We start from the raw sequence: 230,686 nt of genomic DNA, 5'->3' as shown, positions 1-230,686 counted from the left end.
GATCACGAGATCGTGGAGTCGATGCGCACGATCCTGGAGAACCGAGGCTATCGGATCCTCGTCGCCCGCGACGGCAATTCCGGCCTGATGGTGGCCGAGCGCGAGAACCCCGACCTGCTGATCCTCGACATGATGATGCCCAAGAAGAGCGGCTTCCTCGTGCTCGAGAAGCTCCGCAGCCGCCCCGGCGGCCTCATCCCCACGATCATGATCACGGGCAACGAGGGCAGCCGGCACCGCGCCTACGCCGAGATGCTGGGCGTCCGCGACTACATCCGCAAGCCGTTCGCGATGGAGAAGCTCGTGCGCTCCATCGACCGGGTCCTGGGCGTCGGCCCGCGTGCTGGCGGGTTCGACGACGAGCCCTGAGCCGCCGTCGTCGGCCGGATCAAGGGGTCTGGAACCCCAGCTCCGCCAGGATTCGCGTCAGGGCCAGCAGCGGCAGGCCCGTGATCGCCGTGTGGTCCTCCGACGCGATCCGCTCGAACAGGGCCACCCCCCCCTGCTCCAGCTTGTAGCTCCCCGCGCAGTCGAGGGGCCGGTCGCGCTCGACGTAGCGTTCGATCGCCCGGCGGTCGAGACGCCGCATCGTCAGGCGGGTCACGTCGGTGTGCGCGACGACCCGGCCCGAGGCGAACACCGCCATCGCCGTGATCAGCTCGTGGGTTTTTCCCGACATCGCTTCGAGCTGGTCCCGGGCCGTCGCCGCGTCGCCCGGCTTGCCGAAGACCCGGCCTTCGAACGAGACGAGCTGGTCGCAGCCGATCACGACGGCCGCGGGCTCGCGATCCCGAACGGTCTCGGCCTTGCGCAGGGCGAGCGTCTCGGCCAGCTCGCGCGGGCCGAGCCCCTCGCGAGGCAGGCTCGCCTCGTCGAACGGCGGCGCGACGCAGCGGAAAGGGAGGCCCAGCCGCTCCAGCAAAACGCGGCGATAGGGCGACGTGCTGGCCAGGACCAGCTCGGCCGGCCGACTTGCGTTCATCTCGGCCCCCTTCGCTACGGCCGGCTCGGCGTCAGATCTTGAGCACCTCGACCAGCTCGGCGGGCGGCACGATGTAGCCGAAGTAGAAGTCGCCGAACAGGGCGTACTTCGCGGAACTCTCGTCGAACCGCATCGTGTAGACGATGTCCTTGAGGAAGAGCGGGTTCCGCGCCCAGAGCGTGACGCCCCACTCCCAATCGTCGAGGCCGGTCGACGCCGTGATGACCTGGCTGACCTTGCCGGCGTACGCCATCCCGGATCGGCCGTGCTGGGCCATCAGCTCGGAGCGCTCGGCGAACGGCAGCAAGTACCAGTTCTGGCCCGCCTGGCGCATCTTGCTCATGGGATAGAAGCAGAAGCAGGGCCAGTCGGGGAACTCGGGGTAGAGCCGGTGCTGGTTCATGGGCCCGAGCCGCTCGGCGTAGGAGGCGACCTTCGCCTTGAACATGCTGGACTCGGGGTCGAGCTTCTCGCGGTCGCGGAGGATCGCCGCGTACTGCTCTGCGTCGGGGACGTACTCCGAGACCTCGGTGATCGAATAGAACGAGTAGGAGGGCGTCAGCGCCGCGCCCAGCGTCGAGGCGGCGATCGCGTTCTGGACGCCGTGGATCGCCTTGAGGTCGGGCCCCGCGAGCATCACCCCGAAGTCGGCCTTGTGGCCCGGGACCGCGAAGCACTGGAACTGCTCGACGCCCTCGGGCTTGGTCCCGAGGATCGCGACGAGGGCGTCTCGCCCTTCGCTCAGCTCCTCAGGTTCCAGGTCCAGGAGGGCGTCGCGGTCCACGGTGTAGAAGAGGTGGAGGAAGTGCCAGCCGCTCGCGGGGACGAGCGAAGCGGGGACCTGATCGGCCGACGGCCGCCGCGCGGGCCTTCCCGCGGGCTTCGCCTCGGGAGGCTCGGATGGGTTGGTCGCAGTCGTCTCCAGAGTCATCGCCGGTCCCCTGCGGTACGCGTCCTGTCGGAGTCTGCTTCGAGACGCCGATTGTAGGCCGCGAACCCGGTGGCGGGCAAGTCGGCGACCCGGCCGGGCGGGTTCAGTCGGTCGGCTCGGCGGCGGCCGGCGTCTTCGCGGCCTTCTGGCAGAACTTGCAGAGTTTGTAGCCCTGCGCCTTGGCGTTTTCCTCGTTCTTCAGGTCGTCGACCCGGTTTTCCGCCGACATTTGCGTCACGGCGGTGCAATTCGTGGTGTGGTACCAGTGACTATCCTTGTTGCCGACGATCTTGATCTTGCTCGCGCCGGTCGACCGACGGTGCGCCTTGGCCTTCGCCACGGGCGTCGACGCGTCCGCGGATTTGATCTTGGCCGGAGCCGCGACCGGAGTCGCGTCCGTTTCGTCGGCCGGGGACTTCGGCGCCACGGCTTCCGAGGCGGGCCTCGGCTCCGGCGAGGCCTGGTCCGGCTTCGCCGGGGGCGCGTCGGCCGTCGGGCCGTGGAGGGCCAGCGGATTCGCGGCGGCCCGGGGCCGGAACACGTCGAGGTGCGTCGCGGCGAGGTAGCTCGCGAAGAGGCCCAGGCTCAGCAACCCGGCCCAGGCGACGCGGGCCAGGGTCGCCGTCTTGCGGGCCGGCGGCTCGAGGGCGGCGGCCGCCACGCTGGGCCGATCCTGAGTCTGTCCCTGGCTCTTCAACCAGGCGTCGAGGTCGTCGGCGAGGGCCCGGGCGTTGGGGTAGCGGTCTTCGGGCCTCTCGGCGGCGGCCCGCTCGCAGATGCGGACCAGGCCGGCCGGGACCGAAGGCGCGATCTGGGACAGGTTCTCGATAGCCCGGGAGGTGAGGGCGGCGGGATTGCCGTCGGCCGGGCTGCGGACGGTGGAGGCGAAGTCGGGGCGTCGGCCCGCCATGGTCTCGTACAGGACCACGCCCAGGCTGAACACGTCGCTCCGCTCGTCCACCTGGCGGCTGAGGCCCTGGGCCTGTTCCGGGCTCATGTAGGCGGGCGTGCCGACCACGGCCCCGTCGTGGGTCAGCGTCGAGTCGTAGTCGAAGCGGCGGGCCAGGCCGAAGTCGATCAGCCGGGGCCGCCCGAACTCGTCGATCAGGATGTTGGCCGGCTTGATGTCGCGGTGGACGACGCCGAGCTTGTGGGCGTATTGGACGGCGTCGGCCAGGTCGCGGAAGATCCGGGCGGCGGTCACCGCGTCGATCGGCTGATGGTCGAAGTGCCACCAGAGCGGCCGGCCGATCACGCGCTGATAGGCCACCCAGCAGCGGCCGCCGTCGAAGCCGGAGTCGTACACGGCCACGATGTTGGGATGGTCGAGACGGGCCGCGGCGCGGGCCTCGCGGAAGAACCGTTCCATCACCCTGTCGCTGGGGTTAGCCTGGCGCAGGACCTTGATCGCCACGTCGCGGTCGAGGCGGGGGTCGTAGGCCAGGTAGACCTCGCCGAATCCGCCGTCGCCGAGGCGGTCCCGCAACTGGAACCGGCCCAGGACGCCGAGCGAGCCCCGGCTCCAGGTGGCGACCCATTCCGACGTCACGCCACGGCCGGCCCGGGGGGCCTCGTCCGACGAGGCCGGATCCTCGTGGCGATTGGTCGGCGCGCTCATGCCCTGCCGACTGTCGAGGGCCTGGCCGCAGAAGGGGCAGGTGGCGAGAGGCGGCGCCAGTTCTTCGGTCTCCACCTCGACGCTCCGCAAGCATCCCCGGCAGACGATTCGGACCGGAGGTTTCATTGTCCCGAACTCCTTGGCTCCCGGCTGAGGAGCACCCGCCGCGTGCGGAATCGTCCCACCCTTCAACTGACTGTGCGGCGGGCTCGGCCGCCACTCGTCCGGAATAGAACCTAGGCGATCCGTCCTCGCGGGCCAACTGTCGGAACGATTACGGTGAGCTTGGTAAGTCCTCACGATGTCGCTCCTCTATTCGAAGGTGTGGGTCCAAGTCGGCACGTCGATGCAGCGGCCGCGGATGCGGTGGTCCCGTGCCCGGCGTTGGGAAAGATCGACCTTCCTGGGCTCCCGTCGTGGAACCGCGACCTCTTCGTCGCACTCGATCCACACGCTCTAGATTCGTTGCACCCAGGCATCGTGTGACGCCGGGGATCCAAAAAAGGCGACTCGACGGTTCACTCGGGCAACAAAAAGAGCCGACGTCCCACGCTTTACGCTCGGGACGCCGGCTCGAAGCTCGGGAATCGGTCGCGATCAGGTCGGCCGTCGGCTCAGTTCGGGCTCATCGAGGCGCCGGTCGACGGGTTGACCGGAAGCACGGCGGGCGGGGCGTCGATGGCCGGCGGGCCCGCACAGCGACGGAGGTGGTCCTTGTCAATGTAGACGACCTCGACCTTGTGATCCACGTGGTTGAACGGGATCGGGTAGTCGGCCCAGTACAGCTCGTCGTAGTACACCGTGCACTTGTAGTGGCAGTGGACGAGCTGGCAGGGCCCGGCCAGCGGGTAGACGCGGCAGGGGTCGACCTTCTCGCCGATCTTCTCGATCAGGAAGCGGACGTTGTTCCGCTGGGTCTCGTAGAAGACGGGCGAGCCGTTCTTGAACTTCGGCACCTTGTTCCAGACCTCGTCCTCGCTGGGCGGGTCGAGGCAGGCGGCGGGGGCGAAGTCGCCCGGGATCGGGTCGAGGATCGGGACGCGGCCGTCGACCTCCTCGCGCTCCATGTCCGCTTCGAGGCGTTGCGACTGCGACGCGAAGATCGGCCAGGCGAACGACCAGCCGGTCGGGTGCAGCGGCGAGATGTTGCGGAAGACGTACGACAGGCCGCAGCCGACGTGCGTGGTGCAGAGTGCGGCCGTAAGGGCACCCATGGCAAGGCCGCGAACCCAGCGCGGGGTCTTATGGCTCAGGTGCCGCGCGGATTGGAACATGGTCTTATCCCCTCCTTGGGAACGTGCGCGAACACGCCGGCGGGCGTTCCAGCCGCACCGACCTACTGGCGCCGGGATCGCTATCCTGTTCGAGCGGAGCCGACCGATCGTCCGGCGACTTCCTCATCGCGACCGGTCCATGTGGACTAGTTATCGTTCGAGGCCCGCATGGTCTGTGAGGAATTTCCGGATTCGCCCGAAATTCCCTTGACGCCCCACCAGCCCCGTTCGATCGCCCGTCTCACACCTTTCTACCGACATCATCGGCCGAATCGGCCTTCGAACTTGGAGCCATCCCGCGCCGGAGCGCCGCGAGGATCGCGTCGACGTCGTAGACGCAGCCGCCCCAGACCCCGCCCGAGACCTCCTGGAGGGCCGCCCAGAGCCGTGCGTCGTCGGGAAGGTCGGGATCCGGCGAGAGCAACGGGTGCGTCGATCGCCCGGCGAGGATCCGCCCCCCCTCCCCCGCCCCGACGTCCACCCCTTCGTCCCCGACCATGTCGACGGTCCCTTCGAGCTTGACCCGATCGACGACGATCCGGATCAGGTCGCCGTCGCGGACCTTGCCCAGCGGCCCGCCGGCGAGCGCCTCGGGGCTGACGTGGCCGATGCAGGCCCCGGTCGAGACCCCCGAGAACCGGGCGTCGGTCAGGACGGCGACCTCCTTGCCGAACGGCAGGTGCTTCAGCGCCGACGTCACCTGGTAGATTTCCTCCATCCCCGCCCCCAGGGGGCCGCGGCCGATGAGGACGACGACGTCCCCCGCGCGGATCGGGACCTCGGCCTGCCCCTTGATCGCCGCGACCGCGTCGTGCTCTCGCGTGAACACCCGCGTGGGCCCGAGCTTGCGGTAGACGCCGTCGGCGTCGACCACGCCCGGGTCGATGGCCGTGCTCTTGATGATCGACCCGTGCGGCGCGAGGTTGCCGCGAGGGAAGGTCACGGTGCTCGTGAGGCCGCGCTCCAGCGCCCGCGCGGGGCTCATGACGACGTCGTCCGGGTCGACCCCGTCCTCCTGATACAGCCGATCCCGCGAACGCTTGCGCCGCTCGCTCGCCCGCCACCAGTCCAGAAGCCGTCCCAGGGTCGTCCCCGAGGCGGTGAGGACCGTCTCGTCGAGCAGCCCGAGCCCGCGCAGGTGCAGCATGACCTCGGGGACGCCCCCCGCCAGGAAGACGCGGACGGTCGGGTGGTGGATCGGCCCGTTGGGCAGGACGCTGACCAGCCGGGGGACGCGGGTGTTGATCTCGTGCCAGTCGCCGACGTCCGGCCGGCGGAGGCCCGCGGCGTGGGCGATCGCCGGGATGTGCAGCAGCAGGTTCGTCGAGCCTCCGAACGCCGCGTGCACGATCATGGCGTTGCGGACGGCCGCGTCGGTCACGACGTGCCGCGACGTCAGGCCGTGGCGGGCGAGCCCGACGAGCGCGCGAGCCGACCGCCGCGCCATGTCGAGCCAGACGGGCTGGCCCGAGGGGGCGAGCGCCGAGTGCGGCAGCGACATCCCGAGCGCCTCGCCGACGACCTGGGCCGTCGCGGCGGTCCCCAAAAACTGGCAGCCGCCGCCGGGGCTGGCGCAGGCGCGACAGCCGGCGTCGGCGGCGGCCTGCAGGTCGATCTCGCCGTGGGCGTAGCGCGCGCCGATGGTCTGGATCTTGCCCGCGTCCTCGCCGACCCGGGGCGGCAGCGTGACGCCGCCCGGGACCAGCACCGAAGGCAGCCGAGGCATCCCCGCGAGCGCCAGCATCATGGCCGGCAGCCCCTTGTCGCAGGTCGCGACCCCCAGGACGCCCTTCCGCAGCGGCAGCGAACGGATCAGGCGGCGGAAGACGATCGCCGCGTCGTTGCGGAACGGTAGGCTGTCCATCATCCCCGTCGTCCCCTGCGAGCGGCCGTCGCAGGGGTCGGAGACCATGGCCGCGAAGGGGACCGTCCCGAGGCGCTTCAGCTCCTCCGCGGCCTCCTTCACCAGCAGGCCGATCTCCCAGTGGCCCGTGTGATAGCCTAGCGCGATCGGCGAGCCGTCGGCGGCGCGGAGGCCTCCCTGGGTGCTCAGAATCAGATAGGGGTCGCGGGCCGTTTCCGACGGCGTCCAGCCCATGCCGGCGTTCTGCGAGAGCCCGAAGAGGTCGCCGGACGGCCAGAGCCGGAGCATCTCGTCGGTCAGCGGCAGGGCGCCCGACGGCCCTTCGGCGTTGGTGGCGACGGCGTTCCAATCGACTTCGGGCGAGTCGACGAGGCTGCGCCATTCCGGGATTTCCGACGCGTCATCGATCGGCATGAGCCGTCCTCTCGCGGTGGGATCGGGCCGCTCGCGGCCTCCATGGCCTCATCATGGCTTCTCGGCGATCGCCCCACAACCCCGCCGAATCGGTCGCTTTGGCGCTGGTTTTGCCTGGCTCCTCCGATCGGGGCGTCCACCTTGCTCGCCCCTGTCCTTGCGTTCGAGATCCCTGCACGACAACGAGGAGGACGGATCATGGTACGTCGCGAGCTTCTGACCGTGATGGGCGCCGGGGCGGCCGGCCTGATGATGACCGGGTCGGCGAGGGCCGACGATCAGGACGAGAAGAAGAAGGAGCACCACGCCCACATGAAGACCATGGGCGAGTGCGCCATGATCTGCGACATGACTTCCGCCCACTGCCTGATGGAGCTGGGGAAGGACGCCACCGAGAATCGCGACCTGCACGCCAAGGTGGCCGCGATCACCAACGACTGCCAGACATTCTGCGTCCAGGCCGTCACGCTGATGGCGCGTCACAGCCTCCTGGCGATGCACGCCCACAAGGCCTGCGCCGACGCCTGTCGCGACTGCGCCGCGGCCTGCGACAAGGGCCAGGGCGAGATGATGAAGAAGTGCGCCGAGATCTGCCGCGAGTGCGAGCGGGCCTGCCGCGCCTGCTGCTCCGCGACGGCCTGACCTCCTCGAACCCTCCGCCGCCCCGGTTCAGAGCAATTCCCGGGGCGGCGTCGCGCCCTCGACGAGCCGGATCGGCCGGCCGTCGGGGGCCTCGTACTTGTGCTCGGGGTCGATCCCGAGCTTGGTATAGAGCACGCTCGCCAGGTCGGCCGGCGTGACGGGGCGTTCGGTCGGCGAGTCGCCGTTCGCGTCGGTCTTGCCGAGGACGAGCCCCGCGGGAATGCCCGCCCCGGCCAGCAGCACGCTGTTGGCGCGGCCGTGATGGTCGCGGCCGGCGTTGGCGTTGATCTTGGGCGTGCGGCCGAACTCGCCCATCATCACGACGAGCGTGTCGTCGAGCAGGCCGCGTTCCCCGAGATCGGCGATCAGGGCGGCGAGGCCCTGGTCGAGCGCCGGGGCCAGCGTGTCCTTGATCATCGGGAAGTTCTGCGCGTGGGTGTCCCAGCCCAGCGGGCCGGGGCCGCGATCGTTGACCGTGACGAACGAGACGCCGGCCTCGACGAGCCGTCGGGCCAGCAGGCACGACTGGCCGAACGTGTTGCGGCCGTAGCGGGTGCGAACGTCGGCCGACTCGTCCCCCAGCCGGAACGCCGCCTGGGCCGCGCTCGACGTCATCAGGCTGTAGGCCTGGTCGGCGAACTGGTCGCGGCTGCGCGTCAGCGGGGTGGGCGGGACGTCGCGCGCGAAGTCGTCGAGGCTCTTGACCATCGCCCGGCGTCGCAGCAGGCGTTCGAGCGTCAGCTTGTCGGGCGGAGAAAGGTTGCTGACGCGGAAGTTCTCCTGGTTCGGGTCGCCCGAGACCGCGAACGGGTCGTACGCCGGCGTCAGGTACCCGCTCATCGACGACGAAGGCGGATCGGGGACGGCGACGTACGGCGGCAAGAGGCCCCGGCTCGCCTCGCGCCACTTGGAGACGACGCTGCCGTAGCTGGGGTAGACCTGGGCCGGCGAGGGCCGATAGCCCGTCAGCAGGTGGTGCGAGGCCCGGTCGTGGTCGGACTCGGGCGAGGTCATGCTGCGGATCAGCGTGACCCGGTCGAGGATCCTGGCCAGGTTCGGCAGCACCTCGCTGACCTGCACGCCGGCGACCGACGTGGCGATCGGCTTGAAGTCGCCGCGGACGTCGGCGGGCGCGTCGGGCTTGGGGTCGAACGTATCGATGTGCGACGCGCCCCCCGCGAGCCAGATCAGGATGCAGTTGCGCGCGGCGGCCGGTTTGGTCGACGGCCCTTCGCCGAGCGCCCGCAGGCGGAACGCCTCGTCGAGACCCAGGCCCAGGAATCCGAGCGCGCCGGCCTTCAGGATCGCGCGCCGCGAGGGGCCCGAGCAGGCGATGATTCGCGATTTCGACGGCATGGCGAGTCTCCGACCGGGGACGACCGAAGGATCAATGATTGAACGCGAATTCCCGCGAGTTGAGGAGCGCCCAGAAGAGGTCCTGGGCCGCCTCGTTGATCGAGGAGGCCTGCTTCAGCTCGGCCGTCCACCGCGACGACTCCTCCGAGGTGGGCGGCCGGCAGAGCGTGCGGAAGTAGAGGTTCTCCACCAGCTCCTCGGGCTCCAGCTCCAGCTTGAGCGCCGCCGCCAGGTAGCCGTTGAGGCTCCCCACCTTGCTCTCGATGACGTCGCCGCCGATCAACAGCAGCGATTGCTTGAGGCTCAGCGGCGCGGTCTGCACCGAGGCGCAGGCGGTCGTCCGCGGACAGCGGCCGAACGTGTCCAGGATCGGGCTCGCGACGCCGGGGTCGGTCACGCGGATCGCCCGCCGGGTCGCCGATGCGCCCGGGAAGCGATTGGGGACGTCCGTCGCCTGCGCCAGGGCGTCGGCCATCTGGTGGGCCGAGAGCGGCCGGGGCGTGTGGTGCGAGAACCACCGCGCGTCCTTCTCGTTGCCGGCCACGGTGGCCGACGAGAGGCCGTACGCCTGCGAGGTCGCGACCGTCCGGATCAGGTCGCGGAGGTCGTACTTCCGTTCGACGAACCGCGCGGCCAGGGCGTCGAGCAGCTCGGGGTGGACCGGCGGGTTCGCCCGGCTCAGGTCGTCGGCGGGGTCGACGATCCCCTTGCCGAAGAATTGCGACCAGACCCAGTTGACCGTCGCGCGGGCGAAATAGGGGTTGTCCTTCGAGGTGATCCAGTCCGCCAGCGCGACCCGAGGATCGCCGCCCTCGGCGATCGTCGCCGGCTTGCCGTCGAGCAGCCGCGGCGCGACGGGCCTGCCTGTTCGGAGGTGATTTACGAACCCGGCCGGATTGACGCTGATCCCCGTCCGGCTCGCCATCATCATCCCGCCCATCCCCTGCCCCGTCCGCTGGACGCGGGCGAAGAAGGCGGCGAGGCCGTAGTAATCATCCTGCGTCCAGACGTCGAAGGGATGGTCGTGACACTGGGCGCAGCGCATCCGGAGTCCCAGGAAGCGCTGGGCTGTCTGCTCGGCGGCGATCGTCGGCTCGAGGGCGTCGACCGCGTAGTTGACCGGCCCCCCCGACTCCTGGTCGTTCGGGTCGCCGAGGGCGGTCAACAGTTTTCGGACGACCAAGTCCCAGGGGGTGTGGTCGATCAGCCGGGCGTCGAGCCATTCCTGATAGCGGTAAGCCCCGTTCCCTTGGCGTGCCGCGCTGATCTGCAACAGGTCGCCGAACTTGATCCGCCAGAACTGGACGAACTCCGGGCGCTTCAGCAGACTGTCGACGAGCTTCGACCGCTTCTCGGGGTCGGCGTCGGCCAGGAAGCGGCGCACCTCCTCGGGCGATGGCGTGCTCCCCGTCAAATCCAGCGAGACGCGTCGCAAGAAGGCCGCGTCGGTCGCCGGCGGGCTAGGCGGGACCTTCAGGGCCTGCAACCGCTTGAACAGTTGCTCGTCGATCAGGTTCGTCCGCGGGAGCTTCGCGAAATCGAACGTCAGGTCGGGATTGACCGGGGCGGAGAGCCGGAACGTCTCCACCAGCGGGCCGAGCCGGACGACCAGGTCGGCCTCGCCGCGGTGGAGCAGTTCGGCCCGGCCCTGGGCGTCGACCACGGCGGTGGAGTCGTCGAGGGTCTTGTAGATCGCCTGTCGCGTCACGTCGCGACGCCCGCCGTCGGCGTGCTCGGCGATCACCCGCAACTGCCGGCGCCCGGGCTCGGACATCATGGCGGACGAGGGTTCGATCACCAGCCTGGCGACCGCCGCCCGGGGCGGCCCGAGGGTTCGCGGCGCGCCGGCGCGGATCCACTCGACGAGCGTCTGATACTCCGACGACCCGACCGCCAGCCGTCGGCCGCCGCCGTGGGGGGCCTCGCCGATCGCCTTCAAGACGACCAGGCTGCGCTCGGGGTCGAAGGGAGAGACGCGCCGCTGGCCGGCGTCGCGCGCCAGTGCGACCTGGTCGCCGTCGGGGTCGTAGCCGAAGAGGGACAGGTGGAAGCCGTTCTGGCCGTCGGCCTTGCCGTGGCAACCGCCGGTGTTGCAACCGGCCTTCGTCAGGATCGGCTCGACGTCCTGCGCGAAGTCCCAGGAACGAGCCGTTCGGGGCTCGACGACGACCCGGGCGCGGGCCTCGACGCCGTCGGAAGCGGCCACGACCTCGACCGCGCCGGGGGCGAGGGGACGGACGTAGCCGTTCGCGTCGACCGCCGCGATTCCCGCCGGCTCGACGCGCCAGGAAAGGCCGGTGGAGAGATCGTGTTTCGCGCCTTCGGCCGTCTTCTCGATCGCGAGGAGTTGCAGGCCCGGGGCCTCGGCCGCTATCGTAAAGAGCGTCGGGTCGATCGCGATCGTCCTCGGCGGAGGGACGACGACCGGCCTGGCCGCGACGGCCCCCGACGGCGAGGCGACTTTCGGCGAGGCGACCGTCACGCCGGCCGGCGGCGTGGATCGCCCGCAACCGACGTGGGCGGCCAGGACGCAGGTCGCTATCATGGGACCGACCCGGCGGCGGGGCATGGGACCAGCTCCTTTCCCGTCGCGAACCACTCGACGTCGTAACGACAAACGTCGGATGGATTGTATCGTACCAACGCACGACCGCAAACGAAAATCGAAGAGGCTCGTCCGAGCCGTCGCCCGCGAGGGCCGGCGGCGGGACGCCGGGGGAACGACGATCATGGGCAAGGGCGACAGGCGGAGCAGGCGCGGCAAGGTTTCCCGGGGCACGTACGGCAAGAAGCGGCCCAAGCCGGAGACGCTGAAGAAGACCAAGGCGGCGACCGCCGCCGCGGCCGCGGCGGCCCCGGCGCAGGCCTGAGGCCCGCCCCGCGGACGCATGATCCGGCGGGCGGGGCCGTTCCGGCGACCCCCGCCCACCGTAGGCCCGGCCCCTCGCGGGTTCGGGTTGCAGACGGCCTACGATTGTGTTGGAGTCGAAGGAGACAGGGACGGCCGCCAGCCAGGACCGATCGAGGATCAACCGTCATGGCCAAGTTGCGCTTGCTCAAGACCGGACACGGCGACCTCATGCTCGCCGAGTGGGACAAGCAGCGGCCCGAGACCGTCGAGGCCGCCGCCGCGCAGTTCGCCGAGCACGTCACCCCCGGCCGCATGGCCTTCCGGCTCGACGGCCCGGGACAGACCCGCCTGATCAAGCAGTTCGACGCCACGGCCCCCGAGATCCTCATCGTCCCCGCCGTCCAGGGCGGCTGAGGGCGGGGCCCACTCGGCCGGGCGCGGGACGTCTTCCCCACAGACGCCCGCGCGGAGCGGCCCCCGCCGGTCGAGGAACCGTCGCGATGATCCGGACCGGATACCTGCGCTGGGAGATCGACGTCGTCGACGAGCGCTGCGCCCAGGACCCCTACGCCCGCGAGGTCGTCTTCCTCGCCCGGCCCACGCACCGCGTCGTCCGCGTCCGGACCACGAATCACGCCGACGCGGCCGCGCGGTTCGTCCGCGGCGAGGCCGCCTACGACAGCGTCCTCAAGACGTTCGACAACCGCCGGGGCGAGGTCGACCTGACCATCCCCGACGTCGGCCCGCGGCGGTATCGCTACTCCGAATCCGACCGGATGAAGATGCTCCGGTACTGGATGGAGAAGCTCCAGCGCGAGGCCGCCGCGTTCGCCAACGAGGTCGTCGCCGCGGCTTCCTCGTTCACTCAGCTGGTGATCGCCAGCCAGGCCCTCCGGTCGGGCTACGCCAAGCTCGTCGAGAACGAGATCTTCCGGGTCATCGAGGGCAAGAGCCAGCCCCAGGCGACCTCCGAGGAGCCGATCCGCATCGACGCCGCCGACTACCAGCAAGGCGTCCCCGAGCTGGTCGCCGCCGAGCTGGTCCGCGACGTCGTCGAGCCGGACGAGTTCCACGAGTTCTGCCAGTTCGACTGCCTCACCGTCCGCAACGGCGACAAGTATTACCGCATCCCGCGCCGGCCGCACGGCCTGATCGAGGTCTGGGACGTCGAGACCAAGCGGGCGATCTGCCGCCTGTGCGTCGTCTTCCAGGATCCGGGCATGCCCCCGTCGGACGAGGTGGTGATGAAGTACCTCCTCGCCAAGCACCAGCCCGACATGCTCTGGCAGACCGGCGTCCGCTTCGCCCCGCCCAAGGGGCGATTCGAGGTCACGCCCCCTCGGCGCTGGTCGGTGGACTGAGCGTCCCCCGCTCCGCCCCGGCCTTTCAGGGCTTCTGCAGCTGGTACTCGGCCAGGAACAGGCGAGACCCCGTCGTGGTCTTGAATTCGGTCGGACGGCCCTTGGCGCCGAGTTCGTAGCAGATCCGCAGGGTGTCGCCGTCGCGTTCGTAGATGGCCAGGATCGTCTTGCCCTTGTTGGGGCCGTCGACGCCGGTGATGTCCACCGCCTTGGGCTTCGCGGCCGGGTCCAGCTTGCAGGTCCCCTTGTCCGTCTGCGGGCCGAGGGTCACCGTGTAATTCTCGCCCTTCACGTCCAGCTTGATGGCCTTCAAGAATTCTTCGGGCAACGCCGTCCCGCCGAGTTCGGCCTTCGACGCCAGCCAGGTGCCCTCGAGAGTATCTTTCTTGTCCTCGTCGCTCCACGCGGCCGACGAGCATGAGGCGATCATCGCGATTGCGGCGAGAAGTCTGAGCGTCATCCCCAACCTCCTGGAAATGGTTCGCACCGAACCACGGGCCTCACAACGGCCTCGTGGCGAGCCGTCAGGGATTTCCCACGTTTCGAGTCGGATGTCGAGAGGATTTTGGGGCTGTGCATCCCGCTGGCCGTTTCGAAACGCAGAAACGCGCGGGGGAGGAGGCCTCCCCCGCGCGTTTTGTTGGATCCGACTCAGTTTCCAGCCTGGATCAGCGGACGGTCTTCTTGGCGTCGCGCGAGGCCTGCGGCGAGGCGGCCGGGGCCGCGGCGGGGGCCGGGGCGGGCGCGGGGACGGTCACCGGGACGAGCACCTGACGCGAGACCGGCACCTGGCGGGCGACCTGCGTCTGCTGGGTCTGGTAGGTCGTGACGGGCACCGTGTACGGCACCTGGACGGCGTACTGCTGCGTCGTGTTCTCGACGACCTGCTTCGACTGCTGCTGGTAGGTCGTGACGGGCACCGTGTACGGCACCTGCACGGCGTACTGCTGCGTCGTGTTCTCGGTCACCTGGCGCGACTGCTGCTGGTACGATGTGACGGGCACCGTGTAGGGGACCTGGACGGCATACTGCTGCGTCGTGTTCTCGACGACCTGCTTCGACTGCTGCTGGTAGGTCGTGACGGGCACCGTGTACGGCACCTGCACGGCGTACTGCTGCGTCGTGTTCTCGGTCACCTGCTTGGCCTGCTGCTGGTAGGTCGTGACGGGCACCGTGTACGGCACCTGCACAGCGACCTGCTGCGTGACGTTCTCGGTCACCTGCTTGTACTGCGTGGTGGGCACGGTCTGGGTGCGCTGCTCGGCGACGTAGACGGTCGTCGTGACGGGGACCGTCTCGCTGACCTGCGAAGCCTGCATCGTGGTGACCGGGACGCTGATGGTCCGGACTTCCTGGGTCGGGACGTTCTCGGTGACGCTCACCGGGACCATCTCGGTCGTCGTCGTGGGGACCTGGATGACGCTCTGGACGGGGACCGACTGGGTCCGGGTCTGGGGGACGTAGGTCGTCTCGGGGATGAGACGGACCACGGGGCGGGAGACGTAGACCTGCTCGGTGGTGTAGGAGACGTTGCAGCCGCCGGCCGTCGCGACCGGGGCGGCGCCGCCGCCGAGGACGCCGCCGAAGAGGCCCGCGCTGCCGTGGCCGCCGCAGTGGCCGCAGCCCCTGCCGAGGCTCAGCTTATGGCCGCACTTGTGGCCGCAGCCGCCGGCCCCGCCGCCGATGGCGGCCCCGACCGGGTTGCCGCAGGCGTCGACGGCCGGGGCGGCCGCGGTGTAGACCGGGACGGTGCGGGTCTGGTAGCCGCCCGTCTCCTCGACGACCTGGCGATTGGTCGTGACCGGGACGTTCTCGGTGTAGGTCTGGTTGACGTAGCTGGTCTGGACCTGCGAGGTCATGACCGTCTTCGTCTGGGGCTGGAGCACCGTCTTGACGACCGGCTTGAGGACGGTCACGTACTGCTGCTGCTGCTGGGTCGTCGTCACCGGGTTGTAGACGGTCTTGGTCACGGTCTGGTTGACGGTCTGCTGCTTGGGGACGTTGACCGTGTAGACCTGCTGGACGTTGACGACCTCGGCGACGGTCCGGGTGACCGGCACGGTCTGGCTGCGCAGCTCGGTCTTGTACTGGGTCTGATTGACGGTGACCGGGACGTTCTCGACCACGGTCCGCGTGACGGGCACGGTCTGGGTCCGCATCTCGGTCTTGTACTGGGTCTGATTGACGGTGACCGGGACGTTCTCGACGACCGTCCGCGTGACCGGGACGGTCTGGGTGCGGTACTCGGTCTTGTACTGGGTCTGGTTGACGGTGACCGGGACGTTCTCGACGACCGTCCGCGTGACCGGGACGGTCTGGGTGCGGTACTCGGTCTTGTACTGGGTCTGGTTGACGGTGACCGGGACGTTCTCGACGACCGTCCGCGTGACCGGCACGGTCTGGGTGCGGTATTCGGTCTTGTACTGGGTCGAGTTGACCGTCACCGGGACGTTCTCGACGACCGTCCGCGTGACCGGGACGGTCTGGGTGCGGTACTCGGTCTTGTACTGGGTCTGGTTGACCGTCACCGGGACCTGGACGCTCTGGACGTCATACACGGTCTCGTAGGTCACCTGGGTCTGCGGCACCAGGACCGTCGTGGTCGCGGCGGCCGCGGCGGCCTGACCAGTCGCGACGGGCGCCTGGGCCGACGCCGTCGGCTCCTCGGTCGCGCTCACCGCGCGAGCCATGCTCAGACCCAAGACCAGTCCCGCCAGCGAAAGGCGGCGGAACACTGCCCGATCGACTCTCATTCTGAACGTCTCCCTGTGCCAAGTTAGAGAGGTTTTTCAAATCCCTTTTTCAGGTGTCATGAGCGAGAAATCCTCCTTGTTTTCCCGGCCGCCATCAAGGTCCCCGTTCATCCAAAGTCTTCAGTCGACCTAGAATTCCCAGGCGTAATCAATCTACGCTTTGCAACCTGCCTTTTCCACAGCCTAGGTCGCAAACCCCGAAGATTCTTCGCGACCCATCTTTTCCTCCAGGAACCTCGGCGATCGAGAGGCCTCACGCTGATGCGTGCAAAAAACACGTTGATGTTTGATCTGGCTTCATGCCCGAGGAACTCCAGCTACCGCAGACCTCCGCGTCCTCCGTTCAAGGGGACGCAGCTGGGGATTGATCGCCGTCGCGGTGGGATTCATATCGTTTTGATTTCCTATGTTCGCGCTATCACGCAAGAATCGCAAAGCGACGCCGCGGGGCCCGTCCCGGCCGCTCGATTCCGCGTCGTCGGGTTGAGGCCGGGCCGGGATTGCCGTAACATGCGCCGGTCTAGGCGGGACGGACGATTCTCGGGCGGCCGGTGGGCCGGGGGGTCGCGGAGGGCCCGCCGGTTCCGATCCCCTACGTCGCAGGTCGCGAGCGTCGCCATCCATGTCAAAATCCGAACACGAGAGAGAACGCAGCCTGGCCGTCTTCATCGACCTGGAGAACCTGGCGATGGGTTTCCAGAGCCAGCGCAAGGTCAAGTTCGACGTCCAGAAGGTGCTCGAGCGGCTGGTCGAAAAGGGAAAGCTGATCGTCAAGAAGTCGTACGCCGACTGGAGCCGATACCCCAACTACACGGCCCCCTTCCACGAGTCGGCGATCGAGCTGATCGAGATCCCCAAGCGCTCGCAGACGGGCAAGAACTCGGCCGACATCCGCCTGGTCGTCGACGCGATGGACCTGGCCTGGAGCAAGCCCCACGTCGACACCTTCGTGATCGTCTCGGGCGACTCCGACTTCTCCCCGCTGGTCTCCAAGCTCAAGGAGAACGGCAAGCACGTCATCGGCCTGGGGATGAAGGGCTCGACCTCGGAGCTGCTCCGCGACAACTGCGACGAGTTCATCTATTACGAGGACCTGGAGCGGCAGGAGCAGAACGAGCAGCAGCTCGCCATCGACCTGAACGCCTACCTGCCGGCCAACCTGACCGAGAAGCAACGCGAGGTCTTCAGCCTGCTCATGGAGTCGTGCGCGGCGCTCCGTCGCGAGAACCACGAGGTCCTCTACGCGTCGATGATCAAGGACACGATGAAGCGGAAGATGCCCTCGTTCGACGAGAGCTATTTCGGCTACCGCAGCTTCACCCACATGCTCGAAGACGCCGACAACCTGGAGCTGGTCGACATCGAGCGCAACCCCAAGAGCGGGACCTACATGGTCACCCGGGTCAGCGGCGAGCGCTCGGGCGACGGCGGCCGGCCGCCGGCGGGCCCCGAGAAGCTGCCGACGCCCCATTCCGGGCCTCGCGGCCGAGGCCGCCACGGCCCGCATCGCTGAGCCGACCCGCGCGATCCGGAAAATCCTCGACCTTTCGCGACCCCGACTGGAAATCGGGGCGCGATGGACGTCATCCTCATCGGAGCCGCGGAGTGCGCCCGCCGATGATCGCCGCGTGACGCCCGCCGCGCCCGTTTTTCGATCGACAGGTGCGGGTCGCGAACAGGTTTCGATGCGAGGATGAGAACGATGAGGATCGTTTCAGGAGGGGTCGCCGCCTTCGCGGCGATCGCGCTCGGCGTGATGGGAGGGGCCATGGCCGCCGCGGAGCCGCCGCCGCCCGCCGCCGACCCGCAGGTCGTCGCCGGGGTCTCTCAGTTCACCGTCGATCTGTACAACGCGCTCGCCGGGGGCTCCGGGAACGTCTTCTGTTCGCCGCTGAACGTGGCCACCGCGATCGAAATGACGGCGGCCGGGGCGAAGGGGCGGACCGCCGAGCAGATCGCCCGGACGCTCCACCTCGACCGCCTGGGCGACGCGGCCCACGACGGCCTAGGCGACCTGGTCGCGGCCGTGCGCGGGGCGCTCAAGCCCGTGGCCGGCGGCGAGGGCGAGGCCGAGTCCTCGGGCCTCTGGGCGGCCAACGCCGGCTGGTTCGACGAGCGCGAGAAGATCCTCCCCGACTACGTCGCCCGGCTCGAACGCTCGTATCACGCCCGGCCCCAGCTCGTCGATTTCGGGGGCTCGCCCGACGCGGCCCGCGAGACGATCAACCGCTGGGTCGCCGACCAGACCCGCGACAAGATCCAGGACCTCCTCAAGCCCGACCACATCCGACCCGGCACGAGCTTCGTGCTGACGAGCGCCATCTACTTCAAGGGCGTCTGGACCTTCCCGTTCGACGCCAGGGCGACGACCGACGACACGTTCAAGACCGCCGACGGCCCCGTGCCCGTGCGGATGATGAACCAGGCGGTGAGCCGGCTGCCGTACTTCGAGGATGAGAACGTCCAGGCCGTGGCCCTGCCCTACAAGGACGGCTCGTTGAGCATGTTGGTCGTGCTCCCCAGGCGGGCTGACGGGCTGACGGCGGTGGAACGTTCCCTGGACGCCGAGGCGGTCCAGGCCTGGGCGACGGGGATGCGGCCCTCGCGGGTGCGGTTGAGCCTTCCTCGCTTCCGATCGACGGCCGAGTTCGACCTCAAAGAAGTCCTCTCCCGGCTCGGCATGCCCGACGCGTTCGACGCGGCTCGGGCCGACTTCTCGGGCATCACGGGGAGCCGCGACGTTTTCATCTCGGCCGTCGTCCACAAGGCGTTCGTCGAGGTCGAGGAGAAGGGGACCGAGGCCGCCGCGGCGACCGCCGTGGTCGGGGTCCGAAGCTCGGCGATGGCACCCCCGAAAGAGGTCGTCTTCCGGGCCGATCGGCCGTTCCTCTACCTGATCCGCGACATGAAGTCGGGTGCGATCCTGTTCATCGGCCGCCTCAGCCGGCCGTGAGGCCGGGCGACCGGCCGGCGCTCAGGCCGGCGGCGATCCGGACCGTCTCGGCCTGGATCGCGACCGTGTCGTTTACGTCGCGGGCGTAGCCGCCGGCCATGGCCGTCGCGACCGGCAGGCCGGCCTCGCGGCAGGCCTCGAAGACCATGCGGTCGCGGGCGGCGAGGCCCTCGCGGCTGAGCTTCATGCGGCCCAGGCGGTCGCCGGCGAACGGGTCCGAGCCGGCCAGGTAGATCGCCAGCTCGGCCTCGGACTCCTCGATCGCCGTGCCGAGCGCGGGCTCGAGCGCGGCGAGATAGGCTTCGTCGCCCGTGCCGTCGTCGAGCCCGACGTCGAGCCGGCTGCGCTGCTTGCGCAGGGGGTAGTTGCGGGCGCCGTGGATCGAGAACGTGTAGACGTCGGGGTCGTCGGCGAAGATCGCGGCGGTGCCGTCCCCCTGGTGGACGTCGCAGTCGATGACGACGATCTTGCGGCAGCGGCCCTCGGCCTGCATCGCCCGAGCGGCCACGGCCGCGTCGTTGAAGACGCAGTAGCCCGCGCCGTGGTCGCGAAAGGCGTGATGCGTGCCCCCCGCCAGGTTCATGGCGACGCAAAGGCCGTCGGGCCGGGCGTCGCACCGCGAGACCTCCGCGAGCACCGAGCGGGCCGCGGCGACCGTCGCGCCGCAGGATCGGAGCGAGCGCTCGACCAGCTCCGGCGACCACGGCAGGCCCAGCTCGCGGACCTCGCGCTCGCTCAGCCGGCCCTCGACGACGCGCGCGAGGTACGCGGGGTCGTGCACGCGGACGATCTCCTCGGGCGTCGCCCGATCGGGGACGCGCAGCCACTCGGGCGGGATGATCCCGTCGTCGATGAGCCGGCGGCGGAGGAGCGCGTATTTGGCCGCCGGGAACGAGTGGGTCGCCGGCAGCGGGAGCACGAACTGGTCCGTGTAGAAGACGTCCATCCGCGCCCCCGCCGATGCGATTCGATCAGCGGCCGTGCCGGGCGACCTGTTCCTTGGCGGCCTCGTAGACGCGGTCGACGGTGAAGCCGAACTGCGTGAGGAGGTCCTTGAGCGGCGCCGAGGCCCCGAACGACTTCATGCCGATCGTCGCCCCCTTGCGGCCGACGAACTTGGCCCAGCCGAAGGTCGACGCCTGCTCGACCGAGACGCGGCCGTCGACGTCGGGCGGCAGGACCTCGTCCTGATACGCCTGGTCCTGCTGGTCGAACAGCTCCCAGCTCGGCATGCTGACGACCCGGGCCCGCACGCCCTCGGCCGTGAGCTTCTCGTAGGCCCCCACGCAGAGCGAGACCTCGCTGCCGGTGCCGATCAGGATCACGTCGGGCTTGCCGTCGGCCGCGTCGGCCAGGATGTAGGCCCCCTTCGACACGCCCGAGGCCGACGCGTACTTCGTGCGGTCGAGCGTCGGCAGGGCCTGGCGCGACATGATGAGCGCGACGGGCTTGTGGCGGAACGGGATGATCGTCCGCCAGGCCTCGGCCACCTCGTTGGCGTCGCAGGGCCGGACCACGACCAGGCCGGGGATGGCCCGCAGCGACGGGAGCTGCTCGACCGGCTGGTGGGTCGGGCCGTCCTCGCCGACGCCGATCGAGTCGTGCGTGAAGACGTAGATGACCGGCAGTTCCATGAGCGCGGCGAGGCGGATGGGCGCGCGGCCGTAGTCGCTGAAGATCAGGAACCCGGCCCCGTAGGGGCGGACCTTCACGGTCGCCATGCCGTTGAGGATGGCCCCCATGGCGTGCTCGCGGATGCCGAAATGGAAGTTCCGGCCGCTGTAGCTCTCGGGCTCGAAGGACTCGGCGTCCTTGATCAGGGTCTTGGTCGACGGCGCCAGGTCGGCCGCCCCGCCGATGAGCCAGGGGAGGTTCTTGGCGACGGCGTTGAGCACCTTGCCCGACGACTCGCGAGAGGCGATCCCCTTGGCGTCGGCGGGGAAGGTGGGGATGTCCTCGTCCCAGCCCTCGGGGAGCTGCCGCTGCTGGATGCGGACCAGCTCGTCGGCCAGCTCGGGGTGCTGGGCCTTGTAGGCGTCGAGTTCGGCGTACCAGGCCTCGCGCAGCTCCTTGCCGCGGGCGCCGACGCCCTTGCGGAAGTGCTCGTAGACGCCGTCGGGGACGAGGAACTTGGCGTCCTCGGGCCAGCCGTAGAACTTCTTGGTGAGGCGGATCTCGTCCTCGCCCAGGGGCTCGCCGTGGGCCCCGCTGGTGTCCTGCTTGTTGGGCGATCCCCAGGCGATGTGGCTGTCGACGATGATGAGCGTCGGCCGGTCGTCGCAGTGGAGGAACGCCTGATAGGCCCGTTCGAGCAGCTCCAGGTCGTTGGCGTCGCCGACCCGGGTCACGTTCCAGCCGTAGCCCATGAACCGCTCGGCGACGTCGTCGCCGTAGGTCAGCTCGGTGCTCCCCTCGATCGTGATCCGATTGTCGTCGTAGACCCAGCAGAGGTTCGACAGCTTCAGGTGGCCGGCGATCGAGGCGGCCTCGTGCGAGATCCCTTCCATCATGTCGCCGTCGGAGCAGAAGGCGTACACGTTGAAGTCGATCAGCTTCTCGAAACCGGGTTTGTTGTACCGCGAGGCCAGCCAGCGCTCGGCGATGGCCATGCCGACGCTGTTGCCGACCCCCTGCCCCAGCGGGCCGGTGGTCGTCTCCACGCCCGACGTCAGGCGGTACTCGGGGTGCCCGGGGGTGTGGCTGTCGAACTGCCGGAAGTTCTTGATGTCGTCGAGCGACACGGAGGGCTTGCCGAGCGTCTCGTACTTCTCGTCGACCGCCTGGACTTCCGTCAGGTGCAGCAGCGAATAGAGCAGCATCGACGCGTGGCCGCACGAGAGGACGAAGCGGTCGCGGTTCGGCCAGACCGGGGCGGTCGGGTCGAAGCGGAGGTGCTTCTGCCAGAGGGTGTACGCTACGGGCGCGAGCGCCATGGGGGTCCCGGGATGGCCCGAGTTGGCCTTCTGCACCGCGTCCATCGCCAGCGTCCGCATGGTGTCGATGCACGTCTTGTCCATCGGATCGTCCACGGAGCTGACGTTCTGCTTCAGATTGACGGGGGAAGCCATACCTCGGGAGACTCCATCTAGGCCTTGCGATCGACGCGCAGAGACGGCACGCGACGGTTCGATTCTCAGGGGCCTCCCTAGACTAAGTTCCGAGAGCGGGCCGCACAATGCACCTTCGAGCGGGGGGCGCCTCGGCTTCCGATCGATCGGCCCCCCCGACCCCTCGAATCCGGGCGGATTATTCTTCCGGGATCACGTCCTCGGCTATGCCGACCGGCCAGCCCTCGGCGGGGCGGAGTAGATATTTCACCTTCTGCCCCGGCCTCAGGTCGTCGAACCCGGCCCGCCCGCCCGGGACCGAGACCGATGGGAAGATCACGGGCTCGCCGCCGTCGTCCGGCTGGATCGAGCCGATCCCCAGCGGACGGTTGATTCGACCGATCCTGCCGTGTTTGTAGACGCCGTTGGCCATATAGCACTCCCTTTCTGTTCGAGAAGTCGTGGTCTCCGCGGCCCCCCGTTCGCCGCCGGACGGGAATCAATCCTGGACTCGGGCCAGCCACCAGCTCGCGGCGAACTGGGCTCCCGGGAGGAGCGTCTCCTGGGTGGAGAATTCCACGGACCGCCCGTCGTCTCCCTTCGATTCCGACGCCTTCTGGCCCAGTCCCAGGGCCGAGGTCGCGACCAGGTAGTCCAGCTTGCGATTGACGGTGATCCGGCAGGTCGAGCCATTGGTGATCCATCGGTGGACGAAGCGGAAGTGCGCGAGCACGTCGGGGACGATGGACTGATATTTCAACTCGTACACCACTTCCTCGCCGGCCCGATTCGCGAGGTCGGCGGGAACGAGGAACCTTCGCCGCATCCACTCGTAGGGAGCCACGTGGGCCCGCTCGACGGCGTCCTCGACGAGAGGCCGCCCGTCGACCTTGACCTCACAGACGGGGAGGAGCGCTTTCCAGGCGGAATCCGCGCCTCGGCTCATCACCGATTTCAGGCCGAGCCGCAGCTGCTCCCGAACGTCCGTCGGCACGAGGCCCAGCGACAGGGCGTGCACCACCTCCGGTTCGGGGTCGCACTTCCAGACATGCTCCCCGCCGAGCCCGAACGCGATGCCCACCGTGACGGGTCCCGGCCGCAGGATCGCCGAGAATTTGCAGTGGGTTATGCATGGCGTGAAGCCTGAGTCGACGAGGACCGGGTCGACCGGCCGGGCGTCATCTCCGTCGGCATGGATCGAGGTGAGATACTCGAGGCGTTTCACCAGACGCTTGCGTCGCTCCTCCCAGACGCGCTGGCTGAGAGTCCAGACATCCTGCTGGATCGAGGGGCCCTTGGAATCCCGGCAGGCCTCGAGGAATCGTCTTGCAGCCAGGTAGCGGTCGTCGGTTCGAGTGGCGGGCTTGCAGACGTCGACGTGGTTGTAGTCGAGCGTAAGCCAGTCGATCGCACCGTAGGCCCCCTTGGCGGACGACTCGGAGACGACGCCGTCCCGCTCCGCGCTGACGACGCGCACGGGGAGCCACATGCGGCCCAGGCCGGCCGCCGGGTCTCCGCCGTTGAGGACGCGTGCGGCCCAGTCGGTCTGAAGCCGCCCCAGGAAGGCGCTCGCGGTCTCGAGGTCGTTGAGCTGCTTCTGGCTCCCCAGCCACCATCGCGAGACCCATCGCACGACCGAGAACCTGATCGCGACGACGTCGAGGACCCACTTCGCCACGGTGACGAGCCCTGTGCCGGTCGTGGGGGTCGCGTAGAGCATCAATCCGACGACCGGCGGGATCTGGTTCGCGATGAGGTTGTTGAGGATGTACCTCATGCAGATCAGGCCGCCCAGGCTGTGGGCGACGAGGACCGCCTCGTACCTCCCCCCGTCGCGTCTCGACGCCTGCAGCTCGTTGATCGCCTGCCCCAGCCGCTGGGCGAGGCCGTCGACGTCGTTCCCTCGATACAGCTTGGAGGCGAACTTGAATTTGAAAACGTCGTAATCCGCCAGATCCTCGTCGTCGAACAGGAGCGAATCGAACTGGACGTGCTCCGCCACGTTCGTCCAGGTCGTGTCCTGATCACCGGTGAACCCGTGGACGAAGACGACGGCGCGACGATTATTGCGATCGACGTGGCGTCGCGCCTTGAGCATGCCGTCGACGACGACCTGCTCGCCGCCGATCGGCTTCGCCGGACCGGCCGAGGACGTCTCATGCGTGGCCTTGAACGCCATGGTTCGCACTCCCGGATGTCGAGGCGCGCGAATATCTCGGTTGCAATCCGAACACGAGCGGCGATACTCGCACGGACATGATCGCCGGCGGCCCGAGTCGCGCCAAGTCCGCAGGCGATTCAATACTGGCGTCGCTCCGACGAACCCTCCCGTGATCGCCTCGACGCCTTTCGTCGGGCGGGATTCAACCCATTTTACGGATCTCCCATCTCCCATGACCTCGGCGATAGCGATACGAGGGGCCGCCAAGCGGTTCGGCGACGTCCAGGCGGTCCACCGCCTCGACCTGACCGTGCCGCGGGGCTCGCTCTACGGGTTCATCGGCCCCAACGGTTCGGGGAAGACGACGACCCTGCGGATGATCATGCGGATCCTCCTGCCCGACGAGGGCGAGGTCGAGGTCCTGGGCGACCGCGACACTCGCGCGGCGCACGACCGGGTCAGCTACCTCCCCGAGGAGCGCGGGCTCTACAAGCGGATGACCGTCCGTCGCCTGCTCCGCTATTTCGGCTCGCTCAAGGGGGCCCGCCAGCCCGACCTCGACCAGCAGATCGTCCGCTGGATGGAGGCGATGCGGATCCCCGAGTGGATCGACAAGCGGGTCGACGCCCTGTCGAAGGGCATGGCCCAGAAGGTCCAGTTCGTCTCGGCGGTGCTGAACCGCCCCGAGCTGCTGATCCTCGACGAGCCCTTCTCGGGCCTCGACCCGGTGAACGCCGAGGTGCTGAACGAGGCGGTGCTCGACCTCCGCAGGGCCGGCACGACGGTCGTCTTCTCGACCCACGACATGTCCGTCGCCGAGCGGCTCTGCGACCGGATCTTCATGATCTACAAGGGCCGCAAGGTGCTCGACGGCACGCTCGACCAGATCCAGGCCGAGTACGGCTTCGACACGATCCGCGTCGCGTCGGACGCCGGCCTCGACGCCTTCGACGGCCTGCTGGGCGTGCGGGACCTGCACGACCGGGGGAACTTCCAGGAGCTACGCTTCCAGGGCGACCCCCAGGAATTGCTGCGGACCCTGATCGACCGCACGCGGCTCACCCGGTTCGAGGTCGCGCGGCCTTCGCTGCACGACATCTTCGTCCGCATCGCGGCCCCGGAAGAGGCCCTCATCGAGGAGTCGCCCGCCCATGTCGCTTGACCTCCGCAAGATCCGGATCGTCGCGGCGACGGAGTTCTCGTCGTCGGTCCGGACCAAGTCCTTCATCATCAGCCTGCTGGCGCTGCCGCTCATCATGGGCGGGTCGATCCTGCTCCAGGTCTTCGTGGGCAAGCAGGTGGACGTGAAGCCCCGCCGCTTCGTCCTCGTCGACCCGTCCGGCGCGTTCGCCCCGACGATCACGAAGGCCGTGGAGGCCTACAACGCGCACATCGAAGCCTCCGGCGGCAAGATCGCGATGCCGCGCTTCGTGATGGAGCCGACGCCCCCCGCCCCGGCCTCGGGCGGCGAGGCCGCGCGGTCGCTCGAACTCTCGGATCGGGTCCGACGCGGCGAGCTGGACGCCTACATCGAGATCGCCCCGGGCGGGGCCGGCCCGGATGCTTCGCCGACGATCCAGTACCATTCCAACAACCCCAACGACGACATCCTCCGCGGCTGGGTGTCCCAGACGGTCGACGCCGAGGTCCGCGCGCGTCGCTTCCGCACGGCCGGCATCGACCAGGCGCTCGCCGAACGCCTGGGACGCCCGGTGCAGACCGAGAACCTCCAGCTCGCCGAGGCGAACGACGCGGGCGGGGCGCGCAAGGTCGACCCGATCCGCAGCATGGTGGTCCCCGCCGTGCTGCTCTTCCTCGTCTTCATGATCGTGATGACCAGCGGGCCGCAGCTCCTCAACAGCGTCATCGAGGAGAAGATGAGCCGGATCAGCGAGGTGCTGCTGGGCTCGGTCTCGCCCTTCGACCTGATGCTGGGCAAGCTGATCGGCAACGTCGGCGTGGCCATGCTGCTGGCGAGCCTGTACCTGGGCGCGGGCTACGGCGTGGCGGCCTACCACGGCTACGGCGACGTCATCTCGCCCGCCCTGCTGGGGGCGCTCGTGCTGTTCCTCTTCCTGGCGGTCCTGCTCTTCGGGTCGCTCTACATGGCCGTGGGCGCGGCGTGCAACGACCTCAAGGACGCGCAGTCGCTGATGTGGCCCGTGATGATCCTGTCGATGCTGCCGGTCTTCGTCTGGACGTCCGTCCTGAAGAACCCGGCCAGCACCCTGTCGGTGGGGATGTCGCTCTTCCCGCCGGCGACGCCGTTCCTGATGCTGATGCGGATGGCGATGCAGCCCTCCCCCCCGGTCTGGCAGGTCGTCCTCTCCGTCGCGCTCACGACCGCCACGGCCGTCGCCTGCGTCTGGGCGGGCGCCCGGATCTTCCGGACGGGCCTCTTGATGCAAGGCAAGACGCCCAGCCTCGCCGAGATGGCGAAGTGGGCGATGAAGGGGTGAGAGGCCGTTTTCAAGGTCGAAAGGCGGGCTCAGGCAAGGCCTCCCCCCCTCGCGGGGGAAGGCAGACCCTGCAGGGTCGGATGAGGGGGAGGCCCCGTCGGGTCCGCCGTCAGGCCGGATGTTGAAGCGGCGGCTTCCGTGCTCGTCTCCCCCTCATCCGGCCCTTCGGGCCACCTTCCCCCGCGAGGGGGGAAGGCCGTCGTGGTCCGGGTCGTCCTCAGTAGTTCTGCGAGGCCTCCAGCAGGCGGGCGAGCTTCTGGAAGTCGGAGCCCTGGTTTATGAAGCGGACGACCGTGACGAGGGTCTCGGGGTCGATCAGGGTCTCGAACGGGACGAAGTGCAGGTCGAGCTGGCCGGCCGTCGAGATCATGACGCCGTCGAACTGCTTCTCGACCAGCGCGCGGACGGCGCCGACGCCGAGCTGGCTGCCGAGCATGACGTCGAAGGCGTGCGGCAGGGCGCAGCGGGACTCGTAGCCGAGCTGGACCGGCGTGATCCGCCGCTTCTTGCCGGTCTTCTTCTCGTAAGCCTTCTCGACCAGCTTGTTGACGAGGCGGGCCATGTTGGTGCCGCCCAGCGACAAGTGGCCGTGCTCGTCGAACTTGGCGTCTTCGAGGTAGGCGCTGGGGAGGAACGAGGCCAGGCCCTCGGCGATGACCACGACGCCGTGCTCCTTGCCCACCCGCTCGCGGGCGACCATCAGCTCGACGATGCGGTCGACGAACGCGTCGATGTGCATGATCTTGCGCTTGGTCGCGACGCCCGACTTCGGGTCGGTGACGGTCTCCTCGGTCGTGAGGTCGTCGGTCATGTCCTCGACGCTCAGGACGAGGCTGGCCTCGCTGGCGATGGCGGCGCCGTAGGCCAGCCAGCCGGCGGAGCGGCCCATGCACTCGGCGATGAAGTAGCCGCGGGTGGCCTCGCCGTCGGCGAGCAGGTTGCGGATCTCCTCGGCGAGCGTCTCGACGGCGGTGAAGTAGCCGAAGGTGAAGTCGATTCCGCGGTAGTCGTTGTCGATCGTCTTGGGGACGTGGACGATCGAGATCCGCTTGGAGCCGGCCGGCAGCGAGTCCTGGAAGAGCTTGAACTTGTTGGCGGTCTTGAGCGTGTCGTCGCCGCCGATGGAGACCAGGGCGTCGACGCCCAGCGAGGTCAGGGCCTCGTGCACGGTCCGCAAGAGGGCCGTCCGGCCGGCGTCCTTCAGGTGGGCGGGGCTGGTGACGTCCTTGCCCGGGTTGGTGCGGGCGGTGCCGATCATGATGCCGCGGGTGTTCCGCGTCCGGCGGAGCTTCTTGGCGGTCAGCAGGACGTAGTCGCGGCCTTCCTGCATCGGGTGGTCGGGGGCGAATTCGACGAGGTGGGAGTAGCCGTTCATGACGCCCACGACCTCGACGCCGTGGTTGAGGAACGAGGCGGCGCAGGTGGAGATCACCGCGTTGGCGGCCGGGGCGGGGCCGCCGGCGAAGAGGATCGCCACGCGCTTGATCGTGCGTCCCGTCGGCTTGGGGGTGACGAGCGGGGCGGGACTCGGGGAGGCGGACATAAAGACTCCGTCCAGGTTCTCTGGATCTTCAAGGGAGCATTCGGATCAAGGGCTCGGGCGGGGCCGGGCGTATTCCCGCCGCGGCGAGCCGAGGCGATCGCCGATCGGCCCCGGCGGGCCGGGCGGCGGCGGTCGTCCTGGTGCGTTCACCAGGGGTACGGGAGAGGTCTTCGCCCTCCACGTTAACTCCGGGGGCCGGCCTCGACAATATCGTGCCCCGCCGCCGGGGCCGCCCGCGCGCCGACGCGCGTCAGCGAGAACCGCGACTCGGACGCCGGCTCCAGGGCGCCCAGCCAGTCGGACGCCATTTTCGAGAGGCGGTCGACCGTGTCGGCCCCCGCCCCCCGCGCGACGGCCGCGACCCGGCCGTGGGGGTCGACCAGGAAATGCCAGGGGGCCCCCGCCGGCTCGATCCCGAACGATCGCGGCGCGTCACGCCCGGCCAGGTAGAGGGGGATCTTCCCCTTGTAGGTCTCCAGGGCGGCCCGCGCCCGGTCGGGTCCGGCCTCGTCGACCGCCGCCACGGCCATCCCGAAGCGGCGGTCGGGGCGTAGTCGCTTCCAGGCGGCCTCCAGTTCCGGCAGGACGGCCTTCGCCTCGGTCGAGTCGGCCGCCAGGAAGACCAGCCAGAGGACCTCGCCCTGCACCCCCAGCAGCAGCCGAGAGCCGGGGTCGTGGAGCGCGGCGAGCCGGGTCGGCGGCATCGGCTCGCCGACCTGGACCGGCTTCGGGAACAGCCCGGGGCCGAACCGAAGCCAGGCGGCCGCCGCCACCAGCGCGACGGTCAGGGCCGCCAGCACGAGGCTGACGCGGTCGGGCCGCGCGGTCTCGAACTCGGTCGCGCCCCCGGCCTCGTCGTCGTCCGCCCATTCGGGATCGCTGGCCATGGTCGGACTCCTGGGGCCGGGGGCCGCCCCGACGTCAGCGCTGGTCGGGCATGGGGGCCGTGACCGAGAGGATCGTGTCGTACGGGGCGCGGGCGTCCGCGGGGATCGTCAGCTTTACGCCGCCCTCGGCGGCCGTCGTCTTCAGGGGCGTCGACTTCCCCAGCGGGAAGGCGACGGACGTCGCCAGGACCTCGGGGAGCGTCACCTCGTTCACGTCGGGCTTGAGGATGTGCAGGAAGACCTCCGGCGCCTCGCCCCCCAGGGCGCCCCGGACCGTGCTCACGCCCCAGGGCTTCGGGGGGATGGGCCCCCTGCGGGAGCCGTAGATCGTCTTGCCGCTGCCTTCGAGCCAGCGGCCCACGGTCAGCAGCCGTTCGGCGAATTCCGGGCCGATCGCGCCGTCGGGCCGCGGCCCCACGTTGAGCAGCAGGTTCGCCCCCCGCCCCGCCGCGCCGACGAGGGCGTGGACGACCTGCTCGGGCGACTTGAAGTGGTCGTCCTTGGAATTGTACCCCCAGGAGTCGTTCATCGTCAGGCAGGTTTCCAGCGGCAGGGCCGCGGCCGCGTCGGCCTTGTTGAACCCGGCCGAGTTCTCGCCGGGGAGGTCCTGCTCGAACATCTGGAAGTCCTCGCCCGGGAAGGGCGCCACGTGGTGGTTGTTGCCCACCAGCGCCCCGGGCTGCAGCTCGTGGATGATCCGGTACGTCCCCTCCAGATCCCAGGCGGCCTTGGGGAGGTCCCACCAGCCGTCGAACCAGACGCCGCCGATCTCGCCGTAATTGGTGCACAACTCGCGCACCTGGCCCTGGTAGTAGGCGACGTACTTCGCCCAGTCGCCCTTCTTCTCGCGGCCCGTGTCGTGCCCGGTCATCCCCCAGGGGTAGTAGTCCGGGTGGTGCCAGTCGAGCAGCGAGTAGTAGAAGAACAGCTTGATGCGATGCTTCCGGCAGGCCGCGGCCAGGGCCTTGATCGGGTCCTTGCCGTAGGGCGTGGCGTCGACGACGTCGTAGTCGGTCAGCTTGCTGTCGTACATGCAGAAGCCGTCGTGGTGCTTCGTGGTGACGGTGATGTAGCGCATGCCGGCCGACTTGGCGAGCTTCACCCACTCGTCGGCGTCGAACTTGACCGGGTTGAACTGGGGCGGCAGCTTGCGGTACTCGGCGATCGGGATCTTATCGTTGTTCATGACCCACTCGCCCTTGCCCAGCAGCGAGTAGACGCCCCAGTGGACGAACAGCCCGAACTTCGCGTCCTCGAACCACCTCCTGGCGAGGGCGTTGGGCGAGTCCTCCGGCTTCGCGGCGGCCGCCTGGCCCCGAACCTGGGGCGCGAGGGCCGCGAGCGCCGCCCCGAAGGCGAGCGTCGCCGCGACGCCGACGCCGATCCCGGATCGATTCTTCATGGCTCTTCCTCCCGGCGTGCGGGCCCGGTCCGCGCGGAAACGGCGGACGGGGAAGGGCCCGCGCCCGGCCCATGATAACCGTCGCCCCGGGCCGAGTCTCGCGGTCGCCGCCGCCCACAAGCGTCGCGAGGTCGATCCGCACGCAACGAGTCGCGGGAGGTCGCCCGCGCGCACGGCGCTCGTTCATGAAGAGTGACTGCGGCTGATCGGCGATCAGGAATTCGACGGCCGGGGTCGCTTTTTCGCCGCCGACGCTTGTCGGTCCCGGCTGGCGGCCGGCCCGTCCCGTGGGTGAAAATTGGTTCGAAATCTTCTGCGCGTTTCGAAGCCGATTCCGCATCGGGTGGGACGAACCACCCGCAGGAGCGTTCCCGTGAACGAGCTCGACCTCTTCGCCGAGGCCCTGAATCGCAGCGATCCGGCCGAACGGACCGCGTTCCTCGATCAGGCATGCGCCGGGAACCCAGAGCTCCGCCGTCGCCTCGAGTAGCTGCTGGCCGGCTACGCCCGGAGCCGCGGCCCGCTCGGTCGGACGCCACGCGCGCCCGAGGATTCCTCGGAGACCGACGACCCCTCGACGTCGCTCGCGACCGGCGTGCACCGTCCCGACGAGGGGACGGAGACTCTAGCTCATGTCGATCCCGACGCCGCCACGGACTTGGAATCGGGGACCCCCACGGCCCCGACCGATGCGACCGGGGAGTTCCGGGTCGACCGGACGGCGGCGACGATCGACCACGCCGATTCCGATGCCACCGCGGCGGCCTCGAAGGCTCCCACGCCCCGCTCGGCCCGGGTCGGGGCGAGCGAAGGGCTCGGCACGGTCATCGCCGGACGGTACACGCTCGTCGAGGTGATCGGCGAGGGCGGTATGGGCTCGGTGTACCTGGCCGGCCAGACCGAGCCGGTGAAGCGTCGGGTGGCGCTCAAGTTGATCAAGACGGGGATGGATTCGCGGGGCGTGCTGGCGCGGTTCGACGCGGAGCGGCAGGCCCTGGCGATGATGGATCACCCGAACATCGCCCGCATCTACGACGGCGGCGTGACCCCCGCCGGTCAGCCGTTCTTCGTCATGGAGCTGGTCCAGGGCGTGCCGCTCACCGACTACTGCGACGCGAAACGACTCCCCGTGCAAGCCCGGCTGGAGTTGTTCGTCGCGGTCTGTCTGGCCGTTCAGCACGCCCACCGGAAGGGGATCATCCACCGCGACCTGAAGCCGGGCAACGTCCTGGTCACGGAGGTCGACGGCCGCGCGACGCCCAAGGTCATCGACTTCGGCGTGGCCAAGGCGACCGAGCAGAAGCTGACCGACATGAGCTTCGCGGACACCGGCGCGATCGTGGGCACGCCGACGTACATGTCTCCCGAACAGGCCGACCCCTCGTCGATGGACATCGACACGCGCACCGACGTCTACGCCCTCGGGGTGATGCTCTACGAGCTGCCGACCGGGTCGCCGCCGCTCGACGCCAGGCAGTTCAAACGCGGGGCTCTCCTGGAAATGCTGAGGATGGTGCGCGAGGTCGATCCGCCGCGACCGAGCACGAAGCTGAGCACGGCCGAAGCGTTGCCGAACATCGCCGCCAATCGGAGCATCGACCCGGCCCGATTGTCGAAGCTGTTGCAAGGGGAGCTGGACTGGGTCGTGATGAAGGCCCTGGAGAAGGACCGCACCCGGCGGTACGACACGGCCAACGGATTCGCCCGCGACATCCAGCGGTACCTCGCCGACGAGGTCGTCGAGGCCCGCCCGCCAAGTGCTCGGTACAGGCTGAAGAAGTTCGTCCGCCGCCACAGGGTATCGGTGATCGCGGCCAGTGCGGTTGCCGCTTCTCTGCTGATCGGAGAGGTCGCTTTCGCCTGGCAGGCCAAGCTGGCACGCGACCAGCGTGACCTGGCGGTCAAGGCAGAGAAAGCCGAGGCCGAGCAGCGAGGAATCGCTGAGACTGCACGCAAGGAGACCGAGCTGGCCCTCACCGAGTCGCGAGGGAAGACAGCCCGGATGACGTACGAACGCGCCCAGGCACTCTGCGAGGGTGGCCAGGCCGACGTGGGCCTCCTCTGGATGGCCCGTAGCCTCGAGTTGACGCCGCCGGGGGCCGAGGACCTCGACTACGCCATCCGCGCCAGCATCAATCTGTGGGGGCGACAACTGAACACCGTGGGGCGACAGTGGGTCACTGCTGGGACGATTTCCAGCCTCGACTGGCCGGGCTTGAGGTGGGGCCCACAGGTGAGCGACGTCGCCCTGAGTCCGGATGGCCTGAGCGTGCTTCTCGTCGGCAGCGACGGCATCGCACGAATCTTCGAGCAGGCCACCCCCACGCTCCGGTTCGTCCTGGCGCTGGAGGCCGACGCTCCCGCGGGCGGGACTTTCCGCGACGGGGCCCGATACAGCCCCGATGGTCGTTTCGTTGCGCTCGCATCCTCGGACGGGCGAGCCCGGATCTGGAGCGCCGCGACCGGGCAACTCGTCGGGAAACCGCTGGTCCACGAGGAACCCCCGACGGGCGTCGGCTTCGATCCGACGGGCAAGCTCCTGGTGACGACCGCCGGGACGAAGATCCACGTCTGGAATGTCGAGACGGGCGACGAGGACGGGCAACCGGTCGACTCGGGGCAGCCGATCGATGGGGTGGAGGTCGGTGCCGACGGGCGCCACCTGAACACCCGGACCCGATCGCCGGGAGGGGTGACCGTCTGGGACTTCACGACCCGCGGACGCCTGCACCCACTCCAGGAGGTCGATTTCGACGTCGAAACGCCCGTTTCAGCCCGGATGGCCGTTGGGTATTGGCCGGCTGTCACTCGCGGAATAGGGCCCAGTTCTGGGAGACGGCGACGGGCCGTCCCATCGGCACCAGGATGAGCTGGATTTCCAACATGAGCAAGGGTGGGTCGTTCGAGCGGCCCTGCTTCCGGCCGGACGGACGGTTGATCGTCACCGGCGGTTGCCCGATCCGGATCTGGCAAGTCCCCTCCGGCAAGCCCCTGGGAGCCGTGGCGCCCATGACGGGGGGTGAGAGGCCGATGTTCCTGCCGGACGGCAAGGTCCTGATCGAGTATTGTAATATCATCGCTTCCGTGAACAAGCAACTCATCGATGTGGCGCCGGGCCTGGAGCCCGTCGCACTTGGTGCCGGATTCGGGGATGAATACTATCGCTTGGCCTTCGCCCCCGATGGGCGGACGATGGTCCGGACGTACTTGCGCCCGGAGCAACGTCGGGAATTCTGCCGCCTGTACGACCTGTCCGACGGCAAGGCCATCGGTGAGTCCCGCGAGACCGAGGGATACGAGCAAGGCTACGAGCGGGCGCCGGAGCCGTCCTTCAGCGCGGACGGACGGCGCGTGGCCACGGTGGTGGGGTCGAATGACTGCCAGATCCTGGACACGACGACAGGACGCGAGCAGGTCCCGCGGATGGCGATGGATCGCCGCATCAGGGCCCTCGCATTCTCGCCCGACGGTCACCTGCTGGCCACCGGCGACGATCAGGGCGCGGTCCGCCTCTGGAACGCGGCCACCGGGCAAGCCGTCGGCCCGTTGATGACCCAGCCCCCCGTGGTCGAGCAGCGCAACGCCGGCCCGAGCCTCCGCGCGCAACCGATCGAGCGAATCCGCTTCAGTCCCGACGGTCGGACGTTGCTGATCGCGGGAGGTGGCCTCGGAGGCGTCTACGGGTTCGCCCGTCTCTGGGATACGGCCACCGGGCAACCGCTCGGGCCGGAATCGGAGGTCTCCGGCGTGGTCCGGGCCGCCCGCTTCAGCCCGGACGGCAAGTCCTTCGCGACGGGTGCGTTTCAATTGACCCTCTGGGACGCCACGACGAGCCGAAAGATCTGGACGGCACCGTCGACCTCGAGCATTCGACAACTGGCCTTCACGGCCGACGGGCGAAAGGTGCTCGCCAGTCACGACGAAGAGAACGCCGCGAGGCTCTACGACGCCCGCACGGGAGAACCGGTCACTCCGCTCCTGCGTCATCATGACGTCGTCGTTTCTTCGGCCCTCAGCCCCGACGGGCGTCTCGTGGTCACGAGTTCGATGGACCACACGGTGCGGCTCTGGGACGCATCCCTCGGCCTGCCGGTGGGCCCGGCCTGGCCGACATCCTCCGGGGGCAGTGTCTCGTTCACCCCCGACGGCCGGGGCGTCCTGATGATCGGCGACGCGAACGGCCTGGTCCGTTGGGAGATCCCCCCGCCCGTCGAAGGCACCCCCGAGCGGATTCGCCTGACCATCGAGGCGGCCACGAGGGCATCCCTGGACCCATTCGGGGCCACGGTACCGTTGTATCCTTTGCTCCAACTCGATCCCGCGACGAAGCGGGCCGTGCTGAGTTCGGACCCTTTCGAGCCCGTCGGGAAGCGGCTCCAGGAACTCGGCGGCCCGACGGGCGCATTCCGACGCTGAGCGGATCGCCATGCGGGCGGGAGGTGCGGCTCGCAACACGCTCGCCCGCCACCCGTCGGGGGACGCTCATCTCTGGATCATTCGTCGCATCCGCCCCGCGAGGCCGGGATTCTCGCGACCGCGGGCCTTTTCAGCTTGACCTGTTCAAACGTGCAAACTATGGTTTTGTCCATGGGTATGGACGGACGTGCGACGGCGGTGGGGCATCTCGACGCGGACTGTTTCTACGTGTCGGCGGAGCGGGTGCGGGACGCGTTCCTGGTGGACAAGCCGGTGGGCGTGCTGGGGAACCAGGGGGCGTGCGTCATCGCCAAGAGCTACGAGATGAAGGCGGCGGGCGTCAAGACGGGCGAGCCGATCTGGGAGGCCCTGGTGAAATGCCCGTCGGGGATCTACATCAAGCGCGACTTCCGCTGGTACGAGGTGCTGAGCCGGCTGATGCTGGGCCTGATGCAGGACGCCTCGCGGCGGGTCGAGTACTACTCGATCGACGAGTTCTTCTTCCGGGCCGAGCCGGGCCGGGGCGAGACGTTCGAGGGCCTGGCGAAGGCGCTCCGGGACCGCATCGAGGAGTGCGTCGGCGTGCCGGTGACGGTGGGGATCGCCCGGACGCGGACGCTGGCCAAGCTGATCTCGGACACGGCCAAGCCCGCCGGGGCCCGCGCGGTGCTGGACCCGGCCGCCGAGGAGGAGCTGCTGGCCGGCCTCCCCGTGACCGAGATCACCGGGATCGCCGGCCGGCGGGCGGAGCGGCTGTCGGCCTGGGGGATCACCACGTGCCTGCACCTGGCCCGCGCCGACCGGGCGCTGGTGCGGCGGCTGCTGACGGCCTCGGGCGAGGCCCTCTGGTGGGAGATCAACGGCGACCCGGTCCAGGCGATCCAATGCCGGCGGCCGGCCCACAAGACGCTCTCGCGGGGCGGCAGCCTGGGCGAGGCGACCTCCGAGCCGGTGCTCCTCTACGCCTGGCTGGTGCGGAACGTCGAGCGCCTGATCGAGGAGCTGCGGTACCACGAGGTCGCCGCCGGCCGGATCAAGGTCTTCCTCATGTACAAGACCGGCCACACGGGGTTCGGCCAGAGGACGCTGGCGGTCCCCAGCGACCGGTTCGACGTCCTGCTGGAGGCCGCCCGCCCCTGCCTCCGCCAGGCCTGGGCGCGGGGGGCGACGGCCACGCACATGCACCTGATCGCCGAGGACCTCGCCCCCCGCGGCCAGAGCGCCCTCTCCTTCTTCGACCCGCCGGCGCGCCGGCTCCGCGCCGAGGCCGTGGCCCGGGTCAAGGCCGAGATCAACGACCGGATCGGCCGGTTCGCCCTCCGCAGCGCCGCCACGCTCTACCTGCCGGCGATCTACGCCGACGGGGCCAACGCCTACGACATCTGCGACGTCCGCGACAAGATGTGCTTCTAATCCAGCCTTGAAACTCCCCCTATCCATCGGTCGCGTCGTATCCACCGTGTGCGTCGGAATCTCCCTGGCATGGAGCGAGCTGCCCACGGAACTGATCGGGCGCCACGGCCTCGACCGCCGCCGCCACGAGCGGGGGGGCGAGGGCGAGGTCCGCTTCCTGTACCGCGACCGCCGCCCCCGGCTGCCGGTTTTGCGCGACGGCCGGCTCCAGGTCGTGCGCTGGGGCAACGGCCGCGGCCAGAGCCGGTTCCTGCCCCCCACCGGCTGGACCTGGAAGGCGACCGTCGACCAGGGCTACTGGCGTCAAGTCGGCGCGGTCCGGGTCGACATCCCCGCCACCCTGGGCTGCGACCGCGGCGTCTGGTTCCGCATCCGCCAGGGGATCCGGGGGATCCTCGTCCCCGACGAGCGGGGGATCGCCGTCGCCTACATGATCTGCGTGCCGTCGACCCACTACTACCAGGTCATGACGCGGTCCTCGCGCATGCCCCTCCTGATCGACGAGCACATCTGACGCGCCGGGCGTATCGCGCCCGGCGCCCGCCGGGTATGATGACGACGCACCGGGCTTGAGGGTCGGGGCCGGGCGGGTTCAAGCGGGGGCCGGACATGGCGAAATCGGCGGATCAGGGCGGCGGAGGGGCTCAGGAGGGCGCGTCGCGGAACGTCCCGGTGGGCGTGTCGGTCGCGACGACGCCCGGGCCGGGGGGCCAGGTCACGGCCCGCAAGGCCGGCGAGCTGCGCGACATGGGGCTCGACGTCGACCCCCGCAAGGTGGGCGTCCCGGCGGCGCTCCAGCACCTGGCCAAGGCGGTGAACATCGCCTTCCAGACCGACTACGGCGAGAACTACCTGGAGTCGGTCTACCAGGCCGCCATCGTCCGCCGCGGCGAGGTCCACATCATCCACCGCGACTACTTCGGGTTCGGCGACTCGTGGTTCGGCCAGTTCGGACGCCTGCTCCGCTCGATGGGCCTGACGCTCGAAGGCCCCGACCCCGCCTCGCCCGAGGGACGGGAATGGATCCGCGACAAGGGCCCGTCGTCGATCCGCGGCCTCTTCAGCCTCATCGGCCGCAAGCTCGACCTCACGACCGAGTACGAGGACCGCGTCCCCGCCTACGTCGAGCAGATGTTCGACCGCCTCGAAGGCTCGGGCATCGTCGTCGGCTGGAGCCGCGACGACTGGGAGATCTGGACCACCCGCATCGGCCTCGACATCCGCATCGCCCCCAAGGCCGCCGAGGCCCCCTGACGCGGCGAACACGGTCGCCGCCGCCGAGTGTCCTTCTCCCCTCGGGAGAAGGTGCCGCGCAGCGGCGGATGAGGGTCGACGGAGTTCGGAGGGCGTACCGGGCCGCGAAGACGTTCGCGAAGCGCCATAACCCTCATCCGGCCCTCCGGACCACCTTCTCCCGGCGGGAGAAGGCGTGAGCGGACGACGGGCTCGTCCGCTCACGCGGCGTCATTCGCGACTCATTCCTCTTCGATGCCCGCCCGGCTCTTCTGGTAGCGGTCGACGATCTGCTGCTGGACGTTGGGGGGGACCGGCTCGTAGCCGCGCATCTCCATGGTGAACGCGCCCTGGCCCGACGTCATGCTCTTGAGGGTCGAGGCGTACGAGAGCATTTCGGCGAGCGGCACGACGGCCTGGATCGTCTGCTGGCCGCCGGGCTGGGCGTCCATGCCGGAGATGTGGCCGCGGCGGGTCGACATGTCGGCCGAGAGGTCGCCGAAGAACGACGAGGGGGCGGTGACCTCGACCGAGACGATCGGCTCCAGCAGGACCGGGTAGGCCTTCTCGAACGCTTTGCGGAAGGCGTTGGCGGCGGCCGTCTTGAACGCGTGCTCCGAGCTGTCGACCGGGTGGTCCTTGCCGAAGTAGACTTCCACCTCGACGTCGACCACCTGATTTCCCGAGATCACGCCCTTGTCGAGCCGCTCGCGCACGCCCTTCTCGACGGCCGGGATGTACTGGTTGGGGATCACGCCTCCCTTCACCGCGTCGGTGAACGTGAAGCCCTTGCCGCGCTCGACGGGGCGGACGCGCAGGTGGACCTCGGCGAACTGGCCCCGGCCGCCGGTCTGCTTCTTGTGACGATAGTCGGCCTCGGCGGGGGCGGAGATGGTCTCCAGGTACGGGACGTGGGGGATGTGCGTCGACATCTCCAGTTTGTAGCGGTTCTTGAGCCGCTGCTGGACGACATCGAGGTGCAGGTCGCTCATGCCCGAGATGACCAGCTCGTGGGTCTGGGCGTCGCGGCGGATCGTGAAGGTCGGGTCCTCGTCGGCGATCTTGGCCAAACCGGCGGAGATCTTGGCCTCGTCCTCGCGGGCCTTGGGGACGACGGCGCGGGGGACCATGGGGGCCGGGAAGTGGATCGGGCTCGCTTTCAGGCGGGCGACCGTGGTGTTGCCGCCGACGTTGCTGACGGTGTCCGAGACGTGCAGGTCGTCGAACTTGGCGATGGCCACGATGTCGCCCGCGATGGCCTCCGGGACCTCCTCCTGCGCCTTGCCCTGCAGGACGTAGACGTGCCCGGCCTTGGTGGTCTTGCCGCTGCGGAGGTTGACCAGGTTGGTCTCGGGGGTGAGCTTGCCGGTGAGGATGCGGAGGAAGCTGAGCTTGCCCATGAACTGGTCGTTGGCCGTCTTGAAGACCTGGGCGACGAGCGTGCCGTCCTCGGCGGGAAGGATTTCCTCCTCGGGGGCCTCGGGCTCGTCGCCGCGGGTGCCGAAGCGGTGGACGTCCTCGGGGCTCAGGCCGCACGTCGTGACCAGGTCGAGCAGCTCCTTGACGCCCAGGTCCTTCTTGGTGCAGACGCAGAGCACCGGAACCAGCTTGCCGGCCGCGATGGCGTCGTGCGCCGCCTTGCGCAGCTCCTCGACGCCGATCGACTCGCCTTCGAGGTACCGGCTCATCAGCTCCTCGTCGCTCTCGACGATCTGCTCGACGAGCATCTGGTAGGCCTCGGAAGGGGGCAGCGGGCAGCCGGCCGGATCGTCGTCGTGCGCCTGCAAGACGTCGATCACGCCCGAGAACGAGGGGCCCTGGCCGACGGGCACGTTGAAGGGGACGGCCGACGGGCCGAAGGTCTCGCGGATCGCTTCCAGGTCGGCGCGGTAGTCGACGTTGTCGGCGTCCATCTTGGTGACGGCGACGAACCGGCCCAGGCCCATCCGCCGGGCCTCGTTGAACAGGCGGCGGGTGTTGACCTCGATCCCGGCCGGGCCCGAGACGGCGAGCACGACGTTCTCGACGGCGGCCAGGGCGCTCAGGGCGTTGCCGATGAAGTCGGGGTAGCCGGGCGAGTCGATCAGGTGGACCTGCCGGCCGTTCCAGGCGAGGTGGCCGAGGTGGCAGTCGATGGTGAAGTGCCGCCGCTTCTCCTCGTCGTCGAAATCCAGCGTGCTCGTCCCGTCGTCCACCGAGCCCTTGCGCGTGGTGGCGCCGGCGGCGAAGAGGAGGGCGTCGGCGAGGCTGGTCTTCCCCGACGCCCCATGTCCAGCGAGGGCGACGTTCCGGATATCCGCGATGTGATAGGTCGTGGTCATGGCGAGTGTCCTCAGCAGGGAGGTGCGTGGAAACGCGCGGAGGTCCGCGCGGGTGCGAGCATGAGCGTACGGCGACCCGCCCGCCGCCTCGGCGACGGGGTCGAAGTCCCGATCGGAGAATGTCCCGACGCCTTGGAGCGAGGCGCGAAAAAAGGACCCTTCGCTCAGGGGCGGGCCGAAGCCCGTCCCGCGCGTTCCACGGCGTCCGCCAGAGAGAACTTGCCCTCGTACAGGGCTCGACCAACGATGCAGCCGACCACCGGGAGGGCCGCCAGGCGATCGACGTCGGCCAGCTCGCCGACGCCCCCGGAGGCGATCACCGAGGTCTTCACGCGGCGGCACAGCGCGGCCGTCGCGTCGAGATTGGGGCCTTCCAAAGTCCCGTCGCGCGCGATGTCGGTGTAGATGATCGCCGCCAGCGGCAGGTCGTCGAACCGCCCGGCCAGCTCGGCCGCGGAGACGTTCGACGTTTCGAGCCAGCCGTCGGTGGCCACCATCCCGTCGCGGGCGTCGAGGCCCAGGACCAGACGGCCGGGATGCTTCTCCGCCATCGACCGGAACCACGAGGGATCCCGGAGCGCCTGCGTCCCGACGATGACCCGCTCGATCCCGGCTTCGAGCCAGGTCTCGATCGTCTTCTCGTCGCGGACGCCCCCGCCGAGCTGGCAGGGGACGGGCACGGATTGGACGACGGCCCGGACGGCGTCGACGTTGACCGGCTTGCCGGCCTTCGCCCCGTCCAGGTCGACGAGGTGGATCCGCGTCGCGCCTTCCGAAACCCACCGCCCGGCCATCGCCGCGGGATCGTCGCCGAAAACGGTTTCGCGGTCGTAATCCCCCTGCCGCAGGCGGACGCAGAGTCCGCCTCGCAGGTCGATGGCCGGTATCACTTGCATGAAACTTCACCGAATCTGAAGACCGTCTTGCCTGAGTTCAACTCTAGCCGTCGCCAGGATCCGTCGCAAGCACCGAGCGGCCCCGCGGCCGCGGGGAAAAATCGGTCCTGCGGGATGGGCTCGCCGCGGCCGCGAGCGATCAGGCGCCGACGGCCTTCCGACGGACCGGGGCGGCCTGGCGGACGAGCCGGGGCTGGCGGACCGGGGCGAGGGGCGCGCGGGGGGCCGCGACGGTCCGACGTCGGAACGCGGGCGTCCTGCGGATCGCCGGCTTGTTCGTCGACGCGACCGGCTCCGCCACCGCGACGGTCGTCTTCGTCGCCGAGGCGTCGTGGGCCGTCGTCGCGTTCACCAGCGCCGGGATCAGGGTCCGCCCGTCGGGGACGCCCAGCCCGGCGGCCGTCGGCGAGACCCCGTTCGTCACGCTCCGGAACCCGGTCCCGGCCAGCGCGTAGAGCATCGGCAGCGTCTCGGAGGGGCCGTCGAGGCTCGCCCGGCCTTCGAGGGCCCGGCCTTGCGACACGATCGCCATGATGGCGGCCCAGGCCGGGGCCCCCAGGCTCGTCCCCGCGACGACCCGCCACGTGCCCTGGGAAGCGCCGGGCGTCGTGTGGAAGACGCTGACGCCGGTGGTCGGGTCGCCCAGGAACAGGACGTCGGGCGTGCTCCGCTTGGCCCCCTGCTGGAAGGTCCGCTGATAGCTCGGCGCGGCGGCGAATCGGCCCGGCCCGCTGCCGCTCCGCGCCCAGACGCCCTCCGAGAGGACGTCGCCGGCGTCGTCGAGCGTCAAAGAGGTCCCCCCCACGCCCACCACGTTCGGCGAGCTGGCGGGGTACATCGCGCCTCCCGCCGGGCCGTGGTCGCCGCTGGCCGAGAAGAAGGTGATCCCGGCGTGCCCAGCGGGGGTCGTGAAATAGGAGTCGTAGGTGTGCTGGCCGGCCGTCTCGGTGAAGCCGAAGCTCATCGAGACGGCGACGACCCCGGGCGTATTCCGCGCCGCGTCGACCGCCGCCAGGACGTCGTCGGCCGCGTCGGACGCGGCCTCGATCATCACGATGGTCGCCCCCGGGGCGATCGCGTGAGCCCACTGGACGTCCATCGCCGACTCGGAGGCCCAGGTCTCGTTCGTGGTCTGGTCGCCCAGGTTCACCACGGTGACGTGGGCGTCCGGGAGGCCGTAAGTCTGGTTGAAGACCTTGAGGTCGGAGAGCAGGGTCGGGTTGTGATAGGCCCCGACGATGGCGATCGTCTGGCCCGACCCGTCGCCGGCCACCGCGGCCCCGGTGCTGGAGGTCAGCGTGATCGAGGACAGCCCGTAAGCCGTCCCGATCTGGGCCGGGGCGTACCCCGACAGGAGGCGACGGGCGTCGAGCATCTCGATTGAAGGACGCAGACGCCGCCGGCGCAGGCTTTTCCCCATCCGTCCGTCCTCCGACGAGAGCGCATTCCTTGCCGGGTCGATCCCTCGACCTCGCCCGCGCGACGCGCGGTCCATCGAAAGGAAACCTAGCCGGCGGAATGGGAGGCGGTCGGAAAAACGGCGGGGGCGCAGGAACGATCCTGTCGGATCGGCGGGTGGCCGCGATTCTCCACCCGCACGCCTACTGCCGGGCGAAGTTGGCGTACATGGCCAGACCGGTCTGCTGGCTCTTCTCGGGATGGAACTGGCAGGCGGTGAGGTTGGCGCGGTTGACGACGGCGGGGAAAGGCTCCGGGTAGTCGGAGACGGCGGCGACGTCGGCGGGGTCGTCGGGCGCGGCGTGATAGGAGTGGACGAAGTAGACCGAGGGCTCGGCCCCCACACCTTCCAGCAACGGGATCGGCCGGCGGATCGCCAGGGTGTTCCAGCCCATGTGCGGGACCTTGAGGCCCGGCCGGGGGGCGAACCGGATCACGCGCCCGGGGATCAGGTCCAGGCCGGCGTACTCGCCGTCCTCATAGCTCGTCGTGAACAGCAGCTGCAGGCCCAGGCAGACGCCCAGGCAGGGCTTGCCGGAACGGACGGCATCGGTGAAGGCCTGATCCATCCCCGTCCGGCGCAGCTCCGACATGGCGTCGGCGAAGGCGCCGACGCCGGGCAGGACGACGTGCGAGGCGTCGCGGATTCGATCGGGATCGGCGGAGATCTCGGCGGGATGGCCGACGGCCTCGAAGGCCTTCTGCACGCTCCGCAAATTGCCCATCCCATAGTCGATGATGACGATCATGCCGCGCCTCGGTTGTCGAATCGGACGTCGCTCGGACCCCGATGGTACCCGGCCGACCTGATGGACGACAACCGCCGGGGGCGGGTTCGGCCCACCTCAGCGCTTGGGCGTCGCCGGGGCGTCTCCGCCGCGGGCGATGGGCGTCCAGCGGAGGTCGTCCTCGCGCATGCCGACGGCGTCGTCGGGGTCGGTGGTCGCCTTCGACGAGCGCGAGCGGCCCGACGAGGTCGAGGAACGCGTATCGCGGTGGTTGTCGTCGATGCGGATGGGGGGGATCTCCTCGGAATCGCTCGCCTTGGAGATCTGCGCGGCGGGGGCTCGCCGCTTGGGAGGCGTGGTCCGACCGGCCGGCAGCGTCCTGGCCCGGCCCAGGGGGGCGTCGAGGTCGACGTCGGCGTCGCCGCTGTAACCCTGGTCCCGCAACACGTTGCGGACGTTGTCGAGCTTCGCGGTGATCTCGCCGTTGTGGAGCTGTTCCTGGACCAGCCGATCCTCGAACGCGCGGTTTTCCTCTTTCAAGCGGGCGACCTGCGTCTTGAGCTGGTCGTTCTCGAACTCCAGGTGGCTGACGCTGGCCTTGAGCTGGCCGCTGGAAGGCCCGCCCGTGATGTACGTGCCCCGGCCGGAGCAGCCGGTCAACGTTCCGGCGGCCAGGATCAGGCCGACGAGCGCGAAACCGCGGCGAGGAGTCGGCTTCCGGCCGCCGATCGAGATCGTCCGTGAGTGGATGTCAGTCGTCACGAGATCCACGACGCCCTTCCGGGGACTTGAGGGACGAGAAAGGAGCTAGTCCTATCTTCGGCCGTTTCACCACAGGGAATTGCGAATCCCGTCCTCGGTTTTCGAGGCGTAGTCGGGCGGGGGCCGATCCTCGTCAAGATCGCGCGTCTCGGCCGTTTCGGGAGGGCCGTGCTGACCCCGCATCTTCCGCAGGGCGAAGAAGACGGTCATGCCCAGTACGGTGAGCAGCGACCCGAACAGGGCGCTCAGGAGGATGATCACGCCGACCGTGCTCTGATAGGTCCCCAGCCGGAACGGGAAGGCGACGGTCACGGCCCCGTCGTTCGCCCAGATGAACCAGAGCATCAGGCCCAGCAGGACGGCCGTCCCGATCAGCCTGCGGTAGACCCAGAAGTTGCGGATGATCGACGGCCGCCGACGTTTGTACTGGTACGCCATCGCCTAGCCCTCCCCGGTTTCGGCCTCGCGTCGACCCGTCCGGATTCTAGCCGGAATCGGGCCCAGCGTCCCCCCCGGAATCCCGCCGACCCGCCATCAGGAACCTAGTTCAGGGGCCCGACGTTGACGCCGAGCATCCACCAGAAGATGGCGTGGAGCATCTCGAACAGGTTCTTCGCCCAGAGTGGCCAGAGCCACCGCCAGGAGAACAGCAGGAACGCGGCGGCCATGCTGAGGTACGGCCCCGCAGGTATTTCGCGATCGGCGCTCGAAGATTCGGCCCCGGCCAGCCGCTTGCCGACGTAAAGCGTCAATTTCCAGAGCGCGTGGGCCAGGCCGAAGAACGGGAAGAGGAAGAAGGTCAGGACGGCCGCCTGCCACCCCAGGAACGCGCCGATCATCGCCATGAGGGTCACGTCGCCGAACCCCATCGCCTCGCGACGGAGCAGGAACGAGAAGCTGGACCGGACCCCGGCCGTCAGCCCCGCGCCCGCGAGCAGCCCGAGGATCCCCACCCCCAGCCCTCCAAGATGGGTCGCGGCGGCGGCCGGCTCGGGTCGGATCCACGGGAAGGCCGCGCCGAGGGCGATGCCGAGCACCATGCCCGTGACCGTGACCTCGTCGGGGATGATGAGCAGGTCGTAGTCGATGAACGTCGCCGCGACGAGGAGGGCGACGAGCAGGGCGTGATAGGCGAGCACCGCCAGCGACGAGACCGGGATCTGGCCGAAACCTTCCCGCGTCGCCAAAAGGACGTCGACGACGTAGAGCGCCAGGAACAGCAGGCCGACCAGGGCCTCGATCAGCGGGTAGCGGGCCGAGATCGGCAGGCCGCACATCCGGCACTCGCCGCGGAGGGCGAGCCAGCCGACGATCGGCACGTTATCGCTGGTCGAGATCGCCCCGTAGCAGCGCGGGCAGTGCGAGGCCGGCCAGATCACGCTCTTCTGCCAGGGGATGCGGTAGATGCAGACGTTCAGGAAGCTGCCGACGACGGTCCCCACGCAGAAGACGCCGAAGCCCAGGAACGCCAGCAGCGGCCAGCTCACGAACACGCGTGGGGCTCCCCAGCGGGGCGGGCGACGGTCGAAGGCGACCAGTGTCGCAGGATCAGGTCGGCCACCTCGGCCGGGCCGCGTTCCTGGGTGTCGACGACGACTTGGGCGATCTCCTGGTAGAAGGGCGTCCGCACGGCCAGGACCTCGGCGATTTCTTCGAGCGCCCCCTTGGAGGTCAGCGACGGACGGGTCTCGCGAGTGGCGGAGTCGGCTTCCAGGCGGCGGGCCAACTCGTCGGCGTCGGCCCGCAGCCAGGCGACCAGGCCGAACGTGGTCAGGGCGCGGCGGTTGGCCTCGCGGAGGATCGTCCCGCCGCCGGTCCCCAGGACGGCCCCCGGGTGCGTGGCGACCAGGTCCCGCACGACGGACTCCTCCAGCTCGCGGAAGGCGGGCTCGCCCGAGTCCTCGAAAATCGCCCGGATCGTCCGCCCCGCGCGGGCGACGATCACGTCGTCGACGTCGACGAACGGCCGCCCCGACCGCCCGGCCAAAAGCCGGCCGACCGTCGACTTCCCCGTGCCCCGATAGCCCACCAGCACCAGGCCCCCGCCGTTCGTCTCGCCCATCGGTTCGCGGCTCATTCGTCCTTCAGGGGTCCCAGCTTGCGTTTGAGGGCCGCCCGCATCACGTCGATCGGCGCTTCCCGCCCGGCGTAGATCTTGAACTGCAACGCCGCCTGACGCAGGAACATGTCCACGCCCGTCAGGGTGGTGCAGCCTCGCTCGCGCGCCAGCTTGAGCATCATCGTGTTCTCGGGATGGTAGATCGTGTCGAAGACGACGATGCTCGGCCGCTGGAACGCCGAGGGCGGCAGCGGGGTGTCGTCGACGTTGGGGTGCATCCCGACGGGCGTGCAGTTGACGATCACGTCGGCCAGCATCGTCGCCCGCAGGCCCCAGTTCGCCGATCGGCAGCCGACCTCCTCGGCGAGCAGCGCCGCGCGTTCGTCGTGGCGGTTCGTCAAGGTGACGCTGGCGCCCCGACGCGTCACGCCGAAGGCGATCGAGCGAGCCACGCCGCCGGCGCCGAGGATCAGCACCTGCTTGTCGATCAACGGGCTCGGCGACTCGGGGTCGTCGCTTCGGCCCAGGACCGATTCGAGCGAGTCCATCGCCGCCCGGTAGTCGGTGTTGTAGCCGGTCTTCGTGCCGTCGTCGGCGATGGCCACCGTGTTGCATGAGCCCGTCCGCTCGACGGAGTTCTCCTTGCTCTTGAGCAGGGGGATCACGTCTTCCTTGTGCGGGATCGTGACGCTGCAGCCCTTGACCCCGACCCATTCGAGGCTGCGGAAGAAGCCTTCGAGGCCCCCCTTGGGGACCAGGAACGGGACGAGCACCTTGTTCAGGCCGAGTTCCCGGAACGCGGCGTTGTGGATGGCCGGGCTGAGGCTGTGGCCGATCGGGTCGCCGATCACGCCGTAGACCTCGGTGTCGGCGTCGATCTTCTCGTAGAGATAGTCCTTCTTCAGCTCCGAGAGGAAGGGCATGCCCGCGGCGAAGACGCGCTCGGGGTTGAAGCCGGCGAAGGTGAATGGGGCCCCGAACTTGGCGTTGAGGATCCGGGTGAACTGGCCGATCTCGCCCATGGCGATGGCGACCGTCGGATGCTTGGCGCCGACCGAGGCCTGGAGCACCCGCGAGGCGTCCGCGACCGATGAGGCGGCCACGGCCACCTTGACGACGTCCGGGTCGCGCTCGGCGCAGGCGGCGATGACCTCGCCCATGTCCTCGGGCGTCTTCTTCAGGTTGTGGTAGCTGACGATCCGCTTGGTCTTGCCGAAGCGGCGGATCTCGCCGGCGACGTCATTTTCCAGGTCGACGTAATCGACCCCGAGGGCGATGGCCTCGCGGAGGATCTGCCGTCGCTTCTCCTCGTCGCCGCGCCACATGCCGCCGTCGACGCCGCGGCGGACGGTGAAGATGAACGGCGTGAAGCGGTTCTTGAGCAGCCGCTTGAGGTCGGGCTCGCGCCGGAGGCAGTCGATGCGCAGCTCGACCAGCTCGGCCCCCGCCTTGGCCGCGGCCTGCCACTCTTCGAGGAGCGAGGAATGGCGGCCCCGCCCGATCGTCGCACAGATCAATGCCATCGCCGGAAGACTCCCCGCTCCGGGAGGACCGTTCCGCTTGCCCGTCCGACCCTTACGGCGCGCCTCGGCACTCCCCGGCAGGCGATTCTACGCGAGCCGGCCGGGTCGACGATAGAGGAAGCCCGACGGCTTCGCGGGAACGCCGACGAGCCCCCTCGCGATCCCGAAATCGGGTGCGGCCCGCGTCTCGTCCGGGCGACGTGCGAGAGGGATGCCTGGCTTTCCCCGAGCGTGCGCCGGCGTTCGATCTCGCCGCCCCGTCGTGGCCGGCCGGTCGAATTCGACGAAATTCGGGGCCGGCTGACATCTTTCGCCCCCGGACCGCGCATTGAGAATTCGGGCCCGAGATACGTCTGCAGTCGCGACGGAGGGAGGAGCCGTTCCGTCTTCACCGAGGAGACCCGCCGATGTCGGAAGAGCGAGGCAAACCCTTCACGGAGCAGGAAGAGGAAGAGCATCGCGACAAGGATCAGCGGAATCGACACACGGGCGACGCTCGCCGCGAGCGGCTGGAACCGGAGTCGCTCGAATACCTCGATTCGGACTGGGCCGGCCGCATGATCCTCGCGCAATATCTGCGGGGCGGCGGCCGGAAGGTCGACGTGCGGGACGATCCCTCCTGGACCTCGTACATGACCAGGAGCGACATGCTCAGGGGCGTCGTCTGGACGCAGGTCCTCGAGGCGGCGAGGGATCTCGCCAGGCGCGCCAAGATGGGCCGCTCGGCCACGGCGAGGCGATTCCACGCCGAGGTCGAGAACGGCGAGGGGATCATCGGCTATCAATACCTCCACGGCACCAACAAGGACGCCGGCGACTTTCTGATCGTCGGGTTCGGCGAGGTCTCGCGATACCAGGGGCCGCAGATCGCCCGGAGCGGGCATCCCTTCATGCCTCCGAAGTCGCTGCCGCCGGGCGGGGGGATTCGCGTCGACTTCGAGCTGACCTACGTCTGGAACGACGTCATCGATCCCAACAACCGCTACATCACCGACAAGATCAAGTCGGCCGTCGCCACCGCCATCTCCTGGAACAAGGCCAAGAGCTACCAGATCTCGATCGGCTGGCGGAACACCTGCACGGTCTGGCTGCCGACGAACGGCGGACAGTTGGTCACCGGAGGATATCCCGAGAAATGACCCCGGCCCGCGAGGGCTCATCAGATCCGGCCGAACTGCTTCTCCAGCTCGCTCTTGGTGAAGATCAGGGCGGTCGGCCTGCCGTGGGGGCAGTGGTGGGCGTCGGCGGCCAGCTCGCGACGCGCGAGCAGGGCGTCGATCTCGTCGGCGGTCAGCTTCTGGCCGGCCTTCACGGCCGCCTTGCACGAGACCATGTGGAGCAGCTCGGCGACCAGGCCGTCGCGGGTCGGGGGGAGCGGGCGGGTCGCGAGGTGCTCCGCCAGGTCGCGGACCAGCCGCTCGGGCTGGAGCTGCGAGAGCATGACGGGCGTGCTCCGGACGAGCACCGTGTCGCCGCCGAAGCCCTCGACCTCCAGCCCCAGCGTGGCGAGCAGGTCGGCGTGCTCCAGCAGCGTCGCCGCCTCGTCGGGCGCCATGTGGACGGGCTCGGGGACGAGCAGGCCCTGCGACTCGACCCGGCCCTCGGCGACGCGCCTCCGCAGTTCTTCGTAGAGGATCCGCTCGTGCAGGGCGTGCTGGTCGATCACCATCATCCCCTCGTTCGTCTCGGCGATCAGGTAGCTGTCGTGGACCTGGATCGCCTTGGCGTGGAGGTCCGGCTCGGGCTGACGGCGGCGCTCGATCGGCGGTATCTCGGGCGGCGGGCCGGGTGTCTGCTCCGGGGCCGGCGACGCGAACTCGTCGAAGCTCGCACCCTGCCCGAACTCGAACCGGCCGGGGAGCGACCGCGACCAATCGGGCGGCTGGACCTGCCCCACCGAGTCGGGGATCTTGGGGAATTCCGCGGCCGGCCCTCGCGAGGGTTCGAACCAGGAGGCGATCGCTTGCCGGCTGGCGGGGGGCGATTCCAAACCGTACGACGATTCGGCGCGGGCGGGCGTGGGCGACAGTCGGGCCGGGGCAGCCCAATCGGTCGTCTCGTCGTCGGAGCCGTTCGCCGGGCTCGACGCCTCGGCCGGCCTGGCGCCCGGGACGGCCTGGAGGCGGCTGTGGAGGTCGCTCGAAAGGAAGGTCTGGCGGAGCGTCGAGAGCAGGTGGCTGTAGATGCGCTGGGGGTCGCGGAAACGGACTTCGATTTTGGTCGGGTGGACGTTTACGTCCACCTCCTCGGGCGGAATCTCCAGGTTCAGGAAGGCCACCGGATTGCGGCCGACCATGAGCAGGCCTCGATACGCTTCGTTGAGCGCGTGGCTCAGGCTGCGGTCCCGCACGTACCGACCGCCCAGGAAGAGGTACTGGCCCTTGGTGCTCGACCGGCTCTGCGAGGGGTGGCCGACGTAGCCCCAGAGCGCGACCTGTTCGAGCTTCCCCTCGACCCAGAGGAGGGACTCGGCCAGCTCGCGGCCGAAGAAGGTGGCGATCCGCTCGCGGACGCCGGCGACGGCCGGCAGGTCGTGGACGATCTTGCCCGCCGACCGGAACGTCATGTGGACCTGGGGATGCGCCAGGGCGATCCGGGCGAAGGTCTCGGCGACGTGGCCGGCCTCGGTGGAGTCGGACTTCAAGAAGGTCCGCCGCACCGGCGTGTTGAAGAAGAGGTTTCGGACCTCCATCACCGTGCCGACCGGGCAGCCGCAGCTCTTGATCGGCCCGGCGATCCCGGCCTCGATCTGGATCTCCGACCCTTCGGGCGCGTCGGCCCGCCGGGTCTGGCAGCGGACCTTGGAGATCTCGGCGATCGCCGCCAGGGCCTCGCCCCGGAACCCGAGCGTCCGCACCCGGTGCAAGTCCTCGGCGGTCTGGAGCTTGCTGGTGGCGTGGGGCTGGAAGGCCAGCAGCATCTCCTCAGCCGCGATCCCCTCGCCGTCGTCGGCGATCCGGATCAGGTCCTTGCCCCCGCGCTCGACGCTCACCTCGAGCCGCCTGGCCCCGGCGTCGATCGCGTTCTCCATCATCTCCTTCACCACCGAGGCCGGCCGCTCCACGACCTCGCCCGCGGCGATCTGGTTGACGACCGACGCCGGAAGTTTCTGGATCTGGCCCATGACTCGCCTCCCCGGACGCCTCGCGCCGCGCTCGGCCTTTCCATTCTACGCACTGATCCTACGTACAGGAAGGTGCGAAACTCGACGGGGTCGCCGCAATTGTTCCCCATCCCGGCCGGGAGTCGAGCGGATCGCGGCGGATCGGCTTCAATAAGGGGTTCGTCCGTGCCATGGAAGCCAACCGAATATCGCCGTAAGATGTTTCTGGACAAGGCTTATGGTGAAAAAACGATTGGCTTGGTTCGCGAGGGATTTACATGATGTTTTTCGGTCGCCGGGTCGGCCCGTCGACGTGAGGGCCGGCCTTGCGGATCGCCCGGCGCGCAAGGCCCCTGCTGGAACCATACCACGCTTCATCGAGATGGAACTGGGATTCGACCGTCGTCACGGCCGGGCGATGCGTTCCTCGACCTGGTCGCGGTCGAGGTAGCCGCCGACCGTCGCGGGGTCGGTGTAGCCGTACCGGGTGAGCACGCTCGCCACGGCGTCGGGATGCGCGATGAGGATGTCGACGGCCTCGACGAGCGCCTCGGGCCGGGCGGCCACGAGCTGGCCGAGAAGGCTCTTGTTGATCGCCTGGGGTGTGACGTCGCCATCCGGCATGAGCATGCGAGACAATCGAGTCGCATTCGCGTCTTCCGGCTCCGGCTTCAGTTCCGCGATGCGACGCGCCGCGGCCTTGAGGCCCTCGGGGTCGGTCCGGGCCCAGTCGAAGACGACCGAATTGAATGTGAGAGGGTCGTCGAGCTGGAGCCCCTCGCCCCAGAATCGCCTGAGGATGGGCGCGTAGGCGTGGACCCATTCGGGAGCGACGGGGAGGTCGCGACGCGGGGGGGCGGGCGCGTCGACGAGCATGCTGAGGGCCCAGGCCCGCGAGACGGCCACGGGATCGGCGATCGTCAGCACCCGCAGGCCGTCGAGCTGGCGGGGCTCGGAGGCGAACCAGGGCTTCATCGCGAAGAGGAGCCTCGTGAACGCCGTCGCCTTGGAGTCCTGGGTCAGCAGCAGGACGAACGGGAAGTGCTCGCCGCTGCGCCGGAACAGGAGGATGTCGGGCCGGAGATGGCCCAGGGCCTGCAGGTCGTTGAGCACCTGCATCGACGACTCGGTCTTCTTGTTCAGGAAGTCCAGCTCGGCGCCCTGAGGCAACTTGCGGTCCAGCTCCTCGAGCACGCTGGGCGTGAGGGCGTCGTACCAGTAGGTCATCTCGAAGCCCCGGCGCCAGGCGCCCGACGGTCCTCCGATCAGGGCGTTGTAATACGACAGCTCGTAGGGGTGGATCCGGACGAGCGAGACCAGCGCCGGCGCCAGGACGAGCGCCGCGGTCATGACCACGCCCCAGCGGATGCGTCGGGCGACCGCCCGGCCGATCCAGACGGTCCCCCAGCCCGCGAACGCCGCCAGGAAGAAGAACGACGGCAGCAGCAGCCGGACGCCGTCGTGGGCCGGCGTGTGGAACATCCTCAGGAAAGGCAGGATCGCCAGGTGGAGCAGGAAATACACCGGGATCCGGTCGGTTCGCACGCGCCGAAGCCCCCAGGCGATCCCCGCCAGCCCGGCCGCGAGGATCGTGGGCGGGACCGTGATCGCGGCCAGCACCCAGCCGTTGTGCCACGGGAGGCTGTACTTGTAGATCTGGCCGGCGTAGAGGATCAGGATGTCCGGCAAGGCCCCCTGGCGGTCGTTGGTGAGGGTGTAGTAATGGGTCATCCGCACGATGGTCTCGCGCCACCAGGCGGGGTTCCCCAGCCAGCCCACGACGGGCGCGAACGCCGCGATGGCCGCCAGCGTCTCGAGCGCCGGTCGCTCGACGCCCCAGATCGGGCTGCCGGGCCGCCGGCGCGCGAGCAGGCGTCGCAGCGACCAGACCACGAGCGGGACGGCCAGGATCGCCCCCGGCATCGCGACCTGGGGACGAGGGAATGTCTGGAAATAGAGGTCCGCCTGCGAGGGGGGCGGCAGCCGGCGCTGCAACATCTGGATCTCGACGAAGGCCGCACCCAGCGGCAGGAGCATCAACCCCAGCGTGAACGCCGCGTCGATCCAGGCGGCGCGACCCGCCTTCCAGGTGAAAGCCGACGGCAGGCAGGCCACGGTCATCCAGGCGAGGATGGGCAGGAGCACGGCGACCGCCGCCGTCTTCTCCAGGAAGGCGAGCCCGAGCAAGACCCCCACCAGCACTCGCCAGCGGCGGGCGTTCGGCTCGTGCAGGCCGTTCCAGAAGGCGAGCGCCGTGGCCGCCCACAGGAAGAGGCCGGGGATGTCGGTGTCGAGCAGGTGCGCCTGGCCGTACAGCCGAGGCATGAACAGCAGTGAGCCGGCCATCACCAGCCCCGCCGCCGGCCCGTAGCGTCGCGACAGGAAGTGGCAGCCGATGGCGATCGTGAGCGCGAACTCGACGATCGAACCCATCCGTCGCGAAGGGTAGTCCTTCATCCACGAGCCGACCACCGCCCGCCCGGCGAGGCTGACCTGGCCGGCGAGCGGGGGATGGAAGTTGATCCCGAACCGCGCATAAGGCCAGTAATAGAGCAAGGCGTCGGGGTCGAGCTGCGCCTGGACGTCTCCCCACGAGCGCACCGAGGCCCATTGCCGCCACCACTGCGCCGAGATCACCTGGCTGTAGCGATAGGCCGGCTCGTCCCAGGTCACGCCGAAGTCGCCCGCCGTCGGCGCCAACGCCGCGAGCGCGAGGGCGAAGACGAGCACCGAGGCGGGCCAGGACCATCGGTGTGAGGGCTCGCCCCCCTGCCCCGCGGTCGCGATCGGTTGCTGCTGGTTCGGGGTGGGATGGTCCGGCATGAGCAATCCTCGGGCTCTTTCGTGGTGCGACTCACCATGATAACAACGGAGACGACGGTTTTCGCCCGCTCCGCACCCCGAACTCGGACCCGAAGCCGCCTGTCCGGGATTCGAAGTAACCCTGTCCTCCGTCCCACTCTTCAACCGGAGTCTGAAGAATGCCCCACTCCCTCGCCGACCGATTCCGTCGCCTGTTCGAGTTCGAACGTTTCGCCCACGCCAGGGTCTTCGCCTCGCTCGACGGCGTACCCGCCGACCGCCGAGATGGCGCCGAGTTCCGCAGGGCGGTCGACATCATGGGCCATGTCGTCCTCGCGCGCAGGATCTGGCTTTCCCGCCTGGGGTCCGGTCCGGCCCCGACCGGGAAGCTCTTCCCCGAGAACGCGAACCTCGAAGACGTGCGAGCCGACTGGGCCGAGACCGAACGCCGCTCGCTGGCCTATCTCGCAACCCTCAAGGAAGACGACCTCGACCGCATCGTGGACTACAAGACCACCGACGGCACGCCCCATCGCGATACGGTCGAAGATCTGCTCACCCAGCTCTCCGGTCATTCGCCCTACCACCGCGGCCAGATCGCCATGCTCGTCCGCGCCTCGGGCGGGACCTCGGCCGCGACCGACTTCATCCATTGGCTCCGCTCAAGTCCCCCCGGTTGAACGCCTAAATTAGGCTTATGGATCATTTTTTAGCAGCCTATTGAATATTGTTCCTATTCATCCTATTTACCCTGGATATTCCAGTCGGATTCCATTAATCTGCCGAGGATTCGGGCGCGTTCTTCCCAACCTGGCTGGAGATACGGCAGATGAAAGGCAACTGGGGTCTGGCGATCGGCGTGACGCTGGCGCTGGGGACGATGACGGGGCGGACGTCGGCCAACGGGATCATCATCGTCCCCGTCGAGGTGATCCGAACGGTGCCGACGACGTCGCAGGCCATGACCGGGGCCTGGCAATGGCAATCCAACGGAACCTGGTGTTACGTCCAGGTTCCGACGGTGGTCACGACCTACCAGCAGGTCCGGGTCGCGGCTTTTGCGATCATCCCCAACCCCCTCCGCCCTTGTTACAAGCCCCCGACGCCCCCACCCCCCACGCCGCCCCAGGCGACGCCCCAGGTCGGAGCGACGCCTCAGGCCGCTCCCGCACATCAGGCGCCTGCGACGCCCCAGAGCGGGGTCGTGCCCGCGGCCGGTCACGACGTGCACGACCACGGCGGCGCTGTCAAGGAGGGTGGTTGCGGCGAGTGTTTCCCCGATTGCTTCCTGAAGCTCCCCTGCACCTGCTGCGATCACGACATCGTCGTGTTGAAGGAGCTGGGCCCCGAAGCCCTGTACTGGTGGAAGGCCATCAACAAGGAGATCATCGCCTATCGAATCATCTCCTCGTACAAGCGAAACGCGGACGGCACCTACACGCTCTACCCGTGAGCCGAGGGGGTCGGCGCGCTGCGGCCGCCGACGCCCGTTTTTCGTTGTCGGACGGCCCCCGCGGCGGCTAGACTGAGTGCGACGATGCGTCATCGATGGGAGGTCGCCGCGGCGAGTCGCCGTCGATCGGCCCGGTCGAGGAGGTCGTCGCGGCGGCGCGGGACGTCGTCAGGAGCCGTTGATGGAAGGTCCGTCCGCCGTCCCCGACGAGCCCGACGACTCGTTCGTCACCCACGCGGGGGGGCCGGTCGACGCCGAGACCGAGCCCCCGACGATCCGGGCGCAAGCTCCCGAGTCGAACGGCTGGAAGACCGGCGAGGCCGACGCCATCGCGGGCAAGTTGGCGGACCTGCTCGAAGGCATGAAGTCCACCATCGCCGAGCCCGCGACGGCGCAGCCCTCGACGCCCGAGACGATCCCCCTGCTCTCGACGATCGAGGGCCTCGAAGCCAGCTTCGGAAGCCTGGGCCTCCCCCAAGCCCGGCCCGTCGAGCCTTCGGACGATCCGGCGGCGGTGAGCCGGATCCGCTATCAGGGCTGCGTCGCCGCCGGCACGATCATCGACGAGTACGAGGTGCTCGAGCTGATCGGCTGGGGGGGCATGGGCGAGGTCTATCGCGCCCGCCACCGCATGACGGCCTTCGACCAGGTCGTCGCCCTCAAGATCATCCGCCGCTCGATCTGGGACGCCGAGACGCGGACCAGCGACCCCACGCGACTGGTCGCGCGGTTTTACCTCGAGATGAAGGCCGCGGCGATGATCCGCGACGACCACGTCGTCCCGGTCCTGAACGCCGGCCTGCACGACGGCTTCCCGTACTACGTCATGCTGCTCATCGACGGCGAGAGCCTGTCGAAGCGGCTCAAGGGCGGCCGGATGCCCCCCGCCGAGGCCGCGGCCCTGCTGGAACCCATCGTCCGGGCGGTCGAGCACGCCCACGCCAAGGGGGTCGTGCATCGCGACATCAAGCCCAGCAACATCATCATCGACGCCTCCGGGAAGCCGTATCTCACCGATTTCGGCCTCGCGAAGATGTTCGAGCAGACGATGACGCTGACGCTCACGGCCAAGGACGTCTTGATGGGCACGCCCCAATACATCCCCCCGGAGCAGGTCCGCAACGCCTCGCGCGTCGACCCTCGCAGCGATGTCTACAGCCTGGGCGCCACCCTCTACGAGATGCTCGCCGGCCGCCCCCCCTACACCGGGGACGACTCGATGGCGATCGTCCTCCGCGTGCTCAACGAACCCCTCACGCCCCCCCAGCGCTGGAACCCCGAGGTGCCCGACGAGCTGGACCGGATCTGCGTCCGATGCCTGGAGAAAGACCCGGCCCGACGCTTCAAGACCGCCGCCGAGCTGGCCGACGAGCTGGCGCGGTTCGTCAAGGGCGTGCCGATCAAGACCCGGAAGCCGGGCTTCCTGGAGAACGCCGTCCACTGGGTCGTCGAGCGACCCGTCATCGCGGGGCTGCTGCTCGCCTGCGTCGCCTCGGTCTTGCTCGGCCTGGCGTCGACCTCCATCCAGCTCTTGCGGGTCCAGCGAGCCCTGAAGCAACTGGAGCGGCAGTCCGCCCTCGGCCGCCTCTCGCTCGCCTCGTCGGCCCTGGACGCCGGCCGGACGTCCGACGCCGAGGCCGAATTGCGGCGTTGCGCGCCCGAGTACCGCGACTGGGAGTGGCGTTACCTGGACCGGCTCCGACACCACAAGCCGCCGATCCTCCGGGGCTATCCCGGCACGCTCTACGGCGTGGCCTTCCGGCCGGGCGGCGACGACCTGGTCGCGGCCGGCCGGCGCGGGCCGCCGTGGATCTGGAACGGGATGATGTCCGCCAAGCCGCAGGAGCTGCCCGGCCTCCCCGCGGAGGCGACGGTCTACGACCTCGCCTGGTCGCGTCCCCCCGGCGGGGCCGAGCGGATCATCGCCACCTGCACCGACGGCTGCGCCCGCGTCTGGACCCGTTCGGGCGACGCGTGGGGCCTGCCGAGGGTCCTCAAAGGCCACCGCGGCGGCGTCGACGCCCTGGCGGTCTCGCGCGACGGCCTGCGGCTGGCGACCGGAGGGGACGACGGTCGGATCCTGATCTGGGACGCGACCGGCGGGACCGACGCTCCCCTGAGCGTCCTCGTCCAGGACGGCCCGGCGATCCTGGGCCTGGCCTTCGACGCCCAGGGATCGCATCTGTTCAGCGTCGGCGAGGCCCAGCCGCCTCGGGCCTGGTCCCTGGAATCTCGCAGCGCCGTCCACTTCCAGGGGATGACCCGGCCCGAGGAGACCTCGCTGGCCCTGGCGATCTCTCCCAGCGGTCGGAAGATCGCGGTCGGGGGTGCGGATGGGACCGTGGCGATCTGGGACGTCGACGCGCCGACCGCGCCTCAGGAGCTGAAATTCCACTTCGACGCCGTCAACGCGCTCGTCTTCAGCCCCGATGAGCGCAGGCTCGTCACCGCCGCCTCCGACGGCACGGTGATCTTCACCGAGGTCGCCACCTGGGAGAAGATGCTGGCCCGGCGGGGCCACAAGGATTCGGTCGAGGCGCTCGCGTTCAGCGACGACGGCCTGACCCTGGCGTCGGCCGGGGGCGACGGCTCGGTCGTGCTCTGGAACGCCCGGCCCTGGGAGCGGGCCGCGAACGTGGAGCCCCGGAAGCTTGAGGGCGGCGGCGGTTCGATCGGGGCCGTCGCCGTGCGGCGCGACGGCCTCCAGATCGCCTCGGCGGGCTCCGACGGCGTGATCCGGCTCTGGGACGAGCCGTCGCACGCCGTCTCCAAGGTCCTCCGCGCGCACACCAAGAAGGTCACCGGCCTGGCCTACAGCCCCGACGGGCGGCGCCTGGCCTCCGCCTGCCGCGCCGGCACCGTCCGGCTTTGGGACCTGACGTCCGGCCCCGAGGCGGCCGCGCCGGAGTCGCGCCTGCTGGGCTCGCACGAGGGCCGCTGCATCGCCCTGGTCTATGGGCCCGACGGGCGGACGCTGGCCACCGGCGGCGTCGACCGCAAGATCCGTTTCTGGGACCTGGAAACCCCCGGCGCGTCCCAGGAGAAGTCCGTCCCCGACGAGGTCTTCTGCCTGGCCTTCAGCCCCGACGGCGCCACGCTCGCCTCCGCCGGCGCCGACGAGGACGGCGCGATCACCATCTGGACTCACTCCGCCGAGGGCTGGACGAAGTCTCGCCTGCTCCGCGGCCATGACCGGCAGGTCAACGCCCTGTCCTTCGGGCCCGACGGCCGGCACCTGGCCTCCGTCAGCCACGACTGGACGGCCCGGTCGTGGGATCTTGAAGACGGCAGCTCGACCGTCCTGCGAGGGCACATCAGCCGCGTCTGGGGCGTCGCCGCCAGCCGCGACGGGGCCCGGATCGCGACGGCCGGCGGCGATCGTTCGGTCCGGATCTGGGACGCGGCCACGGGCGAGGAAGAGGCCACGCTCCTCGCCCACGAGGGCCGCGTCCGGGCCGTGGCCTTCGCGCCCGACGGCCGATTCCTCGCCTCGTGCGGCGACGACGGCTTGGTCTATCTCTGGGACCCGTCGCGCTGGAAGGCGCGCGACTGACCCAGCGTCTCCGCCTCCCGTCGCAGCGCCGCGACGAACGCGGGGGTCGTGCCGCAGCAGCCGCCGACGCAGGTCGCGCCGGCCTCGACCAGGGCCGGCAGATTCGCAGCGAACGCCTCCGGCGTCTCGGCATAGACCGCCCGGCCGGCTTCGAGGACCGGCAACCCCGCGTTGGGCTTGATCCAGATCGGCAGCGAGCAGGCCGCGCTCATCCTCCGGCACACGTCGAGGAACCCGCCGATTCCCGCCCCGCAGTTGGCCCCGACGCCGTCGACCCCTTCCTCGATCATCGCTCGAACGGCCTCTTCCGGGCTGAATCCGGAGGCAGTCCGCGGCCCGTCGGGCGTCTCGGCGAAGTAGAACGACGCGACTACGGGGATGCCCGTCCCAAGTGCGGCGCGAGCGGCCACACGGGCCTCTGCGACGTCGAACGTCTCCAGCACCAGGGCGTCCACGCCGCCTGCGACCAACCCCTGGGCCTGTATCGCGAACGCGTCGGCCACGCGACGCTCGCTGCCGGGGCTCGACAGGGCTCCCGTCGGCCCGAGGGAGCCGAAGACGAGGGCCCCGCCGCCCGCCGCGGCGCGAGAGATCCTCGCGCCCTCCTCATTGATCCTTCGAGCCTCGGCGGATCGCCCGACGCGATCGAGGGAGATCGGGTTGGCCTGGAACGTGTTGGTCAGGATCGCCTGGGCGCCGGCCTCGACGTAGGAGCGTGCAACGGCCAGGACGTCATCGGGCCGGGTCAGGTTCCAGGCGTCCGGCGACTCGTAAAGGCCGAGTCCGCGCGCCTGAAATTCGGTGGCCCAGCCGCCGTCGAGTACCAACGGCGCGGGGCCGATCAGGGTCCGCAGTCGGCCCATGGGTCAGGTCGGCACGAGCCAGGCCGCGACCGCCGCGGCGGCAGCGACCAGGGCCGAGGTCGCGATGATCCGCCACGACGTCCGGCGATCCTGCTCGCGAGCCTCGACGTCCTCGACCAGCTCGGTCTCGCCGGCCCTCGTCCCGAAGCCCGAGACGCCGCCGAGCCCGTAGTTGACGCAGAAATTCCGACGGGCCTGAAGGAACCCCAGTGCCGACATGAACGCCGGGCCGCCGACCCACAGCCGGATCGGCGGCGCGACCTTCGCCCAGGCGAAGCATCCCCAGAGTGCGATCGCGCCGATGAGCCCCGCCCAGCCGACGAGCTTGCGCAGTCGGACCTCGGCCCCCCCGATGTTGCAGACGCCGGGGATGTATTCGGTCTGGCTCATCGGGCCGCCGTCTTCGGTTCGAGGGTCGGGTTGAGTTCCAGCTTCAGCTCCTTGTAGTGGACCTCGGTCGCCCCGCCGGAGTGGAGCTGGAGGCCGAAGATGCCGCGACGGGAGATCTTGGGGTCGTCCAGCACGACGGCCGGCTTGCCGTTGATCCAGGTCCTGATCGAGCCGCCGACGGCGACGATCTCGTAGGCGTTCCACTCGCCCGAGCGGACGTTCGCCTCGGCCGACTGCGGCCAGAGCAGGCCCCGGCCGTTCTCCTCGTAGAGCTTGCCCCACCAGTCGGGGCCGATGTCGGCCTGAGGCCCTTTCATCTCGCCGTCGGGCAGCGCCTCGCTGCGGAACTGGACGCCGCTGTTGCCCTCGTTCCTCACGAGCTTGACCTGGAAGGTCAGCCGGAAATCCTGCACGCTCAGCTCGCTCTTCAGGAACGTGTTGTGGGCGAGGCCCGGCGTCTTGCCGACGATCTCCCCCTGCTCCACCGACCAGAGCCCGGGCTCGCCGACCCAGCCGGCCAGGTCCTTGCCGTTGAAGAAGCCCGCGACGTTCTCGGTCGTCGCCAGCATCGGCGTCTGCGAGGGGCTGGCGAGGTAGGCCGCCAGCGAGCGGACCTCGAAGTCGTTCAGGGGCGTCCAGAGGTCGTCCGGCATCATCGACAGCTCGCTCGGCCGCCGCTCCTCGACGTCCTCCTTCGGGATCACGAGCAGCTCGTTGGCCGTCTGCAAGGTCAACGCATCTTTATCCTCGGACTTGATCAGGCCCGTCAGGACCCGGCCGTCGGAGGTCGCGATCACGTGGGCGAGGTAGTCCTTGCCGATGAGCGCCGAGGGGTCGAGCACGTTGGAGAGGACGTATTCGAGATCCGCGCGATTCGAGCCCGTCAGGTCGGGCCCGATCGCCGCCCCGGCGCCGAACAGGGTGTGGCACTGCTGGCAGGTGCGGGCGAAGACGGCCCGGCCCAGCTCGAGGTCGGGCTTGCGGGCGTATCCGGCCTTCATGATGTTGCGATACTTCTCGATCAACTTCGACTTGTCCGCCGTCGTCTCGCGTGCCGCGCCCCAGACCTTGCCGATGAGGCCGTCGATCGCGGCGTCCTTGTGGTTTCGCATCTGGCGGACGATGTCGGCCGAGAGATCCTTGGACGCGACCTGCTGGGCCTCGACGGCCCCCAGCAGCGCCTTCGAAGACCCGACCCGCGCGGCCAGCATGTTGAGGGCGTCGCGACGCTCCTCGGGGGCGAGGGTCGGATAGAGCTTCAGGACGACCGGCGCGCTGTCGGGATCATCGTAGGCGGCCAGCCCTCGCAGCGCCGCCGCGCGGAGGCCGGGCTCGGCGAGCAGGCCCCGGAGCACGGGCGCGAGGCCGGGGTCGCGGGCCTTGAGCAGCGCGGCGAGTGCGTCCTGGCGGGCGCGAAGGGCCTGCGAGGGGTCGGCCAGATTGTCCCGGAAGGCGGCCAGGGCCTTCGGGTCGCCGAAGGTGACGGCGAGCGTCGTGGCCTGGGACCGCACGTTGGGATCGGCGCTGGCGGCGAGCTTCGCGTATGCGGCCGGCCAGGACGCGGGCATGTCGACCAGGCGACGGCCCTGGAGCGACTGGTTGACGGCCCGCAGGATTTCGAGCCGGACGGGGTCGGTCGCGGCCTGGTCGAGCGCGGCGACGATCGGACCGAACGCCTCGGGCGTCCCGAGCGCCGCGACGCGGCGGACGGAGTTCGACAGGACGCCCGGCAGCTTGGCCGCGAGCGCCAGGCCGAGGGCCCATTCCGGCGACTCGGCCGCGGCGGGCTCCATCCCGTACCAGACCATGCACGGCAGGTTGTGGTCGTTCGCGTCCTCGCCGTGCCGGACGAGGCCCTCGAGGATCGGCCGACGGGCGGCGACCGGGAGCCGCTGGAGCGCCGCGGCCAGGTAGAGCCGAACGACGGGCGACGTGTCGACCCGGCCCAGCTTGGCGAAGGCTTCGAGCATCTTGGGCGAAGGGGCGCGCTCCTCGGTCGCGAGCTGCACGGCCCAGCCGCGGAAGTCGGGCTCGGCGTCGCTCAGCGCTCTCAGGGTCGTGGCCTCGTCGAGCCCGCCGACGGTGGCGAGCGACCAGAGGGCGTTGAGCCGGGTCTTGAACTCGCCCGGACCGAAGGCTTTGGTTCGGAGCGTCGCGGCCAGCTCCGATTTCGCAGGCTCGGTCATCGCGCCGGCTCGCTCCTGGAGCAGACGGCGGGCGTGGCGGACGTGCCAGTCGTTGGGATGGGCCAGCATCGTCACCAACTCGTCGTTGGTGACCGCGACCGGGTCGATGGCGCGCGACGGACCCTTGCGATCGCCGTAGCTGACGCGGAAGATCCGGCCGTTGGTGCGGTCGTGGGCCGTGGGGTCGGTCATGTGGCACTGGTTCTCGTCGTACCAGTCGATCATGTACATCTGGCCGTCCGGCCCGGACTTGAGGCTGATGATCTGCGACCAGCGGTCGTTGGCCAGCAGGAAGTCGGGCCCGTGGCGGCCGACGAAGCCCGAGCCGGCAGGCATCAACAGGTCGCGGTTCAGCCGTGCGCCGTGGATGTTGTTCATCAGGATCGAGCCGGCGTACTCCTTGGGCCAGGCGTCGCCCTGGTAGATCAGTGCCCCGGCGTGGGCGTGGCCGCCGCCGGCGAGGTCGGAGCGGCCGTTGCCGCCGTGCGGGTTGGCGCCCAGGTAGTGGCGATGGTCGGCGATCGTCTTGATGAGCTCGTACGAGTACGGGTTGAAGTCGCTCCCCGCCTGCCGCTCGAAGCGGGCGCCCTGGATCACCTGATAGAGGTGCGGGATCACGCACGAGGTCAGGAAGGCCCGGCCGTTGGCGTCGAAGTCGACGCCCCAGGGGTTGCTCGTGCCGTTGGCGAAGACCTCGAACTCATGCTTCGTCGGGTGGTAGCGCCAGATGCCGCCGTTGATCGGGGCGCGGTCGGAGTCGGGCGTGCCCGGCTTGCCCACGCGCGAGTGGGTGAAGACGCCGTGGCAGCCGTAGAGCCAGCCGTCGGGGCCCCAGTTGAACGAATTGAGGGTCTCGTGCGTGTCCTGATAACCCCAGCCGTCGAGCAGGACGACGGGCTCCGCGTCGGGGACGTCGTCGCCGTTCTTGTCGGCGATGAACAGGAAATGGGGCGCCGCACCGACCCAGACGCCGCCGAAGCCGACCTCGATCCCGCTGGCCAGGTTGAGCTTCTCGCAGAAGACCTTGCGCGAGTCGAACTTGCCGTCGCCGTCCTTATCCTCGAAGATCAGGATCCGGTCTTTCCCCTGCCCTTCCGGAAGGCGGATCGGGTATGTGTACGACTCGACGACCCAGAGCCGGCCGCGGTCGTCGATCGTGAACGCGATCGGCTGGACGACGTCGGGCTCGCCGGCGTAGAGCGTGGACTTGAAGCCCGGCTGGAGCGTCATGGCCCTGGCCGCTTCCTCGGGCGAGAGGCCCGAATGGACGAACGCGTCGGCCGACGGCAGGCCCTGCCGCACCTCGCCCGGGGGCTTGGCGTCCCACAGGGTGAAGTCGTCGAAGTTGATGTGACCCCAGCCCGCGACGTCGTCGTCGATGAGCCTCAGGAAGACGTTCTTGCCGACGTGCGCCGTGAGGTCGGCCACGACCGGCTTGAGGTCCTCCACGCCGTCGCCCGCCGCGCGATAGAGGACCTTCTGATCTTCGGCCGCGACGACCTCCAGCCGCGTCGTGTCGCGAGGCCCCGCGCCGATCAGGAAGCGTGCGAACGGCTTCGTAAGTTTGAAGGTCGCCGAGGTCAGCGTGCCGCGGGGCTTGTCGCCGTCGCGCTCGTACGACCCGACCCAGAAGCGGCCGGCGTGGCCGCTCTTCATGTCGCTCCGGCGGGCGGCGACGACGTCGCCTTCGATGGGCTGGCCCTTGAAGGCGTCCCCCTGGGCGGTCCAGTCGCGGAGGTCGCCCGTCTCGAAATCGAGGTTGAGCGGCCGGCCCGTCGTATCGGTCGGCCGGTAGCCTTCCTCGGCATGCGCCCGGCCAGACGCCAGCAGGAGGCCGAAGCCCAGGGCGAGCCACGCGGTGATGTTTCGGGGTGACATGGAACGGCTCGCCTCGTCGGCAGGGCGCGAGGCGCGGATCGACCCGATTCCGCGACTCCTCGCCCGGGGGGATTCGTCATTTACAAAGATCGTCGAGGGCCGCGGGGGACGCAAGGGCCTGTCCGCCGTTTCGCCGCCGGCCGAGGGCCGCGACGCCGGCCGGGAAATGCGTTATCCTCTTCGGGAGCTGGGGCCACGATCGGGTCTGGAGAGCAGCGGGGGACCGTGATGCGAGACGAGACGCAGGCGAAGTGGGTCATGGGCGACGGATGCGTGGATCGCCGCGATTTCCTGAAGGCCGCGGCCGCCGCGACCGCCCTCGGGTCGATCGCCGGACGGGTCGAGGCGACCGCGATCCAGGCCGCCCCGGGCCTGAGCGCCGAGGTCGACGCCTTCCTCAAAGACTACGTCGAGAAGTGGATCCCCCTGGAGACCCGCGCGGGCCAGGCGGCGTGGGCGGCCTCGACCGACGTCTCCGAGGCCCACACCGCGGCCCAGATGGCGGCGAACCAGGCCGTCAACGAGGTCGTCGGCGCGACCGATGTCATCGCCAAGGTCGCCCGCTTCCTCCAGGAGAAGGACGGGCTTTCGGACCTGCAGCTCCGCCAGCTCGAGAAGGTCCGCCTGCGTGCGGCCGAGGCCCCGGGCACGCTCCCCGAGGTCGTCAAGGCCCGCGTCGAGGCCGAGGCCAAGCAGTCGGCGACCCAGGACGGCTTCGTCTTCAGCCTGAAGAAGTCCGACGGCTCGGTCGAGAATCCCTCCGCCAACCGCATCGATCAGGTGCTGCTGACCTCGAAAGACCTGGAGGAGCGCAAGGCCTACTGGAAGGCGTCGAAGGAGATCGGCGCTCCCCTCCGCGAGGGCCTGTTGAAGCTGCGGGACGTCCGCAACAAGGTCGCCCGGGGCCTCGGCTTCTCCGACTTCTTCGCGCTCCAGGTCGCCGACTACGGGATGACCGTCGACGCGATGCTGGGCCTCTGCGACCAGATCGTCGCCGACGTCAAGCCGCTCTACGTGCAGCTCCACACCTGGGCCAAGCACCAGTTGGCGAGGCGCTATGGCGTCGACGCCCCCGCCGGGGCGATCCCCGCGCACTGGCTGTCGAACCGCTGGGGGCAGAACTGGCCGGGCTTCGTCGAAGGGGTCGACATGGACGCCCCCTTCAAGGGCAAGCCCCGCGAGTTCATCGCCGAGCAGGCGGAGAAGTTCTACACCTCGTTGGGCTTCGCCACGCTGCCGCCCAGCTTCTGGACCCGGTCCGACCTCTACCCCGCCGACCCCGCCACGGGCCGCAAGAAGAACAGCCACGCCAGCGCCTGGCACATCGACCTGGACCGCGACGTCCGCAGCCTGATGTCGATCGAGCCCGACAACCAGTGGTTCGACACCGCGCACCACGAGCTGGGCCACATCTACTACTTCCTGAGCTACTCGACTCCGGAGGTCCCTCACCTCCTGCGCGCGGGGGCCAACCGGGCCTTCCACGAAGGCGTCGGCGACCTGATCGGCCTGGCGGCGGGCCAGCGCCCCTACCTGAAGCAGGTCGGCCTGCTCGCCCCCGAGGCCGAGAAGGCCCCGGCGAACACCTTCCTGCTCAGCTCGGCCCTCGAAGGCTCGTCGATCGTCTTCCTGCCCTGGTCGGCCGGCGTCATGACCCGCTTCGAACGCGACTTCTACGCCGGCGCGATCGCCGACGACGCCCTCAACGCCGGCTGGTGGGCCCGCGTCGGGAAATACCAGGGGATCGCCCCTCCCGAGGCGCGTCCCGAGACCCTCTGCGACGCCGCCACCAAGACGCACATCAACGACGACCCCGCGCAATACTATGATTACGCGATCGGGACCGTCCTCAAGTTCCAGCTCCACGACCACATCGCCCGCGAGATCCTCAAGCAGGATCCCCGCGAGTGCAATTACTACGGGAACGCCAGGGTCGGCGACTTCCTGCGGAGCATCCTCCGCCTGGGCGCGACCCGCGACTGGAACGCGGTCCTCCGCGAGGCCACCGGCGAGGGTTTGACCGCCCGGCCCCTCGTGGCGTACTTTGAACCGTTGATGGAATGGCTCGAAGCCGAGAACAAGGGACGGACCCCCGGCTGGCCCGAAACGCCCGAGAAATCATGATCAATTCACTCAGGAAGACGCGGCCGCATTCGACTCTCTCCATCGCCCTGGCGTGGGCCGCGGTCGTCTGCGGTTGCGGTGAGCCGGCGGCCACTCCCCCCGCGGCGACGACCCCGGCCGTCGCGACGAGTCAGCCCTCCGCGCCCGCGCCGGCGCCCGCCGAGAAGCCGAAGGCCGTCGCCGAGTCCGAGGCCCCGAAGCCGGCGGCCCCGGCGCCCGAGGGGATGGCCTGGATCCCCGGGGGCGAGTTCACGATGGGGACCAACGACCCGGACGCCCACGACTCGGAGCGGCCCGCGCACCGCGTCGAGGTCGGCAGCTTCTGGATCGACGCGACCGAGGTGACCAACGCCCAGTTCCGCAAGTTCGTCGAGGCCACGGGCTACAAGACGACCGCCGAGCGGCCCGTCGACTGGGAGGTCATGAAGACCCAGTTGCCGGCGGGCACGCCCAAACCGCCCGACGACCAGCTCGGCGCCGGATCGCTCGTCTTCACGCCTCCCGCCGGGGCCCTCCCCCCGGGCGGGCTGGACGACATCAGCAACTGGTGGCGCTGGGTCCTCGGCGCCGACTGGAAGCACCCCGAGGGGCCGGGCAGCTCGATCGAGGGCAAGGACGAGTCGCCGGTCGTCCACGTCTCGTTCGACGACGCCGACGCTTACGCGAAATGGGCCGGCAAGCGGCTGCCGACCGAGGCCGAGTGGGAACGCGCCTCTCGCGGCGGCGTCGACGGCCGGAAATTCGGCTGGGGCGACGTCTTCGCCCCCGAGGGCAAACGCCTCGCCAACACCTGGCAGGGCCGCTTCCCCGAGGTCGTCGAGGACCAGGACGGCTATCCCCGGATCTCGCCCGTGAAGTCTTTCCCGCCTAACCCCTATGGGCTCTACGACACCATCGGCAACGTCTGGGAATGGTGCTCCGACTGGTACCGGCCCGACACCTACCGGCTCGACGGCGAAGTCGACCTGACGGTCAATCCCAAGGGCCCCGAGAAGAGCTACGACCCCGACGAACCCTTCCAGCCCAAGCGCGTCACGCGCGGGGGCTCGTTCCTCTGCAGTTCGAACTACTGCTCCAACTACCGCCCCAGCGCCCGCCGCGGCACCGCTACCGACTCCGGGATGTCGCACCTGGGCTTCCGCTGCGTCAAGGACGCGGGTGCCAAATAAAGCGGCCGGCCGCGACCTCCCCCTGAGCGGCCCTCCCTCGGCGGCCCGATTTCGCTTGGCGATTTCGGCCGCTCTGGGTAGCTTAATTTATGTTGAACCAATGATGATCGGGGGGAAGCTACGGCCGATGCGAAGAACTCCGCCCCTGGCGATGCTGGTCGGCCTGATGCTGGGAGTCGTCGCTTTCGGCATGGTGGCCGACGACGGTCGGGGAGTTGCAACGTCCCCGTCGGAGCAAGCTGAGGTCCAGTTCCGCGAAACGATCCGGCCCTTCCTCGCGGACTACTGCCTGAAGTGCCACGGCCAGGAGAAGCCTAAGGGCGACCTGGACCTGAGCGGCTTCACCACGCTGGAGTCGGTGGCGAAAGACCTCCCACGCTGGGAGTTGGTGGCGGAGCAGCTCCAGGCCGGGACGATGCCGCCCGCTCGCGAGACGCATCGACCCACAAGCGAGTCTAGCGCCGCGGTCGTCGCCTGGATCGGGTCCGTCCGCAAGATCGAGGCCGACCGTAACGCGGGCGATCCCGGGAGAGTCCCGCCGCGGCGGCTGAGCAACGCGGAGTACGACAACACGATTCGCGACCTCACGGGCGTCGACCTGCGGCCGACGCGGGAGTTCCCCGTGGACCCGGCCAACGCGGCGGGCTTCGACAACTCGGCCGAATCGCTGGCGATGTCGCCCGCGCTCGTGAGGAAGTACCTCGAAGCGGCCCGCCGGATCGCCGACCATCTCGTGCTCAAGCCGGACGGCCTGGCCTTCGCCCCCCATCCGATGCTGGCCGACACCGATCGCGACAAGTACAGCGTCAAGCAGATCATCGACTTCTACCAGCGCCAGCAGACCGACTACGCCGCCTACTTCCTGGCGGCCTGGCGGTTCCATCACCGCTCGGCACTGGGAAAGCCGGATCGCACGCTGGACGACTTCGCCGCCGACGCCGGGCTGAGCCGAAAATACCTGGCGACGATTTCGTCCCTGCTCGATGAGCCAGATGAGGAAGTCGGCCCCATCGCCGCGCTTCAGGCGATGTGGCGCGAACTGCCCGACGCCGCCCAGGGGCCGGACGCCGCGAAGCCGGGCTGCGAGCGGATGCGCGACCTCGTCGTCGGGCTCCGTCGCCAGCTCGTCCCCGAGGTCAAGAACCTCACCGCGCGGGGGATCAATGAGGGCACGCAGCCTTTCGTCTTGTGGAAGAACCGCCGGCTCGCCGCCAACCGCATGCGTTATGCGGGCGGCGCCACGAAGATCGAGACCGAAGGATTGCACCTGGAAGGCGCGACGGCTCGCGCCCTCGCGGCCCCCGTGGATCCGCAGGAACTAACCCGCTACGAGGCGACGTTCGAGCGGTTCTGCCGGACCTTCCCCGACGCCTTCTTCGTGTCGGAGCGGGCGCGCATCTACATGAACGGCCAGGATAAGGGCAACACCGGCCGCCTGCTGAGCGCCGGGTTCCACAGCATGACCGGCTACTTCCGCGACGACGGGCCCTTATATGAGCTGATGCTGGACGCGGCCGGGCGCGAGCAGCTCGACCGGCTCTGGCGCGAGTTCGACTTCATCACGGCCGCCCCGATCCGCCAGTACCTCAGCTACCTCTGGTACGAACGCGCGGAGACCGGCTTCATGCGCGGCGAGCCCGCGTTCGACTTCGTCCGCGCCGAGGACAAGGACGCCGCCTCTCCGCCCAAGCTGGGCCGCCTGGCCGAGGTCTACCTGGCGAAGGCCCGGCGCGTCGGGGCGGGCGACGAGGCGATCCGCGCCATCGAGGACCAGTTCCGGATCATCGCCGAGGCCGTCCGTCGCGTCGATCAGGATCGCCTCGAAGCCGAGCCCCGCCACGTCGAGGCGCTCCAGGCGTTGGCCGAGAAGGCCTACCGCCGACCGCTGTCCATGAAGGAGCGCCGCGGCGTCGCCGACTTCTACAGGACCCTCCGCGCGGAGGACTGTCTCAACCATGAAGACGCCGTTCGCGACGTCCTGGTGAGCATCCTCATGTCGCCCCACTTCTGCTACCGCGTCGACCTGCCCGGAGGAGAAGGCGACGTCCGTCCGCTATCCGACCACGACCTGGCCAGCCGCCTCAGCTACTTCCTCTGGGCGAGCATGCCCGACCAGGAATTGCTGTCGTGCGCCTCGGCGGGCGAGCTGCATCATCCCGAGGTGCTGGCCGCGCAGGCCCGGCGCATGCTGCAAGACGACCGCGTCCGCGGCCTGGCGACCGAGTTCGGCGGCAACTGGCTGGATTTCCGGCGGTTCGAGGAGCACAACAGCGTCGACCGCGGGCGATTCCCCGCCTTCGACGACGAGCTGCGGAGGTCGATGTTCGAGGAGCCGATCCGCTTCTTCCTGGACGTCGTCCGCAACGACGCCCCGGTCGCCCAGTTCGTCGACGGCAAGCACACCTTCGTCAATCCGGCCCTCGCACGCCACTACGGCATGCCCGCGCCCGCCGCCGGCCCAGATGGCTGGGCCCGGGTGGACGACGCGACCCGGTACGGTCGCGGCGGGCTGCTGGCGATGTCGGTCTTCCTCACCAAGAACTCGCCCGGCCTGCGGACGAGCCCCGTCAAGCGCGGCTACTGGGTCGTCCGCCGACTGCTGGGCGAGAACATCCCCGCGCCGCCTGCGAACGTCCCCGACCTGCCGGACGACGAGGCCAAGCTCGGCGACCAGACCTTGCGCGAGGCCCTCGCCCGCCACCGCGCCGACAAGGCCTGCGCCGGCTGCCACGAGCGGTTCGACGCCATCGGCCTGGCGTTCGAGGGCTACGGGCCTGTCGGCGAGGCGAGAACGCTCGACCTCGGCGGCCGTCCCGTCGACACCCACGCGGCCTTCCCCGGGGGCGGCGAGGGGCTCGGAGTCGAAGGCCTGCGCGACTACCTGGAGACGAGACGGAGCGATGAATTCGTCGAGAACCTCGGCCGCAAGCTGCTCGCCTACGCGCTCGGCCGCAGCCTGATCCCCTCGGACGACGCGACGGTGGAGACGATGCGCAAGGCCCTCGATGCCCAGGGCGGGCGGTTCAGCGTCCTGATCGAGACGATCGTCCAGAGCCCCCAGTTCCGAAACAAGCGGATCGAAATCGGCCCATCGGAGTGATCGTGATGTCTGACGCGGCCCATTCGGCGCAAGATCGAGAGCAGGACAGTCCGCGGCCGAGCCGACGAGCCTTCCTGCGCGGGACCGGGGTGACGATGGCCCTGCCCTGGCTGGAGTCGCTCCCCGCCTGGGGCGCGGCCTCGGCCTCCGGCGAAGCCGTCGCCGCGGTGCCCAAACGTTTCGCGGCCCTCTTCATGGGCTGCGGCGTCAACCCGGACCAGTGGTGGGCCAAGGGGGCGGGCACCTCCATGGAACTGGGCCGCTGCCTCGAGCCGCTGACGCCGCTGCGGTCGAAGATCAACGTGGTCGACGGCCTCTTCAACAAGCATGCGCTGGGCGTCGGCATCCATCCCGGCCAGACCGGCAACATCCTCTCGGGGGTGGCGCTTCAGAAAGGGGCCGAACTGAAGGGCGGCGTCAGCGTCGACCAGCTGCTCGCCTCGCACCTGGGCGACGAGACGGTCCAGCCCAGCATGGTCCTGGGCTGCGAGCAGCCGATCACGGGCTACCACGAGACGAACTTCTCGATGGCCTACAGCTCGCACATCTCCTGGCAGAGCGCCACGTCGCCGGTGCCGATGGAGGTCTACCCGTCGCTGGCGTTCGACGCCCTGTTCGAGAACCGCGGCAGCCGACGCAACCAGAGCATCCTGGACCGGGTCCGCGAAGAGGCCGCGGGGCTGAGCCGACGTGTCGGGGCCGGCGACCGCGCGAAGCTCGACGAATACCTGACGAGCGTCCGCGAGGTCGAGCGCCGGGTGACGCCGATGCGGAAAGAGAAGGAGGCCGGCGACGCCCGCGCCTCCGATCATGGACGGGCGCCGCTGACGATGCCCCGGCCCGAGAACGGCCTTCCCGAGGACGTCCGCGATCACATGCGGCTGATGTGCGACCTCGTCGCGCTCGGGTTCCAGACCGACAAGACCCGCGTCGCGACCCTCCTGCTCTGCCGCGACATCTCGGGCCTCTTCTACCCCTTCCTGAACGTCAGCACCGCGCATCACGGGGCCTCGCACGACGACAAGTCGGAGGCCTACGAGCGCGTGACGCGGTTCTACGTGAGCCAGTTCGCCTACCTCGCCTCCCGGCTCGACGCCATGCCCGAGGGCGAGGGGACGGTGCTCGACAACACCTGCCTGCTGTTCACCAACAGCCTGTGGTCGGGCACCAAGCACGACGCCTCGAAGGTCCCCGTTCTCCTCGCCGGCGGCCTGGGCGGCACGCTCCGGACCGGCCGGGTCCTCGCCTACGGCGACCACGGCGACGACCGCCGCAAACTCTGCAGCCTGTATCTCGGCATCATGGATCGGATGGGCGTTCGCCTCGACCGATTCGGCGACGCCGAGGAGCGCCTGGCCGATTTCTGAGCCACCCGTCGCAGGTCTCCCCTCGCGTCAGGCCAAGCAACCGGAATGAGACGAGGCCCGCGCGGCTATCCCGCGCGGGCCTCGTCGATCGATCATAATTATGGCGTCGACGCCGACCCGGCGCGACGCTGGCCTTACACGAGCCCCGAACCGCCGAGGCCGAGGCCGGTCCCAAGTCCTCCCATGCCCGTACCCGTGGGATCGGTGCCGACGCCGCCCACCGTCGTCGAGCCCGTGCCGATCGAGCCGGTGCCGGCGCCACCCGTGTTGATACTTCCGAGGCCGTCGGAACCCGTGCCCGTGCCGGGCGTGACGACGGTCCCGCTGCCGACCCCTCCGATGGTCCCGGTGCCCGTGGTGTCCGTCCCGGTCCCGATCGTCCCGGTTCCGGCGCCGACCGTTCCCGTGCCGACGGGGATCGTGCCGGCGCCCGTGTCGATCGAGCCTGTGCCGACGGGGATCGTGCCGGCACCCGTATCGATCGAGCCCGTGCCGGTCCCCACCGTTCCCGTCCCGGTCCCGACGGTCCCCGTCCCCGTGCCGATCGTGCCTACGCCGGAACCCGTCCCTGTACTTGTGCCAGTCCCGATCGTGCCGACTCCGGTTCCGGTCCCGATCGTCCCGGTACCCGCCCCGACCGTGCCCGTCCCGGTGCCGATGCCTGTACCGACGCCGGTTCCGGCGCCGATCGTGGGCAGCGTGATGCCGGCCTGCTGATTCAGATTCCCGATGAGACCGTTGAAGCCGGTCCCAAAATTTGTGTTGAACCCGCTCGGTGCGGTTCCGAACCCAGGAAAGCCCGTGCCGGTCGTGGCGAAGCCGTTGTTGAAGCCGTTGTTGAACGTGCTGCCCGAGAACTGGCTGCCGAAGAGGCCCGGGAACGTGGCCCCGTTCTGGAAGAAGCCGGCCGGCAACTGGCTGCCGCCCCCCGTGGCGCCGGTCGACGCGACTCCGAGGAAGCCGTTGATGGGCGTCGTGAGGTTCTGAAAGGCCGTCGTGAAGTTGGTCTGGAAGGCGGTATTCAACGCCGCCGCGTCGAACGGCGTCGTGGTCCCGCCCGGGCTCGTGCCGGTCGGCAGGGAGCCCGACAGCGCGTTGAACAGGTTCGTATTCGTCAGGCCCGCCCCGGTTCCGGCACCCGTCCCGGTCCCGACGCCGGTTCCAGTACCAGTACCGGTACCCGTGCCGACGCCAGTCCCGGTACCTGTACCGACGCCGGTCCCCACGCCCGTCCCGGTGCCGCCGCCGAAGAAGCTGGATTGCAACTGCGATCGGAGGGAGGAAGAATTGGGTAAGACCGCGAGGAGGTTGTTGGTCTGGTAAGCCGCCGTCCCCAGGGCGTTGGCGTACTGCTGCTGGAAGGCGGTCGCGGCCTGAGCGTTGTATGCGCCCGTGGAATCGAAGAGGGCGGACCGGGCGTTGGCGCCGACGCTGTTGGCCAGGGTCCCGAACGTGTTATTGATCTGCTGCGCCGCCTGGCCGCCGACGTACTGCGAGAGAGAAACGCGCTGGCCCGTCGCGGGGTCGACCGCCAGCCGGTTCAGCGGCGCCGTGCGGACGTAACTCGTGATCTGGGCGGTCGTGGTGGCGAAGGCCGAGTTGATCTGCCGATCCAGCAGCGTCTGGAACGTGCGTTGCGAGGCCGAGCCGCGACCGGAATTGACCAGGGTCCCGATCTTACTAGCGAGGCTCCCGGACCGAGATCCCAGCAGGGAGTCCTGGACGTTCGTGAGGAGGCGTCGGCCCGATCCGGGCAGGAGCGCGGTCTGGGCCGAGATCCCGAGCGTCGTGGCATTGAGCGCGCCGGAAACGGTCGTGCTGAAATCGGCCAACGCCTGCTTCGTCGGACGCCCGTCCGCGCCGAGGTTCTCCTGGGAATAGAGGGTGGCCACCTGGCTGTCGACGTACTGCCGGAAGGCCGCCTGAGTCGCCTGCATTTGCTGGCGATAGGTGGTCAGCAATTGCCGGCTCGTGATGTCGCCGGTGGTGGTCTGGCCGGCGAGGCCGCCGACCTGGCCCGTACGAAGGGCCGAGATGAACGCCATTGCGGACGGGGCCGATGCGCCGCTCAGGACGACGCGGGCTTCGAGCGGAACGCCTTCCAGGGTCGGGCGAAAAGCGTGCCGGGTCTTCTTCGGTGAGGTACTCATGATGTCTCCGACGAACCGACCAGGTCGTTCGCGCCTGTGGTGGGGCGGTATTCTGATGGCGACCGTGCCGGTGCTGATGATGGTTGCCAGGATGGACGCGGAAGGCGGCGGCGCTCGAGGTGCGCCGCCGGGCGGCATCGTGAAGGACTCTCTGGAGACAAGCATGTCGTGCGCCCAAGAAGTCCATTCCTGGATGATTCGACATATGGGCTTTCGGTTCTTCGATTCCCGCATCGCAGTCGGGTGGATGAGTGACCCGTGGGACGGAAGACCCCAAGTGCTTGCAGTCGGGCGAGGACTCCCCGAGTCGTGAAGATGAACTCGGCCGGGTCGGAGCCGGTTCCCCTCCGCGAAAGGTGGAGGTGAAGGGATCGCGTCCCGAGGGGCGGCGGCATGAATTTCGCTACATCTGTCGACCTCTACGTCAGGAAGATCGCATACGCGAACCGTCCCTTTACCGACCTTCATCCACGCGTCAGGGATCCGCCCGGGAGGCGACGTCGAGCTCCGTCAGGAGAAGAGTCCTCGATATCCCCCTGCGGCACGCGATCGAACGAGCCGCTGCTCCCTGCACGGGAAAGGCGGATGTGGCGACCTGCAACGGGACGACCTCGATCGTCGCGGAGATCCTGGGTCTCGGGCTTACGGCACATCATTCCAGTATGCAGGAGTCGATTCGAGATGGATCAACAGGCGGCGCGCGAGACGAACGACTCCTCCGGGCTCGTTCCTGAAGAACTCGCGAACGGGCATGCCGACCGGTCAGATCGAAGGATGCCGATCGGGGCGGAGGTCATGCCCGGCGGCGGCGTGTCGTTCCGGGTGTGGGCGCCGAAGCGGTCCCGCGTATCCGTCGTCCTCCAGCAAGGGCCCGCTTGGGGGCCGGACGGGAACGATTTGACCGTCGAGCTGAACGCCGAGCCCGACGGATACTTCTCCGGGCTGGCGCCGAAAGCCCGCGCCGGCATGCTCTATCGTTATCGGCTCGACGACGAGGGGTCCTATCCCGACCCCGCCTCGCGCTTCCAGCCCGAAGGGCCCCACGGCCCCTCGCAGATCGTCGACCCGCGCTCGTTCACCTGGGGCGACGCGAAATGGCCCGGGCTCAAGATGCATGGCCAGGTCCTGTACGAGCTGCACATCGGGACGTTCACGCCCGAAGGGACCTGGGTGGCGGCCGCGCGCGAACTGGACTTCCTGAAGGACCTGGGCGTGACCTGCGTCGAGGTGATGCCCGTCGCCGAATTCCCCGGGCAATTCGGCTGGGGATACGACGGCGTCGATCTGTTCGCGCCTTATCATTGCTACGGCTCGCCCGACGACTTCCGGCGCTTCGTCGACGCGGCCCACGCGGTCGGCCTGGGCGTGGTCCTCGACGTGGTCTACAACCACCTGGGGCCCGACGGCGCCTATCATCGCTCGTTCTCGGACGACTATTACCACACGGCCCGGGACAAGACCGAGTGGGGGGATTCGCTCAATTTCGACGGCGAGAACAGCGCGCCGGTCCGGGAGTTCTTCGTCGAAAACGCGGGGTACTGGATCGAGGAGTTCCATCTCGACGGCCTCCGCCTCGACGCGACCCAGGCCATGATCGACGAGTCGCCGCGGCACGTCCTGGCGGCCATCTCCGAGCACGCGAGGCGTAAAGCCGGGCGTCGGTCGATCATCCTGATGGCCGAGGACGACTCGCAGGAGACGGTCCGCATCCGGACCCCGGACGAAGGAGGCTACGGCCTCGACGCCCAGTGGAACGACGACTTCCACCACAGCGCCGTGGTCGCGCTGACGGGTCGTTCCGAGGCCTACTATTCCGACTTCCTGGGCACGCCGCAGGAGCTGATCTCGGCGGTGAAATGGGGCTTCCTGTTCCAGGGCCAGTACTTCGCCTGGCTGAAGAAGCCCCGGGGCAGCCTGACGTTCGGCCTCCCTTCGTCGGCGTTCATCACCTACCTCGAGAACCACGACCAGGTGTCGAACTCGGCGCGCGGTGATCGCCTGCGGACCCTGACGAGCCCTGCCCAGTACAAGGCGATGGCGGCCCTCTGGCTGCTTTCGCCGGGCACGCCGATGTTCTTCCAGGGCCAGGAATACGGGGCCGCCGCCCCCTTCCTCTACTTCGCCGACCACGTCGACGACCTGGCCGCGGCGGTTCACAAGGGCCGCAACGAGTTCCTCACGCAATTCCGCAGCATCGCGCACCCGGACCTCGCCGATTTCCTGCCGAATCCCGGCGAGGAGGCGACTTTCCTCGCCTCGAAGCTCGACCTGAGCGAACGGTCCCGGAACGTCGAACTTCTGGACTTCCATCGCGACCTGCTGACCCTTCGGCGCGTGGATCCGATTTTCCGTCAGCAGCGCGGGGACCTCCTGCACGGGGCCGTCATCGGTCCCGAAGCGTTCGTGCTCCGATACTTCGACCCTCAAGGCGGGCCCGACTGCCGGCTGGTGGTCGTCAATCTGGGGCGGGACCTGTTCCCGAACCCCACGTCGGAACCCCTCGTCGCGTCTCCCCGCGGGATGCGATGGAAGATCGTCTGGTACAGCGAACATCCACGCTACGGCGGCTGCGGCGCCCCTCCGTTCGAGAGCGACACGCACTGGCGGATCCCGGGGCGAGCCTCCCTGGTCCTCAAGCCCGTGCCGATCGAGAATCCCTGACGAACTGAGATCGCGCCGGCTCTTCCTGACGACCAGCCGGACCGCCGCCGTCGAAGCGATCGACGGCGGCGGTCCTGCGCGCGCCGAACCCGCTTCGGGAACCGTCCCTTCCGCCGCTTCCCTCCTGACCCGGCCGACGCGGCCGAGTATGCTCGACGATCCGCAGCCGGTCGCGCGCCGGTCCCGGCCGATCTCCCCTGCCTCCGATGAGGACGTTCGCAGACCATGACACGCGTCGTCGCCCGTCCCGACAAGCTGGACCTCGACTCTCCCGGCCGCCGCGACTACTGGGTCGCCCTGGAGCACGACAGCATCTGGGGCGACCACCTGGTCCCGCTGACCGTCTGGGTCGGTCCCGAGGCCGTCGCCGGCCGCGGGCTGGTCGCATTCGGGTCCAACCATGGCAATGAATACGAAGGTCCGGTCGCGTTGAAGCACCTGATGCGGACCATTCGCACCGAGGACGTGATCGGGCGGATCATCTTCGTCCCGGTGCTCAACCCCTCGGCCTTCCGGGCGGGCACGCGCGAGAGCCGGCCGGACGACGGCGTGAACCTGAACCGGGCGTTCGTCGAGGGGGCCGGGACGACGCCGGCCCTGGCGGGGATCACGCACCGAATCGCGGCGTTCGTCCGGGCCTGGATCTGGCCCCGGGTGCATACCGTGATCGACCTGCATGCGGGGGGCGACGTCGCCCGCTTCGCCCTCTGTGCGAACTATCATCGAGTCGACGACCCCGCGCTCGCCCGCGAGATCGAGGAGACCGCGCGCTGGTTCGGCACGCCTTGCCTCATGGTCTACCAGAACCTCACTCCGGGCCTCTTGCCGAGCGAGGCCGAGCGGCTCGGCAAGATCACCGTCGGCACCGAGCTGGGCTGGGGTCGCGCGGTGAACGTGGACGGGGTCCGCTACGCCAAGCAGGGCGTGCTCGCCGCGGCGATCCATCAGGGGCAGCTCCGCGGCGAGATCGAGCCGATCGACCACCATCGGGGCGGGACGCAGCGCATCGTGGAGATGGTCGACCGCGAGTGCTTCACCGTCGCGCCTTTCGACGGCCACTATGAGCCGCTGGTGGAATGCGGGACCGCCGTGCGACGCGGGCAACCGGTCGGCCTGCTCCACGACTTCGACCACATCGACATGGAGCCCTGGCCGGCGGTCGCCGGCGTCGAAGGCGTCGTGCTCGCCCAGGCGTGGGCCGCGATGATCCTGCGAGGCCAGCACATCGTCGTGGTGGCCCGCGTCGCATCCTGAAAGACCTCACCCCGGAACCCGCCCCGAACGGAACAAGACATGAAGATCACCGAGATCGTCTGCCAGATCCTCCGCATCAAGAACGTCGAGGCCAAGACGGCCAGCAGCCAGGACTCCGTCCTGGTGCGGGTGCGGACCGACGAGGGGTTGGAAGGGGTCGGCGAGGCCGACTCGTCGCCCGAGATGGTCAAGGCCGTGATCGACGCCCCGTTCAGCCACAACGTCGCCTGCGGCCTGCGCGGGCTGCTGGTGGGCGAGAACCCGCTGGAGATCGACCGCCTCTGGCAGACGATGTACCGCCGCACCATGTACTGCGGCCGGCGCTCCACGACCATCACGGCCATGGCGGCGATCGACATGGCGTTGTGGGACCTGAAGGGGAAGAAGTTCGGCGAGCCGATCCACCGGCTCCTCGGCGGCAAGCGCCACGACCGCTTCCGAGCCTACGCCTCGATCCTCTTCGGCCGCGACGGCCGCCAGACGGCCGACATCGGCCGGCGCTGGATCGACGCGGGCTACACGGCCGTGAAGTTCGGCTGGGAGCCGATGGGCCAGAGCGAGGCCGTCGACCGCGACCTGGTCGCCGGCGCGCGCAAGGGGCTGGGCGACGAGGCCGAGCTGCTCGTCGACGCCGGCTGCGTCTGGGACGCCCGCACCGCGCTCGACCGCGCCAAGGCCTTCGAGCAGCAGCGCATCGGCTGGCTCGAAGAGCCGCTCCATCCCGACGACTACGAGGGCTATCGCTGGCTCCGGGACCGTTCGCCCGTCCCCATCGCCTCGGGCGAGGAAGAGTGCGGCCGGCAGTCGTTCCGCCCCTACATCGACGGCCGATGCCTCGACGTCTACCAGGTCGACCTGTCGCGCAACGGCTTCACCGACTCGGCCTACATCCGCCAGCGCGTCGAAGAGATCGGGGCTCGGCTCTGCAACCACTGCTACACCAGCCCCGTGACGGTGGCCGCCAGCCTGCACTGGCTCTCGACCTGCCGCGACGCCTTCCTGTTCGAGGATTGCGTCGAGGACTCGCCGCTTCGCCACGAGCTGACCCACGAGAAGATCCAGGCCGTCGACGGTTGGATCACCGTCCCCGACCGGCCTGGCCTGGGCGTGACGATCGACGAAGATTTCGTCCGGTCGACGCTCGTCAGCGAGTCGAAGTGATGGATCCGGCCTCCGCCGAGACGCCGCCGGAGGCCCGAAGCCACGTCGGGCTCCTGGCGTTCGTCTGCACCCTGTCGATGATCACGTATCTCGATCGGGCGTGCTTCAGCATGGCCCTCAACCCGATCGCCGGCGAGCTCGGCCTGGCCGACGCGTCGCAGCTCAAATGGGCGATCACGGCCTTCGCGATCGCGTACGCGGCCTTCGAGATCCCCGCCGGCGCGATGGGTGATCGACTCGGCGCGAAGGTCATGCTCACGAGGATCGTCCTCTGGTGGTCGGCCTGCACCGCACTGACCGGCCTGATCGGCTTGCCGATCGGCGGGGTCGTCACCGGGGGATTGGGCTCGCTGATCCTCCTGCGCTTCCTCTTCGGAGCCGGCGAGGCCGGGGCCTATCCCAATATCACGCGGGCGCTTCACGAACGTCTGCCGGCCCGGAATTGGGAGACCGCGCAAGGCCTGGTCTTCATGTCCGGGCGGCTGGCCGGCGGGCTGACCCCACTGCTCTGGGCGGTCCTCGTCGGCGGGACCGCGTCGTCTCCCCCGTGGATCACCTGGCGCGGCGCGTTCCTGATCTTCGGGGCCGTCGGCGTCGTCTGGGCCGTCGCCTTCAGGCTCGGGTTCCGCGACCGGCCTTCGGGCCGCCTGGACGACGCCGAGCCTTCTCGGCCGCGTTCGCACGCCGCCATACCGTGGATGGCGCTGATCACGAATCGGACGCTCTGGGCGCTGTGCATCATGTACCTGTCGGTGAACTACGCCTGGGCGTTCAACATCAGCTACCTGCCGACCTATGTCGAGGAACGCTTCGGGATCGGCGCGGAGGACCGGATCGGCGCGATCTACAAGGGGGCCCCGCTCTGGGTGGGGGCCGTCGGCTGCTTCCTCGGCGGGCCGGCGATCCACGGCCTGACACGCCTGATCGGCGACCGCCGCCGCGCACGGCAGGTCCTGGGGTTCTCGGCCTTCACGCTCGGCGCGATCTGCTGGTGGGCGGCCATCCGGAGCCAGGACGTCCACGCGTTCTGCATCCTGATCTCGCTGGCGGCGTTTATGGTCGACGTGACGCTGGGGGCGTCCTGGGCGACCTGCCAGGATCTGGGCCGCGAGCACGCCGCGCTGACGGCCGCCTGCATGAACACGGTGGGGACCCTGGGCAACGCCCTGGCCGGCTGGCTCACCGGCACGATCGTCGGCGGCTCGATCGCCGCGCAGGCCGTCGCACGGCACGTCGCGCCGGAGGCCCTCGACGCCGTCGACAAGCGGATCGCCGCGCTTTCCGGATACGACGCCGCCTTCGGCACCTACGTCCTGGCCTTCGTCGTGGCCGCCGTCTGCTGGATCTTCATCCATCCGAGTCGGCCGTTGGTCGCAAACGACGAGGCGGCGTTTGCCCCTGCGACCGCGTGATCGATCTCGCCTTCCGGGCGCTCATCCGGGCTCGAGGTCGCCGAGGAAGCGGTCGGCCATGCGGCGCTCGTCGAGGGTGTGCGAGCCCCAGAGCGTGCTCACGGCTCCGATGTGCTGGGCGAGGCTCGGGCAAGGGAAATGCACCGGGAACCTGTGTCGATCGGCCCACGCCCCGATCAGGACGTCGATGGCGACCAGACCATGACCTGAGGCGGACCAGCGGTGGGCCAAAACCCAGGGGTCGGCGACGAACCTGCGGGCCAGGTCACGCGGGAAGATGAACGCGAGGGCTCCCCAGACCCAGGCCTCCTCCAGCTCATGCCAGGCCGCGCCGGGGCGGGTGTAGACCGAGGAGCAATACAGCGAGATCAGGCCGGGGGGATCGGACGGCCACAGCATCGTCTCCAGGTATTCGCGGAGGTCCTGGCGGTCGTACAGCAGCACGTCGTCCTGGAGCATGAAATAGGCGTCCGCCTCGGGATGCCGCATGATCAGCTCCGCCAGGCCGAGATAGTAGCTCGGCCAGGCGCCGACCGTCGGGATCCGCGTGGTCGTCGGCCGACCCGCGTGGCGCGGGGCGATCGTCGTCGGCAGATCTTCAAAGACCCGCACGTCATCCCATCCGGCCCGGGCCAGGCTGTCGAGGGTCCAGTCGAGCGTCTGAGCACCCCGAGGGGAAGTCGTCACGCCGACGGCCCACTGGCGGACCAGCGGCCCTTGCCTGTCCGGCGTCTTCAGGAGCACGTCGAGCGGTCGCGGAGCCGGCCGGGGGCGGTCGGTCCAGTCGCGGCAGAGCATGCAGCCGTCGATCGTCGTCGTTCGGTGGGAAGGGTGTCGGCACGATCGGATCGCGTCGCCCGCCGGCGGGGTTCGTCCGCGCTCGGAGGGCGGTCCGAGCTTCTCGCCCAGGAAGTGACAGGCCTGCGTGAGCCTCGGCGGTCGGTAGGCCCGATCGACGTCAGGGCCGGCCGCGACGAGATACTTGAGGGCCCACCGCTTGACCTCGGCGGCCTTGGCGGCGTCGCAGCCGGGGAGTCCGCCGGCGCGATGGACGACCTCGGCGGCGCGGGCGACCAGCGAGGCCACGACCGGCCCCGGCCGGCGGGCGTCGGGCGTCGGCCCGGCAGCAGGCACGGCAGGCGTCGGCCCCACCGGGCCCGCCGCGGCCGCGCCGGCGCCGAGGACCTCGGCCACCAGGCGGCAGGCCGGGCCGCCCTCCGCGTCGTCGTCGTGGTGAGGGCACGTCTCCACCGATCGCATGCACACGCTCCCGGACGGGCTCAGGAAGATTCGATCTGCGACGTATGCCTGTGTTCGCACTCTTGCGACCAGTCGATCTTGATCGTCCAGCCGGAGCGTCGGAGTCGTCGGCAGAAGGCGTGGTCGAACCAGCGGCTCTCGCTGAATCCGAACTGGAAGGTGTCGCCGGTCAGGACGGTCCGGCGGAGGAGCAGGCAGCCGAACCCGCAGCCGGCGATGGGGTGGACCCCCTCGCCGCCCTGGTAGTGGCGAACCTCGTCGTCCCAGGCGACGTAGCCCTCGTGGAACCGCGAACGGTAAGGGGCGGCGACCGCCGCCGTCCGCTCGTCCATCGATCGAAGGAGCTTCTCGACGACGCCGGGCGGGGGGAGAATATCGTCCTCGACGATCAAGATGAACGGGGTCGTCACCTCCCGCGCGATCCGGTTATAGATTCGGGCGCAGATCAAGTTCACGGCGTCCGCGGCGTGTTCCCGAGGCCTGTCCGCCAGGCCGGGCTCGGCCCAGTCGAGGGCCAGGTACCGCGTCGCGGGATAGTCGCAGTCGGCGAGGAACCCGCGGACCTCGCGGCCGAATCGGGCGTCTCCCGAGGAATCGACCAGGAAGATCTGGCAACGCTCCCGCGGCCATGTCTGGGTGGCCAGCCAGTCGCGATAATCGGGCCAGAACCCGACGCGCCCCGCCAGCGGGGTGACGATCGTGACGTCGGCGTGCTGCAAGGCGGCGTCGTCGAAATAGGTCCGCCGGCGGCTCGCCGCGGAGAGGGAGGGCTGGTCGGACGGATGCCGCCGATAGCGCAATGCCGAGGGATGTTTGACCCCGCTCCAGCCGGCGTCGGCGACCCTTCGCCAGACCAACCAATCCTCGAGCGCGTCTTTCACGTCGGGCTCGCGGAAGGCGTCGGCGATCTCCAGGGCGCGGCGACGGACGAGGGACGTGGCCGTAATGTAGTTGCGCGTCTCCAGAAGGCCGCGATCGAACGCCGGGAACCCCTTCCGGCCCGATTCCTCGCCGAACAACTCCTGATCCGGGTACACCATGCCGATTTCGGGACGATCGAAGAGGGGCAGGCCCTTCTCCAGGAAGTCGTCGGGCAGGAGGTCGTCGGCGTCCAGGAAGCAGAGGACCTCCGATCGAGTCGCCGCGAGGCCGGCCCGTCGCGTCCGATAGACGCTCCGGAACGCGACTCGGCGATAGGCGACCCCCAGCGATTGATAGCGGGCGGCCACCTCGCGCGTGTCGTCGCAGCTGTCGTCGTCGAGAATCAGGATCTCGTCGGGTCGGACCGTCTGGGCCAGGACGCTCTCGATCGCCTCGCCGAGGAATCGGCCGTAATCGTGGCACGGGATGACGATGGCGACGGACGGTCGCCCGCGCATGGAAGCGTCCGATCGGGGCGGGGCGACCAGTGACGTCGGGGCGAAGAAACGCAGGAGCTGGTCGCCGGCCCAGCGCTTGACCTCGGCGGCGCGGGCGAGGTCGCAGCCGGGGACGCCCCCTGCCCGCAGGGCGGCGTCAGCGGCGCGGGCGACCAGCGAGGCCACGACCGGCCCCGGCCGGCGGGCGTCGGGCGTCGGCCCGGCGCAGCAGGCACGGCAGGCGTCGGCCCCCACCGGGCCCGCCATCGCCGCTTCGGCACCGAGGATCTCGGCCACCAGTCGGCAGGCCGGGCCGCCCTCCGCGATTGCGTCGTGGTGCGGGCACGTCTCCACCGCTCGCATTCACACGCTCCATCGAGGCCTTCGGCGCGATCCTCGACGCGTCGAGCCCGGCGCGAGGCTGCGGCCCGGATCGACGCCGCGGGCCCCGTCGTCGGCTCGCGACGCCCGTCAGGCCGTGACGATCCGCTGGCCCAGGTACTGGCCGGGGAAGCTGGACGCGTCGAGCGGCGCGGGGTCGAGCTTGCCGGGGCCGTCCAGGACGTCGACGATCACCCAGGCCTGCCCCGTCCACTCCTGGACGGAGGAGCGAGGCGAGGTCTCCTGCGCCTTGCCGTGGGTCGGGTGCTTGGTGATCGCATTGATGAAGGGGTCGATCGGGAGGTTTTGCATGGAAGTCCATCCTCGGATACGGGTGAGAACGACCCTGCCGTACACGGATCGGCCTCGCGGCCCGCAAAAAACGCGCTGAGAGAAGGGCCTCGCCTGGGACCGCGAGACGTCTGACAACTTTGGATACTTTAACGACGACTTTTCATCATCGGCAAGTCCTCGCCACCCGGAAACCGATCGTCGGATCGATCTTGTTCGGGATATTTCGATTGCGATAGGAAATACTGCTGAGGAGCGCTCGATCAGTCTGAAAACCCCCGCCGCGAAGGATCCACGTCTGCTCGCCGTTGAGGGGGCCGCCCGCCTGGTCGGCCGCCATGGCGGCCTCGGCGGGGCAGGCCTCGCACCATTCGTAGACGTTGCCGAGGGTGTCGAAGAGGCCCAAGTCATTGGGGATGAGCCGCGCGACGGGACCGGGACGTCCGTCTCCGTTCGAGAGGTGCCGGGCGAACAACGAGGTCAGCTCCGGGTCGCACCCGAAGTAGTAGTAGGTTCGAGAACGTCCGAAGCATCCGGCCATCGATTCCGCCTCCGTGGGCAGGCGGTAGCCGGTTCGCTTCAGCATGTCGGCCGGGAGCTGCATGCCCTCGCCGATCTGATCGACGGGAGGGTAACACATCTCCTCTTCCTTGACGTTCTCGAGCTCGCTGAGCTTCCTGCAGAATTTCGCGGCTTCGAAGTAGGTGAGGAAGTTGGCCGGCAGGTCTCCCGAGCCGTCCTCACGCCAGGCTTCGGGACCCTGGCCCATGACCTTCCGGTATTGCCTCCGCGTCACTTCCGTCGTCGCGAGGGCGAAAGGGCGGTCCGGCTTCACGCGGGGGGCCGTCTTCTCTCGAATCATCAGGAGCTTCGGGTCGAAGCTGAAATCGATGGGCCCTCGGAAGACCGCGTAGGTCAGGCCCGATCCATCGACGTACCAGTCGCGGCCGGCCACAGGGCCGGCGTCCGGCGGCCCAGGGGCCGCGTCGGGCTTGAAACGGGCCAGGAGCCAGCCCGACGCCGAATGAACGCCGGGGTCGGGATGCTCGCGAAAGATCGATGCGAGCAACTGCTCCATCTTCTCGGGCTCCTCGGCCCGATAATCCTCCAGGTCGTACCTGGCCAGGGCCAGGATAAGGCCCTGGAGGACGGATGGGTCGAGGTCTCGACGACGCAGGAGTTCGATCAAGGCGCCGGGCGAGATCCTGGAGCGGCTCAATCCGATGATGAGGTAGCTGCGCATGGTCGGATCGGCCCCGACTTTCAGGGCGGACAGGGCCACGTCGGGCCGCCCGAGGCCGAGCAATGCGGTCGCGATCGCCGCCCCTTGGCGCGCGACGGGATCGGGACGCGCCTCAGTCGACTTCTCGGCCTGCATTCGAGTCTGAAACGCGGCATCCAGGCGGCCGGCGACGTCGGGACGCCCGCGAAGCGCCCGGATGAACGCGAAGACCTCCGTCGGCGACGCCTCCACGGTCAGGTCCACCAGGGTCGGGACGTCCTCTGTCAGATATTGAGCCAGGGCCAAGGCGGCCACCTCGCGGCGGTCCTCCGTCCATCGGGTCCCCTGGTAGCCTTCCTTGAGTTTGGGGCCCAACACCCGAGCGACGGGGCCGAGCAGCTCGATCCAGCCGCTCGCGAGGCTCGGGTTCCGGGTCACCAGGCACTCGACCACCTCGAGGGCGACGCGATCCCAGCGAGGGTCGTCGGGGGCGAATTCGGCGAGTCCGCAGGCGGCGCGCAATCGCCCCTCGCGGGAGAGGGTGGGGCCTGTAAGGTCTTTCCAGAGCTCCTCGCAGAGCCGAGCCCAGTCGGCCGCGCCCAGCTTCTCGCGATCCTGGGCCAGCGCCGAGCGAATGACCCGCAACTCGTCCGGGCCCGCCTGGAGCAAGCGGCCGCGGAGCACGTCCGCCTGCCGGGGGTCGTCGGGGAGGAGGGCGAGGCTCAGGCCGATCGGCGGGATTTGCCCTCGCGAGCTGAGGCGATGGGACTCCTCGCGCAGCATCGGTTCGATCCAGCGGCGGAGCGGCGCCATTTCGTCGATGACCGCGAGGGATTCGGGGGCCGAAGACTTCAGCAACAGGTTGAGATGGCCACGGGCCTGGATCCGCCCGTGGACGTCCCAGGCCGCCGTTGCCATCGCGACCAGCACGGCCGCCGCCATGGCGAGCCTCACGGCGTGATGGCGGCCGGCGGCCAGGAGATAGGCGGCCTCGGGCGCGGAGCGATCCCGGGAACGGGTGCCGGCCTTCAGGTAGAAGTATTCCGGCAAGGACGGCAGCTGACGACGCCCGCGGCGACGGTCCCAGAGGGAGGCCCGGTCGGCCAAGAGCAACGCGGAACGCCCCTTCCAGGTCGCCCGGCTCTTCCGGTCCATCCATTCTCGGATCGACTTGCTCAGGTAATCGTGGGTCAGCTGGTAGGCCGGCTCCTGCGGCTTCTCGGTCGACGCGTCGGTCGACGTCGGCGCGTCGGTCGACGAGGTCCCCTCGGGGTCGGTCGTCGAGATCAGCCGGAGTTCGACCGCGAGGATCTGGATGAGCTCTTCAAAGGCCCGAGGCTGGGTCTCATAGCCCGACGCCGCGCGAAGTTCCGACTCCGACCGGAGGGCTCCCTTGATGTCGGCGAGGTTGGTGGGGAGGAGGGCCTTGAGCACCGACTGGGCCGCCTCGCGATGCAGGGCGTGCCGCGGGTCGGCGTGCGTCGAGAAGAAGACCTCCTCGAGGAACGTCGCGCCCAGGCCGTCCGCCCCGCCGACCTGCCTGAGCGTGGCGTGCGTCCAGGGCTTCGACTTGATCATCTCGGCGAAGATCGCCAGGCGGACGGGGATGATCTTGTCGTCGCGCGCCAGCTCGTCGATCGCCTCGTCGAGGAAGTGCGCGTGATCCCTGGAGAGCTCCTCGGCCCGTTCGGGGAGGGCGCCGTAGCCGCGGCCGAACGCCTCGAGGACTCGTTTCGCGTGACTCCGGTCGAAGAGGTCGATCGCCGCCATGTTGCGGTCCGACATGAGCTCCAGGTCGAGCTGCCTCATGAAGCGCGAGGCCGTGACCCAGAAATCGGCTCGAACCAGGAGGACGGCCTGGATGGTCTCGCCGTCGCACTGGCGGAGCGAGGAATACAGTTCCGACGATTCGTCGCCCCGATACGTGAGCAGCCACTGCTCGAATTGGTCCAGGACGATGAGCAGCTTCCGTCCCGGACCGAGCGGCCGGTCGCGTCGAAGGCTCGCCATGGCTTCGACGAGCCCCTGCTGCGTTTCGAGCGCGGGGCAGGCCTTCCGGATCGCCCGGAGCAACCGCGATTCGGTGTTCCCGAGGGCGGCCTCGATGTAGATCGGCTGGACGTGGCCGCCCAGCCGCGGCAAGAGGCCGGCCTTGACGAACGAGGATTTGCCGCAGCCCGAGGAGCCGTAGATCATGCCGACGCGGAACGTCCGGTCGGCGTCGGTCGCCTCGATCCGGTTCAGCCAGAATCGCAGGCTCTCGGGGAGGCCGTCGCGGTCCTTGGGGCCGGGGAGCAACTCGACGAAGAACTCGGCGTCGTGTTCGTCGAAGGAGCGCAACCCTTTGGGGGCGAACGGCGTGATCCGTCGCGAATCGACGCGTCCTCGCTCGACGCGCCCCGACCGGATCTCGTGAGGGCGGACCGCCTCGATCGGCGGCCCCGCCGGACTGATGGTCGATCGCTCGCTGCGGCCCTCGCCCAACAGGTAATAGCGGATGTCTTCGGCCATGTCGCGGGCGGTCGTATATCGCTCCGAGGCCCGCTTGGACATGGCCTTGAGGCAGACCCGCTCGAGTTCCTTCGGGATGGCGTCGTCGACCTGTCGCGGCGGACGCGGTTCGGTCGTGGCGATCGCGTCCATGACCAGCTCATAGGTCGCGCCTCGGAACGGCAGGCGGCCGACGAGGAGCTGGTAGAACACCACCCCCAGGCTGAAGACGTCGGACCGGCCGTCGACGCGGTGGCCTTCGCCTCGCGCCTGCTCGGGGCTCATGTACGCAGGCGTACCGGCCCAGCCGACGCCCCGGCCGAAGTCGTCGTCGCTCAGGGCCAGGCCGAAGTCGGCCAGGAACGGCCGGCCTGTGCGATCGAGGAGGATGTTCGAAGGCTTGATGTCCCGATGGACCAGGTCGTTGATGTGGGCGTGGTGTGCGGCGTCGCAGATGGCCGCGATCAGCCGCGCCGACTCGACGATCGACAGCCGCCCCGTCTCCAGGCGGACCGCGAGGTCGTTCCCCTCGACGTAGCGCGAGACGATGTAGCAGCGACCATCTTCCATCCGGCCGACGTCGTGCACGGGCACGATGTTGGGATGGTCGAGCTTCGCAAGGGTCCGGGCCTCGGCCATGAACCGTTCGTAGTCCTCGGTCGAGGAGACCCGCCCGCGACGCGGGATTTTGACCGCGACGAGCCGATCGAGCTCGGAGTCGCTCGCCAGGTGGACCTCCCCGCAGCCGCCGCTCCCGAGGATCCGGATCGATCGGTATCGGCCGAAGGTCACCCCGTTCGCGGCCGCGTCAGGCCTGGCCGGGGGTGGTTCGACCATTGGATGGGCGATCGTGGGAAGGACGGGATCTACGGAATTCGCGTCCGTCGGCCCCGCGTCGCCCTCGGGGTCGCGGATCGTCGGCAGGCCGCTATGATCCGGCGGCGAGTCCGACACGGGTTCCACGTAGAGCGAGGGCGCCAGCGGGCCCGCCTGCTGGACGTTCCTCAGGTACAAGGCGAGCGTCGAGGCAAGGTCGGGATGGGCCGCGAGCCAGCCCTCGCGATCAAAGGGGCGGCCGGCGGCGAGAGCTTCGAGGTATTCGGCCAGCGCGGCGTCCAGACGCTTGCTCTGGTCGTCGTCCGGAATGCTTTCCGATGCCAAGAGCCGGCCGTCCTTTCCCACCAACTTGGCCCCGACGGGACCGAGGATCGAAGCCTGAGTCGAACCTCCTTAGCCTCGCCGATCGGACGGTTGCCGACCGGCGCGCTCCCACCCTCAAGATCATCCCCTGGCTGACGACGGTTTCCCAGGGTCGACCGGTTTCGATCCAGGACAACGATCAAGTCAGGAGGTCGACGACGCCGTTCTCATCGCGCACCAAGGTAAGTCATGACGCGAGCTTCGTAGAGAAAGACGTTGCGGCTGATGGCCCGACGTGGGAGCGCTTCCATCGGAAGTCCTGGTCGATCATCCCAGGGGCTCGATTCTAGTCGATGTCGAGTCGTCAAGCATCAGGGCATGGTCGGCAAAGGCCGGTACCCTGGATCGGCCATGTCGAACTCGCCGCCGGACCGCCTTCGGTTCAGTAGCGCCTGTGGATCGGCCGCCATTTATGGGAACGATGACTTTTGTGTTCGGGTCCGGATTAGCCGCTCAACAAGGCATCCTCCGAGCGGATATGTGCGATCAACGGGGAGATCGTGAGGTCCGCGTGCAGCAATCCACGACGGACCGGAAGGCGAGCTCAATCCCAACGAGCTGACCAGAAGACCGAGATAACTCGGTTGCGGATCACGGAGTAATTCCCCGTCGTCACCAGCGTATGGCCGGGCTGAATAGACGTCCGACCACGAAGACGGGCCATGGCCGCAATTCACAGCCCCGGTTGAAGAGGGCGACGCCGATCCAGCAGGCTGCGTCGCCGTCGATGGTCCCGAAGTCCCGCCGTTCGGTGCAGGCCGGGAAGAATATCGGGAGAACGCCGATCGCCCGAACGACGCGAGGATCCAGCGATTACGGCGGTCCTCGCGATCGCCGGGGCTCGGTTTCCCGCCCAGAACAGGGATGCGTCCGACGCCACGACGGTCAGCGTGATGCGAGACGGATGGCCCGGGAACGGACCAAAGCCCTCCATCGGAAGATGGCCAGACCGACAAAAGCGAGCATTCCCCGTCAGGGTCGAGGCCGACGACTTAAGAGAGGGTTATGTCCGTCTCCTGGGGGCGATCGAGGATCGCTTTCGTTACGGCGAATTTAAGTCCCAGTCGAGACCGCGAGACTCGGCCGAGCCATCTCGACTATGTCCGGGAGAAGGGGCGAATGTCCCCGATCAGTGTCCTGGAACGCGTTCCAAAATGCGAACCAACTCCAGCCGCAGGACGTATTTAGATAAGGATACGACCGGTCGAGATCGACGGCCGAAGAGGCCGGTTTTCGGAAAGGATCGACCCCATGAGACGTCTGGAAATCTACGTCAAGAGATACGGGCCGGAATTCGGTCCCAAGCTCTATCACGCATTGCAAAGCCAGGCCGCGCATGCGGGCGTCAGCGCACGGCTCCGACGGAAACTCGACGTCCTGGAAGGCCGCGCCTCCGCCGTGCCGCGAGGCCGTGTCGCGGCCGAGAAGGAATTCCTGCCGCTCTTCCCGGAAACCGCCGAAGACGCTGCGAATCCCGAAGACCATGGCCTCGTCGTCGCCTGCGGATGAGCCTTGTTCGGGACGCATGTTGAACAGCCCCGTGGCCAGGGAGGTCGCGAGGTTGCTTCAATCGCGATCGGCGAGGCCGTTCGCGAGAGCTTTCATGTTAGTCTCATGGTCCGGCCCGTCGCGGCGGAACGCCGGGCGGCGTCGAGGATTTCCACGACGATCAGGTTGTTCCCCAGCGAGGAAGGTCCCGACGGCTTGACCTCCCCGCGGACGACGGCGGCGAAGTAGCGCAGGAAGTCATCCTGCGGCGGCGGCAGAGGGGAAGCCTGGCCGATTTCTTCCGCGTTCCCTTCCAGGCGGACTTTCACGCGGTTCTGGGCGACCGTCAGCACCTGGCCCGTCCGGCCGTAGATCTCCATGTCTTTACGGTCGAAGGGCCAGTTCCAAGACGCCTGGACGATCGCCTGGGCCTCTGGGTACTCCAGGACGATGGTCGCCTCGTCGTCCACGTGTGGATAGACGTCGGGCTTGAAACGCTGGGTCACGGCGGTCACGGCGACGGGGCGCGCTTCGTCCATGAGCCAGGTCATCAGGTTCGCACCGTAGCAGCCGAAATCGAACAAGGCCCCCGCGCCGTTGCGCTCGGGGTCGGTCAGCCAGGCGAGGAACTCGGGCTGGACGCCGATCTCCTTGGGCCCTCGATGGCCGTCGTGGATCACAACCTTGCGGATCTCGCCCAGGGCCTTCGCGGTCTTGGCCAGGGCGTACGCGGCATGGTTGGACGGGTACCAGGTGGTCTCGTAGTTCACCAGGACGGGGATGCCGGATTCGGCCGCAGCCTTCTCGATGGCGCGGGCCTGCTCGACGCCGACCGCGAGGGGCTTCTCCATCATCACCGGGATCTTGCGGCGGGCGCAGGCCGCCACCACCGCGACGTGGTCCGCGGTGTCGGTGAAGGCGACGACGGCCTCCGGCTTGGCGCGGTCGAACATCACTTCTATGGAGGAATGAACACGCGTCGGATCGAGTCGTAGCCCCTGGATGTAGCGCGCCGCGACGGCCTGATCGGGCTCGGCGACGCCGACCAGCTCGACCTCTCGGGAATCGCGGTAGCGGGAAAGGAACCCGCCGGCGTGTCCATGCACCAGCCCGACCATCCCGAGCCGGAGGGGTGCGGGGGCGGCCCCGCCCAACGACACGGCCGCCGAAACCCCGAGGAATGTCCTTCTCTTCATTCGAAGCTCCTCCCAGAATCGAGGCCGCGAGCGGCCCGATCGATCGTCCTCCGGCCGCGACGAGCGAGAAGAAATGTGAGCCGATGCCGTTCCGGTCGATACGATCCAGCCTAACGCTCGGGCGTGTCGCGCTCAACTCACCACACGACACGGCTCGTCCGACCGAGGGTCGCCCCGAGCGTCGCGATGCTCATCGGGACCATCAGGGCATGATCCTCGACCCGACGGCGGTGTTGAGGTCGAGCATGCTGCGGCGGTACCGCAGCACGGCGTCGCGGTAGAGGCGGGCGGAGTCGGCGTCGTCTTCGAGCTGGTCCAGGTAGTCGCCGACCTCCAGTTCGCCGGACGTGAATCCGGCGATCGCGCGCTCGCGGGCGTCGCGGGCCTGGTCGACGACCGAGCGCTCCACCAGGGCGAGCGTCTGTTGTGCGGAGACGAACTCGCGGTAGGCCTGACGGACCTCGGCGGCGACGCGTCGTTCCAGGGCGGAGGCCTCGGCCTGGGTCTGGGTCAGGTTGACCCTCGCCTTGGCGATGTTCCCCTGGTTGCGGTTGAAGATCGGCACGGGAAAGGTGACGCCGAGCCCCCACGATCGGGCATTGAGCGCCTGGAACGGGCGATTGTCTTGATAGCTGAACGGGTCGTAGAAGAAGTAGACGTCGTCGACCCGATTGGCCCGGGCGAGGCGGACTTCCGAGTCGGCGCGGCGGATTCCCAGCCGGGCGGCGGCCAGGTCGGGCCGGGCGGCCTTGGCTTCGCGGATCGCCTCTTCGAGCGGCGGCGGCATCGGATGCGGCGTGCGGAGCCGGCCGCGGGGCTGGAGCTTCGCGACGTCGTCCTCGGGCCACGCGAGCAGCAGGGCGAGGGCCTCCTGGGCGTCGGCCAGGGCGTCGCGGGCGTCGGACAGCCCGGCTCGGGTCTTGGCCAGTTCGAGGACCAGCCGGTCGTACTCCAGGAGGGTCGGCTTCTTGGGACCCTCACCCTTTCGCACCTTGTCCAGGATCACCTCCTGGCGGCCGACCAGCGACTCCAGCGCGAGCAGGCCGATGCGCGCCGACTGGAGGTCGACGAAGGCGCGATAGACGTTGCCGATCTGGCGACGGGCGATGTCCTGGAACTGCGCCTCCAGGACCTTCTTCGCCGCACAGGCGACCGCCACCCGCGCCTTGCGTTTGTGTGATACGTCTATAGGATAAGTGATGTTCACGTCGTACTGTGTGGGCCCGCCGGGGCGGCGGGAGCTGTAAGAGTCGTAGGGGATGAACTGGCTGTCGACGTAGACCAGCGGATTGTTGCGGAGGCCGGCGGTGAGGATTTCGGCCTGGGCCTGGGGCAGCTCGTAGCGGATCGCCAGGACGTCGAGGTTCGACGACTTCAGCCGCTCGATGGCCGCATCGAGCGTCAAGCCGTCGGCGGGACCCTCGTCGTCCACCAGTTCGCTCACGTCGCCGGCCGGGGGACCTTCGCCCGCCTCCGGTTGCTCAACGCCCGGCAACGGCTCGGGGAGCGTCGCCGGCCCCTGGACGTTGGATCGCGAGAACCCCCGGGCCCCCGGACGATCGACCCTCCCCAGGCCGCGCCGTCGACCGCCGATGATCCCGGGATCGAGCGAGAACGGGTTGGGCGCGAGCGCCCCCGGCGACGTCGGCAGGCCCGGCTCGGGCGAGCCGGGCATCGGGCCGAGCATGGGCCTTTCGAACAGCTTCCCCGACGACGGACTTCCCGAGTCCTGGCCGCAGACGCTTACCGCCCAGAGCGAGCAAGCGGCGAGCAGCAGGCCTCGCAGGCCGGCCGAACGGAGGTCGAATGTCGGTCGCCTCACTCCACCCTCGTCGCAAAACCTGAAGCCACCCGGAGCACGGCCGTCCGCTCGCGGACCGCGCTTCTCGATATCGGCCGCAACGGCCTTGAGAATCCGGTACAAACGGCAAAACCCGATCAAAAACCCGTTCGGGACGCCCGCACGAAGACCAGAAAGGAGTTGGATCGAATCTCGCCGACGATCCGCGCCGGGCCAGGCCTCGATTCCGATTCGAGTGCGCTCGAGAGGCCACCGATTGACGGGACGCCCCGAGCGGCTACTCTGGTGTGACCCGAAACCCTCCATGCATGGCGGGCGACGACGATGTCGCTCGCGGGGCGGACGGCCGCAACTCCAAGGACGACGCGACCTTGACGACCCCCTTCCATCGCCTCTCGATCCAGTCCAAGCTCCTGCTCATCCTCCTGGGAGTCAGCATCGCGTCGATGTTCGTCGTCGCGGGGATCGGCTACTTCAGCGGCCGGGAGGCGGTGATCGGCGCCGTCCGCAATCAGCTCGCGGGCGTCTGCCGGATCAAGACGACGCTGGTCGTCGACCGCTTGCAGCAGATCCGCGGCCAGGTGATCTCGCTCTCGGCCGACGAGACCTTCGTGACGGCGATGAAGTCCTACATCGCGGGGTTCGACGATCTGAACGACTCACCCATCCCGCCGGAATGGGACGACAAGCTCACGGCGTTCTATCGCGACGATTTCCTGCCGCTCCTGAAGTCCAGCCTCGACGCCGATCCGGTCCTCGAGAATTACGTGCCCCGGATCGTGGCCTCTCGTTACCTGCAGTATCAGTATCTCGCCCGGAACCCGTCGCCTTACCGCCTGAAGCATAAGCTCGACTCTTCGGGAGACGGCAGCCCCTACGATGCCGCGCACAAGCGGTTCCATCCCTACTTCCGCCTCATTCGCGAGAATCTCGGATTCGACGACGTGGTGCTGATCGACTCGAAGTCGGGCGAGGTCGTCTACAGCGAGCAGAAGTCGGTGGAGTTCGCCACCAACTTGCTCACCGGCCCCTATGCCAACTCCAACCTGGGCGAGCTGTTCCGGGCGATCCAGAAGGGCATGGACCGCGACGACTTCCGGCTCGTCGACTTCCAGCGCTATCGGCCCAACGGCAACTTGCCGACTTCCTTCATCGGCAGCCCGATCTTCGACGACAACAAGATGATCGGCGTCCTCGTGCTGAAGTTCCCCATCGACCAGTTCAGCCGGATCCTGACCGGCGACGAGGGCTGGCGGAGGGAAGGCCTCGGGAGCACCGGCGAGGCCTACCTCGTGGGCGCGGATCATTATATGAGGTCGCGATCTCGCGAAATCTGGGAGATCCAGGCGGTCGAGACCTCCGGCCCCGACGGCAAGCCTCTACCCGTGGCCGAGGTCGCCAAGCGACGCGAGGCCGGCCTGGAGCGGTTCCTCGACAAGCTTCGCGACGCCGGGACGACCGAACAGGGGATCGCCATGATCCGGCGCTCGGGGACGTCGGTGCTGAGCCTGCGCGTCGAATCCGAGGCCGCTCGCCTGGGGACGTCGGGGATCACCGGCACGGTGAGCCAGCGCGACTACCGCGGCGTGCCGACGCTCGCCAGCTTCACGCCGATCGAGCTGCCTGGGCTCATCGGCGGCGAGAAGAACCGCTGGGCCGTCGTCGCCAAGATGGACATGGACGAAGCCCTGGAACCCGTCCGACGGTTCCAGCGTTGGCTGATCACGACGGCCGTGGCGATCGTCCTCGTAGTGTCCCTGCTGGCGTTGATGTTCTCGCGGATCTTCACGCGTCCGCTCCGTCAGCTCACCCGGGGCGCCCGGCGCGTGAGCGAGGGGCAGGTCGACGTGAAGGTGAAGGTCCGCAGCCGCGACGAGTTCCACGAGCTGGCCGAGGCGTTCAACCGCATGACCAGCAACCTCAAGGCCAAGAACGAGCTGATCGACCAGAAGGTCCGCGAGAACGAGGAGCTGCTCCTCAACATCCTCCCCTCCTCCGCCGTCAAGCGCCGGAAGGAGGGCGAGAAGCAGTTCTCCGAAAACTTCGCCGACGTGACCGTCCTCTTCGCCCGCATGCACGGGCTCTCGGAGACCCTCGACGGCAAACCCGCCGACGAGACCCTGGGACTCCTCAACGAGCTGGTCATCGCGTTCGACGAGGCGGCGGAGAAGCACGGCGTCGAGAAGGTCAAAACCGTCGGCGAGTCGTACATGGCCGTCTGCGGACTTTCCGTGCAGCGGCCGGATCACACGAACCGGGTCGTCGAGTTCGCGAAGGACATGCTCCGGATCGTGCGCCGGTTCAACAAGGACCGCCTCCCCGGCCTGACCCTGAGCATCGCGGTCAACTCGGGACCGGTCGTCGGCGGTGTGGTCGGCATGAACAAGTTCATCTACGACCTGTGGGGCGACACCGTCGTCATCGCCCAGGGCCTGATCGCCAAGGGCGACGCCAACTCCATCCAGGTCACGCGCGACGTCCGGGACCGCCTGGGAGACCTCCAGGAATTCGAGCCGCTCGGCGAGCTCGAACTCTCGGCCAAGGGCATGCTTCCCGTCTGGAGGGTGAAATTCTAGCCGCCGCGCCCCTATCACACCCGTCGAGGACTCTCGCATGAGCGAGGAATTCCAGGCGCTGCAGGCTTCGCCCCCGATGCTCTGGGGGCTGGCGCTCGTGATCGGCTTCCCGATCGCCGTCGTGGTGCTCAGCGAGTTGATCCATCGCCTGCACCGTCGCCGCCGCCCCCTCGCCTCGACCCTCCGGATCGTCCGCGACCTGATACTCCCCGTCGTGGCCGTCGAGAGACTGCTCTCGCGCGTGCTGGAATTCGCCCCCGATTCGTGGACGCTGCGGATCGTGGAGACCGTGCTGGGGATCTTCGCGATCCACGCCGGACTCTCGTTCGTGAACGACGTGATCTTCGCCTCGGCGGCGTCCGGAACGTGGCGGTCGCGGGTCCCCAAGCTGTTCATCGACCTGGTCCGGTCGATCCTCGTGCTCATCGGCGGGGCGATCGTCCTCTCGACCGTCTGGGGCTTCGACCTGGCCCGCCTCGCCACGGCGCTCGGCGTCGGGTCGATCGTCATCGGCCTGGCGCTCCAGGAGCCGATGGGGAATCTGTTCGCGGGCCTCGTCCTCCTGTTCGAGCGTCCCCTGTCGTTGGGCGACTGGATCGCCGTCGACGGCGTCACCGGCAAGGTCGTCGAGATCAACTGGCGTTCGGTGCACATCGAGACAGGGACCCGCGAACTTCGAATCGTGCCCAACTCGGCGCTCTACAAGGGGTCTTTCAGCAACCTCTCGCGGCCCACGCGGATGCGCACCGAGGTCGTCGAACTCGGATTCTCGTACGACGACCCCCCGAACAAGGTCAAGCAGGTCCTGGTCGAGACGCTGCGCGAGACGCCCGGCGTCCTGCTCGACCCCGGCCCGCTCGTCCGCACGATCGGTTACGGAGACTTCGCGATCAACTATCGCGCGATCTTCACCGTGACGAATCAAGAGGCTCTCGGCGGGGTCCGCGACGAGTTCATGACCCGCATCTGGTATACCGCCGAGCGGCACGGCCTCACGATCCCTTTCCCCACGCAGACGGAGATCTCTCTCGACAAGGCCGACCTGGACCGCCGCCGCGGCGTCCGCCCCGAGGGGCTGCTGCGCGACTTCCCCCAGTTCGCCCTGAAGGAGGACGTCGGCGACGATCGCCAGGGTCCTCGTTCTCGCGTCCGCACTTACGCCCGGGGCGAGCGCGTCGTCGCCGAAGGCGAGAGCCTGGCGGGCCTCCACCTGATCCTCGAAGGCGAGGCCGTGCTGACGATCCGGGATCGGCAAGACTCCGACGTGGAGATCGCTCGGATCGGGCGCGGCGAGTATTTCGGGGAGCAGGCGATCCTGAGCACGAACGTCAGCGAGGTGACGGTCACGGCGACGGACGACCTCGTCGTGCTCGTGCTCGACACGGACCACCTCAACGCCCTTCTCGACCAGACGCCGCGACTCGCCCGCGAGCTGGGCGGCTTGATGGAGGTTCGGCGCCGTTCGGCGCAGCTCGCCCGCAAGGCCACGATCGCGGGCTGACAGCCCGGGCCGCACGAGCGGTTCTAGGCGATGATCTCGTGCAGCACCTTGCCATGCACGTCGGTCAGGCGGCGATCGGCGCCGTTGTGTCGCACGGTGAGCTGGCGGTGGTCGATGCCGAGGAGGTGGAGCAGCGTGGCGTGCTGGTCGTAGCACATGATCGGATCGACCGCGGCATGGAATGAGAACTCGTCGCTCGCCCCGAACGAGGCGCCCGGTTTGACGCCGCCGCCGGCCATCCAAGAGACGAACGTGTTGCCGTTGTGATCCCGGCCCTTGCCCCCCTGGCTGTACGGCGTGCGGCCGAACTCGGTGGTCCAGAGGACGACGGTCTCGTCGAGCAGCCCGCGCGCCTTCAGGTCCTTGAGCAGGCCGGCGATCGGCCGGTCGGACCGGACGCACATGCGTTCGAAATCGGAGCCGGGCGTGACGTCGCCGTGGTTGTCCCAGTTCTGGGCGCCGCCGTTGATGCCCGACCCGCACCAGACCTGCACGAAACGCACCCCGCGCTCGACCATCCGGCGGGCGATCAGGCAGTTGCGACCGAACGGTTCGGTCAGCGGGTCGTCGAGCCCGTACAGGGCATGCGTGGCGCGAGACTCGGCCTGAACCTCCAGCACGTCAGGAACGGCGAGCTGCATCCGTGCGGCCAGCTCGTAGCCGGCGATCCGCGCCTCGAGTCGGGAATCGCCGGGCGCGGCCGCGGCCTGGAGCCGGTTCAGGGCGGCAAGCTCGCCGAGGCCTTCACGCTCGCTCTCGGCCGTGACGTAGCGGGCGCTCTTGGACGCGAAGAGGTCGGGGACCGGGTCGACGGCCGACGGGTTGAGCATGACGCCCTGGTGGACGGCGGGCAGGAACCCGTTCGTCCACGCGGCCTTCCCCGTCCAGGGCAGCCCCACCGGGTCGGGCAGGGCGACGAAGGCGGGAAGGTCGTCGCTCTCGCTCCCGAGGGCGTAGCTGACCCACGAGCCGACGCTGGGGAAGCCGGGGATGACGAACCCGCTCCCCTGCATCGTCTGCGCAGCACTGTGCTCGCTGGTCGGGGCGTGCATCGAGTAGAGGAACGCCATGTCGTCGACGCAGCCGGCGAGATGAGGGAGGGCGTTGGTGACCCATCGGCCCGTCTCGCCGTGGCGGGCCCACTTCCAGGGGCTCTTGAGGACCGGCCCCGCCGTGGTCACCGTCCCGCCCGTGACGGTGAACGGCACCGACTCGCCGTGGCGACGGATCAGCTCGGGCTTGTAGTCGAAGGTGTCGCACTGGCTGGCTCCGCCCAGCATGAAGAGCTGGATCACCCGCGTCGCCCTGGGGCGGTGATGCGTCCCGGCGGCGCTCTCCCGCTGGGCCAGCCAGTTGAGTGCGAGCGCGCCGAAGCCCCCGGCCGAGCGCGACAGGAACTCCCGACGGTCCAGCCCGATCGGCGACTGACGGTGGCGTCCCGTTTCCGGTTCGTTCGCGGATCGATTCATGTTCAGCCTTTGGAATCCGCCTGGGAGGCCGGGTCGGTGTCAGTGGACGAACAGGAAGTCGTTGGCGTTGAGTACGAGTCGGCAGGCGTTTGCCAGGCCGTGACGCTCGGCGTGCCCCCGGAGCAAGGCGAGTTCGCCGGCCTCCGGAGGGCGTCCCCAGGCGAGGCGGCAGGCCAGCTCGACCCGGGCTTCGAGATCGGGGGCCTCGCGCTCCAGGCGGGCGGCCAGGTGTTCGCACTGCCTCAGGGCGAAGCGACCGTTCCAGAGCGAGAGCGACTGCTGGGGCGTGATCGTCGAGTTCCGTCGGGGTGTCGGCAGGGAGGGGTCGGCGGCGTCGAACGCCTCGAGCAAAGGGTCGGAGACGTTGCGGAAGAGGAACCGGTAGACGCCGCGCCGCAGCGACTCGGGCGCGTCGGGGTCGAAGCCGACGTAGTCGATCCGCGGCGAGACCTCGACGTTGGGATCGCTGTACACGAATTGCTTCGCCGACGGCCCCCCCATCTTGAAATCGAGCCGCCCGGACACGGCCAGCAGGCCGTCGCGGACCTGCTCGGCGTCCAGGCGACGCCGGTTCATCCGCGAGAGGAGTCGATTGTCCGAGTCCTCGGGCCAGGCCCTCCCGCCGCTGGAACGGCGATACGCGGCGGACGTCACGATCAGGCGATGCAGGTTCTTGAGCGAGCCGTCGTCGCGAAGCGTGGCGGCCAGCCAGTCGAGCAACTCGGGATGACTGGGGACGCTGCCGTTCTTGCCGAAATCGTTGGGCGTGTCGACCAGGCCGACGCCGAAGTGCCACTGCCAGACGCGGTTGGCCATGCTCCGCCAGGTCAGCGGGTTGGCCGGATCGGTGATCCAGCGGGCCAGCGCGGCGCGACGCGCCTTCTCATCGCCTGGCGCTTCGAGGTTGAAGACCGACGGGACCGCCGCGATGCAGCCGAGGGCTCCGGGCGAAACGGCGTCGCCGGGCTGGCCGACGTCGCCTCGCTTCAACACGCGGATGGGATAGGGCTCTCCCGGCGGCTTGTAGTTGCGATACGCCGGGAAGGAACTCGCGATCGCGAACACTCGATTCGTTGCAGGCAGCTCGCCGAGCCTCCGATCGACGTCGACCCGGCGATGATGGCGCGTGAGCGTCGCCTCCTGATCGGCCGTGCGAGAGCCGATGGGGGTCGTTAGGGCCGAGGCGACGTCAGCGGGGAAGACGAAGTCCGCTGCGGGACGGGCCAGGCTTGAAGCTGACAGTCGGAATCGCCCGATGACGTGCTGACGACCGAGCTTCTGCTCCATCACGATCCGCAACGACGTCCCGGGCGCCGGGGCCCAGTCCTCGGCGAGGTCGACGACCGCGAAGTGCGGTTTGCCGACCTCCGGATGGACGGCCCAACCCGTCGCATCGTTGCCGTCGAAAGCTCGCGCGACGTTCTGGTCCACTTGCTGGAAGTCGGCGGCCGGGCCCTTCAAGGCGACGGGCTTCGTCGAGCCGTCCGGGGCGACGGCGAGGGCTTTCCATTCCGTGAGGGTCAGGTTGCCGTTCTCGGCACGGCCGGGGCCATGGGCCGGAAGCGAATCGTCGGTCAGCACTTCGAGACGCAGCGATTTGGTCCCGGCGGGTGGAGCGGTCGTAAGCGTATACGCGTCGACCGCAGGGATCGGCCCTTTCGCCAGGATCGAACCGTCTTCCAGAACCGCGAGCGGAGCGCCGCTCTCGGCCTTCGCTTCGGAAGGCCAGAGCGTGATCCAACTGCCGAGCCCCGAGAGCGAGCGGACTTCCCAGGCTCCTCGCGACTCGTCCAATCGTCGCCGCTCCTCCTCGGATTCGGCCGGGACGACCGATCCGCTCGCGACGACCGCCTTCAGGGCGACGAGCGCCTTTCGGCGTGCGGCGATTTCCGGGTCGGCGTCGTATTCGCGTTCGGCGCGGCCGACGCCGGCGAAGACCGCTTGCAGGCGGTAGTAGTCGGTCTGCGGGATCGGGTCGAACTTGTGGTCGTGGCAGCGGGCGCACTGGACGGTCAGGCTCAGGAAGGTCGAGGCCACGCTGGCGGCCATGTCGTCGCGATCGAGGTTCAGGGCGATCTTCTTGCATTCCGTGCCGTCGGTCTGCTCGACGAGGGCGCTTTGGTTGAAGGGCCCCGCAGCGGCGAATCCCAGTGCGGGCGTCTTCGCGGGCTCGTCGGGGAAGAGCGCGTCGGCGGCGATCTGCTCCTGGACGAACCGGGCGTACGGCGTGTCGGCGTTGAAGGCGTTGATGACGTAGTCGCGATAGGGCCAGGCGTTGTTGCGGGGACGGTCCATCCCGAACCCATGGCTCTCGCCGAAATGGACGACGTCGAGCCAGAGCCTCGCGAAACGCTCGCCGTAACGCGGCGAGGCGAGCATCCGGTCGACCAATCGTTCGTCGGCGTCGGGAGCGGCGTCGGCCAGGTAAGCGTCGACCTCCTCGACCGTCGGGGGCAGGCCGAGCAGGTCGAATGAGAGCCGGCGGATCCAGGCCCTTCGGTCCGCCGGCCCCGCGAGCGCAACGCCTTTCTCGCGAAGGCGCGCCTCCAGGAATGCGTCGACCGGGTTGCGGACGTCGGCCGCCTCGATTCGTGGTGGGTCTGGACGGTGCAGCGGATGGAAAGCCCAGTGCCGGCCGGGATCCTCGACGGTCCCACCGACGCCGTCCGGCCATCGAGCCCCGGCGTCGATCCACGCGCGGAGCACGCTCAGCTCCGGCTCGGTGAGGGTGGGCTTGCCTTCGTCGTTCGGCGGCATGACCGCGTCGTCGTCGAGGCCGGCCGCCAGGCGGTAGATCGGGCTGTCACCGCTCCGCCCCGGGATGATCGCCGCGCCGCGGGCGTCCGTCGCCTCGAACACGACCTTCTTGACGTCGACCCTCAGCCCGGCGCGCCGCTTCTCGGGCCCGTGGCACGCGAGGCAATGCTTTTGAAGGATCGGGAAAACCTCGCGTTCGAACTCGTCGGCGGCTTTCACGGGAAACGTCGTCGAGAGAGCGACGAGCAGCGGGGCGATCCCGGCGGCAGTTCGAACGACGGGTCCGACTCGTCCAGGACCGGCCGGGGTGCGGACCTCGAATCGCATTCGTCACCTCGTAGCAACAGACCGTTCGACGCCGATCCGAGGAGACCCGACGGCTCGACGGAAGGTGGAGGCGTCCGCGGTCCCAGGAGCGTTCGTCGCGAGCAACTCCCACAGCTTACCTGGATACTCCTATCCAGAGGAGCCTCCGCCCGCACCGTCGCCGCATGAATGGCGAATCGACGTCGGACCCGGGGTCCATGCCGTCGTCCGCCGGGGACGGCCTGCCGGCCTGCGGGCGGCTCAGGTCGGGATCGAGGAAGAGGATTCGTCCGTCCGATCCCACGGATCGTGAGTCGACGACGGCCCAATCGGTTGAGCGCGTCGGACGGCCTGCACCGGGCCGGACGAGTCAGGCGCGAGGTGCGAGGGTTCGAGATCGGGCCGACCGGTTTGGGGTCGATCCGTGCACGTCGAATCTGATCATGAGAATAGCACGGATAAACTACTAAATTTTTCAGACTAGTCGAAAAGGACCCTAATTAATTATTTTCTTGCATCTCGCTCAAACCCACTGAATAATCGGCCCCCTATTCGATCTCCGACTCATCCGTGTGGGATGGGCATCATGGACTCAAGGCCGAGTCGATGTGACGAGGGTGCTTAACGATGAGATTCGGTTCCTATCCAGTCTTGCTGATCGTCGCGCTCGGGCTGACGGCCTCGACCGCGTCTCGCGTCGATGCTGGGGTCATCAACGGTTCCTTCGAGACGGGGGATCTCGCGGGATGGTCGGCCAACGATCCCTCGCTGGCGACCGCGGAGTTCTCGGTCTCTTCGCTGGGCACGGGCGGGACCTTCTTCCCGACCGACCTCGACTACCTGGGCTATCTCAGGACGGGCCTCGGAGTGGACGTGGCGACGACCCTGTCGCAGACCTTCCAGGCGAGCGCCGGCGAAACGCTTTCGTTCGACGTCTTCTTCGACACCGGGGACGACGCGAACAACGACTACGGGTACGCCCGACTCTACGACGGGTCGCAGAACCTGGTCGCCACCCTCTTCAGCGCGGATGAAGCGACCGTCGGACCTCAGGGCACGACGGGGTGGGTGTCGGTCTCTTTCCTGATCGCGTCGGGCGGATCTTACACGCTGGAATTCGGTGTCGCGAACGCGGTGGACAACGACTCGTTCTTTGACAGCGCCCTGGGGATCGACAAGGTCTCCGTCAGCGCAGTGCCCGAGCCCTCGAGCCTGGTCCTCTGCGGCGCGTCCGCACTGATCGCCGCGGGAGGCCTGCTTCGCCGCCGCCTCTTCGAGGCCGCCAACCGGGGCGTCGAGAGCCTTGCTCGTCGTCCGTAGCTCCGAGCGGTCTCGTAAGGCCGAGATGCTCGATCGGGGCGGCACGCTCTCCCGTGACGCTTGAGCCAATTCTGGACGGATTCGATCTCCACGCTCGGTCGCCGGCGGACTGATTCAACGAGACGACGTTGATGTCGCAGCGGACGAGTCGACCGCCTCGAGGGGCACGCCAGGCCCCGGCGCGGCACGCGTGGATCGCCGGGGGTCGTTTCGAGAGGCCGCCGGGTTTCTCTCGATCGGGGCCCGACGTCGCGACCCGCCGTCCGCCTGCCGCCGCGGCCGAGATGTCAACTCTGAAGGCGTCCAGAATCGAGTCGAAATCGGCCGACGCGGGACGACGGGGATCTCGTGCATCGACCGCAAGAAACGCGGACTTCCTCCACCGCCCGGTCGTCACGCCTGCTCTCCGGATCCTCGGCGCGTCCTCAAGCGTGCTCAAGGGGTGAGCGGGGATCGACACGTGAAAACTCCATTCGGGGTGGATCGAAACGCCGCCCCCATGTTCTCGGTCGCTTCGTTCCGATCGTCCATCTCTCCCGATCAACTGTTTAGTCGCCGAATCCGCTCGAACGCGCCGCTTTGCGATCCGAATTTCCGCGCGGCAGCCGTCATTGCGACGTCGCTCAGGGCCTTCGAAAGGGGGGCGATGGGCGCAGCCGACGGTCGGCCGAAGACCGCCACATCTCGTATGCATCACCATCGCCGAGGAGCCGCAACATGAGATCCGCTTCCCGTCCCCCTCGACGCAATCGCACCGTCCCGGCCTCTCGCAAGCCGAATTTCCGGCGGGCCGCGCTCGAGCATCTTGAGAGCCGCGTCATGCTGACCGACGGCCTGGCCCAGACCATGGCCGCCATCCAGCAGTTCCCGTCGCTCGCCACCGCGTATCTCCCCCAGGGCCTGACCATCTCGGAAGTGGCCCGGCAGATGACCGCGGCGCTCGGCGCGGCCGTGGGGCCGAACGCTCCCGGCTCGACGCCCGTGCGGTCGTCGGGCGGACCGATCACCACGTTCTCGAGCTTCAACGAGGCCGAGCCCAACGACACGATCGCCCTGGCCAACCCGATGCCTTTGGGCTTCGGGCCGGGCCAGGATTCGGCGGTCGACGTCACGGGGACGCTGACCTCCGGCGACCAGGACTTCTTCTCGGTCGACCTCCAGGCCGGCGACATCTTCGGCGCGAACGTCGACGGCGGCGCCACGGACCTGAGCTTCCGCGCCCCCGACGGCTCGCTGCTGATGGGCTCCTCGCAGAACGCGACGTTCATCTATCCCGATTCGTCGCCGCTGCTGCGCAACGGCAACGCGGCCCTGTCCTGGGTCGTCGACACGCCCGGGACCTACACCATCGCGGTCGACGCCGGCTCGGGCGGTTACACCCTCAACCTCCGAACCTTCCGCCCGGCGCTGGAATCGCAGCCGATCGGGACGAAGCAGATCCTCTACCTCGACTTCGACGGCGGCACGATCGACGCCTCGATCTTCGGGGGGTCGGGCATCCGCACGCTGTCGCCGCTCTCGGCGTTCCTGCCCGGCTGGGGCCTGGGACCCGGCGACGAGGACGCCGTGATCGACGCCATCGTGGCCTCGGTCTCGGAGAACTTCGCCAACATCGGCAACAACGGCGACTTCGATTCCGACGGAATCCCCGGCCATTACGGCATCGACGTCCGCAACAGCCGCGACGACCCCGATCCGTTCGGCCAGCCCAACGTCAGCCGGGTGATCGTCGGCGGCACGATCGACGAGCTGGGCATCTCGACGATCGGCATCGCGCAGTCGATCGACGTCGGCAACTTCGAGACGGAGGACTCGGCCGTCACGCTCCTGGACCTCCTCAGCGCCCCGGCTTCGGACCCGAACTCGCTGAACCAGTTCTTCGACCCCTCGCTGGGCCTCTCGATCGTGGGGCTGGTCGGCGTGGGCGTGGGCAACATCGTCGCCCACGAGGCCGGCCACTTCTTCGCCAACTGGCACACCGACCAGTTCGACCCCTCGCCCAACATCATGGACCAGGGAGGCAACCTGCCCAACACCGTGGGCGTCGGCCCCAACGAGATCTACGAGGCCGGCGGCGGCGACGACGTCGACGTCGACTTCGGAGACGACCTGTTCAATCCCAACGAGGGGTTCCGGGGCGTCGAGGACACCCTCAACAGCATTTCGTTCGGCCTCTCGACGGGCAAGTTCGACGCCGGCCTGACCGTCGTGAGCAGCGACCCCGCCAACGGATCCCTGTTCATCGGCACGCCGCCCGCCTCGTTCGTCCTCAACCTGTCCTCGCCCTACGACCCGTCGACCGTCGACGCCTCGGACCTGACGATCAACGGCCTGCCCGCCGACTCCGTCGCATTCACCGACGCCGACACCCTGACCTTCACCTTCCTGGCCAGCCCGGTCGTCCAGGGCCCGAACAGCCTGGACGTGGCGGCCGACGCGTTCACGCGCCTGGAGGACGGCGACGGGGTCGCTTCCTATCACGCCACTTTCTCCTACGACGCGGTGCAGCTCGTCGTCGATTCGACTTCGCCGCCCGTCGGCTCGGTGCTGGCCCTGCCCGTCGCCAGCCTGACCCTCAACTTCAACGAGGCCGTCGCCCCGGGCAGCGTCCAGACCTCAGACCTGATCCTGAGCCAGGGCGGGGTCGTGGGCTTCGCCTTCATCGACGCGGATTCGATCGAGTTCTTCCTGTCCGGCCTGACGGCCGAGGCCGTGCTGACGGCCACGCTGCGGGCCGGCGCGGTGACGGACGTCTTCGGCAACGGCAATGCGGCGTTCGTCGGCACGTACGAGCTGGACTTCGGCGACGTCGCCTTCCCCGTCCCGCTCACCGCCCAGGCCCCTCCCGGATCGCTGATCTACGACAACGAGCAGGGCGGGCGGATCGGCACGGCCGGCGACTCGGACAGCTTCTCCATCACCGTCGACTCGGGCCAGACGATCGTCGTCATCCTGACGCCGGCCGACGGCTCGGAGTTGAAGGGCGCCGTCTCGCTCGTCGGGCCGGGAGGCCAGGTCGGCTCGGGCGCGGCCTCGGCCGCCGGCCAGTCGGCGATCATCCGGGCCTACCGCGTCCCGGGCCCGCTGGCCGGCCCCGGCGCGGCCCCGGTCCCGTTCACGATCACGGTCCAGGGGGCCGACGGGACGACCGGCGACTACGTCGTGCGGATCATCCTCAACGCCGACGTCGACGCCCAGGTCTTCGGCGGGCCGTCCAACGACACGGCCGCCACGGCGCAGGACCTGTCGGGGGCGTTCATCAGCCTGAGCGGCGGCCCGACGGGGACCGGGGCCGAGCGGGCCGCCGTGATCGGCACGGCGAGCGGCGGGGCTTCCACGGTGCCGCAGTCATTCGAGGAGTTCGACGGCGGCTGGGGCAACGCCCTCCCCTTCGTGCTCCAGCCCTTCGGCTGGACGAGCATGCACTACCAGCAGATCTACGACGCCGGCGAGTTCAACGCCGGCGGCCTGCTGGACCAGGTGAAGTTCCGACGCCCCGACTGGCAGGGTGGGTTCTCGAACCTCCAGCTCGACGTCAAGATCCGCGTCGGCTACGCGGCCCACGGCGTTTTCGACGCCTCGTCGAGCTTCGACGCCAACCTCGGGTCGGGCGTGGTCACCGTGTACGACGGCCTCCTGACGCTGTCGAGTTCGGCGACCGGATCGCCCAGCCCGTTCGACATCCTGATCGACGTCGACGACGCGTTCGTGTACGACCCGGCCCTCGGCGACCTCATCCTGGATTTCCAGGTCTTCAGCTCCTCGGGCACGGTGCCCCTCTACTTCAGCTCGACGACGCTCAATGAATTCGCCCCCACCACGCGCATCGTCGGCCTCGGCGACGTGAACGACGCGGACGGCTTCGTCGACGCGGGCTACGGCCTTGTGACCCAGTTCGAGTTCGCCTCGGACGACGACTATTACCGGCTCGACCTGCAAGCCGGCCAGAGCGTCTCGCTCGCCCTGACGTCGCTGGGCGGCGTGGCCCCCGGGATGGTCCTGCGCGATCCGAACGGCGTGATCGTCGCCATCGGCAGCACCAACGCCGCGGCGGGCATCGCCTCGTACATCGGGAACTTCGTCGCCTCGACGGCCGGGACCTACACCATCGAGGTCTCGGGGGGGAGCGGCGAGTACAGCCTGGTGGCCACCCGCAACGCCGCCTTCGACACGGGCCTCAACACCGACTTCGCGTCGGCCGCGAACCTCGACGCCACGGTGGTGGACGGCAAGACCTGGGTCCTGGGCTACACGTCACCCGCCGGCGGCGGCCGCCTCTTCGCGACCTCGTCGAACGCCCTGGGCTCGATCCTCGAACTCGACCCCGAGACCGGCGAGGAGATCCGCCGGATCCCCGCGCCTCAGGGCGCCAGCTCCCAGGCGGACGGCCTGGCGTTCGACGGCGCGAGCGTGTTCTTCCTGAATTCGTTCGTCAGCTCGGACCTCTACGAGCTCGACCCTGATACGGGCGCCGTGATCGACGTCACCGCGCTGCCCACGGGCTTGGACTTCCTCGACGGCATCGCGGCCCTGGGCGGCCTCATCTACATCTCCGATTCGGACACCGACCAGATCCTGGTCTTCGACCCCGTCACGGACCAGGTCGTGCGGGTCCTGAATTTCAACGTCAACCTGGCCGGCGGCCTGGCCGGCATCTCCGGCCCGGACGCCCTGATCGCGACCGAAGGGTTCAGCGGTCGCGTGCTCGAGATCGACCCCGTGACGGGCGAGATCACGAACTCCTTCTTCCCCAACGCCGGCGACATCGGCGGCGTGGCGGTGATCGGCGGCGAGATCTACCTGGGCACGATCAACCCTCCGGGCGGGTTCTCCGTGTTCTCGCGTTCGGGCTCACCGATCCGTTTCGTGCCCCTGGACTTCACCGTGGGCGCGCTGGGGGGCGACGACGCCGGCGGCGCCAGCGAAACCGGGGGGGGCGACTTCTACCGCGCCACGTTCCGGCCCGGCGCCACCATCCGGATCGAGACCCGCACGCCGGCCGACGGCTCGGGCGAATTCGTCAACGTCCTCGACCCGATCATCCGGCTCTACGACCCGGCCGGGAACCTCGTCGCAAGCAATGACGACGGCTCGCCCGACGGTCGGAACGCCGTCCTGTCGTACGTTGTCCCCACAGGCCGGGGCGGGCTCTACGTCATCCAGATCCTCGCCTCGACGGACTCGGAGGATGCCGTCGGCGGCGAGTACATCCTCTCGGTGGCAGGGGCTACGGGGGCCCGGACGTCGTTCTCCGTCAGCGACGTCGACCCCGATTCCCGCTCGACCGTCGCCAACCCGCCGTCGCAGATCACGATCGACTTCAACGACCAGGTGCTGGCGACGACCCTCCAGCCCGGCGACCTCAAGGTCGACGGCGTCGCCGCCTCCGGCGTCACGCTCGTCGACGGCGACACGGCGACCTTCGACGTCTCGTTCGTGTTCCAGTGGAAGGTCGAGGACGGCGGCAACGGCCACTACTACGTCCTGACCTCGGCCGCGGCCGACTGGCTCGACGCCGAGGCCCAGGCCGCGGCGCTGGGCGGCCACCTGGTGACCGTCGGCAGCCAGGCCGAGCAGAACTTCTTGAAGCGTTCCTTCTTCTCGGGAGCCTCGAAGAACGACCAGTACTGGATCGGCCTCAACGACATCGCCCAGGAGGGGACGTTCGTCTGGTCCAGCGGCGAGGCCGTCTCTTTCACCAACTGGGCGTTCGGGGAACCGAACGACTTCAACGGCGACGAGGACGCGACCGTCATCAACTGGGATCCCGGCTCGAACTACGGCGCCTGGGGCGACCTGGTGACCAGCACCGGGCGATTCGGGATCATCGAGCTGACCTCGGCCCCGTCGGGCGCCTTCCTGGCCACCGAGGGCCGGCACACCATCACGATCGGCTCGGGTTCGATCCGGGACGTGCAGAACACCGCGATCCAGTCGTTCTCCAGCACCTTCACCATCGATAATACGGCTCCCCGAGTGGTCTCCTCGTCCATCCAGCAGGGCGACACCCTGCCGGAAGGCGACTTCACGGTCGTCATCGCGTTCTCCGAGGCGATCAACACGTCGCTCATCGATTCCTCGGACGTCGTGCTGTTCAGCGCGTTCTCGGGGACCTACCTCCCGATCAGCTTCAGCTTCGACTCCACCGGGACGGTCCTCACGGCCACCTTCAGCTTCCTGCCGGAAGATCTCTACACCCTCGTGCTCTTCAGCGACGAGGTGGGCTTCCAGGACCTGGTGGGGCTCGAGCTGGACGGCGAGCCCCTGGCCTTCCCGATCCCGCCCAACGTCTCCGGCGACGGGGTGGAGGGAGGAGATTTCTACGTCAGCTTCCAGATCGACGCGGCGACCCGCTCGGTGCCCACCCCGCTCGTGTCGGTCGCCCCGCTCGGCGGGCTCATCTACGAGACTCCGTTCTCCTCGCAAGGGTTGATCAGCTCCGACGACGACACCGACGACTGGACGATCCAGCTCGACGCCGGGCAGACCATAACGGTGCTGCTCGACCCCTCGAGCCTGATGGGATCCGTGGAGCTGATCGGGCCCGATGGCGTCAGCCTGGCCACGGCGACGGGCGCGGGCGCGTTTGTCATCCTGCAAACGGTCCCCGCCGTCGCCGCCGGTGTGTACACGATCCGGATCGGCGGCACGGGCTCGCCCGGCCTTTACTTCTTCGATCTCCTCGTCAACGCCGCCGTCGAAGACGAATCCTACGGCGGACCTTCGAACGACGACCCGTCCTCGGCGCAGTCGCTCGACACCACGTTCATCGCGCTCCCGGGAGGAGCCGACCGAGGCGCGGTCGTCGGCCAGACCCCGACCGCGGGGTCTGTGATCCCGGAAATCGAGCCCAACGACGAGTTCACCCAGGACCTCGACGGCGGGCCGTGGACGCTGGACTTCGATCCGTTCATCTTCGATTCCACCATCGCGGCGCACCTGTCGGTCGCGGGGACCGGCGACGGCACCTTCGATTTCTACTCGTTCACCGTCGACACGGCCGGCTCCGAGGGCATCTTCGACATCGACTTCTCGTCGGGACTCGACTCCTACCTGTACCTTTTCGATATCGAGGGCAATCTCCTCGCCACTAGCGACGACAGCAATCTCGACCCGGGAAGCGGCACGAGCCTGGATTCCCTCATCACCTGGATCTTCGACGCCCCGGGCGTCTACCTGCTCGGGGTGGGAAGCTATCCCTTCGGCAGCCCGGTCGAGCCGGGGGCCGAGTACCTGCTCCAGGTCTCGGTGGAAAACCACCCGCTCAACCCCCCGCCCGTGGTCCCCGACGTCTACAGCTTCACCCTGGGCGCGGGCCAGGGGGCGTCGGTGGTCGCGACCTCGCTGTCCGGCGGCGACGTCGACATCGAGCTGCTCGACGCCTTCGGGAACGTGATCGTCGCCGGCTCGTCGGTCGACACCAACGTCAACGACGCCCTGGAGTTCGCCGGAGGCGCGGCCGGGATCTACTACGTCCGCGTCACCGGCGGCAATCTGGTCGACTACAGCCTCGTGGTCACGCGGGGCGGCGTGTTCGACGTCGAGTCAAACAACTCGATCGAGACCGCCCAGCCGCTCGACCTGTCGAGCGGGACGACCACGGTGCTGGGGGCCGTGACGAGCGGCGGCACGATCGCGATCGAGGCCTCGGATTCGGGCTGGTACACGGACTACGGATTCCACCAGTCGGATAACACGAACTACCTCACGGGATACATCCCGGACGACGCCGAGTATCGGAGCTTCTTCAGCTTCGACCTCTCCTCGCTGCCCGCGGGGGCCCGGATCGCCAGCGCCCGCCTCGAGATCTTCAACCCGTTCTACGCGTCGAACGACTTCTTCGAGACCATCGGCTTCTACGACGTGACGACGTCGGCGGACGAGGTGACGGCGGGCGGCGCGGATCGCACCGACATCTTCGACGACCTGGGCTCGGGCGTCCTGTACGCCTCGCGCGACGTCTTCTTCTTGGAGGATTTCGCCTTCCTGTCCTTCGACCTGACCCCCGACGCCCTGGCCGCGATCCTCGGCGCCGGCGGCGGGGTGTTCACCGTCGGTGCCGCCCTGTCGTCCATCGATTTCAACGGCGCCCCCGAGGCCCTCTTCGCCTTCTCCGGGGACATCTATCCGCGGACGCTCATCCTCACGCTCGACGACAGCGACGTGTACTCCGTGCAGGTCGGGTCCGACGGCACGCTCGACGTCGTCACCGGCACGCCGGGCGGCGGAAGCGGCGAATTCGTGAACGACCTGGATCCCGCGATCCGGATCCTCGACGCCGAAGGCAACGTGGTGGCCGAGGACGACGACTCGGCCGACGGCCGCAACGCCTCGCTTTCGCTCTCGGGGCTGGAAGAGGGTACCTACTACATCGAGGTCCTGAGCGCCGCCGGCGGCCCCGGCGAATACACGCTATCGGTCTCCACCGGGGCGAGCACTCCGTCCTCCCTGACCAGCACGGTCGCGACCGGCTCGACGACGCCCGCCGCGGCCGGCGTCGTCCCGCTGGTCGCCCAGGCCACGCCGCCGCCGCCGAGCGGCCGCTCGATCGGCTCCTACTTCGCGACGCCCGCCGCCCGGGGCGCGAACACGAACGGCAGGATCGTCGACGCGGCCCTGCAATCGATCCTGTCCGAGCTGACATCCCACCGCAGCGAGGTGCTCGAAGAGTCCCTCGCCTGGGATCGACTGCTGCTCTCGCGCCGCAACAAGCTCAAGGTCGGGTCGTCCTTCAACGGACTCTGACCTTCGAACCGACGCCCCCGGATTTGAAAGTCCGGGGCCCTTCGAATTCAACCGCATCGCCCCGGAGACCGGCGCCCGCCGCTCCCGGGGCGATTCGCGTTCTCGGCATCCAGTTCAGTAACGTGTGAGGGCGAGCCAGGCGACGCCGACGACGGTCGTCGCGATCGTCAGCGGCACGCCGACCTTGAGGTATTCGAGGAATCCGAGTTCGGTCCCCGCCCGCCGCGCGTTCTCCACGACGATCAGGTTCGCCACCGAGCCCAGCAGCGTCAGGTTCCCGGCCAGCGTGCTCGACATGGCCAGGGCGAGCCAGGCCTGCTCGCGGGCCCCGTCGGACATCGCCGCCATCAAGGGCTTGAAGAGCAGGACCGCCGGTACGTTCGAGACCAGGTTGGAGAGCAAAACCGACAGCCCGCTCACCATGACCACCGGGGAGTCGAGGATCGCACGCCACCTGTCGATCCCCCACGTCCGGACGACGTCCCGCTCGAAGGCGTGCACCACGACGAACAGGCCCGCGAACATGACGAGCAACGGCCAGTCGACCGACTCATAGACCTTGGACGGCCGGACGCGGTCGAGCATCAAGATCGCCGCGGCGACCAGCGCCACCACGGCGATCGGCTGGCCGGCGAAGAAGAGGGCGATGGCGGCCAAAGTCACCACGGCGCTCTTGATCAGGAGCGGCCCGTGGACGCGCGGCTTCACGTCATTCCCGGTCACGGGCTGCGGAGGCGACTCGAGCGCCTGGCCCAGCGACTTGCGATACACGAGGGCCACCACGGCGAAGTTCAACGCCAGGCCGACGGCCGCCACGGGGGCCAGGCGGGAGGAGAAACGGATGTAGGAGATCTGCGAGAGCGAGCCGATGATGATGTTCTGCGGGTTGCCCGTGATCGTCGCCACCGAGCCGATGTTCGAGGCGGTCGCGAGCCCGATCAAGTAAGGGATGGGCGGGCGCTTCAGCCTGCGGCAGAGGTCGAGCGTCAGAGGCGTGAGGGCGACGCAGACGACGTCGTTGACGAGGAACGCCGACAGGACGCCCGACAGGCCGATCGTCACCGCCAGCAACGCCAGCGGGTGGGAGAAGCGAAGGGCGACGCCCTCTGTGGCGAGCGCGAAGAACCCGGAGAGTCGCAGAAAGGCCACGACGACCATCATGCCGAAGAGGAGGACGATGGTCTCGTAATCGACGGCCCCGGCCGCCTCCCGCATCGTGAGGACGCTGCAGGCGAGCATGGCGACGGCCCCGACCAGGGCGATCCCGGCCCGGTCGATCCTCAGGCCGGGCACCCGGCCGATCGCCAGGGCCAGATAGGTGACGCCGAAGATGAGGGAGACCAAAGGGACTGCGGCTGCATGAGTCGTCACGGGACGGGATACCTCCGGTTCGCCCGCCCGGTCGACGCGGGCCGCCGGCCTTGGCTGGATCGTCCAGGCGTGATGATGAGATCGAACGTCGTCGTCCTCGGGACGACGCAGCCATCGTAATGCGTCTCACGGGGTTTCGCCCTGATCGTCGCTCCTGGCCTTATCGTCGTGCGGTCCTCTTGCAAGTCCTGGACCGGGCGCCCGGGGCGCGGCAGACTGCGAGACGGCGGGGAGTGGCGAGGACTCGCCCGGCCCGTGTGGGTCGAGGGATCTCGCGTCGGGAGCGTGGACGATGTCTTCGAGACGGCTTGGACTGCGTCGGGCGGCCCTGATTGCGACGCTTGCGTGTGCTGCGGCGACCGCCCCGGGCGGGGAGATGGCGAGAGTCCAGGTCGCCGTCGGCAAGTCGGCGTTCGTCACGTCGGGGGGCGAGCCTTTCACGCCGTTCGGCCTGACGTATTTCCGACCCGAAACCGGTTGGGCGCCTCAGGTCTGGAAGACGTTCGACCCCGACGCGACCCGCGCGGACTTCATGCGGATGAAGGCCATGGGCGTGAACGTGGTCCGCGTTTTCCTGACGCTGGGCTCGTTCCTGCCCGAGCGCGGCCGGATCGACCCCGAAGCCCTCGCGAAGCTGGATCGGTTCCTGGCGATCGCCGAGGAGGCGGGGATCCGCGTGCATCCGACCGGCCCGGACCACTGGGAAGGCGTGCCCGATTGGGCGAAGGTCGACCGGATCGCCGACGACGGATTCCTCGCCACGATGGAGGCGTTCTGGACGGAACTCGCTGGACGTTACCGCGGCCGCGGGGTGATCTTCGCCTACGACCTGCTCAACGAACCCGTGGTCGCCTGGGACACCCCCGCGATGAAGGCCGGCTGGAGCCGATGGCTGGAATCGACGTACAAGAACCCGCAGGGGCTGGCCGCGGCCTGGGGCGACGAGGCGGGCGGCGTCTCGCCGTTCGAAGCCGAAGCGATCCCGCCGCGCGATGCGCCCGTGACGTCGCGCCGGCTGCGGGACTACCAGAGGTATCGTGAGGACGTCGCCGTGACCTGGACGCGACGCCAGGCCGCCGCGATCAAGGCGGCCGATCCCGAGGCGCTCGTCACCGTGGGCCTGCTCCAGTTCAGCGTGCCCCTCAATCTCGGCGGGCCCGAGGGCTACGCCGGTTTCCGGCCCGAACGGCTCGCGCCCCTGATCGACTTCCTGGAAGTCCACTTCTATCCGATCGAAGGAGGTTTCTACACCTATCGGCCGGAAGCCGAGAAGACCAACCTGGCCTACCTGGCGGGCGTCGTCGGCGAGGTGGTACGGGGGGCGAAGGGGAAGCCCGTCGTCGTGGCGGAGTACGGCTGGTACGGCGGCGGTCCGCTCCAATTCGGGAGTGAGACGCACCCGCCCGCGAGCGAGGATGACCAGGCCCGCTGGAGCCGAAATCTCGTGGATCTGTCGGCGAACGTCGGCGCCGTCGGATGGATCCACTGGGGCCTCTACGACCAGCCCGAGGCGGGCGACGTGACCCAGCGCATCGGCCTTCTGCGCGCGGACGGGGCGATGAAGGCCTGGGGGCGGGTCTTCACGGAACTGGCCCGCGACCGCCGCCTCGTCGAGCGGCCGGTCGCGGTGCCGGCGATCGACTGGGAGGCCTGCACCGTCGACCCTGCCTCCCGGGTCAAAGCCAGGGCGGCGCTCATCGCCGCGACGGCCGCCCTGCCCTGACTCTCAGCGAGGACGGAGCCGGTACCAGACGACGTTGCGAGCCGACCCGCCGGCCGCGACGACGTCGGGCCGGCCGTCGCCGTCGAGGTCGCCGCCCCGGAGGTCCTGCGGGGCGACGTCGCGATCGACGACGGTGCGACGCCAGGATGACGTCGATTCGTCGTAATCATAGAGGCTCACGCGGTGATCCTTGCCCCGGTGGCCGGCGAAGACCTCGTCCTGGCCGTCGCCGTCGAGGTCGGCCACCCAGAGGGCGTGGCCGTCGGCGAGGGTGTCGTCGAGCACGACGCGGGGCCCGAACTCGCGACCGCCCGCCGCCTTCTGCGGCCAGACGACGACCTCGGATCCGTGCCAGGGCTCGAGCGTCGCCAGGAAGAGACGGCCGTCCCGGAGGCGACCCCGGTGGATCTCGCTCGCCCCCCGTTTGGGCGCCTCGCCGGCGGCTCCGGGCGCCAGGTCGACCGCGTCGGGCTCGGCGTCGGTCGCGAGCGGCCCGATTAGGGTGACGCCCTGATTGTCGGCCGCGAGTACCGTGGGATGGGCGACGTCGGCGAACGTCGGCTGGTACTCGATCGCGTGAGCGACCCGCCGCGAGGTCAGCGGGCGTTTCTTCCAGCGCGAGGCTTCGTGGACGTCGACCGCGACGTAGGCGACCAGCCGGGCGGGGTCGTCGAAGCCCGGCGGAACGGCGTCCGGCCCGAAGATCGGCGCGACGATCAGGTCGAGCTTGCCGTCGGCGTCGAGGTCGCCCCAACGCAGCCGGTGGATGCTGCCGAGGTCCTCGATCGGCAGCAGCGTCCAGGACGCGTCGAGACTCGCCCCCTGCTTCGCCAGCAAGAGCTTGCCGCGCTTCGGCTGGTTCATCTCGAACTCGTAGGCGACGGCGACCTCCGCCTTGCCGTCGCCGTCGAGGTCGGCCGTGGCGCTGCTGATGACGCCGGGGGCCGTCTTCCCGGACGTGATGATCCGCTTGGTCCAGGACGGGTTCTGATACCAGGCGCAGACGTCGCCGCCGAGGGCTACGACGTCGGGCTTGCCGTCGCCGTCGACGTCGGCGACCTCGACCTGATAGGCGCCCGGGAAGTCGGCGTCGAGGACGATCCGGTCGAAGGCGAATCGTCCCGGCCCCGCGTCAGGCGGAGCGGCCCGAGCTTGGCCGAGGCTCGCGAGGATCAGGCAGGCCAGCGTCTTCGCGGGTCGGTTCATCGGGCTTCGCACCTTCCGTCGTTCAGGAGCCGAGCCGCTTCGCGGCCCATCCGCTGGGGATGCCGGCGGTGTCTTCGGGCTTGACGATCACCTGGCTGACGTCGAGGGGCTGGTTCCCGGCCCCCTCGACGAACTTGAGTCGGTTTTCGAGCTGCGCGACCCGCTGTTCGAGGATCGTCAGCCGGTCTTCCACGCCATCGGGCCGCTTCGGCCGCGGCACCTCGGGATAGCCGAGCTGGCGCTGGAGGGCCGAGAAGAGGTAGAGCGGGTCGCGGCCGCGGTTGGCCCGCGCGATCTTGCCCTCCTTCTCGCCGAAGAGGGGCGGGTATTTGGGGACGAAGTCGGGCTTCAGCTTACGCCGCTCGTTGGCGAAGTAAGCGGAGCGGACGAAGATCAGGTCGGCGAAGTCGACGTCGCCCAGCCGGGCCTGCAGCGTCAGGATGTAGTCGCGCCAGTCCTCGTCGTACATCGGGTCCTCGGCCATCGCGGCCAGGCCCTTGCTGTAGCCCAGGCGGTTGCGCGAGAGCGACTCGAACTGGAAGATGAACAGGCCGGGGAGCGACGCCCCCTTCATCTTGTATTCGACCTCGCGCTCCAGGACGAGGAGGGCTTGTTCCATCGGGAACCGGCTCAGGTCGGCCTCGGCCTGGCCGATGACGTGGGCCTGGAAGGCGGTGAAGTAGTGCCCCAGGTGGCTCATCGCCGGGGCCATCAGGCCCGTAACCTTGCTCTCGGTCGCCAGGAAGCCGACGGCCATGGGGAGCTTGGTGGTCGACAGCAGCTCCTCGCCGATGCGCAGGAGGATGTCCTGCGAGGGGACCCCGTCGGCCAGGCGTTCGCGGAAGGCGTGGAAGAAGTACGCCTGCTCGATGAATTCCTCGCGATCGAGCACGGGCATGGCCGACTCCGTCTGTTCCGCGCCGCCGGGCGATGCGCCGAAGTGAGGTCCGATTGCGTTCCGGGGCGGCGATCGACACCATGGAACTTCATGGTACGCGCTTCGATCGACGATCGATAGCTCACCGCCCGAAGGACCGTCGCCGTGCTCCGATCGCTGCTCGTCACGCTGCTGGTCGTCTATCTCTTCCTGCTCCTGACCCTGACCCTCGCCTACAAGAACGCGCAGCCGCCGCCCGCGTCCGAGCGCATCCGCCTGACGCCCTTCGAGAGCATCACGCGCGACCTCTCTCGGGGCGGCCGGGGCTTCTGGGTCAACATCGTGGGCAACGTCGTGGTCTTCACCCCGCTCGGCGCGGCGTTCGTGTTGCTCGGGAGCCGTCCCCGACTGTGGCACGCCGCGCTCGCGGGGCTCGCCCTGAGCGCGGCGATCGAGGCCGCCCAGTCGCGGTCGGGCTCGCGGTTCAGCGACGTCGACGACGTGATCCTGAACACGCTCGGGGCCGCGCTGGGGTTCGTCGCAATCGATGCGGCCCGCCATCTCCTGCGACCGGCGCGCGAGCCGGGCTGAGGCCGGTCACTTCGCTTCGAGCACGGGGGCGACGGCCGCCTTCATCTGGTGATCGATCCGCTCGGCCAGGTTGCGGTCGAGGATGTTGCCGTGATCCTTGTCGGGGATGATCTCGACGTCGGCGTCGCTGCCGAGCTTCTCGAGCGACGCCTTGAGTTTCACGACCGCGCCTTCCAGGTAGAAGGTGTCGATCGAACCGGTGATCACGTGCAGCTTGCCCGCGAGCTTGGGGCCGAGGGTTGGCCAATTCCGCTCCAGGACGAGGCGGATGTCATAAGACTCCCAGGCCTTGGCGGTGGCGGCGTCGATCTCGCCCGTCTTGCGATCCCAGAGCCTGAGCGGCGTGCCGTCGGGGCCCTTGGGACTGAAGACGGCTTCGAACGAGCCGAGCTGGCCGCCGGTACCCATGACGTCCTCCATCTTCGAGAACGGCTCATAGAAGAGGATTGGTTTCGTCCCCATGCGGGCGAGCGGCCGGCGCTCGCCCTGTCGGTCCTTGAACATGTTCTCGCCGGCGGCGTAGACGTCGATGCGTTGGAAGTCGCGGAAGTCGACCGGGTCGGGGCTCGTGGACCAGACGCCGCCGAAGAAGTCGGGGTAGGCGACCTGGAGCCAAAGACTGCTCCAGCCCCCCGACGAGTGGCCGTTGACCAGTCGGGCGCGGGGGTCGGGAATGAGGTTAAAGGTCTTCTCCAGGTAGGGGATGAACTCCTCCGTCAGGGCCTTGCCGCGCGGGCCGTTGTTGGCGCTGTCGGCGAAGACGTGGTGGCCCGTGCCGCAGTCGGCGTTGAGGACGATGCGGGTCATGTCCTCGGCGAAGCGCATGCCCGGCGACTGGGCGTAGCGGGGGGCCGAATGATGGTCGCCGCCGAACCCGGTGATGATGTAGACCGCCGGCGACTTGCCGCTCGGCGGGGTCTTGGGCAGGATCACGGCCGCCTGATGCTTGATCTCCCGGCCGTGGAAGGCCGAGAGCAACGGGCTGACGAGTTCCGCATACTTGATGCGATCGGTCTCCTTGAAGACGTGCGGCGGGACGACCTGGTCGACCGTCAGCTTGATCGCCTCGGCCGCCGCCGCCGGGGCCTTGAAGTCGACGATGGGGCCGAAGAAGTTGCCCTCGCCGTCGCCGATCTTGGCCGTGTCGGGATTCACCCGGACGACGGCCTGGGCGCGGTAGTCGCCCGGGGCCAGCTTGTCGATCGCGTCGGGGAAGCCGACGGCCTGGGCATCGATCACGACCGCCTCGCCCGGCTTCCAGTCGCGGACGTCCCTGGCGAAGAACGGCTGGGGGCGGAACCAGTTGGGCCCGAACCGCGGCTCGCCGGGCGACCCTGCGGCGGCCAGCATGACGTAGACGCGGCCGGTGATCGGCGAGCCCTGGGCGACCTTCTCCGTGTACGTGATCGCGAACGACACGTTCGAGGCCGCGGCGGCCGCCTTGGGCGCATCGGCCGCTTTCGGCTTGGCCTCGATGACCGCCTGCGCCGAGGCGGACGTCGCGTAGGCGCAGATCAGCAGCAGCGACGCGCACGCCGCGGAAAGGATTGAAGTCGGCCTGGGTTGGTCGAGACGTCGGGTCATGGGGCTCTCGCAGAGGTTGAAGGGATCGTCGTCCGGTTCAGGCGTTCGGCTCGGGGACGGGGAGCGGCGGATGGTCGGCCAGGAGAGACGCGGCCGAGACCTTGACGAGCGGCGTGAAGAACATCGCCGCCAGGCGGGCCGAGCCCAGGACGCATTCTTTCTCGATCACATAGTACGCGTTGTAGTGCTCGATCGCCGTATTGACGAGATCGATGTCCAGTCTGGCCACGAACGCGGCCCAGCGTTCGTTGAAGCGCTCGACGCTGGCGACGAGGTCGCGGGCGATCGCCCGCCGCTGGCGCGGCGAGCCGGGACGGCGGCTCCAGGCTGGGGACTCGGCCTCGGCCAGCGGCCAGAGGCCGTCGATCGGCCCGAGGAAGGCGTCGGCCCAGTCGCCGGGGCCGGTCGCAACCTTCGCCCACTGGCGGAGCCGGACGTGGACCATGTCGAGCCGGGCCAGGCGATGTCTGCGGCAGCGCTCGTGGAGCGAGCTGATCAGGAACTCGACGTCCTGCCCGCGGCGGACGAAGGCGGGGACGTCGAGCGCGAGCAGGCCGTTCTCGTCCAGCGCGCTCGCGAGGTTCGGCTCGGTCTGGTCGGCTTCGGATTCGCTCATGGACCTTGTTCGCGAGGCCGGGGCCGCGAGGGCCGATCGATCACTTGTCGCGCGCCGGAGGCTCGGGGAGCGTGGCCAGGGTGTTCAGGCTGCGGCGGTAGTGCCAGAGCTGCCGAGGGACGCCTAGCGTCTTGCTGCGGGCGGTCCAGGCGGCGGCGACGTCGCGCAGGGCTTCGTCGGGTGCCTTCCCGGCCATCGCCGCGACGCGCCCCGCGGAGAGGTCCGTGAGGTAGCCGCCGGCGTCGGGGATGCGAAGCCCCGGCAAGACGCGCTCGGCCATCAGGCTGCGAGAGACCGCGCCCGACCAGCTCCGGGGGTCGACGTTGCGGGCCGATGACGGGTCGGGGAGCCCCCGGCCCATCTGGCTGGCCCGCACGGAGAGCATGGGGAAAGCCCGCTCGGCCAGGATCCGGTTCGCGACGTCGGCCTCGGCCACATAGAGGGCCAGGTCGAACGCGGCCGCACGCTTCTCGTCGGCGATCCCGCGGCGGACGCCGACGAGCCAGCCCCCGCCGAACGGCAGGTAGGTCGGCCGGTTGATCGAGCCGCCGGCGTCCCAGGTCTTGCGCGCGGGCTCGTAGACCCGCTCCGAGCCCGGCAGCGGGGCCCCGGCGACGGCCTTGTCCGACGACCACTCGGCGGCCTTCTCGGCCCGGTCGATGAGCATGGCGACCTTGCCCTCGCGGAACGCGGCCCGCGCGGCGGCGACGTCGAACGCCTCGACGCCCGGGGGGCCGACGGCCTTCCACGCGGCGATCGCCTTGAGCGCCTCGACGAACGGGGGCGTCACCACGCGGGGGGCCAGGTCGTCGGCGTCGAACAGGAATGAGTAGTGGTCGCGATGCTGGCCCAGGCTCGCGGCGCGGGCCAGGAACGTGGCGTCGGCGACCCCTTCGGCGTCCTTCCCGAGCGCGGCGGCCAGGCCGAAGCCGGGCGTGCCGTCGCCGTCCCAGTCTCGGCCCTGGAAGAAGCGCGCCAGCGCGTCGAGCTGGGCCCAGGTCGCGGGCGGCTCCAGCGACAGGCCCTGCTCCTTGGCGGCCTTCACGTTCGCCTCGGCGGTGAAGGCGTCGCGCCGATAGGCCAGGATCAGCGTCGAGCCGCCGATCGGCAGGGCGTAGCGGTCGCTGCCGTACTTGCTCACTTGCTCGCGGAAGGCGGGGGCGACGTCCATGTACTGGAAGCCCTCGGCCTCGCGATCTTCGGAAGCCTCGGACTTCCGATCGGCGGGCTTCGCCCCTTCCGGGGCGGGGGCTTCGGGGAGGACGACGGCGTTGGGGATGACCGCCAGCAGGTTCCGGTCGATCAGGGCGCCGAGATCCTGGGCGGGGAAGACGAGGACGTCGAGGTCGCCCGCGTTCTCGACCGTCCTGGCGGCGTCGGTCGCGACGGCGATCTCGCCCTTGCGGGTGGCCGTCCATTCGCCCCGCTGCGCGGCGACGCCGGCGAGGATCGCCGTGTCGCCGATCGCGCCGATCGTCAGCGAGACGCCCGGGTAGGTCGGCGGCGGCTTCGGCGCTTCGGCGACGGGTTCGGAACAGCCCGCCGCCGCGCCGAGGAGGCAGGCCAGCAGGGCGAGGGCCAGGAATGGATGTCTAAGGCGAACCAACCTCGAAGCGACCGACCACCGCATCCGACGTCTCCCGGAAGGCCGCGCCGCCGGTCTGGAACGAGTACGCTGCTGCCGGCGGAACGGCGGAAAAGCCCATCGTACCGGCGGCCCGCGGCGGCGGTCAAACCCGGAAGACCGGGGCCCCTAGCCCGAGCTTCACCGCGTCTCGCCGGACGGCCTGCGTCCGAGCCATTCCCGGTCGTAGACAGCCCCCTCCTCGCCCAGGACGGGGTCGATCTTGGGGACGGCCACGGACTCGATCGTCTTGAGCATTTCGGGCGTCGCAGCCTCGCGCTGGAGGTCGGGCGACTGGTCGGGCGGGTAGGCGCCCACGACCAGGAAGCCGCGAGAGGCGTCGAGCCGCATGTGGCCCGTGCCGGCCGGGAGCAGGACGACGTCGCCGGCCTCCACGTCGACCTTCTGGCCGCCGGGGCCGCCCAGCAGCAGGGTCGCCCGCCCGCCGGCGAAGCCGAGGACCTCGTGGGCCGTAGCGTGGTAGTGATGGAAGGCATAAACGCCGTTACGCCACATGGGGGGCCAGCCGTTGCGTTCGAAGAGGGCCTCGTGGGCCGCCGGGTCGTTCGCGTCGGCCTTGAGGAACCCCCGATACAGCAGCACCGGCAGCTTCGGGTTGTTGGGTATGCCTTCGCCGGGCTCCAACCGGATGATCCTGACGAATTCCTCGCCCTCGGCCGCCCGGGACGCGGCGTTCAGCAGCCCCCCGCCCGCGAGCAGCGCGGCGAAGGCGCGACGATCGATCTCGCTCATGGTGTTGCAGTCTCCGGGTTGTCAAGGAGTCGCGGTGGGCTCGACGCGGGGGTGGCACCGGCCCTGGATCCAGGTCTCGCGGATCATCCGGGTGCTGGCGACGTCCTGGGACGGGTCCGCGTCGAAGACGAGGAAGTCGGCTCGCAGGCCCGGTGCGATGCGGCCCCGGTCGTCCAGATTCAACGCGCCGGCCGCGCGGGAGGTGGCGATCGTCAGGGCCTGGAGCGGCGTGAGGCCCGCCTCGACCATCAACGCCAGCTCGCGATGCTCGGCGACGCCGGCCACGCGCAGCGGCGTCGCGCCGCTGTCGGTGCCGAAGCCGATCTTGATCCCGGCGTCGAAGAGGGTTTTCAGATTTCGCTGGTTCATGACCAGGGAAGACCGCGAGCCCGCGAGCCCGGGGCCGGCGAGGATGCCGGCTCGCCACTTCGGGTCGTCGATCTGACGGGCCAGTTCCGGGGAGAGCGCCGCGCGGACGAACGGCGATCGCGTCCAGGCCGCCTGGTCGGCCCAGGCGAAGCTGGCGTCGTCGAGAGCCAGCGTCGCGACGTACCAGACGCCGCGGGACTTGAGCGCGTCGATCAGGTCGGAGTCGACCGGCCGGTCGCGGACGCCGTGCGCGAGGATGTCGGCGCCGGCCGCGACGATGGCCCGGGCGTCGGCCAGGTCGTGGATGTGGGCGGCGACGCGGACGCCGCGGGCGTGGGCGCGTTCGATCACGGCCGTGTAGACGTCGGGCGTCATCTTGGCGGCGGACCCGCCGAAGTCGTCGAGCCAGAGCTTGACGAGGTCGGTCTTGCGGTCGGCCATCGCGTCGACGGCCGCGACGGCCTCGGCGACCGTGCGAGGCCGGAAGAGCTGGTCGGCGCCGAGCTTCGTCATGGCCTGGGGCGGGCCGCCGTCGGGCACGCCGACGCCGCGATCGACGCCGAACAGGTCGGCCCCGCCGAGCGCCCCGGCGTGGGCCTCCTCGCGAAGCGTGCCGAACAAAGGGCCGTTGTTGCCGAGCGCCATGATCGTCGTGACGCCGTAATCGCGATATTGTCGCAGCTCGGCCTCGATCGTCTCGCGGGTGTAGTTCGGGGCCCCGTTGGTCGCGCCCCGGACCTGGCCGACGTGGCTGTGGTCGGAGATCAGGCCGGGAGTCACGGTCTTCCCCCGGAGGTCGCGGACCGTGGCCCCCGGCGGGATCGCCGTGTCCGCCGGACCCGCCGCCGTGATCCGGCCGCCTGCGACGACGATCGTCGCGTCGTCGATCGGGTCGCCCCCGGTTCCGTCGATGAGCCGGACGTGCGTCAGGGCGACGGTCCCAGCGTCGTCCGCGCGGGCGGCCGAGCCGAGAAGCGCCGCCGCCAGGAGGAATGGCCCGAGGATCGCCCCATGTCGAAGCATCGTCGTCCCTTGGTGAGTGGTCAGCTCGCGGCTTTGGGCGTCGGTGCGTCGGCGGCGATCAGCTTTTCGTGCTTCAACTCGGCCCAGAAGTCGTCCGGGATCCGGACCTTCATCGAGGCGATGTTCTGCCGGGCCTGCTCGGGCGAGCGGGCTCCCGGGATGACCGACGAGACGACCTTCGGCGCCGCGCAGAACTGGAGGGCCGCGGTGCGAAGGTCCACGCCGTGGCGGCCGGCGACCTCGCGAAGCTTCGCACGCTTCTTCACGAACTTCTCGGGCAAGTCCTCGCTGTAATTGTAGCGGTCGACCCCCGCCAGAAAGCCGGAGTTCAGCGGCGCGCCGACGACGATCGAGACGCCCCGCTCCTCGCAGGCCGGGAAGAGCGTATGCAGGTCGTCCTCGTGATGGATCAGCGAGTACTGCGTGGCGGACAGGAAGATGTCGGGGTCGGATTCCTTGAGAGCCCGCAGGCAGGGCTCGATCGTGTTGACGCCGAAGCCCCAGGCCCGGATGACCCCCTCGTCGCGCATCTTCGTCAGCTCCTTCGCCGCCCCCTTCATGGCGACGTCGAAGTAGCTGGTCCACTCGGCGCCCATGTCGGCGTTGTCGGGCGAGAGGTCGTGGATGTAGACGATGTCGAGCCGACCCAGGCCGAGGCGGTTGAGGCTGTCCTCGATGGAGCGCCGGGTGCCGGCGGCCGAGTAGTCGTATTCGTAGCGGAAGGGCGGGTAGTCCTTCCACAACAACGGCTTCTTGAAGGTCTCGTCGGGCTTCAGCAGGCGGCCGACCTTGGTGGAGATCACGAAAGAATCGCGAGCCTGGGCGTGGAGGAACTGGCCGAATCGCCGCTCGCTCAGGCCGAGCCCGTACCAGGGCGACGTGTCGAAGTGGCGGACGCCGCCGTCCCAGGCCGCTCGCATCGTGGCCTCGGACATCGCGTCGGTGGTGGGCCGGAACGCGTTGCCGATCGCCACGCCGCCGAGCCCGAACCGCTCGCGAGGCCGGTAACGCCCCGAGGTCGAAGGCTCATTCCGGGGCAGAGGCCTCTCGTCGTCGGTCGCGGCGGTCAGACGGGGAGCGAGGGCCGCCGCGGCCGCGCCGGCGAGTGCGGACGTGAGGATTTGACGGCGCGTCGACATGGCGGGCTCCCGCGGGTGGTGGTGGTCAGGCTGGCTCGATCGTGTCGCCCCTCATCCCAGTCTAAGGGCCCGGTCAATACGGTCCATCAGGCCACCATCACGCCATCGCGGTGGCGGAGGACCTGATCGACGCCGCGCGCCAGGGCCGATTCGCGGTCCCCTTCGGGAGCGATGATCCGGGCGGCGGCGTGGGCCGCGGGCCGGCCGTGGGGCATGGCCACGCCCATGCCGGCCCACGCCAGCATCTCGACGTCGTTGTTGCCGTCGCCGAACGCCAGCACGGCCTCGCGCGGGACGCCCAGGTGGTGGGCGAGGGCCGCGACGCCGTCGCGCTTGTTGGCGTCGGGGGCGCTGAACTCCAGCGACCAGGGCTCGGTGATCGTCGTGAGCACCTGGGCGTAGATCTCGCCCTGAAGCTCGCGACCGGTCTGCGAGACGACCGCCGGGTCGGCGGTCCAGATCACCTTCTCGGCCGGGCGGTCGGTCAGCGAGGCCAGGTCGGCGATCGTCACCGGGTCGTCGGTGAGCTTCTCGTAGGCGGCCGTCCAGCGGCTCCGCTCCTGGGCGAAGACGCGGTCTTCCAGCCAGAGGAGGACGCTGAAGCCGCGCCTCAAACCCTCGGCGACGAGCGAGGCCGCCGTCGTCGGCTCGATCTCGGCGCGGTGGAGGATCTTCCCGGTCGTCGCGTGCTCGACGCGGGCGCCCTGCGACGAGACGACGAAGTCGTCCAGGCCCAGCTCGGCGTAGTAGGGAAGCATGTTCGCATGACGACGGCCCGACGCCAGCACCACGCGGCAGCCGAGGGCCTGCAGGCGTTCGATCGCCTTGCGGTTGGCCGCGCCGACCTTCCGGTCGGGGCCGATGAGGGTCTCGTCGATGTCGATGGCGGCGAGGGCGTATTCAGGCGGTCGCTTCGGACTGGACATGCGGTGTTCTTTCTTCGGATTTCGAGGATGGATCGGATGCGGATTTCGGAGGATCGGCGACGACCCGCGAGCCCGCGGCGATCGTCAGGCCGACGAGGATGACGACGGAGAGTGCGATGGAGAGCCCTGCCGACTGGCTCAGGGCTCCGATCAGCGGGGGGCCGACCAGGAAGCCGAGGTAGCCGACGGTCGAGACCGACGCGATGGCCGCGCCCGAGTCGGCTCCGCGGCCCGCGGATCGGAAGAGGATCGGGACCATGTTCGAGACGCCCAACCCCACCAGGGCGAAGCCGGCCACCGCCGCGGGGTACGTCCGCAAGGCCAGGGCGATTCCCAGTCCGAGGGCCACGCTCAGCCCGCTGACGGCGAGCACGGCGACCGGGCCCAACTTGGCGACGAAGCGGTCGCCGGCGAAGCGGCCGAACATCATCACGAGCGAATACGCGGCGAAGCCGAGCGCGGCCGCCGAGGCCGTCGCGCGGACCTCGTCGGCCAGGTAGATCGTCGCCCAGTCTCCCATCGCCCCCTCGCAGAAGAGGCCCAGGAAGGCCAGGCCCGCCAGCGGGATGAGCCGCCCTCGGGGACGGATGGACGGGGCCTGGCCCTTCGTTTTCGGGGGATCGAAGCTCGAGAGCGTCGCATGGGCCGCGGCGGTAAGGCCCAGAAGCCCCGCGGCGATAAGCGCGGTGGCGAGCAAGGGAGGCATTCCCAGCTTCAACGCGCCCGCGACGGCCGTCGCGCCGCAGAGGACGCCCAGGCTCCAGCCGCCGTGACAGGTCGACAGCAACGGCCCGCCGCCGTCACGCTCGACGTCGATCGCATGGGCGTTCGCCGAGACGTCGATCAGTCCCTTCGTCGCCCCGAACAGGAGCGCGGCGGCCGTGAAGGCGGCCATGTTCCCCAGCGTCATGGCGGCGAAGGCCACCAGCGGGACCGTTAGGCTGAACGAGGTCGAGCCGGCCAGGACCACCGCCCGGGTGCTCCGGGTCGCCAGCGCCCGGCCGGCCGCCGGCATCGAGACCAGGCTGCCGATCACCAGGGCGAAAAGGGCGATGCCGAGCTGGCCGTCGCTCAGGCCCAGACGCGCCTTGTAGGTCGGAAGATACGCGGCCCACGACCCGAACCCCACGCCGTCGAGGGCGAAGAGGCCGAACACCGCGAGCCGCTCGTGTCCGGTCGGCGACCTCAGGGAGGAAGGAAGATACCGCCGCCGCATCAGGGCCGGTGGAGCGATCATGGGGCGTCGATTCGTTTCTGCATGACTCTGCGACTATTTGCACGAAGATTCTTGGTTACCGTGGATTCTACGCCGGGCACCGATCACCTCAAGACGGTTTGAGGAGATTTCTCGGATTCCTCATGCAGACTGCCGCAAGATCGTGCAGGATTGACGAAGACGGCGGCGGATGCGATGTCGCCCGGCCAGATTCGACGGCACCGGGTAACCTGCGAGGATCGGGATGCTGACGGCCGAGCGAAAGCAGAAGCTGCTGGAAGTCCTCCAGACCGAGGGAAAGATCCTGGCGTCGGAGCTGAGCCGCCGCTTCGGGGTGTCGGAGGACACGGTCCGGCGCGACCTCCGCGAGCTGGACCGCGCCGGATTCTTGCAGAGGGTTCACGGCGGCGCCCTGCCCCGCACGCCGACGTCCGTCGAGCACAAGGCCCGGCAGAAGGAGTCGACCGACGCGAAGCGGCGCATCGGTGCGGCGGCGGCCCGGCTGCTCCAGCCTGGGCAGCTCGTGGCCCTCGACGCGGGGACGACGCCGCTGGCGGTCCTGGATCGACTCGACCCGGACCTCTCGCTGACGATCGTCACCCACAGCCTGCCGGCCGCAACCGTCCTGGCCGAGCATCCCAATATCGAGGGCGTGATCGTCGGCGGCCGGCTGTTCAAGTCGGCGAGGGCCGCCGTGGGCGTCGCGACGGTCGACGCGTACCGCCTGCTCCGCCCCGACCTCTGCATCCTGGGCGCGGCGGGCGTCCATCCCGAGGCCGGCGTGACGACCTTCGACGGCGAGGAGGCCGAGGTCAAGCGGGCCATGGCGGCCCACGCCGCGCGGGTGGTCGTGCTGGCCGCTAGCGAGAAGCTCGGAACCGTCGCCCCCCACCTGGTCACCCCGGCCGGGCGGCTTACCCACCTCGTGACCGATTCCGACGCGTCCGAGGAGATGATCCAGCCGTACCGCGACCTGGGGGTCGAGGTCGTCAGCGCCTGACTCGACCCGGTCGACCCGGGATCGCGGCGCGGTATGATGAGGGCCTCGCCCGCCGTGCCAATCCCCCCCCCGAGGCATCACCCATGATGCGGCTCACGAACATTGTGATCGCGGCGTCCCTGTCCCTTCCCCCGTTCTTGCAAGGTGCCGCCCGGGGCGAGGAGCCCGCGTGGGTGGCCGTCACGCCCCGCGACGACGGCCGGGCGCTGGTGAATCCGGACATGGGCTGGACGCTCCACTACTACTCGAACATCATCGCCAACTACGGCTCGAAGCTCGAGGCGTCCGACACGCTCGACGACTTCCCGGGGCTGTCGACGGTCTACCTCCGCGTCCCCAGGGCGTTCCTGGAGCCCGAGGAAGGCCGGTTCAACTGGTCGCTGTTCGACACCCCCGCGCGGCGGTTCGGGGCGAAGGGGATGAAGATCGCGATCCGGGTCACCTCGACCGAGAGCTGGATGCGCGACGCCACCCCGCGGTGGGTCCAGAAGGCGGGCGCCAAGGGCGTGAACTTCACGTTCGGCAAGGGGCCGTCGAAGGACGGTCCGCTCTGGGAGCCGGACTACCTCGACCCAATCTTCCTCGCCCGCCTCGACGCCTTCCTCGCGGCCATGGCCGAGAGGTACGACGGCAATCCCGACGTGGCGTTCATCGATGTCGGCTCGTTCGGCATGTGGGGCGAGGGCCACACCGGCTTCGGCGCCCAGCTCGACGACGCCCGGACCCTCGCGGCCGTGAGGGCCCACGTCGACCTTTACAAGAAGCATTTCAAGCGGAGCCTGCTGGCGATCAGTGACGACGTCGCCGGCCCCAGCCGGGCGGGCGCCCATCAGCCGGCGACCGACTACGCGCTGTCGCAGGGCGTCACCCTCCGCGACGACAGCATCCTGGTGCAGCCGCCTCCGAACTCCTGGTATCACGCCGAGATGGCGCAGGCGTTCTGGCCCACGCTGCCCGTCGTGCTGGAACACGAGCACTACGGTTCTTCGAAGGAGCGCGGGGCCTGGGGCGACGGGTCGCTGCTGGCGAAGTCGGTCGAGGATTATCATGCGAGCTACATGTCGATCCACTGGTGGCCGCGGATCGAGCTCGAGGAGAACCGGCCGATCATCGATCGCATCAACCGCCGCCTGGGCTACCGCATCCAAATCCGCTCGGCGGCCTGGCCCCGCGAGACGACGCTCGGCGCCCCGTTCGTCGTCGAGAGCGCCTGGGCCAACGCCGGCGTCTCGCCATGCTATCCCGGCGGGTTCCCGGCGCTGACGCTGAAGGACGACAAGGGCGGGATCGTCTCGGTGAACGTCGATGAGTCGTTCGACGTCCGCACCCTGGCCGTCGGCCCGATCGACGCGGCCCCCGTCCGCGAGGTCCGCTCGGAATTCGTCGTGGCGATGCCGCACCACGACCCGCTCGGCGTCTTCACCGTGCCGACCCGGCCCGGGACCTACGACGTCTTCATCTCCGTCGGCCGCCGCGACGGCGCGCCGGTCCTCGCCCTGCCCCTCGCGGCCGACGACGGCGCCCGCCGCTACAAGCTCGGCCGGATCACGCTGACGGCCCCCTGATCGGCCGCGGCCCGGGCCATCGAGGCCCCGCCCGTCACGAACCGCCGATCGCGGCCTAGACTACTGAGGCCGAGCCGAGGTCGCGACGGGGCGACTCGTCGGTAGTGGCCCAGCACAGGGGGGGAGCATGCGGTCGAATTCCCTTTGTCTCGCGGCGGGCCTGGCGATCGCGGCCTGGCAGCCGGCCCGGGCGGACGAGCCGGCGACCGTCGAGCGGGCCGCGGCGGTCCTGGATCTCGCGACGTTCCCGCTGCCTCCGGGGGCCGTGGCGCCGTCGTATCGACGCCTGGCCGGGGTCTCGTACGAGGTGAAGGCCGACGCGGCGGGCGCGTACGACTTCGTGAAAAAGGCCCTCCTGGGCGCGGAATGGGACGAGGTCCCCGGCGGCTATGCAAGCGCCCAGGCGGCGAGCGGGACTTTTTCCAAGTCCGGCTTCAAGGCCTCGGTCACGGCCTTCCCCGGCGCGAAGCCCGGCGTCGCGGCGGTGACGATCCTCAATCACGGCGACGTCGACACCGCCGCCCTGCCCGTGCCCGCGGGAGCCACGCCGTTCTACGAGACGCCGGTCGGCAAGGCCTACCTCGCCCCCGGCGCCGTCCCGGCGACCGCCGAGGAGGTTCGCGGGAAACTCCGGGAACAGGCCTGGGAGCCTTACGGCGAGGCTGGCGACGTCCGGTTCTACAAGCGAAACGCCGTGAAGCTGAGCGCCCGGGTCACGGCCGCACCAGCCCAGGGAGGCAAGACGGTGGTCGACTACTCGTCCGAGCTGATGTCGGCCGACCTCCCCGCGCCGGCGGATGCGTCGCGGGCCCATTACGCCGACGTGACCAAGGAACTTTCGTTCGACGCCCCGCGCGACCCGAAGGCCCTCTTCGACGAGTATTCCGAGCGGCTCGCGAAGCTCGGCTGGAAGGCCGTGCGGGATGCTCCGTCGAAGGAGCGGATCGGCGAGGCCCTGTTCTTCCGGAACGCCGCCCAGGAACTCCTCTCGCTCCACATCCAGACGATCGACGGCCAGTCCCGCGGCCTCCTGCGCCACATGTCGGCCGCCGAGGTCGAGGAGATGCTCGCCGCGAAGGAGACGCCCCAGCCGGCCCCGATGCGGAAGCCCAAACCCGAGATCCGCATCGCGGTCCCGGCCGAGGCGCGCGACGTGACGGTCTCCGGCGGCCGCATCGAATACAGGCTCGCGGCCGGCCGGGCGAAAGCTTCCGTCCAGGCCCTGCTCGCCGGGCTGAAGAAGGACGGCTGGAAGGAGCAGGTCGCCGTCCTGGAAGACCCCGCCGGGGCAGCGGCCTTCCTCAAGGGCGAACTGAACCTGTCGGTCACCTACACCGACGCCGGCCTGGGCGACGCCGAGGTCGACGTCGACGCGATCGGGGCCACGCTCAAGAGAATTCCGTGATCGTTCGTCTGCGCCCGGGGAACTCCCGGGGGTGGATCCGGCCGGGGGGCCGCGTGATAATGCGTCCCTCCTCGGCCCGGCTGCTCGGCGCCGGGCCGCCTCGCCGACGCCGGCCGTCCTCTCCCAGGTGAAGCCATCATGTCCGCCGTACCGCTCGATCCCGGGCTCCCCGAATCTTCGCCGGGGCTGCCGCGCATCGCCTGGGTGATCGTGGCGATGCTCGTCCCGGTGGCGCTCTTGAACTACCTCGACCGCCAGATGCTGGCGGCGATGAAGACGTCGATGATGGGCGACATCCCGGACATCGCCAGCCGCGAGAACTGGGGGTTCATGCTGGGCTCGTTCAAGTGGGTCTACGCGATCCTGAGCCCCGTCGGCGGCTACATCGCCGACCGCTTCAGCCGCCGGATCGTGATCGTGGCGAGCCTGTTCGTCTGGTCGGCCGTGACCTGGGCCACCGGCTACGTGACGACCTACGACGGCCTGGTCGCCACCCGCGCCCTGATGGGGATCAGCGAGGCCTTCTACATCCCCGCGGCCCTCGCCCTGATCGCCGACTACCATTCGGGGTCGACCCGCTCGCGGGCCGTCGGCCTGCACCAGACGGGCATCTACGCCGGCCTGATCCTGGGCGGCTTCGCCGGCCACGTCGCCGACGCCCCCGACCTGGGCTGGCGGTTCGCCTTCCAGGCCAGCGGCGTCGTCGGCGTGCTCTACGCCCTCCCCCTGCTGCTGGTCCTCCGCGACCCGCCCGTCCGCGAGAGCGAGCGGGCCCACCGCAGCGCCTCGATGGGCTCCGCCCTGGGCGAGCTGGCCCGCAACCGCGACTACCTGCTGCTGGTCGTCTGCTTCACCCTGCCGGCGATGGCCGGCTGGGTCGTGAAGGACTGGATGCCCGACATCCTCAAGGAGCGATTCTCGCTGACCCAGGGCAACGCGGGCGTCTACGCCGTGCTGCCGGTGCAGATCGCCTCGCTCCTGGGCGTGGTCCTGGGCGGCTGGCTCGCCGACATGGGCATGCGCCGGACCGATCGCGGGCGGATCTTCGTGAGCGCGGCCGGCATGCTGCTGTTCCTCCCCGCCCTCTTCGGGGTCGGTTTCTCGGAACACCTGGGGCTGGCGGTCGCATTCTTGATCCTTTATGGGATCGGCTGGGGGTTCTTCGACTGCAACAACATGCCGATCCTCTCGCAGATCGTCCCGGCCGACCGGCGGGCCACCGGCTACGGGGTCATGAACCTGGTCAGCATCAGTTGCGGCGGCTTCGCTGACTGGGGCTTCGGGGCCCTCCGCGACCGCCACATGCCGCTCGCGGTCATCTTCGGCGTCTTCGCCCTCATCGCCCTGGCCTCCGCCGTCGTCGTCCTGGCCATCCGGCCCCGGTCCGACCTGGCCGAGAAGGCCGTGGCCGCCGATTGACGAGGCCGGGCGAACTTCCTACGCTTGTCATTGGGTTGTAGGGCATCGATCGCCGGCTCATCAGCAGGACCTTCGGCCATGCGTCGCGCCTGGATCCTCGCGGCCTTCGTGCTGGCCTCGCCGCCCCTGCTCCTCGCCTGCCTTTGGGATCGGGACACCCCGGCCGACGAGGCGAAGGGCCTGCCCGACGTCGTGGCCGTCCTGACGGGCCGCTTCCCTCGCAACCCCCCGCTCTTCTACGAGATGCGGCTGGAGCGGGTGGAGAAGCGGCTGATTGAGCATCCTCGGGACCTGGCGGCGTATGACGACGCCGGGGTCGCCTGCGACCGGCTGGGCCGGGGCGACGAGGCGATCGCCTGGATGGAGCGGAAGCGGAAACTCCTCGACACCTGGCCCGACGGGGCCGAGTCGAGGGAGCACACCTACCGTTACCACGCCAACCTGGGGACGTTCCTGGTCCACCGATGGGTCCGAGCCGGGGCCGATCGCGCGAAGCTCGACGAGGTCCGCTCCGCCCGCGACGAGATCGCCCGGGCGATCGCGATCAACCCGGACGCCCACTTCGGGCGAGAGTCGTACCAGCTCCGGTTCCTGGACTGGCTGCTGACTCCCCCGCCCCTGGCCGGGTTCGAGGATCTCCCCAACTTCCTGGGGATCCGGGATCAGGTCGAGGTGGGAGCCATGGATCCGGCGGAGGCGCGAAAGGCCGTCCTCGGCCTGTCGGGCCTGATCGTGCTCGGGAACGCCTGGGAGAGCATCGACGTCTACAACGCCCTCAAAATGGCCCTCGGGCAGGATACGCAGGGTTTCTCCCCGGAGCGGGCCGGGGGTCGAAATTCGCTGGCCTATTACGCGTGGCTGCGCTGCAAGGAGTTGATCCAGGACGGACGCGGCTCGATGATCCCCGACGCCCCCAGGGGCGAGGCGCTCACGGCCTGGATTCGTCGGCCCGACTTCGTGCAGCTGGAGGATGTGCACGAAGCGCCTTATCACGACCTGCGACGCGAGGCCGACGCCTGGCAGGAGGCCCGGACGCGATTCATGACGGCCCGGCTCCAGCAAGGTCGGCATCCCGACGACGACCCGGAATTCTGGACGGGGTACACGGAGCCGCCCCCGCCCTCGCTCCCCGCGATCTCGCCGTCCGTGTCGCACCAGCAGGCCATGAACTGGCGCATCCTGAGGGCGAAGTTCGTCCTGGGCGGGATCGGCGCCGTCGTCCTCGGATTGGTCCTCTCGCCCCTCTGGATTCGACTCTTTCGCCGCCGACGCGGGAAGGCCGCAACGATCCCCGAGCTTTGAACGGAGCCCACCTGGCCACTCGTCGGGAGCCCGCCGGGGATCGGCTTCGATTTGGGTTCGTGCGCCGGACGCATGGCGTCTCTGGTCGCCCATAAGTCCTGACTGAATCAAGCGTTTACGCTGGTTTGAAATTGGCTTCGATGGTGAAAACCGTATGTCTTTTTTCACCGTCGACGGCGAGCGGACGGGTTTCGAGAAGCCTTGCGAAACGAGTCGACCCATCGAATTCCAGCCGGGAAAGGCCACGCGGAAGCCGTCCGTCATTCGGCATCGGGAACGGCTTCGAATCGGGTTCGTCCGTCGCGAAAGCCGACCAGTCGATTCGCCGCAAAGTGTTTTCGATTCGACTTTTAAGCTGCATTGATTTTGGCTTCGCTGGTGATTCGCGATCGAAAACCCCGCCCCTCGTCCGCCGCCGCGACCTGGGTCGAAACGCACCGTCCCCTATACCCAGGATGGTCCAGGATGCTGCGGAAGAAATTCGGGCGCGGCGGAACGGCCGGCTTCGTTGCAGAGCCGGACGGCCTCCTCGCGGCCAGCCTTGTCGGCGGGCGGCCTCGGCGGGTAGGGTGGACGCTCGTCGATGTGTGACGCCGATCGCGTCGTTCCCGCCCGCTGGCTCGGTTGCTGGTCCCTACCTTGTCGAATCCTGACGTCGCCCCTTCGAATGCCGCCCCGGCCGACTTTTCCGCGGGCAAGTGGGTTTTGGTCGGCCTGGGACTCCTGATCCTCTCGGGCCTGGTCGGTTACTTCAGCTTCGCGCCGCCGGCCGAGCCGCCGCCGCCCGAGGTCCTGAACGACCCGTTCCTGATGGAGGGGCGGTCGGTCTTTTTGTCGCGGTGCGTGCCCTGCCACGGGCTCTCGGGCAAAGGGAACGGGCCGCTGTCGACGAGCTTCGGCGGCGAGCAGGTGGGCGACCTGACCGACGGCAGGTGGAAGCACGGCGACAAGCCAGACGACGTCCTGCGCGTCATCCGGGCCGGCGTGACGGGGACCCGGATGGCCCCCTGGGGCCCGCTGCTGGACGACGTCCAGATCCGGTCCGTCGCCGGCTACTGCTACGCCCTGTCGAAGCTGCCGGTCCCCGAATCGCTCCGCGAGGCCGACCGCGGCCCGCTGGCCGGGCCGCGCTGAGGCGGCGCCCCGGCGCGGGGTCCGGCGTCAGGCCAGGCGGGGATCCTCGTCCTGGACCACGGCCTCGACCTCGATCTCGACCTGGGCGTCGGCGTCGATCAGGGCGGCGACCTGCACCATCGTCAGCGCGGGGCGGATCTCGCCGAACAGCTCGCCGTGGACCTGGCCGACTTCCTTCCACTTGGAGATGTCGGTGACGTAGATCCGGGTCCGGACGACGTCCGCCGGCTTGCCGCCCAGGGCTTCGAGGGCCGCCGTGATGATCGCGAAAGCCCGCCGGGTCTGGGCGGCGAGCGAGGGCGAATACTTTCCGTCGGCCTCGACGCCGACGGTGCCGGTGACGTGGATCTGGTCCCGCACGCGGACGGCCCGCGAGTAGCCGATGACGCCCTCCCAGGAGGATCCGCTGGAGGCGTGCGTCCGGCCGTTCTGCTGCGTCGTCGTGATCTTCACCTTGGAGGTCATGGGTCTGCGTCGCTCCCTGTTCGATTTCCCCTGGGCTTTGCGTCGGACCGCCAGGCGATCCGGCCCGAGCCAGCGTAGTGGCCGGCGGCCCGAGCGACAAGGCCGCGGGCCCCCGACCGCGGGGGGGCTGGACGATCGGCCCTCCGCGTCCCAGAATGGAGCGTCGGAGGGGACGAGGCGGGCAGGGAGGATCCGACGTCGGCCGCGGGCGGGACGATCGATCCAGACATGATTGCGGATTACTACGAACGACTGGGCGTCGAGCCGGGGGCCTCCCCCGCCGAGATCGAGGCCGCGCTCAAGAAGAAGCAGCCCGCCTGGTCGATGGGGACCCGCAACCCCAAGACGCGGCACGCCAACCAGCTCTTCCTCGACGAGATCCCGGTGCTCCGCGCGGCGCTCCTGAGCGGCCCCGTCAACCGCGCCGCCTATGACGCCGAGCTGTCCGCGGCCGACATCGCCCGCCGCGAGGAGAAGCTCGACGAGCTGCACCGCCTGGTCCGCCTCCGCGCCGCCAAGGGGGGGCTCAACGCCGCCGACCGCGAACTCTTGCGCGGCGAGGCGACCCGCCTGGGGATCGACGGCGATTCGCTCGACCGCCTCATGCGGCCGATCCCGTTCCTGGTCGAACAAGGCGGGCCGGGCGAGGTCGAGCCGGAGGATGAGACGCCGCCGGACGTGCTCGACGCCTCGACGCGGCGGCAGATCCGCATGGCGCTCGACCACCTCGACCGCCGCGACCTGTACGACGCCCTGGGCCTCTTCCGCGACGCCCCGCTCGCCCTGATCGCCTCGCGGGCCGACGAGGAACGCCAGCGCTGGATGAAGAAGGCCCAGGTCACGGCCGAGAAGACCGCCTGGCTGGAAGTCGTCTCGCACGCGCAGACCCACCTGGGATCGCCCAAGCACCGCGCCCGCTACGACCGCACGCTCGTGCTCGAAGCCGAGGACCGCTTCGAGCAGACCTCCGCGTTCGCCGTCCGCGGGCTCGTCCGGATCGATTCCGGGACGCACGTGGCCCTGATCGACGAGGCCGGCGCGCGGGGGATCCCCCCCGACCGGGCCCACCGCCTGATCCAGCGCGCCTGTCGCAAGGCCGGCGTGGCCGTCGACCCCGGCGGGGCGTCGTCCCGCCCCGCGGCGCCGCAGAACGGGGCGGCGGGCGGCCCCGGATACCGGGTGCTCCGCTGCCGCAACTGCGCGGGCGTGACCGAGCTGAGCCCGACCGCGCGGGGCGTGGGCGCCGTCCGCTGCAAGCACTGCGGGGCCTCGCTCAAGTGGGAATGCCCCGTCTGCAAGCGCTCGAACCTGGTCGACGCCCCGAAGTGCGCCTGCGGGTTCCGCATGGTCCTCCGCGAGGCGCTCGTCCGCCATTTCGCGGCGGCCCTGCACGCATTTCGGATCCACGACCTGGCCGGCGCGCGGCGGCACCTGGAGGAAGTCCAGAAGTACGCCCCCGAGCACGTCGGCGCGCGGAACGGGATGTCGCGGATCGCCGAGCGCGAGCAGGAGCTGGACGAGGTCCGGATGGCCTTCGAGCTGGCCGAGGCCGGCGGCCGTCTCGCCACGGCGGCCAAGGCCCTGGCGACGTGGCGCAAGCTCGTCGCCGCGGGCTCGCCCGAGATCGCCGACGCGCAGGGCCGGATCGTCGAGCGGCTGCGGAAGGCCGAGATCCTCGCCGGCCGGGCGCGACGGCTGGAACGGGTGGACCCGCCCGAGGCCCGTCGGTTGTACGGCCGCAGCCTGGGGCTGGCCGCCGACCTCCCCGCGGCGCTCGACGGCCTGGAACGCTGCCCGCCCGACGCCCCCACGAACCTCGACGCCCGCGTGACCGCCGAGGGGGTCCGGCTGGCGTGGCTCCCGCCCGAGCCCGACGGCCTCGCCGCGCCGACGTTCGTGATCCTGCGCAAGCCGGGAGGCCTGCCCGAGCACCCCGGCGACGGCACGCGGATCGCCGAGGTCTCGGCCGCCGAGTTCGAGGACCCGGGGGTCGAGCCGGGTTCGACCGTCAGCTACGCCGTGCTCAGCCGCCGTGGCAAGTCCGAGTCGCTGGCCGCCGTCGCCGCCGGGCCGATCGTCTTCCTCCCGGACGTGCGGAACCTGCGATCCCAGGTCCGAGACGGCGAGATCGTGCTGAACTGGGACGCGCCGAAGGGCGTCGCAGAGGTCCGGGTCGTCCGCAACCGCATCGCCGTCCCCCGGAACCCGCGCCACGGGGACCGGATCGCGGCGGCCTCGGACACGGCCGTCGATCGCGACGTCGTCGAGGGTCAGGTCTACCACTACGCCGTCTTCGCCATCTACCGCTCGCCCGAAGGTCGCCGGTTCCCCTCCTCGGGCGCGACGCTCTCCGTGGCCGCCAGCCCGCCCGGGGCACCGGCCGGCCCGCCGCGGGCCATCCTCGACCCCTCCGGCCGCGTCCGCATCGAATGGGCGGAGCCCGGCCGGGGGATCGTCCGGCTGCGGCGGACGTCGGCCCCCCTGCCCCAGCCGCCGGGGGCCTCGGTCTCGCCGGCCGAGGTCGAGGCGGTCGCCGGCGACTGGATCGATTCGACGGGGCCGGGGAGCGCCGAGGACTTCGACCCCCTGGGCTCGACCTCGCGATACTACACCCCCCTGACCGCACTCAACGGCCATCTGATCGTCGGCCGGGGCGTCTGGCTCGCCCGGCTCACCGACCCGACGGATCTTCGCGCCGTACGCCTGGACCCGACCGCCGGCTCGCCCGACGTGGCCCGGATCCAGCTTCGATGGGCATGGCCGCGCGACGCCCATTCGGCCCGCGTCGTGGCGCGCCGCGGCGAGCGACCGGCCGGGCCCGAGGATCCGACGGCCTTGCGCTTCAGCGTGGCTCGCGATGTGTACGATCGGGCGGGCTCCTGGATCCTGAACGCCCCCACGCCCCCCGAAGCCGAGCCGTCCGGCGGCCTGCGGTCGACCCACTGGCACGTCCGGGTCTACGCCCAGGACGAGGCCGACGGGGCCCTTCTGCACTCCCCCGGGAGCGAACCGTCGGCCGAGACGGTCGTCCCGGGACCGCATCCCGAGATCACCGTCGCCTATCAGTGGAAACGCCCCTGGTTCCCGGGCCGGCCCTGGACGCTCGCCGTCCGGACCGAGCCCGCCGGCTCCGAGACCCCGCCGATGGTGGTCGTGGCCAACTCGCGAGCCGTCCCGGTCTCCGTCGAGGACGGCGAGGTCATCGCCCGCATCCCCGCCGGCCGCGACGGGGCCAGCCACGCGATCGCCCCCGACCCCCGGCTCACCGAGGAGGGCGTCCGCGCCTTCCTCGACCCCTCCCGCGACCCCGACGCCACCCCTCCGATTCGCATCCGACACCCCGAAACCGGCCGGGCCCGCGTCTGACCGCCTCGTGGGACAGACGGAATGTAAGTCGTTCGATAAAATAGCGTTAAGCTAAACTGGTCGATTACGCTGTGGGCGAGTTCGTTCCCACTCCGGTCCCATTCTGGTAGAATGTATGGAGATGCACGTACACCGGATCCGCCGGTCTCCCGCGCGGCGAGGGCTTTTTCGCCCCGCGAGATCGACGACGGCGTAAATCGACCAAGACGATGAGGCCCGACGGATGAATCGCTACAACCGCGACGCCGACGATTACTACGTAAACGTCAATCTGAATACCGAGATGGAGCTGCCCAACAACCGTGATACGGTCCTGCATTTCTTCGAACAGATGAGGAAGGGTTTCCCCGAACTCCGCAATTTCCAGTCGCGCGAGAACGGCGACCTGGTCCTGGAGAGCGATAAGGACGAGGACGCTTACCGATCGGTCGCCATCGAGGGCCGGCGGCTGGCCTCGGGCTGCACCAACCCCGAATCGTCGGCCGAGGCCTATCGCCAGCATGAACTTCTGCTGGACCTTGCTCCCCCGCTCCTGTCGATCAGCCTGCTCGATTGCGAGGCCCTCGACGTCACCTTCGGGTTCGACTTCACCTACGACGGCAACCACGACGAGGTCGTCGCCGAGGCCCTGGGGGTCGGCAGCGCTTTCGAGGGCCTCATCGAGACGCCCCGGATGAAGAAGGTCGTCAACTTCGAGCCCTCGCTGACGGTGGCCCTCGACGAGTCGTGCCAGCTCCAGGCCCGGCTCTCGATCGAGACGCGGACGAGCACCTATCAGGTCCGCACGGGCGACTTCGCCGACGACCAGATCAGCCTTTATCTGACGATCCGCCAGTACTGGGGCAACGGCCCCGAGCTGACGTTCCTCGACTCCTTCCGCCGCCAGCGCGAGCTGGGCGAGGAGATCCTCGAACGTTCGATCCTCCCCCGCGTCGTGCGCCCCCTGGCCCAGATCATCGCCTCGCGCTGAGCCCGGAGCCGACCCGATGAGCCCTACCGCAACGGTCGATCCCTGGGCGAAGGCCCTCCGCCACCTCAAACGCGTCGATCCCCACCTCAAAGAAGTGATCCGGCGCGTGGGGCCCTGCCAATTGGCGCCCCGGGAAGACCGATTGGGTTCGCTCGTCGGGTCGATCGTCTCGCAGCAGATCTCGACCAAGGCGGCGGCCGCGATCAGCCAGCGGCTGCACGACCTCGCGGGACGGCCCTACGATCCCCACCGGCTTTTGGAGCTGGGCGAAGACGCGCTCCGCGGCTGCGGTCTGTCGGGTCAAAAGGCGCGCTACGTGCTCAACCTGGCCGCGGCCGTCGCCGACGGGTCGGCCCCCGTCGACCAGTTCGACGAGGGCTGGGACGACGAGGCGATCATCGAGTCCTTGACGACGATCAAGGGCGTGGGCGTCTGGACGGCCCACATGTTCCTGATCTTCGCCCTGAACCGCCCCGACGTGCTGCCCATCGGCGACCTCGGCGTCCGCGCCGCGCTCCGCAACAAGCACGGCCTCGCCGAGTTGCCGAAGCCGCAAGACTGCCACGCCCTGGCCGAGGCCTGGCGGCCCTTCCGCTCGGTCGCGAGCTGGTATCTCTGGCGGAGCCTGGATCTCCGCTGATCCGCTCAGCGGGGACTGTCGAGATCCTTGATCGCCTGCATGACGGCCGTGCCGAAGTCGTTCTGGATCGCCCGGACGCCCGTAGCCTGGACCATGAAGACGGCGACGATCCCCTCGCGAGGGTCGACCCAGATCTGCGTCCCCCACGCGCCGTCCCAGCCGAAGCTGCCGACTGACCGGAATGTTGCCGCTTTGATGGGGTCGACGACGACCTCGACGGCGAAGCCGAAGCCCATCCCCTCGGGCCGGCCCAGGTTCCCCGGGAACTTCTCGCCGACGTGGTTCGACGACAGGATGGCCACGCCGCGGGGGCTCAAGAGCCACTTGCCGTTCAGCTCGCCGCCGTTGGCCAGCATCTGGCCGAATTGGTGGAAGTCGGCGGCCGTCGAGACCAGACCGGCCGCGCCCGAGTTGTAGGGCTCGACGAACGAGAACGAGTAGTCCCCCTTCTTCAACTCTTCCCCCTTCCGGGAGTGGTAGGCGGCGAGCCGCGACTCCTTGTCGGCCGGGGTGTGGAAGAACGTGTCGTGCATCCCCAGGGGCTCGAACAGCCGCTCGCGCAGGAAGACGTCGAACGACTTGCCCGAGGCGACCTCGACGATCCTGGCCAACGTGTCGATGCCGCCGAAGGGGCTGTAAGACCAGCGTGTCCCGGGCTCGAAGTCGAGCGGGATGGTCGCGATCCGCTTGACGTAATCGCCCAGGGCGTCGCCCCTGTGCGGCGACGTCGCGTCGCCCGGGGCCTGCTTCTGGCCGAGGCCGCCGCTGAGGAGGCCGGAGGTGTGCGTGAGCAAGTCCAGGACCTGAACCTCACGCCGGGCGGGGACCAGTTCGATCCGGCCGTCGCGTTCGACGGCCACCTTGGGATTCTGGAACTCGGGAATGAACTTCGAGGCCGGGTCGGTCAGACGGACCTTGCCCTCCTCGATCAGCATGACGACCGCGGCCGCCGTCACGGGCTTGGTCGTGGACGCCATGTGGAAGAGGGCGTCGGGCGTCATGGGCCGCTTCGAGTCGACGTCCAGGACGCCCTGGGCCTCGTAATGCACGACCTTGCCGTGACGGGAGACGAGCGTCACCGCACCGGCGATCTCGCGAGCCTCGATCCGCAGACGGACGACTTCCGAGACGCGCGGCAGCCGCTCGGCCGAGACGCCGACCTTCGCCGGGTCGTCGATCACGAGCGGGACGGCCTGCTGGGCGTCGGCGTTCGACGCCCAGCTGAAGGAAAGGATCAGGACGGCCGCGGCGAGGAGTGGTCGGACCATGGAGGATGCGCTTCCCTGGAACCATCGGGACGCCGTGGAGCGTCTACGTCACCAACGCCGCCAGCCGCGCCCGTAGCCGCGGCCGTACATGCCGTAGCCCCGGCCGTAACCCATCCCGTAGCCCGGGCCGTAACCCATCCCGTATCCCGGGCCGTAACCCCAACCGGGTCGGACGACGGTCACGCCCGGGGCCATCACCATGGGCGTCCGCCGGACGATCACCGGCGAAACGGGGGCGACCACGCCGTAAGGGCTGCCGTAGACCGTCGCCGCATAGGGCGAAGGGGCCACGGTGACGACTCCGGGCGCGCCCCAGTACTGGGCCTGGGCGGTCGCGGCGGAGAGGCTCGTCAGGAAGGCCGTCAACAATATCGTCTTCAGTCGCATCGGACACACTCCATCCATCATCGAAGTCGGTCGGCTTGCCATGCGTACTAAGAATCCAACTCCAACTAGTACGCAAAAAGGCGGCCAGATGACGGACGGCCCCGGGCTTCGTGATCAGTTGAGGATCTCGAGCTTGGGCATCTTGACGTTCTTGAGGTTCTGGATGCTGATCTGAGCGGCCAGCTGCTCGACGATGCCCATGAGATAGGGCTTCGAGGGCGAGCCGTCCTGCAAGGCGGCCTCCAGCCGGCCGACGTCGCCGCTCTCGCGGAGGAACAGGTTGAGCGGGACCTCGCCCAGGAAGGGGACCTGCATCGCGTGCGCCTTGCGCCGTGCCCCGCCCTGGCCGAAGAGGTAGACGCGCTCGTCGCCGTCCTGGTCGAAGCAGGCCTTGCCGTCGACGAGGCGACGGGCCTCGGGCCCTCCGCGCTCCTTGAGATAGGCGAGGACGTCGAAGAACGCCATGTTCTCGATCATCCCCAGCACCGGCACGCGGAGCTGGCGGAACATCGCGATGGCCCTCGCGGCGTCGATCAATGCGACTTCCTGAGGCGTGCAGACCACCACCGCGCCGGTCAGGGGCAGCGTCTGCGCCAGGGTCAGCGGGACGTCGCCCGTGCCCGGCGGCAGGTCGATGACGAGGTAGTCGAGCTCGCCCCATTCCACCTTCCGCAGGAATTGCTGCATGATGCCGTGGAGCATCGGCCCGCGCATGACGACGGCCTGGTCGGGCTCCAGAAGGAAGCCCATCGACATGAGTTTCAGGCCGCCGGCCTCGATCGGCACGATGTGGTCGCCGTTGGTCATCGGCCGGCCCGACGCGCCGACGAGGTGGGGGATCGAGGGCCCGTACACGTCGGCGTCCATCAGGCCGACCTTCGCCCCGTGCGCGCGAAGGCCGAAGGCGATCGAGGCCGCCATCGTCGACTTGCCGACGCCCCCCTTGCCCGAGCCGACCGCGATGACGTTCTTGACGCCCGGGATGTCGCCCGACTCCGCGGTCCCCTTGCCGCGGACCTCGGCGGTCATCTTGATCTCGATCGTGAGGCCTTCGGGGAGCCGGCTGACGAGGGCGCTGCGGACGTCGGCCTCGATCTTCGCCTTGAGCGGGCAAGCCGGGGTGGTCAAGTTGACCGTGAGCGCGACCACGCCGTCGCCGACGCGGACGTCCCGGATCATCCCCAGGTCGACCAGGTCGCGGCCCAGGTCGGGGTCCTTGACGCCCTTCAGGGCCGCCAGCACATCCTTCTCGGTCAACACGGTTTCCGACTTGCCCGACATTCCGCTTCGTCCCCAGGGGCCATGCGTGCGATCCGACGTCGGCCCATTGTAGGCGAATGCGTCCCCGGCGACTAGGACTCGCGAGCCGGCGGGAAGTCCTCGTCGGACTCGGGCTCGATCCGGGCTGCCGCCGCGATCTGCTCTTCGATCCAGGCCGTCGGCTCGCGGGCGGGGTCGGCCGGCGAGGGGCGCGACCACCCCTCGGCCCGGATCGCCTTCGCCGCCAGCGCGAGCCAGCGGGCCAGCCAGGCCGCGACCTGGGGAGGGGTCGCCCGGCCCGGCTCCGCGAGGGACGCCCCCAGCTCGCGGGCGACCGCCGCGACCTCGGGGCGTCCCTCGGCGTCGAGGAGCAGGACCAACGGCGACGACCCTCGCGCCAGCACCGCCGCCAGATCCCGCAGCGCCGGGATCGGGTCGGGTCCGGCCTCGATCACGATGATAGGCGTCGTCGCGGCCGAGATCGCGGCGAGCAGGTCGGCCGTCGACCGGGTCTCGAACCAGCGGACGGGCTCGCGCTGGAACCGGGGCCGAAGCTGACGCGCCCACGCGCCCGAACGCTCATGCAGGACGACGACCGGAGGGGGTTCGAGGTCGCGAATCGTCGGCGTTCGGGACATCACCGGTCTCCTGCTCTGCACGACGCTCGACCTCCGACCTGACGCGCCGGCCCCTGACGAAACGCTCGGCACGGCGTCGAAGACGCGACGGCACGACCACCATCGATCAAGATCGGTCGAGTGGAAACATTCGCTAACATATTGCGCGCACTCTTGCTTGGTGGCGACGTGGTCGCGGGATTTTCCGTTCGTGAGGGCCGACGGCGGGTTATTCGACGCTATACGACAAATGGCGGAGGCGCGGCCCGTTGGCGCCGTCCTGCGAGTCTCAAATCTGTTTATCATGATCGCGTGCGAGACGCTTGCGAGTCTTAATATCCTAATTCACTAGGATGTTAGAGAAGCCTGGTGGAATGGGTTGAAAAACCTCTGCCAGCTTGACTCGGGCGCGCTTGAACTGTATTTCATGAACAATGAGGGCTGAATCCGAAGTCATTCGGCCCTCGGCATCGTGCTGAGTTGCGATCCTCGATCCGATGGCGACTGCTTTTCCGATCTGGTCTCCCTGGGATGTTTGAGGATCGCCGTCGAGGCTTTCGGCTCGGGTGAGAGGCTAGGGGGCGACGCGGGCCTCGAGCGGCGTGTCGATGCGCCGCCGGCTTCGAGCGCCGGGCTGATTCAAGCAAAAGGAAATGCTCCCATGACGCGCCTTCGTACTTCCCTGATCTGCGGCTCGGCCCTGGTCCTCGGCTCCCTCGCGGGCTGCACGAAGGAAGAACCGGTCCAGCCGCCGCCGGCCCCCGCCCCCGCGGCCGCCGAGCCCGCCAAGGACGCCGCCCCGGCCCGCGGCTCGTCGAAGGTCGACGCCGCCGCCTCTTCGAGCGGCGCCAAGGACTCCACGGTCAAGCCCTGACACCGAGGCCGGCAGGATCGAGACCCCGCTCGGTCGCGGGCTCTCGAACCGGGCTCGACCCGAAGACCGCTCGGCTGATCCCGAGCGATCCGGCCGCGGAGCGCCGATCCCCTGCTTCGCCCTGGCGGGGAACCGCCCGCCGCACGATCCGGTGCGGCCGAGTGCAGCCTTCATTACCTCTGCCATTCTTGTGAGGATCTCTTGATGCACGACGTCTCTCTCTGTCGCCGCAGCTCACGCCGGGTCGGCTTCACGCTGATCGAGCTGCTGGTCGTGATCGCCATCATCGCCGTCCTGATCGCCCTCCTCCTCCCGGCCGTCCAGTCGGCCCGCGAAGCGGCCCGCCGCTCGCAGTGCGTCAACAACCTGAAGCAGCTCGCCCTCTCGCTGCACAACTATGAGTCGGCCGCTGGGTCCTTCCCGCTGGGCGGCAATTCGGGCCCGGCCAGCGCGGGCGGGTATTGCAACCCCGTCACGCACGACGGCTGCGTCGACTGGGGCGCGTGGAGCGCCCAGTCCATGCTCCTGCCCTACATCGAGCAGCGCAACATCTACAACGCGCTGAACTTCATGACGAACGCCCGCGGCGACGGCAACCGCGAGGTCGCCAACTCGACCGGCATGATGGCGATCATCTCGTCGTTCCTCTGCCCCTCGTCGTCGCCGCCGCCGCGGATCACCCAGAACCGCTGGGATTCGAACGGCATCGCCATGGGCTTCTTCCCCGGCAACAGCTACTTCGCCAACGCCGGCTCGACGATCATGTGGCTCGGCTGGCCGATCAACAACCCCAACGGCATCTTCAACGTCGGCGGCTCGTCGTTCGGCATCCGCGACATCACCGACGGCACGTCGAACACCATCGCCTTCGGCGAGTGGCGGATCGGCGACTTCAACGACCAGCAGAACAACATCTCCGACATCGCCGGCATCCAGTGGAACTCCGCGGGATGGCCCGGCGTGCCCAACCGCAACATGGACGCCCCCCTGGCCAACATGCCGGGCGGCGGCGGCTATCTGACGACGGCCCTCCAGGCCTGCGCCCAGTCCTGGCAGTCGCGCACGGGCAGCTACGGCACCAACGGCCAGCGCAGCTGGAACGGCCGCCTGTGGCACATCGGCAACTACGGGCACGCCCTCGGCAACACGCTCGTGCCGCCGAACTCGACGTACCCTTACTGCCAGTTCTGGGACACCAACTCCGACTTCGACTCGGCCGGGATCGTCGGCCTGGCGAGCTACCACCCCGGCGGCGCCAACGCGGCCTTCGCCGACGGCTCGGTCCGCTTCCTGAAGAACAGCGTGGCCTGGCCCGTCCTCTGGGGCCTCGGCTCGCGGGCCCAGGGCGAGACCCTGAGCTCCGACTCCTACTGAGCCGTCGACCGACGCGCTCCCCCGTCGACTTCCCCTCCGACCCGCCCCCGCCGCCGCGTGGGGGCGGGTCGTTCTATTGAGGGCGACCCGCTCCTTTACCCCGGCTCTCGCCCCCTGCTACACTGAGCGTGGGTCACCGACCCGACGAAACGGCCTCCGCAGGCCGCACCCGGTCGGGTCCCGCTTCCGAGGCATCCGCTGATGGCTGGACGAGGTTGTCCCCGGATCCGATGGACGGCGACGTGCTCCTTGATCCTCTCCGCGTGGGCCGCCGCCAGGGCCGACGATCCGCCCCCCAAGCCGGGGGCCGACGAGCGGGTCGACTTCAACCGCCAGGTCCGCGCGGTCCTCTCGGACAAGTGCTTCCACTGCCACGGGCCCGACCCGAAGAACCGCAAGGCCGGCCTGCGGCTGGACACCAAGGAAGGTGCCTTCGGCGAGACCAAGACGGGCCTGCGCGCGGTCGTGCCCGGCGACGTCGACGCCAGCGAGCTGGTCGCGCGGATCACCAGCGACGACGAGGGCGAGCGGATGCCTCCCAAGTCGCTGGGACGCGAACTGACCCCGCACGAAACCGACTTGCTCCGTCGCTGGGTCGAGCAAGGGGCCGAGTGGAAGGATCACTGGGCCTTCATCCCCCCCGAGCGGCCCACGCTCCCAGACGTCGCCCGCAAGGACTGGCCCGAGAACCCCATCGACCGCCTCGTCCTGGCCCGCCTGGAGTCCGAAGGCCTCGCCCCCTCGCCCGAGGCCCCGCGCGAGCGCCTGATCCGCCGCGTGACGTTCGACCTGACGGGTCTGCCCCCGACGCTCGACGAGATCGACGCCTTCCTGGCCGACTCACGCCCCGGCGCCTATTCGCGGGTGGTCGATCGCCTGCTGGCCTCGCCGCGATTCGGCGAGCGCATGGCCGTCGACTGGCTCGACGTCGCCCGCTACGCCGACACCTTCGGCTACCAGGCCGACGTCTACCGCGCCATGTGGCCCTGGCGCGACTGGGTCGTCCGCGCGTTCAACACGAACCTGCCGTACAACCAGTTCATCGAGTGGCAGCTCGCCGGCGACCTGATGCCCGAGCCCTCGCGCGACATGGTGCTGGCGACGGCCTTCAACCGCAACCACCGCCAGACCAACGAGGGCGGGTCGATCGAGGCCGAGTGGCGGACCGAGTACGTCGCCGACCGCACGATCACCTACAGCGCGGCGTTCCTGGGCCTGACCTTCGAATGCGCCCGCTGCCATTCGCACAAGTACGACCCGATCACGCAGAAGGACTTCTACTCGCTGTTCAGCTTCTTCAACAGCATCGACGAATCGGGCCTCTACTCGCACTTCACCGACGCCGTACCGACCCCCACCCTCTGGCTGACCGACGTGGAACGCGAGAAGGCGCTGGCGGAGGCCTCAAGCCGCGTGACGGCGGCCGAGGCGCAGGCGGCCGGGCTCGCCGAGTCGCGACGGCCGGCCTTCGAGAGCTGGCTGAATTCCCTCGATCGAGCCAACCCGAAGCCGGCCGTTTTGAGCGGGCGGATCGGCGACTTCCCGCTCGACGCCGTCGACGCGGGGGGCGCGACGGCGAACCGCGTCGACCCGGCCAAGCCCGGCAAGGCGATCGAGGGCCCGAAGGTCGTCGAGGGTCGCGTCGGCAAGGCCCTGAAGTTCGACGGCGAGAACAGCGTCAGCCTGCCGCTGGGCAACTTCGACCGCTTCCAGCCGTTCTCGCTGGCCTTCTGGATGAAGACTCCCGACGTCAAAGAGCGGGCCGTCGTGCTCAGGCGCTCGCCGGCCTGGACCGACGCCGGCAGCCGCGGCTACCAGATCCTGATCGAGGACGGCCGACTCACCGCCGCGCTCGTCCACTTCTGGCCCGGCAACGCGATCGGCGTCGCCGCCCACGACCCCTTGCCCGTCAACCAGTGGGTTCACGTCGTGATGACGTACGACGGGTCGAGCCGGGCGGCGGGGCTGCGACTCTTCGTCGACGGCCGGCCCGCGGCGGTCGACGTCGTCCGCGACAAGCTGACGAAGACCATCGCCGGCGGCGGCTCGGACGAGCTGACCATCGGCCAGCGCTTCCGCGACCGCGGCTTCAAGGACGGCGAGGTCGACGAGTTGCAAGTCTTCGACCGCTCGCTCGCCCCGATCGAGGCCGCCCAGCTCCACGACGGCAAGACTCTCGACGACCGCCTGGCGGCCGCCCCGGCGTCGCTGCATCCCGAGGATCGCGAGCGGCTCTTCGCGTACTACCTCGCGAACGTCGACCCCGAGGCGAAGACCGCGTACGCGAGCCTGATCGAGGCGCGCACGGCGCGCGACCGGCTCGCCGACCCGATCGTCGAGATCATGGCCATGAAGGAGATGGCCGAGCCCCGGCCGACCTTCGTCCTGAACCGCGGCGCATACGACGCCCCTGGAGAGCGAGTCTCGCCCGACACGCCGAAGAGCCTCCTCCCCTTCTCCGCCGACCTGCCCCGGAATCGCCTCGGCCTGGCCCGCTGGACGACCGATCCCAAGAATCCGCTGACGGCCCGCGTCACGGTCAACCGCTGGTGGCAGTCGATCTTCGGCCGCGGCCTGGTGTCCACCCCCGAGGACTTCGGGGCCCAGGGCCAGTTGCCCTCGCATCCGCCGCTCCTCGACTGGCTGGCCCGGGAACTCGTCGATTCGGGCTGGAACGTCAAGCACGTCCTGCGGACGATCGTGACCTCGGCGACCTACCGGCAAGCGTCCGACGCCTCGCCGGAGATGCAGGCTCGCGACCCGGACGACGTCCTGCTGGCGCGCGGACCGCGCGATCGGCTGTCGGCCGAGATGATCCGCGACGACGCCCTCGCGGCCGGCGGCCTGCTCGTCGGCGTGATGGGCGGCCCGGCGGTCAAGCCCTTCCAGCCGGCCGGGCTGTGGGAAGAGAAGTCCAACCTGCCGTTCGTCCGCGACGTGGGGCCGGGCAGCCACCGCCGCAGCCTGTACACCTACTGGAAACGGACGTCGCCCCCGCCCGCGATGCTGACCTTCGACGCCGCCAACCGCGAGGTCTGCGCCGTCAAGCGCCAGCCCACGGCGACGCCGCTCCAGGCGCTCGTGCTCCTCAACGACCCCCAGTTCGTCGAGGCCGCCCGCGCCCTGGCCGAGCGGTCGCTTCGCGAGGGCGGCGCGACGACCCGCGAACGCGTCGCGTTCGTCTTCCGCGTCCTGACCGGCCGCCGGCCCGACGAGGCCGAGACGTCGATCCTCGAAGCCCTCTACCGCGAGCAGTACGACGAGTTCGCCTCCGGCCGGGCCGACGCCGACAAGCTGCTGGCCGTCGGCGACGCCCCGCGCGACCTGGCGCTCGACGCCCACGCCTGCGCCGCGATGACCGTCGTGGCCCAGGCGATGCTCAACTACGACGAAACCGTGATGAAGCGCTGAAGGGAGCCGACGCATGATGGGCGACTTTCGCGAACACCTGCACGACCCTCGCTTGATGGGCACGCGCCGCCATTTCTTCTCGCGGACCAGCCTGGGACTGGGCGGCGCGGCGCTGGCGTCGCTCCTGGGTGGCGCGGCCGACCCCTCGCCGACCGGCTCGCCCGACGCCGCGCGGGGCTCGCTGGGCGGCCCCCATTTCGCCCCCAAGGCGAAGCGGGTGATCTACCTGTTCATGAGCGGCGGGCCCTCGCAGCTCGACCTGTACGACTACAAACCACTGCTCAACCGGATGAACGGGAAGGACCTCCCCGATTCGGTCCGCCAGGGCCAGCGGCTGACGGGGATGTCGTCGAACCAGGCGGCGCTGCCGCTGGCGGGCTCGCTCTTCGGGTTCTCGCGCCAGGGCGAGTCGGGCGCCTGGATGAGCGAGCTGCTGCCGCACACGGCGAAGGTCGCCGACGACATCTGCCTCCTCCGCTCGCTCTACACCGAGGCGATCAACCACGACCCCGCCATCACGTTCTTCCAGACCGGCTCGCAGATCGCCGGCCGGCCCTCGATCGGGGCCTGGCTGAGCTACGGGCTGGGATCGATGAATGAGAACCTGCCCACGTTCACCGTCCTGATCAGCCGCCGCCCGGTCGACCAACCGCTTTATTCGCGACTCTGGGGCAACGGCTTCCTGCCGTCGATCCACCAGGGGGTGCAGTTCCGCTCCGGGGCCGAGCCGGTGCTCTACCTGGAGAACCCGCCGGGCGAGACCGTCGCCGGCCGCCGCAAGATGCTCGACCGCCTCGCCGAGCTGCACCAGAAGGAGCACGACGCGAACCTCGACCCCGCGGTCTCCGCGCGGATCGCCCAGTACGAGATGGCCTACCGGATGCAGACCTCGGTCCCCGAGGCGGCCGGGGTCGCCGGCGAGCCGGAACACATCTACGACCTTTACGGGCCCGACTCGCGCAAGCCTGGGAGCTTCGCCGCCAACTGCCTGCTCGCCCGCCGCCTGGCCGAACGCGGGGTCCGGTTCATCCAGCTCTACCACCCCGGCTGGGACCACCACGGCGGACTCCCCGCCGGCATACGCCAGCTCACGAAGGAGACCGACCAGGGCTGCGGCGCCCTGATCCGCGACCTGAAACAGCGCGGGATGCTCGACGACACCCTGGTCCTCTGGGGCGGCGAATTCGGCCGCACCAATTACAGCCAGGGCAAGCTGACGGCGACCGACTACGGCCGCGACCACCACCCCCGCTGCTTCACCGCCTGGGCGGCGGGCGGCGGCGTCAAGCCCGGCATGACGTTCGGCGAGACCGACGAGTTCGGCTACAACGTCGTGAAGGACCCCGTCCACGTCCACGACTTCCACGCCACGATCCTCGCCCTGCTCGGCATCGACCACGAGCGGCTGACGTTCAAGTACCAGGGCCGCTACTTCCGCCTGACCGACGTGTCGGGGAACGTCGTGAAGCCCATCATGACGGCCTGATCGGCCGCTCAGCCCGTGGCGTACCAGAGGTCGAGCCCGGCGTCGATGATCTCGTCGATCCAGCCGCAGAACTCCGCCGCGAACTCGGAAGCCTCGTGCTTCGGCCCGGCGCGAAAGGCGATTTGGTCGCGGAGGTCGACCAGCCCAGGGCGGAAGAAACGCAGCTTCGCCAGCCCGATCGCCGCGTAGACCTCACCGTCCTCCGGCAGGTTCTGGCCGAAGATCGGCAGGCCCTCGACCAGCCCGCGGACGAACGCCCGCGTTTCGGGGCTTCCATGTTTCCGGGCGTAACGCCGAAAACCCACTTCCATGGCGTCCGCGCCGTAAGAGCTCGCCTCGGTCCAGAGCAACTCCTGCTCGTCGCCCGTCAGGGCGCTCGCGACTTTGTAATGAAGCTGGCTCTCAGTCTCCAGGCCCGGAAACGGCACGCCCTTCATGATGGCGGTCTCAAGGATTCGCCGGGCCTCGTCGTGGAATGCGAATGAATCGCCCAGATCGCTCGCGAGCCCCCGGAAAACGCGGTCGACGGCCTGGAGATCGCCGGAGCCGAACAGGCTCCGCATCTTCGCCATCGAGAACCCGCACATGTTCAACCTGCGCGACACGCCGCATCTCCCATTCGGCCGCGATCCCAAATCGAGAGTGCGTCGTTGCCACGGCCCCGGCCGGGGAAGACTTCGACGCTCTCGATGGAGCGGCGGGAGATCCGTCGGCGCATCTTCGTTGGTCGGCTCGGCCACGGGGGTGGCGCCTCCGCCCGTCTGCTCCACCGCAAGTTACCTACTGGATTCTCGGGCGACAAGCCCCTACATTTCGCTGTCGGCCCGTTACCGAGCCCCTTCCTCGGCTTCAGGAAGATGGACCATGCGAAGGAGAAACGCGCTCGCCCTGGGACTCGCCGCTTATGCCTCCGGCAGCTTCCGCGGAGCCCAGGCCGATGATCCGCCGCAGGATTCGGACCCGCGCTCGGGCGTGCTGAAGGGGGCCAAGATCTTCGACGTGCCGGTGAAGACGATTTCGCTGGGCGAGAACCTCGCCCTGCTGAGCGGACCGGGCGGGAACATGTTGCTGCTCACCGGCCGGGACGGCCCCCTTCTGATCGACTGCGGGATCTCCGCGAAGGCGGAGGAAGTCCGCGCCGCGGCCGAGAAATTCGCGGGCGGGCCGATCGCTTTCGTCATCAACACGCACTGGCACCCCGACCACTCGGGCGGGAACGCGACGTTCCTCAAGCGCGGCGCGAAGATCCTCTCGACGGCCGCCACCAAGCGGCGGCTCGGCGCCGAGCAGGTGAACGAGGTCTTCAAGATCACCTTCCCCGCCCAGCCCCCCGAGGCCCTGCCCAGCCTTACGCTCGCGGCCGCCGAACTCCTCCACGACGGGGAGACCGTCCAGCTCGAATCGGTCCCGCCAGCCCACACCGACGGCGACCTGTTCGTCCACTTGCGCGAGGCCGACCTCATCCATTGCGGCGACCTCGTCAACAACGGCTTCTACCCCGCCATCGACTCGTCGAGCCGGGGCTGGATCGGCGGCATGATCGCCGGGGCGGGGCGGATCCTCGAGGTGGCCGGCCCCCGGACGCGCATCATCCCCGGCCACGGCCCCTTGGCCGCGGTCGACGACCTCCGCGCCTATCGCGCGATGCTCGTCGCCGTCTACGACCGGGTCGCGCCGATGGTCGATGCGGGCAAGACCGTCGACGAGGTGCTGGCCGCACGGCCGACAGGCGAGTTCGACGCCAAGTGGGGCGGCGGCTTCTTCAACGGCGCGATGTTCACGCGACTCGCGTACGTCAGCATCGCCAAGAAACGGGCCGAGCCAGGCGGAAAGGAGTGACGGCGCGATCATGAATCTCCAACTCGAAGGAAAGCTCGCGCTCGTGACGGGGTCGTCGGGCGGGATCGGCCTCGCGATCGCGCGGGCGCTGGCGGCGGAAGGGGCGAGGGTCGTCGTCAACGGCCGATCGGCGGGCACCGTCGAGAAGGCGGTCGACCGAATTCGGTCGGACCTCCCCGACGCCCGGATCGAACCGCTAGTCGCCGACAACGGCACGGCCGAGGGCAGCGCAGCCACGATCCGCGCCTTCCCCGAGGTGGATATCCTGGTCAACAACCTGGGGATCTACGAGGCCGTCGGCTTCCTCGACGAGACCGACGAGGCCTGGCTGCGCCTCTTCGAAGTCAACATCCTCAGCGGCGTCCGGCTCTCGCGGGCTTACCTGCCGCGGATGCTGGAGAAGCAGACCGGGCGGATCGTGTTCGTCTCCAGCGAGTCGGCCGTGAGCCCGGCCCCGGAGATGGCCCACTACAGCGCGACCAAGACGATGCAGCTCTCGCTCTCGCGCAGCCTGGCCGAGCTGACGAAGGGGACGGCCGTCACGGTCAACACCGTCCTGCCCGGCTCGACCAAGACCGAGGGGGTCGACAGGTTCGTCCAGGACCTCTACCCCGGCGCCTCGCCCGAGGAGGCCGAGCGGCGGTTCATGGCCGAGAATCGGCCCACCTCGCTCGTCGCTCGTCTCATCGACCCCTCGGAGATCGCCGACCTCGTGGCCTTCGTGTGCAGCCCTCGCGCCTCGGCCATCAATGGCGCGGCGCTACGGGTCGACGGCGGCCTCGTGAGGAGCATCGTCTGATCACGAGGGCGGCGTCGCCGCTCCCCACATCATCCCGGGCCGAGCCCGCCGCCTGTCTCGTCGCTTCCACACGCTGAAAGCCGCGAGTCCCAGTCCTGCACAGGCGAACTGGACGGATGCGGGAGGTTCCGGCACGGCGGCCACGAACACCTCGACCTCATATCCGCCACCGGTTGCGGGAGAAAGTCCGCCCAGGAAGATCACGGCGACGCCCGGTTGATCGATGGGCGTCGGATTGCCGGCCGGACCGAGAATCCCCTGGTTGCCCGCCTCGGAGATCGCAAAGTCGAGGAAGACCGGCACGCCGTCGGCCACCTGGATGAAAGGGCGCACGGGATAGTCCATATCATCGAGATAGGTGAACGTCTGCCCGAATATCGTGAGCGAGACGGAGAAGCCCGGACTGCCGGGGTAGGCACATGGTTGATCCACGGTGATGACCGAGGTGTCGTAAGAGAAGCTCCCTTCCGCGACCGTCCCGGCGAACGGGCCGTCTTTGACGGTGCCTACGAACGTTGCGGTGATCAGATCGGCTCTGACGGACGCGGATGTCGCGCCTAACGCCGTGAACATGACGGTGAGGCGCACGAGTTCTCGGATGTCCCTTGATTTGAGCATGCCAGGCCCCGTTACGAGTCCTATGACGCCCGTTGAACGACGGCCGGGACCCGGGTCGACCATCGACCGGCGCGTCCATGATCTCGGCGGTCCGCGCTGATCTCAAATTGTCATGAGCCGCATAAGCTTGTCAATGAATATGCGGTCAGTTCGCAAACGTCGAAGAACAACAGTTTCGGCAGTCGCTCTCGCCGATCGCCACGAACCAGGCTCGGATGGATCTCCGGCCGCTGGCGCCGGATCATCGGCGTCCGACTCGGTTCAATCGCCCATAAATACCCACGCCGGTAAGTGGCGTGGCTTCTCCATTTACGAGGAGCTTTACGTCAGCCATCTTTCGGGCCGGTCGCCTCGGCGTTTTCGGCACCCGGATCGAGAGACGAATGGCATCGAATCTGCGTAAGATGGCCGGGATCGTTCAACACGTAGCGGGCAGGCGCATCGAGGCGTTCCCTAACGATGGAGTGAGAACGTGCCCGACGACGACGGTCTTTGGTACAAGGACGCGATCATCTACGAGGCCCACGTGCGGGCGTTCTACGACAGCAACGGCGACGGCATCGGCGATTTCCGAGGCCTCACGATCAAGCTGCCGTACCTGCGCGACCTGGGCGTCACCGCGATCTGGCTGCTGCCGTTCTATCCGTCCCCGCTGCGCGACGACGGCTACGACATCGCCGACTACACGACGGTCAACAAGCAGTACGGCCGGCTCTCCGACTTCCGCGAGTTCCTCGACCGGGCCCACGAGCTGGGCCTGAAGGTCATCACCGAGCTGGTGCTCAACCACACGTCGGACCAGCACCCCTGGTTCCAGCGGGCCCGCAACGCCCCCGCCGGCAGCCCCGAGCGCGACTTCTACGTCTGGAGCGACACGCCCGATCTCTACAGCGAAGCCCGGATCATCTTCAAGGATTTCGAGCTGTCGAACTGGACGTGGGACCCGACCGCCAACGCCTATTACTGGCATCGCTTCTACTCGCACCAGCCCGACCTGAACTACGACAACCCGGCCGTCTGGGAGGCCGTCTTCCCGCTGCTCGACTTCTGGTTCAACATGGGCGTCGACGGCCTGCGGCTCGACGCGATCCCCTATCTGTACGAGCGCCCGGGGACGAACTGCGAGAACCTGCCCGAGACCCACGCGTTCCTCAAGGTCCTGCGCAAGCGGCTCGACGAGAAGTTCCCGTCGCCCCCGCGGATGTTCCTCGCCGAGGCCAACCAGTGGCCCGAGGACGCCGTGGCCTACTTCGGCGACGGCGACGAATGCCACATGGCGTTCCACTTCCCCGTCATGCCCCGCCTCTACATGGCGCTCCACCAGGAGGACCGCTACCCCATCCTCGACATCCTGTCCCAGACGCCGGCGATCCCCGAGAACAGCCAGTGGTGCATGTTCCTGCGGAACCACGACGAGCTGACCCTGGAGATGGTCACCGACGAGGAGCGGGACTCGATGTACCGGGCCTACGCGCACGACCCGGAGGCCCGCATCAACCTGGGCATCCGCCATCGCCTGGCCCCGCTGCTCTACAACGACCGGCGGCGGATCGAGCTGATGACGGGGCTGCTCTTCTCGCTCCCCGGCACGCCGGTGCTGTACTACGGCGACGAGATCGGCATGGGAGACAACATCTACCTGGGCGACCGCAACGGCGTCCGGACGCCCATGCAGTGGTCTCCCGACCGCAATGCGGGGTTCTCGACCTGCAACCCGCAGAAGCTCTATTTCCCGGTCATCATCGACCCCGAGTACCACTACGAGGCGGTCAACGTCGAGAGCCAGCAAGAGAACCCCAGCTCGCTCCTCTGGTGGGTGAAACGCCTGATCGCCCTGCGCAAGCAACACCGGGCCTTCGGCCGAGGCACGATCGATTTCCTGCGCCCCGAGAATGCGCGAATCCTGGCGTTCGTCCGGCGGTTCGACGGCGAATCGATCCTCGTGGTCGCGAACCTCTCGCGCTTCATGCAGTACGTCGACCTGGACCTGCGCGAGTACCAGGGCTATGCGCTCGAAGAATTATCCGGGCATACGTTGATGCCGGTCGTGGAGGATCGGCCGTATCCGCTCACACTGTCGGCGTACGGTTTTTACTGGTTCCTGCTGAAGCCGACCGACGCGGGGTCGAATGCGATCGACGGCGAGCCGTTGCGGATCGCCGACCTGCCCGTGGTTACTGTGACGCACGACTGGCGGACGGAACTGGCGCGGGTCGATTCCGAACGGCTCGACCCCCTGCTCCCCGGCTTCCTTGAGCGGCGGCGTCCGACGGGCGTGCCGCGGGTCGTGGGCGTCGACGTGACGCGATCTTTCGCCGACCCGATGGGCTCGGGCGACGTGCAGTGGCTGGTCGTCCGCGCCGACCTCCAGACGGGAGACGCCGAGGCGAACATCCTGCCTCTGATGCTCATCCCCGAGGAAGACGTGGGCAAGCTTCTGGACGCCGGCGCGGCCACGTTCCTGGCTCGCGCCGTCGGCAAGCAGCAGGGCGTGCTCTGCGACGCCCTCGCGTCCCCCACGTGCGGCGGCGAGCTGGTCCGGGCGATCCAGATGGGGATGTCCGCACCCCTGGCCGACGGCGAGCTGGCGGCCGTCGCGCTCAAAGGGCTCGCGGAGCTGGACCTCGGCGAGGCGCCGCTGGTCCCGACGCAGATCAACCGCAGCGAGCGGTTCAACACGACGCTCGTTTTCGACGAGCGGCTGACGCTCAAGACGTTCCGCTGCGTCGAGGCCGAGGTCAACCCCGACTTCGAGATGCGGTCGTTCGTCTCGGCCCGCCAGGACTCGCTGATCGTCGCGCCCGTGCTGGGCTACCTGGAATACCGCCGCGTCCATGGGGCGCCGGTGACGGTGGCCGTTTTGAATCAGTACATCCCCAACCAGGGGACCGCCTGGGTGCTGACGCTGAACCAGCTCAGCCAGTATTACGAGCGGGTCGCCGCCGGCGTGCACCGGAGGGCCGTCGTCGAGGTCCCGCCGCCGGAGACGACCTCGGACCAGAATTCGCCCGAGGCGTCGGGCGAAGAGACCACCTTCGAGACGATGCTGGCGGGCTTCGACGTGCACGCGCGGAAGCTCGGCGTCCAGACGGCCCGGCTGCACAGGACCCTGGCGTCGGATCGGATCACGGTCGAGTTCCGGCCCGAGCCGTTCGGGCGGCTTTACCAGCGATCGCTCTACCAATCCATGCGCAACCTGACGCATCAGGTGTTCACGCGATTGTCGGCGGTCCTCGCCAAGCTCCCCGAGCCGACGAAGGCCGACGCCGAGCGGCTGCTCGGCCTGCGGGAACCGCTGCTGGCCCGGTTCCAACACGTTTCCTCGCGGAACTACGGCGGCTCGCGGATCCGGATCCACGGCGACTTCGAGCTGGACCAGGTCCTCTACACGGGCTCGGAATTCGTCGTCTACGACTTCGAGGGCGACGCCGACGATTCCTCCGGCGAGCGTCGCGTGAAGCGTTCGCCGCTCCGCGACGTGGCGTCGATGATCCGGTCGTTCGACTACGCCGCATACGGCGTGCTGTTCGACCTGGAGGACAAGCAGACCCGGCCGCCGGGGATGGTCCGCGAGGAGGACCGCGCGGCCCTGGAGCCCTGGGCGAGACGCTGGCAGGAGCGGGTCTCGCAGCAGTTCGTCGACGCCTACCTGGAGGCCGTCGACGTTCCCGGCCTGCTCCCGGAGGGTCGCGAGGACGTTAAGTCGCTGCTGGACGTCTTCCTGCTCGAACGGGTGCTCGACGACGTCGGCCGCGACCTGGCCCGGCGACCCGAGTGGGTCGGCATCCCGATCCGCGCGCTCTTGCGAGGGCTGGAGCCGACCGAGCCGGCGTCGGCCTGACGGACGGTCAGGCGAGGATTTCCTTGACCACGCGCGCCGGGACGACGCCCGTCAGGCGGACGTCGAGTCCCTGGAACTTGTACGAGAGCCGTTCGTGGTCGATCCCGCAGAGGGCGAGGATCGTGGCGTGCAGGTCGCGGACGGGGACGACGTCCTCGACGGCCTTGTAGCCTAGCTCGTCGGTCGCGCCGTAGGTCACGCCCCCCTTGATCCCGCCGCCGGCCATCCAGAGCGAGAAGCCCAGGATGTGGTGATCGCGGCCGGTCCCCTGCCCCATCGGCGTGCGGCCGAACTCGCCCCCCCAGATGACCAGGGTGTCGTCGAGCATACCGCGCTGTTCCAGGTCCTTGACCAGGGCCGCGCAGGGCTGGTCGACCTCGCGCGAGGCCAGCGTCATGCCGCGCGCGATGTCGCCGTGGTGGTCCCAGGCGCGGTGATAGAGCTGGATCATCCGCACCCCGCGCTCGGCGAGGCGGCGGGCCATCAGGCAGTTGGAGGCGAAGCTGCCGTCGCCGGGGTTGGCCACGCCGTACGCGTCGAGCACGGACCGCGGCTCGCTGGCGAAGTCGGTCAGCTCGGGGACGCTCGCCTGCATCCGGAAGGCCAGCTCGTACTGGGCGATCCGCGTCTGGATCTCGGGGTCGAGGCGGTCGGCGGCGAGCGTGGCGTTGAGGCGGTTGATCTCCGCGACCGAGCCGCGCTGGGCGTCCAGGTCGACGCCCGGCGGGTTGCTGATGTAGTGGACGGCGTCGCCCTTGGACTGGAACTGGATCCCCTGGAACTTGCTGGGGAGGAACCCGGCCGACCACTGGCGGGCCGAGACCGGCTGCTGGCCCGTCGCGCCGGCGGAGGTCAGGACGATGAAGCCGGGCAGGTCGTCGGTCTCGGCACCGAGGCCGTAGAGGAGCCACGAGCCCATGCTGGGCCGGCCCTTGATGATCGACCCGCTGTTCATGAAGGCGTGCGCCGGGTCGTGGTTGATCTGCTCGGTCGTCATCGATCGGACGATGGCGATCTTGTCGGCCAGGCTCGCGATGTTCGGGAAGAGGTCGGAGATCTCCTGCCCCGACGCCCCGTGCTTGCGGAAGCCGCAGAACGGGCCGCGCGCGATGAGGGCCTTGTTCTGGAGCTGGGCGAGCTGCTGCCCCCGCGTGAACGACTCGGGGAAGGGCTGGCCGTCGAGCGCCTGGAGCCGGGGCTTGTAATCGAGGCTCTCGAACTGGGAAGGCCCGCCGGCCATGCAGAGGTGGATCACCCGCTTCGCCTTCACCGGCAGGTGCGTCGGCCGGATCACGCCCCGCCAATGATCTTCGGGCCTCCCCGCGTCCGGGTCGCCCGCGCGGGCCCGACGCGCGAACAGCTCGGGGTCGAGCAATCCCGCCAGGGCTAGCGAGCCGATGCCGTAGGCCGAGTTTCGCAGAAAGACGCGTCGCTGGAGGTTCGTCCGCCAGGCTTCGAAGTCGCTTGGGCGATTCATGATTCAGTACCTGGTGATCGTCTCATGGAGGTTCAGCACCACGCGGCAGGTCATCGTCCAGGCCGCGGCCTCGACCGGGTCGATCCCCCGTGGCGCGGGCGCCTGGCCGACTCGCAGCAGCTTCTCGGCCTCGCCGGGATGCTCGCGGAAGGACTTGCGACGCTCTCCGAGGAAGCCGACGAGCGAGGCTCGCTCCTCGGCCTCGACGGGCCGCGCGAGCACGCGTTGATAGAGTCGTTCGATCCGGGCCTCGTCGTCCACCGAACCGTCGCCGCCGAGGAGGCCGGCGGCCAGCACGCGGGCGGCCTCGACGAACGTCGGGTCGTTGAGCAGCGTGAGGGCCTGCTGCGGCGTGTTGGCGACGTTCCGCGCGGGGGTGCATTCCTCGCGGGCGGGCGCGTCGAAGTTCGCGAGCATCGGGTGCAGGAACGTGCGCTGCCAGTGGGCGTACAGGCCGCGACGATACTGGAGGTCGCCGGGGCTGGCGAAGTAGTCGCGGTCGGGGAACTGGATGTTCGCGTAGTAGCCTGCGGGTTGATACGGGAATGCGCTCGGGCCGCCGACGTCCGCGTTCAGCAGCCCGGCGACGGCCAGCGCGTTGTCGCGGACGAACTCCGCCTCCAGCCGACGCGGCGAGAGGAAGGCGATCCAGCGATTGCCCGGGTCGCGGTCCTTCAGCTCGGGCCGGGTCCGCGAATCCTGACGGTAGGCCGACGACGTGACCAGCAACTTGACCATCCGCTTGACGTCCCAGCCCCCCTCGCGGAAGTCGACCGCCAGCCAGTCGATCAGCTCGGAATGGACGGGCCATTCGCCCTGGGCGCCGACGTCCTCCACGACCCCGCTGAGGCCCGCGCCGAAGAGTTGCTTCCAGAGCCGGTTCATGAACACGCGGGCGGTGAGCGGATTCTCGGGCGCGGTGATCCAGCGTGCGAGGTCGAGCCGGGTCAACCGGCGATCGGACGCGATCGACTGGTGCGGCAGGAACCGCGGCACCTCGGGCGCCACGATCTCGCCCGAGCGATTCTGCCAGTCGCCCCGGGGCAAGACGCGCGTCTCCAGGGGAGGCGCGGCGCTCGTCACCATGCTGAACGCCCGGCCGTCGCGGCAGGCGAGGATCTCCTTCGTGATCTCGCGGACCTGGGCCCAGGCTTCGGGGTCGGCCGCCGTGCTCCGCTCGTAAAATCCGCGAAGGGCCTCGACCTGGGCGGGGGTCCGCTCGGCGTCGGCCTCCAAAAGGGCCGCCCGGGTCTCGGAGGCCAGGTCGCCGACGGCCTTGCCGTCCTCGCCGACGCCGAACGGCGTGAACGCGACCCGCAGACGGCCGGCTTGCGGGCTTTTGATCTCGACCGCGAGAGTCTGATCGACCTTCAGCTCGATCGGCGGATCGAGGCACCAGACGGCCGTGTGCGTTTCGGAGACGTGCTCGGCTAAGGTCTTCCAGCCGGCCAGGATGCCGGGCACTTCATCGCCGTTGAAGTAGCGAGGCGTCTTCAAACTGGCGTCCGCCAGGTGGAACCGCAAGGGCTTCGGCTTGCCGTCGCCGGGCTTGACTGTGGCGCTCAGGGCGACGGAGGCGACGTCGGCCCCCTCGCGGGTGATCCGCCCGCCGTGGTGTGCGTCGGGGAGCAGTTCGACGCGGATCCGGGAGACCCATCCCGGCCCGGGCGACTCGAACCGGAAGCCCGCCTCTTTGGCCCTGGGCTTCGCCTTGGGGTCCGCCTTCGCGGGAGCGGTGACGAGCAGGCTGGCGTCGGCGAGCGCCTCGATTTTCTCCCCCTCGTCGCCTACCGGCTTCAGGGGCCGCCAGCCGTTCTCCGACTCCCTCAGGAAGACGCGAGCCCCCTCCATCCAGGCAGCGAATGCGGTGGCCTCGGGCGGCTTGGCCGCGATCTTCCGCAGGCGATCGGCGAGCCGATGCTGACGCTCTTTGAGATACGCGTTCTCGACCTCGACCTCGGGCGGGAACGGGTGGTCGTTGCTCCATCCCTTCAACTCGGGGTTGGGGGTGTAGTCGTAATCGTTGTAGACGCCCCACTGCTTCACGTCGGCGAAGAAGGCCGAGAGCGCGTAGAAATCGCGCTGGGTGAAGGGGTCGTACTTGTGGTCGTGGCATTCCGCACAGCCCAGCGTCGAGCCGAGGAAGGTCAGGCCGACGGTCTTCACGCGGTCGGCGGCGTACTTCGCCAGGTATTCCCCGGGCTGGGCGCCGCCCTCGCGGGTCATCATGTTCAGGCGGTTGAACCCGGTCGCGACGAGTTGCTCGGGCGTCGGATTGGGCAGGAGGTCGCCCGCGAGCTGCTCGGTGGCGAAGACGTCGAACGGCTTGTTGCGGTTGAAGGCGGCGATGACGTAGTCGCGATAGGGGAAGATCCGCTGGCCCTGGTCGCCGTGATAGCCGACGGTGTCGGTGAACCGCGCGAGGTCCAGCCAGGCGACGGCCATGCGCTCGCCGTAATGGGGCGAGTCGAGCAGCCGGTCGACGAGCTTCTCATAGGCCTTCGGGTCGGCGTCCTTCTCGAAGGCGAGAACCTCTTCCGGCGTGGGCGGGAGCCCGATCAGGTCGAGCGAGAGGCGGCGGATGAGCCTCCGCTTCGAGGCCTCGGGCGACGGCTCGACCCCCTTCGCTTCGAGCGAGGCGAGCAGGAAGGCGTCGATGGGGTTGCGGACCCACTCCTTGCGATGGACCTCGGGGAGCGGATGCCGCGTGGGGGCGACGTACGCCCAGTGCGCCTGGTACTCGGCCCCCTGGGCGACCCAATCCTGGAGGATCTTCTTCTGCGCGTCGGAGAGCGTTTTGTGAGCCTCGCGAGGCGGCATGACCTCCTGGTCGTCCGTGCTGAGGATCCGCGAGACCAGCTCGCTGTCCTCGGCCTTGCCCGGCACGATGGCCCCGTCCTTGATCGCGGCCTCGCGATCGTCGAGCCGGAGCTTCGCCTTGCGCTGATTCTTGTCCGGCCCGTGGCAGCTGTAGCAGTTCTCCGAGAGGATCGGGCGGACGTCGCGATTGAACTCGACCCTGGCGTCGGCCGCCAGCGCCGCGGTGGAGAGGCCGGCCGTGGCGGCCAGCAGCGCCACGGTCATCCCCGACAGGTGGCAAGCACGCACGGTCGAGCCCTCCCCGATCGATCGATTTTGGCGCGACGCCCGTCCTCGACGTGGAATCGAGGACGCGGAACGTCGGCCAGACACGCGCCACTATACCCGTCGCGTCGACGTCGAGAAACCACCGGACGGCCGGGCGACGCGCACGAGGTGAATAAGCGGCCGCGAGGCTCCCCTCCCGACCGGCGGGCCGGTCGGGAGGGGAGCCGTCATGGCTCGCTCACGACTTCGTCGGCGTGAAGGTGAACTCTTTCCCGTCCCAGTCGATCGCGACGACGTCGGACGGGCTGACCCGCTGGTCGAGAAGCGCCCTGGCGAGCGGGTTGGCCAGCCGCTGCTGGATCACTCGCTTCAAGGGGCGCGCTCCATAGGTCGGATCGAAGCCCTCCTCGGCGAGCCGATCGCGGGCCGCGTCGGTGATCCGGATCGCCAGGTTGGCCTCGGCGAGCTGGTGCTCCAGCCGCTTGAGCTGGTAGACGACGATCTGCGCCAGCTCCTTGCGGCCGAGCGGGTGGAAGATGATCGTCTCGTCGATCCGGTTGAGGAATTCGGGCAGGAACTCGCGACGGAGGACTTCCTGGACCTGGTTCCGCATCGTCGCCTCGTCGGCCCCCTTCGCGGACAGGTCGGCGATGACGTGGCTGCCCAGGTTCGAGGTCATGATGATGACCGCGTTGCGGAAATCGACCGTGCGGCCCTGGCCGTCGGTCAGGCGGCCGTCGTCGAGCACCTGCAGCAGCACGTTGAAGACGTCGCGATGGGCCTTCTCGACCTCGTCGAGCAGGATCACCGAGTAGGGCCGCCGGCGCACGGCCTCGGTCAGCCGGCCGCCCTCTTCATACCCGACGTAGCCCGGAGGCGCGCCGATGAGCCGGGCGACGTTGTGCCGCTCGCCGTATTCGCTCATGTCGATGCGGACCATGGAGGCCTCGCTGTCGAAGAGGAACTCGGCGAGGGCCTTGGCCAGCTCGGTCTTGCCGACGCCGGTGGGGCCGAGGAACAGGAACGAGCCGATCGGCCGGTTCGGGTCCTGGAGCCCGGCGCGGCTGCGGCGGACGGCGTCGGCCACGGCGCGCACGGCGTCCTCCTGATTCACCATCCTCAGGTGGATCTGGTCCTCCAGCTTCAGCAGCTTCTCGCGCTCGGTGGCGAGCATCCGCGAGACCGGCACGCCGGTCCACTGGCTGACGACTTCGGCGATCTCCTCGGAGTCGACCTCGCGCTTCAGCAGGCGATGGGTCTTCTCCTTCGGCTGCTCTTCGCCGGCGGCCTCGTTCTCGGCGATCCGCTTCTCCAGCGCCTTGCGCTCGGAGTCGAGAGCGGCCAGCTTCTGGAACTGCGACTCGTCGGGCCGATCGCCGTGCTGCTGCTTCTGGCGGATCTCGTCCCAGAGCCGGCCGTAGTCGTTCTTGATCGACTCGAGGTGCTCGCGGACCTTCTGGACGTCGCCCAGCCCGGACTTCTCCATCTCCCACTGGCGACGCAGGTCTTGCAGCTGCTTCTCGACCTGCTCGATGTCGGCCTCGACCTCGGCGAGTCGGTCGAGGGCGTGCTCCTCCTCCTCCTTCGCCAGCATCCGCTGGGCGAGCTGGAGCTGGAGCAGCCGGCGCTGGAGGACGTCGATCTCGGTCGGGACCGATTGCAGCTCCATCGAGAGCCGGCTGGCGGCCTCGTCGACGAGGTCGATGGCCTTGTCGGGGAGGAAGCGGTCGGTGATGTAGCGCGACGCCAGCTTGGCGGCGGAGACGAGGGCCGAGTCCTTGATCTTGACCTTGTGGTGGACCTCGTACTTCTCCTTGATGCCGCGTAGGATGGCGATCGTGTCGTCGATCGAGGGCTCGCCGACGAACACGGGCTGGAACCGCCGTTCAAGGGCCGGATCCTTCTCGATGTGCTCGCGGAACTCGTCGAGCGTCGTGGCCCCGATGCAGCGCAGCTCGCCGCGGGCGAGGGCCGGTTTCAGCAGGTTCGCCGCATCCATCGCGCCGTCGGCCTTGCCCGCGCCGACGACGAGGTGCAGCTCGTCGATGAACAGGATGATGCGGCCCTCGGAATCCGTGACGTCCTTGAGGACCGCCTTCAGCCGCTCCTCGAACTCGCCGCGGTACTTGGCCCCGGCGACGAGGGCGCCCATGTCGAGCGCGATCAGCTTGCGGTTCTGGAGGCTCTCGGGCACGTCGCCCGAGACGATCCGCTGGGCCAGGCCCTCGGCGATCGCCGTCTTGCCGACACCGGGCTCGCCGATCAGGACCGGGTTGTTCTTGGTGCGGCGGCTGAGGACCTGGACGACCCGGCGGATCTCGGCGTCGCGGCCGATGACCGGGTCCATCTTGCCCATGCGCGCGGCCTCGACCAGGTCGCGGCCGTAACGCTCCAGGGCCTGGTATTTGTCGTCGGGGTTCTGGTCCGTCACCGTCTGGCCGCCGCGCACCTTCTGCAGGGCCTTGAGCAACTCGGGGGCCGTGACGCCGAGCGATTCCAGCAGGGCCTGCGTCCGGCTCTTGACCTTGGCCAGGCCCAGCAGCAGGTGCTCGACCGAGACGTACTGGTCCTTCATCCGGTCGGCTTCCGACTGGGCGGCTTCGAGGACCGCCGCGAGGTCGGGGCCGATGGAGACCTCGCCGCCGGTGACGCGGGGGAGCGTCTCGAGCCCCTGCTGGGCCGCCTTCAGGACCTGGGCCGAGTTGATGCCGAGTTGGGTGAAGAGCGCCCGGACGACCTGCTGGTTGGGGTCCAGCAGCGCCGCCAGGAGGTGCATCGGCTCCAGCCGCTGGTGGCTGCGCTCGCTCGCGAGGGCCTGGGCGGCCTGGATCGCCTCCTGGCTCTTGAGCGTGAGCTTGTCGAATCGGAACGCCATGAGGGTCGACCGCCTTTCGGGTTACGCGTCGGGCGGCGGGCCGTCCGCCCCTCGACGCACGTGGGAGGTAATATTCTTTTACGTCTCCATGCGACTTCGGGTTCGGGCGATTCCGCGGCCCGTCGCCGGAGGCGCGGGACGCGCGTGAAAACGGGACGAGGCGTCCGACGGAGTCGGGGCCTCGTCCCGGGGTCGTCGGACGCCGCTCGGGTCCCGGCGGGTTACTTCTTCTCTTCGAACTCGACGTCGATGACGTCGTCGGGCTTCGAGCCGGAGCCGCCCGGGGCCTCTGCGCCCCCGCCGGCCGCGGCGCCCGCGCCCGGCCCCCCCGCCCCGGCGCCGGCCGCGGCGTAGAGGTGCTCGGACATCGCCTGCGCGGCCCGTGACATCTCGTCGACGGACCGGTTGATCGCGGCGGCGTCGTCGCCCTTCTTGGCCTCGTTCACCTTGTCGATCGCGGCCCGGAGGGCGGACTTGTCGGCGTCGCCGAGCTTGTCCTTGTTCTCCTCCAGGAGCTTCTCGAGCTGGTAGACCTTCTGCTCGGCGCTGTTCTTGGCCTCGGCCAGGTCGCGCCGCTTCTTGTCCTCGGCGGCGTTCGCCTCGGCGTCGCGGTTCATCCGCTCGATCTCTTCCTTGCTCAGGCCGCCGGACGACTCGATGCGGATCGTGTGCTCCTTGCCGGTCGCCTTGTCGCGGGCGGTGACGTTGAGCAGGCCGTTGGCGTCGATGTTGAACGTCACCTCGACCTGGGGTACGCCCATGCGGGCCGGCGGGATCCCTTCGAGGTTGAACTCGCCGAGCGCCCGGTTGTCCTGGGCCATCGGCCGCTCGCCCTGGTAGACCTTGATCGTGACGGCCGACTGGTTGTCCTCGGCCGTCGTGAAGGTCTCCTTCTTCTCCGTCGGGATCGTCGTGTTGCGGGGGACCAGGACGGTCATGACGCCGCCCTTGGTCTCAAGGCCGAGCGACAGCGGCGTGACGTCGAGGAGCAGGACTTCCTTGACCTCGCCGGTGAGCACCGCGCCCTGGATCGCCGCGCCGACGGCGACGACCTCGTCGGGGTTGACGCCCTTGTGGGAGTCCTTGCCGAAGATCTCCTTCACGATCTGCTGGACCCGCGGCATGCGGGTGGAGCCGCCGACCATGACGACCTCGTCGATCTGGGCCGGCTTGAGCTTGGCGTCGTCGAGCGCCTTGAGGACCGGTCCGCGGCAGCGCTCGAAGAGGCTGTCGGTCAGCTTCTCGAACTGGGCACGGGTGATGGTCATCGTCAGGTGCTTGGGGCCCGACGAGTCGGCCGTGATGAACGGCAGGTTGATGTCGGCCTGGGTCTGGAACGAGAGGTCCTTCTTGGCCTTCTCGGCGGCCTCTTTCAGGCGCTGGAGGGCCATCGGATCCTTGCGCAGGTCGATCGACTGGTCCTTCTTGAACTCGTCGGCGATGAAGTTGATCAGCGCCTCGTCCCAGTCGTCGCCGCCCAGGTGGGTGTCGCCGTTGGTCGAGAGGACCTCGAAGACGCCGTCGGCCACGTCCAGGATCGAGATGTCGAACGTGCCGCCGCCGAGGTCGAAGACCGCGATCTTCTCGTTCTTCTTCTTGTCCAGGCCGTACGCCAGGGCGCCCGCCGTGGGCTCGTTGATGATCCGGGCGACTTCGAGGCCGGCGATCTGGCCGGCGTCCTTCGTGGCCTGACGCTGGCTGTCGTTGAAGTAGGCCGGGACCGTGATCACGGCCTTGCGGACCTTGTGGCCCAGATAGCTCTCGGCGGCCTCCTTGAGCTTGCGCAGGATGAGCGCCGAGATCTCGGGGGGCGTGTAGTCCTTGTTGTTGGCGTGGACCTTCACGAATTCCGAGGCGCCCCCCACGACCTTGTAGGGGACCATCTTCTCTTCGGACCCCACTTCCTCGTGGCGCCGGCCCATGAACCGCTTGATCGAGTAGACGGTGCCCGCGGGGTTCGTGATCGCCTGCCGCTTGGCCGGGTCGCCGACGAGGATCTCGCCCTTGGACGAGAAGGCGACCACCGAGGGGGTCAGCCGGCTCCCCTCCTGATTGGGGATGACGGTGACGTCGCCGCCTTCCATGACCGCAACCACGCTGTTGGTCGTCCCGAGGTCGATGCCGATGATCTTCTCACCTTCCGCCACGTCCGATCTCCTTCTTCCACGTTGAGCGGTGACGAGGGTACCCGCGCGTCACGACGTTGCGCGAGGCGACCAGACCGGGAACGACGCTCACGTTCCGAATCGGATTCGCCGGCCGACGGCCGTTCATCAAGAGGTCAACCGAGTCTCAACCGATGCTATCTCCAGAATCGCAAGCGTCGTGCCAGACCGATTTTTTTCTCGAAAACTTTATCTAAATGGCTATATGCTAGTGGTTTATGGAAACGAGGATATTCTTGGCATCGCTCCTTTGCTCGATCTGCAACTGCCGATATAGCAGTCGCTCTCAAGTGGCTTTCCCCTCACCGCCGTTTTGGCAGTCGTGCGACAACGTCCCGCGTTCTATGCCGAGGACTCAAACCCAATCATAGGGGATCCCATGGGCCGAGAGAATCCACTGCCGGTCGCCGGGGAAATTGCTTGACAGAGGTCGACTATTCTTTTAATACCTTATCCACGTGAACCTTGCGTCCAAGCCCAGGCGACGCGAAGGGTTCTCGGCCGCGTCGAGCCCGGCGCGTATGAGCTGGATCGAGGCCGGTCGCGCCTGCCCGCCGGATGGATTGGTCTTTCTCCGAGTGTACCGATGGCCCGCAAGTCCTCATCGCCGGTCCCTCCCGCATCGTCCACTCCCGCCGCCGCGGCCGAGCCTCCGGATGCGAAGAAAACGCCTTCCCTGGCGTCTCTACGCAGCGAGATCGACCGCATGGACAAGGAACTGGTCGCGATCCTCAACCGTCGCGCCGAGATCGCCGTGCAAATCGGCAAGGTCAAGAACTCCAACGGCATGGAGATCTTCTCGGCGGCCCGCGAGGAGGAGGTGCTGGCCAAGGTCCTCGGGGCCAGCCAGGGGCCCTTGCCGCAGGACACCTTGCGGCTGATCTTCCGCGAGCTGATGAGCGGGACGCGTTCCCTGCAGCGGACGCTCCGCGTGGCCTGCCTGGGGCCCAAGTACAGCTACAGCCACCTGGCCTCCGTGGCCAAATTCGGCGAGGCCGTGGAGCATGTGCCGCTGGGCTCGATCGCCGCGGTCTTCGAAGAGTTGAACCGCCGTCACGTCCAGTTCGGGATCGTGCCGCTGGAGAACTCGACCGACGGCCGCATCGCCGACACGCTCGACATGTTCACCAAGCTGCCCAACCTCAAGATCCGGGCCGAGGTCCGACTGAGGATCCACCACTGCCTGCTGGGCCGCTGCGAGTGGAGCCAGATGCGCCGGGTCTACTCGAAGTCGCAGGCGATCTCGCAGTGCCGCAACTGGCTGGGGAAGAATCTGCCCCAGGCGGCCAAGATCGAGGTCGTCTCGACGGCCGCCGCGGCCGAGCTGGCTCAGCGCGAGGAGTTCGCGGGCGCCGTCGCCAGCAAGCCGGCCGCCCAGGCGTATCGGCTCAACATCCTGGCCGAGAACATCGAGGACCAGTCGAACAACGTCACGCGGTTCGCCGTGATCGCCGAAACCCCCGAGGCCCGCACCGGCCGTGACAAGACGACGCTGATGGCCCGAATCCCCAACGATCCCGGCTCGCTCGTCAAGACGATCGCCCCCTTGGAGAAGATGGGGGTGAACATGACCTGGATCGAGTCCTTCCCGATCCCGTCGGCCGCCGGCGACAAGAATCCCGCCTACCTCTTCTTCCTGGACGTCGAGGGGCACATCGACGACCCGATCGTCCAGAAGGCCGTCGACTCCATCCGCAAGCGCTGCGAACGCCTCGACGTCCTCGGCTCGTACCCGCGCAGCGAGGTCATCGAGAGCTGACCGCCCCCCCTCCCCGCCGCCATTGCCCCACGCGACCACCGGGGGTTATCCTGGCCGTGGTGAAGGTGCGTCGACGACTTGCGAAAGGATCGAGCGGATGGGCGACTTGGCTTGCGTCAATGGGGACCTGATGGCGCCCGAACAGGCGACCGTCCCGATCTACGACCGGGGCTTCCTCTTCGGCGACTCGGTTTATGAGGTCTGCCGGATCTACCAGGGCCGCTGCTGGCTGGAGGGCGACCATCTCGCGAGGCTCAAACGCAGCCTCAAGGAGCTGGAATTCCCCCCCTACGACCTCGACCAGCTCGTGGCGCGGATCTACCGGACGATCCGGGCGAGTTTCGTGAAGGAAGGCCTGGTCTACGTCCAGATCACCCGCGGGGTCGCGCCCCGGACGCACGCCTTTCCGCACCCCCCCGTCAAGCCCACCGAGGTCATCATCGTCCGCCCGTACGACGACGGCCCGATGGCCGAACTCCGCAAGTCGGGCGTGCCGATCGTCAGCCGGCCGGACATCCGCTGGAAGCGCTGCGACATCAAGACGACGAACCTCCTGGGAAACGTCCTGGCGAACGAATCGGCCCATCGCGAGGGGGCCTATGAGGCGGTCTTGATCGACGCCGAAGGCCACGTCACCGAGGCCACGCACACGTCCCTGCTTTGGGTCCGCGACGGCCGCATCGAGGGGACGCCCGAGGGGCACGAGATCCTGATCGGGATGACCCGCCACCTCACCCAGCGCCTGGTGAAGAAAATCGACGTGCCGTTCGTCGAACGTCGCGTCACGCTCGCCGAACTGCTCAAGGCCGACGAGGTGTTCCTGGTCGGGACGTCCACCGAAATCATGCCCGTCGCCACCATCGACGGCCGCCCGGTCGGATCTGGTCGACCCGGCCCGATCGCGGCCAAGCTCCAGGCCGCCTACACGGACGATTTGAACGCCTGGCTCGCCGAGGCGGCCTCGTATGAGACGAAGGAAGCGCCGGCGCAGGTCTCATGACGACGCCCGAGCCGTTCGACCCCGACGATCCCTTCGCGGCGCATTTCCATCGCGAGCCGATGGGCGTCGTCGGAGTCAGCCTGATCGTCCTTCATGACGCTCCGCTCGCTCCTGAAGTCTCGACCGCCTGGGACGAGAGCGTCGGTTGGCTGCGATCCTCGGGCCGACCCATCGAAGTCGTTTTCGAGGCCCTCGACCGGTCGGCGCCCCGATTGAACGCCCTGGTCCAGGACGCGCTCCGAGCCGCGTCGCATCCGATCGTCGCGATCACCACGGCGGTCGGACCGCCGAATCCTCTGCACTGGGGGCCGTTGCTCAAGGCGCTCGACCAGGCCGACCACGTCGTCGGGGGTCGACCGACGTCGCCGGCCGGCGCCTTCGGTCGTCGCCTCGCCCGGATCGTCCGCCAGGTCGTCTTCGGCGTCCCCATCGCCGACGTCCATTCGCCGTTCCGTCTGCACCGGGCGGAGAAGCTTCGGGAGATCCCGCTGCAGTCGGGCTCGTCGTTCGTGGACGTCGAGGTCCTCGCGAAGGCGACGTTCCTCGGCCACGTGCTCGACGAGCCGGCCATCCCGCCGCTCGCGGGGACGTCCTGGCGACGGGGCTGGCTGCACGACCTGGGTCTCGTCTTCAAGCGGCCGACCTTCCGCCGGCCGCGGGAGTACGACTCAGGTCCACTTGAAGAGCCGGAGGGCGAGCCAGAAGGTCCCCACGGCCCAGGCGGTGAGGATCGCCAGGGCTCGCCAGACTTCGAACCGTCCCAGGCCGGCCCCTTCCAGCAGGACCAGCCGGAGCCCGCCGACGAGCTGGGTCAGCGGCAAGGCCTGGATGATCGGCTGGACGACGGCGGGGAACCGTTCGGAGGAGAAGAAGACTCCCGAGAGGAGCCACATCGGCAGCATCACGAGGTTCATGAGCCCGCTGACGGTCTCGGTCGTCGCCGCCCGGCTGGCGATCAGGAGGCCCAGCCCGGCGAACGCCAGCGCGCCCACGACGTCCAGCAGGATGACCAGGGCCAGGCTGCCGCGGATCGGCATGTGAAAGGCGAGCACGCCCAGCAGCAAGAGCACGCCGAGGTCCGGGAGCAGGAAGGTCATCCGGGACGCCAGGATCGCCCCGAGGAAGTCGCGCCGGGGCATCGGGGTCGCGACGTAGCACTTCAACAGCTTGCCGATGCGAAGGTTGACGAGGAAGAATCCAACCCCCCAGAGCCCGCCCCCCATCGCGTTGAGGCCGATCAGGCCCGGGATGAGGAAATCGATGTAGCGTGAGCCGGGCTCGGTGACGAGCACGTCGTTCGAGGCGATCGGGTCGACGCGGCCCGCCGCCCTCTGGAGGACGTCGTCGATCGCCCCTCGCGCGGCGGCCGATTCGGGCCGGGTCGGGTCGTAGCGGTAGGTGACCGCCGAGCCTTCCCCCGGAGTGACCACCACCGGCGTCCGGCCGGTCCGCAGGCGGTTCAGGGCGTCGGCCTCGGGATGGACGTCCAGGATGATCGCCGTCGCCGCGCCGGCCGCCGTCGCGGCGGTCGACTTGAGCCGGTCGTTGTGGGCCGCGACGGCCGACCGCACCCTCTCCAGCCCCGGCCCTTCGACGACGTCGACCGCGACTGGTGCGGGGGGGCGGCTCTGGAAGGCGAAGCCCAGGACGATCGCCAACAGCATCGGGAAGCCGTAGACCCAGAAGATCCGCGCGGGCTGGCGGATGAACTCTCTCAGGCGGGCGAGATAGAGCTGGACGAAGGGGGAATTGCGAAGCATGCACGATCCTTGATGCGGTGCGTCGGATCCCGGGCCGCGCGGCCCGACCGGTTCAGCGGGCGGCGCGGGCCTTTCGCCCCCAGCGACGGCCGTTGCGGCCGCCGACGGCGGGCTCCTCGATCTCGTCGTCGCGGAGGCGACGGCCCGTGAGGGCGACGAAGACGTCCTCCAGGCTCACGTGGCGGGTCGTCAGGCGGGCGAGCGGGCGGCCCACCTCGTCCAGTGCGTCCAGCAGCGCGGGGATGGCTCGGTGGGGCTCGCCGACGGTCAGTGAGTAGCCGTCGGCCTCGGCGCGGGCGGCGAGCACCGAGTCGAGCGCGGCGAACGTCGCGGGATCGATCGGCTCGCCCTCGACGCCGAACTCGACGACGTGCTCGCCGCCGAGCTTGGCGATCAACTCGGCGGGCGATCCCAGGGCGATGATCTTCCCCTGGTCGATGACCGCCACGCGGTCGCAGAGACGCTCGGCCTCGTCCATGTAGTGGGTCGTCAACAGGACGGTCCGCCCCCGGCCCCGGAGGTCGAGGATCACGTCCCAGAGCTGTCGGCGAGACTGGGGGTCGAGGCCGGTGGTCGGCTCGTCGAGGAAGAGGATTTCGGGGTCGCCGATCAGCCCGACCGCCACCGCCAGGCGCTGCTGCTGGCCGCCGGAGAGTTGCTCGATCAGGGCGTTGGCCTTGGATTCGAGCGAGACCCGCGCCATGGCCCCGTCGACCGTCAGGCCGTGGCTGTAGAAGCTCCGGAAGACGGTCAGGAGTTCGCGCACGGTCTCCTTGTCGGGGAAACGCGTTTCTTGCAAGGTCACGCCGATCCGCTCGCGGATCGCCGTGGGCTCGACGTCCCAGCGTCGGCCCAGGACCTCGACCTCGCCCGAAGTCGGACGGTTCAGGCCTTCCAGGATCTCGACGGTGGTCGTCTTGCCCGCCCCGTTGGGGCCGAGCAGGCCGAAACACTCGCCGGGAGGGATCTCCAGGTCGACGCCGGCGACGGCGTGGACCGGCCCGTCGCGGCCGGGATACTCCTTGCGCAGGTCCTTCACGCGGATCGCGGGCTCCGTCGTCACGCAGTCCTCCTCGGCAGGTTCGACCCGGATCCTTCCGCCCGCCTCGGCGGACTCTCGCCGTCAGATCACGCTGCCTTCGTGCAAGATCGTATGCTTGGGGACGACCACGACGCCGTCGCGGATCACGTGGGTGGGGCATTCCTCGGAGTCGACGATCCCGGTCTCGTTGACGACCTTGACGTTGCGGCCGATCCGCGAGTTCTTGTCGACGATCGCCCGCTCGATCACTGACCCCGCTCCGACGCCGAGGTTCACGATCCCCTCGCCCTGATTCCGCCTGACGTCGTCGGGCTGTTCGTAGAGGTCCGCCCCCATCAGGTAGGAGTCGCGGATCGTGACGTTGTCGCCGATGATCGAGCGGACGCCGATCACCGAGTTCTCGATGACCGAGCCCCGGCCGATCACGCAGCCGTCGCAGATCAGGCTGTTGCGCACGGTCGCGCCCAGGATTCGCGAGCTGGGGAGGAATCGGGGCCTGGTGAAGATCGGTTGCTCGCCGTGCGTGAAGTCGAACGGGGGGTGGTCCAGGGTCAGGTCGATGTTGGCCTGGTGGAAGGCCCCGACGGTGCCGATGTCTTCCCAGTAGCCGTCGAACAGGTGGGCCTGCACGCGCTGCTGGGTGATGATCTGCGGGAGCAGCTCGTGGCCGAAGTCGGTCGCGTTGCTGGAAGCCAGGAGGTCGACGAGCGTCTTGGTGTTGAAGACGTAGATGCCCATGCTCGCCAGGTAGGGCCGGCCGTGGGCCTTCAGGCCGAGCTTGTCGAGCCAGTTGGGGTCGGTGCGGACGCGGTTGAGCTTCTCCTGCGTCTTCGGCTTCTCCTCGAAGTCGATGACGCGGCCGTCGGCCTGGATCCGCATGACGCCGCACGAGCGGGCCTCGGACTCGGGCACCGGCAGGGCGGCGATCGTCACCACCGCCTTGTTCTCGACGTGGGTCTTGATCATCTCCTGGAAGTCCATCCGGTAGAGCTGGTCGCCCGACAGGATCAACACCAGGTCGTAGTCCTTGTCCGTGAAGTAGGGGATGTTGCGGCGGACGGCGTCGGCGGTCCCCTGGTACCAGGTCTCGCTCTGCATCGTCTGCTGGGCGGCGAGGATCTCCACGAACCCGCCTTCGAACGGGTCGAACTTGTAGGTGTTGTAGATGTGGCGGTGGAGGCTGACGGAGTTGAACTGGGTGACGACGAAGATGCGGTGCAGCCCGGAGTGAATGCAGTTCGACACGGGGATGTCGATGAGACGATACTTCCCGGCGATGGGCACCGCGGGCTTGCTCCGCGACTTGGTCAAGGGGTAGAGGCGCGTGCCCCTTCCCCCTCCCAAGATCAACGAGATGACCCGAGGCATGGGACCCCTCCTTCAGGGCGTGGCGGGCCGTCGACTCGGGCGACGGTCGCGGATGCGGCTTGAGGATTCGTGACGTTCACGATTCATCGGGCGATCTTCCGAATATACAATTCTCGCGCCCCGGGCTGCCGATGGGCCGAAAGGGCCCGCTCTCTCGTCGCCCCGACGTTTCCGGGGATCGATCGGGAAGGCCCGACCTCGGGGAATCCTTCGCGTCCACGACGTCGACCGCATCGGCGCGCGTCCGGCCGGCCCTCCTCGGACCGGCGACCCGCGCTCACCAGCCGCGCGACATGTTCGTCTCGACGACCTTGCGGGCCTGTTCCAGGTCCGCCCCGGTCTTCTGCATGTACAGCCGGACGGCGTGCAGCTTGTCGCCGGCGGCCTTGGCCAGGCATTCCCGGGCCGCCGAGCACGGGTCGACGTCGGACTGCACCCCGAGCAGATTCTTGGAGATGACCCAGGCGTCGCGGGGACGATGGGCCACCCGGATGATCTCCTCGGCCGGGTAGTTCGTCTGCGCGAACGACCGGGCCGTGGCCTCATCGTCGGCCGACGCAATCATGATATGTGACGTCGTTTCGACCTCGAAGAGAGGCATGATCGACTCCCTTTCGCACCAAGAATTGAGAAAGGATACGCGGCGGGCCCGAGGGGTCTCGTCGCCATCATCGTGTCTTCACCATGGATCGTACTCCCCCCGCCGACCCGGGTCAAAGGGGCTGATCGCCGGCGTGCGCGGCCGGCGCGAGCCAGGCCCCGTCGGCCGTCATCTCCGTCGCAAGTTCTTCATCCGGCAAGCCCCGAACATCCCCACCGCCCGTGCCGACGAGCCGGGCCGCGTCGGCGCCGATGGTGATATGTGGTGAGCACGTCTCGACGCTTCCAGCAATCCTCGCAGCGGGGCGGTCGGCGGCCGTCGCCGGGCTTGCGGACCGGGCGAGCGGGCCGGATGATGGACGGGCCCGTCCCCTGCGGTCGGATCCGACCGTTCCCTGGGCCCCGTCACCGGGAGAGTCGTCTTGGATCGAGCGGCGAAGTACGCGGCGTCCTCCCAGGTGGTGCTGGCGGTCCTCGGGGTCGTCGCCGCGCTCTACCTGCTGAAGCCGATCGTGGCGCCCGTCGCGTTCGCCCTGATGCTGGCCAGCATCTTCTCGCCGCTCGCCGCGTTCTTCCGTCGGCGGCTGCCTTATGGACCCTTCGGCGTGCTGGCGGTCTTCCTGATGATCGTGCTGGGGGCCCTCTACCTCGCCAGCCTGACCGCCGAGAGCCTGATCCAGGCCGCCAACACCCTGCCGACGGACATCGAGCGGCTCGCCGGCCAGGTCAGCAGGCGGATCACGGACCTGATCCGGGACCAGCCCTCGCTGCGGGTGATCCTGCCCGAGCCCGGGACGATCGACCGCCTCGGCGACACCAACCGGGCGCTCCTGATCGAGAAGCTGAGCGTGGGGCTGACGGACGTCACCGCCTGGGTCGTCCAGGGGTTCATCGTCCTCGTGCTCGTGATCTTCCTCCTGATCGAGAGCGAGATGCTCACGACCAAGGTCCTGCGATTCTTCGCCCGCACGCCCGAATCGGGACGCAACGCCCGGTCGATCCTGGATCAGGTGACGCGGAAAGTCCGGGCTTACCTGATCGCCCGCACGATCATCAACCTGGGGGTCGGCCTGGTCGTGGCGCTCGGACTCTGGTTCCTGGGGGTCAACTTCGCGCTGTCGTTAGGACTGTTCGCCGCGGTGACGAACTACATTCCCTACATCGGCCAGCTCGCCGGCGGGGCCCTGCCGACGCTCATCGCGCTGGGGCAGACGGGTTCGCTGGGCGACGCGCTGATCGTCGCGGCGATGTACCTGGCGGTCCTGGGCGTGGAGGGCTACGTCGTCACGCCGATGGTCATGGGGAAGTCGCTCGACCTGAACGGCACGACCGTCCTGATCGCCTGCCTCTTCTGGGGCTACTTGTGGGGGCTGTCGGGCCTGATCCTGGCGATGCCGATCACCGCGACGCTCAAGATCGTCTGCCAGACCGTGCCCGAGCTGAACCGTTGGGCCGAATTGATGAGCGTGGACTGGCGGTCGCCGCAATACATCAGCGTCACGACCGAGGACGATCTGGATGCGCTCGCGAAGGCCGCCGCGACGTCGCCGGCGGGCAAGCCGGACGGCGTCGGCTCGGGCCGGAGTTGAAACGTGATCATCGAAGGGGGATCGCCGTGAAGTCGGGAACGTCGCGTCGTGGATTCTTGGAAGGGCTCGGCGTCGCAGCCGGCGTGGGGGCGGGGTTGGGTCCGGGCGCCATGGGCGCGGCGGAGGAGCCCGCGCGGCGGCCCAAGATCGCCGCGCTGGCTTCGACGTATTTCTACCTTTCGCACGGCTACCACATCGTCGGTCGGTTCCTCGACGGCTTCCCGGTTTACGACGGCGGGCCCGGTCGGACGCCCGAACAGAACCTGCACAGGCCGCCGTTCGACGTCGCCAGCCTGTACATCGAGCAGGCCGACGCGACCGACCTGGGTCGCGCCAAGGCCGCCCGGCAGGGTGTGCGCCAGAGCCCGACGATCGCCGACGCGCTGACGCTCGGGACGGGCCGGCTCGCGGTCGACGCCGTCCTGCTGATCGCCGAGCACGGCGAGTATCCGCTCAACGAGAAGCTCCAGAAGCTATACCCCCGGTACGACTATTTTCGTCAAGTCCTGGACGTCTTCCGGGCTTCGGGCCGCGTCGCCCCGGTCTTCATCGACAAGCACCTCTCATACAGTCGGGCCGAGGCCGCCGAGATGATCGCTCAGGCCGACGCGCTCAAGGTGCCGCTCATGGCCGGCTCCAGCCTGCCCGTCACCTGGCGGCTCCCCGAGCTGGAGATCCCCCTGGGTCGGCCGATGAAGGACGTCCTGGTGGCGTCACGCGGCAACCTGGAGATCTTCGGCTTCCACGCGCTCGAGACGCTCCAGGTCATGGCCGAGCGTCGCGACCTTCGCGGCATGCCGCAGGGGGTCGCTGCCGTGACCTACCTGGAAGGCGACGCCGTCTGGGAGGCCGGCGACCGCGGCGTCTGGTCGTGGGAATTGCTCACTCACGCCCTGGGACGCAGTCACACGGTGAACCCGGGCGACGTCCGCCAGAACACGAAGGATTTCAAGCGTCCCGGAGTCCGCGACAAGGAGACGATCCTGGACGTCCCCGTCGCGTTCGTCGTCGAATACGTCGACGGCCTCCGCGGCACGGTCCTGATCCTCAACGGCCACGTCGACGACACGACGGTGGCCGTACGGACCGTCGACGGCGCGGGCCGCGAGTCGATCGTGTCGACGCTGACGTATCTCCCAGCGCCCCCGGGAGCGAGCTTCTTCAACCCGCTGGTACTGCGGGTCGAAGACTTCTTCCGCAGCGGCTCGCCTCCCTACCCCGTGCGACGCACGCAGTTGACCGGCGGCGTGCTCGACGTCGCCCTCGAGAGCCGGATCCAGGGCTACCGACGCATCGAGACGCCCGACCTGGCGGCGATCGACTACCAGGCCCCGGCCGATTCGGGGTTCATCCGTTCAAGCCTGACCGACCCGACGCCCAACCGGATTTGACGGCTCACTCAAAGCGGAGGATCGGCTGGTCGACGGCCAGGCTGTCGCCGGCCGCGGCGAGCACCTCGGCGATCACGCCGTCGTGCTCCGCTTTGAGGACGTTCCGCATCTTCATGGCTTCGACCACGGCCAGGATCTCGCCTGCTCGGACGACCCGGCCGGTCGTCGCGGCGACCTCCACCAGCAGGCCGGGCATCGGCGACAGGAGCAGCTTCGAAAGGTCCGGCGGCGGCTTCTGGGGCATGAGGTCGAGGAGGGCCGCGGCGCGCGCCGTCATGACGACGGCGTCGACCTGGGTCCCCCAGTGCGAGATCCGGTACTTCAGGCCCATCCGCTCGACCTGGACGCAGATCGCGTTCTTGTCCCACGTCCCTTTCAGGAGGGGGTCGCCGAGCTTCCAGTTCGTCTTGAGGTGGTGCACCTTGCCCTCGTAAAGGATCTCGCAGCCCTGGGCGTCCAGGAACACGGCCAGCTGGTAGCGGCCCTCGGGGGTGATGACGACCCAGTCGGCGTCGACCCGGCGGGCGTGGCCCTCCAGCTGACCGCTGGTCCCCGTCGCCCGCTTGATGTAGCGGCGGCGGGCGTAGGCGGCGACGGCCGCCAACAGCAGCGGGTCTTCGTGGGCGAGGCTCGAAGGGTGGAAGCCGTCGGGGTAGGTCTCGGCGATCAGCGCCGTGTCGATGTCGCCGCTGAGGAACCGCGGGTGCCGCGTCAGCCCCGACTGGAACGCGAGGTTCGACGCGACGCCCCGGATCAGGAAAGCGTTGAGCGCCTCGTGCATCCGCCCGATAGCCTCTTTCCGGGTCCAGCCGTGGGTGACGAGCTTGGCGATCATGGGGTCGTAATGGATCGAAATCTCGTCGCCCTCGACGACCCCCGCATCGACGCGGACGACGCCGGCTTCCTCGTGGGGCGGCCGGTAGCGGACGAGACGGCCCGTCGACGGCAGGAAGTTGCGGAACGGATCCTCGGCGTTGATCCGGCACTCGATCGCCCACCCGTCGCGACGAACCTGGTCCTGGGTCAAGCCCAGGGGCTCGCCGGCGGCGATCCGGATCATCTTCTCGACGAGGTCGAGCCCCGTGATCATCTCCGTGACGGGGTGCTCGACCTGAAGCCGCGTGTTCATCTCCAGGAAATAGAAGCCCCGATCCTTGCCGACGACGAACTCGACCGTGCCGGCCGAGCGATAGCCGACGGCCTTCGCCAGCGCGACGGCCTGCTCGCCCATGGCGAGTCTCGTGGCGTCGTCGAGGAACGGCGACGGGGCCTCCTCGATGACCTTCTGGTGCCGCCGCTGGAGCGAGCACTCGCGTTCGCCGAGGTGGACGGTCGCGCCGAGGGCGTCGGCCAGGACCTGGATCTCGATGTGGCGCGGGTGTTCGATGTACTTCTCGATGAAGACCCGGTCGTCGCCGAATGCGCCGGCTGCCTCGGCGCGGCAGGCCTGGTAGCCCTCGGCGACCGCCGCGTCGTCGCGGGCCACGCGCAGGCCCTTGCCGCCGCCCCCCGCCGACGCCTTGATCATGACCGGATAGCCGATCTCGCGGGCGATCTCGACGGCCCGCCGCGGCGAGGCGATCTCCTCGTCGACGCCCGGGATGACGTTCACGCCGGCTTCGCGGGCGATCCGCTTCGAGGCGATCTTGTCGCCCATCGCCGCGATCGCGTCGGCCGTCGGCCCGATGAAGACGATCCCCTCGGCGTCCAGCCGGCGCACGAAGGCCTCGTTTTCGGAGAGGAACCCGTAGCCGGGGTGGACGGCCTCCGCGCCGGTCTGCTTGCAGGCGGCGACGATCCGATCGACGTCGAGGTACGACAGCCGCGGCGGCGGCGGGCCGATCGCGACGGCCTCGTCCGCCATGTCGACGTGGAGCGCGTCGCGATCGGCCTCGGAGAAGACCGCGACGGTGGCGACCCCCATCCTGCGGGCGGTGCGGACGATCCGGCAGGCGATCTCGCCCCGGTTCGCGATCAGGATCTTCTGGAACATGCCGGGCTCAGTCTCAGAGGGGGATGTTGCCGTGCTTGCGCCAGGGCCGCTCGACCTTCTTCTTGCGGAGCATCTCCAGCGATCGCGCCAGCCGCTTCCGGGTCTCGCGGGGCATGATGACGTCGTCGATGAAGCCGCGGTGGCCGGCGATGAACGGGTTGGCGAACTTCTCGCGATACTCGCGCTCGCGGCCGGCGATCCGGTCGGGGTCGCCCTTCTCCTCTCGGAAGATGATCTCGACCGCGCCTTTCGGGCCCATCACGGCGATCTCCGCCGACGGCCAGGCGAAGTTGACGTCCCCCCGCAGGTGTTTCGACGACATGACGTCGTAAGCCCCGCCGTACGCCTTGCGGGTGATGACGGTCGCCTTCGGCGCCGTGCATTCGGCGTAGGCGTACAGAAGCTTCGCGCCGTGCTTGATGATCCCGGCGTACTCCTGGGCCGTCCCCGGCATGAAGCCCGGGACGTCGACGAAGGTCACGATCGGGATGTTGTAGGCGTCGCAAAAGCGGACGAACCGCGCGGCCTTGATCGCGCTCTTGATGTCCAGGCAGCCGGCCAGCACGAGCGGCTGGTTCGCCACGAAGCCGACGCTCCGGCCGCCGATCCGGCCGAATCCGATGACGATGTTCTTCGCGTGGTCGGGCATCAGCTCGAAGAAGTCCCACTCGTCGACGACCTTGAGGATCAGCTCCTTGACGTCGTAGGGCCGGTTGGGATCGTCGGGTACGAGCGAGTCGAGCGAGGCTTCCTTGCGGTCGACCGGATCCTCGGTCGGGACGATCGGCGGGCTCTCGCGGTTGTTCGAGGGGATGAACGTGAACAGCCGGCGGGCCATCATCAGGGCCTCGACGTCGTTCTCGAACGCCAGGTCGGCCACGCCCGACTTCGTCGTGTGCGTGACCGCTCCGCCGAGCTCTTCGGGCGTGACCGACTCGTGGGTGACGGTCCGCACGACCTCGGGCCCTGTGACGAACATGTACGAGGAGTCTTTCACCATGAAGATGAAGTCGGTCATCGCCGGCGAGTAGACCGCGCCCCCCGCGCACGGTCCCATGACGAGCGAGATCTGGGGCACGACGCCCGACGCCTCGACATTGCGCAGGAAGACGTCGGCGTAGCCGCCGAGCGAGGCGACGCCCTCCTGGATACGCGCGCCGCCCGAGTCGTTGAGGCCGATCACCGGCGCGCCGACGTTCATCGCCTGGTCCATGATCTTGCAGATCTTCTCGGCGTGGGCCTCCGAGAGCGAGCCGCCGAACACGGTGAAGTCCTGACTGAAGACGAAGACCAGGCGGCCGTTGATCGTCCCGTAGCCGGTCACGACGCCGTCGCCGGGGATGACGTCGTCCGCCATCCCGAAGTCGGTGCAGCGGTGGCCCTTGAACATGTCCCACTCTTCGAACGAGTCGGGGTCGAGCAACAGCTCGAGCCGCTCGCGGGCGGTGAGCTTGCCCTTGGCGTGTTGCGCGGCGATCCGCTTCGCGCCCCCGCCCATCCGGGCCGAGGCGCGTTTCTCGTCGAGTTGGCGGACGATCTCGTGCATGGCGATCTCGCTCGGCGGCCTCGTCGCGTAGGGATCAGGGCCCGGCGGCCTCCACGAAATCGAGCAGGCGGTAGGCCGCCGCGGCGGCCGTCGTCCGGCCCTCGGCCACGGAACGGCTGGCCGGCTCGAGTTCGCGTCGGACGCGGGGATTCTCGCGGAATCGGCTGCGGAGGCCCTGGTCGATCAGGCTCCACATCCAGTCGACCGACTGGCGGCGACGCTTCTCATCCAGCTCGCCGCTCTCCTGGAGCGCCGCGCGGAGCCGTTCGACCTCGCCCCAGAATTTGTCGATGCCCTGATTCCTGGCCGCGCTGACGGAGACGACGACGGGCCTCCATCCGGCCGTGGGACGTCGCAGCAGCGACAAGGCGCCGGCGAGCTGGCGGCGGGCCAGCTCGGCGGCGTCGGGGTCGATGTCGGCCTTGTTCACCACGATCAGGTCGGCGACCTCGACGATCCCCTTCTTGATCGCCTGGAGGTCGTCGCCCGCGTTGGGGAGCTGGATCAGGACGAAGGCGTCGACCATGCCGGCGACGGTCGTCTCGGACTGGCCGACGCCGACGGTCTCGATCAGCAACACGTCGAAGCCGGCGGCCTCGCAGATCAGCATGGCCTCGCGCGTCTTGTCGGCCACGCCGCCCAAAGAGCCCCGTGAGGGCGAAGGCCGAATATAGGCGTCGGGGTCGACCGACAGGCGCTCCATGCGCGTCTTATCGCCCAGGATCGAGCCGCCCGAGATCGAGCTGGACGGGTCGACGGCGAGGACGGCCACGCGATGCCCCAGCCGGATCAGCTCGAGCCCGAGCACCTCGATGAACGTCGACTTGCCGGCCCCGGGCGAGCCGCTGATCCCCAGCCGGATCGATCGGCCCGTGTGCGGCAGGAGGGCGTCGAGGACCCCGGCCGCGCGACGACGATGGTCGCTTCGGGTCGACTCGACGAGCGTGATGGCCTTGGCGAGGGCGCGGGGCTGTCGCTTGAGGACCCCTTCGACGAGCGCCCGGTCCGCTTCGTCGAGGGTCGCCTTGCTCGGTCGGTCGTCGTCCGTCGGCCCCGCCGGGAGGGCCGAGGGTTCGCGGGGCGGTTCCGCGGGATCGCTCAACATGGTGGCTCTGGGATCCGGGAGGAGCGGTCGGGTGGAGTACGAAGGCCGGGACGGGATTCCGCCCCGGCCTGGTCGTGAGGCCGCCGGGATCGGTCACGGTCGCGGTATCAGGCCGGGACGTGCGTCCGGCGGATCGCGTCGAGGATCTGCTTGGCGCAGGTCGGGATCGGCGTGCCGGGGCCGAAGATCCCCACCGCGCCGGCGTGGGTCAGGAAGTCGTAATCCTGGGCGGGGATGACGCCGCCCACGAAGACGCAGACGTCGTCAGCACCCAGATCCTTGAGGGCCTTGATCAACTCGGGGACGAGCGTCTTGTGCCCGGCGGCGAGGGTCGAGACGCCGACGGCGTGGCAGTCGTTCTCCACAGCCTGACGCGCGGCCTCTTCGGGGGTCTGGAAGAGGGGACCGATGTCGATGTCGAAGCCCAAGTCGGCGAGCGCCGTGGCGACGACCTTGGCGCCGCGGTCGTGGCCGTCCTGCCCCAACTTGGCGATCATCACGCGGGGGCGACGGCCTTCCTCGGCGGCGAACTTCTCGACGTCGCTTTTGAGCTCGTCCCACTCCTGGTCCTTGCCGAACGCCGCGCCGTAGACGCCCGAGATCACCTGGTTGTTGGCGCGGAAACGGCCCCAGATCTTTTCGAGGGCGTCCGAGATCTCGCCGACGGTCGCCCGCAGCCGCACCGCCTTCACGGCGGCCTCGAGAAGGTTCCCCTTGCCGTCGTGGGCGACCATCGCGAGTTCGTCCAGGGCGTGCTGGACGGCCGCGGCGTCGCGACCGGCGCGGATCGATTTGAGTCGGGCGATCTGCGAGTCGCGGACGGCCGAGTTGTCGATTTCCCGGATCTCGACCGCGTCTTCCTTCGCCAATCGGTACTTGTTGACGCCGACGATGACGTCGAGCCCGGAGTCGATGCGGGCCTGCTTCTCGGCCGCGCACTCCTCGATCTTGAGCTTGGCCCAGCCCGAGGCGACGGCCTTGGTCATGCCGCCGAGCTTGTCGGCCTCCTCGATGATCGCCCAGGCCTTGTCGGCGACCTCCTGGGTGAGCTTCTCCATCATGTACGAGCCGGCCCAGGGATCGACGACGTTGCAGATGTGCGTCTCCTCCTGGATGACGATCTGGGTGTTGCGGGCGATGCGGGACGAGGTGTCGGTCGGCAGGGCGATGGCCTCGTCGAACGAGTTGGTGTGCAGCGACTGGGTGCCGCCGAAAACGGCCGCCATGGCCTCGATGGTCGTGCGGACGACGTTGTTGTAGGGGTCCTGCTCGGTGAGCGACCAGCCGGAGGTCTGGCAGTGGGTCCGCAGCATCATCGACTTGGGGTTCTTGGCGTCGAACTCCTTCATGATCTTCCACCAGAGCAGCCGCGCGGCGCGGAGCTTGGCGACCTCCAGGTAGAAGTTCATCCCCACCGCGAAGAAGAAGCTCAGCCGGCCGGCGAATTCGTCGACGTCCAGCCCCTTGGCGAGGGCCGTCCGGACGTATTCCTTGCCGTCGCCGAGCGTGAGCCCGAGTTCGAGGGCCTGGGTCGCGCCGGCCTCCTGCATGTGATAGCCCGAGATCGAGATCGAGTTGAACTTCGGCATCTTATGAGCCGTGTACTCGATGATGTCGGCGACGATGCGCATCGACGGCTCGGGCGGATAGATGTACGTATTGCGGACCATGAACTCCTTGAGGATGTCGTTCTGGATGGTCCCGGAGAGCTTGTCGAGCGTGACCCCCTGCTCCTCGGCGGCGACGATGTAGCCGGCCAGGATCGGCAGGACCGCGCCGTTCATGGTCATAGACACGGAGACCTTGTCGAGCGGGATGCCGTCGAACAGGATCTTCATGTCCTCGACCGAGTCGATCGCCACGCCGGCCTTGCCGACGTCGCCCTGGACCCGAGGATGGTCGGAATCGTAGCCGCGGTGGGTCGCCAGGTCGAAGGCCACGGAGACCCCCTGGCCGCCGGCGGCGAGGGCGCGCTTGTAGAAGGCGTTCGATTCCTCGGCGGTGGAGAAGCCGGCGTACTGGCGGATCGTCCAGGGGCGGACGGCGTACATCGTGGCCTGGGGGCCGCGGACGAAGGGCTCGAAACCGGGGAGGGTGTCGGCGTACGGCAGGTCTTTCACGTCCTGCGACGTATACAACGGCTTGACGTCGATGCCTTCCGGCGTCTTCCAGTCGAGGTTTTCGACCTTGTGTTCGGGGGCGAATTTGGCCGCGGCCTTCTGCCAGCCGCCCAGGTTCGAGGAGTTCGGCAGTGACTCGCTCATCGGTATCGGACCTCTCATCCCTCTGTGGGGTGACGTGGGGGCCGCCGCGACGCCCATGGTCGCGCCGGGGATGTCGAGGGCCCTTTCGGCCCGCGGCAAAGCGGTCGTCGACGACGCTTGGCCCCTGGAAGTGTGCGTCCCGCCCGTCGGACGCGGACGGCGTCGGCCCACCTCGCGAAAGGAGACGGGATTCCCGGGACTCGCCGTTCGCGGGCGGCCCGGGTCATCGCTCTCCCTTCAGGATAACCGGTCGGCGGGGCGTCGGCCATCGTGGAAACGGCCCCGCGGTGAGATTCCTGGCATTTCGCGGATTTCGAAAACGGCGGCCGTTACGGCCCCGGCGGAGGCCCCCGGTCGAATCAAAGGATTCATGGACGTTGACTTCGCGACGGCCTTGACACGACCCGGGAATCTGCCACGATGGAACTGGGCGCCGCCGCCCGGAGGGCGAGGAAACGCGCCTCTTCCTCCCCCGCCGACCCGGGTTGGGTTAGGCTGAAGGCCATCGAACCACGTCCGCGCGACCTTCCGGAGTTCCGCCATGATCATCAAGGGTAAATCGGCCGTCGTCACCGGCGCCGGCAGCGGCATCGGCCAGGCCGTCGCCATGGAGCTGGCCGATCGCGGGGTCGGCGCCGTCGGCCTGATCGACAGCAGCGAGAACGTCATCAACGTGGCCCGCGCGATCAACGACCGGATGGAGCGGCCGGTGGCCGAGGCCATCATCGGCGACGTCACCGACCCCGTCTTCCGTTCGCACGCCTTCGACCTGATCTCCGGCAAGTACGGCGCTCCGAGCATATGCATCCCCGCCGCGGGCGTCAGCCGCGATCAGCCCGCCGTCGCCATCGACGAGAAGACCGGCCGCGCGGTGACCTACCCGCTGGAGAAGTTCCGCGAGGTCGCCGAGGTCAACATGATCGCCCCGGCCGCGTGGGCCATCGAGATGATCGCGCGGATCGCCGAGGAACGCCACAAGCGCGGCAAGACGAGCTGGAATCCGGACGAGGGAATCCAGGGGACGATCATCTTCCTGGGCGCCGTCTCGTCGCACGGCAATTCCGGCCAGGTCGCCTACGCCGCCGCCAAGTCGGGCCTGGAAGGCGTCGCCTCGACGCTCGCCAAGGAGGCCATCAACTTCGGCGTCCGCTGCGCGGTCATCCATCCCGGATACACCGACACGCCGATGACCCGGGCCTTGGGGGAGGAGTACATCAAGAAAAACATCCTGCCCTACACCCAGCTCCGCCGCCTGATCGCCCCATCCGAGATCGCCGACGCGATCTACTTCCTGATCTGCAACTCGGCCGTCAGCGGCCAGCTCTGGGCCGACGCCGGCTGGCACCCCCAGGCCTGAACGCAGAGGCTCCCTTCCCCCCCGGGGCGGCGCGCCGCCGCCTCGCCGCCCAGCCCCCGGAGCCGGACGCCCTCGACGCCCCTCCGCCCAGGAGCCGAACGATGACCCGGCAGCGACTGCAGATCACGCCCGACCACAACCTGGCGCTCGACCTCGTCCGCACCACCGAGGCCGCGGCGCTCGCGGCGGCCCGCTGGGTGGGTCGCGGCGACAAGAACGCCGCCGACGGAGCGGCGGTCGACGCCATGCGGTTGCTCTTCAACGCCATGCAGTTCGACGGCGTGGTCGTGATCGGCGAGGGTGAGAAGGACGAGGCGCCGATGCTCTTCAACGGCGAACGCCTGGGCACCGCCGAGGGCCCCCGGGTCGACGTCGCGGTCGACCCGATCGACGGCACGAAGCTCGTCGCCGGGGGCCAGGCGAACGCCGTGGCCGTGGTCGCGGTCTCCGAACGGGGCACGATGTTCGACCCCGGACCTTGCTTCTACATGGAGAAGATCGCCGCCGGCCGCGAAGGGGGCCGCGTGCTCGACGTCGCCGCGCCCATCGAGGAAAACGTCAAGAACGTCGCCCGGGCCCGCGGGATGGAGGTCGAGGACCTGACCGTCGTGATCCTCGACCGCGAACGCCACCACGACGCGATGGCGCGGATCCGGGCGATCGGCGCCCGGGTCTACCTGATCACCGACGGCGACGTCGCCGGGGCCATAGCCGCGGCCACGCCCGGGACGGGCATCGACCTGCTCTACGGGATCGGCGGCACGCCCGAGGCGGTCATCACCGCGGCGGCCCTGAAGTGCCTGGGCGGCGAGATCCAGGGCCGGCTCCGGCCCCGCACCGATACCGAGCGCAAGGCCGTCCTCGACGCCGGATTCGACCTGGAACGCATCCTGACCACGAACGACCTGGTGCGCGGGGAGGACGTCTTCTTCGCCGCCACCGGCATCACCGACGGCTCGCTCCTGCGGGGCGTCCGCTACAGCCCGGAAGGGGCGACGACCGAGTCGGTTGTGATGCGCTCCCGATCCGGGACGATCCGCACGATCAAGGCCGAGCATCGCTGGGAGGCGCTGGGAGCACACCCGGCGGCCGAGCACGATACGAATCGCGAACGCCCCGCTCACCGCCTTCCACCCCTCCTGCGCAAGGGCGAGACGCCGAGCCCGGGCGAGGGCGCCTGAGCGGCCGATCGACCCTCAGGACGTGAGCGCCGCGGCCAACTCGGCCGGGACGACCCGCGGCTTGCGCGTCGTCGGATCGATCGTGACGAGCGTGACGGCGGCGTCGACCGCGACGGTCCCGTCCGGCTTGCGGATCTCCTGATGAAACGTGAAGCTCGTCCGCCCCAGCCGCTCGGGACGGGTGACGATCGATAGGACTTCGCCCTGTCGGCACTCGGCCCGATAGTTCACGTTGACGTTCACCGTCACCGTCGCCGCTCCCAGCGACTTGAGCCGGTCGTATTCGAGGCCGTTGAGGTCGTACCACTCCTCCCGGCCCCATTCGAGGTACTCGACGAACTTCGCGTTGTTGACGTGCGCGTTGACGTCGATCTCGGTCGGTCGGACAATGACGTCCAGGCTCGTTTCCTTCATTTCGCGTGCTCCAAGGACTGGCTCGCGTCGACGTCGACGCCTGTTGCGCCGCAATGTCGACGCGGCTCCGCACTCTTTGCAGTTTATACCGGAATATCGAAAAATAAACGTGAAAGCGGGCGTCTCCGAGGTAGCACTGAGGGGATTGCTCGTCTATGATGGAGATCTGGCGTCCGGGCCTTCGGGCTCACGGCCGCCCGCCCTTCCCAAGACAAGCCGATGAGAGTGCGGCGCCGGACCATACCGGCCCCCCCGCCCTCCCGCACTTGTTGAATCCTCGGCCCGCCGTCGGGCTCGTTCCTGCGCGGCGATGCGGGCCGGACTCTTGCAGAGGAGTTTGCGAAGATGTCACGCACGGTTGAGGTCACGGAGCTGGTCCTCCGCGACGCCCACCAGAGCCTGATGGCCACGCGCATGACGATGGAGGACATGGTCCCCGCATGCGAAGACATCGACAAGGCCGGCTTCTGGAGCGTCGAATGCTGGGGCGGCGCCACGTACGACTCGTGCATCCGATTCTTGAATGAAGATCCGTGGGAGCGTTTGCGGACCTTCCGCAAGCTGATGCCCAACTCGCGCCTCCAGATGCTGCTCCGCGGCCAGAACCTGCTGGGATATCGCCACTACGAGGACAGCGTCGTCGACCGGTTCGTCGACAAGTCGGCCGAAAACGGCATGGACGTGTTCCGCGTCTTCGACGCCCTCAACGACCCGCGCAACCTCAAGCGTTCGATGGAAGCCGTCAAGCGGACCGGCAAGTGGGCCGAGGGGACGATTTGTTACACGACCTCGCCGCTGCACACGGTCGAGAAATTCGTCGAACTGGCCCAGCGTCTCAAGGACATGGGATCCGCCTCGATCTGCATCAAGGACATGGCCGCCCTGCTCCGCCCCGAGCCGGCCTACGAGATCGTCCGCGGGATCAAGGAGAAGTGCGGCGAGGACACCCTCGTCCACGTCCACGTCCACTCGACGACCGGCGTGACCCTGGTCAGCCTGATGAAGGCCATCGAGGCCGGCGCCGACATCGTCGACACGGCCATCTCCTCGCTCAGCCTGGGCCCGGGCCACAACCCGACCGAGGCCCTGATCGAGATGCTCAAGGGGACCGGCTACGAGACCAAGCTCGACAAGGGCCGGCTGCTCAAGATCAAGGAGCACTTCGCCAAGGTCCGCCCGCGATACGCCGAGTTCGAGTCGAAGATCTACGGCGTCGAGACCGAGATCTTCGACAGCCAGATCCCCGGCGGCATGATCTCCAACATGGAGAGCCAGCTCCGGCAGCAAGGCGCCGGCGACCGTCTGAAAGAGGTGCTCGCCGAGGTCCCCCGGGTGCGAAAAGACGCCGGCTATCCCCCCCTGGTCACCCCGTCGAGCCAGATCGTCGGCACCCAGGCGGTCTTCAACGTGCTGATGGGCGAATACAAGGCTCTCACGGGCGAGTTCGCCGACCTCATGCTGGGCTACTACGGCGAGACCATCGCCGAGCGCGCCCCCGAAGTGATCGCCGCGGCCGAGAAGCACGCCAAGAAGTCGCCGATCACCTGTCGCCCCGCCGACCTGCTCAAGCCCGAGTGGGAGGTCCTCGACAAGGCGGCCAAGGCGCTCCCCGGCGACAACGGCAGCCCCGAAGACACTCTGACGTACGCCATGTTCCCCCAAGTCGCCCCCAAGTTCTTCGCCCACCGGGAAGAGGGCCCCAAGGACCCTTGCAAGAGCCCGGCCTCGGCGGCCGCCAAGGCGGCGAGCCCCGGAGCCAAGGGCGTCGACGGCGCGGGGTCGATCACCGGCCCGGTCACCTACGACGTGCAGATCGGCGACAAGATGCACAAGGTGACCGTCCAACCGGCCTGACCCCAGAAAGAGAGATCGATCGATCATGAGCACGGCACCCAAATCGATGGAGAAGCTCGTCGAAGAGCTTCGCGCCGCGCGGGCCCACCTCGAAGAAGGCGGCGGCCACGCGCGGCTGGAAAAGCAGAAGAGCGAAGGCAAGCTCACCGCCCGCGAACGCGTCAAGACCCTCGTCGACGAGGGGAGCTTCGAAGAGATCGGCCTGTTCGCCCGCCACCGCCAGACCGAGTTCGGCATGCTCGGCAAGGAGGTCCCGGCCGACGGCGTCGTCACCGGCGCGGCGTCGATCGACGGCCGCCTCGTCCACCTGGCGAGCCAGGACTTCAGCGTGCTGGGGGGCTCGGCCGGCGAGGTCCACTCGCTGAAGGTCGCCGAGGTCATGGAGATGTCGCTGCACACCGGCAGCCCGTTCGTTTTCATCAACGATTCGGGGGGCGCCCGCGTCCAGGAGGGCATCGACTCGCTCTCCGGCTACGGCAAGGTGTTCTTCACGAACGTCTCGCTCTCCGGGGCCGTCCCCCAGATTTCGCTCATCTGCGGCCCCTGCGCGGGCGGGGCGGCGTACTCACCGGCCCTCACCGACTTCATCATCATGACCCGCAAAGCCCAGATGTTCATCACTGGGCCGCAGGTCATCAAGCAGGTGACGGGCGAGCAGATCACGGCCGAGGCCCTGGGCGGGGCCGACTCCCACATGGGCAACTCGGGCGTCGTCCACTTCGTCGCCGAGGACGACAAGGACGCCCTGTACCTCTGCCGTCGCCTGCTGAGCTTCCTGCCTTCGAACAACCTCGAGGACGCGCCCCGGCTCAAGGCCCCGAACAACGTCGACCCCAACCCCGAGCTGAACTCGATCGTGCCCGTCGAACCCAAGCAGGCGTACGACGTCCGCCGGGTGATCGCGGGGATCGTCGACCAGGGCGACTTCCTGGAGGTCCAGGCCGGCTACGCGATGAACATGGTCGTGGGCTTCGCCCGCATCCTGGGCCGGTCGGTGGGCATCGTCGCCAACCAGCCCCAGGCGATGTCGGGCGCGATCGACATCAACGCGGCGACCAAGGGGAGCCGCTTCATCCGATTCTGCAACGCGTTCAACATCCCGTTGATCACGTTCGTGGACGTGCCCGGCTTCCTGCCGGGGGTCCAGCAGGAGTACGGCGGGATCATCCGCCACGGCGCCAAGCTGCTGTTCGCCTACTCGGCCACGACCGTCCCCAAGATCCAGGTCATCCTCCGAAAGTCGTACGGGGGAGCCCACCTGGCGATGGGCTCGAAGGACCTGGGCGCCGACCGGGTCTTCGCCTGGCCGACCGCCGAGGTCGCCGTCATGGGCGCCGAGGGGGCCGTCGAGATCGTCTTCCGCAAAGAGGTGGACAAGGCCGAGGACAAGGCGGCGAAGCGGGCCGAGCTGATCCAGCAGTACAAATCGACCTTCTCCACCCCCACCGCCGCCGCCGGACGCCGGCTGGTCGATGACATCATCGAGCCGGCCGAGACCCGCAAGCATCTGGCGCAGGCGCTCGAGTACCTCAGCACCAAACGCGAGCAGAGGCCGCCGAAGAAGCACGGCCTCATCCCCCTCTAAGCTGGAGCCCGACCTCTTATGAAGACGGAAACGCCCAGCCTGGCCGACGTCCTGGAGGCCCTGGCCGCGATCCAGGCCGACGTCGCCCGCCTGGGGGACCGAATCGCCGCCCTCGAAACCCATCAGGCGCGGCCCGCGCCCGCCGCCCCCCCGGTCGCGAAGCTCGCCGAGCCCCTGAGCGACGAAGTCGTGCTCATCATCGGCGCGGTCATCGCGGCCTATCTCGGCAAGAAAGCCCACATCCGCCAGATTCAGCTGCTCGGCTCCGCCGCCTGGGCCCAGCAGGGCCGGGTCACCATCCAGGCGTCGCACGCCCTGAGCACGGCGAGGAGCCAGCCTTGAAACTCAAGATCACCGTAGACGGGAAGCTGTACGAGGTCGACGTCGAGGTCTCGGAGCCCGAGCGGGCCAAGCCCGGCTTCGTGCCGCCGATCGGCCAGGTCCGCGTCCCCGCCGCCCCCGTCGCCGCCCCCGCCGCGTCGACCGCCGTCGAATCCGTCGCCGATGAGGCCAAGGTCTGCCGAAGCCCGTTCGCCGGCACCGTCTCGCGGGTCGAGGCCCAGGTCGGCCAGAAAATCCATCCCAACGAGGTCCTCGTCGTCATCGAGGCGATGAAGATGGAGACCTCCATCACCGCCCCGGCGGCCGGCAAGATCGCCAGGATCACCGTGGCCGCCGGCGACGCCGTGAAGCAGGGCCAGGTCCTCATCGAGTTCGAATGAAACCCTCGGGACGCGCCCCGCCGGCGCGTCCCGTCGAGACATCGCAGGTCAAGGAGCGAGAAATGAGCCCCGTCAAGGCCGTCAATCACATCGGCATCGCCGTCCGGTCGATCGACGCGCAGAAAGACTATTACACCAACGTGCTCGGCGCCGTGTTCGAAGGCGAAGAGGTCGTCGCCGACCAGAAGGTCAAGGTGGCCTTCTTCCGCATCGGCGACGTCCGCATGGAGCTGCTGGAGCCGACCGACCCGTCCAGCACGGTCGCCGCGTTCATCGAGAAGAAGGGCGAGGGCCTGCACCACGTCGCGCTCGAGGTCGACGACATCGCCACCCGGATCGCCGACGTCAAGGCCCAGGGCCTGCGGATGATCGACGAGAAGGCCCGCCCCGGGTCGCACCACCTGCAGATCGCCTTCGTCCACCCGAAAAGCACCTTCGGCGTCCTGACCGAATTGTGCGAAGTGACGAAGACCCCCCACTAAGCCGCCGCGCGTCGAAACGGCGGGGCCTCCTCCCCCGCCTGGACCGCGTCGCATAGAATGTGACGAAGTCGCGAGGGAGGTCCCGACCTCCCTCGCGCCTCCTTCGGCTTTCCGAGCCCTCGGCGCCGCCCCCCGGCGCGTGCGTGCTCCCCTCCTTGGCCCACAGGAAAACGACATGAGCGCGGTTGCCTCGAGTCCCGCCGCCGGGCGGAGGCCGGCCCCCCGAAATCGAGTCCAGAGGTTCCTGACCTCGTCGATCGGGCTGAAGCTGATCATGGCCTTCTCCGGCGTCTTCCTCTCCTTTTTCGTGCTGGGCCACATGCTCGGCAACCTCCAGGCCTACCAGGGCCAGCAGGCGCTCGACGACTACGGCAAGCTGCTCCGCAAGGAGCCGGCGCTCCTCTGGACGGCCCGGGTCGGCCTGCTCACTTTGGTCGCGCTCCACATCTACGCCTTCCTCGCACTCACCCGGCGGAACACCTCCGCCCGGCCGGTCGGATATCGCCAGCGGAAATGGCGCGAGTCCAGCTACGCATCGCGTTCCATGTCGCTGACGGGGCCGCTGCTGCTCGCCTTCATCATCTACCACATCCTGCACCTGACGACCGGGACGGTCCATCCCCAGTACCGAGAGGGCGAGGTCTACCACAACCTCGTGACCGGCCTCGGCGGGGTCAACGGCGTGATCTACATCCTCGCGATGGCCATGCTGGCGTTCCACCTCTGGCACGGCGTCTGGAGCATGCTGCTCACGCTGGGGCTGCCCGAGGGCCGCTACCGGTCGCTGGGGAGGAGGGGCGCCACCCTCTTCACGGCGCTGGTGGTGATCGGGTTCGCGACCCTCCCTCTGGCCGTCTTGACCGGCATCCTCAAGTGATCGGAGCCTCTCGTGGAACTGAATTCGAACGTCCCGCCGGGCCCGCTCGAGACCAAGTGGACGCAGCATAAGTTCGACATGAAGCTGGTCAACCCGGCGAACAAGCGGAAGTATTCCGTGATCGTCGTCGGCACCGGGCTCGCGGGCGGATCGGCGGCGGCCTCGCTGGCCGAGCTGGGCTATCAGGTCACCTGCTTCTGCTACCAGGACAGCCCCCGTCGCGCCCACTCGATCGCCGCGCAGGGCGGCATCAACGCCGCCAAGAACTACCAGAACGACGGCGACAGCGTCCACCGCCTGTTCTACGACACGATCAAGGGCGGCGACTTCCGCGCCCGCGAGGCCAACGTCCACCGGCTCGCCGAGGTCTCGGTCAACATCATCGACCAGTGCGTCGCGCAGGGCGTGCCGTTCGCCCGCGAGTACAGCGGCCTGCTCGCGAACCGCTCGTTCGGCGGCGCCCAGGTCTCGCGAACGTTCTACGCCCGCGGCCAGACCGGGCAGCAACTCCTGCTCGGCGCCTATCAGGCCCTGGAGCGCCAGGTCGGCCTGGGCACGGTGAAGATGCATTCGCGGCACGAGATGCAGCAACTCGTCGTCGTCGACGGCAAGGCCCGCGGCGTCGTCGTCCGCGACCTGGAGACCGGCGAGACCGAGTCCCACGTCGCCGACGCCGTCATCCTCGCCACCGGCGGCTACGGCACCGTCTTCTACCTGGCCACCTACGCCAAGGGAGCGAACTGCACGGCGATCTGGCGGGCGTACAAGAAGGGCGCGGCGTTCGCCAACCCGTGCTACACGCAGATCCACCCGACGTGCATCCCGGTCACCGGCGACCACCAGAGCAAGCTGACTTTGATGTCGGAGTCGCTCCGCAACGACGGCCGCATCTGGGTGCCGAAGGCCAACGGGGACAAGCGGCCCCCCGATCAGATCCCCGAGTCGGAGCGCGACTACTACCTGGAGCGCAAGTATCCGGCGTTCGGCAACCTCTCGCCGCGCGACATCTCCTCGCGGGCGGCCAAGGAGGTCTGCGACGAGGGCCGGGGGGTCGGCAAGACGGGCTTCGGCGTCTACCTCGACTTCGCCGACGCCATCGACCGCCTGGGCGTCGACCTGATCCGCGAACGCTACGGCAACCTGTTCGACATGTACGAGCGGATCACCGACGAGGATCCTTACAAGATCCCGATGCGGATCTACCCGGCCTCGCATTACACGATGGGCGGGCTCTGGGTCGACTACAACCTGATGAGCAGCGTCGAGGGCCTGTTCGTGCTCGGCGAGGCCAACTTCTCCGACCACGGCGCCAACCGCCTGGGCGCGAGCGCCCTGATGCAGGGCCTGGCCGACGGCTATTTCGTCATCCCTTACACGCTGGGCAATTACTTCGGCACCGTGCGGGCCTTCGACAAGATCGGCGTCGACCACCCGGCCTTCAAGCAGGCCGAGGCCGAGGTCGCCGAGCGGTCGCGGCGGCTGCTCGGGAACAAGGGCGACAAGACGCCCGACGACTTCCATCGCGAGTTGGGCAGGATTATGTGGAATTACTGCGGCATGGGACGCACCGAGGAGGGGCTCAAGAAGGCCCTCGTCGAGCTGCCCGCGCTCAAGCAGGAGTTCTGGAAGCGGGTCCGCGTCCCGGGCGAGAACGGCGAGATCAACCAGTCGCTGGAGAAGGCCGGCCGCGTGGCCGACCTGATCGAGCTGGGCGACCTCCTCTGTCGCGACGCCCTGGAGCGGCGCGAGTCATGCGGGGCCCACTTCCGCGAGGAGTACCAGACGCCGGACCACGAGGCCCTGCGCGACGACGAGAACTTCTGCCACGTCGCCGCCTGGGAGTACACCGGCGAGGACGCTCCCCCGGTCCGCCACGTCGAGCCGCTGTCGTTCGAGAACATCCACCTCCAGACCCGCAGCTACAAGTAAGGAGAGCGGGCTCTTGGCGTTCTCCCTTCCCCCCAGCGAATCATCCGAGAGGATTGCGATGGCCGGACAAGCCGAAGAGAAGCTCCTGGACCTGACCCTGCACGTCTGGAGGCAGAAGAACCGTAAGGCCGCCGGCGAGTTCGTGACGTACCGCGAGGAAGCCCGCGGCATCAGCACCGATATGTCGTTCCTGGAGATGCTCGACGTCGTCAACGAGCGGCTGATCAAGTCGGGCCGCGAGCCGATCGCGTTCGACCACGACTGCCGAGAGGGCATCTGCGGCCAGTGCGGCGTCGTGATCAACGGCAGCCCGCACGGCCCGCGGCGGGCGACGACGGCCTGCCAGCTCCACATGCGGAGCTTCAGCGACGGCGCCGAGCTGACCATCGAGCCGTGGCGGGCCTCGGCCTTCCCGGTGATCAAGGACCTGATGGTCGACCGCGGCGCGTTCGACCGCATCGTCGCGGCCGGCGGCTTCATCTCGGTCCGGACCGGCAACGCGCCCGAGGCCAACGACGTCGCGGTCGCCAAGGACGACGCCGACCTGGCGATGGACGCCGCCGCCTGCATCGGCTGCGGAGCCTGCGTGGCCGCCTGCCCGAACGCGTCGGCGATGCTCTTCGTCGCCGCCAAGGCGGAGCACCTGAACCTGCTCCCCCAGGGAGCCCCCGAGAAAGACCGCCGCGTGCTGGCGATGATCGACCAGGCCGACGGCGAGGGGTTCGGCAACTGCACCAACCACGGCGAGTGCGAGGCCGTATGCCCCAAGGAAATCAGCATGGGCTTCATCGCCCGCCTGAACCGCGACTACCGTCGCGCCAGCATGCGGCAGCCACGCGCCGCCGCCACGTCCGGCGGCGCGGGCTGAACCGCGCCCTGCGCACCCCCCGCCCCCCGGCCGTCGCGCCGGGGGGCCCTCTACCTCCTCCCTTGCTCTCCATCCTCCCCCAAGGAGGCCCACCATGCGAGCGGCCCCGCGCCTGCGTTTCCTCGCGCTTTTCGTGCTCCTCTTCCCGGCGGCATCCCAGGCCCAATCGGACGTCAAGCAAGGCGTCCAGCCCGTGGGACGAATCGTCGAGGATCCGAAAGATCCTCTAAAAGGTTGGAGCCCCTTCTGGTCGCGCGTGGCGAACGAGGGCCGCGCCCTCGTCGACGTCTCGGCCTCGCGCGACGGCCGCCCCTCGATCCGAATCGAACACAAGGGCGCTCGGGATTGGAGCCTGGGGCGGCAGACGCTGGAATCCGTCTCCACCGGCCAGGTCTTTCGGTTCTCCGCGTGGGTCAAGGTCGCCGAAAAATCGAGGGCCGTGCTGTCGGTCGTCCTCCGCGACGCTCAAGGCGGGACGATCGACTGGTCATACGGCGAGGCCGTGGCTACGGCCCCCGAATGGACCCTCGTCGAGTCCCGCTTCATGATTCCCCGAGGCGCGGTCACGATGCAGCCTCGCGTCATCGGCGACGGCCCGGCGACGGCCTGGCTCTGCCAGCCGTCGCTGACTCTCGACCCCGAGTCGATCGCCATCGCCTCGAGCCTCGACGGCCGGAAGCTCGTGCTGGCCGACGCCCGCCTCCGGGTCGACGTCGATCCCGCCACGGCGGCCTTCCGGCTCCGCGACCTACGGTCGGGACGCGAATGGACGCAAAAGCCGCACGGGTCGACCCTCATGGTGACTGGCGCCGGGGCGAAAGCCGATGAGGTTAGCCTCGATCTCGTCGATCCGCGCACGATCCTGAAGCTCCGCGCGACGCTCCGACTCGATCCATCCCGCCCCGAACTGATCGTCGAGTTGACGGGCGACGGGCCGCTGTCGGCCTCGATCGGATTCCCTTACCCGTTCGCGACGGAGACGGGCTCGACCCTGATCCTGCCCGTCAACGAGGGGATGAGCTATCCCGTCGACGATCCGGCCCTGCCGGCGATGCAGTACATTCTCTACGGCGGCCACGGCCTCTGCATGGCCTGGTGGGGCGTCGTCGACGGTCCCAAGGGCTTGATGGCCATCGTCGAGACCCCCGACGACGCCTCCATCCGCGTCCCCCGGGTGGATGGCCGTCTGTGCCTCGCCCCGCTCTGGGACCCCCAGAAGAACGCCTTCGGCCCGTCCCGACGACTCCGTTATGTGGCGATCGACGACGGCGGCTACGTGGCGATGGCCAAGCGATACCGTGAATACGCGAAGTCCATCGGCCTCCTGAAGACGCTCGCCGAGAAACGCGCGGCGAACCCGAACATCGACAAGCTCGTCGGCGCGGTCAACGTCTGGTGCTGGGACCGCCACCCGGCCTCGATCGTGCGCGAGATGAAGGACGCGGGGATCGATCGCATCCTTTGGTCGAACGCCGCCGCGCCGGATCAGCTCAAGCAGATGAACGAGATGGGCGTCCTGACGAGTCGGTACGACATCTACCAGGACGTCATGGACCCCGCGACGTTCCCGAAGCTCCAGTACACGCACTCCGACTGGCCCACCAAGGCCTGGCCCGCCGACCTCATGATCGACGCTCGGGGCGACTGGATCCGAGGCTGGGAGATCGAGGGTAAGGACGGCGGCATGTACCCCTGCGGCGTGACCTGCGATCGGCAGGCGCCGGCCTATGCGATCGAGCGGATCGGGAAAGAGCTTGCGAACCATCCCTACGGCTCTCGGTTCATCGATACCACCACCGCGGCCCCCTGGCGCGAATGCTACTCGACGCAGCACCCGGCCACTCGCAGCGAGAGCCGCAAGTTCAAGGTGGACCTCCTGGACGTCGTCCACGGCCGCTTCAACCTGGTGACCGGTTCCGAAACCGGGCACGACGCAGCCGTGCCGTTCGTCGACTACTTCGAGGGGATGCTGAGCCTCGGCCCCTATCGCGTCGACGACGCCGGCCGCAACATGATCCAAGTCGTCGAGAAGGTCCCGCCCCAGATCGAGAAGTTCCAGGTCGGCGCCTACTACCGACTGCCGCTGTGGGAGCTGGTTTACCACGACTGCGTCGTGGCCCAGTGGTACTGGGGCGACTACAACAACAAGCTCCCCGCCGTGTGGGACCGACGTGACCTCTTCAACGCCCTCTACGGCACGCCGCCGATGTTCATGTTCACGGCCGAGTCCTGGCGTCAAGACCGAGATCGGTTCGTGAAGAGCTACCAGACCGCAGCCCGCGTCGCTCGCGACGCCGGCTACAGCGAGATGGTCGGCCACGAATGGCTGTCGAAGGACCACTCGGTCCAGCGCACGCGGTTTGCAAACGGCGAGTCCGTCCTCGTCAACTTCGGCGACCGGCCGCACCGCACTCCCGAGGGGGCGGCCATCCCGCCGCTCGGAATCCAGGTTCAGGCTGCGGGAAGCAGCCGCTGAATCCGGGACTTGCGTCGACGACCTCGTTGAACAATAATTCAACGGGGCCGACTCCGGGACGATCCTGGGGCCGACTGCGATCGAGCGTGGGAGTAAGACGCACATGGCGGACGTTCGACGAAGGATCGCGACGGCCTTGCTGACCGCCTGGGCGGTCGCCGCGGTCCAGGCCGGTGAGCCGCCTTCGTTCGAGAAGGACGTGCGGCCGATCTTCAAGGCGTATTGCTTCGATTGCCACGGCGGCGAGGCTTTGAAGGGCAAGCTCGACCTCAGGCTCAAGCGATCCGCCGCCAAGGGGGGGACGAGCGGCCCCGCGCTCGTCGTCGGCAATCCCGATGAGAGTTATCTCCTCGCGCGGATCCAGGACGGCGAGATGCCGCCCGGCGAGAAGAAGGTCCCCGCCGATCGGATCGCCGTCATCGCCGCATGGATCGCCGCCGGCGCGCCGACGCTCCGCGAGGAGCCGGAGTCCCTACCCCCCGGGCCCGTCATCACTGCCGAAGACCGCGCCCATTGGGCTTTCCAGCCGATGAGGAAGCCCACGCCGCCCGCCGTCGAGGGAGGGCATGCGAGGACTCCCATCGACGCGTTCGCCCTGGCCAAGCTCCGCGAGAAGGGCCTGGACCTCGCGCCCGACGCGGACCGTCGCACGCTGATCCGCAGGGTCAGCTTCGACCTCGCCGGCCTGCCGCCGAGCTGGGAGGACACCCAGGCGTTCGTCGACGATCCCCGCGAGGACGCCTACGAGCGACTCGTCGACCGCCTCCTGGCGAGCCCGCAGTACGGCGAGCGCTGGGGACGGCATTGGCTGGACGTCGCCGGATATGCGGATTCCGACGGCGACGGCAGCAGCGACACCCTGCGACCCTACGCCTACAAGTACCGCGATTACGTGATCCGTTCGCTCAACGCCGATAAGCCTCTCGATCGTTTCCTCGTCGAGCAACTCGCAGGCGACGAGCTCGTGCAACGGAGCGACGGGGTGTCGCCCGAGGAGATCGAGACTCTATCCGCAACGGGCTTTCTCCGCATGGTCGCCGATGGGACCTCGAACGGCGGAGGCGACTTGCCGATGGCCTCGAACCAGCTGGTCGCCGACGCCATGAAGGTCGTCGGGTCGACGCTTTACGGCCTGACGATCGGCTGCGCGCAGTGTCACGACCATCGCTACGACCCGATCACCCACGAGGATTACTACCGCCTCCGCGCCGTCTTCGAGCCGGCCCTCGATCCGGCCCACTGGCGACGCCCCGGAGAGCGGCTGGTCTCGCTCTATACGGACGCCGACCGCGCCAAGGCCGCCGCCGTGGACGCCGAGGCAACGATCCTGCAGAAAACCGTCGACGAGAAGACGGCCAAATTCCTAGCCGCGGCGCTGGAGGTCGAGCTCAAGAAATTCCCGGATCCGATGCAAGTGAAGCTCCGCGAGGCGCTGAACGCCGCGGCCGACAAGCGGACGGAAGAGCAGAAGACGCTCCTGGCCAACAATCCCAGCCTCAGCATCTCGGCCGGGGTCCTCTACCAGTACAACGCCCAGGCGGCGGAGGAGCTGAAGAAGGACAACGAAGGGGTCGCGGCGAAGCGCGCCGAAAAGCCGGCGGAAGACTTCGTGGCGGTGCTCGATGAGAAGCCCGGGGTCCGACCCGAGACGCGCGTCTTCCATCGCGGCGACTACCGCCAGGCCACGAAGTTGGTGACGCCCGGCGACCTGACCATCGCGAGCCCCGATGGGGCGCGTTTCGAGGCCGGCGACGCCGACCCGAAAGCCCCGAGCAGCGGCCGCCGACTGGCGTTCGCTCGCCACCTGACCGACGGCAAGCACCCCCTCCTGGCTCGCGCGCTCGCGAATCGGTTCTGGATGCACCATTTCGGACGCGGGATCGTCGACACGCCGGGCGACTTCGGCGCGCTCGGCGGCAAGCCTACGAATCCCGAATTGCTCGACTGGCTGGCCTCGGAACTGGTCGACTCGGGCTGGAGCCTCAAGCGCTTTCACCGCCTGATCCTCACCTCGACCGTCTATCGCCAATCCTCGCTCCGCGATTCGGTGCGAGATCGGCTCGACGGCGATTCCGCGCTCCTCAGCCGTTTCCCCGTCCGTAGGCTCGAAGCGGAATCGCTCCGCGACGCGATTCTCCAGGTTTCCGGCCGACTCGACCGTACACTCTACGGGCCGTCGGTCGGGGTCGTCGAGGACGCCGTCGGCCTGGTGAACGCGCTCGGCGATTCGGCGCGACGGAGCATCTACCTCCAGGTACGCCGCTCGCGGCCGGTCTCCTTCCTGACCACGTTCGACGCGCCCGTGATGGCCGTCAACTGCGATCGGCGGATCGACGCGACCTCGGCGCCGCAGGCCCTCATGCTCATGAACGGGGACTTCGTCATGAAGCACGCCGAATTGCTCGCCGCGCGGTGCCTCGCCGAGTCTCCCGGCGACGACGCGGCGGCCAGCGACCGACGGGTCGCCGCCGCCTGGCGAGCCGCCTATCTGCGGCCGCCATCCGACGAGGAGTTGGCCTGGGCCCGCGAGTTCCTCGTGGCGCAGCGGGCCGCCGTCGCCCGGAATCCGGTCGTGAAGGAGGCCGAACGGGCCGTCCTCGCGGACCTCTGCCAGCAACTCTTCAACTCGAACGAGTTCTTGTATGTGGACTGACCCTCGATACCCGACGCGGCGGTCCTTCCTGGCGAACTCGGCCTTCGGGGTGGGGGCGGTCGCCCTGGCGCAGCTCTTACGCGAGGAGGGCCTGCTCGCCGATCCGGGCAAGGCGCTGCCAGAGAACCATCCGCTCAGCCTGGAGCCGCGGCCGGCTCACTTCGCGCCCCGCGCCAAAGCGATGATCTCGCTGTTCATGCACGGCGGGCCCTCGCACGTCGACCTTTTCGACCCCAAGCCCGAGCTGTCGAAGCGTCACGGCGTCGACTACGAAGGCGAGGTCGGATTCAGCTTCGTGAACCGGGCGAGCAAGAAGCTGTTCGGCAGCCCGTGGAAGTTCGCCAGGCACGGCGAGAGCGGGACCGAAGTCTCGTCGCTGATGCCCGAGATCGCGAGCTGCGTCGACGACCTGTGTGTCATCCGCTCCATGCATACGGGGCACAACGGCCATGAGGTCTCGATCCGGTTCTTCCACAACGGCCAGCCGGCCCAGACCGGTCGGCCGACGATAGGGAGCTGGCTCGTCTACGGACTGGGGAGCGAGTCCCGCGAGCTGCCCGCGTACATGGTCCTCTCCGACCCCGGCGGGCCCCCCGTCGACGGACCGGTGAACTGGTCCAGCGGCTACATGCCCGCGCTCTATCAAGGGACCGTCCTCCGCCCCGAGGAGCCCCGGATCCTCAACCTCGACCCCCCGCCCACGCTCAAGGGGCCCCTCCAGGAGCAGAATCTGGCCTTCCTCGATCGCCTCAATCGCGCACACCTGGCTCGTCACCCGGGCGAAGCCGACCTGGAGTCTCGGATCCATAGCTTCGAGCTCGCGGCCCGAATGCAAACCGCCGCGAAGGAGGCGCTTGACGTCACGCAGGAGCCGAGGTACATCCAGGAACTTTACGGCCTGGACGACGACGCGACTCGCGATTACGGGACCCGCTGCCTGATCGCCCGTCGGCTCGTCGAGCGAGGCGTGCGGTTCGTGCAGATCTTCCTGGGGAACCAGCCTTGGGACAACCACACCGGCATCCAGTCGGGGCTACCGCAAATCTGCCGCCGCACCGATAAGCCTTCGGCGGCCCTGGTGAAGGACCTCAAGCAACGCGGCCTCCTCGATACGACGCTCGTCCACTGGGGGGGCGAAATCGGCCGCCTCCCCGTCGTCGAAGGGGCCCTGGACGCCAACGCGGGCAGGGACCACAATGGCCAGGGCTTCACGATCTGGATGGCCGGCGGCGGGATCAAGCCAGGCATGACTTTCGGCTCGACCGACGAGGTCGGCCACCGCGCCGTCGAGAACGTGGTGACTCCGAACGACTTCCAGGCCACCGTCCTCGACCTGTTCGGGCTCGACCACTCGCGGCTGACGTACCAGTCGAACGGCCGCGCCCAACGCCTCATCGACGGCCGCGAGGCGCGCGTCGTGAAGGAAATCCTCCGGTCCTCCTGAATTCGAGCAAGGATTATGTGATCATGAATCGATGGTCCTTCGGTCTCGTCCTCGCCACGGTCTCACTCCTCGTATCGACGCCCGCCGCCGCCTTCGCCTCGCCACCGGCATTGAAGGCCGGCGTCTTCGCCGTCGACGCGACTCCGGCCGTGGGCAGCCCCTTGGCCTACGACCCGACCAAGGGAAGCGCGCACCCGCTGAGCTGCAAGGGCGTGGTCCTGATCGCCGAAGGCGGCCCCGTGGTCCTCTGCGCGATCGACTGGATCGGCGTGGCGAATGACGGCCAGCGCGAGTTCCGCCGGTCTCTGGCCACGGCCGCGGGGACGACCCCCGATCGCGTCGTCGTGCACGCCTTGCACCAGCACGACGCGCCGGCCTGCGACTTCACCGCGGACGCAATCCTCGCCGAACAGGGCATCAATCAGGACTATTTCGATGCGGCGCTCGCACGCGACGTGATCGCACGGACCGCCGACGCGGTCAAGAAGGCGACGGCCGAGGCGCGGCCGATCAGCCATGTGGGGCTGGGCGCGGGCGTCGTGGAGAAGGTCGCGTCGAACCGCAGGGTCCTGGACGCCTCGGGCAAGAAGGTGGAGCACGTTCGCTACTCCGCCACCACCGATCCGAAGGTCCGCGACAAGCCCGAAGGCCTCATCGACCCGCTGCTCAAGATGGTCAGCCTCTGGGAAGGCGACAAGCCGGTGGCGGTCCTCACCTTCTATGCGACCCATCCTCAGAGCTACTACCGGACGGGGCTCTCGAATCCCGATTTCCCCGGGATCGCGCGGGATCAACGCCAGGAGGCGACGGGCGTCTTCCACGTCCACTTCGACGGAGCCGGCGGCAACATCACCGCGGGCAAGTACAACGACGGCTCCCCCGCGAATCGCCAGGTGCTCGCCGACCGCGTCGCCGAGGGGATGAACAAGGCCTGGGCCGCGACCGTCAAGTCGCCGGTCTCCGCGGCCGATTTAGCCTGGAAGACGATCGCGATCAAGCTGCCCGTCGACCCGAAACTGGACGCGACGAAACTCGCGGCGGTCGTCGCCGATAAGACGCAGCCCGGTCGAGAGCGTTGTAAGGCCGCCTGCGAGCTGGCCTGGGTCCGACGCTGCCAGGCCGGCGACGCCGTCGACGCCTCGTGCCTGAAGCTGGGGGCCGCGCGTCTGCTGCTCATGCCCGGCGAATTGTTCGTCGAATATCAGCTCGCCGCGCAGAAGTTCAAACCGGACCTTTTCGTCGCGATGGCCGCCTACGGCGACTACGGGCCGGGCTACATCGGAACCGAAGCCGCCTATAGCCAGGGCGGCTATGAGACGTCCCACCACGTCTCGCTCGTGGCCCCGACCGTGGAAGGCGTCGTCATGGACGCCATCCAGACGCTCCTGCGCGATTGATACGTCTCATTTGAGTTCACGTCCCCGAGCGAGCCGCGATTCACGGGGGCCTAGGCCCCGGATCAAACGAGACCGCACCGATGGCTTTGAGATGGCCGTCGGCCGATCGGGCGACCGCGTGCTGGGCGTCCCGATCAATCTTGAGCGCGGGCAGGAAGTCGTAGATCCGATTGGAGTCGAACGGCTCGTCGGTGCCTACGATCCGGCAGACGAGGGCCGCGGGAAAAAGCATGTCGTTCGGATGAGAATCCATGAAGCTGAAGTGCTTCGGGTCGGAACGGACCTGTTGCACGTCGCCGGACAAGATGATCCCATGCCCTCTGGTCCCGTCGGGCCAGTGCACCACGGACGCGCCTTCGAAACGGCTCCCGCAGCGGAGAAGCGTGGTGGCCTCGTGTCGCGTCCAATTCTCTCTCTCCCAGACTCGGATGGCGGCGTCGTTTCGCGCGAGCCACCGATGAGCGACCGCGTGGAGTTAAACGGGGACCCTGTCGAATGTGCGACTCCGTTCGATCATCGCGCTGTAATCTCGCGTATGCGAAACCGTGATCCCGGACACGCCGCCGAGCGTTCCGCGGCCCCGATGGCCTCGTCGTCGAACAAGGATATGCCGTCCCGCAGGGTATTGCCGCTCCGCGAGTTCACGAGGGACGCGGGCTGGGCGACCCCGTACTTGGGCGTTTCGATCAAGCTCGTGAGAAGCGACTCTTGCGTCGCCAGGATGTTCCTGCGTGAAGCGCGAAGTCTTTCGAGCGGCGTCTGCGCTGCCCATTCCCACCGTCGCACAGGCGTACGACCTCGCAGAACGCGCCGGTGCGTCGAGGCTTCGACGTCTCGCCGTACTGAACGCCGCACGTCATGCCGATGGGGATGCTCATCACTTCGGCTACTCGCACGTTCACGCTTCCGAAGGCGTGTCGCGTGCCGCGGTCCCCAGCGGCGAGTCGTCGTAATGCGCGAGCAAGTCGGCCACGTCGTCGTAGACCGCGATGGCGCCACGGAGATCCTCATCCGCCCATCCGCCCGAACGGACCGCGATGACGGCGACTCCCGCCTTGGTGGCGGCCTCGACGTCATAGGGCGTGTCGCCCAGCATGACGACCTGCGGCGCGGTCAGGTCTATCCCCTGGAGGGCGGCTATGACGATGTCGGGATCGGGCTTCGAGTTCTCGGCATCGTCGGACGACGTCTGGTCGTCGATCAGGTCGTCGACCTCGGCGATCGCCAGCAACGTGTCCAACTCCTTCGACTCGGCCGAACTGGCCACGGCCACGGCGAGGCCGTCGTCCTTCATGCGCTGAATCAACTTGCGGGCTTGCCGGAAGCCTCGGAGCTTGGGGGCGAGCTCCTCGAGGAATCGCTTCGATCGGGCTTCACGGATGGCCTTCGCCGTGGGATCCTCCTCATCCAGGGCGACGAGTTCGATGACCATTTTGTCACCGCCCTTGCCGATCCGATCGCGTACCGCGTCGAAGGAGATGTCGAAACCGTGTTCGCGAAAGGCGTGGACCCAGGCGTCGGCATGGGCGTCATTGCTGTCGACGAGCGTCCCGTCGACGTCGAGGAGGACGCCTTGGAAGGGCTGCATGAAGGGGGCTCCTGGATTCAAAGTGCGAATGCGATCGACCCAGGACTGCCATTGCAACTCACATGCCCTGTCAGGCGTTGACGTCCAGGATGTCCAGCACCTCGATCGGCGCTGCGACGATCGCCGAGGCACCGTGGGCTCGCAACTCTTCAATCGGACGAAACCCCCACGCAGCCCCCACGGCCAGCATTCCCGCGCGACGGGCGGTCATCATGTCCACGGAGGTGTCGCCCAGGTAGAGGATCTCGGACGGAGCGAGGCCCATGGATTCAGCTGCCTCGAACGCGCCGGCCGGGTCGGGCTTCCGTGCAACGCCCTCACGTTGTCCGAGGACGACGGAGAACGGCCAGGCGGCGAGGTAATACTCGACGCACTTTCGCGTGAAAACGTCGGGCTTGTTCGAGAGCACGCCGGCCGGGATCGATCGCGACCTTAACGCGTCGAGCAGCTCGGCGATCCCGGGGTAGAGCCGAGTGGCGGTGCGCCAGCCGGCGTCGTAGAGCCGTCCGAATGCCTGGACGCATCCCTCGACGGCCTGCAGATCGCCGGCCGCCTCGGGAGGGAGCGCACGTCGGAAGAGTACGGCCACGCCATCGCCGATGAAATGGCGATAGGAGGCGATCGGATGCGACGGGAAACCGCCCTCCTGGAGCGCCTGGTTGGCCGACCGGCCGATGTCTTCCAGCGTATCCAGGAGGGTCCCGTCGAGGTCGAAGAGCACGCCGCGAAGTTGCATGGGGGCGGGACGTCTGAAGGGTGAGGCCCGCCGCGAGACTCACGCGAACTGGGGCACCTTGAGGGATTCGCCGTCTTTCAGCGCGGACTGGTGGGCGACGACACCCGCGACCGTCATGTTGAGCGCGGCGGCGACGTCGACCATCGGGAGGCGCTTTTCCAGGATGGCCGAGACGAACTCATCGGTCAAGTAACCGTGCGAACCGCCGTGGCCTCCCGACGCGACCTGCGAGGGCAACGCCGGACGCGTGAGATCCGGCAGCGATTTTTCCTCGCCGTGATAGTCGAGACCGGTCATGTACCCTCGCTGCCCGTAGATGCGGCCGGACTCGATGCCGGGGACGAACGTGTCCCAGCTCACGCCCATCCGCGACATGCCCCCCTCGCTCGTCCGGAAGAGCGCGATCTCGGTACCGAAGGGGTTGTCGTATCTGTTGTTACCCGGCAGGAACTTCTTCACGAGGCTGGGCATCGCCTTACACGTCACCTCCGTGAAACTGCCGCCCGTCACGGCGACGTAATAAGCCGTGGCGTGCGTCGGGTACCAGAGGGGAGGCAGGCCGACGCGCCACTCGCGGAAGGAGGCGATCTGCTCGACGCTGTGGTGATAGTACTCGCCCTCGCTGTAGACCAACTTGCCGAGACCGCCGGCTCGATAAACTTGTCGCATCGCATAGCAGTCTTCGTGGAAAGCCGAGGTCTCGAACATCATGTAGGTCAGGCCGCTGGACTTCACCGCGTCGTATAACGCGTGGGCCTCGTCCACCGAACCGAAGACCGCCGGGACCGCCGACGCGACATGTTTGCCGTGCTTCAAGGCCTCGATCGCGTGCCGGGCGTGGCTCGGCGCGTCGGTCGCGATGAACACGGCCTCGATCGAGTCGTCCTTCACCAACTCTTCCAGCGACGGGTACGTCTTCTCGCAACGACACGCCTTGGCCAGGCCGTTGCAGCGGTCGGGGAACAGGTCGCTGACCGCCGCCACCGTGACGTTGGGATGATCCTGGAACCCGAACGCCGCCCCGAACTGGCAGACCCCGTAGCCGATCACGCCAACGCGGATTTTTCGATCGGAGATCGGCCTCCAGATCTTGTTCGTCTTCGCGGAAGTCTTCACCCCCTCCGCCCCCAGGATTTCCGCGCCAGGGGCCTGCTGCGCTCTGGCCGAGCCCGACACGCTCGACGTAGCGGCCAGGCCCAGGGAACCGACACCGAGGAATTCCAGGAACTCGCGGCGCGACGACATGGCTTGCTCCTTCGGGAGGGTGGGAACCGGACGGACGGCCCGATGGTAAAACAAAAGATGAACGCCGGCCAGGGGCCGGCAGAGGGTGGCGTCACGGCCTCTGGCAAATGTCGTAGAGTTTTCCTGGGGCTGAAGACCGCCGACTCGAGCAAGGTGCGACTCATGCGGGATGACCGTAGAGATCGGCTGGCCGCCACGCTCCTGGGGACGGCCCTCGGCGACGCCCTCGGACTGCCTTGCGAAGGCCTCTCGCCACGGACGATCGCGAGGCGTTTCGGGCCCATCGATCGTTTCCGGTTGCTGGGTCGCACGGGATACGTTTCGGACGACACCGAGCAGTCGGCCCTGGTCGCCCAGAGCCTTGCGCAGCATCCCGACGATGTCGTGGCCTGCGTCCGGGCCTTCCGGCGCGCGTTGTTCGGATGGTTCTGCCGACTGCCCTGGGGGATCGGCAAGGCGACGATCCTGTCGTGCCTCCGGATCGGGGCTGGGATCTCGCCGTCGGGAGTCCGGTCGGCGGGCAACGGGGCGGCGATGCGGTCCGCGATCGTCGGCGTCTTCTTCCGCGACCAGCCGGAGCGTCGCCGGAGGTTCGCGCGTGCGCTCGCCGAGGTCACGCATCGCGATTCACGAGCCATCGACGGTTCCTTATACGTCGCCGAAGTCGCGTCGGTGTGCGCCGTCAGCGACGAGAACGCTCCGACGCCGGCCCTGCTTCGGGAGGCACGGATCGTCATCCAGGACGAGCAGCTGGGCCGGGCGATCGACGAGGCGCTCGCAATGGCCGACGCCGGTCGAACGACCGACCAGGCGGCTCAGGCCTGCGGCACTTCGGGGTTCGTCGTCGCGACGGCCGCCTTCGCGACGTTTTGCTTCGCACGCCACGGCGATGATCCGTTGAAAGCGGTGTCGGAAGTCGTCGCCGCCGGGGGCGACACCGACTCGATCGCCGCGATCGCAGGAGCCTGGGCAGGTGCCCGCAGCGGCCTGCACAGGCTGCCCGCCGCACTGCTCGATCGAATCCACGACCGACCGTTCGGGCCGAGCCACTTGCGAAAACTCGCAGCGTGTCTGGACGATCGCGCCCGGAGACGGCCGCATCCGGTGCCCGGCTATTCGTGACCCGCCGCTCTCGGCCGGAATCTAGCCCTGTATCCGGTGATCCTCGCTCACGGATTTCGGCGTCTCGTCCCGCTCTGAGGCATTCACTCGGGGCGGTCGAGCGGCTTGCCGAAGTAGAGCGCGTGCCCGCTCTCCCCGTAGGGCTCGATCGTGCGGAACCCTAGAGATTCGTACAGGGCGACGGCGCGAGTCATCTCGGGCGTCGAGTCGAGAACCATGCGATTGTAGCCGATTTGACTCGCCCGTTCGATCAAGTTTTCCACGAGCCGCTTCCCCAGGCCCAGAGAGCGGAAGGCCGGATCGACGTAGAGACGCTTCATCTCACAGACGCCTTCGCCCAGGTCGCGGAGGCCGACGCAGCCGGCGGGGACCTCATCGACCGTCGCCAGCAGCAGGATTCCGGATGGTCCGGCGTACCGCCCCGGAAGGCCTGCCAACTCGGGGTCGAAGCATTGAAGACGCAAGGTCTCGCGGATCGTGCTCTCGAATTCCGCCGCATAAGCGACGAGCAGACTTCGGACCCGCGCCACATCCCTCTCGTCGACGACTTCGGCGATCCTCAGTCGCATCTGCGGCTCAGCGACCATGCGTCGGGCTCCCCGGCTCTTCCATCGCGGTTAGGCCGTCGATGCTGCGGGCGTTCTTCTCGCGTCGGTAGGCCTTCATACCTTCAGGCCCTTTCTTTCGCGCGAAATCGAGCAGTTGCGTCCTATCGCCACGGTAATCATAAAGCGGGACGGCGAATCCGCACGACTCGGCGATGCGTTCAACTTCCACGACGATCACGGCGCGGGCTCCAGGGGTGACGGGGAATTGACCGAAGAGATGCTCCCCCTCGGCGTCGTCCGGCTCGACGACGCGGCCCTGGCCCTGGAGCCGAAGGATCATTGGCCGTCCTTCGAACGCGCAGAAGAGGATCGTGATCCGTCCGTTCTCGCGGAGGTGGGCGATCGTCTCCACGCCGCTCCCCGTGAGGTCGAGATAGGCGACCGACCGTGGGCCGAGGACGCGAAACGTGTCCAACCCCTTCGGCGAGATGTTGAGCCGGCCCTCCAGGCTCGTGGGAGCCGTACCCACGAAGAAGAGATGCTGACGGGCGATGAACTCCCCGATCCTGCCGTCGATCTCGTCGTAGACCTTGCCCATACACTCCCTCCGATCACTCGTCGATTCAGCTGCGGGAACGCATTTCGGGCGGGACGCCGTCCGGATTCTGGAAGGCGTACCGGTCGCCGAGCTGCATCCGGGTTATGTGAAGAATTTCTTGGGCATGGCCGTTCAGATGCGTCAGGGTCTGGAACAGGATCGCGAGCACCGACTTCTCGACCTCGCCGGCGATCCGCTGCGTCCGACGTGTTCCGACGAGATCCTCCGGAGCAAGGGCATCCAAACGCTCGATCGCGCCAGCCACGGCTATGTCGAATCGTCGCAGCAGTTCGGCCTTCGGCGTCGCCCCGCGATCGGTGAACTCGCCGAAGCGGTCGCGGATGTCCGGCTCGCCGCCTAGATCGACCTGGTACCGCTGCCGCAGGTTGCCCGCGAGATGCAGCGACAGGTTGGCGATGCTGTTCATTCCCTCGCGCGGCCGCCACCACAGCTGTGCGTCGTCGAGCTGGCCGACGCAATGGTGAATGAGGCCGACGCTCTCCTCAAGCCGAGCGCGAGCCTCGTCGAGGAAGCAGCGAGCCGCCGCATTTGAGTCCGATCCCATGCTCATGCCTCACAGCTCTCCCAAGATTCTGAAAATCCATCGGAAGTTCGCGTCGAAAATTACGTTCGCATGCGAATCCGGACGAGAAGCTCATCCAACGCGGCGCGGGCCGTCGGCCGTTCGGGGAGCGAGCTCGACCGATCGGCGGATTCCAGCTCCTGGCGAAGTCGCTCGTACTCGCGGCGATGCCAGGCGACGTCGTCGTCGAGAGTCTCGCCCTCGCGACCGGCGACCTTGCGGGCGATCAGGTCGGCGACATGCGAGAGCCGTGCCGTCTCGTTCAGTCGGACCAGGTTGGCCTCGACCTCGCCCGTGCGCATGAGGTGGATCCCGGTCAACAGGACGCGATAGACGTAGAGCACCGGCTTGATGCGTCGAGGACGCCCCTTTTCGAACAAGTGCCACTGGGTCTCGGCGAAGCCGAGGTAGTGGTGGCTGTGGTAGCGGGTGACGCAACCCAGGGCGACCGCCTTCAGCTCGGTGTGCTCCGGCGTCGTGTGGACGATCAAAGGCGAATGCAGCTGCTCCAGGACGTAGCCGTTCTTCCTGAGCATCAATCCGAGGAACTTGAAGGCGTCATGGGTAACGAGGTCGAGTTCGAAGCCGTCGGAGTCCCTCCGTTCGCTCTGAACCGTCCACGGACCAGGCTCCAAACCGACGACGTTCGCCGTCGGCAACACGTGGCAGCCGCGAAGGTCGTAGTCGGAATCAGGAGATGCGAAGCCATATAGATGCGCACCGCTGATCGTTGCGAAAATCAGCGAGAAGGGATGCTCGGCCGTCGCGGTCAGGAGTCGTTCTTCCGCGTTCATGGGTATTCCGCCTTACATCATGTCCTTCACGCGATCCAGCTCCGCCTGGACCGCCCTTAGCGCCACGACCGCCCGATCGGGTTCGACCAGGCAGGCGTCCAGGTTGCCGTAATGCTCCTCCAGGCATCGCATGAGGAGGTCCTTGATCCGGGCCTGGTCGGGGGTGGCGGGCAGCTTGCTCTCGGCGCACGCCCTCTCGAGCTGGGATTCCTAATCGCTAAACCAGCGGCGGAGACGTTCTTCGCTCCACTCGCCGCGGCGGATGGCTTTGAGTCGCTCATTATCACGCTGGAGGTCGACGTCGCCTTCGGTCAGGATCTGCTCGACCTCGCCGATGAGGCGGACGACGTGGTAGGCGAACTTCACGTCGTAGCCGTGCTTCGCGACCAGATCGGCGCGGCGACCCTCGGGCTGTTTGGTGGCGATCTTGTGAAGCTGCGAGTAAGCGTACCCCTTGAACTTGGGCCAGGCTCCCTTGTGGAGGAACAACCGTCGGGCCTCCCGGACGATGTTCCCGACCCGCGTCGAGTGCAAGACGCAGTTCATCGGGGTGAAGAGCGAGTCGAGCACGTTCGGATTGTTCTGCATCGCCAGGTCGAAAAAACGGACGACGCCGAAGATCGTCACGTCGTACGTGCGTCCATGCCCCGCCAGGGCGTCGCGATCGGCGACGTGATGTTCCTGGAAGACTTCGAATCGCTTGCTCGGGATCCCGAAGCCGGGGATCTCGCCCCGAAGATGCGGGAAGAGGTCGTCCTTCGGTGGGATCGCCCAGCCGTAGACGTCGAGGTCGCTCGCGTCGGAAGACACGCCGTAGGCCACGCTCCCCATGATCGTCTCGTACTGCACGTTTCCCGGCAGCCATCGAGGCGGTCGGATCAGCCCTCGGTCGGTCAATCGCTGGACTGTGCTCATGGGCTGCGACCCCTCTCGACGATCCGACGCGCCGGGCTACGTCGAGGTTCGGCTCGGACGCGATCCGGGGCGGGGTGTTTTCCCATCTAGACTCTCGCGAGGCGGACGCGAAGGGAATACAGTGGGGCCAATGCGAGGGGCCGGCCATCCGCTCGGGGAAGCGTCGAAAGAGGGCATCTCATGGATCGTCGTGGTTTTCTCAGGACGGGTGCGATGGGGCTGTCGGTTCCTACGGCCTTCCGGGCCATGGCCGAGGAGGCCGGGGACCAGCCGGTGAAACGTGTCGGGATCATCGGTCCCGGCTGGTACGGCAAGATCGACCTCCTCCGCCTGATCCAGGTCGCCCCGGTCGAGGTCGTCTCGATGGCGGACGTCGATCAGCACATGCTGGCGGGCGCGGCCGACATCGTCGCGGAACGTCAGGCGTCCAGGAAGAAGCCGCGGACCTACGGCGACTACCGCGAGATGCTCAAAGAGAAGGACCTGGACATCGTCCTGGTCGCCACGCCCGACCACTGGCACGCGCTGGCGATGATCGCCGCCGTCGAGGCCGGGGCGGACGTCTACGTCCAGAAGCCGGTCAGCCACGACATCGCCGAAGGGACCGCGATGCTCCGCGCCGCACGGAAGCACGGCCGGGTCGTCCAGGTGGGCACCCAGCGCCGGAGCACGCCGCATCTCATCGAGGCCCGCGACGACATCGTCAAGGCGGGTAAGCTCGGCAAGGTCGGACTCGCGGAAATCTACTGCTATTACCACATGAGGAGTGACGGATCGCCCCCGGAAGGGCCGCCCCCGGAATACCTCGACTGGGAGATGTTCGTCGGCCCCGCCCCGATGCGGGCTTACAACCCGAGCATCCACCCCCGCGGCTGGCGCGGCTACATGGAGTTCAGCAACGGGATCATCGGCGACATGTGCATCCACATGCTCGACACGGTGCGTTGGATGCTGGACCTGGGCGCCCCCCGGACGGTCGCCTCGGAGGGGGGCATCGTCATGGCGAAGGGAGGTTCCAGCAACACGACCGACACCCAGGTCGCGACCTTCCGGTTCGACGGGCTCGACGTCGTCTGGCAGCACCGGACGTGGGGCTCCTCGCCCGATCCGAAGTATCCCTGGGGAGGCACGCTCTACGGCGACAAGGGGACCCTGAAGTTCAGCATCAACGGTTACGACTTCATCCCCAATGAAGGGCCGGCGCTCCACCGCGACGTCACCATGGAGCTGGAACAGTATCCGGTCGACAAGACGGAGAAGGACCTGGAGCGGCAGGTCGCACCGGCGGTTCGCTACCACATGCTCGACTTCCTCTCCGCGATCGCCAGGCGAAGCAAGCCCGTGGCCGACATCGAGCAAGGCTATCTTTCGACGACCGCGTGCATCCTGGCGAACATGTCGCAGAAGCTCGGCCGATCGCTGGCGTGGGACGCCGACAATCACAAGATCGTCGGCGACGAGGAGGCCAACGCCCTGCTCCAGCGCCCCTATCGCAGCCCCTGGATCCACCCCGCGACGGCCTCAATCTGACCCGAGCCTGGGCGCGCCGCGGCACCATCCCCTCGACAAGGACCCGACGATGAGCCTCTCTTCGAAGCCGGAATCGACCCGTCGCGATCTCATCCGAGCGGCCACCGCCACCGTCGCCGCAGGAGTCGCCTTGGGCGGCTCGTCGACCCACGCGGCGGCCGACTCGAACAAGAAGTCGGCCGCGACGGGCCGTCTCAAGCAATCCGTCTGCCGCTGGTGTTACGGCAAGATCCCACTCGACGAACTGTGCTCGGCGGCCAAGCGCATGGGCCTCGTCGGGATCGATCTCCTCGGCCCGGCGGATTTCGCGACGATCAAGAAGTATGACCTGATCTGCACGATGGTCGGCTCGCATCCGCTGAGCGACGGCTTGTGCGAGCCCAAGTTCCACGCCAAGTCCCTGGAGATGATCAACGCCGCGATCGAGGCGACCTCCAAAGAAGGCTGGCGGAACGTCATTTGCTTCTCCGGCAACCGCCGAGGAATCGACGACAGGGTCGGTATGGACAACTGCGTCAAGGCCCTCAAGGAGATCGTTCCGATCGCCGAGAAGGCCAAAATCATCCTCAACATGGAGCTGCTGAACAGCAAGGTCGACCACGCCGACTACATGTGTGACAACTCCAAGTGGGGTGTCGAGCTGGTCAAGCGGGTCGGCTCCAACAACTTCAAGCTGTTGTACGACATCTATCACATGCAGATCATGGAAGGCGACGTCATCCGCACGATCGAGAAGGAACATGCCGCCTTCGGACACTACCACACCGGCGGCAACCCGGGCCGACATGAGATCGACGAGTCGCAGGAGCTGAATTACAAGGCTATCGCCCGCGCCATCGCCGACACCAAGGACGAGGTCTACTTCGCGCACGAGTTCATCCCCGCCCGCGACCCGCTCACGAGTCTCGCCGAGGCGGTCGACCTCTGCGTCGTCTGAGATTCCCTGCCGTCATGCGTCCTCGCAAGGCAAGACGCAAAAAAAAGCGGGCGGCGGGTGTCACCCCGGCGCCCGCTTATCCTGTTCGAGCACTGCAGCGATATCGATTCGGAATAGCAGGCCTTTTCGATAGAGCGATCAATGCTTGCAGGATACTGGACCTAAGACAGAACCTCGCGGGAGTTTGTGTCGATCTGAGCTACCCGTCACAGTAGCTCGATCTTATCAGTCTCGTGCGAGGGTCATCGGAATCTGTCGCTCAGAGCAACCTCGTTCTTCCGAACTCTGTCTGATTTAACCATAGATCATTCCGAAAACCCCGTCAAGTTAGTCCAATTCTTTTTCCGGTCCTCCTACTCAAATCGTCACTTCCCCGACGATGGAATCGACCCGACCGATCCACCAGGGCGGCGCAATCCTTTAAGTTCCCAGCGAGTGCGGTCGAAATTGGAGGAAGAGCATCGATGGCCGTGCGGACGTCGCCCGGCTGACGACGCCTCCGTTCATCGCCGATGGACGGAAGACATCGGCCCGGCCTCGACGCCTTGCGCCATCGATGGTGCTGCGCGAGGTGGGGCAAGCGTAGCGGCGAGGACGTTCCCTTGAACCGAATCCGACGCAAGAGGATCATCTTCCCGGCCCTGGGGCTGTGGCTCGCCGCGGGCGTCGTCGGGACTTCGGCTCCCGCCCAGGACTCTCTCGCGTCCCCGGCCGCGGCAGTTTCCGGGAGGCGAGCGGTTACCGACGGCCCCCCCCTCGCGACCGCGAAGCCGAGCGTCGCCGCCTCCGATTCGAAGGTCCATGGGACGATCACGGTCGACTTCGATAAGGTGACGATCAACGAGCTTCTGAGGCTGGTCGACGTCGTCGAGAAGGTCGACGGGGTGATCCACATCGTCTCATCGAAAGCCGGCGACGGAGTGCCCGCTCTCGTCGTCACCGGATCGCGAGGAACCCTCGCACTGACGCGGCCCGATTCGCCGACAGCGCCGAAACTCGTCGTCGGTCCCCCTCGCGACGGCGAAGGGCATCCGCAACGCATGTCGTCGGCGCTTCAAGCGTTTTCGACGGCGAGCATGCCCGAATTTCCTCGACTGGCCGCACTGGGTCGATTCCTTGGGATTGCCCGTAGGACTACTGGGCCGAACGACCGGAGAGAGACCGTGGCCGATGCGTTGCCACGACACAACGGGCGCAATGTCGTTCCTCTGGAAAGTCCTCGACCCGAACCGAGCTCGATTCCGGTGGGGGCGTCTTCACAGCCATGGCTACCGTCGACAGCCCTCAATCCTGGCTCGCACATCGAGGCGCTCGCCAGCGGGCAGCCGACGGTCGTCAAGCCGATCCATTCGCCCTGGCCGACGCCTTCCGCCGACGAGGTTCCGGTTTCTCCTCAGGATTTCGACGTCTCGCGGACGGGCCGCGACGAAGAGGCGGTGGCGAAGGCCGCTCCACAACGCCATCTGGCCGCCAAGGGTGAGACCTTCGACGGGCTGGCCCGAAGGTTTTACGGAGACGGCCGTTACGCCTGGGCTCTGTGGTGGGCAAACCGAGATCGAGTGACCTGGCCCGACGCCCTGACGGCGGGCAAAGCCCTCGTCGTTCCAGGTCTTGGCGACCTGGATCCGAAGATGGTCATGACCCAGTCGACGCCGTCGAACGACGCCGTGCCGCGGCTGGAGCCGATCGGACCGCGCCGCGATCAGGAGACGGTCCGGGCCTCCTTCAACCCGACGCCGGTGCAGTCGACCGAATCGACGGAGTCGGGCGGGTTCGCCGTGCATATCGTCCGGCCGGACGACACGCTACGCATCATCGCCCGGGAAAAGTGCGGGGACGAGAGGAAGGCCCTCGATATCATGGCGTTGAACCGGGACGCCCTGTCTCGCGAGGGACGCCCTCGAGTCGGACAATGCTTGATCCTCCCCGCACCCTCGACGGAGACAGCCAATCGCGCTCCCGCCTCCGGTCCCTGAGTTCGGCGAGCTCGTGAATTCCCGAGGTTGATTTCGAAAAGCAAACGAGCCCTCCCGATTGGGAGGGCTCGTTTCTCGTTTTCGCGGCAGTTCGTTTCAGCGGGCGTTGAGCGTCCAGTATGGGCCAGGACCGAATGCGATGCCGAAATGGGTCGCCGAGGGCGAGAGCAGGTTGCGGCGATGGCCCGGCGAGTTCATCCAGCCGGCCGCCGTCGAATCGGCGTCGGTGTAGTTGTACGCACAGTTCTGGATGCCTGAAGGATTGACGTGATGACCCAGCCCCCGTCGGCACTGCTCGGCGTTGTTCTGGTGCGCCCATGAAGACAGGTCCGAGTCGTAAGCCAACGGGTGCAGCCCGGCCGAGGCCCGGATACGGTTCAGGACGCTCATGAAGCCGTAGGGGTCGCCAGTCGTAGCATAGGTGTACGCTGCGGCAGGCTCGGCCGCGGTGGCCGGGTCCGCGACGGGCGTCGACTCGCTAGCGGGAGCGGCTTCGGCGACAGGCGCGGCCGCGTCGGCAGCCTCCTGCTCAGCAGTCTCGGTCGAGGGAGCGACCGGCTCGGCCTGCTGGGCGACGCTCGCGACCTGCGGGGCGACTGCGGATTGAGCCTGGGCGTAGTTGTATGTGTAAGCCGGCGAGGTCGGCTGAGTGTGGACGTGGTGATGCTGGTGCGACGGCTGACGGAGGCGTCCGACGAGACGGGAGATGGGACCGGATCCGGCGTCCTGGGCGCTAGCGCTGGAAGACGCGGCGGCGAAGAGGAGCGTCAGGATCCAGGGGGAGTGAAGCTTCGACATGGATATCCTGCCTTTCTCTGGATGAAGACTCGATAAGGCGTACCGGGAGCGCTTCGGGACTCGAGCACGGTCCGCTGGTCGGCCGTGAGGCGAAATCCGTCGTGGTAGGCGTCGAAGCGGCCGGGGATCGGATGAGCCGGAGGAAATCGGTGCGGGCGAGGCGTCATGGCTAGGCCGCGCGAGTCGGTCGACGACGGCGGCCTGATCCGAAAGACGGCTTCCACCAGAGCAAGACACGTGCCGAAGCCAAGATGGAACTCTTGTCTAGAAAAAGACTTGAAGCTGCAACGATTGGACTGGTCGTAAGGCCTCTCCAGCCGCTTCGTGAGTATCGGCCGGACGAGTATTTACAAAGCAAGTCAAAAATCCCCCTGGAATTCCGACCTCCTTGGCGAATCTTCCTGTGCGGCATCCGACGTCGTCGGTCTGGTCGGGTGCCATCGGTCTCCGGGTCGAGGTCGTTAGGTATAGGGCTGGGTTCCACGGTTCGCATCTCCGACGCGACCTTTCGCTCAATAAACATTGGGGCCCGTCGAATTACCTGTGTATGGCGGACGGGTTGCGATGCGACCGCCGCCGATCCAGTTCGTAGAAGCTCAGGTCGTCCGCGGACGAACGCCAAGGTTCCCGGGATTCAGGAGACTCAGCATGGCCTGCTCGTTGATCAAGAAGTCGCTGCTTGGTGCGGCCCTCGGCGCCGGGACGTTGTTCCTGGTGTTCGGCTCACACGCCCCCAGCTACGTGAAGACCGCCTTCCACAAGGTTCGTCGGGATGTGAAGGGGTCCGTCCCGCTGCCCTTCGACATCGACCGGGCCCGCGAGGAGATCGCCAGCCTCGAGCCGGCGATCCGCGAGAACATCGAGCGGCTGGCCCGCGCCGAGGTCGACGTCGAGCACCTCGACAAGGAGATCGTCGCGATCCGTTCCAACATGGACGGCGAGAAGACCGCGATGCTGACCCTCCGCGAGAGCCTGAAGTCGGGCGAGTACCGCCTCGCCGGCCACAGCCGCGTGGCGTACACCGAGGACGAGGTCAAGAACGACTTGGCCCGCCGCTACGACTCGTACAACAACGTCAAGAAGATCCTCGAGGCCAAGGAGTCGACCCTCAAGGCCAAACAGAGCGAGATCGTCGCCTTCCGCAAGCAGCTCACGACGATGATGGCCCAGAAGAAGACCCTCACCACCAAGCTCGACGAGATCGAGGCCCGGCTGCGGCAGATCGAGGCCACCCAGGCCACGAACGACGTCCAGCTCGACGGCAGCGCCCTGTCGCACGCCAAGGAGACCGTCAACGACCTTGAGAAGCGGCTCGAGGTGATGGCCCGCAACGCCGAGATCGAGGGCCGCTACGCCGAATCCGGCGTCCCGGTCGAGGTCGCCCCCGGCCGCGACGTGGTCAAGGAGATCGACGCCGAGTTCACGCCCGCGTCGACACCGAGCCCCGAGGCCAAGGCCAACGGCAAGAGCCTCTGACGCCCGCGACCCGCGGAACCCTCCGGGGCCGGTCGGCCGCCCGATTTCGCGGCGACCGGCCGGCCTCGTCCGATTCCCTCTCGGGAGGGCGGGCCGGCGATCACGACCTCCCCGCCTTTCGCGTCCCGCCGACGCGAGGCCTGAACGACGGACCCCGGCCCTCAGGACGCCTCGCTCGACGGGTTGAGCGACGTCAGGCACACAGCGTAAGATGGCGGAGAATGAAAACCCCATGGCCACTCCGGGCGGCGAATCAACCATGATGGGGCAATGGCGGATCCTCCTGCGGCAGGCCGAAGAGGCCGCACGGGGTGGGAAGTTCGAGGAAGCTTACGCCCTGGCCGGCCGGCCCGAGGTCGCCGACCATCAGCAGGCGGTGCAGTTCCGTGGTCGCCTCGGCCTCGACCTGATCGCACGGGCCGCCCGCCGCGCCGGCAGCGACGATATCTCCGGGGCCGTCGAGGACCTTCACCTGGCCGAGCGGCTGGGCGCCCCGCCCGACTCGCTGGCCGCCGCGAGGCTCGGCATGGCCGACCGGGTCGCCGACGAGATCCGCGCCGACCTCGACGTCGGCGAGCCGATCCGGGCGCTGGAGCGGATCGAAGCCCTGGCCCGGGACAAGATCAGCGGGCCGGCTCTCCGCCGCTTCCGCGAGATCGCCGAGGCCTGGCGGCTGGCCACGGCCGAGGCCCGCCGCGGCGAGTTCGGCGAGGCCCACGAGAATCTCGACCGCGCCGAGCGCCTCGCCGCCGGTGCCGGCGCGATCGCCGCCCAGAACGCGGTCGCCTCGGCCCGACGCGACCTGGAGGCCCGCCAAAAGACGGCCGCCCCGATGGTCGAAGCCCTCTACACGGCCCTGTCCGGCGGCGACTGGCCAAAGATCCTGGCCGCGGCGGAAGCCGTCGTCGCGTGCGTCCCGGAACATCCTGCTGCGCGCCAAGCGCGGGCCAAGGCATGGCAGCAGATCGCCGCCATCGGCCCCTCTAGCGGTTCGCAATGGGCGCGCCGGCCGGCCGAGCCGGCGCGCGTCGTTCGAACGTCGAACCCCGTCGCCGACCCGGGCGACGAGGCCCCGCCCCAGAAGGGGGAAGGCGAATGCCGCGTGTTCCCGATCCTGGGGCCCGCCGCCCCAGCCAGCCGTCGCGTCGATCCCGCGCCGGTCCGGCCTCTCGCCCGCGCCTCGGCGACGGGACCTCGGGGACGATTCCTCCTGTGGGCGGACGCCGTCGGCGGCTTCCTCGTCTGCCTTGAAGACCGCATCGTCCTGGGTCGGGCGGGGGCCGACAGCCCAGCCGACGTCCCCTTGATGGGAGACCTGTCCCGCAACCATGCCACGCTCGTCCGCGGCAGCGAGAGCTACATGCTCGAGCCGCATCGCGACTCGTTCGTCAACGGCCGCCGCGTGAACGAGCCGACCGTGCTACGCAGCGGCGACGTGATCCGCCTGGGATCGACGGTCGAGTTGGAATTCCGCCAGCCCAGCCCCTTCAGTGCGACGGCCCGGTTGGCCATCATCAGCCGACATCGCCTGCCGATCGCGGTCGACGGGGTGCTGCTCATGGCCGACACCTGCATCGTAGGCCCTGCGAGCCAGGCCCACATACCGGCGCCGACGCTTCGCGACCCCGTCGTCCTCTATCGCCAGGGCGCCTCGTTGTGGTGCCGGGCCAAGGGTGGATTCGAGGTCGACGGCCGCCCCTGCGTCTCTCGCGCGCCCTTGACTCTGACATCCAGCGTGCTGGGCGAGGGCTTCTCGTTCAGCCTGGAGCCGCTGGGCTCCAACCCGGTCTGATGGACCGTCGCGCGAGACGCGGACGCGGCCCCGGTGAGTCGGGAAAATCCGTCCCCGTCGATCAACATTTTCTCATCCTCGGCGAACTGACGATAGGCCGGGAAGGACCAAGACGTGGATCGACGCGAACAGCAACCGGCCCCTGGAGCTGAGCAACCGATGAACGCCACGGCCGCCGACCGAGTCGGGAACCCCATGGCTGAGACGGCCCCTTACCATACCGATGAGGAGTCGGGCCCTGGCTCCGGAAGCGCGACGGGAAACACCTCAATGCCGGAATCCTCGTCTTCGAGACAGCTCAACGGTCGTTTCGCGTTCGGCTCCGGAGACCGCCCGCTCGACGGCTACACGATCAAGCGCGCCGTCGGCCGCGGGGGGTTCGGCGAGGTCTATTACGCGACCTCGGACTCGGGCAAGGAAGTGGCCCTCAAGCTCATCCTCCGCAACCTCGACGTCGAGCGTCGCGGCGTCGTGCAGTGCATGAACCTGAAACACCCGAATCTCCTGACCATCTTCGACCTGAAGACCAACGACGCCGGCGACGCGTTCGTGGTCATGGAGTACGTCGCGGGGCCCAGCCTGGCCCACGTGCTGCGTCAGCATCCGCGGGGTTTGCCGTCGGACGAGGTGCGCCACTGGCTGAAAGGGCTGACCGAGGGCGTCGCTTACCTGCACGACCACGGCGTCGTCCACCGCGACCTCAAGCCGGCCAATCTGTTCATGGAGGAAGGGACAGTAAAGATCGGCGACTACGGCCTGGCGAAGCTCATCACCGCGAGCCATGGCAGCGAGCACTCCGAGAGCATCGGCACCTGCCACTACATGGCCCCGGAGATCGGGTCTGGCAAATACAACAAGCCGATCGACATCTACGCCGTCGGAGTTATTCTCTATGAGATGTTGACGGGTCGCGTGCCTTTCGACGGCGAGACGGTCAACGAGATCCTGATGAAGCACCTCACGGCGCGGGCGGACGTCTCGACCTTGCCCGCGGAATACCGGGGGATCGTCTCGCGGGCGCTGGCAAAGGACCCGAATCAAAGGCCCGCGCAGATTTACGACCTGCTGCTCCCGGCCGACACCCCGCGCTCGCCCGACATCCGTATCATCGGCGCCAAGGGGGTCGGCGAACCGCCGGCCGGCCGCCCCGAGGATGTCCACCGCATCGAGGCCGAAGAGCCGGTCTTCTACATCGGACCCGACACTCTGCCGCCGCGGACGGAACCCCGACTCCAGGATCGACTCAAAGCCGACTGGAAACGGATGCGTGGGGCGGCGAAGCGTCAGGGGACGCGACCCCCCGTGCGGGCGGCGGGATTCTTACGCGAGGCCCCTCGAGTACCCGAATACGTCGCGCCCGTCGCCGAGCGGCCCGTCCCTCGACCCCCCGAACCCCCGCCGGAGACGACCGGCCGGGCGCGCGTTGCCGAGGTCACCGCCTCGATGCTCTGGGCGGCCTTGATGATAGGTTTGCTCGTACCGCCGGCGGCCGCCCTGCTCGACGTCGATCTCGCCCACGACGTCCCGAGGATCGTCTTCCTGTATGGCACGGCGCTACTCGGCACCTGGGCGTCGCTAGGCCTGAACAAGTTCCTGGAGGGACGCAACGTCGACGCCGTCGGCCGCCGCGTCGCCGCGCTGATCGCCGGGGCGGCCGTGGGCGGCGGGGCCTTCCTGCTGTCCCAGGGGCTGATGCTGGACCAGCGCTCGGCCGGCCTCGCCCCGATTTACTTCGCGGCGCTCTTCGGGGTCGCGTCGGGCTGGTCGGGCCAGGCCGCTCGAGACCGAACGAAGCGATTCCGCCTCGCGCCGATCGCGTGGACGTTGGTCCTGGCCGGTCTCGTGAGCCCGCTCTGGGAAAACCACCCCGCCGAGGGTGTGGCGCTCGCGACGATCATGGTCGTTGTCGTCCAGGTCGTCAGCCCGTGGAGCGAACAGGCGTCGCTTTACACGCGGTACCTACGCACCCTTGAGAAGGCCCAGGGGCGGACCCGGGCGGCGTGAATCCGGACGGACGAAATCGTCGAACGGGCCCCGACGTCGGAGATGGACTGACTCCCATGAAACGTTTGCTGAAATTCCTGATCCTGGCTGGACTCGCGGCGGTCGTGCTGTATTCGATCTCGCATCACCGCATGAATCAGGCCGACCGACGGCCCGTCCTCGAGCGAGTCCGTCGAGTCGTGAACTCGATGCATCCTCGAAGATCACCCGAGACGAGGACCTCGCCGGCCTCCGTTGAGGGTGAGACGAACGTGCGTGAGGTCGCCGGCCAGGTCTCGGCGACCGAGGAACGTGCCAAGGCCGACGCCAGGCGGGCCCTCGAACGCGAGGTAGCGACCTGGCTGGATCCGCAGGTACCGACGACCTGGTCGTCCCCGGCACACCTGATCGACGAGATGGTCGAGGAAACCCGGATCACGCCACAAGTGAAGCCGTATGGAACCGTCTATACCGCCGTGTTCGACGCCGACTTCGGGGCCGGCCGGCGCGAGCGGCTGGTCGACGCCTATCGTCGCGACGTCGTCGAGTCTCGCACTCTCAAACTCGGGGCCTTGCTCGGCTTCCTCCTGATCTGCTTGGGAGCCACGTCGGGCTATATCCGCGCCGATGAGGCGACCAAGGGCTATTACACTGCCCGGCTCCGCCTCGCGGCGGCGGCCGCCGTCGGGGCTTCGGGGGTTTTGCTGTATCAGTTCCTCGCCTGACGATGCCTGTCGCAAACGGCGGGCCCCGCGCATGGGTGCTACGGGATTTCATAGCCAACAAGCCATCGGCGGAGTTAGAATTCTCTGAGGCCCGACGGCGAACCGTGGAATCGGGCCACATCCAGTCGGGACACCTCCACTGATGGCGACGTCCGATTCCGACGCCCTTGTCGTCCGGCAGGTCCGCGCGGGAAACTCCCTGGCGTGGCGACAACTCATCGAGCGTTTCGAGGGTCGGCTCCTGGCCTTCGTCGACAGCCGCCTCCGCGATCGAGCCGCGAGCGAGGACGTCGTCCAGGAGACGTTCATCGGCTTCTTGACCAGTCTGCCTCACTACGACGAGAAGCGAGACATCGAAGCCTACCTTTTCTCAATCGCCGCGCACAAGCTGACCGACCACCTGCGCAAACAGGGCCGACGGCCGATCGACCAGTTCGGTTCCGACGATCACGGCCGGCCGCTCGACGAGGTGCCCGGCGGGGCCCGCGCCGCGTCGAGCATCGCTCGGAGCGGCGAGCGCCGTCGCGAGGAAGAACGGGTTCTCAGCGAATCGATGGGCCAACTTGTCCGCGAATGGCTGGCGCGCGGCGACTACGACCGCATCCGTTGCATGGAATTGCTCATCGTGAAGGGCTGGGCCAACAAGGACGCCGCCCGGAAGTTGGGCCTTACGGAGCAGGCGGTGGCCAGCTACAAGTTCCAGACGATCGCGCGGCTCAAGGACATGGCTCGTCGCTCCGGGATGAGCCTCGACGACCTGAACGAGGGGTGACGGCGGCATGACTCGCGAAGACCCGATCCCTGGGCCCTCCTCGATCGACGAGGAGACGCTCCGCGCCTACCTGGCCGACCAGCTCCCCCCTGAGGAAATGGCGCGAGTCGAGCGGACTTTGCGAGAATCGGCCGTGCTGCGAGCCCGCCTCGAGGACGTCCGGAACGACCGCGACGATTTCCAGCTACACAGCCTGGGCGCCATCTGGCGTCGCTCTCGGTTGACCTGCCCGACCCGTCAGCAGCTCGGCAGCTATCTACTCGACGCGCTCGATCCCGATCTGGGCGCCTACTTCCAATTCCACCTCGAAATCGTCGAGTGCCCGTTCTGCCAGGCCAACCTCGCCGACCTCGAGGCGCAGAGCATCGCCCCGTCGGCTGGCAACGCTTCCCGGTCGCGTCAGCAGCGGATCTTGAAGTCCAGCCAGCACCTGCTTGGCGAAGAAGGGACCTGACGCCCGCGAGGGAATGCCTTTCACGGCTTGGGTCCGACCTCATAGGGGTCCGCCCCTGGCGTCGGTGAAGTCGCTCGGACGATCGAGTAAGCTTGCGGACTCAGTCGGCCGTCGGGCGTCAGGGGGGCCATAGTGAACTGGATCGCCGCCCGATTCAGCCCCTTTTCCGAATAGATCCGGGCCCATTCGTCGGCCCCCGACACGGTCGGGGCGGCCTCGGCCGTCGAGATCCATACATCGCCGGCGACGTCCAACTGGTTATCGACGCCCGTCCACGTCAGGGACTTTGGGGTCCAGGATGCGTCCGACGGCGAGCCCGACCAGCCGAGCAGGCGTTCGACGCGCGCCGCACAGCCGACCGCATCCAGTCGCAACGGGGAACGGCCCGTAAAACCCACAATCTGCGAGAGGCCCTCGCCGACGAAGGTGCAGTGATCGAAACGCACCGATCGCCCCCCTCTCGGGACTCCCCCCCCCTCGAAGACGATCCGGGCCGCCCAGCCCCGCCGCACGGGCTTTCCCGACTTCACCGCTTCCGAGGGAGTGCCGCCGGGGACAAACATGGACTGTCTCAGGATGTGATCGTTGCCCGCCAACGCCCTGATCTCGACGGCCGTCTCGAATCCTTCGAACCAGCAGTGGGTGACGCTCAAGCCTCCACCGTTCGAGACGATCGCACACGAGCCCGGATACCCATGAGTCGGCGCGGTCCGAATGGCGCAGTGCTCCAGGAGGGCCTTGCCGGCGGCCATGATCAAAGCAGGTGGCGCGGGAGCGGGAGAGGCCGCTACGCTCGGAACCGCAGGACGACTGACCTCGATGGTCAGATTCTTCAGCACGAGATTCACGCCGGACCCGGTCGCCAGGAATGGCTTCGCGGCGTCGAGGGCGATTTTCAACACCGTCGTCTCGCCTTCGACGCCCTGGATCTGAAGAGTGCCGCGGCCCGAGATCGAATGGCCTTCGCCGGCCTGGAGTTCGATGGGCGTCCCACCCCGCAGGACCACGATACCCTTGCCGCCGAGGGCCGTCTCCATCGCACGAAGTAGGTCGGGGGCGGACGCCATGGAGCCGTCAGGCTGCAAGACCGCCACCGGCGACTTGTCCCAGTCGATCGGCGGCATGACTCGACCCGGCGAAGCTCCTTTTGCCACATTCGCGGAGAGAGTCGGGCGTCTGACTTGGGCGTCGCCCCGTCCAAGCGATCGTCGCACGCCCTCCTCGACGGCGAGGCCGCTCGCGAGGAGGCCGAGAAGCATGGCGGCCTTCTGCCAGCGGGGGCGGCCGGGGCCGGCCGGTAAGTCGAGACGTGACGCGGATACGGCGGAACCCGAGTCCGAGCCCGAGGAAGTCGAGTCGCACCCGGAGGGAGGCCTGGGTCCGGCTGTTCCGAACCAGGGCCGGGGATTGCGCACTGATCCGGTCAATGAGGGAGCCGGTCCGAGGTCGACCTGGATCGAGAATTCCTGTGACGCCTCGTTCCCGACGTCGCTCCCGCCCGTCGTGCTCGTCGGCGCGTCTCCCGACCCGAGATCGCCGCGTTCAGGGGCTCGCACGTCCCCGCCCGTCGCTCCGACCGCGATGACGGCCTCGCGTTCGACGGGACTTCTCTCCGTGTAGGGGCGTAAGGCTGCTGCGACCTCCTGCGGATTCTGGAAACGCTCCTCAGGTTTCTTCCGCATCATCTTCCCGACGACTTCGGCCAATCCGGGAGGGACGTCAGGTGTCAGGCCGGCAAGTGGGGCTGCTTCCTGGGACTGGTGTGCGAAAAGCTTCTCGGCGAGCCCTGGATGCGGAAACGGGACCTGACCCGCGACCATGTGATAGAAGGTGCAACCCAATGAATAGATGTCGCTTCGGATGTCGGCCGAGTGGGAGTGTCGGGCCTGCTCCGGTGCGACGTAGTCGAACGTACCGACCGTCGCGCCATCGCGTGTGACCTTCCCCTCGTCGGCCAGGTCGATGGCCAGGCCCATGTCGGCGAGCTTGGCGATCCCTTCCTTGGTCACGATGACGTTATACGGGTTCACGTCCCGGTGGATCAGCCCTTTGCCGTGGGCGTGATCGAGCCCGAGCGCCACCTGTCGACAGAACCGCGCCGCGACCGCTGGCGGGATCCGTCCCTGAGTCGCTATGTAGAAGCCGAGGGTTTTGCCCTCGATGAACTCCATGACCAGGAAATGACGACCTTGAGATTCGCCGAAGTCGTACAGTCGAACGAGGTTTTCGTGCTGAAGCTGTGCCCCGACCTTCGCCTCACGCTGGAATCGCGCGATTGCTCGGGGGTTGTTCATTCGCTCGGGCGAGAGGATCTTCAACGCCACGTGGCGATCGAGACGAGTGTCCTTCGCGCGGTAGACGCGACCCATACCGCCCTGACCGATCAGTTCCTGAAGGATGTAGCGATCGACTTGAAAACCGGTGATTCGGCCGGCGAGCAGCTGTTGCGCCTGCCAAAGCGTCAGACGCTGGAGATACACGGCCTGACGCCCGAGACGACGGTCGAGATGCTCCGCGTCGTCGCGTTTTTCGGGGGAGATGGCGTCCCAGCAGGCGGCGAGCGCCTCGGCGTCGAGGAGACCGCTTTGAAGCGCGGCCTTCCAGAATCGCGATGTCTTGGGATCGAGCATGCCGGATCCTGAACCGCCCCGCGGACGCCTCGTGAATTGCCTGTTGGACGCACTCTCGGAGCCACGCTGACGTCGCCTGGCGGCCACACCTAATCTAACCCGCGAAGACCCATCCCTCAAGCAACCCCCGCCGCCAGCAAGGTTTCGGGTTACGGGACAAGATTAGGGGCCGTAGCAACGGCTCCGGGAGATGAAGAACCACAGCAAACTTCCAAGTTCCAAGGTCACTAGACGCCAGCAGGGACCGTTATTTGATCGCACTCAAGGCCACATTGTTGGATGCTGGCGACGAGACACTGTTCCGCACCCTCGTCGAGAGGCAGGATCCTCGCGAGTCGCCATCGGCAAGGGACGCCGAGAAGACCCGCCACGTTCGAGGAGGCTCCAGGGCATGTCGCCTCTGATGATTCTGCCCGAATTCGACCCTGAATGTCGTCGCGTCTTTTATCCCGATCGACAGGGCGCCCAGGCGCACCTGGTCGCGATGGAAGTCTGGAATCGGGCCACCGGGCGCAAATTGAATGGGCGCCGGCTCGTCATCTACCGTTGCCCTCGCTGCTGCGGGTACCACGTCGCCGCCAGGGTCGTCGGACGCAATCGAAACTCGCCGGGGCACGAGACGGGAAGCCGCGTCGGCGCGGCGTTCGAGGGTCAAAGCGAGGAGCCGGCGGCCGATGGGTCGGCCGCCGGCTCCGAGTCGACCTTCTGACTTAACGAGGCGACCGCCTCAGCGCGAGGCTGCGGCGATGTCGTCGGCCAGCCGCTCGACGACCTCCCGGGTCAGGTGGCAGCTCGTCCGTCGCCGTGTCCGCCCCCTCGTATCGAAGAAACAACGCTCCACCTTGCAAGAGCCGCTTCGGTTCAGTCGAATCTCGTAGTAACCCAGGGATTCGTCCCGCGACGTCGGGGCCTGGCTGCGAAGCATCACCTCGCCGAGCCCGCCGTCGCTCTCGAGGACCTTCAAGGGTTCCAAGAGGTAGGATACGCGCTTCGACAAGCGGTCGCCCCATGCGTTGAGCGCTTCGGGCGTCCATCCCTTCCGATCGGTCGCGAGATATTCGAGGGCGTCGAGCGCGACGCCGACGGAGTCGAGGGCCGTCATGTTCAGGGTCACGCGATCAGGGCCGTCGTCGACCGTGATCGAGCACGGCAGGATATAGGCCTTGGTGTTCTCATCAAGCGCGGCGGCGATCTTTCGGCTCAACGTCATGGGACGCACCTCCCAAAGGGCGGATCGAGTGGTCGGTTCCGTCAAACGAAAGTAAGGTGGGCCGCCCGTCGACGGTCGTTTCCAGGTGGACCGGACGCGTCCAGAGGCGGTGAAGATGGCGAATGGTGTCCTGGGCGTAGTCCAGGCGTAAGTCGACGCCGAAATGCTCCTGGCCCAGGTACAGCTCGCCGCGGTTGCGGAAGTTGCCGTCCTTGACCCGGATGATGGGTTGGCCGAAGTTGGTCAAGTTGAACAGGAGCCGCTCCTTGATCTTCTTGAACTCCCGGCTCTCGATCTCGTAGAGGTCGTTCTGGTCGTTGTGCTTGAAGCTGAAAAGCTGGTGACGCTTGCAGAAGTCCTGCGTCAGGAACGTGTCGATGAACGTCACGTCGTTGTGGATGCGCCTCACCTCGAAGATCTTCTTGCGGCCGAGGCCGAGCTGCTTGTCCCAGTGACGCTTGACCTGGTAGTCGTCGCACTCCTCCCATTCGGGGCCGAATTGGCCCTTGTTCCAGCGCTCCTCGATGTCCCGGAGGAGCTCGATGCCCAGCTTATAAGGATTGAGCCGGCCCGGTTGGGTCGCCATGGTGCCCGAGTGGTGGTCGGCGTAGTCGAGGAGCTCCGATGGGTGGAGGATCTTCTGGGTCATGATGGTCGAGTGCCAGAAAGAGGCCCAGCCCTCGTTCATGATCTTGGTCTGACCCTGTGGAGCGAAGTAGTAAGCCTCCTCGCGGACGATGGTCAGCACATCGCGTTGCCAGGGTTTGAGCGGAGCGTGCTCGATCAGGAACAGGAGAACGTCGCGTTCGGGATGCTCCGGGAATGACGACGGCTTGGCCTTCTCGCGGTCCGAATCCCGCTGGCGCTGCTCCTCCTTCAGGACGGCGGGCGGGTTGATGAAATCGTCCATGTAGGACTTGCTCTGGAACTTCGACGGCTGGCGGTTCTCCTCGCCGCCCTCGTCGAAGTCGTAGCGGTTCACCGACTCCCGGCGCTTGATGTGGGGCGAGTAGACGTCGATCAAGTTCTCGAGCGACAGGCAGGAATCGATAAAGCTCTCGACCGCGTCTTCGCCGTTCCGCTCCATGTGAGAGCGAATTCGGCTGCCGTGGTTCGCCGTCTCGTCCATCATCTTGCGGTTGGTCTGACTGAACCAGATGTTGTTCTTGAAGAAGTCGTTATGGCCGTAGACGTGGGCCATGACGAGTTTCTGGTCGACGAGCTGATTGCAGCGCAGGAGATAGGCGTAACAAGGGTCGTTGTTGATGACCATCTCGTAGATCTTCTGGAGCCCGTAGCGATAGCCCTTCGAGAGCTGCTGGTACTCCATTCCGAACCGCCAGTGCGGGTAGCGGGTCGGGAAGCCGCCGAACGCGGCGATCATCGAGATTTCGTCGTAGTCGAGGACCTCGAAGATGGTCTCGTAGAAATCGAGCCCGTAGTCGCGGGCGTGCCCCTCGGTCTCGATCTGGATGGCCCGCAGGTCGGCGGGCAGGTCATGGGTGTTGACGGTCGACATGATCCGGGCCCCTCCCTCACTTCGTTATGCCGTCCCGCGTCGCGCCGACGTCGGCTAGCGTCCCCGCCCCAGGAATTCCTTGATCGATTCGTAGATGCCTTCCTTGTTGCGGATCTCCGAGAGCGCCATGTTGGGGACCTCGTCGAACGCCTCTTCCAGCTCGCGATAGAACTCGCCGGACCCGTAGGGGCTCTCGACCTGGCCGTAGCAGAAGAGGTTGCACTTCGGCAGGAGCTGATCGCGGAGCAGCCCGATGCACTGGCGGTTGTCCTCGCCCCAGTTGTCGCCGTCGGAGAAGTGCAGGACGTAGATGTTCCAGTCCATCGGCGAATGGAACTCCTCGATGAGCTTGTTCGCCAGGTTGTACGCCGAGCTGATCCGCGTCCCGCCGCTCTCTCGGGTGTGATAGAAGGTGTGCTCGTCGACCTCGCGGGCGACCGCGTCGTGGATGATGTAACGGGTCGTCACGCCGTCATACTGGCTCTTGAGCCAGGTGTCGATCCAGAAGGCCTCGGTCCGGACGATCTCCTTCTGATCGTCGGTCATCGAGCCGGAGACGTCCATCAGGTAGAGCACGACGGCGTTGAACTGGGGCGACGTGATCGGGTTCCACGAGCGATAGAGTTTGTCCTCGCGGATCGGGATCACCAACGGGTCGCGGGGGTCGTACTGGCTCGAAGCGATCTGGCGTTTGAGGGCCTTCTTGTAGGTCCGCTTGAAGTGGCGGAGGCTCTCCGGGCCGGTCTGGCGGATGCCGGTGTACTTGTCTTTCTCCTCGATGATGTTGGCCCGTCCCTTGGGCTGGATCCGCGGCAGGGCGAGCTCCTCGCCCAGGATCTGGGCCAGGTCGTCGAGCGTCAGCTCCACTTCGAGGATGTGATGACCGGGGGCCTCTCCGGCGCCCGAGCCCGAGTCGCCGTCGTCGGAGCGGCCGATCGGCGTGCCGACGTCACCGGGCCCCTGCCCCACCCCGCCGCGGTTCTTCTCGCCGTAGCGGAACTCGGGGATCTCGATCTGGGGGAGCGGGATCGACACGAATTCGCCGCCCGACTTGCCGATCAGCTCGCCGTGCGTGATGTACTTGCGCAGGTCGGACTTGATCTTGCCCCGGACGATCTGCTTGAAACGACTGGCGTCGCGATC

Annotated in this window: 161 protein-coding genes (2 of these 161 only partly in view); 78 read left to right on the top strand and 83 right to left on the bottom strand. The window is 68.6% G+C overall.

From position 1 onward, the window contains the following. Nucleotides 1-369, top strand: the 3' portion of a protein-coding gene (locus PZE19_RS07845; protein WP_277860027.1) for a response regulator. The gene continues 39 nt to the left of window position 1, outside the view; the window shows 369 of its 408 coding nt (coding positions 40-408); its start codon lies off the left edge, out of view; its stop codon occupies nt 367-369. Nucleotides 370-388: 19 nt separating this feature from the next. On the opposite strand, the gene PZE19_RS07840 is transcribed toward PZE19_RS07845, so the two are convergent. The 5 genes from PZE19_RS07840 to PZE19_RS07820 form a co-directional block, all read right to left on the bottom strand. Continuing rightward, nucleotides 389-982 (bottom strand): Maf family protein, encoded by a 594-nt coding sequence (locus PZE19_RS07840; RefSeq protein ID WP_277860026.1) that lies wholly within the window; start codon nt 980-982, stop codon nt 389-391. 31 nt (nt 983-1,013) lie between these two features. Next, complete coding sequence (hemQ, locus tag PZE19_RS07835; RefSeq protein ID WP_277860025.1) at nt 1,014-1,913, bottom strand: hydrogen peroxide-dependent heme synthase; 900 nt, start codon at nt 1,911-1,913, stop codon at nt 1,014-1,016. Between the two features lie 103 nt (nt 1,914-2,016). Continuing rightward, entirely contained in the window at nt 2,017-3,606 is a 1,590-nt protein-coding gene (locus PZE19_RS07830; RefSeq protein ID WP_277860024.1) for a serine/threonine-protein kinase, read from the bottom strand. A gap of 539 nt (nt 3,607-4,145) precedes the next feature. Then, nucleotides 4,146-4,805 carry a hypothetical protein gene (locus PZE19_RS07825; protein WP_277860023.1) on the bottom strand — a complete coding sequence of 220 codons (660 nt, stop codon included), beginning with the start codon at nt 4,803-4,805 and terminating at the stop codon, nt 4,146-4,148. A gap of 241 nt (nt 4,806-5,046) precedes the next feature. Beyond that, complete coding sequence (locus tag PZE19_RS07820; protein WP_277860022.1) at nt 5,047-7,083, bottom strand: YjhG/YagF family D-xylonate dehydratase; 2,037 nt, start codon at nt 7,081-7,083, stop codon at nt 5,047-5,049. A 198-nt stretch (nt 7,084-7,281) separates the two neighbouring features. Between PZE19_RS07820 and PZE19_RS07815 the strand changes: the two genes are divergently transcribed. Then, nucleotides 7,282-7,725 (top strand): four-helix bundle copper-binding protein, encoded by a 444-nt coding sequence (locus tag PZE19_RS07815; RefSeq protein ID WP_277860021.1) that lies wholly within the window; start codon nt 7,282-7,284, stop codon nt 7,723-7,725. Between the two features lie 27 nt (nt 7,726-7,752). Here PZE19_RS07815 and PZE19_RS07810 read toward each other — a convergent pair whose 3' ends face one another. Both PZE19_RS07810 and PZE19_RS07805 read right to left on the bottom strand, forming a co-directional pair. After that, nucleotides 7,753-9,081, bottom strand: a complete 1,329-nt coding sequence (locus PZE19_RS07810) for a DUF1501 domain-containing protein (RefSeq protein WP_277860020.1) — start codon at nt 9,079-9,081, stop codon at nt 7,753-7,755. Nucleotides 9,082-9,112: 31 nt separating this feature from the next. Further along, entirely contained in the window at nt 9,113-11,650 is a 2,538-nt protein-coding gene (locus tag PZE19_RS07805) for a DUF1549 and DUF1553 domain-containing protein (protein WP_277860019.1), read from the bottom strand. Nucleotides 11,651-11,810: 160 nt separating this feature from the next. Here PZE19_RS07805 and PZE19_RS07800 point away from each other — a divergent pair, with 160 nt between their 5' ends. From PZE19_RS07800 to PZE19_RS07790, 3 genes are all read left to right on the top strand, one after another. Further along, nucleotides 11,811-11,951 (top strand): 30S ribosomal protein THX, encoded by a 141-nt coding sequence (locus tag PZE19_RS07800; protein WP_277860018.1) that lies wholly within the window; start codon nt 11,811-11,813, stop codon nt 11,949-11,951. A 167-nt stretch (nt 11,952-12,118) separates the two neighbouring features. Then, the gene (locus tag PZE19_RS07795) at nt 12,119-12,346 is read left to right on the top strand and encodes a hypothetical protein (protein ID WP_277860017.1); all 228 of its coding nucleotides are present in this window, start codon (nt 12,119-12,121) and stop codon (nt 12,344-12,346) included. Between the two features lie 86 nt (nt 12,347-12,432). Further along, complete coding sequence (locus PZE19_RS07790; protein ID WP_277860016.1) at nt 12,433-13,293, top strand: hypothetical protein; 861 nt, start codon at nt 12,433-12,435, stop codon at nt 13,291-13,293. A gap of 25 nt (nt 13,294-13,318) precedes the next feature. Here PZE19_RS07790 and PZE19_RS07785 read toward each other — a convergent pair whose 3' ends face one another. Beyond that, on the bottom strand, nt 13,319-13,753 hold the full coding sequence (locus PZE19_RS07785; RefSeq protein ID WP_277860015.1) for a TIGR03067 domain-containing protein: 435 nt from the start codon (nt 13,751-13,753) through the stop codon (nt 13,319-13,321). Between the two features lie 208 nt (nt 13,754-13,961). Beyond that, nucleotides 13,962-16,046, bottom strand: coding sequence for a hypothetical protein (locus tag PZE19_RS07780; RefSeq protein ID WP_277860014.1), 2,085 nt, complete (start codon nt 16,044-16,046; stop codon nt 13,962-13,964). Between the two features lie 622 nt (nt 16,047-16,668). Between PZE19_RS07780 and PZE19_RS07775 the strand changes: the two genes are divergently transcribed. Both PZE19_RS07775 and PZE19_RS07770 read left to right on the top strand, forming a co-directional pair. Continuing rightward, nucleotides 16,669-17,559: an NYN domain-containing protein gene (locus PZE19_RS07775; protein ID WP_277860013.1), complete on the top strand. Its 891-nt coding sequence runs from the start codon at nt 16,669-16,671 to the stop codon at nt 17,557-17,559. A gap of 189 nt (nt 17,560-17,748) precedes the next feature. Next, nucleotides 17,749-18,999, top strand: a complete 1,251-nt coding sequence (locus PZE19_RS07770) for a serpin family protein (RefSeq protein WP_277860012.1) — start codon at nt 17,749-17,751, stop codon at nt 18,997-18,999. On the opposite strand, the gene PZE19_RS07765 is transcribed toward PZE19_RS07770, so the two are convergent. The 4 genes from PZE19_RS07765 to PZE19_RS07750 form a co-directional block, all read right to left on the bottom strand. Next, nucleotides 18,986-19,945 carry a histone deacetylase family protein gene (locus PZE19_RS07765; RefSeq protein WP_277860011.1) on the bottom strand — a complete coding sequence of 320 codons (960 nt, stop codon included), beginning with the start codon at nt 19,943-19,945 and terminating at the stop codon, nt 18,986-18,988. The genes PZE19_RS07770 and PZE19_RS07765 overlap by 14 nt on opposite strands. A gap of 25 nt (nt 19,946-19,970) precedes the next feature. After that, nucleotides 19,971-22,067, bottom strand: a complete 2,097-nt coding sequence (gene tkt / locus PZE19_RS07760; RefSeq protein WP_277860010.1) for a transketolase — start codon at nt 22,065-22,067, stop codon at nt 19,971-19,973. Between the two features lie 178 nt (nt 22,068-22,245). Continuing rightward, nucleotides 22,246-22,479, bottom strand: a complete 234-nt coding sequence (locus PZE19_RS07755; protein ID WP_277860009.1) for a hypothetical protein — start codon at nt 22,477-22,479, stop codon at nt 22,246-22,248. Between the two features lie 66 nt (nt 22,480-22,545). Further along, nucleotides 22,546-24,225 (bottom strand): alpha/beta fold hydrolase, encoded by a 1,680-nt coding sequence (locus tag PZE19_RS07750; protein ID WP_277860008.1) that lies wholly within the window; start codon nt 24,223-24,225, stop codon nt 22,546-22,548. 214 nt (nt 24,226-24,439) lie between these two features. Between PZE19_RS07750 and PZE19_RS07745 the strand changes: the two genes are divergently transcribed. Together PZE19_RS07745 and PZE19_RS07740 are read left to right on the top strand one after the other, a co-directional pair. Beyond that, nucleotides 24,440-25,369: an ABC transporter ATP-binding protein gene (locus PZE19_RS07745; RefSeq protein WP_277860007.1), complete on the top strand. Its 930-nt coding sequence runs from the start codon at nt 24,440-24,442 to the stop codon at nt 25,367-25,369. Further along, complete coding sequence (locus tag PZE19_RS07740; RefSeq protein ID WP_277860006.1) at nt 25,359-26,666, top strand: ABC transporter permease; 1,308 nt, start codon at nt 25,359-25,361, stop codon at nt 26,664-26,666. The genes PZE19_RS07745 and PZE19_RS07740 overlap by 11 nt, the downstream gene beginning before the upstream one ends. 217 nt (nt 26,667-26,883) lie before the next feature. On the opposite strand, the gene PZE19_RS07735 is transcribed toward PZE19_RS07740, so the two are convergent. From PZE19_RS07735 to PZE19_RS07725, 3 genes are all read right to left on the bottom strand, one after another. Further along, nucleotides 26,884-28,209: a 6-phosphofructokinase gene (locus PZE19_RS07735; protein WP_277860005.1), complete on the bottom strand. Its 1,326-nt coding sequence runs from the start codon at nt 28,207-28,209 to the stop codon at nt 26,884-26,886. A 182-nt stretch (nt 28,210-28,391) separates the two neighbouring features. Further along, nucleotides 28,392-29,096 carry a thioredoxin domain-containing protein gene (locus PZE19_RS07730; RefSeq protein WP_277860004.1) on the bottom strand — a complete coding sequence of 235 codons (705 nt, stop codon included), beginning with the start codon at nt 29,094-29,096 and terminating at the stop codon, nt 28,392-28,394. 34 nt (nt 29,097-29,130) lie between these two features. Then, a complete protein-coding gene (locus PZE19_RS07725) occupies nt 29,131-30,498 on the bottom strand; it encodes an alpha-L-fucosidase (protein ID WP_277860003.1) in 1,368 nt (455 codons plus the stop codon). Between the two features lie 658 nt (nt 30,499-31,156). Between PZE19_RS07725 and PZE19_RS07720 the strand changes: the two genes are divergently transcribed. From PZE19_RS07720 to PZE19_RS07700, 5 genes are all read left to right on the top strand, one after another. Next, complete coding sequence (locus PZE19_RS07720; RefSeq protein WP_277860002.1) at nt 31,157-33,367, top strand: WD40 repeat domain-containing serine/threonine protein kinase; 2,211 nt, start codon at nt 31,157-31,159, stop codon at nt 33,365-33,367. A 14-nt stretch (nt 33,368-33,381) separates the two neighbouring features. Continuing rightward, complete coding sequence (locus PZE19_RS07715) at nt 33,382-34,914, top strand: WD40 repeat domain-containing protein (RefSeq protein WP_277860001.1); 1,533 nt, start codon at nt 33,382-33,384, stop codon at nt 34,912-34,914. Nucleotides 34,915-35,085: 171 nt separating this feature from the next. Continuing rightward, a complete protein-coding gene (locus PZE19_RS07710) occupies nt 35,086-36,327 on the top strand; it encodes a DNA polymerase Y family protein (protein WP_277860000.1) in 1,242 nt (413 codons plus the stop codon). A 46-nt stretch (nt 36,328-36,373) separates the two neighbouring features. Then, the gene (locus tag PZE19_RS07705) at nt 36,374-36,841 is read left to right on the top strand and encodes a hypothetical protein (protein ID WP_277859999.1); all 468 of its coding nucleotides are present in this window, start codon (nt 36,374-36,376) and stop codon (nt 36,839-36,841) included. Nucleotides 36,842-36,936: 95 nt separating this feature from the next. Beyond that, nucleotides 36,937-37,581, top strand: a complete 645-nt coding sequence (locus tag PZE19_RS07700; RefSeq protein ID WP_277859998.1) for a hypothetical protein — start codon at nt 36,937-36,939, stop codon at nt 37,579-37,581. 221 nt (nt 37,582-37,802) lie between these two features. Here PZE19_RS07700 and fusA read toward each other — a convergent pair whose 3' ends face one another. The 9 genes from fusA to aroE form a co-directional block, all read right to left on the bottom strand. Next, nucleotides 37,803-39,881 carry an elongation factor G gene (gene fusA, locus PZE19_RS07695; RefSeq protein WP_277859997.1) on the bottom strand — a complete coding sequence of 693 codons (2,079 nt, stop codon included), beginning with the start codon at nt 39,879-39,881 and terminating at the stop codon, nt 37,803-37,805. A gap of 164 nt (nt 39,882-40,045) precedes the next feature. Next, nucleotides 40,046-40,777 (bottom strand): 1-(5-phosphoribosyl)-5-[(5-phosphoribosylamino)methylideneamino]imidazole-4-carboxamide isomerase, encoded by a 732-nt coding sequence (gene hisA, locus PZE19_RS07690; protein WP_277859996.1) that lies wholly within the window; start codon nt 40,775-40,777, stop codon nt 40,046-40,048. Nucleotides 40,778-40,916: 139 nt separating this feature from the next. After that, entirely contained in the window at nt 40,917-42,197 is a 1,281-nt protein-coding gene (locus tag PZE19_RS07685; protein WP_277859995.1) for a S53 family peptidase, read from the bottom strand. A gap of 181 nt (nt 42,198-42,378) precedes the next feature. Then, nucleotides 42,379-42,984: an imidazole glycerol phosphate synthase subunit HisH gene (gene hisH / locus PZE19_RS07680; protein ID WP_277859994.1), complete on the bottom strand. Its 606-nt coding sequence runs from the start codon at nt 42,982-42,984 to the stop codon at nt 42,379-42,381. Between the two features lie 96 nt (nt 42,985-43,080). Beyond that, on the bottom strand, nt 43,081-43,734 hold the full coding sequence (locus PZE19_RS07675) for a hypothetical protein (protein WP_277859993.1): 654 nt from the start codon (nt 43,732-43,734) through the stop codon (nt 43,081-43,083). 57 nt (nt 43,735-43,791) lie between these two features. Next, nucleotides 43,792-44,163: a LapA family protein gene (locus tag PZE19_RS07670; RefSeq protein WP_277859992.1), complete on the bottom strand. Its 372-nt coding sequence runs from the start codon at nt 44,161-44,163 to the stop codon at nt 43,792-43,794. A 104-nt stretch (nt 44,164-44,267) separates the two neighbouring features. Beyond that, nucleotides 44,268-45,218, bottom strand: coding sequence for a prepilin peptidase (locus PZE19_RS07665; RefSeq protein ID WP_277859991.1), 951 nt, complete (start codon nt 45,216-45,218; stop codon nt 44,268-44,270). Then, nucleotides 45,209-45,802, bottom strand: a complete 594-nt coding sequence (locus PZE19_RS07660; RefSeq protein WP_277859990.1) for a shikimate kinase — start codon at nt 45,800-45,802, stop codon at nt 45,209-45,211. Before PZE19_RS07660 ends, PZE19_RS07665 begins: the two co-directional genes overlap by 10 nt. Then, a complete protein-coding gene (gene aroE, locus PZE19_RS07655) occupies nt 45,799-47,307 on the bottom strand; it encodes a shikimate dehydrogenase (RefSeq protein ID WP_277859989.1) in 1,509 nt (502 codons plus the stop codon). The genes PZE19_RS07660 and aroE overlap by 4 nt, the downstream gene beginning before the upstream one ends. A gap of 407 nt (nt 47,308-47,714) precedes the next feature. On the opposite strand from aroE, the gene PZE19_RS07650 reads away from it, so the two are divergent. Then, nucleotides 47,715-48,446 carry a hypothetical protein gene (locus tag PZE19_RS07650; protein WP_277859988.1) on the top strand — a complete coding sequence of 244 codons (732 nt, stop codon included), beginning with the start codon at nt 47,715-47,717 and terminating at the stop codon, nt 48,444-48,446. Nucleotides 48,447-48,466: 20 nt separating this feature from the next. Here PZE19_RS07650 and mutL read toward each other — a convergent pair whose 3' ends face one another. Together mutL and PZE19_RS07640 are read right to left on the bottom strand one after the other, a co-directional pair. Continuing rightward, a complete protein-coding gene (gene mutL, locus PZE19_RS07645; RefSeq protein WP_277859987.1) occupies nt 48,467-50,431 on the bottom strand; it encodes a DNA mismatch repair endonuclease MutL in 1,965 nt (654 codons plus the stop codon). 384 nt (nt 50,432-50,815) lie between these two features. Further along, nucleotides 50,816-53,233 carry a glycosyltransferase family 39 protein gene (locus PZE19_RS07640; protein WP_277859986.1) on the bottom strand — a complete coding sequence of 806 codons (2,418 nt, stop codon included), beginning with the start codon at nt 53,231-53,233 and terminating at the stop codon, nt 50,816-50,818. A 158-nt stretch (nt 53,234-53,391) separates the two neighbouring features. Here PZE19_RS07640 and PZE19_RS07635 point away from each other — a divergent pair, with 158 nt between their 5' ends. The 3 genes from PZE19_RS07635 to PZE19_RS07625 all read left to right on the top strand — a co-directional run bounded on the left by PZE19_RS07635 (nt 53,392) and on the right by PZE19_RS07625 (nt 58,218). Then, nucleotides 53,392-53,892: a DinB family protein gene (locus PZE19_RS07635; RefSeq protein WP_277859985.1), complete on the top strand. Its 501-nt coding sequence runs from the start codon at nt 53,392-53,394 to the stop codon at nt 53,890-53,892. A gap of 149 nt (nt 53,893-54,041) precedes the next feature. Then, nucleotides 54,042-54,665 (top strand): hypothetical protein, encoded by a 624-nt coding sequence (locus tag PZE19_RS07630; protein WP_277859984.1) that lies wholly within the window; start codon nt 54,042-54,044, stop codon nt 54,663-54,665. A 181-nt stretch (nt 54,666-54,846) separates the two neighbouring features. Further along, nucleotides 54,847-58,218 carry a WD40 repeat domain-containing serine/threonine protein kinase gene (locus PZE19_RS07625; protein ID WP_277859983.1) on the top strand — a complete coding sequence of 1,124 codons (3,372 nt, stop codon included), beginning with the start codon at nt 54,847-54,849 and terminating at the stop codon, nt 58,216-58,218. Here the strand turns inward: PZE19_RS07625 and PZE19_RS07620 are convergent. Genes PZE19_RS07620 through PZE19_RS07610 form a run of 3 tightly spaced genes read right to left on the bottom strand, consistent with a single transcriptional unit; the run spans nt 58,179 to nt 63,535 of the window. Then, nucleotides 58,179-59,081 (bottom strand): homocysteine S-methyltransferase family protein, encoded by a 903-nt coding sequence (locus PZE19_RS07620; protein ID WP_277859982.1) that lies wholly within the window; start codon nt 59,079-59,081, stop codon nt 58,179-58,181. The two genes, PZE19_RS07625 and PZE19_RS07620, sit on opposite strands and share 40 nt — an antisense overlap. 3 nt (nt 59,082-59,084) lie before the next feature. Next, a complete protein-coding gene (locus PZE19_RS07615) occupies nt 59,085-59,471 on the bottom strand; it encodes a hypothetical protein (protein WP_277859981.1) in 387 nt (128 codons plus the stop codon). Next, the gene (locus PZE19_RS07610; RefSeq protein ID WP_277859980.1) at nt 59,468-63,535 is read right to left on the bottom strand and encodes a PVC-type heme-binding CxxCH protein; all 4,068 of its coding nucleotides are present in this window, start codon (nt 63,533-63,535) and stop codon (nt 59,468-59,470) included. The genes PZE19_RS07615 and PZE19_RS07610 overlap by 4 nt, the downstream gene beginning before the upstream one ends. 228 nt (nt 63,536-63,763) lie before the next feature. Here PZE19_RS07610 and PZE19_RS07605 point away from each other — a divergent pair, with 228 nt between their 5' ends. From PZE19_RS07605 to PZE19_RS07590, 4 genes are all read left to right on the top strand, one after another. After that, nucleotides 63,764-65,659 (top strand): M2 family metallopeptidase, encoded by a 1,896-nt coding sequence (locus tag PZE19_RS07605; protein ID WP_277859979.1) that lies wholly within the window; start codon nt 63,764-63,766, stop codon nt 65,657-65,659. After that, the gene (locus PZE19_RS07600) at nt 65,656-66,828 is read left to right on the top strand and encodes a formylglycine-generating enzyme family protein (protein WP_277859978.1); all 1,173 of its coding nucleotides are present in this window, start codon (nt 65,656-65,658) and stop codon (nt 66,826-66,828) included. The genes PZE19_RS07605 and PZE19_RS07600 overlap by 4 nt, the downstream gene beginning before the upstream one ends. A gap of 127 nt (nt 66,829-66,955) precedes the next feature. Next, nucleotides 66,956-69,928 carry a DUF1592 domain-containing protein gene (locus PZE19_RS07595; RefSeq protein WP_277859977.1) on the top strand — a complete coding sequence of 991 codons (2,973 nt, stop codon included), beginning with the start codon at nt 66,956-66,958 and terminating at the stop codon, nt 69,926-69,928. A 95-nt stretch (nt 69,929-70,023) separates the two neighbouring features. Continuing rightward, a complete protein-coding gene (locus tag PZE19_RS07590) occupies nt 70,024-71,295 on the top strand; it encodes a DUF1552 domain-containing protein (protein ID WP_277859976.1) in 1,272 nt (423 codons plus the stop codon). A 134-nt stretch (nt 71,296-71,429) separates the two neighbouring features. Here PZE19_RS07590 and PZE19_RS07585 read toward each other — a convergent pair whose 3' ends face one another. Beyond that, nucleotides 71,430-73,583 carry a hypothetical protein gene (locus PZE19_RS07585; protein WP_277859975.1) on the bottom strand — a complete coding sequence of 718 codons (2,154 nt, stop codon included), beginning with the start codon at nt 73,581-73,583 and terminating at the stop codon, nt 71,430-71,432. A gap of 636 nt (nt 73,584-74,219) precedes the next feature. Here PZE19_RS07585 and treZ point away from each other — a divergent pair. The 4 genes from treZ (at nt 74,220) to PZE19_RS07565 (ending at nt 79,933) form a co-directional block, all read left to right on the top strand. After that, nucleotides 74,220-76,106, top strand: a complete 1,887-nt coding sequence (gene treZ, locus PZE19_RS07580) for a malto-oligosyltrehalose trehalohydrolase (RefSeq protein ID WP_277859974.1) — start codon at nt 74,220-74,222, stop codon at nt 76,104-76,106. Nucleotides 76,107-76,331: 225 nt separating this feature from the next. Then, entirely contained in the window at nt 76,332-77,360 is a 1,029-nt protein-coding gene (locus PZE19_RS07575) for a M14 family metallopeptidase (RefSeq protein ID WP_277859973.1), read from the top strand. A 39-nt stretch (nt 77,361-77,399) separates the two neighbouring features. Next, complete coding sequence (locus tag PZE19_RS07570; RefSeq protein ID WP_277859972.1) at nt 77,400-78,521, top strand: mandelate racemase/muconate lactonizing enzyme family protein; 1,122 nt, start codon at nt 77,400-77,402, stop codon at nt 78,519-78,521. After that, on the top strand, nt 78,521-79,933 hold the full coding sequence (locus PZE19_RS07565; RefSeq protein WP_277859971.1) for an MFS transporter: 1,413 nt from the start codon (nt 78,521-78,523) through the stop codon (nt 79,931-79,933). Before PZE19_RS07570 ends, PZE19_RS07565 begins: the two co-directional genes overlap by 1 nt. A 21-nt stretch (nt 79,934-79,954) precedes the next feature. Here PZE19_RS07565 and PZE19_RS07560 read toward each other — a convergent pair whose 3' ends face one another. From PZE19_RS07560 to PZE19_RS07545, 4 genes are all read right to left on the bottom strand, one after another. Next, nucleotides 79,955-81,193 carry a hypothetical protein gene (locus tag PZE19_RS07560; protein WP_277859970.1) on the bottom strand — a complete coding sequence of 413 codons (1,239 nt, stop codon included), beginning with the start codon at nt 81,191-81,193 and terminating at the stop codon, nt 79,955-79,957. Between the two features lie 20 nt (nt 81,194-81,213). Continuing rightward, on the bottom strand, nt 81,214-82,914 hold the full coding sequence (locus tag PZE19_RS07555; protein WP_277859969.1) for a glycosyltransferase: 1,701 nt from the start codon (nt 82,912-82,914) through the stop codon (nt 81,214-81,216). A gap of 108 nt (nt 82,915-83,022) precedes the next feature. Beyond that, a complete protein-coding gene (locus tag PZE19_RS07550; protein ID WP_277859968.1) occupies nt 83,023-83,244 on the bottom strand; it encodes a hypothetical protein in 222 nt (73 codons plus the stop codon). Between the two features lie 145 nt (nt 83,245-83,389). After that, nucleotides 83,390-88,096 (bottom strand): bifunctional serine/threonine-protein kinase/formylglycine-generating enzyme family protein, encoded by a 4,707-nt coding sequence (locus tag PZE19_RS07545; protein WP_277859967.1) that lies wholly within the window; start codon nt 88,094-88,096, stop codon nt 83,390-83,392. A gap of 1,290 nt (nt 88,097-89,386) precedes the next feature. On the opposite strand from PZE19_RS07545, the gene PZE19_RS07540 reads away from it, so the two are divergent. After that, nucleotides 89,387-89,644, top strand: a complete 258-nt coding sequence (locus tag PZE19_RS07540; protein WP_277859966.1) for a hypothetical protein — start codon at nt 89,387-89,389, stop codon at nt 89,642-89,644. A gap of 92 nt (nt 89,645-89,736) precedes the next feature. On the opposite strand, the gene PZE19_RS07535 is transcribed toward PZE19_RS07540, so the two are convergent. Beyond that, a complete protein-coding gene (locus tag PZE19_RS07535) occupies nt 89,737-90,819 on the bottom strand; it encodes a Gfo/Idh/MocA family protein (protein WP_277859965.1) in 1,083 nt (360 codons plus the stop codon). 202 nt (nt 90,820-91,021) lie between these two features. After that, nucleotides 91,022-92,641 carry a TolC family protein gene (locus PZE19_RS07530; RefSeq protein WP_277859964.1) on the bottom strand — a complete coding sequence of 540 codons (1,620 nt, stop codon included), beginning with the start codon at nt 92,639-92,641 and terminating at the stop codon, nt 91,022-91,024. 350 nt (nt 92,642-92,991) lie between these two features. Here PZE19_RS07530 and PZE19_RS07525 point away from each other — a divergent pair, with 350 nt between their 5' ends. Together PZE19_RS07525 and PZE19_RS07520 are read left to right on the top strand one after the other, a co-directional pair. Then, on the top strand, nt 92,992-95,196 hold the full coding sequence (locus tag PZE19_RS07525; RefSeq protein WP_277859963.1) for an adenylate/guanylate cyclase domain-containing protein: 2,205 nt from the start codon (nt 92,992-92,994) through the stop codon (nt 95,194-95,196). A gap of 37 nt (nt 95,197-95,233) precedes the next feature. Beyond that, on the top strand, nt 95,234-96,697 hold the full coding sequence (locus PZE19_RS07520) for a mechanosensitive ion channel family protein (RefSeq protein ID WP_277859962.1): 1,464 nt from the start codon (nt 95,234-95,236) through the stop codon (nt 96,695-96,697). A 23-nt stretch (nt 96,698-96,720) separates the two neighbouring features. Here PZE19_RS07520 and PZE19_RS07515 read toward each other — a convergent pair whose 3' ends face one another. Both PZE19_RS07515 and PZE19_RS07510 read right to left on the bottom strand, forming a co-directional pair. After that, nucleotides 96,721-98,166: a DUF1501 domain-containing protein gene (locus PZE19_RS07515; RefSeq protein WP_277859961.1), complete on the bottom strand. Its 1,446-nt coding sequence runs from the start codon at nt 98,164-98,166 to the stop codon at nt 96,721-96,723. 39 nt (nt 98,167-98,205) lie between these two features. Beyond that, nucleotides 98,206-101,142 (bottom strand): PSD1 and planctomycete cytochrome C domain-containing protein, encoded by a 2,937-nt coding sequence (locus PZE19_RS07510; protein WP_277859960.1) that lies wholly within the window; start codon nt 101,140-101,142, stop codon nt 98,206-98,208. Between the two features lie 714 nt (nt 101,143-101,856). Between PZE19_RS07510 and PZE19_RS07505 the strand changes: the two genes are divergently transcribed. After that, on the top strand, nt 101,857-102,549 hold the full coding sequence (locus tag PZE19_RS07505) for a PEP-CTERM sorting domain-containing protein (protein WP_277859959.1): 693 nt from the start codon (nt 101,857-101,859) through the stop codon (nt 102,547-102,549). Nucleotides 102,550-103,266: 717 nt separating this feature from the next. Then, nucleotides 103,267-111,294 carry a pre-peptidase C-terminal domain-containing protein gene (locus tag PZE19_RS07500; protein WP_277859958.1) on the top strand — a complete coding sequence of 2,676 codons (8,028 nt, stop codon included), beginning with the start codon at nt 103,267-103,269 and terminating at the stop codon, nt 111,292-111,294. 114 nt (nt 111,295-111,408) lie between these two features. Here PZE19_RS07500 and PZE19_RS07495 read toward each other — a convergent pair whose 3' ends face one another. Next, entirely contained in the window at nt 111,409-112,665 is a 1,257-nt protein-coding gene (locus tag PZE19_RS07495; RefSeq protein WP_277859957.1) for an anion transporter, read from the bottom strand. A gap of 376 nt (nt 112,666-113,041) precedes the next feature. On the opposite strand from PZE19_RS07495, the gene PZE19_RS07490 reads away from it, so the two are divergent. Next, nucleotides 113,042-114,388 carry a beta-galactosidase gene (locus PZE19_RS07490; RefSeq protein WP_277859956.1) on the top strand — a complete coding sequence of 449 codons (1,347 nt, stop codon included), beginning with the start codon at nt 113,042-113,044 and terminating at the stop codon, nt 114,386-114,388. 3 nt (nt 114,389-114,391) lie between these two features. Here the strand turns inward: PZE19_RS07490 and PZE19_RS07485 are convergent, their stop codons facing one another. Together PZE19_RS07485 and PZE19_RS07480 are read right to left on the bottom strand one after the other, a co-directional pair. After that, the gene (locus PZE19_RS07485) at nt 114,392-115,594 is read right to left on the bottom strand and encodes an FG-GAP repeat domain-containing protein (protein ID WP_277859955.1); all 1,203 of its coding nucleotides are present in this window, start codon (nt 115,592-115,594) and stop codon (nt 114,392-114,394) included. A gap of 22 nt (nt 115,595-115,616) precedes the next feature. Next, nucleotides 115,617-116,492: a hypothetical protein gene (locus PZE19_RS07480; protein WP_277859954.1), complete on the bottom strand. Its 876-nt coding sequence runs from the start codon at nt 116,490-116,492 to the stop codon at nt 115,617-115,619. Between the two features lie 144 nt (nt 116,493-116,636). On the opposite strand from PZE19_RS07480, the gene PZE19_RS07475 reads away from it, so the two are divergent. Beyond that, nucleotides 116,637-117,062, top strand: coding sequence for a VanZ family protein (locus PZE19_RS07475; RefSeq protein ID WP_277859953.1), 426 nt, complete (start codon nt 116,637-116,639; stop codon nt 117,060-117,062). 6 nt (nt 117,063-117,068) lie between these two features. Here PZE19_RS07475 and PZE19_RS07470 read toward each other — a convergent pair whose 3' ends face one another. From PZE19_RS07470 to PZE19_RS07435, 8 genes are all read right to left on the bottom strand, one after another. Beyond that, the gene (locus PZE19_RS07470) at nt 117,069-118,646 is read right to left on the bottom strand and encodes an alpha/beta hydrolase-fold protein (protein ID WP_277859952.1); all 1,578 of its coding nucleotides are present in this window, start codon (nt 118,644-118,646) and stop codon (nt 117,069-117,071) included. Nucleotides 118,647-118,683: 37 nt separating this feature from the next. After that, entirely contained in the window at nt 118,684-119,262 is a 579-nt protein-coding gene (locus PZE19_RS07465; RefSeq protein ID WP_277859951.1) for a hypothetical protein, read from the bottom strand. 40 nt (nt 119,263-119,302) lie between these two features. Further along, nucleotides 119,303-120,892 carry an extracellular solute-binding protein gene (locus PZE19_RS07460; protein WP_277859950.1) on the bottom strand — a complete coding sequence of 530 codons (1,590 nt, stop codon included), beginning with the start codon at nt 120,890-120,892 and terminating at the stop codon, nt 119,303-119,305. A 135-nt stretch (nt 120,893-121,027) separates the two neighbouring features. Further along, nucleotides 121,028-121,630: a cupin gene (locus tag PZE19_RS07455; protein WP_438269968.1), complete on the bottom strand. Its 603-nt coding sequence runs from the start codon at nt 121,628-121,630 to the stop codon at nt 121,028-121,030. A gap of 30 nt (nt 121,631-121,660) precedes the next feature. After that, nucleotides 121,661-123,031 carry an amidohydrolase family protein gene (locus PZE19_RS07450; RefSeq protein WP_277859948.1) on the bottom strand — a complete coding sequence of 457 codons (1,371 nt, stop codon included), beginning with the start codon at nt 123,029-123,031 and terminating at the stop codon, nt 121,661-121,663. Between the two features lie 20 nt (nt 123,032-123,051). Further along, a complete protein-coding gene (locus PZE19_RS07445) occupies nt 123,052-124,170 on the bottom strand; it encodes an aldo/keto reductase (RefSeq protein WP_277859947.1) in 1,119 nt (372 codons plus the stop codon). A gap of 86 nt (nt 124,171-124,256) precedes the next feature. After that, entirely contained in the window at nt 124,257-125,096 is an 840-nt protein-coding gene (locus PZE19_RS07440; RefSeq protein WP_277859946.1) for a Cof-type HAD-IIB family hydrolase, read from the bottom strand. Next, nucleotides 125,071-126,333, bottom strand: coding sequence for an MFS transporter (locus PZE19_RS07435; protein ID WP_277859945.1), 1,263 nt, complete (start codon nt 126,331-126,333; stop codon nt 125,071-125,073). The genes PZE19_RS07440 and PZE19_RS07435 overlap by 26 nt, the downstream gene beginning before the upstream one ends. Nucleotides 126,334-126,556: 223 nt before the next feature. On the opposite strand from PZE19_RS07435, the gene PZE19_RS07430 reads away from it, so the two are divergent. From PZE19_RS07430 to PZE19_RS07400, 7 genes are all read left to right on the top strand, one after another. Continuing rightward, nucleotides 126,557-127,312 carry a DeoR/GlpR family DNA-binding transcription regulator gene (locus PZE19_RS07430; protein ID WP_277859944.1) on the top strand — a complete coding sequence of 252 codons (756 nt, stop codon included), beginning with the start codon at nt 126,557-126,559 and terminating at the stop codon, nt 127,310-127,312. Between the two features lie 83 nt (nt 127,313-127,395). Beyond that, nucleotides 127,396-128,877, top strand: coding sequence for a DUF4832 domain-containing protein (locus PZE19_RS07425; RefSeq protein WP_277859943.1), 1,482 nt, complete (start codon nt 127,396-127,398; stop codon nt 128,875-128,877). A 127-nt stretch (nt 128,878-129,004) separates the two neighbouring features. After that, the gene (locus tag PZE19_RS07420; protein ID WP_277859942.1) at nt 129,005-130,282 is read left to right on the top strand and encodes a hypothetical protein; all 1,278 of its coding nucleotides are present in this window, start codon (nt 129,005-129,007) and stop codon (nt 130,280-130,282) included. Nucleotides 130,283-130,420: 138 nt separating this feature from the next. Continuing rightward, the gene (locus PZE19_RS07415) at nt 130,421-131,701 is read left to right on the top strand and encodes an MFS transporter (protein WP_277859941.1); all 1,281 of its coding nucleotides are present in this window, start codon (nt 130,421-130,423) and stop codon (nt 131,699-131,701) included. A 78-nt stretch (nt 131,702-131,779) separates the two neighbouring features. After that, a complete protein-coding gene (locus PZE19_RS07410) occupies nt 131,780-133,003 on the top strand; it encodes a hypothetical protein (protein WP_277859940.1) in 1,224 nt (407 codons plus the stop codon). 465 nt (nt 133,004-133,468) lie between these two features. Then, complete coding sequence (locus PZE19_RS07405; RefSeq protein ID WP_277859939.1) at nt 133,469-133,594, top strand: hypothetical protein; 126 nt, start codon at nt 133,469-133,471, stop codon at nt 133,592-133,594. Between the two features lie 48 nt (nt 133,595-133,642). Next, nucleotides 133,643-134,137 (top strand): c-type cytochrome, encoded by a 495-nt coding sequence (locus PZE19_RS07400; RefSeq protein ID WP_277859938.1) that lies wholly within the window; start codon nt 133,643-133,645, stop codon nt 134,135-134,137. A gap of 27 nt (nt 134,138-134,164) precedes the next feature. Here PZE19_RS07400 and PZE19_RS07395 read toward each other — a convergent pair whose 3' ends face one another. Beyond that, complete coding sequence (locus tag PZE19_RS07395; RefSeq protein ID WP_277859937.1) at nt 134,165-134,602, bottom strand: RidA family protein; 438 nt, start codon at nt 134,600-134,602, stop codon at nt 134,165-134,167. A gap of 228 nt (nt 134,603-134,830) precedes the next feature. Between PZE19_RS07395 and PZE19_RS07390 the strand changes: the two genes are divergently transcribed. From PZE19_RS07390 to PZE19_RS07380, 3 genes are all read left to right on the top strand, one after another. Continuing rightward, nucleotides 134,831-137,968, top strand: a complete 3,138-nt coding sequence (locus PZE19_RS07390; RefSeq protein WP_277859936.1) for a SaeA-related protein — start codon at nt 134,831-134,833, stop codon at nt 137,966-137,968. Nucleotides 137,969-138,191: 223 nt separating this feature from the next. After that, the gene (locus PZE19_RS07385) at nt 138,192-138,938 is read left to right on the top strand and encodes a hypothetical protein (RefSeq protein ID WP_277859935.1); all 747 of its coding nucleotides are present in this window, start codon (nt 138,192-138,194) and stop codon (nt 138,936-138,938) included. Nucleotides 138,939-138,954: 16 nt separating this feature from the next. Continuing rightward, the gene (locus tag PZE19_RS07380; protein ID WP_277859934.1) at nt 138,955-139,578 is read left to right on the top strand and encodes a DNA-3-methyladenine glycosylase family protein; all 624 of its coding nucleotides are present in this window, start codon (nt 138,955-138,957) and stop codon (nt 139,576-139,578) included. A 5-nt stretch (nt 139,579-139,583) separates the two neighbouring features. Here the strand turns inward: PZE19_RS07380 and PZE19_RS07375 are convergent, their stop codons facing one another. The 4 genes from PZE19_RS07375 to PZE19_RS07360 form a co-directional block, all read right to left on the bottom strand. After that, the gene (locus PZE19_RS07375) at nt 139,584-140,846 is read right to left on the bottom strand and encodes a serine hydrolase domain-containing protein (protein ID WP_277859933.1); all 1,263 of its coding nucleotides are present in this window, start codon (nt 140,844-140,846) and stop codon (nt 139,584-139,586) included. Nucleotides 140,847-140,894: 48 nt separating this feature from the next. Continuing rightward, on the bottom strand, nt 140,895-141,233 hold the full coding sequence (locus tag PZE19_RS07370) for a hypothetical protein (RefSeq protein ID WP_277859932.1): 339 nt from the start codon (nt 141,231-141,233) through the stop codon (nt 140,895-140,897). A 114-nt stretch (nt 141,234-141,347) separates the two neighbouring features. Continuing rightward, nucleotides 141,348-142,514, bottom strand: a complete 1,167-nt coding sequence (locus tag PZE19_RS07365) for an Mrp/NBP35 family ATP-binding protein (RefSeq protein ID WP_277859931.1) — start codon at nt 142,512-142,514, stop codon at nt 141,348-141,350. A 71-nt stretch (nt 142,515-142,585) separates the two neighbouring features. Continuing rightward, nucleotides 142,586-143,131, bottom strand: a complete 546-nt coding sequence (locus PZE19_RS07360) for a hypothetical protein (RefSeq protein WP_277859930.1) — start codon at nt 143,129-143,131, stop codon at nt 142,586-142,588. 640 nt (nt 143,132-143,771) lie between these two features. Between PZE19_RS07360 and PZE19_RS07355 the strand changes: the two genes are divergently transcribed. The 4 genes from PZE19_RS07355 (at nt 143,772) to PZE19_RS07340 (ending at nt 150,255) form a co-directional block, all read left to right on the top strand. Next, nucleotides 143,772-143,984: a hypothetical protein gene (locus tag PZE19_RS07355; protein WP_277859929.1), complete on the top strand. Its 213-nt coding sequence runs from the start codon at nt 143,772-143,774 to the stop codon at nt 143,982-143,984. 204 nt (nt 143,985-144,188) lie between these two features. Continuing rightward, complete coding sequence (locus PZE19_RS07350) at nt 144,189-145,358, top strand: DUF1559 family PulG-like putative transporter (RefSeq protein WP_277859928.1); 1,170 nt, start codon at nt 144,189-144,191, stop codon at nt 145,356-145,358. Between the two features lie 249 nt (nt 145,359-145,607). Further along, on the top strand, nt 145,608-148,769 hold the full coding sequence (locus PZE19_RS07345) for a DUF1553 domain-containing protein (RefSeq protein ID WP_277859927.1): 3,162 nt from the start codon (nt 145,608-145,610) through the stop codon (nt 148,767-148,769). A gap of 13 nt (nt 148,770-148,782) precedes the next feature. Then, nucleotides 148,783-150,255: a DUF1501 domain-containing protein gene (locus PZE19_RS07340; protein ID WP_277859926.1), complete on the top strand. Its 1,473-nt coding sequence runs from the start codon at nt 148,783-148,785 to the stop codon at nt 150,253-150,255. Between the two features lie 8 nt (nt 150,256-150,263). On the opposite strand, the gene PZE19_RS07335 is transcribed toward PZE19_RS07340, so the two are convergent. Beyond that, nucleotides 150,264-150,860: a hypothetical protein gene (locus PZE19_RS07335; RefSeq protein ID WP_277859925.1), complete on the bottom strand. Its 597-nt coding sequence runs from the start codon at nt 150,858-150,860 to the stop codon at nt 150,264-150,266. Nucleotides 150,861-151,119: 259 nt separating this feature from the next. Between PZE19_RS07335 and PZE19_RS07330 the strand changes: the two genes are divergently transcribed. Together PZE19_RS07330 and PZE19_RS07325 are read left to right on the top strand one after the other, a co-directional pair. Continuing rightward, nucleotides 151,120-152,094 carry an MBL fold metallo-hydrolase gene (locus PZE19_RS07330; RefSeq protein ID WP_277859924.1) on the top strand — a complete coding sequence of 325 codons (975 nt, stop codon included), beginning with the start codon at nt 151,120-151,122 and terminating at the stop codon, nt 152,092-152,094. A 10-nt stretch (nt 152,095-152,104) separates the two neighbouring features. Continuing rightward, nucleotides 152,105-152,893 (top strand): SDR family NAD(P)-dependent oxidoreductase, encoded by a 789-nt coding sequence (locus PZE19_RS07325; protein ID WP_277859923.1) that lies wholly within the window; start codon nt 152,105-152,107, stop codon nt 152,891-152,893. Here PZE19_RS07325 and PZE19_RS07320 read toward each other — a convergent pair whose 3' ends face one another. Then, nucleotides 152,894-153,511, bottom strand: a complete 618-nt coding sequence (locus PZE19_RS07320; protein ID WP_277859922.1) for a hypothetical protein — start codon at nt 153,509-153,511, stop codon at nt 152,894-152,896. Between the two features lie 472 nt (nt 153,512-153,983). On the opposite strand from PZE19_RS07320, the gene treS reads away from it, so the two are divergent. Next, nucleotides 153,984-157,352, top strand: a complete 3,369-nt coding sequence (gene treS, locus PZE19_RS07315; protein ID WP_277859921.1) for a maltose alpha-D-glucosyltransferase — start codon at nt 153,984-153,986, stop codon at nt 157,350-157,352. A 7-nt stretch (nt 157,353-157,359) separates the two neighbouring features. Here the strand turns inward: treS and PZE19_RS07310 are convergent, their stop codons facing one another. The 4 genes from PZE19_RS07310 to dnaK form a co-directional block, all read right to left on the bottom strand. Beyond that, the gene (locus PZE19_RS07310) at nt 157,360-158,829 is read right to left on the bottom strand and encodes a DUF1501 domain-containing protein (protein WP_277859920.1); all 1,470 of its coding nucleotides are present in this window, start codon (nt 158,827-158,829) and stop codon (nt 157,360-157,362) included. Nucleotides 158,830-158,832: 3 nt separating this feature from the next. After that, entirely contained in the window at nt 158,833-161,913 is a 3,081-nt protein-coding gene (locus tag PZE19_RS07305) for a PSD1 and planctomycete cytochrome C domain-containing protein (protein ID WP_303652536.1), read from the bottom strand. Nucleotides 161,914-162,154: 241 nt separating this feature from the next. Then, entirely contained in the window at nt 162,155-164,791 is a 2,637-nt protein-coding gene (gene clpB, locus PZE19_RS07300; protein ID WP_277859918.1) for an ATP-dependent chaperone ClpB, read from the bottom strand. Between the two features lie 221 nt (nt 164,792-165,012). Beyond that, on the bottom strand, nt 165,013-166,938 hold the full coding sequence (gene dnaK / locus PZE19_RS07295; RefSeq protein WP_277859917.1) for a molecular chaperone DnaK: 1,926 nt from the start codon (nt 166,936-166,938) through the stop codon (nt 165,013-165,015). A 604-nt stretch (nt 166,939-167,542) separates the two neighbouring features. On the opposite strand from dnaK, the gene pheA reads away from it, so the two are divergent. Continuing rightward, on the top strand, nt 167,543-168,715 hold the full coding sequence (pheA, locus tag PZE19_RS07290; RefSeq protein ID WP_277859916.1) for a prephenate dehydratase: 1,173 nt from the start codon (nt 167,543-167,545) through the stop codon (nt 168,713-168,715). 97 nt (nt 168,716-168,812) lie between these two features. Further along, a complete protein-coding gene (locus tag PZE19_RS07285) occupies nt 168,813-169,715 on the top strand; it encodes an aminotransferase class IV (protein ID WP_277859915.1) in 903 nt (300 codons plus the stop codon). Between the two features lie 668 nt (nt 169,716-170,383). Here the strand turns inward: PZE19_RS07285 and PZE19_RS07280 are convergent. The 4 genes from PZE19_RS07280 to PZE19_RS07265 all read right to left on the bottom strand — a co-directional run bounded on the left by PZE19_RS07280 (nt 170,384) and on the right by PZE19_RS07265 (nt 174,486). Then, a complete protein-coding gene (locus tag PZE19_RS07280) occupies nt 170,384-171,475 on the bottom strand; it encodes an ABC transporter permease (RefSeq protein WP_277859914.1) in 1,092 nt (363 codons plus the stop codon). Between the two features lie 52 nt (nt 171,476-171,527). Beyond that, nucleotides 171,528-172,538, bottom strand: coding sequence for an ABC transporter ATP-binding protein (locus tag PZE19_RS07275; protein ID WP_277859913.1), 1,011 nt, complete (start codon nt 172,536-172,538; stop codon nt 171,528-171,530). Between the two features lie 60 nt (nt 172,539-172,598). After that, nucleotides 172,599-173,885, bottom strand: a complete 1,287-nt coding sequence (locus PZE19_RS07270; RefSeq protein WP_277859912.1) for a glucose-1-phosphate adenylyltransferase — start codon at nt 173,883-173,885, stop codon at nt 172,599-172,601. Nucleotides 173,886-174,162: 277 nt separating this feature from the next. After that, a complete protein-coding gene (locus tag PZE19_RS07265) occupies nt 174,163-174,486 on the bottom strand; it encodes a DUF6793 family protein (protein WP_368411262.1) in 324 nt (107 codons plus the stop codon). Between the two features lie 421 nt (nt 174,487-174,907). Between PZE19_RS07265 and PZE19_RS07260 the strand changes: the two genes are divergently transcribed. Next, nucleotides 174,908-176,074, top strand: coding sequence for an AI-2E family transporter (locus PZE19_RS07260; RefSeq protein ID WP_277859910.1), 1,167 nt, complete (start codon nt 174,908-174,910; stop codon nt 176,072-176,074). Nucleotides 176,075-176,100: 26 nt separating this feature from the next. Beyond that, a complete protein-coding gene (locus PZE19_RS07255) occupies nt 176,101-177,465 on the top strand; it encodes a hypothetical protein (protein WP_277859909.1) in 1,365 nt (454 codons plus the stop codon). A gap of 4 nt (nt 177,466-177,469) precedes the next feature. Here the strand turns inward: PZE19_RS07255 and PZE19_RS07250 are convergent, their stop codons facing one another. From PZE19_RS07250 to scpA, 4 genes are all read right to left on the bottom strand, one after another. Further along, on the bottom strand, nt 177,470-179,458 hold the full coding sequence (locus PZE19_RS07250; RefSeq protein WP_277859908.1) for an acetyl-CoA carboxylase biotin carboxylase subunit: 1,989 nt from the start codon (nt 179,456-179,458) through the stop codon (nt 177,470-177,472). A 13-nt stretch (nt 179,459-179,471) separates the two neighbouring features. Further along, on the bottom strand, nt 179,472-181,004 hold the full coding sequence (locus PZE19_RS07245; protein WP_277859907.1) for an acyl-CoA carboxylase subunit beta: 1,533 nt from the start codon (nt 181,002-181,004) through the stop codon (nt 179,472-179,474). 34 nt (nt 181,005-181,038) lie between these two features. Continuing rightward, entirely contained in the window at nt 181,039-182,109 is a 1,071-nt protein-coding gene (gene meaB / locus PZE19_RS07240) for a methylmalonyl Co-A mutase-associated GTPase MeaB (protein WP_277859906.1), read from the bottom strand. Nucleotides 182,110-182,216: 107 nt separating this feature from the next. After that, on the bottom strand, nt 182,217-184,373 hold the full coding sequence (gene scpA, locus PZE19_RS07235; protein ID WP_277859905.1) for a methylmalonyl-CoA mutase: 2,157 nt from the start codon (nt 184,371-184,373) through the stop codon (nt 182,217-182,219). Nucleotides 184,374-184,914: 541 nt separating this feature from the next. On the opposite strand from scpA, the gene PZE19_RS07230 reads away from it, so the two are divergent. Beyond that, nucleotides 184,915-185,730 (top strand): SDR family NAD(P)-dependent oxidoreductase, encoded by an 816-nt coding sequence (locus PZE19_RS07230; protein WP_277859904.1) that lies wholly within the window; start codon nt 184,915-184,917, stop codon nt 185,728-185,730. Between the two features lie 101 nt (nt 185,731-185,831). Next, complete coding sequence (gene glpX / locus PZE19_RS07225) at nt 185,832-186,911, top strand: class II fructose-bisphosphatase (protein WP_277859903.1); 1,080 nt, start codon at nt 185,832-185,834, stop codon at nt 186,909-186,911. 15 nt (nt 186,912-186,926) lie between these two features. Here the strand turns inward: glpX and PZE19_RS07220 are convergent, their stop codons facing one another. Next, on the bottom strand, nt 186,927-187,325 hold the full coding sequence (locus PZE19_RS07220) for an acyl-CoA thioesterase (RefSeq protein WP_368411261.1): 399 nt from the start codon (nt 187,323-187,325) through the stop codon (nt 186,927-186,929). Between the two features lie 345 nt (nt 187,326-187,670). On the opposite strand from PZE19_RS07220, the gene PZE19_RS07215 reads away from it, so the two are divergent. The 12 genes from PZE19_RS07215 to PZE19_RS07160 all read left to right on the top strand — a co-directional run bounded on the left by PZE19_RS07215 (nt 187,671) and on the right by PZE19_RS07160 (nt 203,612). After that, nucleotides 187,671-189,179 (top strand): methylmalonyl-CoA carboxytransferase subunit 5S, encoded by a 1,509-nt coding sequence (locus tag PZE19_RS07215; protein ID WP_277859901.1) that lies wholly within the window; start codon nt 187,671-187,673, stop codon nt 189,177-189,179. 25 nt (nt 189,180-189,204) lie between these two features. Next, on the top strand, nt 189,205-190,764 hold the full coding sequence (locus PZE19_RS07210; protein ID WP_277859900.1) for an acyl-CoA carboxylase subunit beta: 1,560 nt from the start codon (nt 189,205-189,207) through the stop codon (nt 190,762-190,764). A gap of 18 nt (nt 190,765-190,782) precedes the next feature. After that, nucleotides 190,783-191,106 (top strand): hypothetical protein, encoded by a 324-nt coding sequence (locus PZE19_RS07205; RefSeq protein WP_277859899.1) that lies wholly within the window; start codon nt 190,783-190,785, stop codon nt 191,104-191,106. Continuing rightward, the gene (locus PZE19_RS07200; RefSeq protein WP_277859898.1) at nt 191,103-191,486 is read left to right on the top strand and encodes a biotin/lipoyl-containing protein; all 384 of its coding nucleotides are present in this window, start codon (nt 191,103-191,105) and stop codon (nt 191,484-191,486) included. The genes PZE19_RS07205 and PZE19_RS07200 overlap by 4 nt, the downstream gene beginning before the upstream one ends. A 62-nt stretch (nt 191,487-191,548) precedes the next feature. Next, nucleotides 191,549-191,968 (top strand): methylmalonyl-CoA epimerase, encoded by a 420-nt coding sequence (gene mce, locus PZE19_RS07195; RefSeq protein ID WP_277859897.1) that lies wholly within the window; start codon nt 191,549-191,551, stop codon nt 191,966-191,968. 175 nt (nt 191,969-192,143) lie between these two features. Further along, nucleotides 192,144-192,845, top strand: coding sequence for a succinate dehydrogenase cytochrome b subunit (locus PZE19_RS07190; RefSeq protein ID WP_277859896.1), 702 nt, complete (start codon nt 192,144-192,146; stop codon nt 192,843-192,845). 12 nt (nt 192,846-192,857) lie between these two features. Further along, nucleotides 192,858-194,774 (top strand): fumarate reductase/succinate dehydrogenase flavoprotein subunit, encoded by a 1,917-nt coding sequence (locus PZE19_RS07185; RefSeq protein ID WP_277859895.1) that lies wholly within the window; start codon nt 192,858-192,860, stop codon nt 194,772-194,774. 85 nt (nt 194,775-194,859) lie between these two features. Then, nucleotides 194,860-195,642 (top strand): succinate dehydrogenase/fumarate reductase iron-sulfur subunit, encoded by a 783-nt coding sequence (locus PZE19_RS07180; protein ID WP_368411279.1) that lies wholly within the window; start codon nt 194,860-194,862, stop codon nt 195,640-195,642. 94 nt (nt 195,643-195,736) lie between these two features. Continuing rightward, nucleotides 195,737-198,118, top strand: coding sequence for a glycoside hydrolase (locus tag PZE19_RS07175; protein WP_277859893.1), 2,382 nt, complete (start codon nt 195,737-195,739; stop codon nt 198,116-198,118). A 103-nt stretch (nt 198,119-198,221) separates the two neighbouring features. After that, nucleotides 198,222-200,771, top strand: a complete 2,550-nt coding sequence (locus PZE19_RS07170) for a PSD1 and planctomycete cytochrome C domain-containing protein (RefSeq protein ID WP_277859892.1) — start codon at nt 198,222-198,224, stop codon at nt 200,769-200,771. Continuing rightward, entirely contained in the window at nt 200,761-202,215 is a 1,455-nt protein-coding gene (locus PZE19_RS07165) for a DUF1501 domain-containing protein (protein WP_277859891.1), read from the top strand. The genes PZE19_RS07170 and PZE19_RS07165 overlap by 11 nt, the downstream gene beginning before the upstream one ends. Before the next feature lie 23 nt (nt 202,216-202,238). Next, a complete protein-coding gene (locus PZE19_RS07160) occupies nt 202,239-203,612 on the top strand; it encodes a hypothetical protein (RefSeq protein ID WP_277859890.1) in 1,374 nt (457 codons plus the stop codon). 898 nt (nt 203,613-204,510) lie between these two features. Here the strand turns inward: PZE19_RS07160 and PZE19_RS07155 are convergent. From PZE19_RS07155 to PZE19_RS07145, 3 genes are read right to left on the bottom strand one after another with little or no spacing between them, the layout of a single operon-like run. Next, nucleotides 204,511-205,332, bottom strand: coding sequence for an HAD family hydrolase (locus PZE19_RS07155; protein ID WP_277859889.1), 822 nt, complete (start codon nt 205,330-205,332; stop codon nt 204,511-204,513). Continuing rightward, nucleotides 205,271-205,936, bottom strand: a complete 666-nt coding sequence (locus PZE19_RS07150; protein ID WP_277859888.1) for an HAD family hydrolase — start codon at nt 205,934-205,936, stop codon at nt 205,271-205,273. Before PZE19_RS07150 ends, PZE19_RS07155 begins: the two co-directional genes overlap by 62 nt. Before the next feature lie 39 nt (nt 205,937-205,975). After that, the gene (locus PZE19_RS07145; protein WP_277859887.1) at nt 205,976-207,181 is read right to left on the bottom strand and encodes a Gfo/Idh/MocA family protein; all 1,206 of its coding nucleotides are present in this window, start codon (nt 207,179-207,181) and stop codon (nt 205,976-205,978) included. A gap of 42 nt (nt 207,182-207,223) precedes the next feature. Between PZE19_RS07145 and PZE19_RS07140 the strand changes: the two genes are divergently transcribed. Further along, nucleotides 207,224-208,303: an ADP-ribosylglycohydrolase family protein gene (locus PZE19_RS07140; protein ID WP_277859886.1), complete on the top strand. Its 1,080-nt coding sequence runs from the start codon at nt 207,224-207,226 to the stop codon at nt 208,301-208,303. A gap of 83 nt (nt 208,304-208,386) precedes the next feature. Here the strand turns inward: PZE19_RS07140 and PZE19_RS07135 are convergent, their stop codons facing one another. The 5 genes from PZE19_RS07135 to PZE19_RS07115 all read right to left on the bottom strand — a co-directional run bounded on the left by PZE19_RS07135 (nt 208,387) and on the right by PZE19_RS07115 (nt 211,741). After that, nucleotides 208,387-208,890, bottom strand: coding sequence for a GNAT family N-acetyltransferase (locus PZE19_RS07135; protein ID WP_277859885.1), 504 nt, complete (start codon nt 208,888-208,890; stop codon nt 208,387-208,389). Continuing rightward, nucleotides 208,880-209,449, bottom strand: a complete 570-nt coding sequence (locus PZE19_RS07130; protein ID WP_277859884.1) for a pyridoxamine 5'-phosphate oxidase family protein — start codon at nt 209,447-209,449, stop codon at nt 208,880-208,882. The genes PZE19_RS07135 and PZE19_RS07130 overlap by 11 nt, the downstream gene beginning before the upstream one ends. 25 nt (nt 209,450-209,474) lie before the next feature. Next, complete coding sequence (locus PZE19_RS07125) at nt 209,475-210,020, bottom strand: DUF1572 family protein (protein WP_277859883.1); 546 nt, start codon at nt 210,018-210,020, stop codon at nt 209,475-209,477. A gap of 53 nt (nt 210,021-210,073) precedes the next feature. Further along, the gene (locus PZE19_RS07120) at nt 210,074-210,826 is read right to left on the bottom strand and encodes a nucleotidyltransferase domain-containing protein (RefSeq protein WP_277859882.1); all 753 of its coding nucleotides are present in this window, start codon (nt 210,824-210,826) and stop codon (nt 210,074-210,076) included. Nucleotides 210,827-211,036: 210 nt separating this feature from the next. After that, nucleotides 211,037-211,741 (bottom strand): DNA polymerase beta superfamily protein, encoded by a 705-nt coding sequence (locus PZE19_RS07115; RefSeq protein ID WP_277859881.1) that lies wholly within the window; start codon nt 211,739-211,741, stop codon nt 211,037-211,039. Between the two features lie 180 nt (nt 211,742-211,921). Between PZE19_RS07115 and PZE19_RS07110 the strand changes: the two genes are divergently transcribed. The 3 genes from PZE19_RS07110 (at nt 211,922) to PZE19_RS07100 (ending at nt 216,184) form a co-directional block, all read left to right on the top strand. Continuing rightward, on the top strand, nt 211,922-213,271 hold the full coding sequence (locus PZE19_RS07110; protein ID WP_368411260.1) for a Gfo/Idh/MocA family protein: 1,350 nt from the start codon (nt 211,922-211,924) through the stop codon (nt 213,269-213,271). A 49-nt stretch (nt 213,272-213,320) separates the two neighbouring features. Then, nucleotides 213,321-214,208, top strand: coding sequence for a hydroxypyruvate isomerase family protein (locus PZE19_RS07105; RefSeq protein WP_277859879.1), 888 nt, complete (start codon nt 213,321-213,323; stop codon nt 214,206-214,208). 602 nt (nt 214,209-214,810) lie between these two features. Further along, entirely contained in the window at nt 214,811-216,184 is a 1,374-nt protein-coding gene (locus PZE19_RS07100) for a LysM peptidoglycan-binding domain-containing protein (protein ID WP_277859878.1), read from the top strand. Between the two features lie 96 nt (nt 216,185-216,280). Here PZE19_RS07100 and PZE19_RS07095 read toward each other — a convergent pair whose 3' ends face one another. Further along, the gene (locus PZE19_RS07095) at nt 216,281-216,982 is read right to left on the bottom strand and encodes a CAP domain-containing protein (RefSeq protein ID WP_277859877.1); all 702 of its coding nucleotides are present in this window, start codon (nt 216,980-216,982) and stop codon (nt 216,281-216,283) included. Between the two features lie 648 nt (nt 216,983-217,630). Here PZE19_RS07095 and PZE19_RS07090 point away from each other — a divergent pair. The 6 genes from PZE19_RS07090 to PZE19_RS07065 all read left to right on the top strand — a co-directional run bounded on the left by PZE19_RS07090 (nt 217,631) and on the right by PZE19_RS07065 (nt 224,184). Then, entirely contained in the window at nt 217,631-218,458 is an 828-nt protein-coding gene (locus tag PZE19_RS07090) for a hypothetical protein (protein ID WP_277859876.1), read from the top strand. Between the two features lie 259 nt (nt 218,459-218,717). After that, on the top strand, nt 218,718-220,250 hold the full coding sequence (locus tag PZE19_RS07085) for an FHA domain-containing protein (RefSeq protein ID WP_277859875.1): 1,533 nt from the start codon (nt 218,718-218,720) through the stop codon (nt 220,248-220,250). Between the two features lie 270 nt (nt 220,251-220,520). After that, nucleotides 220,521-222,254 (top strand): serine/threonine-protein kinase, encoded by a 1,734-nt coding sequence (locus tag PZE19_RS07080; RefSeq protein WP_277859874.1) that lies wholly within the window; start codon nt 220,521-220,523, stop codon nt 222,252-222,254. A gap of 251 nt (nt 222,255-222,505) precedes the next feature. After that, the gene (locus PZE19_RS07075) at nt 222,506-222,958 is read left to right on the top strand and encodes a hypothetical protein (RefSeq protein WP_277859873.1); all 453 of its coding nucleotides are present in this window, start codon (nt 222,506-222,508) and stop codon (nt 222,956-222,958) included. Between the two features lie 142 nt (nt 222,959-223,100). Continuing rightward, nucleotides 223,101-223,730 carry an RNA polymerase sigma factor gene (locus PZE19_RS07070; protein ID WP_277859872.1) on the top strand — a complete coding sequence of 210 codons (630 nt, stop codon included), beginning with the start codon at nt 223,101-223,103 and terminating at the stop codon, nt 223,728-223,730. 7 nt (nt 223,731-223,737) lie between these two features. Then, nucleotides 223,738-224,184: an anti-sigma factor gene (locus PZE19_RS07065; RefSeq protein ID WP_277859871.1), complete on the top strand. Its 447-nt coding sequence runs from the start codon at nt 223,738-223,740 to the stop codon at nt 224,182-224,184. 20 nt (nt 224,185-224,204) lie between these two features. On the opposite strand, the gene PZE19_RS07060 is transcribed toward PZE19_RS07065, so the two are convergent. The 4 genes from PZE19_RS07060 to PZE19_RS07045 all read right to left on the bottom strand — a co-directional run. Beyond that, the gene (locus PZE19_RS07060; protein ID WP_277859870.1) at nt 224,205-226,814 is read right to left on the bottom strand and encodes a serine/threonine-protein kinase; all 2,610 of its coding nucleotides are present in this window, start codon (nt 226,812-226,814) and stop codon (nt 224,205-224,207) included. 727 nt (nt 226,815-227,541) lie between these two features. Continuing rightward, a complete protein-coding gene (locus PZE19_RS07055) occupies nt 227,542-228,024 on the bottom strand; it encodes a hypothetical protein (protein ID WP_277859869.1) in 483 nt (160 codons plus the stop codon). Continuing rightward, a complete protein-coding gene (locus tag PZE19_RS07050) occupies nt 227,990-229,543 on the bottom strand; it encodes a SpoVR family protein (RefSeq protein WP_277859868.1) in 1,554 nt (517 codons plus the stop codon). The genes PZE19_RS07055 and PZE19_RS07050 overlap by 35 nt, the downstream gene beginning before the upstream one ends. Nucleotides 229,544-229,597: 54 nt before the next feature. Then, on the bottom strand, nt 229,598-230,686 hold the 3' portion of the coding sequence (locus tag PZE19_RS07045; RefSeq protein WP_277859867.1) for a DUF444 family protein. The gene runs 15 nt beyond the window's last position; 1,089 of the gene's 1,104 nt are visible here — the last part of the coding sequence; its start codon lies off the right edge, out of view; the stop codon is at nt 229,598-229,600.

The sequence above is a fragment of the Paludisphaera mucosa genome, from assembly GCF_029589435.1.
Lineage (GTDB): Bacteria > Planctomycetota > Planctomycetia > Isosphaerales > Isosphaeraceae > Paludisphaera > Paludisphaera mucosa.
Note: the sequence above shows the minus strand (reverse complement) of the source record. Positions and strands in the feature narration are given on the sequence as shown.

What these genes read in the sequence shown, in the direction of transcription:
- PZE19_RS07755 (WP_277860009.1), bottom strand. Translation starts at nt 22,479, where the DNA reads ATGGCCAACGGCGTCTACAAACACGGCAGGATCGGTCGAATCAACCGT.
- PZE19_RS07550 (WP_277859968.1), bottom strand. Translation starts at nt 83,244, where the DNA reads ATGCAAAACCTCCCGATCGACCCCTTCATCAATGCGATCACCAAGCAC.
- PZE19_RS07440 (WP_277859946.1), bottom strand. Translation starts at nt 125,096, where the DNA reads ATGTCCAGTCCGAAGCGACCGCCTGAATACGCCCTCGCCGCCATCGAC.
- PZE19_RS07820 (WP_277860022.1), bottom strand. Translation starts at nt 7,083, where the DNA reads ATGCCGATCGATGACGCGTCGGAAATCCCGGAATGGCGCAGCCTCGTC.
- PZE19_RS07730 (WP_277860004.1), bottom strand. Translation starts at nt 29,096, where the DNA reads ATGGCCAGCGATCCCGAATGGGCGGACGACGACGAGGCCGGGGGCGCG.
- PZE19_RS07555 (WP_277859969.1), bottom strand. Translation starts at nt 82,914, where the DNA reads ATGCGAGCGGTGGAGACGTGCCCGCACCACGACGCAATCGCGGAGGGC.
- PZE19_RS07280 (WP_277859914.1), bottom strand. Translation starts at nt 171,475, where the DNA reads ATGCTTCGCAATTCCCCCTTCGTCCAGCTCTATCTCGCCCGCCTGAGA.
- PZE19_RS07350 (WP_277859928.1), top strand. Translation starts at nt 144,189, where the DNA reads ATGCACGACGTCTCTCTCTGTCGCCGCAGCTCACGCCGGGTCGGCTTC.
- hemQ (WP_277860025.1), bottom strand. Translation starts at nt 1,913, where the DNA reads ATGACTCTGGAGACGACTGCGACCAACCCATCCGAGCCTCCCGAGGCG.
- PZE19_RS07050 (WP_277859868.1), bottom strand. Translation starts at nt 229,543, where the DNA reads ATGTCGACCGTCAACACCCATGACCTGCCCGCCGACCTGCGGGCCATC.
- PZE19_RS07650 (WP_277859988.1), top strand. Translation starts at nt 47,715, where the DNA reads ATGTCGGAAGAGCGAGGCAAACCCTTCACGGAGCAGGAAGAGGAAGAG.
- PZE19_RS07635 (WP_277859985.1), top strand. Translation starts at nt 53,392, where the DNA reads ATGCCCCACTCCCTCGCCGACCGATTCCGTCGCCTGTTCGAGTTCGAA.
- PZE19_RS07405 (WP_277859939.1), top strand. Translation starts at nt 133,469, where the DNA reads ATGCTGCGGAAGAAATTCGGGCGCGGCGGAACGGCCGGCTTCGTTGCA.
- PZE19_RS07390 (WP_277859936.1), top strand. Translation starts at nt 134,831, where the DNA reads ATGATTGCGGATTACTACGAACGACTGGGCGTCGAGCCGGGGGCCTCC.
- PZE19_RS07355 (WP_277859929.1), top strand. Translation starts at nt 143,772, where the DNA reads ATGACGCGCCTTCGTACTTCCCTGATCTGCGGCTCGGCCCTGGTCCTC.
- PZE19_RS07130 (WP_277859884.1), bottom strand. Translation starts at nt 209,449, where the DNA reads ATGGGCAAGGTCTACGACGAGATCGACGGCAGGATCGGGGAGTTCATC.
- meaB (WP_277859906.1), bottom strand. Translation starts at nt 182,109, where the DNA reads ATGTTGAGCGATCCCGCGGAACCGCCCCGCGAACCCTCGGCCCTCCCG.
- PZE19_RS07485 (WP_277859955.1), bottom strand. Translation starts at nt 115,594, where the DNA reads ATGAACCGACCCGCGAAGACGCTGGCCTGCCTGATCCTCGCGAGCCTC.
- PZE19_RS07370 (WP_277859932.1), bottom strand. Translation starts at nt 141,233, where the DNA reads ATGCGACTGAAGACGATATTGTTGACGGCCTTCCTGACGAGCCTCTCC.
- PZE19_RS07740 (WP_277860006.1), top strand. Translation starts at nt 25,359, where the DNA reads ATGTCGCTTGACCTCCGCAAGATCCGGATCGTCGCGGCGACGGAGTTC.
- PZE19_RS07140 (WP_277859886.1), top strand. Translation starts at nt 207,224, where the DNA reads ATGGTAAAACAAAAGATGAACGCCGGCCAGGGGCCGGCAGAGGGTGGC.
- PZE19_RS07800 (WP_277860018.1), top strand. Translation starts at nt 11,811, where the DNA reads ATGGGCAAGGGCGACAGGCGGAGCAGGCGCGGCAAGGTTTCCCGGGGC.
- PZE19_RS07470 (WP_277859952.1), bottom strand. Translation starts at nt 118,646, where the DNA reads ATGACCCGACGTCTCGACCAACCCAGGCCGACTTCAATCCTTTCCGCG.
- PZE19_RS07450 (WP_277859948.1), bottom strand. Translation starts at nt 123,031, where the DNA reads ATGCTTCGACATGGGGCGATCCTCGGGCCATTCCTCCTGGCGGCGGCG.
- pheA (WP_277859916.1), top strand. Translation starts at nt 167,543, where the DNA reads ATGGCCCGCAAGTCCTCATCGCCGGTCCCTCCCGCATCGTCCACTCCC.
- PZE19_RS07610 (WP_277859980.1), bottom strand. Translation starts at nt 63,535, where the DNA reads ATGTCACCCCGAAACATCACCGCGTGGCTCGCCCTGGGCTTCGGCCTC.
- PZE19_RS07840 (WP_277860026.1), bottom strand. Translation starts at nt 982, where the DNA reads ATGAACGCAAGTCGGCCGGCCGAGCTGGTCCTGGCCAGCACGTCGCCC.
- PZE19_RS07520 (WP_277859962.1), top strand. Translation starts at nt 95,234, where the DNA reads ATGAGCGAGGAATTCCAGGCGCTGCAGGCTTCGCCCCCGATGCTCTGG.
- PZE19_RS07460 (WP_277859950.1), bottom strand. Translation starts at nt 120,892, where the DNA reads ATGCGGTGGTCGGTCGCTTCGAGGTTGGTTCGCCTTAGACATCCATTC.
- PZE19_RS07805 (WP_277860019.1), bottom strand. Translation starts at nt 11,650, where the DNA reads ATGCCCCGCCGCCGGGTCGGTCCCATGATAGCGACCTGCGTCCTGGCC.
- PZE19_RS07325 (WP_277859923.1), top strand. Translation starts at nt 152,105, where the DNA reads ATGAATCTCCAACTCGAAGGAAAGCTCGCGCTCGTGACGGGGTCGTCG.
- PZE19_RS07215 (WP_277859901.1), top strand. Translation starts at nt 187,671, where the DNA reads ATGTCACGCACGGTTGAGGTCACGGAGCTGGTCCTCCGCGACGCCCAC.
- PZE19_RS07815 (WP_277860021.1), top strand. Translation starts at nt 7,282, where the DNA reads ATGGTACGTCGCGAGCTTCTGACCGTGATGGGCGCCGGGGCGGCCGGC.
- PZE19_RS07385 (WP_277859935.1), top strand. Translation starts at nt 138,192, where the DNA reads ATGAATCGCTACAACCGCGACGCCGACGATTACTACGTAAACGTCAAT.
- PZE19_RS07270 (WP_277859912.1), bottom strand. Translation starts at nt 173,885, where the DNA reads ATGCCTCGGGTCATCTCGTTGATCTTGGGAGGGGGAAGGGGCACGCGC.
- PZE19_RS07535 (WP_277859965.1), bottom strand. Translation starts at nt 90,819, where the DNA reads ATGAAGAGAAGGACATTCCTCGGGGTTTCGGCGGCCGTGTCGTTGGGC.
- tkt (WP_277860010.1), bottom strand. Translation starts at nt 22,067, where the DNA reads ATGGCTTCCCCCGTCAATCTGAAGCAGAACGTCAGCTCCGTGGACGAT.
- PZE19_RS07220 (WP_368411261.1), bottom strand. Translation starts at nt 187,325, where the DNA reads ATGAAGGAAACGAGCCTGGACGTCATTGTCCGACCGACCGAGATCGAC.
- PZE19_RS07700 (WP_277859998.1), top strand. Translation starts at nt 36,937, where the DNA reads ATGGCGAAATCGGCGGATCAGGGCGGCGGAGGGGCTCAGGAGGGCGCG.
- PZE19_RS07265 (WP_368411262.1), bottom strand. Translation starts at nt 174,486, where the DNA reads ATGCCTCTCTTCGAGGTCGAAACGACGTCACATATCATGATTGCGTCG.
- hisA (WP_277859996.1), bottom strand. Translation starts at nt 40,777, where the DNA reads ATGCAAGTGATACCGGCCATCGACCTGCGAGGCGGACTCTGCGTCCGC.
- PZE19_RS07640 (WP_277859986.1), bottom strand. Translation starts at nt 53,233, where the DNA reads ATGCCGGACCATCCCACCCCGAACCAGCAGCAACCGATCGCGACCGCG.
- PZE19_RS07780 (WP_277860014.1), bottom strand. Translation starts at nt 16,046, where the DNA reads ATGAGAGTCGATCGGGCAGTGTTCCGCCGCCTTTCGCTGGCGGGACTG.
- PZE19_RS07710 (WP_277860000.1), top strand. Translation starts at nt 35,086, where the DNA reads ATGGGTATGGACGGACGTGCGACGGCGGTGGGGCATCTCGACGCGGAC.
- PZE19_RS07420 (WP_277859942.1), top strand. Translation starts at nt 129,005, where the DNA reads ATGCGGTCGAATTCCCTTTGTCTCGCGGCGGGCCTGGCGATCGCGGCC.
- PZE19_RS07575 (WP_277859973.1), top strand. Translation starts at nt 76,332, where the DNA reads ATGACACGCGTCGTCGCCCGTCCCGACAAGCTGGACCTCGACTCTCCC.
- PZE19_RS07810 (WP_277860020.1), bottom strand. Translation starts at nt 9,081, where the DNA reads ATGCCGTCGAAATCGCGAATCATCGCCTGCTCGGGCCCCTCGCGGCGC.
- PZE19_RS07055 (WP_277859869.1), bottom strand. Translation starts at nt 228,024, where the DNA reads ATGACGTTGAGCCGAAAGATCGCCGCCGCGCTTGATGAGAACACCAAG.
- PZE19_RS07600 (WP_277859978.1), top strand. Translation starts at nt 65,656, where the DNA reads ATGATCAATTCACTCAGGAAGACGCGGCCGCATTCGACTCTCTCCATC.
- PZE19_RS07230 (WP_277859904.1), top strand. Translation starts at nt 184,915, where the DNA reads ATGATCATCAAGGGTAAATCGGCCGTCGTCACCGGCGCCGGCAGCGGC.
- PZE19_RS07375 (WP_277859933.1), bottom strand. Translation starts at nt 140,846, where the DNA reads ATGGTCCGACCACTCCTCGCCGCGGCCGTCCTGATCCTTTCCTTCAGC.
- treZ (WP_277859974.1), top strand. Translation starts at nt 74,220, where the DNA reads ATGCCGATCGGGGCGGAGGTCATGCCCGGCGGCGGCGTGTCGTTCCGG.
- aroE (WP_277859989.1), bottom strand. Translation starts at nt 47,307, where the DNA reads ATGGCATTGATCTGTGCGACGATCGGGCGGGGCCGCCATTCCTCGCTC.
- PZE19_RS07410 (WP_277859940.1), top strand. Translation starts at nt 131,780, where the DNA reads ATGCGTCGCGCCTGGATCCTCGCGGCCTTCGTGCTGGCCTCGCCGCCC.
- PZE19_RS07435 (WP_277859945.1), bottom strand. Translation starts at nt 126,333, where the DNA reads ATGATCGCTCCACCGGCCCTGATGCGGCGGCGGTATCTTCCTTCCTCC.
- PZE19_RS07595 (WP_277859977.1), top strand. Translation starts at nt 66,956, where the DNA reads ATGCGAAGAACTCCGCCCCTGGCGATGCTGGTCGGCCTGATGCTGGGA.
- PZE19_RS07540 (WP_277859966.1), top strand. Translation starts at nt 89,387, where the DNA reads ATGAGACGTCTGGAAATCTACGTCAAGAGATACGGGCCGGAATTCGGT.
- PZE19_RS07070 (WP_277859872.1), top strand. Translation starts at nt 223,101, where the DNA reads ATGGCGACGTCCGATTCCGACGCCCTTGTCGTCCGGCAGGTCCGCGCG.
- PZE19_RS07770 (WP_277860012.1), top strand. Translation starts at nt 17,749, where the DNA reads ATGAGGATCGTTTCAGGAGGGGTCGCCGCCTTCGCGGCGATCGCGCTC.
- PZE19_RS07430 (WP_277859944.1), top strand. Translation starts at nt 126,557, where the DNA reads ATGCTGACGGCCGAGCGAAAGCAGAAGCTGCTGGAAGTCCTCCAGACC.
- PZE19_RS07160 (WP_277859890.1), top strand. Translation starts at nt 202,239, where the DNA reads ATGAATCGATGGTCCTTCGGTCTCGTCCTCGCCACGGTCTCACTCCTC.
- PZE19_RS07080 (WP_277859874.1), top strand. Translation starts at nt 220,521, where the DNA reads ATGCCGGAATCCTCGTCTTCGAGACAGCTCAACGGTCGTTTCGCGTTC.
- PZE19_RS07750 (WP_277860008.1), bottom strand. Translation starts at nt 24,225, where the DNA reads ATGGCGTTCAAGGCCACGCATGAGACGTCCTCGGCCGGTCCGGCGAAG.
- scpA (WP_277859905.1), bottom strand. Translation starts at nt 184,373, where the DNA reads ATGAGCGAGTCACTGCCGAACTCCTCGAACCTGGGCGGCTGGCAGAAG.
- PZE19_RS07330 (WP_277859924.1), top strand. Translation starts at nt 151,120, where the DNA reads ATGCGAAGGAGAAACGCGCTCGCCCTGGGACTCGCCGCTTATGCCTCC.
- PZE19_RS07500 (WP_277859958.1), top strand. Translation starts at nt 103,267, where the DNA reads ATGAGATCCGCTTCCCGTCCCCCTCGACGCAATCGCACCGTCCCGGCC.
- PZE19_RS07115 (WP_277859881.1), bottom strand. Translation starts at nt 211,741, where the DNA reads ATGAGCACAGTCCAGCGATTGACCGACCGAGGGCTGATCCGACCGCCT.
- mce (WP_277859897.1), top strand. Translation starts at nt 191,549, where the DNA reads ATGAGCCCCGTCAAGGCCGTCAATCACATCGGCATCGCCGTCCGGTCG.
- PZE19_RS07585 (WP_277859975.1), bottom strand. Translation starts at nt 73,583, where the DNA reads ATGCCGCCCGGCGGCGCACCTCGAGCGCCGCCGCCTTCCGCGTCCATC.
- PZE19_RS07060 (WP_277859870.1), bottom strand. Translation starts at nt 226,814, where the DNA reads ATGCTCGATCCCAAGACATCGCGATTCTGGAAGGCCGCGCTTCAAAGC.
- PZE19_RS07380 (WP_277859934.1), top strand. Translation starts at nt 138,955, where the DNA reads ATGAGCCCTACCGCAACGGTCGATCCCTGGGCGAAGGCCCTCCGCCAC.
- PZE19_RS07825 (WP_277860023.1), bottom strand. Translation starts at nt 4,805, where the DNA reads ATGTTCCAATCCGCGCGGCACCTGAGCCATAAGACCCCGCGCTGGGTT.
- PZE19_RS07310 (WP_277859920.1), bottom strand. Translation starts at nt 158,829, where the DNA reads ATGAATCGCCCAAGCGACTTCGAAGCCTGGCGGACGAACCTCCAGCGA.
- PZE19_RS07320 (WP_277859922.1), bottom strand. Translation starts at nt 153,511, where the DNA reads ATGCTCAAATCAAGGGACATCCGAGAACTCGTGCGCCTCACCGTCATG.
- glpX (WP_277859903.1), top strand. Translation starts at nt 185,832, where the DNA reads ATGACCCGGCAGCGACTGCAGATCACGCCCGACCACAACCTGGCGCTC.
- PZE19_RS07250 (WP_277859908.1), bottom strand. Translation starts at nt 179,458, where the DNA reads ATGTTCCAGAAGATCCTGATCGCGAACCGGGGCGAGATCGCCTGCCGG.
- PZE19_RS07685 (WP_277859995.1), bottom strand. Translation starts at nt 42,197, where the DNA reads ATGGGGAAAAGCCTGCGCCGGCGGCGTCTGCGTCCTTCAATCGAGATG.
- PZE19_RS07620 (WP_277859982.1), bottom strand. Translation starts at nt 59,081, where the DNA reads ATGGGCCGACTGCGGACCCTGATCGGCCCCGCGCCGTTGGTACTCGAC.
- PZE19_RS07205 (WP_277859899.1), top strand. Translation starts at nt 190,783, where the DNA reads ATGAAGACGGAAACGCCCAGCCTGGCCGACGTCCTGGAGGCCCTGGCC.
- PZE19_RS07715 (WP_277860001.1), top strand. Translation starts at nt 33,382, where the DNA reads ATGAGCAAGGGTGGGTCGTTCGAGCGGCCCTGCTTCCGGCCGGACGGA.
- PZE19_RS07425 (WP_277859943.1), top strand. Translation starts at nt 127,396, where the DNA reads ATGATGCGGCTCACGAACATTGTGATCGCGGCGTCCCTGTCCCTTCCC.
- PZE19_RS07515 (WP_277859961.1), bottom strand. Translation starts at nt 98,166, where the DNA reads ATGAATCGATCCGCGAACGAACCGGAAACGGGACGCCACCGTCAGTCG.
- PZE19_RS07340 (WP_277859926.1), top strand. Translation starts at nt 148,783, where the DNA reads ATGATGGGCGACTTTCGCGAACACCTGCACGACCCTCGCTTGATGGGC.
- PZE19_RS07630 (WP_277859984.1), top strand. Translation starts at nt 54,042, where the DNA reads ATGAAAGGCAACTGGGGTCTGGCGATCGGCGTGACGCTGGCGCTGGGG.
- PZE19_RS07560 (WP_277859970.1), bottom strand. Translation starts at nt 81,193, where the DNA reads ATGCGATCGGTGGAGACGTGCCCTCACCACGACGACGACGCGGAGGGC.
- PZE19_RS07125 (WP_277859883.1), bottom strand. Translation starts at nt 210,020, where the DNA reads ATGAGCATGGGATCGGACTCAAATGCGGCGGCTCGCTGCTTCCTCGAC.
- PZE19_RS07790 (WP_277860016.1), top strand. Translation starts at nt 12,433, where the DNA reads ATGATCCGGACCGGATACCTGCGCTGGGAGATCGACGTCGTCGACGAG.
- PZE19_RS07120 (WP_277859882.1), bottom strand. Translation starts at nt 210,826, where the DNA reads ATGAACGCGGAAGAACGACTCCTGACCGCGACGGCCGAGCATCCCTTC.
- PZE19_RS07725 (WP_277860003.1), bottom strand. Translation starts at nt 30,498, where the DNA reads ATGAAGAATCGATCCGGGATCGGCGTCGGCGTCGCGGCGACGCTCGCC.
- PZE19_RS07090 (WP_277859876.1), top strand. Translation starts at nt 217,631, where the DNA reads ATGGCCTGCTCGTTGATCAAGAAGTCGCTGCTTGGTGCGGCCCTCGGC.
- PZE19_RS07145 (WP_277859887.1), bottom strand. Translation starts at nt 207,181, where the DNA reads ATGTCGTCGCGCCGCGAGTTCCTGGAATTCCTCGGTGTCGGTTCCCTG.
- PZE19_RS07775 (WP_277860013.1), top strand. Translation starts at nt 16,669, where the DNA reads ATGTCAAAATCCGAACACGAGAGAGAACGCAGCCTGGCCGTCTTCATC.
- PZE19_RS07245 (WP_277859907.1), bottom strand. Translation starts at nt 181,004, where the DNA reads ATGCACGAGATCGTCCGCCAACTCGACGAGAAACGCGCCTCGGCCCGG.
- PZE19_RS07625 (WP_277859983.1), top strand. Translation starts at nt 54,847, where the DNA reads ATGGAAGGTCCGTCCGCCGTCCCCGACGAGCCCGACGACTCGTTCGTC.
- PZE19_RS07190 (WP_277859896.1), top strand. Translation starts at nt 192,144, where the DNA reads ATGAGCGCGGTTGCCTCGAGTCCCGCCGCCGGGCGGAGGCCGGCCCCC.
- fusA (WP_277859997.1), bottom strand. Translation starts at nt 39,881, where the DNA reads ATGACCACGACCTATCACATCGCGGATATCCGGAACGTCGCCCTCGCT.
- PZE19_RS07785 (WP_277860015.1), bottom strand. Translation starts at nt 13,753, where the DNA reads ATGACGCTCAGACTTCTCGCCGCAATCGCGATGATCGCCTCATGCTCG.
- PZE19_RS07305 (WP_303652536.1), bottom strand. Translation starts at nt 161,913, where the DNA reads ATGACCGTGGCGCTGCTGGCCGCCACGGCCGGCCTCTCCACCGCGGCG.
- PZE19_RS07570 (WP_277859972.1), top strand. Translation starts at nt 77,400, where the DNA reads ATGAAGATCACCGAGATCGTCTGCCAGATCCTCCGCATCAAGAACGTC.
- PZE19_RS07465 (WP_277859951.1), bottom strand. Translation starts at nt 119,262, where the DNA reads ATGAGCGAATCCGAAGCCGACCAGACCGAGCCGAACCTCGCGAGCGCG.
- PZE19_RS07065 (WP_277859871.1), top strand. Translation starts at nt 223,738, where the DNA reads ATGACTCGCGAAGACCCGATCCCTGGGCCCTCCTCGATCGACGAGGAG.
- PZE19_RS07110 (WP_368411260.1), top strand. Translation starts at nt 211,922, where the DNA reads ATGGATCGTCGTGGTTTTCTCAGGACGGGTGCGATGGGGCTGTCGGTT.
- PZE19_RS07395 (WP_277859937.1), bottom strand. Translation starts at nt 134,602, where the DNA reads ATGACCTCCAAGGTGAAGATCACGACGACGCAGCAGAACGGCCGGACG.
- PZE19_RS07165 (WP_277859891.1), top strand. Translation starts at nt 200,761, where the DNA reads ATGTGGACTGACCCTCGATACCCGACGCGGCGGTCCTTCCTGGCGAAC.
- PZE19_RS07605 (WP_277859979.1), top strand. Translation starts at nt 63,764, where the DNA reads ATGCGAGACGAGACGCAGGCGAAGTGGGTCATGGGCGACGGATGCGTG.
- PZE19_RS07360 (WP_277859930.1), bottom strand. Translation starts at nt 143,131, where the DNA reads ATGTCCCGAACGCCGACGATTCGCGACCTCGAACCCCCTCCGGTCGTC.
- PZE19_RS07505 (WP_277859959.1), top strand. Translation starts at nt 101,857, where the DNA reads ATGAGATTCGGTTCCTATCCAGTCTTGCTGATCGTCGCGCTCGGGCTG.
- PZE19_RS07210 (WP_277859900.1), top strand. Translation starts at nt 189,205, where the DNA reads ATGAGCACGGCACCCAAATCGATGGAGAAGCTCGTCGAAGAGCTTCGC.
- PZE19_RS07490 (WP_277859956.1), top strand. Translation starts at nt 113,042, where the DNA reads ATGGCGAGAGTCCAGGTCGCCGTCGGCAAGTCGGCGTTCGTCACGTCG.
- hisH (WP_277859994.1), bottom strand. Translation starts at nt 42,984, where the DNA reads ATGATCGTCATCATCGACTATGGGATGGGCAATTTGCGGAGCGTGCAG.
- PZE19_RS07480 (WP_277859954.1), bottom strand. Translation starts at nt 116,492, where the DNA reads ATGCCCGTGCTCGATCGCGAGGAATTCATCGAGCAGGCGTACTTCTTC.
- PZE19_RS07735 (WP_277860005.1), bottom strand. Translation starts at nt 28,209, where the DNA reads ATGTCCGCCTCCCCGAGTCCCGCCCCGCTCGTCACCCCCAAGCCGACG.
- PZE19_RS07415 (WP_277859941.1), top strand. Translation starts at nt 130,421, where the DNA reads ATGTCCGCCGTACCGCTCGATCCCGGGCTCCCCGAATCTTCGCCGGGG.
- PZE19_RS07670 (WP_277859992.1), bottom strand. Translation starts at nt 44,163, where the DNA reads ATGGCGTACCAGTACAAACGTCGGCGGCCGTCGATCATCCGCAACTTC.
- PZE19_RS07085 (WP_277859875.1), top strand. Translation starts at nt 218,718, where the DNA reads ATGATGGGGCAATGGCGGATCCTCCTGCGGCAGGCCGAAGAGGCCGCA.
- mutL (WP_277859987.1), bottom strand. Translation starts at nt 50,431, where the DNA reads ATGGGCCAGATCCAGAAACTTCCGGCGTCGGTCGTCAACCAGATCGCC.
- PZE19_RS07095 (WP_277859877.1), bottom strand. Translation starts at nt 216,982, where the DNA reads ATGTCGAAGCTTCACTCCCCCTGGATCCTGACGCTCCTCTTCGCCGCC.
- PZE19_RS07285 (WP_277859915.1), top strand. Translation starts at nt 168,813, where the DNA reads ATGGGCGACTTGGCTTGCGTCAATGGGGACCTGATGGCGCCCGAACAG.
- PZE19_RS07135 (WP_277859885.1), bottom strand. Translation starts at nt 208,890, where the DNA reads ATGGTCGCTGAGCCGCAGATGCGACTGAGGATCGCCGAAGTCGTCGAC.
- PZE19_RS07795 (WP_277860017.1), top strand. Translation starts at nt 12,119, where the DNA reads ATGGCCAAGTTGCGCTTGCTCAAGACCGGACACGGCGACCTCATGCTC.
- PZE19_RS07615 (WP_277859981.1), bottom strand. Translation starts at nt 59,471, where the DNA reads ATGAGCCAGACCGAATACATCCCCGGCGTCTGCAACATCGGGGGGGCC.
- clpB (WP_277859918.1), bottom strand. Translation starts at nt 164,791, where the DNA reads ATGGCGTTCCGATTCGACAAGCTCACGCTCAAGAGCCAGGAGGCGATC.
- PZE19_RS07765 (WP_277860011.1), bottom strand. Translation starts at nt 19,945, where the DNA reads ATGGACGTCTTCTACACGGACCAGTTCGTGCTCCCGCTGCCGGCGACC.
- PZE19_RS07565 (WP_277859971.1), top strand. Translation starts at nt 78,521, where the DNA reads ATGGATCCGGCCTCCGCCGAGACGCCGCCGGAGGCCCGAAGCCACGTC.
- PZE19_RS07445 (WP_277859947.1), bottom strand. Translation starts at nt 124,170, where the DNA reads ATGTCGACGCGCCGTCAAATCCTCACGTCCGCACTCGCCGGCGCGGCC.
- PZE19_RS07175 (WP_277859893.1), top strand. Translation starts at nt 195,737, where the DNA reads ATGCGAGCGGCCCCGCGCCTGCGTTTCCTCGCGCTTTTCGTGCTCCTC.
- PZE19_RS07590 (WP_277859976.1), top strand. Translation starts at nt 70,024, where the DNA reads ATGGCCCTGCCCTGGCTGGAGTCGCTCCCCGCCTGGGGCGCGGCCTCG.
- PZE19_RS07745 (WP_277860007.1), top strand. Translation starts at nt 24,440, where the DNA reads ATGACCTCGGCGATAGCGATACGAGGGGCCGCCAAGCGGTTCGGCGAC.
- PZE19_RS07105 (WP_277859879.1), top strand. Translation starts at nt 213,321, where the DNA reads ATGAGCCTCTCTTCGAAGCCGGAATCGACCCGTCGCGATCTCATCCGA.
- PZE19_RS07150 (WP_277859888.1), bottom strand. Translation starts at nt 205,936, where the DNA reads ATGCAACTTCGCGGCGTGCTCTTCGACCTCGACGGGACCCTCCTGGAT.
- PZE19_RS07365 (WP_277859931.1), bottom strand. Translation starts at nt 142,514, where the DNA reads ATGTCGGGCAAGTCGGAAACCGTGTTGACCGAGAAGGATGTGCTGGCG.
- PZE19_RS07170 (WP_277859892.1), top strand. Translation starts at nt 198,222, where the DNA reads ATGGCGGACGTTCGACGAAGGATCGCGACGGCCTTGCTGACCGCCTGG.
- PZE19_RS07660 (WP_277859990.1), bottom strand. Translation starts at nt 45,802, where the DNA reads ATGAGCCGCGAACCGATGGGCGAGACGAACGGCGGGGGCCTGGTGCTG.